The 225,549-nt window shown below is 71.1% G+C and carries 214 protein-coding genes, 10 pseudogenes and 1 riboswitch (2 of these 225 cut by a window edge); of the genes and pseudogenes, 114 read left to right on the top strand and 110 right to left on the bottom strand.

From position 1 onward, the window contains the following. A protein-coding gene (locus CLT74_RS10525) for a beta-L-arabinofuranosidase domain-containing protein (protein ID WP_099846380.1) crosses the window boundary here: on the top strand, positions 1–3,036 show its 3' portion. It extends 357 nt beyond the left edge of the window; 3,036 of the gene's 3,393 nt are visible here — the last part of the coding sequence; the start codon falls outside the window, past its left edge; its stop codon occupies positions 3,034–3,036. A 373-nt stretch (positions 3,037–3,409) separates the two neighbouring features. After that, positions 3,410–4,438: a LacI family DNA-binding transcriptional regulator gene (locus CLT74_RS10520; RefSeq protein ID WP_099846379.1), complete on the top strand. Its 1,029-nt coding sequence runs from the start codon at positions 3,410–3,412 to the stop codon at positions 4,436–4,438. A 117-nt stretch (positions 4,439–4,555) separates the two neighbouring features. Here the strand turns inward: CLT74_RS10520 and CLT74_RS10515 are convergent, their stop codons facing one another. Beyond that, positions 4,556–5,209, bottom strand: coding sequence for a ThuA domain-containing protein (locus tag CLT74_RS10515; RefSeq protein ID WP_099846378.1), 654 nt, complete (start codon positions 5,207–5,209; stop codon positions 4,556–4,558). A 218-nt stretch (positions 5,210–5,427) separates the two neighbouring features. Between CLT74_RS10515 and CLT74_RS10510 the strand changes: the two genes are divergently transcribed. The 4 genes from CLT74_RS10510 (at position 5,428) to CLT74_RS10495 (ending at position 9,043) form a co-directional block, all read left to right on the top strand. Further along, positions 5,428–6,984, top strand: a complete 1,557-nt coding sequence (locus CLT74_RS10510) for an MFS transporter (protein ID WP_099846377.1) — start codon at positions 5,428–5,430, stop codon at positions 6,982–6,984. Positions 6,985–7,126: 142 nt separating this feature from the next. Beyond that, positions 7,127–7,660 (top strand): TetR/AcrR family transcriptional regulator, encoded by a 534-nt coding sequence (locus CLT74_RS10505; protein WP_158240237.1) that lies wholly within the window; start codon positions 7,127–7,129, stop codon positions 7,658–7,660. Positions 7,661–7,733: 73 nt separating this feature from the next. Beyond that, positions 7,734–7,931, top strand: a complete 198-nt coding sequence (locus CLT74_RS10500; protein WP_099846375.1) for a hypothetical protein — start codon at positions 7,734–7,736, stop codon at positions 7,929–7,931. Positions 7,932–7,957: 26 nt separating this feature from the next. Further along, a complete protein-coding gene (locus CLT74_RS10495; RefSeq protein WP_099846374.1) occupies positions 7,958–9,043 on the top strand; it encodes an extracellular catalytic domain type 1 short-chain-length polyhydroxyalkanoate depolymerase in 1,086 nt (361 codons plus the stop codon). A gap of 229 nt (positions 9,044–9,272) precedes the next feature. Here CLT74_RS10495 and CLT74_RS10490 read toward each other — a convergent pair whose 3' ends face one another. After that, positions 9,273–9,980 (bottom strand): SDR family oxidoreductase, encoded by a 708-nt coding sequence (locus tag CLT74_RS10490; protein ID WP_099846373.1) that lies wholly within the window; start codon positions 9,978–9,980, stop codon positions 9,273–9,275. Between the two features lie 111 nt (positions 9,981–10,091). On the opposite strand from CLT74_RS10490, the gene CLT74_RS10485 reads away from it, so the two are divergent. The 9 genes and pseudogenes from CLT74_RS10485 to CLT74_RS10445 all read left to right on the top strand — a co-directional run bounded on the left by CLT74_RS10485 (position 10,092) and on the right by CLT74_RS10445 (position 15,193). Further along, positions 10,092–10,475, top strand: coding sequence for a MerR family transcriptional regulator (locus CLT74_RS10485; RefSeq protein ID WP_099846372.1), 384 nt, complete (start codon positions 10,092–10,094; stop codon positions 10,473–10,475). A 629-nt stretch (positions 10,476–11,104) separates the two neighbouring features. Then, the gene (locus CLT74_RS10480) at positions 11,105–11,413 is read left to right on the top strand and encodes a GNAT family N-acetyltransferase (RefSeq protein ID WP_099846371.1); all 309 of its coding nucleotides are present in this window, start codon (positions 11,105–11,107) and stop codon (positions 11,411–11,413) included. A 31-nt stretch (positions 11,414–11,444) separates the two neighbouring features. Beyond that, positions 11,445–11,867 carry a (4Fe-4S)-binding protein gene (locus CLT74_RS10475; RefSeq protein ID WP_099851707.1) on the top strand — a complete coding sequence of 141 codons (423 nt, stop codon included), beginning with the start codon at positions 11,445–11,447 and terminating at the stop codon, positions 11,865–11,867. A gap of 81 nt (positions 11,868–11,948) precedes the next feature. Beyond that, positions 11,949–12,503 (top strand): dinucleotide-binding protein, encoded by a 555-nt coding sequence (locus CLT74_RS10470; RefSeq protein ID WP_099846370.1) that lies wholly within the window; start codon positions 11,949–11,951, stop codon positions 12,501–12,503. A 263-nt stretch (positions 12,504–12,766) separates the two neighbouring features. Then, a complete protein-coding gene (locus tag CLT74_RS10465) occupies positions 12,767–13,078 on the top strand; it encodes a MoaF-related domain-containing protein (protein WP_199172159.1) in 312 nt (103 codons plus the stop codon). 2 nt (positions 13,079–13,080) lie between these two features. After that, positions 13,081–13,476, top strand: coding sequence for a nuclear transport factor 2 family protein (locus tag CLT74_RS10460; RefSeq protein ID WP_199172158.1), 396 nt, complete (start codon positions 13,081–13,083; stop codon positions 13,474–13,476). 46 nt (positions 13,477–13,522) lie between these two features. Continuing rightward, positions 13,523–13,987, top strand: a complete 465-nt coding sequence (locus tag CLT74_RS10455; RefSeq protein WP_158240236.1) for a MarR family transcriptional regulator — start codon at positions 13,523–13,525, stop codon at positions 13,985–13,987. A 171-nt stretch (positions 13,988–14,158) separates the two neighbouring features. Further along, positions 14,159–14,300: pseudogene (locus CLT74_RS31260) on the top strand (transposase); the annotation flags it as partial. Positions 14,301–14,662: 362 nt separating this feature from the next. After that, on the top strand, positions 14,663–15,193 hold the full coding sequence (locus CLT74_RS10445) for a pyridoxamine 5'-phosphate oxidase family protein (RefSeq protein ID WP_099851703.1): 531 nt from the start codon (positions 14,663–14,665) through the stop codon (positions 15,191–15,193). Between the two features lie 257 nt (positions 15,194–15,450). On the opposite strand, the gene CLT74_RS10440 is transcribed toward CLT74_RS10445, so the two are convergent. The 3 genes from CLT74_RS10440 to CLT74_RS31255 all read right to left on the bottom strand — a co-directional run bounded on the left by CLT74_RS10440 (position 15,451) and on the right by CLT74_RS31255 (position 18,001). Next, on the bottom strand, positions 15,451–16,548 hold the full coding sequence (locus tag CLT74_RS10440) for a hypothetical protein (RefSeq protein WP_099846366.1): 1,098 nt from the start codon (positions 16,546–16,548) through the stop codon (positions 15,451–15,453). 148 nt (positions 16,549–16,696) lie between these two features. Continuing rightward, positions 16,697–17,425: a class I SAM-dependent methyltransferase gene (locus CLT74_RS10435; protein WP_099846365.1), complete on the bottom strand. Its 729-nt coding sequence runs from the start codon at positions 17,423–17,425 to the stop codon at positions 16,697–16,699. A 207-nt stretch (positions 17,426–17,632) separates the two neighbouring features. Beyond that, a complete protein-coding gene (locus CLT74_RS31255) occupies positions 17,633–18,001 on the bottom strand; it encodes a hypothetical protein (protein ID WP_486582223.1) in 369 nt (122 codons plus the stop codon). A gap of 481 nt (positions 18,002–18,482) precedes the next feature. Between CLT74_RS31255 and CLT74_RS10425 the strand changes: the two genes are divergently transcribed. Further along, positions 18,483–19,385, top strand: coding sequence for a GNAT family N-acetyltransferase (locus CLT74_RS10425; RefSeq protein WP_099846364.1), 903 nt, complete (start codon positions 18,483–18,485; stop codon positions 19,383–19,385). A 307-nt stretch (positions 19,386–19,692) separates the two neighbouring features. Continuing rightward, entirely contained in the window at positions 19,693–20,160 is a 468-nt protein-coding gene (locus CLT74_RS10420; protein WP_143697129.1) for a hypothetical protein, read from the top strand. A 378-nt stretch (positions 20,161–20,538) separates the two neighbouring features. On the opposite strand, the gene CLT74_RS10410 is transcribed toward CLT74_RS10420, so the two are convergent. The 5 genes from CLT74_RS10410 to CLT74_RS10390 all read right to left on the bottom strand — a co-directional run bounded on the left by CLT74_RS10410 (position 20,539) and on the right by CLT74_RS10390 (position 27,876). Next, positions 20,539–21,618, bottom strand: a complete 1,080-nt coding sequence (locus CLT74_RS10410; protein WP_143697128.1) for a hypothetical protein — start codon at positions 21,616–21,618, stop codon at positions 20,539–20,541. 964 nt (positions 21,619–22,582) lie between these two features. Continuing rightward, positions 22,583–24,664, bottom strand: coding sequence for a glycogen debranching N-terminal domain-containing protein (locus tag CLT74_RS10405; RefSeq protein WP_099846360.1), 2,082 nt, complete (start codon positions 24,662–24,664; stop codon positions 22,583–22,585). Beyond that, positions 24,664–25,071, bottom strand: a complete 408-nt coding sequence (locus CLT74_RS10400; protein WP_099846359.1) for an SCP2 sterol-binding domain-containing protein — start codon at positions 25,069–25,071, stop codon at positions 24,664–24,666. Before CLT74_RS10400 ends, CLT74_RS10405 begins: the two co-directional genes overlap by 1 nt. A gap of 92 nt (positions 25,072–25,163) precedes the next feature. Beyond that, on the bottom strand, positions 25,164–26,780 hold the full coding sequence (locus CLT74_RS10395; protein WP_486582221.1) for an aldehyde dehydrogenase: 1,617 nt from the start codon (positions 26,778–26,780) through the stop codon (positions 25,164–25,166). Positions 26,781–27,006: 226 nt separating this feature from the next. After that, positions 27,007–27,876, bottom strand: coding sequence for an alpha/beta hydrolase (locus CLT74_RS10390; RefSeq protein ID WP_099846357.1), 870 nt, complete (start codon positions 27,874–27,876; stop codon positions 27,007–27,009). 90 nt (positions 27,877–27,966) lie between these two features. Between CLT74_RS10390 and CLT74_RS10385 the strand changes: the two genes are divergently transcribed. Next, complete coding sequence (locus CLT74_RS10385) at positions 27,967–28,476, top strand: CGNR zinc finger domain-containing protein (RefSeq protein WP_099851699.1); 510 nt, start codon at positions 27,967–27,969, stop codon at positions 28,474–28,476. 112 nt (positions 28,477–28,588) lie between these two features. Here CLT74_RS10385 and CLT74_RS10380 read toward each other — a convergent pair whose 3' ends face one another. Continuing rightward, on the bottom strand, positions 28,589–29,017 hold the full coding sequence (locus tag CLT74_RS10380) for an SRPBCC domain-containing protein (RefSeq protein ID WP_099851696.1): 429 nt from the start codon (positions 29,015–29,017) through the stop codon (positions 28,589–28,591). Positions 29,018–29,185: 168 nt separating this feature from the next. On the opposite strand from CLT74_RS10380, the gene CLT74_RS30195 reads away from it, so the two are divergent. Continuing rightward, on the top strand, positions 29,186–29,410 hold the full coding sequence (locus tag CLT74_RS30195) for a hypothetical protein (RefSeq protein WP_143697127.1): 225 nt from the start codon (positions 29,186–29,188) through the stop codon (positions 29,408–29,410). A 106-nt stretch (positions 29,411–29,516) separates the two neighbouring features. On the opposite strand, the gene CLT74_RS30440 is transcribed toward CLT74_RS30195, so the two are convergent. From CLT74_RS30440 to CLT74_RS10360, 4 genes are all read right to left on the bottom strand, one after another. After that, on the bottom strand, positions 29,517–30,062 hold the full coding sequence (locus tag CLT74_RS30440; RefSeq protein ID WP_158240235.1) for a hypothetical protein: 546 nt from the start codon (positions 30,060–30,062) through the stop codon (positions 29,517–29,519). Positions 30,063–30,281: 219 nt separating this feature from the next. After that, on the bottom strand, positions 30,282–30,635 hold the full coding sequence (locus CLT74_RS31250) for a hypothetical protein (protein WP_486582219.1): 354 nt from the start codon (positions 30,633–30,635) through the stop codon (positions 30,282–30,284). Continuing rightward, entirely contained in the window at positions 30,632–31,027 is a 396-nt protein-coding gene (locus CLT74_RS31245; RefSeq protein ID WP_486582218.1) for an LLM class flavin-dependent oxidoreductase, read from the bottom strand. Before CLT74_RS31245 ends, CLT74_RS31250 begins: the two co-directional genes overlap by 4 nt. Before the next feature lie 147 nt (positions 31,028–31,174). Continuing rightward, positions 31,175–32,194, bottom strand: coding sequence for an aldo/keto reductase (locus CLT74_RS10360; protein WP_099846355.1), 1,020 nt, complete (start codon positions 32,192–32,194; stop codon positions 31,175–31,177). Between the two features lie 147 nt (positions 32,195–32,341). Here CLT74_RS10360 and CLT74_RS10355 point away from each other — a divergent pair, with 147 nt between their 5' ends. Then, positions 32,342–32,929: a TetR/AcrR family transcriptional regulator gene (locus CLT74_RS10355; RefSeq protein ID WP_099846354.1), complete on the top strand. Its 588-nt coding sequence runs from the start codon at positions 32,342–32,344 to the stop codon at positions 32,927–32,929. Positions 32,930–32,953: 24 nt separating this feature from the next. Here the strand turns inward: CLT74_RS10355 and CLT74_RS31240 are convergent. The 5 genes and pseudogenes from CLT74_RS31240 to CLT74_RS10330 all read right to left on the bottom strand — a co-directional run. Next, positions 32,954–33,183: pseudogene (locus CLT74_RS31240) on the bottom strand (site-specific integrase); the annotation flags it as partial. Positions 33,184–33,253: 70 nt separating this feature from the next. Further along, positions 33,254–33,661, bottom strand: coding sequence for a RidA family protein (locus CLT74_RS10345; RefSeq protein ID WP_099851692.1), 408 nt, complete (start codon positions 33,659–33,661; stop codon positions 33,254–33,256). A 330-nt stretch (positions 33,662–33,991) separates the two neighbouring features. Next, positions 33,992–35,452 carry an SDR family NAD(P)-dependent oxidoreductase gene (locus tag CLT74_RS10340; RefSeq protein ID WP_099846353.1) on the bottom strand — a complete coding sequence of 487 codons (1,461 nt, stop codon included), beginning with the start codon at positions 35,450–35,452 and terminating at the stop codon, positions 33,992–33,994. A 249-nt stretch (positions 35,453–35,701) separates the two neighbouring features. Then, positions 35,702–36,070: a hypothetical protein gene (locus tag CLT74_RS10335; RefSeq protein WP_143697125.1), complete on the bottom strand. Its 369-nt coding sequence runs from the start codon at positions 36,068–36,070 to the stop codon at positions 35,702–35,704. 109 nt (positions 36,071–36,179) lie between these two features. Further along, positions 36,180–37,148 (bottom strand): helix-turn-helix transcriptional regulator, encoded by a 969-nt coding sequence (locus CLT74_RS10330; protein ID WP_486582217.1) that lies wholly within the window; start codon positions 37,146–37,148, stop codon positions 36,180–36,182. A gap of 9 nt (positions 37,149–37,157) precedes the next feature. Here CLT74_RS10330 and CLT74_RS10325 point away from each other — a divergent pair, with 9 nt between their 5' ends. Continuing rightward, positions 37,158–38,204 carry an alpha/beta fold hydrolase gene (locus tag CLT74_RS10325; protein ID WP_486582216.1) on the top strand — a complete coding sequence of 349 codons (1,047 nt, stop codon included), beginning with the start codon at positions 37,158–37,160 and terminating at the stop codon, positions 38,202–38,204. A gap of 437 nt (positions 38,205–38,641) precedes the next feature. Further along, positions 38,642–39,085 carry a hypothetical protein gene (locus CLT74_RS10320; protein ID WP_099846350.1) on the top strand — a complete coding sequence of 148 codons (444 nt, stop codon included), beginning with the start codon at positions 38,642–38,644 and terminating at the stop codon, positions 39,083–39,085. Positions 39,086–39,270: 185 nt separating this feature from the next. Here CLT74_RS10320 and CLT74_RS10315 read toward each other — a convergent pair whose 3' ends face one another. The 3 genes and pseudogenes from CLT74_RS10315 to CLT74_RS10305 all read right to left on the bottom strand — a co-directional run. Then, complete coding sequence (locus CLT74_RS10315) at positions 39,271–40,590, bottom strand: aspartate aminotransferase family protein (protein ID WP_099846349.1); 1,320 nt, start codon at positions 40,588–40,590, stop codon at positions 39,271–39,273. Between the two features lie 220 nt (positions 40,591–40,810). Beyond that, positions 40,811–41,929 (bottom strand): helix-turn-helix domain-containing protein, encoded by a 1,119-nt coding sequence (locus CLT74_RS10310; protein WP_099846348.1) that lies wholly within the window; start codon positions 41,927–41,929, stop codon positions 40,811–40,813. Between the two features lie 134 nt (positions 41,930–42,063). Continuing rightward, positions 42,064–42,588: pseudogene (locus tag CLT74_RS10305) on the bottom strand (transposase family protein); the annotation flags it as partial. Between the two features lie 216 nt (positions 42,589–42,804). On the opposite strand from CLT74_RS10305, the gene CLT74_RS10300 reads away from it, so the two are divergent. Next, positions 42,805–43,272, top strand: a complete 468-nt coding sequence (locus CLT74_RS10300) for an NUDIX domain-containing protein (RefSeq protein ID WP_099846347.1) — start codon at positions 42,805–42,807, stop codon at positions 43,270–43,272. Between the two features lie 53 nt (positions 43,273–43,325). Here the strand turns inward: CLT74_RS10300 and CLT74_RS10295 are convergent, their stop codons facing one another. From CLT74_RS10295 to CLT74_RS10255, 9 genes are all read right to left on the bottom strand, one after another. Continuing rightward, positions 43,326–45,476 carry an SAM-dependent methyltransferase gene (locus CLT74_RS10295; protein WP_143697124.1) on the bottom strand — a complete coding sequence of 717 codons (2,151 nt, stop codon included), beginning with the start codon at positions 45,474–45,476 and terminating at the stop codon, positions 43,326–43,328. Continuing rightward, complete coding sequence (locus tag CLT74_RS10290) at positions 45,473–46,573, bottom strand: monodechloroaminopyrrolnitrin synthase PrnB family protein (RefSeq protein WP_099846345.1); 1,101 nt, start codon at positions 46,571–46,573, stop codon at positions 45,473–45,475. Before CLT74_RS10290 ends, CLT74_RS10295 begins: the two co-directional genes overlap by 4 nt. A gap of 126 nt (positions 46,574–46,699) precedes the next feature. After that, positions 46,700–47,278, bottom strand: coding sequence for a dihydrofolate reductase family protein (locus tag CLT74_RS10285; RefSeq protein WP_099846344.1), 579 nt, complete (start codon positions 47,276–47,278; stop codon positions 46,700–46,702). Then, entirely contained in the window at positions 47,275–48,474 is a 1,200-nt protein-coding gene (locus CLT74_RS10280; RefSeq protein ID WP_099846343.1) for a sigma-70 family RNA polymerase sigma factor, read from the bottom strand. Before CLT74_RS10280 ends, CLT74_RS10285 begins: the two co-directional genes overlap by 4 nt. 17 nt (positions 48,475–48,491) lie before the next feature. Then, the gene (locus tag CLT74_RS10275; RefSeq protein WP_099846342.1) at positions 48,492–48,845 is read right to left on the bottom strand and encodes a YciI family protein; all 354 of its coding nucleotides are present in this window, start codon (positions 48,843–48,845) and stop codon (positions 48,492–48,494) included. 40 nt (positions 48,846–48,885) lie between these two features. Beyond that, positions 48,886–49,314 carry a DUF6069 family protein gene (locus CLT74_RS10270; RefSeq protein WP_099846341.1) on the bottom strand — a complete coding sequence of 143 codons (429 nt, stop codon included), beginning with the start codon at positions 49,312–49,314 and terminating at the stop codon, positions 48,886–48,888. Between the two features lie 174 nt (positions 49,315–49,488). Continuing rightward, positions 49,489–50,094 carry a YdeI/OmpD-associated family protein gene (locus CLT74_RS10265; protein ID WP_099846340.1) on the bottom strand — a complete coding sequence of 202 codons (606 nt, stop codon included), beginning with the start codon at positions 50,092–50,094 and terminating at the stop codon, positions 49,489–49,491. Between the two features lie 9 nt (positions 50,095–50,103). Further along, positions 50,104–50,553 carry an SDR family NAD(P)-dependent oxidoreductase gene (locus CLT74_RS10260; protein ID WP_486582715.1) on the bottom strand — a complete coding sequence of 150 codons (450 nt, stop codon included), beginning with the start codon at positions 50,551–50,553 and terminating at the stop codon, positions 50,104–50,106. Next, positions 50,550–50,945: a winged helix-turn-helix transcriptional regulator gene (locus CLT74_RS10255; RefSeq protein ID WP_099846339.1), complete on the bottom strand. Its 396-nt coding sequence runs from the start codon at positions 50,943–50,945 to the stop codon at positions 50,550–50,552. The genes CLT74_RS10260 and CLT74_RS10255 overlap by 4 nt, the downstream gene beginning before the upstream one ends. Positions 50,946–51,055: 110 nt before the next feature. Between CLT74_RS10255 and CLT74_RS10250 the strand changes: the two genes are divergently transcribed. Then, the gene (locus CLT74_RS10250; RefSeq protein WP_099846338.1) at positions 51,056–51,973 is read left to right on the top strand and encodes an NADP-dependent oxidoreductase; all 918 of its coding nucleotides are present in this window, start codon (positions 51,056–51,058) and stop codon (positions 51,971–51,973) included. An 81-nt stretch (positions 51,974–52,054) separates the two neighbouring features. Here the strand turns inward: CLT74_RS10250 and CLT74_RS10245 are convergent, their stop codons facing one another. Next, positions 52,055–52,744 carry an alpha/beta hydrolase gene (locus CLT74_RS10245; protein ID WP_099846337.1) on the bottom strand — a complete coding sequence of 230 codons (690 nt, stop codon included), beginning with the start codon at positions 52,742–52,744 and terminating at the stop codon, positions 52,055–52,057. A gap of 206 nt (positions 52,745–52,950) precedes the next feature. Here CLT74_RS10245 and CLT74_RS10240 point away from each other — a divergent pair, with 206 nt between their 5' ends. The 3 genes and pseudogenes from CLT74_RS10240 (at position 52,951) to hisC (ending at position 55,147) form a co-directional block, all read left to right on the top strand. After that, positions 52,951–53,367 (top strand): VOC family protein, encoded by a 417-nt coding sequence (locus CLT74_RS10240; protein WP_486582212.1) that lies wholly within the window; start codon positions 52,951–52,953, stop codon positions 53,365–53,367. A 78-nt stretch (positions 53,368–53,445) separates the two neighbouring features. After that, positions 53,446–54,072, top strand: a pseudogene (locus CLT74_RS10235) (class I SAM-dependent methyltransferase); the annotation flags it as partial. A 1-nt stretch (position 54,073) separates the two neighbouring features. Beyond that, entirely contained in the window at positions 54,074–55,147 is a 1,074-nt protein-coding gene (hisC, locus tag CLT74_RS10230; RefSeq protein ID WP_099846336.1) for a histidinol-phosphate transaminase, read from the top strand. A gap of 62 nt (positions 55,148–55,209) precedes the next feature. Here the strand turns inward: hisC and CLT74_RS10225 are convergent, their stop codons facing one another. The 4 genes from CLT74_RS10225 to CLT74_RS10210 all read right to left on the bottom strand — a co-directional run bounded on the left by CLT74_RS10225 (position 55,210) and on the right by CLT74_RS10210 (position 59,425). Next, positions 55,210–56,595, bottom strand: a complete 1,386-nt coding sequence (locus CLT74_RS10225; RefSeq protein ID WP_099846335.1) for an MBL fold metallo-hydrolase — start codon at positions 56,593–56,595, stop codon at positions 55,210–55,212. A 63-nt stretch (positions 56,596–56,658) separates the two neighbouring features. Further along, positions 56,659–57,075 (bottom strand): carbonic anhydrase, encoded by a 417-nt coding sequence (locus CLT74_RS10220; RefSeq protein WP_099846334.1) that lies wholly within the window; start codon positions 57,073–57,075, stop codon positions 56,659–56,661. Between the two features lie 2 nt (positions 57,076–57,077). Further along, positions 57,078–58,841 carry a sulfate permease gene (locus tag CLT74_RS10215; protein ID WP_099846333.1) on the bottom strand — a complete coding sequence of 588 codons (1,764 nt, stop codon included), beginning with the start codon at positions 58,839–58,841 and terminating at the stop codon, positions 57,078–57,080. Continuing rightward, entirely contained in the window at positions 58,838–59,425 is a 588-nt protein-coding gene (locus CLT74_RS10210) for a rhodanese-like domain-containing protein (protein ID WP_486582210.1), read from the bottom strand. Before CLT74_RS10210 ends, CLT74_RS10215 begins: the two co-directional genes overlap by 4 nt. A 165-nt stretch (positions 59,426–59,590) precedes the next feature. Between CLT74_RS10210 and CLT74_RS10205 the strand changes: the two genes are divergently transcribed. Then, positions 59,591–59,857, top strand: coding sequence for a metal-sensitive transcriptional regulator (locus CLT74_RS10205; RefSeq protein ID WP_099846331.1), 267 nt, complete (start codon positions 59,591–59,593; stop codon positions 59,855–59,857). Positions 59,858–59,891: 34 nt separating this feature from the next. Here CLT74_RS10205 and CLT74_RS10200 read toward each other — a convergent pair whose 3' ends face one another. The 5 genes from CLT74_RS10200 to CLT74_RS10180 form a co-directional block, all read right to left on the bottom strand. Further along, on the bottom strand, positions 59,892–60,818 hold the full coding sequence (locus tag CLT74_RS10200) for an alpha/beta hydrolase (RefSeq protein WP_099846330.1): 927 nt from the start codon (positions 60,816–60,818) through the stop codon (positions 59,892–59,894). Between the two features lie 75 nt (positions 60,819–60,893). Then, positions 60,894–61,517: a DUF6518 family protein gene (locus tag CLT74_RS10195; protein ID WP_099846329.1), complete on the bottom strand. Its 624-nt coding sequence runs from the start codon at positions 61,515–61,517 to the stop codon at positions 60,894–60,896. A gap of 44 nt (positions 61,518–61,561) precedes the next feature. Continuing rightward, positions 61,562–62,218: a response regulator transcription factor gene (locus CLT74_RS10190; RefSeq protein ID WP_099846328.1), complete on the bottom strand. Its 657-nt coding sequence runs from the start codon at positions 62,216–62,218 to the stop codon at positions 61,562–61,564. Next, on the bottom strand, positions 62,215–63,585 hold the full coding sequence (locus tag CLT74_RS10185; protein WP_099846327.1) for a histidine kinase: 1,371 nt from the start codon (positions 63,583–63,585) through the stop codon (positions 62,215–62,217). Before CLT74_RS10185 ends, CLT74_RS10190 begins: the two co-directional genes overlap by 4 nt. A gap of 42 nt (positions 63,586–63,627) precedes the next feature. Continuing rightward, on the bottom strand, positions 63,628–65,724 hold the full coding sequence (locus CLT74_RS10180) for a serine hydrolase (RefSeq protein WP_199172157.1): 2,097 nt from the start codon (positions 65,722–65,724) through the stop codon (positions 63,628–63,630). 258 nt (positions 65,725–65,982) lie between these two features. On the opposite strand from CLT74_RS10180, the gene CLT74_RS10175 reads away from it, so the two are divergent. Further along, positions 65,983–66,642, top strand: coding sequence for a hypothetical protein (locus tag CLT74_RS10175; RefSeq protein ID WP_099846326.1), 660 nt, complete (start codon positions 65,983–65,985; stop codon positions 66,640–66,642). 59 nt (positions 66,643–66,701) lie between these two features. Then, positions 66,702–67,145, top strand: coding sequence for a VOC family protein (locus tag CLT74_RS10170; protein ID WP_099846325.1), 444 nt, complete (start codon positions 66,702–66,704; stop codon positions 67,143–67,145). Here CLT74_RS10170 and CLT74_RS10165 read toward each other — a convergent pair. Further along, positions 67,123–67,515: a metalloregulator ArsR/SmtB family transcription factor gene (locus CLT74_RS10165; protein WP_199172156.1), complete on the bottom strand. Its 393-nt coding sequence runs from the start codon at positions 67,513–67,515 to the stop codon at positions 67,123–67,125. The genes CLT74_RS10170 and CLT74_RS10165 overlap by 23 nt on opposite strands. Before the next feature lie 16 nt (positions 67,516–67,531). Between CLT74_RS10165 and CLT74_RS10160 the strand changes: the two genes are divergently transcribed. Then, positions 67,532–68,038: an SRPBCC family protein gene (locus tag CLT74_RS10160; RefSeq protein WP_486582208.1), complete on the top strand. Its 507-nt coding sequence runs from the start codon at positions 67,532–67,534 to the stop codon at positions 68,036–68,038. 10 nt (positions 68,039–68,048) lie between these two features. Here the strand turns inward: CLT74_RS10160 and CLT74_RS10155 are convergent, their stop codons facing one another. Further along, a complete protein-coding gene (locus CLT74_RS10155) occupies positions 68,049–69,257 on the bottom strand; it encodes a MalY/PatB family protein (RefSeq protein ID WP_099851683.1) in 1,209 nt (402 codons plus the stop codon). A 181-nt stretch (positions 69,258–69,438) separates the two neighbouring features. Between CLT74_RS10155 and CLT74_RS10150 the strand changes: the two genes are divergently transcribed. Continuing rightward, positions 69,439–69,987, top strand: coding sequence for a hypothetical protein (locus CLT74_RS10150; RefSeq protein WP_099846322.1), 549 nt, complete (start codon positions 69,439–69,441; stop codon positions 69,985–69,987). A gap of 44 nt (positions 69,988–70,031) precedes the next feature. On the opposite strand, the gene CLT74_RS10145 is transcribed toward CLT74_RS10150, so the two are convergent. Further along, entirely contained in the window at positions 70,032–70,853 is an 822-nt protein-coding gene (locus tag CLT74_RS10145; RefSeq protein WP_099846321.1) for an HD domain-containing protein, read from the bottom strand. Between the two features lie 230 nt (positions 70,854–71,083). Between CLT74_RS10145 and CLT74_RS10140 the strand changes: the two genes are divergently transcribed. Then, a complete protein-coding gene (locus CLT74_RS10140; RefSeq protein ID WP_099846320.1) occupies positions 71,084–72,091 on the top strand; it encodes a DUF559 domain-containing protein in 1,008 nt (335 codons plus the stop codon). A 219-nt stretch (positions 72,092–72,310) separates the two neighbouring features. Here CLT74_RS10140 and CLT74_RS10130 read toward each other — a convergent pair whose 3' ends face one another. From CLT74_RS10130 to CLT74_RS10095, 8 genes are all read right to left on the bottom strand, one after another. Further along, positions 72,311–75,112 (bottom strand): AAA domain-containing protein, encoded by a 2,802-nt coding sequence (locus tag CLT74_RS10130; protein ID WP_099846319.1) that lies wholly within the window; start codon positions 75,110–75,112, stop codon positions 72,311–72,313. Between the two features lie 175 nt (positions 75,113–75,287). After that, positions 75,288–76,859 (bottom strand): pectate lyase family protein, encoded by a 1,572-nt coding sequence (locus CLT74_RS10125; RefSeq protein ID WP_099846318.1) that lies wholly within the window; start codon positions 76,857–76,859, stop codon positions 75,288–75,290. A gap of 94 nt (positions 76,860–76,953) precedes the next feature. Then, on the bottom strand, positions 76,954–78,345 hold the full coding sequence (locus CLT74_RS10120) for a pectate lyase family protein (RefSeq protein ID WP_099846317.1): 1,392 nt from the start codon (positions 78,343–78,345) through the stop codon (positions 76,954–76,956). Positions 78,346–78,562: 217 nt separating this feature from the next. After that, the gene (locus CLT74_RS10115; protein ID WP_099846316.1) at positions 78,563–79,732 is read right to left on the bottom strand and encodes a Gfo/Idh/MocA family protein; all 1,170 of its coding nucleotides are present in this window, start codon (positions 79,730–79,732) and stop codon (positions 78,563–78,565) included. Next, positions 79,729–81,219 carry a mannitol dehydrogenase family protein gene (locus tag CLT74_RS10110; RefSeq protein WP_099846315.1) on the bottom strand — a complete coding sequence of 497 codons (1,491 nt, stop codon included), beginning with the start codon at positions 81,217–81,219 and terminating at the stop codon, positions 79,729–79,731. The genes CLT74_RS10115 and CLT74_RS10110 overlap by 4 nt, the downstream gene beginning before the upstream one ends. Next, positions 81,210–82,511: an enolase C-terminal domain-like protein gene (locus CLT74_RS10105; RefSeq protein ID WP_099846314.1), complete on the bottom strand. Its 1,302-nt coding sequence runs from the start codon at positions 82,509–82,511 to the stop codon at positions 81,210–81,212. Before CLT74_RS10105 ends, CLT74_RS10110 begins: the two co-directional genes overlap by 10 nt. Beyond that, the gene (gene uxaC, locus CLT74_RS10100) at positions 82,508–83,935 is read right to left on the bottom strand and encodes a glucuronate isomerase (protein WP_099846313.1); all 1,428 of its coding nucleotides are present in this window, start codon (positions 83,933–83,935) and stop codon (positions 82,508–82,510) included. The genes CLT74_RS10105 and uxaC overlap by 4 nt, the downstream gene beginning before the upstream one ends. Positions 83,936–83,958: 23 nt before the next feature. Continuing rightward, positions 83,959–85,287: a Gfo/Idh/MocA family protein gene (locus CLT74_RS10095; RefSeq protein WP_099846312.1), complete on the bottom strand. Its 1,329-nt coding sequence runs from the start codon at positions 85,285–85,287 to the stop codon at positions 83,959–83,961. Positions 85,288–85,523: 236 nt separating this feature from the next. Here CLT74_RS10095 and CLT74_RS10090 point away from each other — a divergent pair, with 236 nt between their 5' ends. From CLT74_RS10090 to CLT74_RS10065, 6 genes are read left to right on the top strand one after another with little or no spacing between them, the layout of a single operon-like run. Continuing rightward, positions 85,524–86,654, top strand: coding sequence for a LacI family DNA-binding transcriptional regulator (locus CLT74_RS10090; RefSeq protein WP_099851681.1), 1,131 nt, complete (start codon positions 85,524–85,526; stop codon positions 86,652–86,654). 9 nt (positions 86,655–86,663) lie between these two features. Next, on the top strand, positions 86,664–88,013 hold the full coding sequence (locus CLT74_RS10085; RefSeq protein ID WP_486582205.1) for an ABC transporter substrate-binding protein: 1,350 nt from the start codon (positions 86,664–86,666) through the stop codon (positions 88,011–88,013). 30 nt (positions 88,014–88,043) lie between these two features. Next, on the top strand, positions 88,044–89,027 hold the full coding sequence (locus tag CLT74_RS10080; protein ID WP_099846311.1) for a carbohydrate ABC transporter permease: 984 nt from the start codon (positions 88,044–88,046) through the stop codon (positions 89,025–89,027). Further along, entirely contained in the window at positions 89,027–89,911 is an 885-nt protein-coding gene (locus CLT74_RS10075) for a carbohydrate ABC transporter permease (protein ID WP_099846310.1), read from the top strand. Before CLT74_RS10080 ends, CLT74_RS10075 begins: the two co-directional genes overlap by 1 nt. Then, positions 89,895–90,527 carry a hypothetical protein gene (locus CLT74_RS10070; RefSeq protein WP_099846309.1) on the top strand — a complete coding sequence of 211 codons (633 nt, stop codon included), beginning with the start codon at positions 89,895–89,897 and terminating at the stop codon, positions 90,525–90,527. The genes CLT74_RS10075 and CLT74_RS10070 overlap by 17 nt, the downstream gene beginning before the upstream one ends. Further along, positions 90,524–91,363 carry a DUF6807 domain-containing protein gene (locus CLT74_RS10065; RefSeq protein ID WP_099846308.1) on the top strand — a complete coding sequence of 280 codons (840 nt, stop codon included), beginning with the start codon at positions 90,524–90,526 and terminating at the stop codon, positions 91,361–91,363. Before CLT74_RS10070 ends, CLT74_RS10065 begins: the two co-directional genes overlap by 4 nt. Before the next feature lie 135 nt (positions 91,364–91,498). Here the strand turns inward: CLT74_RS10065 and CLT74_RS10060 are convergent, their stop codons facing one another. Further along, entirely contained in the window at positions 91,499–92,491 is a 993-nt protein-coding gene (locus CLT74_RS10060; protein WP_486582204.1) for a LacI family DNA-binding transcriptional regulator, read from the bottom strand. A 202-nt stretch (positions 92,492–92,693) separates the two neighbouring features. Between CLT74_RS10060 and CLT74_RS10055 the strand changes: the two genes are divergently transcribed. From CLT74_RS10055 to CLT74_RS10040, 4 genes are read left to right on the top strand one after another with little or no spacing between them, the layout of a single operon-like run. Then, complete coding sequence (locus CLT74_RS10055; RefSeq protein WP_486582202.1) at positions 92,694–93,962, top strand: ABC transporter substrate-binding protein; 1,269 nt, start codon at positions 92,694–92,696, stop codon at positions 93,960–93,962. After that, on the top strand, positions 93,959–94,957 hold the full coding sequence (locus tag CLT74_RS10050; RefSeq protein WP_099846305.1) for a carbohydrate ABC transporter permease: 999 nt from the start codon (positions 93,959–93,961) through the stop codon (positions 94,955–94,957). Before CLT74_RS10055 ends, CLT74_RS10050 begins: the two co-directional genes overlap by 4 nt. Then, on the top strand, positions 94,954–95,820 hold the full coding sequence (locus CLT74_RS10045) for a carbohydrate ABC transporter permease (protein WP_099846304.1): 867 nt from the start codon (positions 94,954–94,956) through the stop codon (positions 95,818–95,820). The genes CLT74_RS10050 and CLT74_RS10045 overlap by 4 nt, the downstream gene beginning before the upstream one ends. A gap of 35 nt (positions 95,821–95,855) precedes the next feature. Beyond that, a complete protein-coding gene (locus tag CLT74_RS10040; RefSeq protein WP_099846303.1) occupies positions 95,856–98,192 on the top strand; it encodes a beta-xylosidase/alpha-l-arabinosidase in 2,337 nt (778 codons plus the stop codon). Between the two features lie 106 nt (positions 98,193–98,298). Here the strand turns inward: CLT74_RS10040 and yidC are convergent, their stop codons facing one another. From yidC to CLT74_RS09980, 12 genes are all read right to left on the bottom strand, one after another. After that, complete coding sequence (gene yidC / locus CLT74_RS10035) at positions 98,299–99,234, bottom strand: membrane protein insertase YidC (protein ID WP_099846302.1); 936 nt, start codon at positions 99,232–99,234, stop codon at positions 98,299–98,301. Between the two features lie 97 nt (positions 99,235–99,331). After that, positions 99,332–99,616, bottom strand: coding sequence for a DUF6412 domain-containing protein (locus CLT74_RS10030; RefSeq protein ID WP_099846301.1), 285 nt, complete (start codon positions 99,614–99,616; stop codon positions 99,332–99,334). 88 nt (positions 99,617–99,704) lie between these two features. Beyond that, on the bottom strand, positions 99,705–100,475 hold the full coding sequence (locus CLT74_RS10025) for a hypothetical protein (protein ID WP_099846300.1): 771 nt from the start codon (positions 100,473–100,475) through the stop codon (positions 99,705–99,707). A gap of 15 nt (positions 100,476–100,490) precedes the next feature. Next, positions 100,491–100,946, bottom strand: a complete 456-nt coding sequence (locus tag CLT74_RS10020) for a hypothetical protein (RefSeq protein ID WP_099846299.1) — start codon at positions 100,944–100,946, stop codon at positions 100,491–100,493. Positions 100,947–101,111: 165 nt separating this feature from the next. Beyond that, positions 101,112–102,035, bottom strand: coding sequence for a hypothetical protein (locus CLT74_RS10015; protein WP_099846298.1), 924 nt, complete (start codon positions 102,033–102,035; stop codon positions 101,112–101,114). Next, the gene (locus CLT74_RS10010; RefSeq protein WP_099846297.1) at positions 102,032–102,637 is read right to left on the bottom strand and encodes a phage tail protein; all 606 of its coding nucleotides are present in this window, start codon (positions 102,635–102,637) and stop codon (positions 102,032–102,034) included. Before CLT74_RS10010 ends, CLT74_RS10015 begins: the two co-directional genes overlap by 4 nt. Then, positions 102,618–105,215, bottom strand: coding sequence for a putative baseplate assembly protein (locus CLT74_RS10005; RefSeq protein WP_099846296.1), 2,598 nt, complete (start codon positions 105,213–105,215; stop codon positions 102,618–102,620). Before CLT74_RS10005 ends, CLT74_RS10010 begins: the two co-directional genes overlap by 20 nt. Beyond that, complete coding sequence (locus CLT74_RS10000) at positions 105,212–105,679, bottom strand: GPW/gp25 family protein (RefSeq protein ID WP_099846295.1); 468 nt, start codon at positions 105,677–105,679, stop codon at positions 105,212–105,214. Before CLT74_RS10000 ends, CLT74_RS10005 begins: the two co-directional genes overlap by 4 nt. Continuing rightward, positions 105,676–106,014 (bottom strand): hypothetical protein, encoded by a 339-nt coding sequence (locus tag CLT74_RS09995; RefSeq protein WP_099846294.1) that lies wholly within the window; start codon positions 106,012–106,014, stop codon positions 105,676–105,678. The genes CLT74_RS10000 and CLT74_RS09995 overlap by 4 nt, the downstream gene beginning before the upstream one ends. Continuing rightward, positions 106,014–107,609, bottom strand: a complete 1,596-nt coding sequence (locus tag CLT74_RS09990; RefSeq protein ID WP_099846293.1) for a phage baseplate assembly protein V — start codon at positions 107,607–107,609, stop codon at positions 106,014–106,016. The genes CLT74_RS09995 and CLT74_RS09990 overlap by 1 nt, the downstream gene beginning before the upstream one ends. After that, the gene (locus tag CLT74_RS09985) at positions 107,606–108,367 is read right to left on the bottom strand and encodes a CIS tube protein (protein ID WP_099846292.1); all 762 of its coding nucleotides are present in this window, start codon (positions 108,365–108,367) and stop codon (positions 107,606–107,608) included. The genes CLT74_RS09990 and CLT74_RS09985 overlap by 4 nt, the downstream gene beginning before the upstream one ends. After that, complete coding sequence (locus CLT74_RS09980) at positions 108,367–108,684, bottom strand: hypothetical protein (protein ID WP_143697123.1); 318 nt, start codon at positions 108,682–108,684, stop codon at positions 108,367–108,369. The genes CLT74_RS09985 and CLT74_RS09980 overlap by 1 nt, the downstream gene beginning before the upstream one ends. 477 nt (positions 108,685–109,161) lie before the next feature. On the opposite strand from CLT74_RS09980, the gene CLT74_RS30185 reads away from it, so the two are divergent. Further along, a complete protein-coding gene (locus CLT74_RS30185) occupies positions 109,162–109,491 on the top strand; it encodes a hypothetical protein (RefSeq protein ID WP_158240234.1) in 330 nt (109 codons plus the stop codon). A 268-nt stretch (positions 109,492–109,759) separates the two neighbouring features. On the opposite strand, the gene CLT74_RS09970 is transcribed toward CLT74_RS30185, so the two are convergent. From CLT74_RS09970 to CLT74_RS09945, 6 genes are all read right to left on the bottom strand, one after another. Beyond that, positions 109,760–110,239, bottom strand: coding sequence for a phage tail protein (locus tag CLT74_RS09970; RefSeq protein ID WP_093402636.1), 480 nt, complete (start codon positions 110,237–110,239; stop codon positions 109,760–109,762). 1 nt (position 110,240) lies between these two features. Then, positions 110,241–111,485, bottom strand: a complete 1,245-nt coding sequence (locus tag CLT74_RS09965) for a phage tail sheath subtilisin-like domain-containing protein (RefSeq protein ID WP_099846289.1) — start codon at positions 111,483–111,485, stop codon at positions 110,241–110,243. A gap of 30 nt (positions 111,486–111,515) precedes the next feature. Further along, on the bottom strand, positions 111,516–112,205 hold the full coding sequence (locus CLT74_RS09960; RefSeq protein WP_099846288.1) for a carboxypeptidase regulatory-like domain-containing protein: 690 nt from the start codon (positions 112,203–112,205) through the stop codon (positions 111,516–111,518). After that, positions 112,202–112,810 carry a glycine zipper family protein gene (locus CLT74_RS09955; protein WP_099846287.1) on the bottom strand — a complete coding sequence of 203 codons (609 nt, stop codon included), beginning with the start codon at positions 112,808–112,810 and terminating at the stop codon, positions 112,202–112,204. The genes CLT74_RS09960 and CLT74_RS09955 overlap by 4 nt, the downstream gene beginning before the upstream one ends. A gap of 12 nt (positions 112,811–112,822) precedes the next feature. Next, the gene (locus CLT74_RS09950; RefSeq protein ID WP_099846286.1) at positions 112,823–113,158 is read right to left on the bottom strand and encodes a hypothetical protein; all 336 of its coding nucleotides are present in this window, start codon (positions 113,156–113,158) and stop codon (positions 112,823–112,825) included. An 85-nt stretch (positions 113,159–113,243) separates the two neighbouring features. Continuing rightward, positions 113,244–114,050, bottom strand: coding sequence for an LppM family (lipo)protein (locus CLT74_RS09945; protein ID WP_199172155.1), 807 nt, complete (start codon positions 114,048–114,050; stop codon positions 113,244–113,246). 182 nt (positions 114,051–114,232) lie between these two features. On the opposite strand from CLT74_RS09945, the gene CLT74_RS09940 reads away from it, so the two are divergent. Next, on the top strand, positions 114,233–114,667 hold the full coding sequence (locus CLT74_RS09940; RefSeq protein ID WP_099846285.1) for an NUDIX domain-containing protein: 435 nt from the start codon (positions 114,233–114,235) through the stop codon (positions 114,665–114,667). Positions 114,668–114,707: 40 nt separating this feature from the next. Here the strand turns inward: CLT74_RS09940 and CLT74_RS09935 are convergent, their stop codons facing one another. Further along, the gene (locus CLT74_RS09935; protein ID WP_099851679.1) at positions 114,708–115,865 is read right to left on the bottom strand and encodes an FAD-dependent oxidoreductase; all 1,158 of its coding nucleotides are present in this window, start codon (positions 115,863–115,865) and stop codon (positions 114,708–114,710) included. A gap of 69 nt (positions 115,866–115,934) precedes the next feature. Between CLT74_RS09935 and CLT74_RS09930 the strand changes: the two genes are divergently transcribed. Beyond that, the gene (locus tag CLT74_RS09930; protein WP_486582199.1) at positions 115,935–116,576 is read left to right on the top strand and encodes a TetR/AcrR family transcriptional regulator; all 642 of its coding nucleotides are present in this window, start codon (positions 115,935–115,937) and stop codon (positions 116,574–116,576) included. Between the two features lie 3 nt (positions 116,577–116,579). On the opposite strand, the gene CLT74_RS09925 is transcribed toward CLT74_RS09930, so the two are convergent. Continuing rightward, the gene (locus CLT74_RS09925; protein ID WP_099846284.1) at positions 116,580–117,563 is read right to left on the bottom strand and encodes a LacI family DNA-binding transcriptional regulator; all 984 of its coding nucleotides are present in this window, start codon (positions 117,561–117,563) and stop codon (positions 116,580–116,582) included. A 127-nt stretch (positions 117,564–117,690) separates the two neighbouring features. Here CLT74_RS09925 and CLT74_RS09920 point away from each other — a divergent pair, with 127 nt between their 5' ends. Beyond that, positions 117,691–118,974, top strand: a complete 1,284-nt coding sequence (locus CLT74_RS09920; RefSeq protein WP_099846283.1) for an MFS transporter — start codon at positions 117,691–117,693, stop codon at positions 118,972–118,974. On the opposite strand, the gene CLT74_RS09915 is transcribed toward CLT74_RS09920, so the two are convergent. Continuing rightward, positions 118,954–119,604, bottom strand: coding sequence for a hypothetical protein (locus CLT74_RS09915; RefSeq protein WP_099846282.1), 651 nt, complete (start codon positions 119,602–119,604; stop codon positions 118,954–118,956). The two genes, CLT74_RS09920 and CLT74_RS09915, sit on opposite strands and share 21 nt — an antisense overlap. Before the next feature lie 99 nt (positions 119,605–119,703). On the opposite strand from CLT74_RS09915, the pseudogene CLT74_RS09910 reads away from it, so the two are divergent. After that, positions 119,704–120,038 (top strand): annotated as a pseudogene (locus CLT74_RS09910) (hypothetical protein). An 18-nt stretch (positions 120,039–120,056) separates the two neighbouring features. On the opposite strand, the gene CLT74_RS09905 reads toward CLT74_RS09910, so the two are convergent. Both CLT74_RS09905 and CLT74_RS09900 read right to left on the bottom strand, forming a co-directional pair. Further along, positions 120,057–120,764, bottom strand: coding sequence for an MBL fold metallo-hydrolase (locus CLT74_RS09905; protein WP_486582198.1), 708 nt, complete (start codon positions 120,762–120,764; stop codon positions 120,057–120,059). Positions 120,765–120,881: 117 nt separating this feature from the next. Beyond that, positions 120,882–121,640, bottom strand: coding sequence for a class I SAM-dependent methyltransferase (locus tag CLT74_RS09900; RefSeq protein ID WP_099846280.1), 759 nt, complete (start codon positions 121,638–121,640; stop codon positions 120,882–120,884). Positions 121,641–121,833: 193 nt separating this feature from the next. Between CLT74_RS09900 and paaI the strand changes: the two are divergent. After that, positions 121,834–122,277, top strand: a pseudogene (gene paaI / locus CLT74_RS09895) (hydroxyphenylacetyl-CoA thioesterase PaaI); the annotation flags it as partial. A 217-nt stretch (positions 122,278–122,494) separates the two neighbouring features. Continuing rightward, entirely contained in the window at positions 122,495–123,061 is a 567-nt protein-coding gene (locus tag CLT74_RS30765; protein ID WP_199172352.1) for a dienelactone hydrolase family protein, read from the top strand. Between the two features lie 612 nt (positions 123,062–123,673). Here the strand turns inward: CLT74_RS30765 and CLT74_RS31235 are convergent. Continuing rightward, positions 123,674–124,858: pseudogene (locus tag CLT74_RS31235) on the bottom strand (adenylate/guanylate cyclase domain-containing protein); the annotation flags it as partial. 193 nt (positions 124,859–125,051) lie between these two features. On the opposite strand from CLT74_RS31235, the gene CLT74_RS09885 reads away from it, so the two are divergent. The 5 genes from CLT74_RS09885 to CLT74_RS09865 all read left to right on the top strand — a co-directional run bounded on the left by CLT74_RS09885 (position 125,052) and on the right by CLT74_RS09865 (position 133,643). Next, on the top strand, positions 125,052–127,925 hold the full coding sequence (locus tag CLT74_RS09885; RefSeq protein ID WP_099846277.1) for a LuxR family transcriptional regulator: 2,874 nt from the start codon (positions 125,052–125,054) through the stop codon (positions 127,923–127,925). Positions 127,926–128,191: 266 nt separating this feature from the next. Further along, positions 128,192–128,971, top strand: a complete 780-nt coding sequence (locus tag CLT74_RS09880) for a DUF5995 family protein (protein ID WP_099846276.1) — start codon at positions 128,192–128,194, stop codon at positions 128,969–128,971. Positions 128,972–129,268: 297 nt separating this feature from the next. Beyond that, on the top strand, positions 129,269–129,664 hold the full coding sequence (locus CLT74_RS09875) for a hypothetical protein (protein ID WP_099846275.1): 396 nt from the start codon (positions 129,269–129,271) through the stop codon (positions 129,662–129,664). Positions 129,665–129,790: 126 nt separating this feature from the next. Then, the gene (locus tag CLT74_RS09870; protein WP_099846274.1) at positions 129,791–131,881 is read left to right on the top strand and encodes an amino acid transporter; all 2,091 of its coding nucleotides are present in this window, start codon (positions 129,791–129,793) and stop codon (positions 131,879–131,881) included. 190 nt (positions 131,882–132,071) lie between these two features. Beyond that, positions 132,072–133,643: a hypothetical protein gene (locus CLT74_RS09865; protein WP_099846273.1), complete on the top strand. Its 1,572-nt coding sequence runs from the start codon at positions 132,072–132,074 to the stop codon at positions 133,641–133,643. 64 nt (positions 133,644–133,707) lie between these two features. On the opposite strand, the gene CLT74_RS09860 is transcribed toward CLT74_RS09865, so the two are convergent. The 6 genes from CLT74_RS09860 to CLT74_RS09835 form a co-directional block, all read right to left on the bottom strand. Further along, entirely contained in the window at positions 133,708–133,914 is a 207-nt protein-coding gene (locus CLT74_RS09860) for a hypothetical protein (protein ID WP_093402652.1), read from the bottom strand. An 87-nt stretch (positions 133,915–134,001) separates the two neighbouring features. Further along, positions 134,002–135,201 carry a low temperature requirement protein A gene (locus tag CLT74_RS09855; protein ID WP_099846272.1) on the bottom strand — a complete coding sequence of 400 codons (1,200 nt, stop codon included), beginning with the start codon at positions 135,199–135,201 and terminating at the stop codon, positions 134,002–134,004. 176 nt (positions 135,202–135,377) lie between these two features. Next, entirely contained in the window at positions 135,378–136,247 is an 870-nt protein-coding gene (locus CLT74_RS09850; protein ID WP_099846271.1) for a helix-hairpin-helix domain-containing protein, read from the bottom strand. Positions 136,248–136,497: 250 nt separating this feature from the next. Next, a complete protein-coding gene (locus CLT74_RS09845) occupies positions 136,498–137,847 on the bottom strand; it encodes an FAD-dependent monooxygenase (RefSeq protein ID WP_099846270.1) in 1,350 nt (449 codons plus the stop codon). A gap of 12 nt (positions 137,848–137,859) precedes the next feature. Continuing rightward, positions 137,860–138,207, bottom strand: coding sequence for a TcmI family type II polyketide cyclase (locus tag CLT74_RS09840; protein WP_099846269.1), 348 nt, complete (start codon positions 138,205–138,207; stop codon positions 137,860–137,862). Between the two features lie 90 nt (positions 138,208–138,297). Beyond that, positions 138,298–139,140: an AfsR/SARP family transcriptional regulator gene (locus tag CLT74_RS09835; protein WP_486582197.1), complete on the bottom strand. Its 843-nt coding sequence runs from the start codon at positions 139,138–139,140 to the stop codon at positions 138,298–138,300. A 399-nt stretch (positions 139,141–139,539) separates the two neighbouring features. On the opposite strand from CLT74_RS09835, the gene CLT74_RS09830 reads away from it, so the two are divergent. From CLT74_RS09830 to CLT74_RS09790, 9 genes and pseudogenes are all read left to right on the top strand, one after another. Further along, positions 139,540–139,866 (top strand): TcmI family type II polyketide cyclase, encoded by a 327-nt coding sequence (locus tag CLT74_RS09830; protein ID WP_099846268.1) that lies wholly within the window; start codon positions 139,540–139,542, stop codon positions 139,864–139,866. Continuing rightward, positions 139,863–141,562, top strand: a pseudogene (locus CLT74_RS09825) (acetyl-CoA carboxylase carboxyltransferase subunit alpha). The gene CLT74_RS09830 and the pseudogene CLT74_RS09825 overlap by 4 nt, the downstream one beginning before the upstream one ends. Positions 141,563–141,738: 176 nt before the next feature. After that, positions 141,739–142,266: an acetyl-CoA carboxylase biotin carboxyl carrier protein gene (gene accB / locus CLT74_RS09820; protein ID WP_099851672.1), complete on the top strand. Its 528-nt coding sequence runs from the start codon at positions 141,739–141,741 to the stop codon at positions 142,264–142,266. Positions 142,267–142,277: 11 nt separating this feature from the next. After that, positions 142,278–143,657, top strand: coding sequence for an acetyl-CoA carboxylase biotin carboxylase subunit (locus CLT74_RS09815; RefSeq protein ID WP_099851670.1), 1,380 nt, complete (start codon positions 142,278–142,280; stop codon positions 143,655–143,657). Next, positions 143,654–144,433, top strand: a complete 780-nt coding sequence (locus CLT74_RS09810; protein WP_486582195.1) for an SRPBCC family protein — start codon at positions 143,654–143,656, stop codon at positions 144,431–144,433. The genes CLT74_RS09815 and CLT74_RS09810 overlap by 4 nt, the downstream gene beginning before the upstream one ends. Continuing rightward, a complete protein-coding gene (locus CLT74_RS09805) occupies positions 144,426–144,824 on the top strand; it encodes a cupin domain-containing protein (RefSeq protein WP_099846267.1) in 399 nt (132 codons plus the stop codon). The genes CLT74_RS09810 and CLT74_RS09805 overlap by 8 nt, the downstream gene beginning before the upstream one ends. Continuing rightward, positions 144,821–146,094, top strand: a pseudogene (locus CLT74_RS09800) (beta-ketoacyl-[acyl-carrier-protein] synthase family protein). Before CLT74_RS09805 ends, CLT74_RS09800 begins: the two are co-directional and overlap by 4 nt. Before the next feature lie 31 nt (positions 146,095–146,125). Further along, positions 146,126–147,373, top strand: a complete 1,248-nt coding sequence (locus tag CLT74_RS09795) for a beta-ketoacyl synthase N-terminal-like domain-containing protein (protein WP_099846266.1) — start codon at positions 146,126–146,128, stop codon at positions 147,371–147,373. After that, on the top strand, positions 147,373–147,717 hold the full coding sequence (locus tag CLT74_RS09790) for an antibiotic biosynthesis monooxygenase family protein (RefSeq protein WP_099846265.1): 345 nt from the start codon (positions 147,373–147,375) through the stop codon (positions 147,715–147,717). The genes CLT74_RS09795 and CLT74_RS09790 overlap by 1 nt, the downstream gene beginning before the upstream one ends. A gap of 387 nt (positions 147,718–148,104) precedes the next feature. Here the strand turns inward: CLT74_RS09790 and CLT74_RS09785 are convergent, their stop codons facing one another. Then, positions 148,105–149,034, bottom strand: a complete 930-nt coding sequence (locus CLT74_RS09785) for a sialidase family protein (RefSeq protein ID WP_099846264.1) — start codon at positions 149,032–149,034, stop codon at positions 148,105–148,107. Between the two features lie 120 nt (positions 149,035–149,154). After that, positions 149,155–149,775 (bottom strand): ABATE domain-containing protein, encoded by a 621-nt coding sequence (locus CLT74_RS09780; protein WP_099846263.1) that lies wholly within the window; start codon positions 149,773–149,775, stop codon positions 149,155–149,157. Positions 149,776–149,863: 88 nt separating this feature from the next. On the opposite strand from CLT74_RS09780, the gene CLT74_RS09775 reads away from it, so the two are divergent. Next, complete coding sequence (locus CLT74_RS09775) at positions 149,864–151,093, top strand: MFS transporter (protein ID WP_099846262.1); 1,230 nt, start codon at positions 149,864–149,866, stop codon at positions 151,091–151,093. Positions 151,094–151,096: 3 nt separating this feature from the next. Here the strand turns inward: CLT74_RS09775 and CLT74_RS09770 are convergent, their stop codons facing one another. Continuing rightward, the gene (locus tag CLT74_RS09770; RefSeq protein WP_099846261.1) at positions 151,097–151,507 is read right to left on the bottom strand and encodes an MmcQ/YjbR family DNA-binding protein; all 411 of its coding nucleotides are present in this window, start codon (positions 151,505–151,507) and stop codon (positions 151,097–151,099) included. A 142-nt stretch (positions 151,508–151,649) separates the two neighbouring features. On the opposite strand from CLT74_RS09770, the gene CLT74_RS09765 reads away from it, so the two are divergent. Beyond that, the gene (locus tag CLT74_RS09765; protein ID WP_486582192.1) at positions 151,650–152,747 is read left to right on the top strand and encodes an alpha-hydroxy acid oxidase; all 1,098 of its coding nucleotides are present in this window, start codon (positions 151,650–151,652) and stop codon (positions 152,745–152,747) included. A gap of 85 nt (positions 152,748–152,832) precedes the next feature. Further along, entirely contained in the window at positions 152,833–153,093 is a 261-nt protein-coding gene (locus tag CLT74_RS09760) for a hypothetical protein (protein WP_093402670.1), read from the top strand. 48 nt (positions 153,094–153,141) lie between these two features. Here CLT74_RS09760 and CLT74_RS09755 read toward each other — a convergent pair whose 3' ends face one another. Next, positions 153,142–154,578 carry a glycine hydroxymethyltransferase gene (locus CLT74_RS09755; RefSeq protein ID WP_099846259.1) on the bottom strand — a complete coding sequence of 479 codons (1,437 nt, stop codon included), beginning with the start codon at positions 154,576–154,578 and terminating at the stop codon, positions 153,142–153,144. Between the two features lie 18 nt (positions 154,579–154,596). Next, positions 154,597–154,687, bottom strand: a riboswitch (ZMP/ZTP riboswitch). An 85-nt stretch (positions 154,688–154,772) separates the two neighbouring features. Here CLT74_RS09755 and CLT74_RS09750 point away from each other — a divergent pair. Then, positions 154,773–155,639 (top strand): metallophosphoesterase family protein, encoded by an 867-nt coding sequence (locus CLT74_RS09750; protein WP_099846258.1) that lies wholly within the window; start codon positions 154,773–154,775, stop codon positions 155,637–155,639. 30 nt (positions 155,640–155,669) lie between these two features. On the opposite strand, the gene CLT74_RS09745 is transcribed toward CLT74_RS09750, so the two are convergent. Further along, positions 155,670–156,032, bottom strand: coding sequence for a hemerythrin domain-containing protein (locus CLT74_RS09745; RefSeq protein ID WP_486582191.1), 363 nt, complete (start codon positions 156,030–156,032; stop codon positions 155,670–155,672). Between the two features lie 96 nt (positions 156,033–156,128). Between CLT74_RS09745 and CLT74_RS09740 the strand changes: the two genes are divergently transcribed. Beyond that, positions 156,129–157,100, top strand: coding sequence for a non-homologous end-joining DNA ligase LigD (locus tag CLT74_RS09740; RefSeq protein WP_099846257.1), 972 nt, complete (start codon positions 156,129–156,131; stop codon positions 157,098–157,100). Positions 157,101–157,104: 4 nt separating this feature from the next. Here CLT74_RS09740 and CLT74_RS09735 read toward each other — a convergent pair whose 3' ends face one another. After that, the gene (locus CLT74_RS09735; RefSeq protein WP_099846256.1) at positions 157,105–157,611 is read right to left on the bottom strand and encodes an Lrp/AsnC family transcriptional regulator; all 507 of its coding nucleotides are present in this window, start codon (positions 157,609–157,611) and stop codon (positions 157,105–157,107) included. 104 nt (positions 157,612–157,715) lie between these two features. Here CLT74_RS09735 and pdhA point away from each other — a divergent pair, with 104 nt between their 5' ends. The 5 genes from pdhA to CLT74_RS09710 all read left to right on the top strand — a co-directional run bounded on the left by pdhA (position 157,716) and on the right by CLT74_RS09710 (position 163,398). Further along, on the top strand, positions 157,716–158,882 hold the full coding sequence (gene pdhA, locus CLT74_RS09730) for a pyruvate dehydrogenase (acetyl-transferring) E1 component subunit alpha (RefSeq protein WP_099846255.1): 1,167 nt from the start codon (positions 157,716–157,718) through the stop codon (positions 158,880–158,882). Then, positions 158,882–159,898: an alpha-ketoacid dehydrogenase subunit beta gene (locus CLT74_RS09725; RefSeq protein WP_099846254.1), complete on the top strand. Its 1,017-nt coding sequence runs from the start codon at positions 158,882–158,884 to the stop codon at positions 159,896–159,898. The genes pdhA and CLT74_RS09725 overlap by 1 nt, the downstream gene beginning before the upstream one ends. Further along, entirely contained in the window at positions 159,895–161,304 is a 1,410-nt protein-coding gene (locus tag CLT74_RS09720; RefSeq protein WP_099846253.1) for a dihydrolipoamide acetyltransferase family protein, read from the top strand. Before CLT74_RS09725 ends, CLT74_RS09720 begins: the two co-directional genes overlap by 4 nt. 291 nt (positions 161,305–161,595) lie before the next feature. Then, a complete protein-coding gene (locus tag CLT74_RS09715; RefSeq protein WP_099846252.1) occupies positions 161,596–162,855 on the top strand; it encodes an Ig-like domain-containing protein in 1,260 nt (419 codons plus the stop codon). 192 nt (positions 162,856–163,047) lie between these two features. Beyond that, positions 163,048–163,398 (top strand): STAS domain-containing protein, encoded by a 351-nt coding sequence (locus CLT74_RS09710; RefSeq protein ID WP_099846251.1) that lies wholly within the window; start codon positions 163,048–163,050, stop codon positions 163,396–163,398. Positions 163,399–163,501: 103 nt separating this feature from the next. Here CLT74_RS09710 and CLT74_RS09705 read toward each other — a convergent pair whose 3' ends face one another. The 3 genes from CLT74_RS09705 to CLT74_RS09695 all read right to left on the bottom strand — a co-directional run bounded on the left by CLT74_RS09705 (position 163,502) and on the right by CLT74_RS09695 (position 165,509). Then, positions 163,502–163,882: an FKBP-type peptidyl-prolyl cis-trans isomerase gene (locus CLT74_RS09705; protein ID WP_099846250.1), complete on the bottom strand. Its 381-nt coding sequence runs from the start codon at positions 163,880–163,882 to the stop codon at positions 163,502–163,504. Positions 163,883–164,047: 165 nt separating this feature from the next. Continuing rightward, complete coding sequence (locus CLT74_RS09700; protein ID WP_199172154.1) at positions 164,048–164,617, bottom strand: DoxX family membrane protein; 570 nt, start codon at positions 164,615–164,617, stop codon at positions 164,048–164,050. Positions 164,618–164,783: 166 nt separating this feature from the next. Beyond that, positions 164,784–165,509, bottom strand: coding sequence for a helical backbone metal receptor (locus CLT74_RS09695; protein WP_099846249.1), 726 nt, complete (start codon positions 165,507–165,509; stop codon positions 164,784–164,786). A gap of 191 nt (positions 165,510–165,700) precedes the next feature. Between CLT74_RS09695 and CLT74_RS09690 the strand changes: the two genes are divergently transcribed. Further along, positions 165,701–166,573 (top strand): PDDEXK family nuclease, encoded by an 873-nt coding sequence (locus CLT74_RS09690; protein WP_486582190.1) that lies wholly within the window; start codon positions 165,701–165,703, stop codon positions 166,571–166,573. 299 nt (positions 166,574–166,872) lie between these two features. Continuing rightward, a complete protein-coding gene (locus tag CLT74_RS09685; protein WP_099846248.1) occupies positions 166,873–168,156 on the top strand; it encodes a hypothetical protein in 1,284 nt (427 codons plus the stop codon). 140 nt (positions 168,157–168,296) lie between these two features. On the opposite strand, the gene CLT74_RS09680 is transcribed toward CLT74_RS09685, so the two are convergent. After that, a complete protein-coding gene (locus tag CLT74_RS09680) occupies positions 168,297–168,644 on the bottom strand; it encodes a histone-like nucleoid-structuring protein Lsr2 (protein WP_099846247.1) in 348 nt (115 codons plus the stop codon). A gap of 274 nt (positions 168,645–168,918) precedes the next feature. Here CLT74_RS09680 and lon point away from each other — a divergent pair, with 274 nt between their 5' ends. Beyond that, entirely contained in the window at positions 168,919–171,255 is a 2,337-nt protein-coding gene (gene lon, locus CLT74_RS09675; RefSeq protein ID WP_099846246.1) for an endopeptidase La, read from the top strand. A 156-nt stretch (positions 171,256–171,411) separates the two neighbouring features. Here the strand turns inward: lon and CLT74_RS09670 are convergent, their stop codons facing one another. Continuing rightward, on the bottom strand, positions 171,412–173,163 hold the full coding sequence (locus CLT74_RS09670; RefSeq protein ID WP_099846245.1) for a DEAD/DEAH box helicase: 1,752 nt from the start codon (positions 173,161–173,163) through the stop codon (positions 171,412–171,414). A gap of 99 nt (positions 173,164–173,262) precedes the next feature. Continuing rightward, the gene (locus CLT74_RS09665; RefSeq protein ID WP_099846244.1) at positions 173,263–173,772 is read right to left on the bottom strand and encodes a hypothetical protein; all 510 of its coding nucleotides are present in this window, start codon (positions 173,770–173,772) and stop codon (positions 173,263–173,265) included. A gap of 134 nt (positions 173,773–173,906) precedes the next feature. Here CLT74_RS09665 and CLT74_RS09660 point away from each other — a divergent pair, with 134 nt between their 5' ends. Genes CLT74_RS09660 through CLT74_RS09650 form a run of 3 tightly spaced genes read left to right on the top strand, consistent with a single transcriptional unit; the run spans position 173,907 to position 176,297 of the window. Continuing rightward, entirely contained in the window at positions 173,907–175,064 is a 1,158-nt protein-coding gene (locus tag CLT74_RS09660) for a sensor histidine kinase (RefSeq protein ID WP_486582189.1), read from the top strand. Then, positions 175,061–175,666 (top strand): response regulator transcription factor, encoded by a 606-nt coding sequence (locus tag CLT74_RS09655; RefSeq protein WP_099846242.1) that lies wholly within the window; start codon positions 175,061–175,063, stop codon positions 175,664–175,666. Before CLT74_RS09660 ends, CLT74_RS09655 begins: the two co-directional genes overlap by 4 nt. Positions 175,667–175,721: 55 nt before the next feature. Then, positions 175,722–176,297 carry a TetR family transcriptional regulator gene (locus tag CLT74_RS09650; RefSeq protein WP_099846241.1) on the top strand — a complete coding sequence of 192 codons (576 nt, stop codon included), beginning with the start codon at positions 175,722–175,724 and terminating at the stop codon, positions 176,295–176,297. Positions 176,298–176,331: 34 nt separating this feature from the next. Here CLT74_RS09650 and CLT74_RS09645 read toward each other — a convergent pair whose 3' ends face one another. Continuing rightward, entirely contained in the window at positions 176,332–177,186 is an 855-nt protein-coding gene (locus tag CLT74_RS09645; protein WP_099846240.1) for an alpha/beta fold hydrolase, read from the bottom strand. A 227-nt stretch (positions 177,187–177,413) separates the two neighbouring features. Between CLT74_RS09645 and CLT74_RS09640 the strand changes: the two are divergent. The 3 genes and pseudogenes from CLT74_RS09640 to CLT74_RS09630 all read left to right on the top strand — a co-directional run bounded on the left by CLT74_RS09640 (position 177,414) and on the right by CLT74_RS09630 (position 180,857). Next, positions 177,414–178,369: pseudogene (locus CLT74_RS09640) on the top strand (DUF5715 family protein). Between the two features lie 3 nt (positions 178,370–178,372). Beyond that, the gene (locus CLT74_RS09635; RefSeq protein WP_099846239.1) at positions 178,373–179,983 is read left to right on the top strand and encodes an asparagine synthase-related protein; all 1,611 of its coding nucleotides are present in this window, start codon (positions 178,373–178,375) and stop codon (positions 179,981–179,983) included. A gap of 52 nt (positions 179,984–180,035) precedes the next feature. After that, positions 180,036–180,857, top strand: a complete 822-nt coding sequence (locus tag CLT74_RS09630) for a MerR family transcriptional regulator (protein WP_099846238.1) — start codon at positions 180,036–180,038, stop codon at positions 180,855–180,857. 42 nt (positions 180,858–180,899) lie between these two features. On the opposite strand, the gene CLT74_RS09625 is transcribed toward CLT74_RS09630, so the two are convergent. The 3 genes from CLT74_RS09625 to CLT74_RS09615 all read right to left on the bottom strand — a co-directional run bounded on the left by CLT74_RS09625 (position 180,900) and on the right by CLT74_RS09615 (position 184,107). After that, on the bottom strand, positions 180,900–182,123 hold the full coding sequence (locus tag CLT74_RS09625) for an SLC13 family permease (RefSeq protein ID WP_099846237.1): 1,224 nt from the start codon (positions 182,121–182,123) through the stop codon (positions 180,900–180,902). Positions 182,124–182,292: 169 nt separating this feature from the next. After that, positions 182,293–182,514, bottom strand: coding sequence for a DUF2188 domain-containing protein (locus tag CLT74_RS09620; protein ID WP_099846236.1), 222 nt, complete (start codon positions 182,512–182,514; stop codon positions 182,293–182,295). Positions 182,515–182,649: 135 nt separating this feature from the next. After that, positions 182,650–184,107, bottom strand: coding sequence for a hypothetical protein (locus CLT74_RS09615; protein ID WP_099846235.1), 1,458 nt, complete (start codon positions 184,105–184,107; stop codon positions 182,650–182,652). Positions 184,108–184,246: 139 nt separating this feature from the next. Between CLT74_RS09615 and CLT74_RS09610 the strand changes: the two genes are divergently transcribed. The 5 genes from CLT74_RS09610 (at position 184,247) to CLT74_RS09590 (ending at position 190,316) form a co-directional block, all read left to right on the top strand. After that, on the top strand, positions 184,247–184,951 hold the full coding sequence (locus CLT74_RS09610) for a DUF305 domain-containing protein (RefSeq protein ID WP_099846234.1): 705 nt from the start codon (positions 184,247–184,249) through the stop codon (positions 184,949–184,951). Between the two features lie 69 nt (positions 184,952–185,020). Continuing rightward, positions 185,021–186,244, top strand: a complete 1,224-nt coding sequence (locus CLT74_RS09605) for a histidine kinase (protein WP_099846233.1) — start codon at positions 185,021–185,023, stop codon at positions 186,242–186,244. Next, entirely contained in the window at positions 186,241–186,924 is a 684-nt protein-coding gene (locus CLT74_RS09600) for a response regulator transcription factor (RefSeq protein ID WP_099846232.1), read from the top strand. Before CLT74_RS09605 ends, CLT74_RS09600 begins: the two co-directional genes overlap by 4 nt. A 136-nt stretch (positions 186,925–187,060) precedes the next feature. Continuing rightward, on the top strand, positions 187,061–187,837 hold the full coding sequence (locus tag CLT74_RS09595; protein WP_486582714.1) for an ABC transporter ATP-binding protein: 777 nt from the start codon (positions 187,061–187,063) through the stop codon (positions 187,835–187,837). 1 nt (position 187,838) lies between these two features. Next, a complete protein-coding gene (locus tag CLT74_RS09590) occupies positions 187,839–190,316 on the top strand; it encodes an FtsX-like permease family protein (protein ID WP_099846230.1) in 2,478 nt (825 codons plus the stop codon). Here CLT74_RS09590 and CLT74_RS09585 read toward each other — a convergent pair whose 3' ends face one another. Together CLT74_RS09585 and CLT74_RS09580 are read right to left on the bottom strand one after the other, a co-directional pair. Beyond that, positions 190,317–191,579: a nucleotide sugar dehydrogenase gene (locus tag CLT74_RS09585; protein ID WP_099846229.1), complete on the bottom strand. Its 1,263-nt coding sequence runs from the start codon at positions 191,577–191,579 to the stop codon at positions 190,317–190,319. It lies immediately after the preceding gene. A 106-nt stretch (positions 191,580–191,685) separates the two neighbouring features. Continuing rightward, positions 191,686–193,047: a serine/threonine-protein kinase gene (locus CLT74_RS09580; RefSeq protein WP_099846228.1), complete on the bottom strand. Its 1,362-nt coding sequence runs from the start codon at positions 193,045–193,047 to the stop codon at positions 191,686–191,688. A 505-nt stretch (positions 193,048–193,552) separates the two neighbouring features. Between CLT74_RS09580 and CLT74_RS09575 the strand changes: the two genes are divergently transcribed. The 9 genes from CLT74_RS09575 to CLT74_RS09535 all read left to right on the top strand — a co-directional run bounded on the left by CLT74_RS09575 (position 193,553) and on the right by CLT74_RS09535 (position 201,198). Next, entirely contained in the window at positions 193,553–194,197 is a 645-nt protein-coding gene (locus tag CLT74_RS09575; RefSeq protein ID WP_486582187.1) for an RNA polymerase sigma factor, read from the top strand. Position 194,198: 1 nt separating this feature from the next. Next, on the top strand, positions 194,199–194,945 hold the full coding sequence (locus CLT74_RS09570) for a hypothetical protein (protein WP_099846227.1): 747 nt from the start codon (positions 194,199–194,201) through the stop codon (positions 194,943–194,945). 293 nt (positions 194,946–195,238) lie between these two features. Next, on the top strand, positions 195,239–196,474 hold the full coding sequence (locus CLT74_RS09565) for a glutamate-cysteine ligase family protein (RefSeq protein ID WP_099851664.1): 1,236 nt from the start codon (positions 195,239–195,241) through the stop codon (positions 196,472–196,474). Beyond that, on the top strand, positions 196,471–197,805 hold the full coding sequence (egtB, locus tag CLT74_RS09560) for an ergothioneine biosynthesis protein EgtB (protein WP_099846226.1): 1,335 nt from the start codon (positions 196,471–196,473) through the stop codon (positions 197,803–197,805). Before CLT74_RS09565 ends, egtB begins: the two co-directional genes overlap by 4 nt. Positions 197,806–197,827: 22 nt before the next feature. After that, on the top strand, positions 197,828–198,574 hold the full coding sequence (egtC, locus tag CLT74_RS09555; RefSeq protein WP_099846225.1) for an ergothioneine biosynthesis protein EgtC: 747 nt from the start codon (positions 197,828–197,830) through the stop codon (positions 198,572–198,574). Between the two features lie 76 nt (positions 198,575–198,650). Beyond that, the gene (gene egtD / locus CLT74_RS09550) at positions 198,651–199,616 is read left to right on the top strand and encodes an L-histidine N(alpha)-methyltransferase (RefSeq protein WP_099846224.1); all 966 of its coding nucleotides are present in this window, start codon (positions 198,651–198,653) and stop codon (positions 199,614–199,616) included. Between the two features lie 263 nt (positions 199,617–199,879). Next, positions 199,880–200,467 (top strand): TMEM165/GDT1 family protein, encoded by a 588-nt coding sequence (locus CLT74_RS09545; RefSeq protein ID WP_099846223.1) that lies wholly within the window; start codon positions 199,880–199,882, stop codon positions 200,465–200,467. Between the two features lie 93 nt (positions 200,468–200,560). Further along, positions 200,561–200,911: a DUF1622 domain-containing protein gene (locus CLT74_RS09540; protein WP_099846222.1), complete on the top strand. Its 351-nt coding sequence runs from the start codon at positions 200,561–200,563 to the stop codon at positions 200,909–200,911. Further along, the gene (locus tag CLT74_RS09535; protein ID WP_199172152.1) at positions 200,908–201,198 is read left to right on the top strand and encodes a DUF1622 domain-containing protein; all 291 of its coding nucleotides are present in this window, start codon (positions 200,908–200,910) and stop codon (positions 201,196–201,198) included. The genes CLT74_RS09540 and CLT74_RS09535 overlap by 4 nt, the downstream gene beginning before the upstream one ends. Before the next feature lie 13 nt (positions 201,199–201,211). On the opposite strand, the gene nhaA is transcribed toward CLT74_RS09535, so the two are convergent. Then, positions 201,212–202,546, bottom strand: a complete 1,335-nt coding sequence (gene nhaA, locus CLT74_RS09530) for a Na+/H+ antiporter NhaA (RefSeq protein ID WP_099846221.1) — start codon at positions 202,544–202,546, stop codon at positions 201,212–201,214. Between the two features lie 368 nt (positions 202,547–202,914). Here nhaA and CLT74_RS09525 point away from each other — a divergent pair, with 368 nt between their 5' ends. Then, positions 202,915–204,381, top strand: coding sequence for a polysaccharide biosynthesis tyrosine autokinase (locus CLT74_RS09525; protein WP_099846220.1), 1,467 nt, complete (start codon positions 202,915–202,917; stop codon positions 204,379–204,381). Here the strand turns inward: CLT74_RS09525 and CLT74_RS09520 are convergent. Next, positions 204,362–204,916: an arsenate reductase/protein-tyrosine-phosphatase family protein gene (locus CLT74_RS09520; protein ID WP_099846219.1), complete on the bottom strand. Its 555-nt coding sequence runs from the start codon at positions 204,914–204,916 to the stop codon at positions 204,362–204,364. The two genes, CLT74_RS09525 and CLT74_RS09520, sit on opposite strands and share 20 nt — an antisense overlap. 159 nt (positions 204,917–205,075) lie before the next feature. Between CLT74_RS09520 and CLT74_RS09515 the strand changes: the two genes are divergently transcribed. From CLT74_RS09515 to CLT74_RS09505, 3 genes are all read left to right on the top strand, one after another. Then, positions 205,076–206,329 (top strand): glycosyltransferase family 4 protein, encoded by a 1,254-nt coding sequence (locus CLT74_RS09515; RefSeq protein ID WP_099846218.1) that lies wholly within the window; start codon positions 205,076–205,078, stop codon positions 206,327–206,329. 81 nt (positions 206,330–206,410) lie between these two features. After that, a complete protein-coding gene (locus tag CLT74_RS09510) occupies positions 206,411–208,195 on the top strand; it encodes a DUF4012 domain-containing protein (protein ID WP_099846217.1) in 1,785 nt (594 codons plus the stop codon). A 13-nt stretch (positions 208,196–208,208) separates the two neighbouring features. Next, a complete protein-coding gene (locus CLT74_RS09505) occupies positions 208,209–208,841 on the top strand; it encodes a hypothetical protein (protein ID WP_099846216.1) in 633 nt (210 codons plus the stop codon). A gap of 85 nt (positions 208,842–208,926) precedes the next feature. On the opposite strand, the gene gdhA is transcribed toward CLT74_RS09505, so the two are convergent. Then, entirely contained in the window at positions 208,927–210,264 is a 1,338-nt protein-coding gene (gene gdhA / locus CLT74_RS09500) for an NADP-specific glutamate dehydrogenase (protein ID WP_099851662.1), read from the bottom strand. A 211-nt stretch (positions 210,265–210,475) separates the two neighbouring features. Here gdhA and CLT74_RS09495 point away from each other — a divergent pair, with 211 nt between their 5' ends. Further along, positions 210,476–211,408, top strand: a complete 933-nt coding sequence (locus CLT74_RS09495; RefSeq protein ID WP_486582185.1) for a hypothetical protein — start codon at positions 210,476–210,478, stop codon at positions 211,406–211,408. 89 nt (positions 211,409–211,497) lie between these two features. Continuing rightward, positions 211,498–212,451 carry a pirin family protein gene (locus CLT74_RS09490; RefSeq protein ID WP_486582713.1) on the top strand — a complete coding sequence of 318 codons (954 nt, stop codon included), beginning with the start codon at positions 211,498–211,500 and terminating at the stop codon, positions 212,449–212,451. Positions 212,452–212,749: 298 nt separating this feature from the next. On the opposite strand, the gene CLT74_RS09485 is transcribed toward CLT74_RS09490, so the two are convergent. Beyond that, positions 212,750–213,022, bottom strand: coding sequence for a DUF2795 domain-containing protein (locus tag CLT74_RS09485; RefSeq protein ID WP_099846214.1), 273 nt, complete (start codon positions 213,020–213,022; stop codon positions 212,750–212,752). A gap of 143 nt (positions 213,023–213,165) precedes the next feature. Here CLT74_RS09485 and CLT74_RS09480 point away from each other — a divergent pair, with 143 nt between their 5' ends. Beyond that, positions 213,166–213,576 (top strand): DUF2267 domain-containing protein, encoded by a 411-nt coding sequence (locus CLT74_RS09480; RefSeq protein WP_099846213.1) that lies wholly within the window; start codon positions 213,166–213,168, stop codon positions 213,574–213,576. A 27-nt stretch (positions 213,577–213,603) separates the two neighbouring features. On the opposite strand, the gene CLT74_RS09475 is transcribed toward CLT74_RS09480, so the two are convergent. Beyond that, positions 213,604–214,776: a CaiB/BaiF CoA transferase family protein gene (locus CLT74_RS09475; RefSeq protein ID WP_099851658.1), complete on the bottom strand. Its 1,173-nt coding sequence runs from the start codon at positions 214,774–214,776 to the stop codon at positions 213,604–213,606. Positions 214,777–215,019: 243 nt separating this feature from the next. Here CLT74_RS09475 and CLT74_RS09470 point away from each other — a divergent pair, with 243 nt between their 5' ends. The 5 genes from CLT74_RS09470 to CLT74_RS09450 all read left to right on the top strand — a co-directional run bounded on the left by CLT74_RS09470 (position 215,020) and on the right by CLT74_RS09450 (position 219,167). Then, the gene (locus tag CLT74_RS09470; RefSeq protein ID WP_099846212.1) at positions 215,020–216,033 is read left to right on the top strand and encodes a TerC/Alx family metal homeostasis membrane protein; all 1,014 of its coding nucleotides are present in this window, start codon (positions 215,020–215,022) and stop codon (positions 216,031–216,033) included. 79 nt (positions 216,034–216,112) lie between these two features. Further along, entirely contained in the window at positions 216,113–216,712 is a 600-nt protein-coding gene (locus tag CLT74_RS09465; protein ID WP_099846211.1) for a sulfite oxidase-like oxidoreductase, read from the top strand. Positions 216,713–216,720: 8 nt separating this feature from the next. Then, complete coding sequence (locus tag CLT74_RS09460) at positions 216,721–217,443, top strand: ferredoxin reductase (protein WP_099846210.1); 723 nt, start codon at positions 216,721–216,723, stop codon at positions 217,441–217,443. Positions 217,444–217,456: 13 nt separating this feature from the next. Further along, positions 217,457–217,732: a DUF6510 family protein gene (locus CLT74_RS09455; protein WP_099846209.1), complete on the top strand. Its 276-nt coding sequence runs from the start codon at positions 217,457–217,459 to the stop codon at positions 217,730–217,732. 133 nt (positions 217,733–217,865) lie between these two features. Then, on the top strand, positions 217,866–219,167 hold the full coding sequence (locus tag CLT74_RS09450; RefSeq protein ID WP_099846208.1) for an NAD(P)/FAD-dependent oxidoreductase: 1,302 nt from the start codon (positions 217,866–217,868) through the stop codon (positions 219,165–219,167). Positions 219,168–219,248: 81 nt separating this feature from the next. Here the strand turns inward: CLT74_RS09450 and CLT74_RS09445 are convergent, their stop codons facing one another. Further along, the gene (locus tag CLT74_RS09445; RefSeq protein WP_099846207.1) at positions 219,249–220,229 is read right to left on the bottom strand and encodes a DUF2267 domain-containing protein; all 981 of its coding nucleotides are present in this window, start codon (positions 220,227–220,229) and stop codon (positions 219,249–219,251) included. A gap of 214 nt (positions 220,230–220,443) precedes the next feature. Here CLT74_RS09445 and CLT74_RS09440 point away from each other — a divergent pair, with 214 nt between their 5' ends. Further along, the gene (locus CLT74_RS09440; RefSeq protein WP_099851655.1) at positions 220,444–220,746 is read left to right on the top strand and encodes a hypothetical protein; all 303 of its coding nucleotides are present in this window, start codon (positions 220,444–220,446) and stop codon (positions 220,744–220,746) included. A 66-nt stretch (positions 220,747–220,812) separates the two neighbouring features. Here CLT74_RS09440 and CLT74_RS09435 read toward each other — a convergent pair whose 3' ends face one another. Continuing rightward, positions 220,813–221,160 carry an STAS domain-containing protein gene (locus CLT74_RS09435; protein ID WP_099846206.1) on the bottom strand — a complete coding sequence of 116 codons (348 nt, stop codon included), beginning with the start codon at positions 221,158–221,160 and terminating at the stop codon, positions 220,813–220,815. A 104-nt stretch (positions 221,161–221,264) separates the two neighbouring features. Then, positions 221,265–221,621 carry an STAS domain-containing protein gene (locus tag CLT74_RS09430; RefSeq protein WP_099846205.1) on the bottom strand — a complete coding sequence of 119 codons (357 nt, stop codon included), beginning with the start codon at positions 221,619–221,621 and terminating at the stop codon, positions 221,265–221,267. Between the two features lie 253 nt (positions 221,622–221,874). Here CLT74_RS09430 and CLT74_RS09425 point away from each other — a divergent pair, with 253 nt between their 5' ends. From CLT74_RS09425 to CLT74_RS09410, 4 genes are all read left to right on the top strand, one after another. After that, positions 221,875–223,629, top strand: a complete 1,755-nt coding sequence (locus CLT74_RS09425; protein WP_099846204.1) for a GAF domain-containing SpoIIE family protein phosphatase — start codon at positions 221,875–221,877, stop codon at positions 223,627–223,629. Next, the gene (locus tag CLT74_RS09420; RefSeq protein ID WP_099846203.1) at positions 223,626–224,672 is read left to right on the top strand and encodes a cobalamin B12-binding domain-containing protein; all 1,047 of its coding nucleotides are present in this window, start codon (positions 223,626–223,628) and stop codon (positions 224,670–224,672) included. The genes CLT74_RS09425 and CLT74_RS09420 overlap by 4 nt, the downstream gene beginning before the upstream one ends. 86 nt (positions 224,673–224,758) lie before the next feature. Then, a complete protein-coding gene (locus CLT74_RS09415; RefSeq protein WP_099846202.1) occupies positions 224,759–225,118 on the top strand; it encodes an STAS domain-containing protein in 360 nt (119 codons plus the stop codon). Positions 225,119–225,175: 57 nt separating this feature from the next. Beyond that, positions 225,176–225,549, top strand: the 5' portion of a protein-coding gene (locus CLT74_RS09410; RefSeq protein ID WP_099846201.1) for a response regulator. The gene runs 73 nt beyond the window's last position; only the first 374 of its 447 coding nucleotides appear in the window; it begins with the start codon at positions 225,176–225,178; its stop codon lies beyond the right edge, outside the window.

The raw sequence follows: 225,549 nt of genomic DNA, 5'->3' as shown, positions 1-225,549 counted from the left end.
GGCGGTTGGGAGGACGGCGGGCTGCTCAGCGGCCACTGGGCCGGTCACTTCATGACCGCCCTGGCGCAGAGCTACGCCGACCACGCGGAGCCGATCTTCAAGAGCAAGCTCGACTGGATGGTCAACGAGTTGGCGGCCTGCCAGGCCGCGATCACCGCCCGGATGAGCGACGGTGACCCGGGTGGTGCGGAACCGGATGAGCCGCAGATCGGCCGGGTGTCCGCCCGCTTCGGCACCGGCCTGCGTCTCAACGGCGCCAGCCGGGCCCAGTACGTGACCCTTCCGCAGGAGGCGATCAGTCAGCTCACCGACTTCACCATCGCCACCTGGGTGAACCTCGCCTCCGCCCAGAGCTGGAGCCGAGTGTTCGATTTCGGCCAGAACAGCACGATCAACATGTTCCTGACCGCGCGGGCCGGCGTCACCGGCAACGTGCCGAGATTCGCCATCACCATCAGCGGCAGCGGCGGGGAGCAGCGCATCGACGGCAACACGGCGCTGCCGACCAACCAGTGGGTGCACCTGGCGGTGACGCTCACCCAGAACACCGGCACGCTGTACGTGAACGGTCAGCAGGCCGGCCGGAACCCGAACATGACGCTCAGCCCCGCCCACCTCGGCAACCCCGGCAACCGGTGGATCGGCCGATCTCAGTACGGCGACCCGTACCTGGACGCGACCGTCGACGAGTTCCACGTCTTCGATCGGGCCCTCAGCGAACCGGAGCTGCGGTCACTGCTGGATTCACCCGCCGGCAGCACCGGCGGCGGGTCGATCGCCTGGTACCGGTTCGAGGAGGAGGGCGGATCCACGATCCTGGACTCCTCGCCCAACGGCCGGGACGGCGGCATCGTGGCGAGCCAGGACGGCGGGACCACGCTGTGGATCCCGACCCACCCCGGATATCTGGGCGCGATTCCGGAGGACGCCGTGCTGCGACTCGGTCCGCCGCGCTGGGCGGTGTACGGCAGCAACGCGGCCACCAACACCTGGGCGCCGTGGTACACCCAGCACAAGATCATGCGTGGTCTGCTCGACGCGTACTACCACACGGACAACCAGCTGGCCCTCGACGTGGTGGTCAAGATGGCCGGTTGGGCGCACCTCGCGTTGACCGTCGGGGACAAGTACCATCCCGCGTACCCGGGTCCGATCACCCGGGACAACCTCAACTACATGTGGGACCTCTACATCGCCGGCGAGACCGGGGGCGCCAACGAGGTGTTTCCCGAGATCTACGCGCTCACCGGTGAAGTGAAGCATCTCGACACCGCCCGGCTCTTCGACAACCGCGAGTCGCTCTTCGACGCCTGTGTCGACAACCGCGACATTCTCGTCACGACGCCGCAGACCAACCCGGGCCGGCGCCGTCCCGACCGGCTGCACGCCAACTCGCACGTGCCGCAGTTCGTCGGCTACCTGCGCGTCTACGAGCACAGCGGGGACGCCGAGTACCTCCAGGCGGCCCGGAACTTCTTCGGCATGGTGGTGCCCCACCGGATGTACGCCAACGGCGGCACGAGCGGCAACTATCCGGGTTCCAACAACAACACCGAGCTGTTCCAGAACCGGGGCAACATCGCAAACTCGATCGCCCAGGGCGGCGCGGAGACCTGCACCACGTACAACCTGATCAAGCTGGCGCGCAACCTGTTCCTGCACGACCACGATCCGGCCTACCTGGACTACTACGAGCGCGGCCTGCTCAACCAGATCGCCGGTTCCCGGGCCGACACCACGAACGTCAGCAACCCTCAGGTCACCTACTTCCAGCCGCTGACCCCGGGCGCCAGCCGCAGCTACGGCAACACCGGCACCTGCTGCGGCGGGACCGGTATCGAGAACCACACCAAGTACCAGGAGACCATCTACTTCAGGTCGGCCGACGGCGGAACGCTGTGGGTCAACCTGTACGCCTCGTCGACGGTGACCTGGGCCGACAAGGGCTTCACCGTCACCCAGCAGACCGACTACCCGCGCGAGGATCGCACCAGGTTGACCGTGGACGGCAGCGGCCCGCTCGACATCAAGCTGCGGGTGCCCGGCTGGGTGCGGAAGGGCTTCTTCGTCACGCTCAACGGCGAACCCCAGCCGGTCGCCGCGAGCCCCGGCAGCTACCTGACCCTGAGCCGGACCTGGCGACCGGGCGACACGATCGAGATCCGGATGCCGTTCAGCATCCGGATCGAGCGGGCCCTGGACCGTCCCGACACCCAGTCCATCTTCTGGGGGCCGATCCTGATGCAGATCCTGGGCAACCCCGGCGGGGGCAGCTATCGCGAGTTGACGCTGTACCGCCACCTGAAGCGGGACGGTGACTACACCCGCTCGGCGATCACCCAGGCGAGCACCACGGCGTCGGGCGACCGACTCTTCGCCGCGCAGGGTTTCAACCTGCGGCCGTACTACATCGGCGACACGCAGGCCGCCTCGTCGTACTTCCGACGGGTGGAGCCGACGGTCGTGTTCGGGTCGATCGACACCGGCGTGCCGAACCGCAAGCGCGATGACGGCCTGCCCAACTACGACGTGCCCGTGGCGGGTATCGAGTCGCCCGGCATCGACGGTCCCACCTTCCTCGACCTGGTCTGGGACGAGGCGCCGTTCGCCAACCACGGCGAGTTCGTCTCGACGGTCACCCGGATCGCCGGCGAGTTCGTCGACGTGGGGATCTTCAGCGCGGCGCAGCGGGAGTCGGTCGTCTCGCACGCCGGCCGGGCGAACCGGGAATTGGATCCGGCTCCGGCCTGGAACGTCGAGGTTCAGGCCCGGACGCAGCTCACCGGTACCAACGCCTACGTCTCCGTCAGTGCCCGCAACGCCGACGAGGTGCCGCTCACCATCGAGCTGATCACGGCGTACGGCACCCGGACGGTGACCGGTCTCCCTTCGGGTAAGGCCGCCTATCAGGCGTTCAACACCCGTGGTGCGTCGGTGCCGGCGGGTACTGCCACCGTCAAGGTCACCGGAGTCGTCGAGGGGCAGCAGGTGACCGCGCGGATCGAAGCAGAGTACGACGGGATCGAGGCCGGCTGAGGTATGGGTCGCTGTCCGGCTGGGCTGCGTCGGGCGGCGGCGGTGTTTGGCTGGTCGAGCGGCGCGGTGGCGAGTGTCCCGTCGGGGCGCTCGCCACCGGCGCGCCGGGCGCAGCTGTGGGCCGAGACTTTCGACAAAGGTTTCGGGGACCGGTTTTCGGTGGGGTGTTCCTGCCATCGGTCGGCGGCCCGCCTCCGTGTAATGTTCAGCCCATGAAGCCGACTAGGAGATGGTTCCCCCATGCCGGCAACGGCGCTGAAACGTTCTCGAAAAGCTTTATGGTTTGACCTCCGCTAGGAGCGGTCACGGCACTCCGGAGGCGGCCTGTCGCGGCGCACCACTACCTGTGCCGGTCGCTGGAAGGGAGCAGCGTATGACCAGTGAGCCCGAGGTCCCCCTCAACCGCACGCCCACGCTCACCGATGTCGCCAAGCTCGCCGGGGTGTCGGTGGCCACCGCGTCCAAGGCAATCAACGGGCGCGGCGAGGTACGGGCGACCACCAGGGTGCGCGTGTTGGAGGCCGCGGAACTGTTGTCCTTCGCGCCGAACGCCCTCGCCCGCGGACTGCTCAGTGGCCGGACCGGGACCGTCGGCCTGCTGACCAGTGACCTGGAGGGTCGCTTCTCGATCCCCATCCTGATGGGCGTGGAGGACGCGTTCGGTGCGGGGCAGGTCTCGGTCTTCCTGTGCGACGCGCGTGGCGACGCGATCCGGGAGAAGCACCACGTACAGGCGCTGCTGTCCCGGCGGGTGGACGGCCTGATCGTCGTGGGCTCCCGCACCGATCCCCGCCCACCACTGGCGGGCAACATCCCGGTCCCGGTGGTGTACGTCTACGCCCCCTCCGCGGATCCGGCCGACGTCTCGATCACCGTCGACAACGTGGGTGGCGGGCGGCTCGCCATCGAGCATCTGCTGGCGTGCGGTCGGCGCAACATCGCCCACATCACCGGTGAGGCAGGGTTCCAGGCCGCACGCGACCGCGCCGAGGGCGCGGCGGCGGCACTCGCGATCGCTGGCCTAAGCCTGGTCGGTGACCGGCCGTACTTCGGATCGTGGGACGAGTCGTGGGGACGAGCGGCGGCGCGGATGGTCGTCGAGCAGCATCCCGAGGTCGACGCCATCTTCTGCGGCAGCGACCAGATCGCCCGCGGCGTCCTCGAGACGCTCCGCGACCTCGGGCGTGACGTGCCGCAGACGATGTCCGTGATCGGCTTCGACAACTGGGAGGCGATCGCCGCGCACTCCCGCCCTCGCCTGACCAGCATCGACATGAATCTCAAGCACCTCGGCGCGGTGGCCGGCCAGCGGCTCTTCACGGCCATCGACGGAGCCGTGCCCACCTCGGAGGAATTCCCCAGCCGCGTCGTGATGCGTGAGTCGACGCTGCCGGTCGGCTGAGTCCGGTGCTGCGGGCCGCCGGCCATGGTGGGGGTGCCGTCGCCAAGCCGACCAGACCTCGGCCTACCGGTGCCGGCCGCCCGGGGGGTGCCGAGTTCACGATCCGGCCGTGTGCCATCAGCTGGGGCACCGCCGCATCGCGATGATCGGCGACCATGGCTGGATCCTGTGTTGCCGACGGCTACCGCTCCACCACAGAGGCCCGCATCTTGTAGTCGCAGCTTCAGCCCAAAAGAATCGATGGGCAGGTTCACCTGTGCACGAGGTGCTGATCCTTGCCACCGCGTCCGGTGCCTTCACCCTGGCCGCGCTCTCCGCAATCGCCGGCTCGGGCTGGTCTGACGAGCGGTAGCGGAAGGAGTTCGTCCCGCCGAGCAGGCCCTCGTACCACTTCCAGTGGTACTCGGTGCCGAAGCCGTTGTGGATGCCGACGAAGCCGCCGCCGCCCCGGATGTACTGCATCAGGGCGGTCTGCGCGTTGTCGTCGAGGGTGTCCCGGGTGGTGCTGAGGAAGATGACGGTGTGGTACGGGCGCAGTCGACCGGCGGAGTTGAGCTGGCTGACGTCCCCGGTCCAGTCGGCTGCGATGCCGACGTCGCGCAGCCAGTTGACGAGGTTGGCCTGGGCGACGTTGTTGGCGCCGAGTTCCGGGTTGAGCCCGGCGGGAAGCGCGGTGCCGAGTGGGCGTGTCGGGGGCCGACGGTACGGGTGTAGATCAATACCCGGCCCGCCTGGTTCGGGTCCGTGCGGTTGCCCCAGTCGTTGTAGCACTGGCGCTGGTGCCCCGGCAGACGCCGTAGTCGTAGACAGCTTCCAGGGCGCTTTTGGCGGTGCTGGCGCCGTTGGCCGGGCCGGTGGATCGCGTCAGACAACCACCCCTAGCTAGCCGAATGATCAGGCTGCACAGAGGCACTACTGATTTGTCGAACCGACCATCTGGACTGTAGGCTGTGGGCGACACTGCACCCGACCTCTGATCAGGAACCTTCATGAATGACGCCGCCCCCAAGGCCACCGCCAGGAGCTGGATCGGTCTTGCCGTGCTGGTCCTGCCCTTGCTGCTGATCACAATCGATGGGACTGTCCTGATCCTGGGCCTGCCCGCGATCTCCGCTGAGTTGAGCCCCACAGGTGTCGAGCAGTTGTGGATGATCGACGTCTACTCACTCGTGCTCGCTGGCCTGCTCGTGGCCATGAGCACCGTGGGTGATCGCTTCGGCCGGCGACGCAACCTGCTCATCGGCGCGGTCGTTTTTGCGGCCGCATCCGTGGCCGGCGCGCTGGCCGCATCGCCGTGGATGCTGATCGGTGCTCGTGCTCTCCTGGGCGTGGGCGGTGCGATCATGATGCCCTCGACGCTGTCGCTGGTGCGCAACATGTTCCTCGACCGGCAGCAGCGCCGCTACGCGATGGCCGCGTGGGCAGCGATGGCTTCGGTCGGCGCAGCGGTCGGACCGATTGTCGGCGGCTGGGTCATTGAGACGTTCAGTTGGCAGGCCGCGTTCTTGATGAACATCCCCGTCATGCTGCTTCTGCTCATCCTTGGTCCGCTCCTGCTGCCAGAGAGTCGCAACCCCGAGCTGCACAAGATCGACATCTTCAGTGTCGTGCTCTCTTTCGTGGGCATGATCGGCGTGGTCTACGCCATCAAGACCCTCACCGGCGGCAAGGACATTGCTCTCGGAATCGCTGCTCTCGTCGTCGGCGTGACCGCGATCACCCTGTTCGTCCGCAGGCAACTCAAGCTCTCCACGCCGCTCCTGGATGTCAGGCTGTTCAAGGTGCGATACTTCCGCGGCGCCGTCATCGCGGATCTACTGTCGATCTTCGCGATGGTCGGCGCGCTGGTAGCACTCATCCAGTACCTACAGCTTGTCCTCAGCCTCAACCCGCTCCAGGCGTCCATCTGGCTCATACCCCAGGCGATCTTCGCCGCTACCGCCGCATTCGTCGCGGCAGTGGTGGTCAAGCGCCTCCTCCCCGCCTACGTCATCACCGTCGGACTCCTGATCGCGGCTGTCGGCTTCGGGCTGACCAACTTCCTGTCGCCGACATCGAGCCCTGCCCTGATCGCCGCGTCTCTCGCGTTGGTCTCGCTGGGCGCGGGCATGGGACTTGCTCTGAGCAACGACATCATCATGAGCTCCGTCAAGCCCGAACGTGCAGGACAGGCCGCCGCGACCTCGGAGACCGCGTACGAGATCGGCACGACATTGGGAACAGCCGTACTGGGCGGGATACTCGTCGCCTGGTACACCAGGGTGGTCACGGCCGGAACCACTGCGCTTGATCTGCCCAGTTCGCTTGCCGAGCGGGCGTCTTCGACGATGGCAGAGGCCCTGCTGGTAGCGAGCGAGGTCGGTGGCCATGACGGGGCCGCCATCCTCGAGGTCGCCGAGTCCGCCTTCACCGACGCGATCATCGTCACCGGCATAGCCGGCATCGGGATCATGGTCCTCGCGGCGATCTGGGCCCTTGTCACGCTCCGAGGCGCGGCTGCGAACACGGATCTCGCCGCAGAACACGAACGCGAACTCGTGTCCTGATCCGGGGGGTCCCCGCCACCAGTGGCCGTACGCTTGTGCCTTACTATAGAACGCTCGGTCAGTAATGGCGTCGATGTGCGGCGGGTGGTCTGGTGTGGCTGAGGGGCGACGGACGCGGAACACTGAGCGCACGCGGCGGGCCGTGCTCGATGCGGCCACTCAGGTGATTCTGGCGAAAGGTGCCGCTGTCACGCTGGATCAGGTTGCCTCGGTCGCCGGCGTGTCGAAGAGCGGCTTAATTCACCACTTCGGCAGTCGGGACCAACTTGTGGTCGCCGTGGTGCAAGACGTTCAGGACCGTTTCAGGCAGACGGTCCTCAGCCACCTCGACCTGTCGGAGAACTACCCCGGCAAGATGCTCCGTGCCTACGTTCGCGCACTCTGCGCGGGAAGTTCGGATGCCGGAGCTGCGCGAGACTTCACGTCAGCGGCGATCTGGAGTGGTCTGCACGCGATCCCTGGCGTCGCGGCGGTCACGGAAGAACACAGTGCGTGGTGGAGCGAGCAGTTCGCCGTCGATGGGTTGAGCCCTGAGCGTATCCAGATCGTGCGCCGGGCCGCCGAGGGTGTCGTCGTCGCCGCCCTGTTCCGGGACGAGGACGTGGCGAGCATCGCGACCGCTCGTCGTCTGCTGCTCGAGCTCGCCACCGACGGCACCTTCGCCACGCCGATCTGACGCGCTGGCGACCATTCTGAGACTGCGACAGCGCCGCCTGCTCAATCGGATCCGAACCGACGACTCCGGGGCGTTGAACGGATCACGGGTCACCCCGGCGGGCGAGAATCCGTTACCCGAACCGCTGCTGCAGTCGGCCTACGTCACCATCGCCGAGAAGACCCAGCGGGTGCAGCCGTTGGGACCCGAGGCGGTCGCCACCGCGGTGACTCGCACCGCAGCGGCGATCGTTGCCGCCAGCACCACCAGCGTGGCCACTACCACCAGGTGAGCGCCGACTGGTGAAAGGAGCACTCAATGACCGCACCGAACCGGGCGCTTGAGTCCGATCAGCCGCGGTCCGACCGGCCACGTCGGCGGCGATGGCTCTGGATCGCCTCCGGCGTCGGGCTGCTGCTCGTGGCCGCGATCGGTGTCGGTGCTGCGGTCTTCCAGTTTGGCCTGCCATGGTGGATGGGGGAGGGAGATCGCAATCACACGTACGAGAGCGACGTCGGCTCCCAGCGCTACCAGGTTCACCTGCCGCCACAGCACGACGGCGCGACCCGGTTGCCGGTGATCATGGCGATCCACGGGTGCGGGATGTCCGGGTACGGGTGGAACTCGATGAAGTTCACGACGCAGTTCAACGATCTGGCCGACCGCGAGGGCTTCATCGTTGTCTATCCGACGCAGCGCATGTTCCGCAGCGCGATCAACTGCTGGAACTCGGGTGACCCGCGGGAACAGCACCGCTACGACGGAGAACCCGCGCTGCTCGCAGGCGTGGCCCGGCAGGTGGTCGAGGAGTACAACGCGGACCCGGACCACGTGCACGTCGCCGGCGCGTCGTCCGGTGCAGGGACCGCCGTCATCCTCGCGGCGACCTACCCCGACGTCTTCGCGACCGCGACGTCGGTCGCTGGAGGCGAGTACGGGCTGAACCAGGTGGACGCTGACGACCCCGGCGCCACCCCGCCGGACTACACCGCACGTCAGGCGTGGTCCCAGATGGGCGACCGGGCGCGGCAGGTGCCGCTGCTCGTCATCCAGGGCGAGGAGGATGACGTCGTCCCACCGATCGTCGCCACTCGCCTCGTCGAGCACTGGACCGCGGTGAGCGACCTCGTCGACGATGGTCTGCTCAACGAGAGTTTGGACCTGGTCGCAGAGACGACGGCGGTGCCCGCCGAACCGGGCAGGCACGCGTATGCGCACACCACCGTCACCACGCCGGACGGCACGTCTGTCGTCGAGTCGTACCTCGTCCACGGCATGGGGCACGTCTGGCCGGGCCCTGCCGGCGACGGCCTCTTCACCGATCGCGCCGGCCCGGACGCCAGCGCCATCGTCTGGGACTTCGCCCGACGCCACCCGAAAGGTTCACCGGAAACTGGGCGGTGATGCCTGGCTGGCGCAGCCTGAGCATGCTCGGAGTCCGCGTGACCGAGCGTGAAGGCTGTACCCGTCGCAGGTTGATGACGCCAAGCTGTGGGTGGCCACTGAGATGCCGATTCCCGAGGGTAGCGGCTCGCGGGGGTGGTTCGGGGCGCCGCGCGTTCGGCGGGCCTGCGCGTCCCCACCGGCCGCGCAGACCTGGCCGCCGTGCCCGGGGCCCCGTCGACCTGCTTCGTCAGCTCGCCGAGGCGGCGGTGTAGAACGCGCTCGGGTCCCCGGCGAGGGATGCCTTGACGTAGGCGCTCCATTCGTCGGCAATGACCTCGAGCTTGTCGGCCTCGATGCCATCGAGTGCGGCACGGACCACGTCGGCGGGGGCCATCTTGTCGCCGTCGTAGCCGGCCGCCATGTCGGTGTCGGCAGCGCCCAGGTGCAGCCCGGTCACGAGGGTGCCCTGCTTGGCGAGTTCGATGCGGATGCCGTTGGTCAGGCTCCACGCGGCTGCCTTCGCCGCGCTGTAGGCGTTGGCCCCGTCGTAGGAGAACCATGACAGAGCGGACAGGGCGTTGAGAATCCCCCCGCCGCCGTTGCTGGCGAGCACCGGCGCGAACGCCCGAACCATGCCGAGGGTCCCGTAGAAGTGGGTGTCCATTTCCAACCGGATCTTGCTCAGGTTGCCGCTGACCAGGTTTGCCCCGGTGGCGAGCCCGGCGTTGTTGATCAGCAGGGTGACGTCGGGGGCGGCGGCCGCCGCGTCCGCGACCGACTGTGGGTCGGTGATGTCCAGGCGCAGCTTCTCAACGCCAGCGATGTCGATCAGTTCCGGGTTACGGGCAGTGGCATACACCCTGGTCGCGCCACGCTCCAGCAACTGTTGGGTGAAGTGCTTGCCGAGTCCACGGTTGGCGCCGGTGACGAGCGCGACCGAACCAGAAATACGCATGGGATGCCTCCACAGGCTCAAGGTGTTCCGTTGCGTGGGCTACGCTAAAACCTGACGCTGACGTTAGAGGCAAGTGTTGTGTCTGGCGTCACCAGTTGAGGGGGAGAAGTCGTGCGGATCGGTGAACTCGCCACCAGGACCGGGGTGTCGGTGCGAGCGCTGCGCTACTACGAGGAACAAGGACTACTGACCAGCACGCGCAGCAACGGCGGTCAGCGTCACTATGGCGACATGGCGGTCGACCGGGTGCACCTGATCCAGATGCTGTACGGCGCAGGCCTGTCCAGCAAGACGATCCTGGACCTCCTGCCCTGCGTCGACGCGAAGGTCACCACACCGCAGTCCCGAGCCGTGCTGGACGGCGAGCGCGACCGCATCGACGAGCAGATCACCCGACTCATCGAGGTCCGGGACCGGCTCGACGCGGTCATCGCGCTCAGCCTGAGCCCGGCCAGTGGGTGTACCACGGTGGACACCGTCACCGCGGCGGCGTAACGCACACCAGCTGCCGCGCGGTCACCTCAGGACGTGCCGCCGCCGACGATACCGGCCTGCACCTTTCATGCAGCGTCAAGGACCAGACGCGCCTTGGCTTCCTGCCGATCTGGATCGATAAGTGCTGGCTGGAGACGGAGACGCTCAACGGACGTCTAAGGTGACGTGGTGTCACTGGTCATGCCGGTGGCGATATCCGTGTTGGCAGTTCGTCCATCGAGTTACGTGTATCACCTAGCGCGGGTGGCGGCATCCTTGTGGCGCCTGTTCCGGCGGGGTGTCAAGCAGGTCGAGCGACATTCGCAGCGGATCCACCGTTCGACACGAGCGGCTCCATGTGCACCTCATTGTGTTCCGCGTCTCGAATTCTTGCACAGCCCCCGATTCGAGTTGAGACTTCAACTCAAGGGTCGAGTTTGCGATAGACGATCTGAAGACACGCCATGACCAGGAGGTTGGTAGGCGTAGCTACCGCTTGACCTCGGCGATCTGAAGGTGCGATTCACCTTTGATTCGCCGACCCAGGCTGCAGCTGGATGTTGCCCGACGGAAGCGTGTCTTGTCGGCTTTCTCTTGCGTTCGGTGGTGTCGATGGAGTGCGGTCCACGCGGAAGGTTCATGGAGGAATAGTGGCAGTGACTGTGAGCGATGCGCCCGCAGCCAAGCGGTACGAGGCGCGGGTCGAGGGCGAGTCGAAAATCGCGGGAATCGCCCAGTACATACGCACCGCGGAACTCGTCGCGTTCGTACACACGGAGGTCTGGCCGGAGTACGAGGGCAGGGGAGTCGGGGCGGCCCTGGCCCGCACCGGCCTCGACGAGGCGCGCGCCGCGAACCTGCTGGTCCTGGCCACCTGCCCGTTCATCGCGGGGTGGATCGCCCGGCACCCCGAGTACCAGGACTTGGTGTACCAGTCGCGCAGCAGGGTCAGCGACTGAACGGCCGGGCATGGCAGCGATGGAGGCTGATATGAGCAGCGGAGCCGAGAAGAAGACGTACGAGGGTCGGTCGGTCACCGTGACCTTCGAGGCCAGGCGCTGCTTGCACGCCGCCGAGTGCGTCCGCGGCTTGCCGGAGGTCTTCGACCCGGGCCGGCGCCCATGGATCCGGCCCGACGGTGCCGAGGCCGGGCGCCTGGCCGAAGTGGTGCGGCGCTGCCCGTCGGGGGCCCTGCAGTACGAACTGGTGGACAGCGAGGCGGAGACCCCGGACAGGCCCACGCAGATCACGCGCAGCTTCACCAGACAGTTGGTCGTGCACGGCGAGTTCAGCGTGGACACGCCGGAAGGCCCGCGCGCCGAGACCAGGGCCGTCCTGTGCGGTTGCGGGCAGAGCCGCCTTCAGCCGTACGGCGACCACGCGGGCCCCTGCGGCCAGCGACCGCAGGGCTGACCCAGCACCCCAACCGTAGGCGCCCCGGAAGAGCAAGAGCCGAAGACGTTCCAACGCCCATCAGCCTGGCAAGGAGAGCAAATGAACATCACCGTGATCGGACGGGGCAACATAGGTGGTGGGCTCGCCGGCCTCTGGGAACGTGCCGGGCATCAGGTGAGGCGGATCGGGCGTGAAGGAGGCAACGTCGGCGCCTCGGAAGCGGTGCTGCTCGCCGTCCCGGGAACCGCCGTACAGGCGGCACTGTCATCCGTCGTCGGACTCGAAGGCAAAACCGTGCTCGACGCCACGAACCTTTATGGCGGTGCCCGGTCTCCAGCCGGGTTCTCCTCGAATGCCGAGTATGTCAAGTCTGTGACGGGCGGGCCGACGGCGAAAGCGTTCAACACCAACTTCGCCTCTCTCTTCGAGCAGATCACCGATGCCCGTGCACGGCCGAGCAACCTGTGGTCCGGTGACGACGAGGCCCAACGCCTCGTCGAGCAGCTCAGTCTCGACGCCGGGTACGAAGCGGTCCGCATGGGCGATCTGAGCGTCGCCTCGACCCAGGAGCGGCTTGCCGGCGCTCTTATCGCGATCGCCCAGTCGGGGCTCGGCCAATTCGTCTACCGGATGGCATCACCCGAAAAGCTCTGATTCTGCCTCGGGTTCTTGTCGCTCGCTGGACATATGGAGCGCCTTTACCCTGGGTGTCTCCGCCACGAGCCCGCTGGAGTTGGCCCACGCGTACGCGGCCTGCCCCGCGCCCGGCGTCGCCACCGTCGGGCTGGATCCAGGGCGCTGGCCTGGGTCGAAGCGCCTGAGTGACCTACATCCCAGAAGTTTGCGAAAAGGAGCCCGTGAGTTGAGACTTCAACTCAGCGGTGAGGCGCACCGCCCGTCAACGGAAGGACATGTTCTTGACGAGGCAATTGATAGGCCGTAGCTACCGCTTCGACCTGGGCGATCTGAAGGTGCGGTTCACCTTTGATTCGCCGACCCAGGGCAGCTTCGTCGTAGTTCAGGGCGCGGGGCTCGCCCCCGACGGTCACGCGGAGACAGTGGTTCTGGACCTGCGAGAGATCCGTGAGGGCCTCTACTTGAACTCCTGGACCGAGGCGAGCGGGGCCACCGTCACGCACCTTGAGGACTTCGAGAACGGGACGGTCTATTCCAACGTGACCGTCGACGGCAAGCTCTACAACTTCGTCGGAACGATCAAGGAGGCCTGAACATGACCCAGCACCCCACCGCCCAGGACGATCAGGCAAAGCGGAACACCGACATCGTGCTCACCGCGATGCGGGAGTTGTTCGCGGAGAAGGATCTGACCGCGATCGACCGCTACTGGGCGGAACCCTACGTCCAGCACAGCCCGCAGATGCCCAACGGCCTCGACACCTTGCGCAACGTCGTCCCGGGGCTGGAAGGCTTTTCGTGGGAGCCGCAGCGGGTTGCCGCGCAGGGCGATCTGGTCTTTACCCACAGCATCGTGCATGGCTGGGCCCCGAACCCTGTGGCCATCGTCGACATCTTCCGGCTGGAGAACGGGCGCATCGTGGAACACTGGGACGTCGTCCAAGACATCGTCGCCCCCGAAGCCTCCGCCAACGGCAACCCCATGGTGTAAGCCCGGCAGGTCGACATGCCGGTGCGTCGACCGCAAAATGGGCACCGTGACGGTGCGACGTGACGACGACCTCGACCGGGCCGCAGTATGGCACGCCTTCGTGCTGGCGGCCCACCTCCTCGAGGCCGCGTTGGAACGACAATCCCAGCGCGACGGGAACATCTCCCACGGGCACTTCAAGTTGCTGGTCCTGCTCAGCGCCACGGAGAACCAAACGCTGGGCCTGAAAGCGCTCGCCGGCATGCTGCGCTTCTCGCCCAGCCGCGTCAGCCACACGCTGAACGTCCTGGAACGCCAGGGTCTGGTCACCCGCGGTCGGGTACCAACGGGACGACGTGCCTACGAGGCCACCCTGACCCCTCAAGGTCGGCTGCTCGTGGCGCGCGTGCTACGCGCGCAACGCGCAGAAATTCGAGACGTCCTCTTCGATAGCCTGGGCGCAGCTGATACCGCCGCCCTCGGCAAGATCAGCGCGCGTGTTATTGAAGTGCTCGACCAGGCAGGCACCTAGCACGGATGCCGCAGGACGGTCTGAGGGCTCAGTTCTATCCAATTGCTCTCCGCCGGGCGTGCCGGAGCCTCCTGGATTTTGGGTGTGGATCGACTATCAACGTCTGTGGTGAGTGGGCGGTTCGAGCTGAGCGAGGTCGAGTACGCGCGGATCGCGCCGTTGCTGCCGGCGATGACACCGCAGCGTGGCGGGCGGTGGCGGGATCACCGGCAGGTGATCAACGGGATCGCGTTCCGGGTGCGTACCGGCGGTGCCGTGGCGGGACGTGCCGGCACGGTACGGGCCGTGGAAGACGCCGTACGAGCGGTCACGGGCCGCTCGTACGGGTAGCGGTAGGGAAGCCGATTGGTGACAGAGAGCACTCCTTTACTCGGCTGGTTTATGCTTCATGCGACCTGGACAAACGTGCGTGAGTATGCCGCTGGGCCACTGGACTACTGGGGGTCAAGGGGTCGTCGGTTCGAATCCGGCCGTCCCGACGCAGTTCAAAGGGCTTGTCCGTCGCGTCGCGTCGTCGGCCTCTCACGCCGGCTGCCGTGCGGCCCGCTGGCGTCCGCAAGCCAGTTGAAGAAATATGACGCAAGGTGTCAGGTTTTGGGTGGAGCATGGATTCATCGGTCGGTGCCGGTGATAGGCGCCACCACGGCACGGATAGATACGGAGACAAGGACCTCCATGCGCGAAACCCCAGAAGATCTCGAAAGGCTCCAAGCTCTCCTTGACGCCTCCCTCGCCGGCTCCACCTCCCACCTCCGTTCGATCATCAACACTGCGCGCACACTGAACGCGGAGCAGCTCACCCAGGTCCTCACCGGCATGTGCACCCTCGCTCTGTCCAGCGTGACGGCGAAGGGTGAGCCGCGGATCAGCGGGGTGGACGGGCACTTCCTGCGAGGCAAGTGGTACTTCGGCACGGCGCCCGACGCCGCCAAGGCGCGCCACCTCGCGGCGCGGCCCGCCGTCAGCGCCGCACATATGCGCGGTGAGGACCTCGGCGTCTTCACGCACGGCAAGGTGGAGATCCTCAACCCCCGAAACGGCGACCAGGCGACGGACTGGCCGGACGTACTCGCGTACATGAAGGACTTCTACGGCGACGACGCCTTCGACTGGGACAACGACGTGGTCTACTACCGGCTGCATCCGCACTGGATGACCGTCTATGCCCCAGACATCGCAAAGCTCACCGTGGCGTCCCAGTCCTGATCCACAGCACGGGCCAACCGACGCGCGTCCAAGACCCGCTTCGTCAGAGGTCTCTGATCGACGCCGGTGGGAACACCACGCGGATCACCTGCTCGAGCTGCCTCGCGGAGATCGATATGGAGTGGTTCTACGATCTGATTGAGGACAGCGGCGAGAGTTTCGACAAGCTGGATACGACGGTGCCGTGCTGCGCTACCGTCGCTTCCCTGGTCGTAGCTGACGTGTGGGCGCGAGGGTCGGGTCTGGTTGGGGGGCAGTCACAGCAGACCGCGTTCGCGTAGCCGGGCGAGCCGGTCCGGTGGTAGGCAGTCGGCCAGGTTCCGCTCCAGGTCGACCAGCTCCAGGTCGACCGGATACACCACGAAGTCGTCGGCGACTGGCAGCGTGTCCGACCAGTCGCGGTGGTTGAGCTGAGCCGTTACCGCGCACAACAGTCGGCGGCCTGCCTCGGATCCGGCGGCGGCATCGAGGTCGTCGGCGTCGAGCAGGGCGAGTTCCTGTCGTACCAGCCTTACCGATCCTGCGTCGTCGAGGTCGACGTCGGTCCTGGCCTCGAAGTCGGCCGGCGACCATGCTGCCTGGGCGTCGATCGCCGCCAAGGCGGCGCGCTCGTCCTCAGTGGCCCCGTGGACCTCGAAGGACAGCGGGTCCGATCGGCCGTAGCTCAGCGCGACGCAGGCAGCGGGACCGTCGACCGCCAAACGCGTCACGGCGTCCGGGATCAACCTGAGGAGTGCGTCCTCGATGCTCCGGCACGCCGCTTCGAGGTCGAACCCGGCTGGCGGCCGCTCATAGCGCACCTCGGACCGGCGGCCCATGACCTCGACGACGCGGACCAGGCCGCGGTCGTCGTGCTCCGCCGTCAGCACCGAAGGCGCCCGACCGTCGTGCTCGACCTCGACGCGGCGGATCTGCCCATCGGTGTAGGCGTACGCCTCCCGTCCCGAGCCGCCCCGCGCGACCGTGTCGGCCGAGCGCATCAACCCGTCCACGAAACGGTACTCGTGCAGGTAGATAGGCCCGTCCGTATCGAAGCGGGTCGCCTCGACCACGTCGCCGTCGTGACAGACGAACGTCTCGTAGTACAGGCGGCCGTGAAGAGAGCCGCTGTACTCCTCGATCACCACCGTACGACCCCCGGCGTCGAACCCGATACGCAGGACATCCCGATCCGCCGGCGGTCTGACGTCCAACCGGCGACCAGCCTTGAGCAGGTCCCGTTCGAAGTGCAACGGACGAAGATCAAGACCCGGCCATGTGTACCAGTCCCAGCGCCCGACGAGCGCGGTCGCCGCTTTCTTCCGGGAGTCGTACTCGCTAGCGAGCTGGGCGAATCGCGCTGCGAGATCGGACATTTTCGGGATCCTACTGGTCGACCCGCCGCCGTTGCCCACATCCGGATCTGGCTCCGCAGACCGGGCGTCACGGAGCGCAGCCGCTGCTCATGGGCAGGCGCGAGGACACGCCTGAGAAGGGTGCGTCCATCGTTCAGTGTTGGTGTGGTCAGTGCGTTCGTTGCGCCACGAACACGTACTCCCGCCCAGGGCGGTCTGGGGCCTCGCGGACGTCGATGGTGGTGAAACCGCTGGTCACCAGGGTCTCCTCAACGTCTGTTCGACTGCGGAACCTGAGGGTGGAGTCCGATTCCACTGAGAAGCCGTCAGAGGCGAAGGTGTACGTGTACCGGAAGGAGACGTATGGCAGCGCCACCCTGGTGACTTCCATGCGCCGTTGGACCTCACCGATGCCAGGAAGGTTTCGGGTGACGGGGTCAGTGTCGACGACCCATTCCTCCCAGGCGCGGCGCTGCGGGCGTCTCGTCTCGAACACGAGGTGGCCGCCGTCGCGTAGCGCGCCATGGATGCCCTGGAGTGTCGCGCTCCAGTCATCGTCGTCAAGGAAGACTTGAGCCACGTTGCCGGTCATCAGCGCGATGTCAGCTGACAGCGCGGGGAGCGTCGTGGCATCCCCGTGGAGCCAGGTGACCGATGCGGCGCCGGGTTTGGATACCGCCACGTCGAGGGAGGCAACGGCGGGATCAACGCCGGTCACATGTCGTCCGCTTCTTGCCAGCAGGATGGCCAGGGATCCGGTACCGCATCCGATGTCGAGCACGTGTCGGGCGTCGAACTCGTCGACGATGCGAAGATATGCGTCGAGGTCCGCGCGGTCGCCATCGAACGCATCGTAGACAGGCGCGAGGCGCGGGTGGGCAAAGATCGCGTCGGGCATGGCACAGAACCGTAGCGATACGGAATGTCCGCGACCGCTTCGTCCGCCATCCTGTCCACCTCGATCGACGTCCTCCACAGCAACTACCGCATCATGCGCCAGACCGCTCAGCACCTCCGTCTTCGAGAAAGCGAAGCAGCAGAACAGAGCCGCCCGCCGGACGACCGGATCTAGCCGCGGACCGGGTGCGCTGGCGCCGGAGGACCTTCACCGCAGGGTCTCTTCGACACCGATCGTGGCGGCAATGAAGGAGAAGGTCGGAGCAACGACTCGCCAGGTGCAGCCTTGAGGGTCGGTCCAGACGTCACTTGCGACGACGCGGGGATCGAGAGCGCCTGTCCGGTAGTCGAGAGCAAGCGCCGTGTCATCGCCGGCATACTTGGCCACGGCGATCAGGAAGGCATGGTCGACGTCCAGCCAGGGCAACTCGACGGGGCCTGCTGCGATGGAGCTTCGCGCGAGTCGGAACAGGTCGGCTGATGGTTCGTCATCGACGAGGTGGTCAAGGGCCTGGGACTCCCACTCCATTGCCTGGATGCCGCCGAGGACGTCGAGCGGGTCGGTGAACCATGGCATCGTCTCCGCGAAAACCCCTCGCCGGGGTGACGCCACCTGCCACTTCTCAAGAGGTTGAGCAGCAGGTCGGGAACGACCAGACCACGGACTCGAACGGGCTCAGCAGCACCGCTGCCGTGCACGGCGTCGTCTCCTACCGCCACGATGGCTCTCCGGTCCGACAGATCGTGCGTAACGAACACTGGCGACTGGTGTCGCCACTGGGAAAGCTACCCGTATTGCAGCCCGATGATGGCTCCCCATGTCACACCCTGCATCCGTCTATGCGCGCGAAAGGTGACTACGACCGATGTACGGCGTTCTGTGCGGGCTGAAGGGCGGCGGCGATGAGGCGGGCTGGTTGGTCGTGCTAGCTTTCTTCGGCGCCCTTGCTGGCATGGGAGGAGGTGGGAACCGTGGTCACGACTGTCACGTGCTCCCACCCGACCACGAGGGCGTCGAGGGTCTGAAGGGGAGCGCCTCGCTACCCGGAAGGAACCCCATGACCGACCTGGTCATCCGCCCCCTCGCTGTGGGCGAGGAGGATCTCTTCGAGTCCCTGCCCGATCCTGGCCTGGTTGGGTTCGCCGCCTTCGGCGACACCTACGCCGACATGGCCGCAGCCGGCCAGTACCGTCCGGAGTGGACGTGGGTGGCCCTGCGCGACGGCGTGGTGGTCGCTCGTGCCGCCTGGTGGGCCGGCCCTAACGACGACGAACCGCTGGCCCTGGACTGGTTCGACTTCACCGACGTGGACGCCGCAGTGCGGTTACTGCGCACGGCACCGTTGCGCGCCGAGTACTCCCTGATGCTGCCCACCGGTTGGCGCGAGGATCCCGCGGTCCGGCGGCAAGCCCGGTCCCGCATCGACGCGGCCACCGCCGCCGGCCTGTCACTGCTGGTCGAACGCTACCGATACCGATGGACGCCCGACTGCGGCGTTCCCCGACGTCCGGCTCGCCTGGAGTTTCGGCCCGAGCCCGATGACGCGGCGATCCTTGACGTCTTCCGCCGGGTGCATCAGGGCAGTCTCGACGCCCACGCACGCCGCACCATAGCCAGGTCCGGGCTGGACGCGGCCTGCCAGGAAGCACTGGACTACCTGCACTGGAAGCCGAGCCCTCGCGACTGGTGGCGCCTGGCCTACGACCCTGCTGGGAACCTGGTTGGCCTGAGCGTCCCCAGCCGCAACTACGGCGATCCGGTCATCGGTTACATCGGTGTGGTGCCCGAGCACCGCGGCCACGGATACGCCTACGATCTACTCGTCGAAGCCACGCACATGCTCCTTGACGAGGGAGCGGAGCACATAGTGGCCGGCACGGACCAGACCAACTTCCCCATGGTCGCCACCTTCGCGAGGGCGGGCTATCCGATCGCCCAGGAACGCATCGACCTGATCTGAGCGGGAACGGGCCAGGCCATCACCGACGGATATCCGTGGTGGTGTGGGGCGGGCGGTGTCAGCGCCGTGCAGCAGTCGGCGGAGTTCCGGGATCGATGGTGAGATCCCAGCCGGGGAGGTCATCGTCGTCGTTCGGCGTGAGCGTGGGCCTGTACCAGGTCGCCGTTTCGAACCCGTACCCGTAACCGCCGGAGCGGTGCAGATCCACCACCGACCTCCGGCCGTCCGCTAGCGTTCGGTGTGGGCCAGCCCGTCGTCCACGTGGCAGGCCCACACCGAATCCTGCGACACCCTTCGGGAGGTCCGGATGGCGACCTTGCTGGGCAGCATCGACGCCACCCCCACCCCCGACCACTGCATGATGACCATCATCGGCGGCGAGTTCGACTCCTTCGGCCACCCCGACACCAACGCCGCCGTGCTCTGCTGGGCCGGCATCGAACAGATCCAGCTGTTCAGCGAAATCAGCACCGGCCACCGCCCACACGTCACCCTCGAGGCCTGGGACGGTCCCGCACCCACAGACACCGGCGAATGGGAAGCCCACGGACACGCTGAACTTCACTCCACCAGTGGCACGCTGGGTATCAGCATCTTCGACGAGAAGATGCTGACCCCGCTCCTGACCATCGGAGCGCCGGGAACCTACACCGTCGACGTGCACGCCACCGGCAGACGCGAAATCCGCGCGCTGTACGGGAAACCCGCGTGGTTCGCCGACGAGCTGCCCACCGGCGTCGAACGTTTCCGGGTCCGTGTCTGGCCCCAGGCCTAGCCGCCGCGCGCGGGCCGTGTGACCGGTGCGACCACGTCCCGTCGCAGGGCTCGCATCATCGCCGCATGCCGGACAGTGCCCGCAGGTGGCCTGAGCCGACGGGAGTGCAGGACGATCAACCCCACCCACAGGGTGACCACGAGCACCGTCGCGAACGTCACCACGAACGGGCTGCCAACGACGGATCCCGCGCACCGGCCCCGCATCACACCGATACTCCGCCACAGAGAACGACCGCGCCTCGCTCTGCGAGTAGCTTCTCCGTCACGCCGCGGGCCGGCTCCAATGGCGACCAGTGCTGGATCTGTTGCCATTGGAGAAGGCCCGCTCAGGTCAAGGGCGCACTACCGGGACGAGATATCTGTCGCCGGACATCGGTCAGCGAGGGGCGGTGAAGTTGTACAAGTCCGACGCGGTGTCGTCGAAATAGGGTGACCACCACAAGGTCGGTGCCGCGTACGAGTTGAGCGTGCTGTTGACCCCGTTGAGGTAGCCCCAGTTCCCGTCCCAGTTGATCAACCACGGGCCGCCGCTGGCGCCTGCGGTCAGGTCGCAGTTGATGCGGATCCGCGCCCCGGACTGGGTCGAGTTGCCGCTGCACCTCAACAGGTTGCCGCCGTCGAACGGCGCGCCGCTCGGGTAGCCGAAGTTGTTGATGCCGACCGTGAAGCCCTGGTGCGTACGGAAGCCGTGGCCCCCGAACTGGTTCACGATGCGGACGCCGTTCCGGGTGTTCATGATGGCCACGGCCATGTCGGCCTCCCAGTTGGAGTTGTCGATCCAACTGCTCCAGGTCCACAGCTCGCGGGCCGTCCAGGTGCCGTGCGGCCGGGGGTTGGCCAGGTCATCGTCGTACGCCGGGACGAACGACCAGTTGGTGGCGAGACTGCTGCCGGGGCCGCCGTGGATGCAGTGGCCAGCCGTCCACACGGTGTTGAAGCCGACCGAGTTGATGACCGCGCCGGAGCAGACCCACGATCCGCCGTCCATGTTGAAGAAAACCTTGCCGTTCGACCGCGCGGTCGGGTGGTTGGAGCCGAGGTTCGGGTTGATGGCCTGCGTGGACATGCCCGGGGTACCCATCAGGCCCGCCACCGGAGGCACATCCACCGGCCTGGACCGGCTGGTCGGCGCGGCAGACGAGGTCCCTCCACTCTGGGCGAAACGCCGTGCCGCGGCCTTGTACGAGGGAGACTCCTCGACGGGCCTGGCATTGCGCATCCGCTCGGGCGTCCAGTACGCCTCGATCGCCGCGTCGGCAGTCACCTGCGCGCCGTACCGCTGCCTGCCGGCCGCCCACGCCTCGGCGCTGACGGCCGTGCTCACCTGACGGATGCTGTCACCGTCGGCCTGCGGAGCCGCCTGCGCCGGTTGGCTGACGGTCAGCAGCGGCAGGGCCAAGGCCAGGGCCAGAATGGGGTACGTTAGGCGCCGACCACCGATTGTTCTTGGTCTCATCGAACATCCCTCTTCCCGGGTCGTGTGGAATACCGGGGATTGTCCCGGTCAATATCGAGTTTCGGTCCTCTACGGCTGGTCATGCGGCCATCCTGGACTAGGTTGGACACAGTTGGACTGCGGCTGTCGAAAAACAGACAGACGCTCGTCGATCAGTTGCCGATTCAAAGTCGCCGATCGGTCGCCGTTGTCGTGACCCGCCCGGCGGGCCCGATGCCGGCAAGCGCATCGATGAGGGAAGACATGACTGGGCTACCCCGCCTTATGCCTCCTCCACAGAGGCCAGTCACCCCGACAACCCCAGCTCAAGCGGCTTACCGTCGAACACGCAATGGCCTTGCGTGCCATCCCAGTCCATCGCCTGACGGCAAGGATCTCGTCTACGTTGAGGACCTTAGCCGCCTGAAATTGGCTTCGTCTCCTACCAATAAATGATCCAGGATCATGCAGGGTCTCCGGCGAGTCCGAGACCCTGCAGTGTCACGATGACGGGCCGTGTCAGTCCATGCGTCTACGTGCCGCCGCAACCCGTTTCGATCTTTTGCTGAGCTGGGGGAATGTGGTTCGGATTCTGCCAAGAATGATCCACGGGGATCGAGCCGTACCAATTATCATACTTACTGCCATGAGGCCAGTAGTTCGTAATGGCCAGCGGCCCGACGCTGCCTAAGGTCGGAACCACCTCGGGCCGCTCCGAGCGGGCGTCGGCGCGGGCGGGCGGGTCCCCCGCGTAGGTTTCCGTGTTTGACCTGGGCGTGGTCCTTGGGGAACGGCGAGTACAGCTGTGGCCTCGTGTTGCGTATCGACACCGGCGACCTGACCATCGCCACGCTCGCCGACGAGTGGATCCCTGCCCCTGGGAGACCGCCAGCCGCCCTCACCCGACACAGCACCGTCGGACCCTTCGTTCGCGACGGCCACCGGTAAGTCCAGCTGTCCTCAACCGCCACCGTCCGTGCCCGTACTAGTCGCCGTGGGTAAGTCGGGCGACCGGCCCTGCCCGCTGGTCGCCGTCGCGGCGGCGGCGGCGGCCGAACGCGTCGGCGCGCCCCCACCGCCCCGGTATGTCGAGCAGTTCGATCCGGCCCACCGACGGCGGCAGGTACGGATCGACGGCCAGGTGGTCCGGGTACGGGCTGAGCCCCAGCATCGTGCGAAGTAGGAGCAGGGGCGCCCCCGCCGACCAGCCCTGAGGGCTGCACGCAGCCGGGTACTCGACCGGGTAGCCGGTCAGGCTCCGCTCGTAGCCGGCGAATGCCTCGGGCAACCGGCCGTCGAAGTACCCGGACGCAGTGATCATGCCATCGGCGATCCGGGCGGCCTCCTCCCGGAAACCGTAGCGCCACAGACCCCAGGCGATGATCGAGTTGTCGAACGGCCAGACCGCACCGACGTGGTAGCCGACGGGGTTGTATCGGAGGTTGGTGGTGGACAGGGTACGCACGCCCCAACCGGAGAACAGGCTCGGCCCAAGGAGGTGGTCCGCCACACGGCGTGCCCGCTCCGGCTCGACAATGCCGCTCCAGAGCAGGTGCCCCATGTTGGAGGCGAGTGCGTCAACGGGCTTGCCCTCCGGGTCGAGCGCAAGCGCGTAGTACCCCTCCTCCTCGATCCAGAAATCGCGGTTGAACTGTTGCCGCAGTTGCGCTGCATCGCGCTCCAAGCGGTCGGCGTACTCGGGGTCGTTCCAGAACTCGCGGGCCATCCGCGCCCCGCGTAACTTGGCGTCGTAGGCGTACCCCTGTAGCTCGCAGGTTGCCCTGGGCAGGGCGGGGAGCCGGCCGTCCCGGTAGGAGATCGAGTCCCAGGAGTTCTTCCAGCACTGGTTCTTCAGGCCGTTGCGGGTGTTGCGCCGCCGGTAGTAGATGTAGCCGGTGCCGAGCAGGTCGCCGTACTCGTCGATCCAGTTGAGCGCGGCACGGGCTTGCGGTTCGAAACGCCGTACGGTCTCCACGTCGCCGCTCCACCGCTCGTACTCGTCGAGCAGGATGACGAACAGCGGGCTGGTGTCGGCGGATCCGTAGTAGGGGGTGTGCGGTTGTTCCTCGAATGCCGCCGACTCGCCGTACCGGAACTCGTGCAGGATCTTGCCCGGCTCCTCCTCGCGGAAGTCGTCGAAGGTGCTGCCCTGCAGCGTCCCCAACAGGCGCAGCACGGGCGGGGTCAGCGTGGGCGCGAACGGCAGCGTCTGCAGGCTGATGAAGATGCTGTCCCGGCCGAAGAGAGTCATGAACCACGGCAGTCCGGCGGTCGGGATCGGGCTGGTCGCGGTCAGCGACGAGTAACGCATCGCGGCCAGGTCGTACAGGCTGCGCTTGTACGCCGCGGCGAGGGGCTCGAAGTCGCAGGCGAGTCGCGGCGCGTGGTCGATCCATTGTTCCAACTCCTCGCGGACCTGTGGCCTGCTCCGCCTGCGGTACGCCTCCCAGACGGTGGCGGAACCACCGCCCCCCCGATTGATGATCGGTTCCACCTGGAGTTCGACGTCCCAGCGGCCGTGCGGTTCGAGGCGGATGTCGAAGGTCATGCCGCCGTCGTCAACCTTGGCCGGTCTGTCACTGGAGATGACGGTGTCCCGGTAGAACGTCGCCCGCTCGTAGCGCAGATGGAGGCGCCCATCCTCCTGACACACCGATCGCTTACCGCGCTTTGGCTGATTCTCCCTGATCTCGAAGATGTCGGCGAAGTCGGCGTCCGCGTCTATCCGGATGGAGACGTCCGTCGGTTCGATGTCGTGGTTGAGGACCACGAGCCGTTCGACGAGACTGATGCCAATGGTCTGCTTACGGATGACCGATATCTTGGCGTTGACGTAGTGCGTGGGCTCCCCGGGGACGAGGAAGAACCGGGTCTCGAAGAAGTGCAGATCGCTGCGGGACATTGGGCTGAGTCGCTCCCCGTTGACGCGCAGCACCCAGGTCGACAGGAAGCGGGTGTCGAACGAGAAGAGCCCAGCCGGTGAATTCGGGGACGGGGTGACATCGCCACGCACATCCGTGACGAGGAACGTGTTTCCGTCCAGGATGCTGAGCGTCTTCTCGACCATTAGGAGCCGGCTTCCTCATGGACGAAATCCCGTGGGTGATGGCCGGTGGGCGGTCCGGCGAACAGCACCCTGGAGAGCATGTGCACCAGTCCCAGGTGCCCCTCGACCACAAGCGCGTTGCGGAAGAACAGCGGCACGAACCGTTCCTCGCCCCTGACCAGCCGGTTGAACGTATCGTTGTCGGTGCGCAGAACGGCGTCCGGCTCCGGCCGAGGCGTTTCCGATTGTGGTCTGCGGACCCGGGCTGTCCCGCTCTCCAGGGTGACGAACCACTGTGTCACGACGGTGCCGGCCGACTCTGTCACGTCCAGGCGGACGGTGCCCGTGGGCTCCGGCGGAATACTTTCGAAGGTACGGCTCTCCCCACGCTCCAGCATCTGGAGTGCGTCAGCCAGTTGGTCGCCCACTTGGCGTCATCATCCTTCCCTGGCGTGCCACCTCGGCGTGACCGTGTCCAGTCCTCCGTCGGGCCCGCATCACCCGCTGCGCATGCCGAAACTCAGATTCCGGACAGGGACGGGACGTGAGGCCCGAACGGGTACTGCCGGTCCAACGGAGAGATGGTGATCCACCGTAGGTCGGTGAATTCGGCGAGTGCCGCCCGGGACCCGAACCGACCCCAGCCGCTGGCCTTGACGCCGCCGAATGGCATCTGCGGCTCGTCGTGGACGGAGGTCCCGTTGATGTGGCAGATCCCGGCTTCGATCCGGCGGGCCACCTGCAATGCGTTGGCCACGTCGCGGCTGAACACCGCGCTGGCCAGACCGAGCTCGGTGTCGTTGGCGACGTCGACGGCCTCGTCGACGCCATCCACCTCGATCACCGCAGCGACCGGCCCGAACGACTCTTCACTGTAGACCCGCATCTTCGGGGTCACGCCGCGCAGTACGGTCGGTGGGTAGAACAAGCCGTCGGTTCGGCCCCCGATGAGTACCTCGGCGCCATTGTTCTGGGCGTCGGCGACGAGCGACGCGACATGGTCGACGGCCCGCTGGTTCACCAGTGGGCCGAGCTCGGTCGACGGTTCATGCGGATCGCCCATGGCCAGCCTGCCGGCGTGGGTCACCAACTGGTCGAGAAACTCGTCGGCGACCTGGCGCTCCACCACAATCCGCTCGGTCGACATGCAGATCTGACCCTGGTTCATGAAGGAGCCGGCGACGGCGGCGCGTACCGCCGCCGGGATGTCCGCGTCGGCCAGCACCAGCATCGGCGCCTTGCCGCCGAGTTCGAGGACTGTGCGCTTCAGATGCCGGCCGGCCTTCTCGCCGATCACGCGCCCGACCGAGGTCGAGCCGGTGAAGTTGATGCAGCGGGTCTGCGGATGGCAGATCAACTCGTCGACAACGTCCGCCGCGTCGGCCGGCGCGTTCGTGATCACGTTGATCGCGCCGGGTGGCATGCCGGCGTCATGCAGGGCTGCGGCGATGGCCACATGGGTCGCCGGGGCCTCCTCGCTCGCCTTGAGCACCACCGTGTTGCCATATGCCAGCGGAAGTGCGACGGCTCGCATGCCGAGGATCAGCGGCGCGTTCCACGGGGCAAGGCCGACTACCACTCCCACCGGTTGGCGGATGCCGAGCGCGGTCATGCCGGGCACGTCGGACGGGACGACGTCGCCGACGATGCCGTACGTCTGCGCGGCCGCCTCGATGAGCATGTCGGTGGCGAGCTTCAGGTTGAACTGGCCCCAGCTGAGCACCGCGCCGGTCTCCTGGCACATCGCCCCGACGATGTCGTCGCCGCGTTCGGTCAGCAGACCCGCGGCACGCTGCAGCACCTCGCGCCGTTGCCCCGGCGACCACGTTCCCCAGGTAGCCCTCGCGGATGCCGCCGCATCAACGGCAGCCACCGCATCAGCACGGCCGGCGGCGGCAACCTCGGACAACGGCTTGTTATCGACATTACGAACTTTTGTGGTCCTTCGCCCCGATTGGGCGGGCGTCCACCTGCCGTCGATCAACAAATCGACGGTGCGGATGGCGTCGGGCATGGCGACGCGGCCTCCTTCCAGTCGTGCGACACGACCTGTCGCTGCCACGGCGCGGCTCGACCCACCAGGGCAGCCAATGGCGTCGAAGTCCGCTTGCTGACCGGAATAACCGAGTTGCACCACTTCCAGGAGAATACTTCTCGAGGCGACACTGGGAGTGACTTCCGAAAGGAACCCTCCTCGCCAGGAGCCGCCACCGCCCGACGCTGGTCGGGCTCGCTGGTTGCGCCAGCGGATGTAGTCGCCGATAGCGGCGCCCTGCTGGTGTGGCTGCGGTCGGCAACACGGTCCTGGACGTGCTGGAGGCCGCGACAAGCACGCCGCCGGCAGCCGTTAGCGAGGCCACCACTCAGCTGGCGCGTAGGACCCGGTTGAGAAAGTCGCGTGCGAGTTCGGTGAAGGCGTCGAGGTTGGTTTCCAGCAGGAAGTGTCCGGCGTCCCAGAGGTGAATCTCGGCGTTGGGTAGGTCGCTGCCGAAGGCCGTCGCTCCGTCCGGGTGGAAAATCTCGTCGTTGCGGCCCCACACCGCGAGCAGGGGAATCTGGTTGGTCCGGAGGTACTCCTGCAGCTGCGGGTAGAGCTCACGATTGGTGTGGTAGTCGCCGAACAGCCGCAACTGCACCTCATCGTTGCCTGGCCGCTGCAACCGCGCGTGGTCGATGGTCCACGTGTCCGGCGAGACCACACTGGGGTCTGGTACGCCGTGGGTGTACTGCCAGATGATCGCGTCGAGGCCGAGAGCAGGCCGCAGCGCGGCCTCCGTCTGCGGATTCGGGTCATCGCCGTACGCCCAGATCGGCTTCCAGAACTCAGGCACGAATCCGGCCTCGTAGCCGTTGCCGTTTTGAGTGATGATGGCGGTCACCGGAGCGCTCGGTTGGAGCGCGAGCCGCCACCCGATCGGTGCACCGTAGTCCTGGACGTAGATGGCGTAGCGGTCGACGCCGATCTGGTCGAGTAACCCGGCGGTGAGCCGCGCCAAGGCGTCGAAGCTGTAGTCGAACTCTTCGACCCTCGGGCTGTCCGACTGGCCGAAGCCGAGGTGATCCGGCGCGATCACGTGGTACCGGTCGGCCAGCCTCGGAATGAGCTCACGAAACATGAACGAGCTGGTCGGGTAGCCGTGCAGCAGCACCACAGCAGGGGCGTCAGCGTCGCCTGCCTCCCGGTAGAACAGCTGCCGCCCCTCGACTGTGGCGTACCGGTGGAACACCCGCATCCCTAACCCCCATTGCTAGTAAGGCCGGTTAGCTAAGCTACTGCTAGACTCCTAACCCGTCAAGGGTGGTGATGGCAGTTAGGGACCGTGATGGCGGCATCGACCGACGAAGAACTTCTCCTGCTCATCCTCAACAGCACGCCACTCGTCGACGGTAAGCCGCAGGATCTCTTCAGCGAGGCTACGGCGGCGCGTGCGACGCTGCGCCAACTTGGCGGCACCGGCACGTTCGAGGAGTTGAACGCGGTACGATCCGCCCGCTCTCTGCTGCAGGGCGTGACTCGCGGTGAGCTGACAGCCGACTGCCTCGCACCGCTCCTGGTCGGCGTACGCCAAGTTCCTCACTTGACGGCGACGCGCCTCGATTGGCGGCTCAGCGCCCCGGCGGATAACCAGTGTGTTGTACGGGCAGTGCTCACCTGGGCCAGCCTGCGCGAGAGCGCCCCCGGCCGCCTGCGGCCTTGCGCTAACGCCGAGTGCCGCCTCTTCCTACTCGACCGAAGCCGCGCCAACACTGCCCGCTGGTGCTCAATGGCAACCTGCGGTAACCGACTCAAAGCGCGGCGACATTACCGGAAGACACGAACGCAACCCTCATAGAGGTCCGGGTAAGGCGCAGCGCAGCCAGCCTGCATACCGGCTCGGCGGGCTCATCGCGGTCGGCGAGCCGCTGCCGGGAGTCACCCCGGACGCTGGGTCGCGCACACGGCCGTCATGCCTCTGCCCGCCCGGCGAGGGCCGTATTCATTGCCGCGAAGCCTGACTCGGTTGAGCGCAACACGCCGGGCATCATCATCACGAGCAGTCCGGAGAAGCGTTCTGACTGGGTGAACCGGGTCGACTCGGTGGTGAGCGGTTCGATGTCGAAGGAGTGCGCGCCGTCGAAGATGCCTGGGACGAGCAAACGGCCGAGCCACGCGAGCCGCCGCTCGGGCTCGACGGCGGTGACGGTGGGAGTGAAGCGACGCGGCTTAGCCCCAGGAAGAGCGATGGTCACCGCCAGCCGAGATCCAAGGGTCAGGCTGCCATCAAGGTTCGTGATGAATGGGTTCCATTCCGGGTACGCAGCGGCGTCGGTGAGGATCGCCCATATGCGATCTGCGGGCGCGGCGATGTCGATCGTGTGGCTGACGGTAGGCATGATCGTCCCTCTCGTGGTCTGGCCTGAGGGCAACTCAGTGGCCAAATCGGTTGTGCGACATGGTGTCGCATAGTTTCAGGTTATTTCGGGAATGACGTCTGGCGATCCGAATCGCCGTCAGTCATCGTCGGGTCACCAGACTCGCACCCGTGGCGACAGTTCGCGTCAGTGGACGCTACTGAGATCCCGACCGGTCGCACCGTGCCGGCAAGTTATCTGAGCACGGCCGACGCTACTGTAGCCCGCGACCTGCTCGAGCACGGATCGATCATGCCGACACTCGATGGGCTTGACGAACTCGCCCCGCGCTCGTTGGCCGCTCACGAACGTGCACTGGCGGTGGCAGGGGAGCGTGCCGAGCTGGATAGCCGCAAACCGCATGCAGTCGGCTGACGACATTGCTACCTTGCCGCCGGTGGCGAGGCGAAGGTACGTGGCGAGAGGCGCTGACGGCGGCTACCGGATCTGGGACAACCGGGCCTGCCGGTGGTGGGGCGACCTATGCAGGGGTGTCGTCTTGCCGCGCGGGCCCGAAGAGAGTCATGACGAGCGCCACGGTGCTGAAGAAGCCAGATCCCAAGGCCAGCAGAAGTGAGGGCACGAAGGCAGATGGCGGTGGCACCCAGCCACCAAGCACCCAGGGCAGCGTGACAAGGACGACGACCGCTGCCGTGGAGATGATTTCGTTGACAACGAACGCGGTCGAGATGGCTGAGCTGCCGCGAGCGACTATACGGTGGGTCGTGTCGGCAGTTGCGGCAACCAGCAGGACCGAGAGCGCGATGAAAGCAAGAGCACCCCATATCGGCTCCAGGCCGACGAGTGTGAGGGACACGATGAGCGGCACGGCCAAGACCAAGAAGACCCACCGCACTCCAGAGCGGAGGTAACGGTCGGCCGCAGCCGCGCCCTGGCGGGTCTTGTGCAGGTCGGAGTCGAGGTAGAAGAAGATTCCAATGAGGAATGTGCCGATAAGCGTGCCAGCAACTTCTGCCATAGTCACAAAGAACTCGGCGCTAGTTTCTCGCATCGCGACCGACTCCACTTCAGCCTGGAAAATGTTCCGACAGCAGTCTCCCGGTCACCATACGGCCGACCGAGTAGTGCGGGTGCGTATTCGCAGTCTCGGCATTTGGAGGTGCCAGGTCGATGCGTTCAGCCCGGGAGGGACCCTCGCAGGGATCACCCGCACGGTCCTGGAATCAGCGCTTGATGCGGAACTGGACGCTCACCTCGACGAAGCATGTCCATCGAGACTCGGAAATCAATTCAGACCGACCGGCCAGGGCCGCTGTGCGGTCGACGGGGTGATGAGCTCATCGGCGACCCAACGTGCAACGCCAGCGGGGTAGGGCGCCGGCAGTGTGAGCACGATGTGCCCGAAACCGGCGTCGATCACCCTGCCGATGGCGTCCCGGGTGAGCGCGGCTTGGTCGTAGGAGACGGGCAGGTTGATCGAGCGGGTGATCGCCGCTGGGTCGCGGCCGATTTCGGCGCAGTAGCGTTCCAGCAGGGTGCCGCGGCTGACGGCGTCGTCGATGTCGCCGCTGGCGATGTTCCAGATGTCCGCATGCTCGGCTACCAGCCGCAACGTGGCGGCGGAGCGGCCACCGATCACGATTGGCGGGTGCGGGCGTCGGCGGTGTCAGCGAAGGGCAGTCCGTGCGCGGCGTACTCCCGCCGGGCAAGGGGATGATCGGGCCGCGACCCGACGCCGATGCCGAAGTCGAGGCGCCCGCCGGAGACGATGTCGACGACCGTGGCGATTTTGGCGAGCATCGCGGGAGGCCGGAAGCGGTTGCTGGTCACCATGACGCCCAGGCGCAGCCGCTCGGTCTGCGCGGCGAGGGCGGAGAGCAAGGTCCAGCCTTCGTACGCCGGTCCGTCCGGATCGCCTCCGATGGGCATGAGGTGGTCGAACAGCCACGTGTGCTCTATTTCGGCGATGGCGTCCGCTTCCTGCCATACCCGCAGGATGTCGTGGTAGTCGACCTGCATCGGGGCGGTCATCAGCCCGAAGCTGGGCGAGGGCTGGCTTGGCATGGGGACTGTTCCTCCTTTCGGCGCAGCCTTGACGGTTTGGTTGTGGCGGGTCGGTGGCAGACGGACGCGCAGGCGCACGTCCGTCTGCCACCTGATCACTGACCTGCCGGGTGGTCAGCGGCGGCGCAGTGCCGGCTCCAGTACGGCGGGCGGGGTGTCGTTCTTTTCGTAGGCGGCGAGGTCGACGCCGGGAGCCACGATCGCGTCGATCGCGTCCAGCACGTCGGCTGGGAGCACCGTGTCCGCGGCGGCGAGCTGCGAGCTGAGGTGGTCCATCGTGCGGGGGCCGATGATCGCGCTCGTCACGCCCGGGTGCGCGGTGACGAAGCCGAGCGCGAGCTGGATCATGCTGAGGCCAGCCTCGTCGGCGACTGTGGCGAGTTGCTCGACGGCGTCGAGCTTGGCGCGGTTGGCGGGGATGCTGACGTCGAAGCGATGCTGCATGAAGCCGGAGCGGTTCGTGCTGATTTCCTGTCCGGCGCGGATCGCCCCGGACAGCCAGCCCGATGCCAGCGGGCTCCAGGCCAGCACGCCCATGCCGTACTCCTGGGCCACGGGCAGCACGTGGGTCTCGATGCCACGCTGCAGGATCGAGTAGTTCGGCTGCTCGGTCACGTAACGGCTGAGACGTCCCTCGCGGGCGGCCCACTGCGCCTGCACGATGCGGTAGGCGGGGAAGGTCGAGGAGCCGAAGTAGCGGATCTTGCCCGCGCGCTGCAGGTCCGTCAGCGCCGACAGCGTCTCGTCGTCGCTGGTCGTCGGATCCCACCGGTGCATCTGGTAGAGGTCGACGTGGTCGACGCCGAGGCGGCGCAGGCTGTTCTCCAGCGCGGTGACCAGCCAGCGGCGGGAGCTGCCCCGCTGGTTGGGGCCGTCGCCCATCGGCAGGGTCGCCTTGGTGGCCAGGACGACGTCGTCGCGGCGGCCGGCGATGGCCTTGCCGACCATCTCCTCGGACTGGCCGCCGCTGTAGGCGTCGGCGGTGTCGATGAGGTTGATCCCCGCTTCGAGTGCTGCGTCGATGATGGCGGTGGCGTCGTCCTGGGTGGTGTTGCCGATCTTGCCGAAGTTCATTGCGCCGAGTACGAGGGTGCTGACCTGCACACCGGTGCGACCCAAGGGGCGGTACTGCATGACTGTTTCTCCTCACAGACGTCCGGCGGAGCCGGTTTGGTGGCAGCCCGCCCGGTTCATTATGCTGAGCAAGCGGAGCGCTGTTCCGGTAATGACGATACGGAACAACGTTCCGGATGCCAAATGGGGTGACGGAGGTAACGCGACGTGGTCGATTTCGACAGCGGCTCGGAGCAACCGGTCTCGCGCAAGCGGGCCGATGCCCGGCGCAACGAGAGGGCCCTGCTCGACGCTGCTGCTGCGGCGTTCGTCACCTCCGGCGTCGATGTCCCCGTCCGGGACATCGCCGCACGGGCGGGCGTCGGCGTGGGCACGATCTACCGCCATTTCCCCAGCCGGGCCGACCTCATCGTCGCCGTCTACCGGCACCAGATCGAGGCGTGCGCCGAGGCGGGGCCGGCCCTACTGGCCGGCAGCGACACACCGCACGCCGCCCTGGCGCAGTGGATCGACCTGTTCGTCGACTTCCTGGCCACCAAGCACGGTCTCGCCGCCGCGCTACAGTCCGACGACGCCGCCTTCCAGACCCTGCACGCCTACTTCCTCGATCGGCTCGTCCCGGTCTGCGCCCAACTTCTCGACGCCGCCGTCGCCGCCGACGAGATCCGCCCCGACATGGACGCCTACGGGCTGCTACGCGGCGTCGGCAATCTCTGCATCGGCGCGGGCAACGACCCCCGATACGACGCACGCCGCCTGGTCGACCTCCTCGTCGGCGGGCTTCGCCTCCGCTAGCTTGATCGGGAGAGGGGTACCCTCAACGGGTACGCATGCGTCGGCGGCCCAGGTGAGGCAGGTGTGCCGTGGGTCGTGTCGGCGTAGGTGCTCGTATCCGAGCGTGGTGACCACCTCATCCCGATGCCTCGCGTCGGGCAGTCCGGCGGTACTGGTCCGGTCACCGCGCGGCCCGGTGAACAGCGGGGATTCTGGCTTGCGGCGTCCAGGCGGTGAGCAACGATCGGCTGTACCTCTTCAATGAGCGGCACTGTGGCGTCCTGCGGGCGATGCCGGCCCGGTGGAGGTCGGGATGGCGACGTTGCGAACCGACTGCCGCCGCGCTCAGTCCATGACGGCAGTGGCCTCCACCTCGACGAGGTAATCGGGGCCGGCGAGGGCGCTGACGCCCAGCCCGGTGAACGGCGGGACCGGAGTGACTCCGAGCTTCGTGGCGGCCCGGGTGATGCCGTCGATCAACGGGGTCATCTTGTCCGGTGTCCAGTCGACGACGTACACGGTCAGGCGTACCACGTCACCAAACGACCCACCGACCCCGGCCAGGGCCTTGGCGACGTTGAGGTAGCACCGCTCGACCTGCGCGGTGAGGTCTCCGGCGCCGACCGTGCCGCCGTCTGCGTCGACGGCCACCTGGCCGGCGATGAAGACCTGCTTCGAGCCGGTCGCGACCGCGACGTGACGGTACAGGTCGACCGCCGGTAGGCCTTCCGGATTGACGAACGAGACGCCCATGGTGAGCTCCTTCCGGGTGAAGCCGCCGATCGGCGACGCCTCAAGCACATAAAGCCCGGGTGTGGCTTTGAGGCTCATCGGCGGTGTGGCGGCTAACGACCACGTCGGGACGTGCACGATGAACGTGGCTGTGGTCGGCCGAGGTGTCGGGCGGCGGCTTCGGGGCGGTCCCGAGGCTGTCAGTCGTATACCCAACCGCCCTCCACCGATGCGCAGCACCGGGCTGGCTCGTCGCCCGTGCTGACGAACATGGCTTGACCACCGGTGTCGTCGGGTGTTCGCGGCCGGTGCTCCCCTGCGTGGACGGGGTTTTCGGCAGGGCGGCAGCGATCACCAGGCGCAGGGTGTGTAGTCCTTGAGGAAGCAGCCGTGCAGGTCCTCGCCCTGTTCACCGCGGATGATCGGGTCGTAGACCCGGGCCGCGCCGTCGACGAGGTCCAGCGGGGCGTGGAAGCCGGCGTCCGCCAGCCGCATCTTCGTCGGGTGTGGCCGCTCGTCGGTGATCCAGCCGGTGTCGACGCTGGTCATGAGGATGCCGTCGGCCAGCATCTCCTGGGCGCTGGTACGGGTCAGCATGTTCAGCGCGGCCTTGGCCATGTTGGTGTGCGGGTGCCCTGGCCCTTTGTAGCCGCGGGCGAACTGGCCCTCCATCGCCGACACATTCACCACGTACTTGCGGCGGGCGGTCGCTGCGGCCATCGCCGGTCGCAGTCGGCTGATCAGTATGAACGGCGCGGTCACGTTGCACAGCTGGACTTCGAGCAGTTCGACCGGGTTCACTTCGTGTACCCGCTGCACCCAGCTGTTGACCGGGTCGAGGTCCGGGACCAGACCGCCGGCGTCGATGGCGCTGGCTGTTGCGATCCGTTCCGGTGACGCGGAGCCGCTGGTCAGCGCCAGCGCGGTGAGCGCGTCCGGGGTGATGGTGGGTGAGTTCAGTGGGGCGACCAGGCTGCCCGCCGGGTCGCCCCGGCCGTCCGGTTTGGCGAATGTGATCATCTCCGGCAGTGGGCCGTCCGGCAGGGCCGCCGCCTCCGCGGCGATGAGTTGCGCGTACGCCGCAGGCGTGCGGCGGACGGTCTGCGCCGCGTTGTTGATCAGGATGTCGAGTGGTCCCTGGTCGCTGACCGAGTCAGCGAGGGCGATTACCTGGGCGGGGTCGCGCAGGTCGATCCCGACGATCCGCAGGCGGTGGAGCCACTCCCCGCTGTCGGGCATCGCGGCGAATCGGCGGACCGCGTCGTGGGGAAACCGTGTGGTCACCGTGGTGTGCGCGCCGTCGCGCAGCAACCGCAGCGCGATGTACATGCCGATCTTCGCCCGGCCGCCGGTGAGCAGCGCGCGTCGGCCGGTCAGGTCGGTGCGGGCGTTGCGGCGCTCCCGGTTCAGTGCGGCGCAGGGCGGGCAGAGCTGGTGGTAGAAGGCGTCCACGTCGCGGTAGCGCTGCTTGCAGATGTAGCAGCCGCGCGGATTGTGCAGGACGCCGGCCGTGGCACCTACGGTGGGGGAGGCGAGCGGGTTGCCCTGGGTCTCGTCGTCGATTCGGCCCGGGGCGCCGGTGGCGGTGGCCGCCGTCACTGCGCGGTCGGCCGCCGCGATGGCATCCCGCCGTTCCTCGCGTCGCCGCTGCTTGATCATTTTGTAGAGCTTCGCGGTGGCCCGCTGCACCCGCACCACGTCGGGGTGATCGGGAGGCAGGTCCTCCAACGCCTCGAAGACGCTGAGACAGGTCTCCAGCCGGGTCGGGTCAATGCGGTATTGACCGGTATCCGTAACTTTGTCCGCCGTCATGCTGTCGCTGTCTCATCCCGTTCCCTGCGCCGGATCTCTCCGGCCCACCCCACGTCCGACCCGGAACTGTACGCACCGAGCGGCCTCCGACGCATCCCGCGCCTGCTCACCAGCCCGAAGACCGTAGAGGTCACCCCTCGACCAGGTCTATATGTTCAGGTCCGGTCCCTCTGTGGCGGGGTAGTAGGTGACGGGCCAGCAATTCCCATAGGGGATGTAGGAGGCGAAGCTGGCCGTTCGGACGGGAGCCTAACGAGGGTCGTCGGTGAACCACGGGTAGCTGAACTGGGCGGGTGCCAGTCCCCACTCGGCTACGAGCCTGAGCAGGCGGGACTCGTCGGTAGCGGTGTCGGCACGGATCTGCCGGGCGTCGACGTCGTAGTCCCAGCCTTCGAGCTGCCGCTCATTGAAGTCCCAGTGTGCGAGCTGGAAGGATCGTTGCACGTCCGGACGTTGCCATCCTTCGCGTTCGGCGAGGTCGTCGCGCTTGTCCAGGGCCGGAGTGATGTCTACGAACGCACGGCGCCCCGGTGCTGCCGGCACCTCTGCCACGAGGCGACGCCCGAGCCGAAGTGCGCTGAGCTTGTCTTGTGGCCACGTCGGCGTCGCACCTTCCACGGTGCCGATTCTCCGGCTTACGCGAGCACCGGACCACCCAAAGTCAGAGCGCTACGCAACGACGCTTCGGACGTGTCGTCGGCTGCTCGTCTCGCCGAGTGCCGTGTGATCAGTCGAAGGTCTTCGGTGCTGTCGGGTCCGGTGATCTCGGTTGTTGTACCGCCCTGCGGCGGTGCTGCTGGTCTGAGCCGTATCGTTCGACGAGCGCGTTGCCGATCGAGGCCAGGTGGTCTCGCACGCCCGGAGGGCCGGTCACCTCGATCCATTCGACAAGTCCGGCAAGTTCGCCAGCGAGTGTGTATTCGTCGTTACCGCGGATGACGACCTCGATGCGGCCGTCGGTGGTGGCGCCTCCCACTTCGAGCCGGCCGCCGAATCCTATTCGGAGTGCGCCTATCCAGTGCGGCGTGCACACCGCCCGGGCTTCGAGGGGCATTCGTTTGCGGTCGACTTCGTCGGCGATCGTGCGCCAGCTCTCGGCAAGGTCGAAGTCCTCGGGCCGGTGCACGGGGTCGCAGGTCGGCTCGGCGGACGAGACGCGGTCGATTCGGAAGGTCCGCCGACCAGTGTCGGTGTTGGCGACGAGGTACCACGATGAGCCTTTGGCGACGATGCCAAGCGGGTGGATGGTTCGCTCGGTCTTGGTGCCGTCGCGGTCGACGTAGCCGAGCTGGACCTGGACACCGCGGATCACCGCGTCCTGGAGCGCGTCGAGGAAGCGGGGCGGTCGTGGCTCGACCCGGCTCGCTCCCCAACGCCGCGGGTCCGTGACGAGCGACGACGCTGCCGCCTCGGCCTGCACCCGGAAGGGTTCCGGCAGGGCGTGGACGAGCTTGCGCAGCGCCGCTCTCACGGCCGGCGTCGCAGCCGAGGCCGGGCCGGCGACCAGGAACAGGGCGCGGGCCTCACCCGCGGTCAACCCGGACAGGTCGGTGCGGGCACCGCCCACGAGGCGCCAGCCGCCGCCTCGGCCCTGCACGGAGTACACCGGAACCCCGGCCGTGCTCAGGGCGTCGAGATCACGGCGGGCGGTGCGCTCGGAGATCTCCAACTCCCGGGCGACCTCCGCTGCGGTCACCTGCTCGCGATGTTGCAGCAGAAGGAGGATGGCCATCAACCGGTCGGCTCGCACTCCGACAACCTTTCCACGGAAACCGGTCAGGAGGTGACCGGTTTCGGTCGTCAGGATGCCGGCATGACAACCGACTTTCCCGAGCCCACCCGCATGTCGGTCAACGGTGTGGAACTCGAGGTCTTCGAAGCTGGCCGGCAGAACATGGGGAACCCGATCGTGCTCTGTCACGGCTGGCCTGAGCACGCCTTCTCCTGGCGCCATCAGATGCCCGCCCTCGCGGCGGCCGGCTACCACGTCATCGTCCCGAACCAACGGGGGTACGGCAACTCGTCCCGCCCGACCGAGGTCACCGACTACGACATCGCACATCTGTCGGGTGACCTCGTCGCACTGCTCGATCACTACGGATACGACGATGCCACCTTCGTTGGGCATGACTGGGGCGCTGCTGTCGTCTGGGGCCTGACCCTGTTGCACCCGAACCGCGTCAGCAAGGTGATCAACCTGAGCCTGCCGTACCTTGAGCGCGGGGAGAGGCCCTGGATCGAGTTCATGGAGGATGTGCTCGGTAGCGACTTCTACTTCGTCCACTTCAACCGGCAGCCGGGTGTCGCGGACGCCGTGTTCGAGGAGCACACGTTCCAGTTCCTTCGGAACCTGTACCGCAAGGATGTGCCCGTCACGGAGCCGCAGCCGGGCAATGCGTTGATCAACCTCGCCAGATCTGAAACCCCACTCGGTGAACCCATCATGAGCGACAGCGAACTGGCCGTCTTCGTCTCCGCCTTCGAATCAACAGGGTTCACCGGCGGAATCAACTGGTACCGGAACCTGGACCGCAACTGGCGTCTGCTGGCCGACGTGGACCCGATCATCCGACAACCCGCCCTCATGATCTACGGCACCCGCGACACGGTCGCGAGGTCTGAAAGGCTGGCAGAATTCGTGCCCAATGTGGAAGTAGTAAGTCTGGACTGCGGTCATTGGATCCAGCAGGAAAGGCCGGAAGAAACAAACCAGGCGATCCTCAAATGGCTGGAACAGCGGGCTGCCGCCTAGCGACCATCAGGAAATCCGCGTCACGGTACGCAAGGGTCAGCGGCTTGTAGCCGCTGGTTATGCCACGTTGGACTGCGGGTTGGTGGCCGGACGCCACCAACCCGCAGGCTGTGCCGTCCATTGTCTGGGCGGTCCGTCTCGCGTCACCACGAACCATCCGATTGAAGTTTGCACATCACGGGCGGGAGGTGGCTTGCCTGGCCGATCCGCCGTGCGAGGAGCGTACCCGGGTGATCGAGGCGGACGGGACGTCGCAGGTGTTGCTGGCCGTCACCCGTACCGCCGATCGGGGCGACCCGACGGCAGTCGCTTGCGGGAGGAGCGTACCCGTGGCGAACGCGCCTTTGTCCCCGCCGGCTCAGCAGGGCTCAATTCACCTGACGTCGGCCAGATGGCAGGGTGGCGTACCCTCCTGGAGCCGTCGCACGGGAGGAATCATGAACAGGACGACTGGTCGTCACGTCGTCGGTGCCGTTGTCGCCTGGGTGGTGTTCGTCGCGCAGGCGCCCGTCGTCTATGCCGGACTGCTCGTGTACGCGTGGAACACCTCGGGGGATCCAGGTGGCCCACTCGCCCTTCCGGCGATTTGCCTCTCGCTGGCCTGCCTGGGGGTCGCTCTGGTGCCATTGTTGTTCGTTCCGGCGGGCTGGGTGGGCGAGATTTCCGGGCACCACCGAGGGCTGTACATGAAGTTGCTTGTCGCGTTCGCCGTCGCCGCAGTGTTGGCCTCGATCTACGTAGCTGGCATCGCCGTACTTACCGACGGGGCGACGGTGGTCGGCACATTGTTGTTGTGCGTGGGTGGCGCGGGCGCTGTGCTGGGCCCTACTGCGGCCTACGTCGGGGTAGCCCACCGCAGGCTGAGAACGAGCGCGAGGTAGCGGGGTTTCCGGCTGATGCGGTGCCCCTAGCCCATTCCCTGGCTGGGTCGCGTGCCTCGGTGCCGGACTCGGCGGGGCGGGTGGGTGCCCCGGTGCCCCAGCGGCCGGAGCCCGAGCTGCACGCGGCCCGGGCCAGCTCGGTTTTTTAAGGGTCGAGGCGCTGTTCCCGCAACCGGCGAAACCGGTCAGGCCGGTGGCGCTTCGCTGATCGCCTGGTCCAGGATTTCCAGACCGAGTGCCAGTTCGTCTCGCGTCGTGGTCAGGGGTGGTGCGATCCGGAAGGTGCTTCCCATGCCGGGCAGTTGCACGACATTCATATGGAGGCCGAGTTCGAGGCAGCGGCGGGTGACGTGGGCACCGAGGACGTCCGAGCCCTCGCGCGTCTCCCGGTCGAGGACGAGTTCGATTCCCTGCATCAGGCCGCGCCCCCGTACATCTCCCACCACGTCGTGTCGGTCGCGGATGTCGAGCAGGCCGGCGCGGAGGAACTCGCCGAGTTCTCGGGCCCGTACGTCCATCTGGTCCTGCTGGAGTACGTCGAGCACGGTGTTGCCGACGGCGGCCACCAGGGGGTCGGACACGTGTGTGGTGTAGAAGAGATAACCCAGGGCATGTGCCCGTTGTTCGATCTCCTCGGTCGTGATCATCGCGGCGAGCGGGAGGCCGGCGCCCAGTGTCTTGGACAGGGTGAGGATGTCGGGCATTATGCCGTCACGTTCGAAGGCGTACCACGTGCCGGTGCGGCACAGGCCGGTCTGCGCCTCGTCGACGATCAGCAGCATGCCGCGCTCACGGCATTTGCGTGCCAGGGCGACGAAGTAGCCCGGCGGTGGCTCGATGATGCCGCCGGAGCTGAGGATCGGCTCGACGATGCACGCCGCGAGGCTTCCCGATGACTGGGCGTCGACGAGCGCAAAGCCATAGTCGAGTTGGCGCTGCCAGTCCAACTCGCCGTCCGGAGTGGTGAAGTCGGGGCGGTACGGGTTCGGCGTGGGGATCGCGAAGTTTCCCGGCGTGGGACCGTAGCCCCGGTGACCGGCGCTGTAGGTCGCGGCCGCCGCGGCGTGCGTCATGCCGTGCCACGACTTGGCGAAGGCGACGATCTCGTGTTTGCCGGTGACGAGCTTGGCCATCCGGATGGCCGCCTCGTTCGACTCGGCGCCGGTCGTCAGCAGCAGCGCCTTCTCCAACGGCGCGGGGAGGGACTCGGCGAGCCGGCGCGCGAGGTCGACGACCGGACGGGACAGCATGCCGCTGAACAGATGGTCCAGTCTCGCGATCTCCCGCTGCACTGTTTCGACGATCGCGGGGTGGCAGTGCCCGAGAATGGCGCTCATCTGGCCTGAGGTGAAGTCCAGGATCCGCCGGCCGTCAGCGGTGTACACGAAGCTACCGGCCGCGCGATCGATGATCTCGGGCGTGAACGATCCGCCGTAACGCACCAGATGGCGGGCAGCGTCAGACCAGAACTGCTCGGGAGTACTGCGCTCGGTAGCCAGCGTCATGGGCCTCACGATAGGAGCGATCGTTATGCACGAAAAGCTCGTGTCCTTGGCTACGCTGTGCGGAATTCACGCACAGGGAGCTTCCGATGCGGCTCAACACGGCACGCCCGTATCATCCTTGACCAGGTCAAGGCCGCTGAGGCGGACCTGCGCAGCCGCTCCGGACAACCGACCGGGCCGGTCCGCCTCGCAGCCTTCTCCAGCGCCATCCGGACCGGCGTCATTCCGCTCGCCACGCGGCTGCGGGAGGCGCATCCCAGTCTGGCTGCGGCGTCGGCTGCTGGCGGTAGTCCTGCGGCGAGGTGCCGTAGGTCGCCCGGAACAGGCGCGTGAAACTTGCCTTGTCGAGGAAGCCCCACCGGGCGGCGATCGCGTAGATGGGCTTGCTGGCGTGTAGGGGACTGGTCAGGTCGCGGCGGCACCGGTCCAACCGTCGCAGACGAATGAGCTCGGTGACGCTGGCTTCCTCGTCCTCCCACAGCCGGTACAGGGTGCGCAAGGAGATGTGGTGGGCGGCAGCTACGGTACGGGCACTCAGATCTGCGTCGCCCAGGTGCTCGGTGATGAAAGCGTCGATGCGTGCCCGCAGTGCCTGCCGCTGGACCTCCGCCGGTAGTGCCTGCTCGCAGTCGAGGTGCTGGGCCAGGGTTGCCGAGATCAGGTCCAGGACCATATACCCCAGCTGTCCCGCATCGGCTGCTCTGAACTGCTCGGGGCGTGTGGTGACCTGAAGGAGGAACTGGGTCAGGAGGGCCGCCATGCCCTGAGGGGGGAACCGATCGGCGAGCAATCGGCTGACTTTGGCCCGCGGCAGAGGTATCGCCGACTCCGGGACCAGCACCGAGATGGTCTTGGCCGTCGGGGGTGGTGGGTGCGGGCGGCCCGCCCTCGACACGGGCGCGTCCTGCGGGCGGTGTCGACACTCGAAGGGACTGCTGGTGGAGAAGAGCGTGAACTCGCTCGGCCTGACCACGGAATGACGGCGGTTCTGGACGATGGCGGCCTCACCGGTGAGGGGGAGGGCCAGCCCGTACATCTCCGGATCACCTTGCCGGATCATCCCGGGCGACCGGCTCCAGGTGAGCGCCGGATAACGAAACGACGACACAGTGGGGACACCCAGGTCGACAGCGCTGGCGAAGCCGGTGAAGTTGGCGGAGTGCGGGCTGGAGAACGCCGCCTGCACCGTGCCCTCGGAGATGACCTCCTGCCACACGTCGAACCGGTCACGCTCGGGAAAATGCGCCAGATCGACTGTCTCGACGCGGAGAATGGAACTCACCTCGCTCCCGTCCAGTATGCGAAGCTGCTCGATGCGACGTGCCAGGGCCGTCAGCACGGGGATCGATCTCAGCCCGCGACAACGGCGCCTGCGGTCGTGAGCTTATCGAAGGATGTCTCGTAACTCGGCGGAGGCTTTGCCGGCCAACGGTGGTGGGATCAACCGGGGACGATGACGGTGCTGCGGAAGGCGTTGTCGCGGTCACCGGTCTGTGGATCGGCCAGGGCCACCACGAGGCGGGTGTGGGCGTCGATGACGACCTGCAGGTTCGTCGAGCAGTGGCGGTGTTCATCCGGTGTGGCGCGACGATGGTTGCCGGTGGGGACCAGGGTGCCGTCGACGATCGTGAAGGTGTCGACCCGACGCCGAGCTAGCGGGGCCAGGGCCAGGCACGGGCCGAGGGCGTCGATGATCCGGTGTGCGGCGGAGTGTGACACCCCGAACAGCGGACCGATCTGTCGGATGGTGAGGTTCGTGCGCCAGTACGCGGCGACCAGCAGCACCCGGTCGGCGAGGTGCAGCGACCACTGCCGGCCGGGTCGACCGTCAGCGACGGCGTCTCCGCCACGTTGCTCAACCAGCTGGACCAGCCGGCAGAACTGGGCGGGCTGCAACCCGGTGAATGGTAAGATCCACTCCCGGCGGGCCGGTGAGATCACCTGCGTCCCACCATCGTCGATGATCTCCCTAGCAGACAGTTGCCGGTTACGAGGCATCCCTCACGAGGGCCTATCGGCAGGAGCTCGGGGCTGGAGCCTGGTGGCAGGGCTGGTGGCGTCAACCGGTCCGCTGCCCGAGTGCGATCCATGATGGGCGGCCGGACGTTGCGGGCGGTTGCCATCCCACGTCAGGCTGTTGAGAATTCGTGCCAGGGTACGCGCACGAATGGGCGGCTCGGTGAGCCGATTCCCCGAGCGGTCAGGAGGTGCCGGGTGAGCTTCCGGCTGGCCGCGTACGCCCTCTGCGTCACGGATGACCGGGTGCTGCTCGCCCGCCACGAATCGCCGAGCGGCGGGACGACGTGGAGCCTTCCGGGCGGCAGGGTGGAGCACGCGGAGGATCCGTTCGACGCGGTGATCAGGGAGGTTGCCGAGGAGACCGGCTACGAGGCGGTGGTCGAGCGTCTGCTGGGTGTGGACTCCCGGGTGATTCCCGCCGCTGAGGCGTGGTCGGGCCGGGAGCACCAGAACATCGGCATCTTCTACCAGGTCCGCATTACCGGAGGTGTCCTCCGGCCGGAGCCGGACGGAGACGTCGTCGAGTCGGTCTGGACCCCGATAACGGCGGTGGCGCAGCTGCGCCGGTCCGCCCTCGTCGACGTCGGTCTGGCGCTGGCGCGGACGCGTCCGGCCACCGGCCACGTCCCTCCGGTGCCGGCCGGCGGCCTCATTCAGCACTGAGAAGGCTGGCCGTGGCTGCGCTGGCGGGCCGTTGCGGATTGGCCGGTGCACGCTCAACTCACGTGCGCCCGCGCCACCCAGTGATGGTCGTGGGGCGGGCAGAGTCGTTCGGGTGGCAAGGGCAGCCACGGGCACTCGCCGGCGTGCAACTGCCGCAACGTGTAAGCCTCCGCCGTCCAGCCCTGGTGACGCAGGAAGTCGCCCAGGTCGTCGAAGCCCAGTTGGAACGCGGAGCCCCGCGACTTCATGAACGTCAGGAAGGTCTCGTTGGCCGGATCCGTGTAGAAGTCGGTGTGCGGCGCGTCGACGAGCAGGACAGAACCACGTGCCGACATCTTCCTGACGGTCCCGATCAGCCGGGTGAAGTCCTCCATCTGCAAGTAGGGCAGCAGTCCTTCGATGATCCAGGCCGTGGGGCTGTCCGGTTCGTAGCCGGCCGCCAGCAACCGCTGAGGCCACGTCTCACGACGCAGGTCCTCGCCGAGCGAAACGCGGCGGCAGACCAGACGGTCCCGGACCGGCTCCAGCAGTCGCTCCTTGGCCTCCAACTGGCCCGGCAGGTCGATCTCGAAGAACTGGGTACGGGCGGGAAGATCCAGGCGCCAGGCGCGCGTGTCACTCCCCGCGCCCAGGCAGACCACCTGGGCGATGCCACCCGCGGCAGCCTCACGGAGTGCGATGTCACCGAAGCGGGCGCGAACGATCACCGATCCGATGGTGCCGCCGACGGCCAGCGCCGCGTCCGCCATCCTCCGGGACCTGGGCGTGCTCAACAAGCCCGCGTACCGGTCCACCAGGTAGGCGTCGGCACGATCGTGCTCCATGGCTCTGATGACGGCGGTGATGAAACTGGTCTCCTTCACGGCCTCGGTGTCCGTCGCCCCGCCCGCCCCGGAGCTGTCGTCACGTGCGTCGGGCTGACGTCGAGCGACGGTGAGTGACGGTCGTGAGTTGACCCAGTCCTGATCGAACTGCCCCGTCCGGGCGTAGCCGCGGGAGATCTCGGTGAGTTCCTCCTCGCTGAAGACCTCGCTGACGTCGTCGAACCCGTGGGGCGCCCGTTGGTGAGCCAGGGTGATCACCTTCTCAGGTCCCATGGAGCGGTTCGCGTGCTGCAGTTCCGTCATCTGCGGGCGGCGTTCGTCCTCGTAGGCCCGCAGGCCGCTGCCCACCTCGGTGTGGGTGGCCAGGTGCCAGGACAGCACGCGGGCATCGACGATGGCCTGGGTGGCCCCGTTGGACCCGGCCGGATACATCGCGTGGGCGGCGTCGCCGACGAGTGTCACGTTGTTGAAACTCCACTGTGGCACAGGGTCTCTGTCGATCATCGAATACTGTTGTACGTCCGCCGTGTCATCGAGCAGGCGCGGCAGGTCCACGCCGGGTGGCGCCCAGCTTCCGAACTGGCGCAGGACGGCCGCGCGCCGCTCGGCGACGCCCGTCGCATCGCGCTGGAGCGGATCGGCCTCGCTGTCCGGCCAGGCGGCGACCCAGTTGATCAAACACCTGCCCAGGGTGTCGTCCCTGTCGATCGGGTACAGGACGAGTCGCCGCCGGTCGTCGCCGAGCACCGCCATTGTGCTTCCGGTCAGGAAGTCCGGCCCCCAGGCGGTCCCTCGGAACATCGTCACACCGTTCGACGGCGGTGGCCCCTCCGCCGGGTAGAACGCCGCCCGGACGGCCGAGTGGATACCGTCCGCCCCGATGAGCAGCTCCGTCTCGACGACCCGGGTCGAGCCGTCCCGGTCCATGACGGTCGCGTACGTCCGGCCTGGCTCGGAGTGCAGTCCGACGAGCCGAGCGCCGGTGACGACGGCGCCGTCGCCCAGGCGTCGCCGGACCTCGTCAGCAAGGACCGTCACGAGTCGTGCGCGGGAGATGGAGAGTTGCGGCCATCGGTAGCCCGCCAGCGTGCCGCGGTCCTCGCGCCAGACGAGATCACCGCGCGGGTTGTACATCGCCAGTTCCCGGGTGCGGACAGCGTGCTGCTGCAACTCGTCGAGCAGCCCGAGTTCGGCGAGTTCCCGGACGGCGTTGGGCAGGATGTTCAGGCCGAGGCCGTGCGGGCGCAGCTGTGGCTCGGCCTCGAAGACCGTGACCCGGTTGAATCCGGCCGCGTGCAGACTCACCGCGGTGGCCAGTCCGGCGACCCCGGCCCCAACAATCATGATGTCCACTGTCGACAACTCACCCTCGTGCGTCACGGCAGCTGCACCCGCTGCCCAGCGGTGGCATTGAGCATGGCGCTGTTCTTTCTGGTGAGGGCGAGAATCTCCTCGAGGAGCCCCACGCTTCCTCCGCCGCTGCCCAGTTCGTAAAGCCGTAGTTCCTCCTGGTAGGCACGCCGTGCCATCACCAGATGCTTGCCGCGGAACGCGGTGAGCGTCTGAAGGGCGTGCCGCAGACTTCTCGCACTGGACTCCACGTGCTCGTCGGCCGAGGATGCGCCGGGACCTTCGAGGGCCGCCACGACCCGGGACGTGACGGACGGCATCCTCGCCCACTCCGCGTACCGCTGCTGCCACTGTGGGAGGGTCTGCGACGCCACCTCAGCGCAGAACTGGAGGTAGTCCGGGCTGCCACGATCGGAGGCCCACAGGAGCAGGTCGATGAGGAAAATCGGAATGTGCGCCGCGGCCGGGCCCATGTAAGCCCGACCCGCAACACGTACGTCCTCGTAGAATGGCCTGAGCACACGCGCGAAGAACTCCGGTGCCACTGTCACCCGGACACCGCTCATCACCGTGTCCGCGACCGCGATGTGCGAGGTGAGCGACGCCAGCCGGTCCGCATGGGCCGGCGCGGCCGGATCCTCGTCGATCAGCGAACGCCCGATGTCAACGGCGCGGGCGAGGTGCGGCACGCAGGTGCGTACCGCATTGATCAGGTTGCGTTCCATCGGGTGGCCCGTGTAGAGCCGCTCACGTTCACCTATCGGATTCCAGGACGTGTAGTGGTACACCGTGTCGCGCGGGATCATCCCCGTACGCCGCCCCAGCAGCTGAAAAGACCTGGCCGCACCGGGCACGGCCTCGAAGGCGGACACTCCGTGCCGCTGCAGACTGCCGAGATACATGCCCAGGTCCCGCACGGCGGCAAGACACTCAGTGGTGGTGAAAGCCGCGATGCTCGCCGCGGACGGCAGGGCACCACTGAGCGCCCGTACCAACGCGGCGACATCGGCGGCCATGTTCAACGCCGGCAACGCGCGAAGATCGTCGTCCAACCTCAGCGGATCGAGCCTTCTGATCTGCTCGTTGTTCTCCTCGGAGATGACATCCACATCTGCCCTGCGGTGCACGTGAACCCTTCCCCCGGCGGATCCAGCGATGCCCTAGATTCGAGCAGGAAGTTCTCGTGCCGTACCGATACCTGACAGAGCCTTGACAGATTGCCGCGCGGTCCGCTCCGGGCGCGTCGGGTGGAGTCAGACGTGCCGGGTGGGTCGGTAGGTGAGTTCCTGGGTGCGGCCGTCGAGGGTCCGGCTCTCGATCAGCTCCAGGTCGAAGTCGGCAGCCCCCTGGAAGATCGGTTCCGTGCCGGTCTGACCGGTGATCACCGGAAAGATCGTCACCTGGACGCGGTCGACCAGACCGGCGGCCATCAGCGCCCGGTTCATCGACAGGCTGCCGTGTGACCGCAGGGGCACGTCGGACTCCTCCTTCAGCCGGGCGACGACGTCGACAGCGTCGCCGCGGGCGACCGTCGCGTCCGGCCAGTCGAGGGGAGTGTCGAGAGTGTTCGACACCACGGTCGCCGGGAGGTTCCGCATCCGGGTGACCCAGGCGTCCCGTACCTCGGACTCCTCGGTGCTCTCGGCCAGCAGCCGCGCGAACACCCGGTACGTGTCGGCGCCGAAGACCATGCGCTGCTCTTCGCGGTACGCGGCGAGACGGTGCGCGAGCAGTTCGGGCCCCTGCTTGCCCCAGTACCCGCCCCAGTCGCCACTCGTGGTGCCGAAGCCGTCGAGGCTGGCGAAGACGTCGAAGGTGTAGGTGACGGTCATGATGGTCTCCTCGGATCGGTGAGTTCGGTGCGACGCCGCTGTAGGTGGGCGCGTTCGGTTTCGTTTGTGGCAAGCGCCGCGGCCTCGTCGTAGGCGGCTCGGGCCGCCGCGTCGCGGCCGAGCCGGGCCAGTAGTTCGGCGCGGGTGGCGGGCAGCCGGTGGTAGCCGGGGAGGTCGATGTCCTCAAGCGCGGCGAGGGCCACCGCCGGTCCGTGCACCTCGGCCACCGCGACCGCGCGGTTGAGCGCGACGACCGGGGTGGGCGCCAGCGCGAGCAGTTGGTCGTACAGTGCCAGGACCTGTCTCCAGTCGGTGGCGGCGCCGTCGGTGTGCACCGCGCTGATCGCGGCCTGGATCTGGTACGGCCCGGGCCGGTCGCGCCGCAGGCAACGACGGACCAGGTCGTGGCCCTCGGCGACGAGTGCCCGGTCCCACAGTGACCGGTCCTGGTCGACCAGCGGGACCAGTTCGCCGGTCGGGCCGAGCCGGGCGGGGCGCCGTGCCTCGGTCAGCAGCAGCAGGGCGAGCAGGCCGAGGACCTCGGGTTCGTCGGGCATCAACGCGGCGAGTTCGCGGGCGAGTCGGATCGCCTCGGCGCACAGGTCCGTCCTGATCAGCGGCCCGGTGGTGGCGGCGTAGCCCTCGTTGAACATCAGGTAGAGCACGGTGAGCACGGGCGGCAGTCGATCCGGCAGCTCATGCTCGGCGGGTACCCGGTACGGGATGCCGGCGTCGCGGATCTTCTTCTTGGCGCGCACGATCCGCTGGGCGACCGTCGCCTCCTGGGTCAGGTAGGCCCGGGCGATCTCCGGTACGTCGAGGCCACCGAGCAGGCGGAGGGTGAGGGCGGTGCGCGCGTCGGGGGCGAGCGCGGGATGGCAGCAGGTGAAGATGAGTCGTAGCTGGTCGTCCTTCACCGGTCCCACCTCCTGGGGTTCGTCCTGGTGGTGCAGCAGTATCGCCTCGGCGTGCCGCGCCTCGCGGGTCGTCTCCCGGCGAAGCCTGTCGATGGCGCGGTTGCGCGCGGTGGTCACGATCCAGGCGCCCGGGTTCGGCGGCGGGGTCTGCCACTTCTGCAACGCGGTGGTGAAGGCTTCCTGGACCGCCTCCTCGGCGAGGTTGATGTCACCGAGGAGGCGGGTCAGGGTGGCGACGCAGCGGCCGTACTCCGCGCGGTAGATGCTCGCCAGGTCCATGTAGATGACCGGCCGGTTCAGGCCTGGGACAGGTCGTCGAAGGGACGCACCTCGACCGGCCCGCAGGCGGCCGCGCACTTCTCGGCCCAGGCCAGCGCCTCGTCCAGGTCGGCGCACTTGATGACCCAGAAGCCGGCGATGTGTTCCTTCGTCTCGGCGAACGGCCCGTCGCTCATGGTGGTGCTGCCGTTCTCGATCCGGACGACGGTGGCGCTGTCCGGCGACAGGAGGCCGCCGCCGAAGACCCAGGCGCCGGCGGCCTGCATCTCGTTGTTGATCCGATCGGTCTCCCTGAACATGGTCTGGATCTCGTCGTCGGACGGCTCCGGTGCGCCCTCGACGACATGCACGGACAACAGGTACTGCTTCATGACGGTCCTCCGGTAGCTCGACTGTGGGATGAGGGACAGGTCAGGCGGCCAGGCGGCGCGCGACGGCAGGGATCACGATCGCGGCCGCGACCAGGTGGGTGAGCATCAGCAGCGCCTTGGTGGCCGGACCGGCGTCGACGATCACGTCCGGCACCAGCGAGAGCACGGTCAGCGCCGCCGTCGTACGGACGAACGTGCGCCGCGGCCGCTTGGCGAAGCGGGCCAGGAACGCGGCGATGATCACGCCGATCAGCGAGAAGACGGCGGTCAACACACCGAACCCGGCGACCGGGATCGGGGCACCGGCGATGTCGAGGCTGACGCCCGCCGCATTGCCGGCGGTGGCGACGGCCATCGTGGCGGCGCTCGCGCCGGCCGTGGCGAGCAGGCCGGCGCCGAGCAGCGCGCCGATTGCCGACGTGGCGGCGCGGTTCGTGGTGGTGTGGCTCGTGGTCGCCGTGGTGCTCATCGTGCCCTCCAGGAGGCGTACCGCCCGGCTCGGTGCCGGGCTCTCACCAGAGCTACGAAAAGACCCAACCCCGATCGACACGTACGCCAGGATTTTTTCGCAGAAGTTCTACTCCGGCGTACGGGCGCGCCGGTCATCGGACAGAGCGGGCGAATCTGGCGACCAAGGCGTCGATCACGGCGAGGGCTGGGGCCGGGCCTTCTGCGGATAGATCGTCTCGTGACGGGCCAGCATGGCGACGAACTCGCTGATCTTCCGCTCGCGGGTCTGCGCCCGCTTGACGCCGTTGACGCGGTGGATGAGCGCGAACCGGTTGGTCTTGGTGAGGACGTCGAACATGGCCTGGGCGGCGGGGTCGGCGGCGATGGCGGCGAGGAGGTCGGCGGGCACCTCGGCCTCCGAGGGCGGCGCGTAGGCAGCCGCCCACCGGCCGTCCGCCTTCGCGGCCTCCACCGCGGCGCGGCCGGCCGGCCGCATCCGCCCCTGCGCCTCCAGCCGGGCGACGTGGGCGACGTTCCGTTGTGACCAGGAGCTGCGGGGCCGGCGAGGGGTGAACCGGATCCAGGAGGTCTCATGATCCCGCTTGCGGGCCTGCCCGTCGATCCAGCCGAAACAGAGGGCCTCGTCGACCGCCTGCTGCCAGGTCAGCGTGGTGACCGAGCCGCCCTTCCTGGTCAGGGCCAGCCAGACACCTGGCGACGAGGCGTGGTTGGCCGACAACCAGGCGCGCAGCGCGTCGGCGTCCGCCACGATCAACTCATCCAGCTCGGCGCTCGCCATGACGGCAGACTAGTGCGGTGGACCCTCGGCCTGACTGCGCCGGTCCAGTTCGAGCCCGAACAGGCCGAACGCGATCTTGGACTGGCTGTACGCGCGGAAGCTGTCGTAGGACTTCTTCCAGTTCAGGTCGTCCCAGTTGATGGCGTGCTGGTTGGCGGCGATGCTGATCTGCGAGGTCACCCGGGCGCGTCCGGCCCGCAGCAGGGGCAGCAGGTGGGAGACCAGCGCGAAGTGGCCGAGGTGGTTGCAGCCGAACTGCAGCTCGAAGCCGTCAGCGGTGAGCTGTCGATTCGGCGGTGTCATCACCCCGGCATTGTTGATCAGGATGTGGATCGGGCGGTTCGCCCGCCGTAGCGTGGTACCGAGCGTGGCGACCGAGTTCGGCTTCCTGGCCGCTGTCGAGCGGGTGACCCGGGCAGGCTGCTCGGGTCGCGGTGACCCTGGCGGACGTGAGGTCAGGAACCGGCGTCGAACTGCGCGCGGGCCTGGAAGACCCGGTCCATGTGTGTCTCCGCCCAGGTCTTGATCGCGACCATCAGCGGGAGCAGGTCATGACCGATCGGGGTGAGCTCGTAGTCGACGCGGGCTGGCACCGAGGCGGTCACGGTGCGGGTGACCAGACCGTCGCGTTCCAGTGTGCGCAGGGTCTGGGTGAGCATCTTCTGGCTGACGCCGGCGATGCGGCGGGCGAGTTCGCTGTGCCGCTGCGGGCCGCCGGCCAGCGCCGCGATGACGAGCGCCGCCCACTTGTCGGTGAGCGTGCTCAGCAGTTCCCGGGTCGGGCAGGCGGCCAGGAACGCGTCGTAGTCGCGTTTGGCCTGTTCCCGTCGCTGTCCAGCGGTCGTCGCCATCTTCCACCACCTCGCCGGTGCCCTAGGCACTTACAGGTACCTACTTACTGATAGTTCCTAACGATACCTACCGTGGTGGCGTCAACGGCACTGAGTGGAAGGACGCGGCGATGCGCGCAGTCAGCTATGCACAGTTCGGGGGGCCGGAGGTGCTGCACGTGGTGACGGATCTGCCGGTGCCGCAGCCGGGACCGGGGCAGGTGCGGGTACGGGTCGCCGCGTCCGTACTGCATCCGGTCGATCTCATGGTTCGCGCCGGTCGGTTCCCGGCACCACTGCCGGTCGGGCTGCCGTACGTTCCCGGGTGGGACGTGGCGGGGACTGTCGACGCGGTCGGTCCCTCGGTCGACGGCTTCACAGTGGACGACCGGGTCATCGGCTTCTCACCCTGGTTGCGCACCGCTGTCGGCGCGCACGCGGAGTACGTGGTCCTCGATGCGGCGTGGCTGACCGCCGCACCCGACGGGGTTCCCGCCCACGAGGCCGCGACCCTGCCGACGAACGGCCTCACCGCCGCCCAGGCGCTCGACCTTCTCGCCCTCCCCGCAGGCTCGTCGGTGCTCGTCACCGGCGCCGCCGGGCAGGTCGGCGGGTTCACCCTGGCTTTGGCCCGGGTCGCCGGCCTGCGCGCCACCGGAATCGCGGGGGTCGACGACCGCGAGTTCGTCGAGTCGCAGGGCGCGACGTTCGTGTCCCGCTCGGACGGTCCGCCCGGGCTGCCGGCCGGCAGTTTCGACGGGGTTGTCGACCTGGCCGTGGTCGGCCCGTCGCTGCTGGACCTGGTCCGCGACGGCGGCGCTTTCGTGGCCGCCTCGCCGCCACTGCGCCCGGAACCGGTGCGGGGAATCCGGACGTACGCGCTGGACGTGCTGCCGGACGGCACCCGGCTGGGCGAGTTGGTGAAACGTGTGGAACGCGGGGAGATCCCGCTACGGGTCGCCGGGGTCTACCCGTTCGCTGACGCGGCAGCAGCCCATGAGCGGCTGGCCCGAGGCGGCGTGCGGGGCGGGGTCGTGATCGTGCCCTGACCCGCCCACCGCTACACGGCCGTGGTGTGGCGGGAGGTGCGGGGGCAGGAGGCCCTGCCGGTGGTGCCGGCGGGGCCTCGCTCATTCGGCGAGGAACGCGACGAGGGCTCTGAGGTACTCGGCCGGCATGGTCCCGTGAACCAGGTGCCCGGCGTTGATCGTCGTCATCCGGACGTCGGCCAGGCGGTGGGCGAGTTCGACGATGTGCCGCTGGGGCACCGGGCTCGTGGCTCCACCGGCGATGAGCAGCGTGGCTGCCGTGATCCGGCCGACGATGTCGGCCCAGCCTGGATCCGGATCGTCGAGCTGGGGCCTGATCTGCTCCACCATGTGCCAGTCGAACGGCAGCTCTCCCTCGGGACGGTCGGGAAGTCCCGGCGGTCGCGGGTGCGGGAACCCGATGTCCTCGAGCACGAGTTTGCGGACCTGTCGCTGCCGTGCTGCGGCCACCCGGCAGGCCACCAGGCCACCGAGGGAATGACCGACCAGATCCACCGGGCCGAGGTCCAACTGGTCCAGGATGCCGATGACGTCCTGTGAGAACAGATCCATGCGGTAGCTGCCGGGCCAGGCACTGTCACCATGGCCCCGCAGGTCGACGGCGTACACCGGGCGCTCACCGTGAAGGCCCGAGGCGATCACATCCCAGTCGGCTGCGGTCTTGCCGGTGGCGGGTAGCAGCACAACCGGGGGGTTGTGCTGGTCGGCGGCCCGCCAGACCCGCAGTGCGAAGCGCAGATCTCCGACCAGGACGTCCATCCGCTCAGGCACACCCCGAGCATCTCCGACCGTCGTCGGCGGACGCAAAGCGATCCGCTGTGGGCAGAAACCGTGCTGCCCACGGCAGGTCCGTCTCTCCGTGACCGACGGCGGGAAGACGCGGGTCACCGCGACGGTCCGTCCGTACCGGCAGCGGATGTGCCGGTTGACCTGAAGTGCGGTTCAGCATGGATCGTGGTCGGGGAACCGGAAGGAAGGTGCGATTTCAGTTGATCAACCCGACGGCGGCGATCCGCATCGCCCGACCCAGCAGGCACCTGGCGGACACCGAACGGTTCTACGTACACGGGCTGGGGTTGCACGTGCTCTACCGGGCGACCGCCGCGTCCTCCGACGAGCATGACCTGGTCATGCTCGGCTGGCCGGAAGCCCCGTGGCACCTCGAGCTCGTCGGCGGGTCGAACCTTGACGCCTTCCCGTCGCCGACGGCCGAGGACCTGCTCGTGCTGTACCTGGCCACACCGGTCGACGAGGCCATGATCATCAGGCTGGAGGCGGCCGGCGGCCGGCAGATCACCCAGAGCGCGTACTGGGACCGGTGGGGGGTGACGGTGCAGGATCCGGATGGCTACCGACTCGTGTTGTCGAGCCGTGCCTGGTCCAACGCCACCTGAGCCAATGGTCTGGTCGGCAGTTCGACCGTGCCGCCGGCCAGGTCGATGCCGTCGAGCAGGCGGGCTATCGTGCGGCGCATGAGTGTGCCCGGTTGGCTCGACGACACCAGGACCTCCTACGACACGGTGGCGGTCAGCTACGCCGATCTGCTGCGTGACGCGCTGGCCGGCGAGCCGTTCCAGCGGGGCATCCTGGCGCTCTTCGCCGAACTGGTCCGTGCCCAGGGCCCCGGACCGGTCGCCGACATCGGCTGCGGTCCCGGCCGGCTCACCGCCCACCTGCACAGCGTCGGCTTGAACGCGTTCGGCATCGACCTGTCGCCGGAGATGATCGACGTGGCCCGACGGGATCACCCCGGTCTGCGTTTCGAGGTAGGCACCATGACCGGCCTCGACCTGGCCGACGACCACCTGACCGGCCTGCTCGCCTGGTTCTCCCTGATCCACGTTCCCGACGACGAGATACCGACAGTCCTTGCCGAGTTCCGCCGGGTGCTGCGGCCCGGCGGGGTCCTGCTGCTCGGATTCCACGCCGGTGACGGCAGCGAGCTCAAGACCCAGGGCTACGGCGGGCACCCGATGAACGTGTACGTGCACCGCCGCCCGCCGGAGGCCCTGCCCCCGCACCGACGAGATCGGCCCCGGTGGGCGGTACCCTGCGCCTACCGGGGCGGACCCGGCCCGGCCGGAGAGGATCGCGCAGCTCGTGGACGACATTGTTTCGTTGGTCAGGCCCGAGATCTACGCGATGCGGCCGTACAGTTCGGCGCGGGTCGAGGCCGAGCAGGCCGCCCGGATCCATCTCGACGCGAACGAGAACCCCTATCCGCCGTACCCGGGCGGGGCCGAACAGGAGGGCCTCAACCGGTATCCGGAACCGCAACCGCCGTCGCTGCTGCGCCGGTTCTCCGAGATCTACGGGTTGCCGGTGGCGCAGCTCTTCCTGTCGCGCGGCGCGGACGAGGCCATCGACCTGCTGGTCCGGGCGTTCTGCGCGGCCGGCCGGGACGGCATCCTGAGCACACCGCCGACGTTCGTCATGTACGAGACGGCCGCGGCCATCCAGGGCGCCTCGGTGACCGAGGTGCCGCTGCTGGCCGGGTCCTACCAGCTCGACACCGAGGCGATGCTCGCCGCCTGCGACGCCGACCCGGGGATCAAGCTCGTCTTCGTCTGCTCACCGAACAACCCGACCGCCAACCTGATGGACCGGGCGGCCGTACTGCGCCTCGCCGGGCGGCTGCGCGGCCGGGCGATGGTGGTGGTGGACGAGCTCTACCTGGACTACTCGGGTCGGCCGTCCCTCGCCTGTGACATCGCCGATCATCCCAATCTCGTCGTGGTGCGTTCGCTGTCCAAGGAGTACAGCCTGGCCGGTGAGCGCTGCGGCATCACGCTGGCGCATCCGGAGGTGGTAGGCGTGCTCCGTCGCATCATGCCGCCGTACCCCCTCACCGTCACCGCGATCCGTGCGATCGGCGCGGCGGTCTCGCCCGCGGGCCTCGCCTACGGGCGGCGCAACATCGACCGCATCGTCGCCGAACGGGACCGGGTGCGGCACGCCTTGGCGCAGCTGCCCACCGTGATCGAGGTGCTCCCCTCGGATGCCAACTTCCTGCTGTTTCGTACCGGGGATCCGCAGCGGCTGTGCGCCGGGCTGGCCGGGCAGGGCATCAGGTTGCGGGACCGCAGCGGAGTGGTCGACGGCGGCGTCCGGCTGTCGATCGGCACCCCCGAGGAGAACGACGAGCTGCTCCGGGCCCTCACGCTCCACAGCTGAGGGTCGGGCAGGCCGGCCGGTGGGGTGACCGCCGCAGCGGCTGGCCACCCCACCGGCGAGGCTCAGGCCGCTGTGGGGTGCCGCAGCGCCTGCCAGGCGCCGTAGCCACCGAGCAGGTCGGCGACGTCGGTACGGCCGGCCGCCCGCAACAGGCTGGCCGCGACGGAGGAGCGGTAGCCGCCGGCGCAGTGCACGATGACGGGCTTGTCGTCGGGCACCTCGTCGAGTCGCCGGGGCAGTTCGGCAAGCGGAATGTGCAGCGAGCCGTCGATGGCGCCGTTGTCGCGTTCCCCGGCGTTGCGCACGTCGAGGACGCGCGGCGGCTCGGCCCGGTCCAGGGCGTCGCGCAGCTCGGTGGCGGTGACCCGACGGGCCGGGGTCAGCTCGGTGACCATCTCGAGGAACGCGTCCTCGGGCTCGGACAGGTACCCGGCGACGTGGTCGAAGCCGATCCGGGCGAGGCGGGTGACGACCTCCTCCTCGCGGCCCTGGTGAGCGACGACGAGGATGCTGCGCTCGGGCGCGACGACGCTGCCGGCGGTCTCGGCGAAACGGCCGTCGGCCGGGATGTTGATCGCACCGCGGAGGTGTCCGGCGGCGTACTCGTGCGGGTCGCGGGTGTCGACCACGACGGCGCCGTCGGCCCGGGCGGCGAGGAACTCGGCGGGCGTCAGCGGTCGGGCCGGGCGTGCGTGGTCGAACAGCGCGCGGGCCTTGCGGTTGAGCACCGCGTCGAAGGCGAAGTATCCCGGTGCCGCCGGCTGACCGCCGGTGACCAGGGCGACGAACTGTTCCTCGCTCATCGGCGCGCAGGCGTAGTTGGTGCGGCGCTGCTCGCCGATCGTGGACTGTCGCTCGGTCGACAGGTTCTTACCGCAGGCCGAGCCCGCGCCGTGGGCCGGGAAGACCCGTACCGCATCGGGCAGGGCCATCAGCTTGCGGTGCACGCTGTGGTAGAGCATGCTGCCGAGTTCGTCGGCGGTCACGCCGAACGAGGCGAGCAGGTCGGGCCGGCCCACGTCGCCGATGAACAGCGCGTCACCGGTCAACACCCCGTACGGGACGGTGTCGTCGGCGTGCTCGTACACCAGCACGCTCACCGACTCCGGGGTGTGGCCGGGGGTTTCCATGATCTGCAGGGTCACCTGGCCGAGGCTGATCCGGTCGCCGTCGCTCAGCTTGCGGATCGGGTACTCGGTCTCGGCGCGCCGGCCGTAGCCGATCCAGGCGCCGGTCGCCGCGGCCACCTCGAGGTGGCCGGCGAGGAAGTCGGCGTGGAAGTGGGTGTTGATGACGCCCTCGATGGTCAGCCCACGGGCCTGGGCGTCGGTGAGGTACTCGTCGATGTCGCGGCGCGGGTCGACCAGGATCGCCCGGCCGGTGGTGTCGTCGGCGATCAGGTACGCCGCCTGGGACAGGCAGTCCAGGTAGTACTGGGTGAACAGCACGGTCAGCCTCCTTGGCTGGGTTCGATTCCTATGTACCCCTGGGGGTATGTGTCGGGCAGAGTTTCACGATCCGGTGGCGGGCGGGGTCACCTCCGCGACGAGTTCGGGTTCCCAGCACCGGTGGCCGCAGTGACCCGCGTGCACGGCGAGGATGCGGGTGTCCGGCAGGCGGGCGGCCAACCGGGACAGGCCGGTACGCAGGTGGCGATGATGCTCGGCCACGCTCACCGGGTTTCCGGCGCAGTCGGAGTGCCCGGCGACGACAAGGGTCGCGCTGCCGTGGGCGCGCTGGGAGATCCGCACCTTGTCCAGCAGGGCGTCCAGTCCGGCCTCGCCGGTGGTGGCCAGCACCGCCTCCGGCCCGGGCTCGGTGATGGTGTCGAGGTAGTCGACGTCGAGATGCCGTCTCACCCACTCGTCGAGGGGGCGCTGGACGCGGCCGTCGATACAGCTCAGCAACGTGGCGAACCGGTCGGGCACGGCTAGAACACCTCCTGTGGTGACGACGGCCGCGCGGGCGTGCCGGCCACCGGCTGCGCCACCCCGGCGCCGGTGGCCGCCAGCGCGGCGGTGAGGTCGGCGTGCACCTGGCCGTCCCCGTGCATCGGCTGCCACACGCCGGCCCGGCCGAGCAGGTCGCGCACCGGCCCACGGACCGTCGCCAGGTGCAGCGTCACGCCGCGGGCCGCGAGACGCTGGCGCAGCTCGGCGACGGCGTGGGCGCCGTCGGCATCGGTGTCGCTCATGGCGCTCGCGTCGAGCACGAGTGCCGTCAGTTCCGGCCGCTGCTCGGCCAGGCTGAGCAGCCGGTCCTCCAGGAACTGGGCGTTGGCGAAGTACAGCGGTCCGTCCACCCGGACGATCGCGACCCGGGGGTCGGTGACGAGGCCGGTGTAGCGCGCCACGTTGCGGTACGTCTGCGTGCCCGGCACCCGGCCGAGTTCGGCCAGGTGCGGCCGGGCGGAGCGCCACAGGAACACCGCCAGGCCGAAGGCCACGCCGGCGGCGAGACCTGGCTCGACCCCGAACAGCAGGGTGACCACGAAGGTGAGGGCGAGGGTCAGGCCGTCCGAGCGGCGGGTCCGCCACGCGGTCACCGCCGACCGGCGGTCGACAAGCCCGAGCACCGCCACCACCACGATGGCGGCGAGCACCGCCTTGGGCAGATGGTGGAAGGCCGGCGTCAGGAACACCGCGGTCAGAGCCACCATCAGGGCGGTGACCACGCTGGCCACGGGCGTGCGTGCCCCGGCGGAGAAGTTCACCGCACTGCGGGAGAAGCCCCCGGCCACGGGGAACGCCTGGAACAGCCCGGCCGCGACGTTTGCCGTACCGACAGCCGCGAGTTCCTGGTTGGGGCTGATCTGCTGGCGGCTGCGCGCCGCGAGGGACTTGGCCACGGCGATGCCCTCCATGTAGGCGACAAGTGCGATCGCCACGGCCGCCGGCAGCAACGCCGCCACGTCCGAGCCGCCGAGCGCGGGGACGGCCGGCGCGGGCAGCCCGCCGGGGACCTCGGTGAGGATCCGTACGCCCTGGGTGCCGAGGGAGAACCCGGCGCTGACCACTGTGACGCCCGCCACCACGAGCAGGGCGCCTGGCAGTTTCGGCAGGTAGCGGCGCAGCAGCAGCAGGCCGGCGACGCTCGTCAGGGAGACCAGGACCGTCAGCGGGTGGACTGTGGTGACCGACCGCCAGATCGACGCGGCGATCTCCGGGAACGTCTCCGCGCGCCCGGCGTCGAGTCCGAGCAGGTCCTTCACCTGGCTGGCCGCGATGACGATCGCGGCGGCGGAGGTGAAACCGGACAGCACCGAGTGGGACATGAAGTTGACAAGCGCGCCGAGCCGGAGCACCCCCATCAGCACCTGGATCGCGCCGACCAGCAGCGCGAGCAGGCCGGCGAGGGCCGCGTACCGGGCGGGGTCACCGTGGGCCAGGGGAGCCAGCGCGGTGCCGGTCATCAACGCGGTGATGGCCACCGGCCCGACGGCCAGCGATCCGGAGCTGCCCAGCAACGCGTAGACAAGCAGCGGCACGACCGAGGCGTAGAGCCCGGTGACCGGGGGCATGCCGGCCAGCGCGGCGTAGGCCATGCTCTGCGGGACCAGCATGACCGCCACGGTCACCCCGGCGATCAGGTCGTGGCGCAGCGTACGGCGGTCGTAGTGGCGCAACCACCCGAGCAGGGGCACCACCCGGGCCGGGCCGGAGCGGTCCTGCCGGACGTACTCCGTAGCGTTCATGCCTGCTGCCGCTCGTTGCGCAGCCGGGCGAGGGACTGGTCCACGTCACAACCGGCGCCGCGGTTGTAGGGCAGCCGGGACAGCATCGCGCCCATCGCGCAGGTGTCGGTAAGCGCCGCGAAGGTCAGGCCGGCGCCGATGAAGCCGGCCACGAACCGGGCGGCGGGCACCCAGATGCTCGCCACGACGGCGAGCAGGACGAGACCGCCGGCGACGAGCCGGACCTGACGTTCCAGGCTCCACCGCTGCCGGCCGCGCTCGACCGGTCCGCCCGCGGCGACCCAGGCGTTCATGCCACCGGTGATGACCGTGGCGTCGGTCAGGCCGGCGCCGGCCAGTCGGGCGCAGGCCGCGGTGGCCCGGCCGCCGGACTGACACATCAGCAGGATCCGGCCGCCCGCGTCGTTGACGATCCGACCCAGGTGCGCGTCGACCTGGTCGAGCGGCAGGTTGATCGAGGCGGGCACGTGTGCGGTCTCGAACTCGCCAGGAGTACGCACGTCGACGATCAGCACGTCGGGGTTGTTGGCGATCAGGGCTCGTGCGGTAGGCACGTCGATGGTCGGCGAACTGCTGGCGGTCACGGAACACTCCATCCTGAGTTTCGGCGGCATACCCCGGGGGGTATCTGGTTCCGAGTATTGACCAGGGATCGGAGAATCGCAAACGGCCGCCTGTGGTGCTCTCGACCACCGGTCGGGAAATACCCCCGGGTGTACTGTTGTTCGACGAGGCGGAAGGGGTGGGGGATGCAGGTCGACGAGGACGCGGTAGGTGACGTGGTCAAGCGGCTGCGCCGGGCCGAGGGTCAGATTCGCGGTGTCATCGGCATGCTCGAGGACGGCCGGGACTGCGCCGAGGTGGTGACCCAACTGGCGGCGGTATCGCGCGCGTTGGACCGGGCCGGATTCAAGATCATCGCGAGCGGGCTGGAACAGTGCGTCAGCGGCTCCGCCGGGGAGGACCGCAAGGCCAACCTCGAACAGATGGAGAAGCTCTTCCTGTCCCTCGCCTGAGTGCCGCCGTCAATCAACCGCGTTCCCCGGCGGGTCAGACCCGCGCCAGGATCCAGCCGGCGAGGGTCTCCAGGTAGCCGTCGGCGAAGGTGCCGTCGGGGCGGAGCAGTCGATGATCGGCACCCGGGAAGACCTGCACGGTGAGCGTCGCCCTCGGGTCCCGGTCAGGATGACGGGCCGCGCCGCCGAACAGTCGGACGCTGTCCGCGACCGGCACGATCCGGTCGGCACCGCCGAACGCCGCCAGGAGTGGGCAGCGCAGCCGCACCAGGTCGGGAACCGGGTCGTGGTCCTGCTTGCGTTTCATGAACTCCCACAGCCGCTCGTCCACGTCATGCCAGTACGCGGGAAATCCGGCGGGCAGCTCGGCGCGTACGATCCGGGTCGCCTCGGCGAAGCTGGCGTCGCGTCGCCCGGCCGACACGAGCCGCTCGTGCAGCGCCATGACCCGGTCGATGTCCGCCTCCGCGACGCTGGTGGAGCGCAGCAGATTGGTGAGCGCGTAGCGGTCCTGCACCGCCGGGGACATCCCCGGACAACCGGTCGTGACCACGAACGCCGCATCGGGCACCAGCGCCGCGGCCGCTCGTAGCGCGACCCACCCACCCTCGCTGTGGCCGTAGATGCCCACGGCCCGCCCCTCGATGGCGGGCTGGGCCCGGAGGAAGCGGACGGCCGCGTCCGCGTCGGCCGCCAGGTCGTCGATCGTCGAGTCGATCCAGTCCCCGGACGAGGCCCCGACGCCGCGTTTGTCGTACGACAGGACCGCGATGCCGGCATCGTGCAGGTGCTGACGGATCGGTGGGAAAAGCACGTCGTTGTGCCGGTCGGCCGGCCCGGAGCCACCGATCATGACGATGCCGGGCCAGCGTCCGGTTTGGGCGGGCGCGCTCAGGGTGCCCGCCAGCCGCACGTCACGGTTGGGGAACGTCACCTCGTGGGTTCTGGTACGAACACCCATGGGACGCAGTGTGGTGGGAGCCGTCAATGCCGGCCGCCCTCGCCCGGGCGGCCGGCGCCGGTCCGCCTCGGTGGGTCAGCGGAAGCCGGCCAGCAGGAATGCCGCCAGCCCCGCGAGCGCCAGCGGTAACGCCGCGACCAGCGCCAGCGCGCGTTGCCGGTTCGTACGCCCGGCCAGGGCGAGGACCAGCAGGCCGAGCGCGATCCTGATCAGGGCGTCCCAGATCGGATCGTCGCCGTAGCTGGGCTCGCCGATCCGGCGGATCTCCAGGCCCGCCTCGGCGAACAGCACGGCTGCCGGCAGGGCGGGGCCGACCACCTGTCGCCAGCCTGGTTCGCGCGTCCACACCCCGGCGATGCCGAAGAGCACCCCGGCGAGAATACCGAAGCACATCCAGAGCAGGGACGTCGGTGCCCACAGCACCGCCCAGTCGTCGCCCTGCACCAGCGCCGCCGTGACGTAGTAGCTGGGTACCGCGATCACCAGCCCGACGGCGGCGCCGATCGCCGCGCGCAGCCGGCCCCTCCGGACCCAACAGCCGAAGCAGAAGGCGGCAACCGCCCACACCGCACTGGAGTTGCCCAGGTTGCCGACGGGATACGGCAGGTATTTGATCCAGAGGAAGTCGACAGAGCCGAGCAGCACGCCACCCAGGACGGCGGCGAGCGCCACGTGTCGGTTGCCGGGTTCCGATCGCATGGCAGGCGAGCATACTGGGTATGCAGACGGCGGTGCGCCGGGGGTCAACGCGGCGCGACGCCGTTGCGATAGGCCCAGACGACAGTCTGGAGCCGGTCCCGTACGCCGATCTTCGCCATGACGCGGCCGAGATGCGACTTGACCGTGCTGGTCTCGATGAACAGCTCGTCGGCGATCTCGACGTTCGACAACCCTCGGGCGAGCAGGCCGATGATCTCGACCTCCCGCGCGGTGAGCTGATGTGCCACTGCGGCATCGGTCGCCGGTGCCGGTGTGCGGCGGGCGAACTCGGCTATCACACGTCGGGTGACCGCCTGGTCGACCAGCCCCTGCCCCTCGGCGAGGCGCCGGACCGCCTCGATCAGCTCCTCCGGCTCACAGTCCTTGAGGATGAAACCGCTGGCACCGGACTCCAGTGCGCCGAAGACGTACTCGTCGAGGTCGAAGGTGGTGACCACCAGCACGGCCGGCGGCGACCCGACGGCCTCGGTGACGATCCGGCGGGTCGCGGTGAGCCCGTCGCCACCGGGCATGCGTACGTCCATGCAGATGACCTCCGGGCGGAGCCGGCGGGCCAGCTCGACGGCCGATGACCCGCTCGACGCCTCACCCACCACCTCGATGTCGCCGGCCTGTTCGAGAATGACGCGGAAGCCGGCCCGCACGACCGACTGGTCGTCGACGAGCATCACTGTGATCATCTCTGGTGGTCTCCGTTCACGGTCGCCGTCGTCCCGGTGGCGCGGGCATCGTCTCCGGTCGTCGGCACCGTCACCGCGACCGACCATCCGCCGGTCGCCGTCGGGCCGGCGACGAACTGCGCGCCGATCAGGTGTGCCCGCTCGCGCATACCCACCAGACCGACCCCGCCGGTGTCCGCGGATCTGGGCTCGGCCCGCCCGGTCGGCCGGTCGTTGCGCACCTCAAGGGAGACCTTGCGGGGCAGGAAGCGCAGCTCCACGCGGACCGGCGCGCCCGGGGCGTGCTGGCGGGCGTTGGAGAGGGACTCCTGGACGATCCGGAACAGCGCGACGTCGGCGATCGGCGGCACGTCCCGGTGCTGCCCCTCCCGGACGAACTCGACAGGGCTGCCGAGCTGTCGGGCGTCGCGTACGAGATCGTCGAGCATGGCCAACCCGGGCACCGGAGCGTGGCCGTCGCTGTCTCCCGGGCGACCGCGCAGCACCCCCACCACGAGCCGAAGATTGTCGAGGGTCTCCTTGCCCTGGGACCGGATCCAGCTCACCGCGGCCTTCGCCGCCGACGGGTCAGGATCGATCAACCGCTCGGCCGCCGCCGCCTGCACCACCATGCCGGACAGGTGATGGGCGGCGACGTCGTGCAACTCCCGCGCCATCCGGGCACGTTCCGCGCCGATCGCGGCGCGCACCGTGGCCTGCTGGGCCCGCACCGCCTCGTCCGCCCGGACCCGCACCAGGTGCAGGTAGCGCCGGTAGGTGGCCACGTAGCTGCCGAGGAGGACCAGAGCGACGTAGACCAACGCGCTGGTGGCCAGGTGTCCGACGGTCGTGGCGAGCGGTCCTGGGCCTGGCCCACCGACGACGAAGTCGGCCGCGTCGGCAGCCCGCATCGCCACCGCCACACCAAACGTCTCCACCGCCACGGCCGCCCCGGCAGCCAGCAGCGCGGTGCGCACCGGCAGCACCACGCCGACTGTGTACGCCGCGACGAACGGCGCGATGCCGCGGATCGTCGCCTCCGGCACCGAGAGGACGATGACCGGCACCTGGACACTGACCACGAGCGCGAGGCAGAGCAGTGGCCGGACCCGACGCAGGCACAGCAGCATCGCCTGCCCGGTGCACAGGGCGATGACCGACCAGACCCGCGCCGGGCCGAAGGTGAGCCCCTCCGCCGGTGCCACGAACCGGAACAACAACGTCATGACCAGGAACGTCAGGACGGTGAGCAACGCCGCCAGCAGGCAGTCCCGGGCGAATCGGCCGGTCACCCCGGCCCGGGTCAGTCGCTCGTCGAACCACCTGGTCAGCCGGGGTGGGCCCGGGACGCCGACGGCGTCCGGGACGGTGCCGCTGTGGTCGGACATGCGATGGCCATCCTCGCTCCGGGGCGTTCCGGTTCGTGTCGGTCAGTAGGAGATGCTAGGGGCCAGCAACATGAACTCGACGGCGAACCAACCCGTGCCGGCCAGCGCGAGCAGCACCGCGACGCTGCCGGCGATCCGGTGCCAGCCGGTCCGGCGGCGGAGGTCGTCGACCAGCCGGACGGCGGCCGGCAGCACACCGAGCAGGCCGATCAGCTGCATCACCTGCACCACGCGCAGGCTCGCCTCGGGCACATCCCGCAGGCCCATGATGCTGACCACGCTCACCGTCCAGCCGGCGAGGGCGAGCAGCGCACCGGCCACGGCGACCCGGGTGAGGACCCGGGCGGTCCGGCCGGCCCGATCCCGCGGTGCCCGGCCGAGGCGGCGGCGGACGACGGCCCGTACCGGCCAGGAGAGAACCACGAGCAGCAGCACGACCGTGGACGTGGCGAGCACCGTCAAGACAAGTGCCGAGTCGCGTTCGGCCGGCACCGGCAGCAGCGCGAACGCGGAGTCGAAGCTGATCGCCTCCACCCGACCGTCGGCCACCCGCATCGCCACGGTGCGCTGCCCGCCGACCTCACGCCACACCCACGGCGAGACCTCCTCGTACACCGCGGGGGTGTCGGACAGCGGCGCGGGCTCGAACAGCAACCGGTCGCCGTCGGTGACGCTGACAGTGGTACGTCCGACCAGACCGATCACGGTCAGAAAGTTGCTCTGTACCGTCCGCGAACTCTCGTACGTCCCGGCGGCCAGTTGGGCGTGCTCGGCCGAGGCGGCCGCGTCGACACCCGCCGCCGGTTGCGGGCGTCCGGCCGGTTGCGTGCCCTCGGCCGGCTGCGTGCCCTCGCCCGGCTGCGTGCCCTCGCCCGGCTGGGTGGGCGCGGCCGGGAAGTAGCGGTCGGCGAAGCCGTTCAGCACGGCCTGCCGGAGTTCGTGGCTGTCCAGCGCGCTCTCGCCGGTGCTGTTCAGTGAGAGGTAGATGCCGGTCCGGTCGTCGGGATAGAGCTGGAGGTGGGAGTGGAAGTACAGGGTGTCCCCGCCGTGCCCGAGGATGCGGTGCCCGTTGCGGTTCTCCTCGAAGTAGCCGAGCGTCATCCGAGGGCCGTCGGCGAGGGTGCCCAGCGACGTCGCGTCGAGCGCCGGCCGCTGCATCAGCTCCCGCGTGGCTGCGTCGAGCAGCGGGGCCTCACCCACTCGCTCGCCCAGTTGGGCGAGCATGAACCGGGCCATGTCCGTCGCCGGGGCGCTGAGCGCGCCGGCCGGGGGAGTACCGACGATCTCGAACGGCGCGGCGGGCACGCCGACACGTTCGTACCCGTTGGACATCCGGTCGCGCAGGTGGGCCGGCAGCGGCTGTTCGAAGCTGGACGAGGTCATGCCGGCGCGGGCCAGAATGTTGCCGGAGACGTACTCCTCGAAGCGGGTGCCGCTGGCCCGCTGCACGATGTAGCCGGCCAGCGCGTTGCCGTAGTTGGAATAGGCCGGCACCGTGCCCGGCTCGTAGATCTGCTCCGGCGGGTCGTTGGTCAGGGCGGCCCGCAGGTCGACGTCGGTGTCGGTGGTACCGATCAGGCCGGCGATCCGCTCCTCGAATCCGGCGGTGTGGGTCAGCAGGTGCCGCAGCGTGACAGCCTGCGGAAAGCGGCGCGGCACGGTGAAGTCGAGGTACTCGGCGACGTCGGTGTCCAGGTCGAGCGTGCGGTCCTGCACGAGTTGCAGCACCGCGGTGGCGGTGACCAGCTTGGACACCGATCCCACCCGGAACAGGTGCCGGTCGGGGTCGACAGGCACCGCGTCCGTACCGTCGTCGCCGGTGTCGGCGTGTCCGTAGCCCCGGGCGGTGAGGATCTCGCCGTCCCGGACCACGGCGACGCTCGCTCCCGCGACGCCGGTGCGGGCCAGCGCGGCCGGTAGCAGCCCGTCGAGCCAGGTGTCGACGTTCGCGCCGGTAAGCGCGGCCGGGTCGGCCGGCGCGGTCGGCGCGGGGGCGGGTGGTGCCGGGTCGGTCTGCGACGTGCCGCACCCCGCCACCGTCGCGGCCACGGCGACCGCCGTGGCCAGGGCCGCGCCGATTCGTACGCGACGCGACAGGTGTCGGGGTGAGCGGGGTCGGGTCACGGTCTCGTGGGTCACGGTCCGCTGCCACCTTCCGGGCCGCTCGGGTGTCCGGAGAGGTTCCGTACGACGTCACCCGGGGCCTGGTGCCAGCCTGCGCGAGGGCCGTCGGCACGACATCTGGCGCAGGACGGCATTCGACTTACGACCTGAGTAGCAACCCGGACGCCGCCGCATACCTGCGCCGCCTCCCGGGTACGTCGATCAAGGAGGACGGCCGTGGGGGCGCGGTATGCCGACCAGAGGGACCGGCGCGGCCGGGATGAGGAGCGAGAAATGTCGATGCGAAACTGGTTCGCCGGAGCGGGGCTGGTGGCCCTGGCCGTCGGGGCCGCAGGCTGCGGTGGAACGAGTGCGACAGACGAGGTCTCCGCATCACCGACGGCCACCGGGACGCCGATCACCGACGTGACCGCCACCGGGGCACCCACGCCCACGGCCTCGGCGCCGGCCAGCCCGTCGTCGACCGCTACCCCGCCGGTGTTGTCCGGCACCCGCCAGATCACCATCACCCGGGTCGACGGGTTCGAAGCGGGACTGTCGTTGACCGATGACGACCGCCTCGCCGAGGTGGACGACGACAGCGGCCGGCAGTTGTTCGTGCCGACCCCGCTGACCGGGCAGAACTTCTTGATCAAGTCGTACCGTGGGGCCGGTGGTGGTCCCGGAACCGGGGAGCCGGTCTGCTGGCAGGCGCTCAACCGGGGCGGCGGTCGGCCGCTCGTGGTGGAGGGTGCCGCCTGCCGGGAGGACGAGCCCCGGCAGCAGTTCACCATCGCCGCCGCCGACGCGGACGAGGGCTTCCTGATCAGCAACAACTCGGCCTACCTGCGGAACTCGCAGAACTCCGGGCTGATCCTGGAGGAGTTGGGCGACGCGCCACCGACGAGCAGCTTCCGGTTCAACGACAACGGGCCGGCACCCGACCGAAAGTGATCACCCCGCGCGGGGTCCCCGCGTCGCCATGATTCCCCAGTTGTCGGAGGTGACCCGGCGTGGTTGAGCGAGAGAACACACCAAGGCTGTGTCAGGTGGTGCTCGACTGCACCGACGCCAGGTCGCTCGCGGAGTTCTACAGGTCGTTGCTGGGCCTGGTCTACCGGCCCGGCGACGAACCACCCGAGCCCGGGCAGGCCGACGAACGCGGCACCGACTGGCTCGTGCTGAGAACGCCGGAAGGCAGCCCGCAACTCGCCTTCCAGCAGGTCGACCAGCTGCCGCGACCGACCTGGCCGGAGGGTCGGGTGCCCCAGCAGCTGCATCTCGACCTGAGTGTGACCTCCACCGAGCAACTGGTGGCGCAGCACGAGCGGGTACTCGCCCTCGGCGGTCGCCTGCTGGCCGACCGACTGACCGGCCCCGACGAGCCGTTCCGGGTGTACGCCGACCCGGAGGGGCACCCGTTCTGCCTCTTCGTCACCGGCGCGGTCGCGGGCTGACGTCGGCGGTGTCGCGACGAGCGCCTTCCAGGTCGCTCTTGAGCGATGCCAGCATCCCCACGGCGGCGCTGGCGTAGTCGCCGATCCACCGGTCGTGGATGTGCTTGATCGGTAGCGGGTCGAGGTGGTTCCACCGCTCGCGGCCCTTGCGCTGGGCGATGACCAGCCCGGCCGCCTCCAGCACCCGTAGGTGCTGCATTACCGTGCAGCGGTCCAGTTGCGGGAACCGTTCGCAGAGATCACCTGTGGTGCGTGGCTGGTCCTTGAGCGCGTCGAGGAGTTGCCGCCGGGTGGACGACGCCAGCGCCTTGAAGACGCGGTCCTCGTCGACCGGATCCCGGCCGGAACGTCCCCCACGACCACTCGACATGTTATAAAGATACAACATGTCGACGACGCGAGAGGGGTCTGCCGTGGACCTGCGGTTCAAGATCGCCGGGCGGATCAGCCGTCCGGTGCACGAGGTGTTCGAAGCGGTGGCCGACCCCGACCAGCTCTCCCGGTACTTCACCACCGGGGGTGCGAAGGGCCGACTGGTCACCGGTGCCACCGTCAGCTGGGATTTCGCCGACTTCCCCGGAGCGTTCCCGGTGGAGGTGGTCGAGGTGGTGCAGGACCGGCGGATCGTGCTGCGCTGGGAGGCGGCCGACGGTGCCCAGTCCACCACCGACGAGCCGGTCGCCGGGGCGTCCTACTCCACCACCGTCACCATGGAGTTCGAGGCCCTCGGTGCGGATCGGACCCTGGTCACCATCGCCGAGCACGGGTGGCGGCCCACCGCCGAGGGTCAGGAAGCCTCGTACGGCAACTGCCAGGGCTGGACCCAGATGCTCTGCTGCCTGAAGGCGTGGCTGGAACACGGCATCAACCTGCGCGCCGGGTTCTTCGCCTGACCCGTCCGCGCTAGCCGGCCGTCCCGTGGTGCTCGGTGACGGCGTGGCCCATCCGGGTCACCGCCTCGGTCAGGATCTCCGGGGAGGTGGCGAAGTTGAGCCGTACGAAGCCGGAACCGCCGGTGCCGAAGGCGTGCCCGGAGCTGAGGGCGACCCGCGCCCGGTCGAGGAACAGCGCCGCCGGCCCGGCGATGTCGGTCACCACGGCGGGCTCCTCGCCGACCGGTCCGCTGTCGATGCCGAGCGCGGTGCAGTCCAGCCAGGCGAGGTAGGTGCCCTCGGGCCGGCGGTACCGAATGGTCGGTGCGTGCCGCGCCAGCAGCGTCCCCAGCAGCTCGCGGTTCTCGTCGAGGCCGTCCAGCAGACCGTCCAGCCAGTCACCGCCGTCGCGGAAGGCGGCGGTGTGCGCGATGACGCCCAGATGGCTCGGCCCGTGGCCGACCTCCTCCGGCATCCGTCGCAGGTCCGCCACCGCGTGCCGGCCCGCCACCACGAGCGCCGACTTCAACCCGGCCAGGTTCCACGCCTTCGACGCGGACAGCACGGCGAACGCGTCCTCCGCGCCGGGCACCGTGAGGTACGGCGTGAACCGTGCCCCGGGCAGCACCAGCGGGGCGTGGATCTCGTCGGACACCACCCGTACCCCGTGGCGGCCGGCGAGGTCGGCGAGCGCGTCGAGTTCGTCCCGGCGGTGGACGACACCTGTCGGGTTGTGCGGGTTGCACAGCAGGAAGACCGCCCGCCGGCCGCCCGCACGCGCCCGCCGGAACGCCTCGTCCAACGCCGACAGGTCCATCCGCCGGTCCGCGCCGAGCGGCACCTCGACCACCCGCCGGTCGGCGTGACTGACGAAGGCGTAGAACGGTGGGTACACGGGTGAGCAGAACACGACAGCGTCGCCCGGCCCGGTGAGCAGCCGGAGCACCTCGACGATGCCGAGCATCACGTCCGGCACCACCGTGACGCGGTCGACCGGCAGGTCGGACCAGTTCCACCGGCGGGCCGCGAAGTCACCGAGCGCCTCGGCGTACGCCGTCCCGTAGGGGTACCCGGTGTCGCCGCGTCCGACCGCGTCGTGCAGCGCCTCGGCGACGGGCGGGGCCAACGGCACGTCCATCTCGGCGACCCACAGGGGCAGCACGTCATCGGCGTACTGGCGCCACTTGACGCTGGTCCGCTGCCGCAGCTCGGCCAGGGACAGCTGGGTCAGCGGGTTCATGGTCGTCACCGCCGATCAGAGCTTGCGGAGCATGGGCGCAAGCGTCGCGGTGAGATCGGGATCCGGGCTGGCCATGCCGGGCTCCTAACGGAGGAGGGCCTAGATCACCGCATCGTACCCATCGCGGATCCACTGTCGACGGGTGGACGATGGCTGCCGACGGCTGCCACGCTGTGCGGCCATGGACAGTCTCGCTGCGCAGCTACCGGCACTACTCGGTGTGCTGGTCGGCACCATCGGCACGATCGTCGCCACGTCGCTGGCCGACAGGTCACGGTGGCGACGCAACCAGACGGTGCGCTGGGACGAGCGCCGGCTCGACGCGTACGCCGAATTCGCTCGTGCCCTGAAGGAGGCGCACACCATCGCCAGCCGGCTGATCGGCGGCCACGTCGACCGGGACACGGCCCTCGCCGCGCTCGCCGAGGCCGACTTCCGGCACACCCTGGCCTGGGAGAACACCCTGCTGCTCGGCGACGCGCCGACGGTGGCGGCGGCTCGGGCGTGGCGGGACAGTGTCTGGGAGGTCGAGCGGCTGGCCCGGGACGGGCAGGCCGATGCCGACCGGGCCACGTTGCTGCACCGGGCCAACGAGGCACGCGACGGGTTCTACCGTGCCGCCCGTGGCGGACTCGGGGTCGGCGGCGGTTCGGTGGCCCAGGCCGAACTCCTGGTGAGCCGGCTCAACCTGCCAACCGCCTCACCCACCGGTGCCCCGGCCGAGCGGTGACCGCCGACCGGCGTCCGGCGGGTTGATCGGTGTGGGGCGGCTGCTCAAGCGGGGTGGGCGGGCTGGTCGAGTATGGCGCTGAAGCGTTGCTCGGCCAGGTCGAGCTGGTCCAGGATGTGTCGCTTGACCGGCTCCGACAGGGGAGTGTCGGCACGGGTGACGAGGTCGCGGTACACCGGCACCAACGGGCGGTACTTGCGGGCCGACGACTCGACCTTCGGGCCGACGGAATGGATCACCCCGACGCCGTTGTCGGTGAAGTCGGAGACCTTGATGACCCGCGCCCAGGGCTCCCGTTCGAGACTGGCCGCAACATGCTCCCGGTACTGCTCGTACCGGTCCCGTCCGGGATCCCAGGTCGGGTTGGTGACCGCCGCGACCAGCCGCGCCACCCGCGCCCCGAACCGCTCGGCGAGCACCCCCAACGCCGCGTCAGTCAGGTCCTCGCCCAGCTGCCCACCGCTGTTCAGCGGCCCACCAGTGCTCGGCTGCCCACCGCTGCTCGGCCCCGCACCGTTGCCCGGCCCCGCACCACTGCTCAGCTCCCCGTCGTCGACCAGCTCGGCGGGATGGTCCTCGACCGCGTCGTGCAGCAGTCCGGCGACGATCACGTCGACGTCGCGTACCTGGTAGTGGTGCATCATCCGGATCGCCACCCGGAGCAGGTGATTGACGTACGGCTCCCGGGACCGCCGGTCATCGCGATGCAGCCACCCGGCCAGTTCCAACGCCTCGTCGAGCCGTAGCCGCTCGGCGGCCCCGAACCCCTCGACCTCCAGCCGGAACCGTTCCCGCAGCCCGGCCTCGCCGTGCATCTCGGTGATCGCGTGCATCGGCATCGTGGCCAGATACGGCGGCAACTCCATCCGTCCCTTATATCGGACCACCCCCACCTTCCGCCGGAACGCCATCTCCCGATCGGTGGCAGTTTCGGTACTCGACACGCCGACCACCGAGCACCTTTACCGCCACACATCGAGACGGGCCCGTAGCAGGTTTGGGTGGGGTGTGGTGGGTTTCCACAGTGGGGTGGTTGTCCACAGGTGGTGTCGAGTGGGGTGGTGGAACGGGGGGTTGAGGCGGCACGGTCGACGGCGTGAACGGGGTGCTTCGGGAACTGGTGGCGCGGGGCGGCGGTCTGGTGACCCGGACGGCCGTCGAGCAGGTGGTGCCCCGATGGATTCTCCAGAAGGCGTGTGGGGCCGGCGATCTGGTGCGGGTGCTGCCGGGGGTGTTCGTGTCGACGCAGTTGCTGGCCCACGGCCCGCGGGACGCTCCCGCGCTCGAACGGCTCGACCCGACCATGGCACGCCGTGCGGTGTTCGCCTGGGCGCGGGGCCGGGCGGCGTTCAGCCATCTCACCGCGCTCGACATGTGGGGCCTACGCCGGCAGGCGGACGGTGAGCCGCTGCACCTGAGCGTGCCGATCAACAGTGGCCTGCGCGGCCAACCCGGTGCGCGAGTGCACCGACGGCGGGACTTCGCCCTCGAACCGCCGCACGTGGTGGTACGCCAGGGACGTCCGGTGACCCGCGTCGAGCAGACCCTCGTCGACTGCTGGCCGGTGCTGCCACTCGCCGACCGGCGGGCACCTGTCATCAAGGCCGTCAACGATCGCCTCACCACACCGGAGCGGCTGGCGTCGGCCCTGCGGGGCGCGTCGAAGCTGCCCGACCTGTCGACGTTGCGCACCTTGCTGACCCGACTGGCCGAGGGCTGCCGCAGCCCGCTGGAAATCTGGGGGCACGAGCACGTCTTCATCGGCCCGGGCATGCCGGCGTTCCACCGCCAGACGCGAGTCGTGATCGGGCGGCGCACCATGTATCTCGACCTCTTCGCCGAGCAGGAACGGGTGAACATCGAACTCGACGGGTCGACGACCCACGGTGACCCCCGTCAGCGCGAGATCGACCTTCGGCGGGACGCGCTGCTGGCGACCGCCGGCATTCTGGTGGTCCGCTTCGCCCACCGCCGCCTGATTCACGAGCCCGCCGACGTACGCCGGGAAACCCTGGCCATCCTCGCGACCCGCCGGCCCCGCCGCCTCCCCGAACCAGCCGCTGCGTTGTCGGGCACCCTGCGGGGGCCAGGCAGCTGGACGTGAAGTTTCCGCTTGGCGGTGGCGCTGCCGCGCCTGTCGGTCCGGAGCAGGTCGCCGGGACCGGGGCATATGTGGCCTATGCAAGGCTCGAAGCCCTGCGGGTGATTCGGCGGCAGCAGGGGTGTCTTCGTCACCGATCCGAAGTCCTGGATGCGGGAGCCCTGACATCACAGTTTCCCGAAACCCGACCCTTGGGGTAGCGGGTACCTCAAGCGCGGCTGCTCAGGAGCCGGTCGGCGTTGGCTGTCGTTGGGTGCCGTCGGCGTGGATGCGGGTGGCGAGGTCGAGGGCGGCGCGGATCGGGTCGTCGGACCAGCGGCTGGCGAACGCGTCGTACAGTCGCCAGCCGGCCCGGGTGAGGGTGCGTTGCCGTTCGATGTGCGCGGCCACGCCGTCCGGGTGCACGCCGCACACCAGGCCGATCGGGGCTTTGTCGCTGACGCACAGGTCGACCCGCCAACGGCCGACGGGATAGCCGGGCCGCACGGGCAGCCCGATCCGCGTCAGCTCGACAGCGAGGGCGCTCGCCCACGGGTCTACCGCAGCGGGTGACGTTCCGGTGGCGTCCAGCGGTTGTCCGGCGTACCGGAGATAGTCGCCGACGATGCCTTCCGGGGCCTGGAGCGACGTGACCACGGTGAGCTGTTTCCTGGCCCGGGTGACCAGGACGTTGAACAGGTTCGGCTCGGCGACGAACCGGTGCCGGGCCGGTGGGTCGTCGTCGACCAGCCCGAGCGTGACGATCACCACGTCCGCCTCGCTGCCCTGGAAGGCGTGCACTGTGCCGCTGCGCAGGCCGATCCGTTCGATCTCGTCGACGTCGTACGCCGACAGCAGCGCCGTCTCCACCGCGTCGGCCTGGGCGCGGAACGGGCTGATCACGGCGACGCCGCCCGGCGGTGGTTGGGCCGCGAGGGTGGCGACCAGGTCCAGCACTGTCGCCACTTCGGCCTGGTTGACGCCGTCGACGACGGCCGCACCGGCGACTCGCACCACGTCGATGGCGTCGGTCCGTTCGTTGCCCGGGTGCCGGGTGACGAGTTCCAGCCGGTCGTCGTAGAACCGGCGGGCGGAGAATCCGATCAGGTGCGGCGCGCAGCGGTGGTGCTCACCGAGCCAGGTGACGGGTGCGGCGCCGGCCGCCACGTCGAAGGCGCTCGCCCGGCGTACGTCGAGCCGGTCGGTGAAGCGTTCCAGGCCGTGCCGGTGCAGCGTCGCGGTCACGTCCGCGTCGGAGACGAAGGAGACGAACCGCAGTTGCCGTGGATCGCCGGCGACAAGTGCCCGGCGGGCCCGGGCCAGCACCGGGGCGGCCCGCAACTGGTCGATGTGCGCCGCCTCGTCGAGCACCACCAGATCGAACATGCCGGCGGCCGGTGGCAGCAGATCCTCGACGTCGGCCACGGTGCCCACCCACAGGGGCAGCGCCCGCACGAGCGCCTCGGCGTCCAGGGTGGCGAGCAGTTCGCGGCGGCGGTTGCGTCCGGCCCGCAGGGCGGTGCCCAGGCCGCTGGCGGCGCGTCGGGCGGCTCCGGTCCACCGTCGTGCGCTGGCGGTCTGGTTCCGCAACGCCGTGCCGACCGTCTCGGCGAGCGCCACGTCCGCCTCGGTCAGCGCCCGCCAGGCGGCGGCCAGGTCCGTGCCGCCGTGCGACGAGAGCCGGGCGGCTGCGCGTACGGCCTGCGCCGCGTCCACAGCCGCCCGCACCTGGGGTACGGGTACGCCGGTGGCGGCTCCGGTGAGCCGGTGCAGGCGGTGCGTGGCTCGGGACCGACGCCACCGGGACCACCAGCCGTCGCCGTTGCGGCTCGCCTCGTGCAGGGCGGCGCGGATCGCGCCGAGGTCGGCGTCCGGCTCGAACACCGCCGGGGCGTCGTGACTCAGGGCGGGCAGCAGCGGCTGCCAGTCGGGAAGTGTGGCGGCGAGCCGTTCCTGCTCCAGCGCGGCGGCGATGCCGGCTCGGGCACCGGCGACCCGGTCCCGGGCGGCGGACACGGTGGTGCTGTCGTGGCGCAGTTGTGCGTCGTCGACACCGACGGCGACGCCACCGGCGAGTTCGGTGGCGATGGCCCCGCGTCGTTCGGCGTCGCCGAAGAGCACAGGTGGTGGTCCCGGATGCCGGCGCAGCAGTTCCCCCAGCACCTCGGCGGCGTGGGTCGACTGGGTCGCCACCAGTACCGATCCGCCGCGCGCCACGGTGTCCAGCGCGGCGGCGACCAGGGCGTGACTCTTGCCGTTGCCCGGTGCGCCGGAGACCACCACCACGGGTGCCGTCCTGGTCCGTCGGATCACGTCGCGCTGCGCGGCGTTCAGCGGCAGCGGTGACAGCACGTCGTCGGCGTCGGTGGCATCGTCGGCGATCGGATCCTGCGTCGGGCCGTCGGTGCCGAGGTAGAGCCGGTTCAGCGCGGTGTCCGCCAGTCCGGGTCGGCCCGCCCAGCTCAACAGGGTGTCGCGGAGGCGACCGGCGAACACGTCGCGGGTCACGAAGATCGCTGCTGCGGCGACCCCGGTGACATCGTCGTCGATGCCGCGCGGTGGCCGCGACTGGACCGTCGTCACCTTCAGGCCGGCGGCCTCGGCCGCCGCGCTGATCCAGGCGGTGGTGCCGGGCGCGGTAAGCCAGCCGGGGCCGGCCAGCCCAGGTGCCTCCTCCAGCCGGGCGGCGAGTTCCCGGTCCTCGATGAGGCGGGTCAGTTCGAGGTCACCGGCCGGCACGACCCGGTAACCGCGCCGGCCGCGTTGCAGGCGTACCGGCTGCGCCAGCAGCGGCAGTCGGATCCGTCGCCGCGTGCCGTCCAGGTCGGCCGTGCCGACGAGGAAGGCCAACCCGAGGCGGAGGACCCGTTCGTCGCGGTGCAGGGCGTCCAGCGCGGCGAGCCGGTCCAGTCGTGCGCCGCGCGGCCCCCGGTGCGGTTCCGGCAGCCAGACCAGGGGCCGGCCGGTTCCGGCCACGTCGAGGATCCGCTCGGCACCGGCCGGGGCCAGGTCGGCGAGCGCGGTGAGGATGGTCGCCGCGTGCATCGCCCGCAGATTCTGCCGTACGCGATCACGCCCGTGCTCCGGTCGGTGGCCACGGCCGGGCACCGACGCCCGGGGCCATCCCGCGGCGGCCTCCGGCCAGGTCGTGCATCGGGGCGGAGGGAACAGTGGTGGGAGCCGTCGGGTGTCGACGGCTCCCACCGTGTCGGTGCAGGTGCTAGCTGGCGTACGTTTCGAATTCGGCGACCCTCGGCGTGCCGGTCGAGCTGGTGATGTCGAAGGTGACCTTGCGCATCGACGTCCTGGTGAAGCTGATGACGCCCGCGCCGGTGCCGGAGGCCAGTACCGCGCCGGTGTCGTGGTTGAGTACCCGCCAGTTGCGGATGTTGCCGACGGAGCCGGACGCCTCACGGATGTTGATCCGCGACACCGCGGTGGCGGAATCCCACTTGATCGAGATCTGGCCGGTGGCTCCGCTCGGTGACCAGGCGGTGTTCATGTTGCCGTCGCGCACGTCGCCGTAGCTGGTGCCGCTGGCCTTGCTGGAGCCGTCGGAGCCGGCGCCGATGCTCAGGTTGGTGCCGCTGGGCTGGCTCGGCGTCGGCGTCGGGTTGCTGGTCGGTGGCGGGGTGGTGGTGGTCGGGCCCGGGGTCGGGCTGGTCGGCCCGGCGGTCGGGCTCTGCGGCGTGCAGTTGCCGTTCGAGGTACGGATGCCCTTGTTCGCACCGGCGGTCTGGCTGACGATGCTCGGCACGCAACTGGCCGCGTCGAGGCGGAACGAGTACGGGATGCTGACGCTCGTGTTGGAGGTCGGGTTGGGGCCGGCCGGGTTGGTGTCGCCGCTGCGGCTGGACCAGGTCACGTTGTCGAAGATGTTGCCGCTGACCTGCCAGTAGCCGGCCTGGTCGGTGTAGAAGGTGCCGAGTACGTCCTTGGCGTTCTGGAAGTAGTTGTTGTCCACCTTGGCACGTGCGCCGGCCCGGGAGTTGATGCCGGACTCGTTGAGTCGTACGTAGTGGTTGTTGTAGATGTGGGCGATGCCGCCACGCAGCAGCGGCGCCCGGGAGTCGATGTTCTCGTACAGGTTGTGGTGGAACGTGACGTAGCCGTTGGACAGGTCGCTCTCGCTGGACCCGATCAGGCCACCCCGGCCGGAGTTGCGCAGGATGCTGTAGGACAGCGTCACGTACTGGGTGTTGTTCTTCATGTCGAACAGCCCGTCGAAGCCCTCCGACTCGCCGCCGGACGCCTCCAGGGTGACGTGGTCGACCCAGACGTTGCGGACGTTGGCCTCCATGCCGATGGCGTCGCCGCCGTTGGAGGTGGGCGAGCCCGACTTCTTGACGTTCCGCACCGTCACGTTCTGGATGATGATGTTGCTGGCCTCGCGGATGTGGATGCCGATCTGGTCGAAGACGGCCCCGTTGCCGACGCCGAGGATCGTGACGTTGCTGATCTGCTTGAGTTCGATCACGTCGGCGGCGGTGTTGCAGCTCGAACCGGAGACCTTTGTGGTGTTGCCGTGGTTGATGGTCCCCTCGACCTGGATGATGATCGGGGTGCTGCTGCTGGCCCGGTTGCACAGGGCCGCGTGGATCTGGGTTCCGCTGGTGGCGCGTACGGTCTGCCCGCCCGAGCCGCCGGTGGTGCCACCGTTGCCTGTCGCGAAGCCGGTGGCGCTGCCGACCGCGGCCGACGCCTGTGGCGTCGTCAGGGCCACGCAGACCGCGGCGCCCGTGGCGGTGACGGCCAGTCCCGCGAGGAGTCGGAGTGCGACGTGTCGTCTCATCCTCGTCTCACCTTCCTTGTTGATGGTGGTGGTGGAGTGCGGAGGGCCCCTTCCGGAGGTGCGGTGGGGGAGGGGCTCGCTCAACAGGTGTGGGTCACAGCGGTAGGCGGTCGGCGCCGGCGAGTGGGCCGACCACCAGCGGCACCAGCGGAGCCGGCAGCACCGGGCCGTGCCGCAGCGTCGGCGTCCAGCCGGCGTCGGGGTCCAGGTCGGGTTCGTGTACGGCGTTGTACGCGGCCACCAGGTCCACCGGCCGGGACGGGCCGGTGGCGGGGTCGACCCAGTTGCCCCGGGTGGTGATCGCGGTGCCGCCCCAGTCGTAGAGCAGGTCGGCGGCACTGACGCCGGTGCCGAGACTGAAGTGGTTGTTCTCGGCGTGGACCGCGGACTGGACGCCGACGCCGATGGCGTACTCGAAGCCGTCGCCGCCGAGCCGGTAGGCGTTGTTGTAGACGTCGACCTGACCGAAGCGGACCCGGGGCAGCCGCTGGAGCACGCTGTCGAAGAGGTTGTGGTGCAGCGTGACGTTCAGCCGGCCGACGTCCGGGCCGACGGTGTTGGACGAGCCGATGAGCATCAGCTTGTCCCGTCCCACGAACCGGTTCCAGGAAGCGGTGACCAGGCTGGCGGTGTGGGTGATGTCCAGCGCACCGTCGTGCACCTGGTACGGCCGCCCGAAGTGGATCGGTTGGGCGCTGTCCGGGTTGTCGCCGTCGGTGAACGTGTTGTGGTCGATCCACACGTTCTCGCTGCGGCGCACCGAGACCTGGTCGTACTGGGAGTTCCAGTTGCCGGCCTCGCCGTCAGTGGGGGACCAGGCGGGGAAGCAGTCTCGGGCGTCGTCGAAGGTGATGTTGCGGACGATCACGTTCGACGCCCTGTCGATCATCAGGGTGAGACCTGTCAGTCGGGCCCCCCGTAGCCCGATGATCGTGGTGTTCGGGCCGACGTTGATCTGGGTCTGCCGGGTCTGGTTGGTCACCGACCGCGCCCGCGCCTGCTCCAGCGGTCCGCTCGGCGTCACCCGACCCCACACCGCCGGGTCGTACGCGGCCAGGTACGCCTCCAGCGAGTACTCGGGGTCGGCCAGGTCGGTGCAGTCGAGCAGCCGGCCGTCGGCGGCCTCGAAACCGTCGACGCTGCCGCTGACGTACACGATCTTGGGGGTGGCGTTCGTCGCGTTCGTGGCGTTGTCGCCGCCGAGCGCGGCGACAAGTTCCGCCCGGCTGCGCACCACGTGGATCTGATCGGCCGAGGCGGTGGCGCCTCCGGTGGTACCGGACCCGGCGGCGGCCCAACCGTCGCCGACCGGGAGGGCCTGCCGGCCGAGCTGGCGGGCCAGTGGTGAGAGTGGTGCCCTGGCGTCCCGCTCACGGTGACTGCCCGAGGACGGGCCCGGGTCGCTCGACGGTCGTGCCACGGCGGCGGTGGGGGCGGCGGTCAGGGCGACAATGATCGATGCCGCGGCGGCGGCAAGTCTGCGCATCGGCTCGTTTCCGTTTCCTTCGTCGTTGTTTCGTATTAATGACGAAGGTTACGGTTGCGTTTTTATTGAGGTCAATATTATTGATGTGCAGATTTGTTGCAGTTAATGGCGTCGAGTGGCATCATCCCGACCTGCTCTGGTCGGGTAACCGCTGCTCATCGCGTTGTCTCCGATCCAGTGTGGACCGGGAATTTGCAGTTTGTTGCGGCGACGCCTCCTATTCTTGCCCGATTGGATCGGTTCGCCAAGGGGCTGACGCCCAGGGCACGCCGAGTTCCGACGGTAGCCGGCCCTCGGTGGCCACCCGACGTAGCACCTCGTTGACGCCCCGCACCCGCAGCACCCGCTGTGGACCGGCACCGATGGACTCCACCAGTTCGCCGTCGAGCAGCGTCGGCTCCGGTGCCGCCTGTAGAGCGGTCAGTACGGCGGTGAACGGTGCGGTCCGGGCCAGCGGCGCGATAAGCGGCACCCGGGGATCGGCCCGATGGGCCAGCAGGTTCTCCAACAGCCCGCACCGGCCGGGCACCTCACCGGCGGTGGCCGCACCGGGCAGCCGCAGCCGGTCGGTCGGGTACTCCAGCACCGCCCGGCCGGCATCGCCGGTGACGATCACCTCGCCGGCGATGAAGTCCTCACCGGCGAGGGTCACCGCGGCCACGATCGGTGGCCCGTGCCGGGGCCGTACCCGCAGCGCTGCGGTGTCGTCCACCTCGATGGGCCGTACCCGGTAGCGCTCCACCTCGATGCTCACCGGCTCCACCGGGCCGCCGCCGACCGCCTCGGCGACCGCCAGGCACTGCATCACCGCGTGGGCGAGCGGATTGGCCAGCGCACCGTCGAGCACCGGCCGCCCGTCGAGGGTACGACGCCCGGCCCAGGGCGAGCGGGCGTAGTAGGCGTCCGGGCGTTGCCAGGCGGCCACCGTGGCGATGCCGCTCACCGCACCGACCCGGCCGGCCGACACCGCGTCCGTCAGCGCGGTCAGCGCCGCCGAACCGAGCGCCTGGAACCCGACCTGCACGACCCGGCCGGTGGTGGCCAGCGCCCCGGCCAGTTCCTCGTGCTCGGCGGTGGACAGTACAGGTGGCTTCTCCAGCAGCACGTCCGCGCCGACGGCCACCGCGTCCCGGGCGATCCGCAGATGGGTGTGTGGCGGGGTGCAGATGACCACCACGTCCGGCGCGACGTCGGCGAGCATCTCCCGGTGATCGGCGAACACCGGCACGCCGGCCGGGACCGGTGCCGCCGGCTCGGGCTCGATCGGCCGGGTGTCGACCAGGGCGACCAGCCGTACCCGGCCGGCGTCGTGCAGCGGCCCGATCACCCGGCGGTGCCAGCGCCCGTGCCCGTTCGCGCCCACCAGCGCCACCCGGGGACTCGTCACACCGCACCGGCCAGGGTGGCGCGTACCCCGTGCTGGTGCAGGTCGGTGAGCCAGGCCAGCACGTCGGCGCGGACCTGCTCGTCGGCGGCCACCTCCGGTGGGACGACAGCGTCGAGGCCGAGCACGGCGTCCACCGCCCCGGCCGGGGTCTGCGGCGCGGCGGCCAGCGCCGCACGGATCCGTTCCGCCAGCGGGTCGTCAAGCGGCAGGGTCCGGCCGTCGTCGGCGCTGCCCTGGGCGAACCGGATCCAGGCGGCGACGACGAGTGTCGCCCAGCGGGCCGATCGTCCGGCCGCCCGCAGGTCGGCGATCGTGTGCAGGATGCGCTGCGGCAGCTTCTGCGACCCGTCCATCGCCACCTGCAGGGTGCGGTGCCGGATCGCCGGGTTGCCGAAACGGTCGAGCACCTGCTCGCCGTAGCCGACCACGTCCACCCCGTCGGGTGGGGCGAAGCTGGCGGCCACGTCCTCGGCGATCAGCCGGCGCAGCACGGTGTCCAGGTGCGGCAGCGCGAGAGCGTCCGCGATCGTCTCGCAACCGGCCAGCGCGCCGAGGTACGCGGTCGCCGAGTGCACCCCGTTGAGGGCGCGCAGCTTCAGCCGTTCCCACGGTCCCGCGTCCGCGCAGAGCACCGCCCCGGCGCGGTCCCACGCGGGTCGACCGCCAGGGAAGTCGTCCTCGATCACCCACTGGGTGTACGGCTCGGCCGCCACCGCCGCGAGATCCTCCACCCCGAGCGCCCGCTGGGCCGCGGCGAGGGTCTCCGGGGTGCTGGCCGGGACGATGCGGTCCACCATGGTGCCCGGGAAGCCCACCTGTGCGGCGACCCAGTCGACAGCCTGTCGCGGGGCGCCCGCGTACGCCAGGGACTGGGTCACCAGGCCGCGCAGCCGGCGGCCGTTGGCGGGCAGGTTGTCGCAACTGACCAGGGCGATCGGCCCGGCGTCGGCGGCGGCGCGGGCCAGCAGACCGCGCACCAGCAGCCCCGGCACGGTGGCCGGTGGCCGGTCGGTGGTCAGGTCGGCGACCAGGTCGGCGTCGGGGCGCAGCGTGCCCGCGGCCGGGTCGAGCTGGTACGCCTTCTCGGTCACGGTGAGCGTGACCACCCGGATCGCCGGGTCGGCCAGCAGGGCCACCACCGCCTGCGGGTCGGCGGCGGCCAGCCGCACCCCGGCCAGCGCGCCGACCACCCGGGTGCGCCGGTCGGCGGCGGAGAGCGTGCTGACGCTGAAGAGATTGTCCTGGGCGGCGAGGGTCGCCACGAGCGCCGCGTTGCGGGGTGCCACGCCGACGATGCCCCAGTCGCCGCCGGCCAGGCCGATCGCCTGTTCGGTGTAGACCGCCTGGTGGGCCCGGTGGAAGGCGCCGAGGCCGAGGTGGACCACGCCGGCCGGCACGGTGCCCGGCCGGACCAGCGGACGGGCCTCGGCGGGCAGCCGGCGCACCACCCCCAACCCGAGGCGGGACGCGCCCACGGTCACCGCCACGCCGGACCGTCCGGGAAGCGGAAGGTGGCGATCGACTCGGGGTGCATGGTGGCGCTGTAGCCCGGTGCGGTCGGCAACAGGTAGCGCCCGTCGCGGGTGCGTACCGGGTCGACGAAGTGTTCGTGCAGGTGGTCGACGTACTCCACCATCCGCCCCTCCAGGCTCGTGCCCACCCGCAGATAGTCGAAGACCGCCAGGTGCTGCACGTACTCGCAGAGACCGACCCCACCGGCGTGCGGGCAGATCGGCACCCCGAACTTCGCCGCCATCAGGATCTCGGCGAGCACCTCGTTGACCCCGCCCACCCGGCACGCGTCGATCTGCATCACGCCGATCGCCTCGGCCTGTAGCAACTGCTTGAAGATGACCTTGTTGGCGGCCACCTCGCCGGTGGCGACCCGGCACCGGCCGCCGGTCAGCTCACCCATCGCGCGGGCGATCCGGGCGTGGCCGAGGATGTCGTCGGCGTGCGTCGGCTCCTCGATCCAGTACGGGTCCACCTCGGCCAGCGCCGTCATGTTGGTGATCGCCTCGTCGACGTCCCAGACCTGGTTCGCGTCCATCATCAGCAGGGCGTCCGGGCCGATCTCCGCGCGGATGATCCGGGCCCGCCGCAGGTCGTCGTCGGGCGGGCCGCCGACCTTCATCTTCATCGCCCGCCACCCCTGCGCGTACGCGGCCCGGGTCAGCGCCCGGACCTTGTCGTCCGGGTAGCCGAGCCAGCCCACCGAGGTGGTGTACGACGGGAAACCGTCCCGTTCCAGCCGGCCGAGCCGGTCGGCGAGCCCGTCGCGTCCCTTGTCCAGGATCGCGGCGGCCTCGTCGGCGGTGAGCGCGTCGGTGATGTGCTTGAAGTCGACGTTGGCCACCAGCTCGTCGGTGGGCAGCTCGGCCAGGTAGCGCCACATGGGCTTGCCGGCCAGCTTCGCCCGCAGGTCCCACACCGCGTTGACGAGCGCGCCGGTGGCCATGTGGATGACGCCCTTCTCCGGGCCGAGCCAGCGCAGCTGCACGTCGGCGACGAGCGAGCGCCAGAAGGCCACCGGCTCGGCGGCGATCTCCTCGACCGTACGGCCCACCACGTGGTGTCGCAGGGCGCGTACCGCCGCGCAGGTGATCTCGTTGCCGCGGCCGTTGGTGAAGGTGAAGCCGGCGCCGGTCGGTCCGTCGTCGGTGCTCAGTTCCACGTAGGTGGCCGAGTAGTCGCCCCGGTTTATCGCGTCGGAGCCGTCGCCGCTGGCGGCGGTGGGAAACCGTACGTCGTGCACGGTGACCTCGGTGATGCTGGTCATGATTCCTCTCCGAACTTGAAGACCCGCTTCGGCAGCCGGTACGCCAGGTCGACGATGGTCTCGGCGGCCTCGTCCATGGGCAGCCGGTGCTCGGCGACCAGCCGGGCCAGGAAGCCGGCGTCGATGCGCCGCGCCACGTCGTGGCGGACCGGGATGGAGCAGAACGCCCGGGTGTCGTCGACGAACCCGGCGGTGTTGTAGAAGCCGGCGGTCTCGGTCACCGACTCGCGGAAGCGACGCAGCACCTCGGGGGAGTCCAGGAACCACCAGGGCGCACCGAGCAGCAGGGCGGCGTATCCACCGGCCAGCGGCGCCAGCTCCCGGGTGAAGGTGTCCTCGTCGAGGGTGTACAGCACCACCCGCAGCCGAGGGTCGTTGCCGTAGGCGTCCAGCAGCGGGGCGAGGGCGTGCACGTACTCGGTGACCTGCGGGATGTCGCCACCGACGTCGCGGCCGTGCCGGGCGTGCAGCCACCGGTTGTGGTTGCGTACCGCGCCCGGGTGCAACTGCATGACCAGACCGTCGTCGAGCGACATCCGGGCGAACTCCAGCAGCATGTGTGCCCGGAACGCCTCCGCGTCGTCCGGCTCCGCCGCACCCCGTCGCGCCCGGTCGAACAGCGTCGCCGCGTCGGCACCGAGGTCGAGGGTGCGGGCGGTGGGGTGGCCGTGGTCGGAGGAGGTGGCACCGGCGGCGATGAAGGCGGCCCGGCGGGCGCGCAGGGCGGCCAGATAACCGGCGTACGTCCCGGTGTCCTCGCCGGTGATCTCACCGAGCTGGTCGACGTTCGTCGACCAGCCCTCGAAGTCCAGGTCGACCACGTTGTCCGGGCGGAAGGTGGTGACCACCCGGCCGCCCGGGCCGCCCCAGCCGTCGGCGGCGAGCTTGGCGTGCCGGCCCAGGTCGTCCAGAGGTGACTCGGTGGTGGCGAGCACCTCGATGTTGAACCGTTCGAACAGCGCCCGGGGCCGGAAGCCGGGCTCGGCGAGCCGGGCCGCGAGGGCGTCGTACACCTCGTCGGCGGTGCCCGGGGTGAGCCGGATGTCGACGCCGAACACCTCGGTGAAGGTCTGCTCCAGCCACAGTCGGGACGGGGTGCCGCGGAACAGGTGCCAGTGATCGGCGAATCGACGCCAGATCCGACGCCCGTCGGTCTCCACCGGGCTGCCGTCGTGGCTGGGCACGCCCAGCTCGCCGGGGGAGACACCCTGGCTGAGCAGCATCCGGGTCACGTAGTGGTCGGGCACGATGAGCAGCTGCGACGGGTCGGGGAACGGCTGGTCCTCGGCCAGCAGCGCCGGGTCCACGTGCCCGTGCGGGGAGATGATGGGCAACTGCGCCACCAGCGCGTACAGCTCCCGGGCCAGCACGCGTTGGCCCGGCTCGGCGGGGAGGAGCAGGTCGGGTCTGGTCGAGGTGGGCACGGGAAGCGGCTCCTGTGGTCGAGTCAGTCGAGGGTGAGCAGGTCGGCCACCCGCACCGGGGCGCCGGTGTCGAAGGACCGGTTGGCGGCCAGGCCGGTGAGCAGGGCCAGCGCCCCGTCGCGGGCGCTGGCCGCGCGGTGCAGCGGATCGGGTACGCCACCGAACAGCACCTGGGTCATCCGGGTGTCCGCCCCGCCGTGCCCGTGCCGGGTGTACCCGTCGACCTCGATGCGTCGCGGCGGTGACCAGAAGGGACGCAGGGTCAGCGTGGCCGCGCCCCCCTCGTCGGCGGCCTGGTCGCCGTGCAGCGCGGCGCCCTTGAGCGCGCCGGCGGCGGCCGGGCTGACGAACTCGCTCTCGGTGACCTCCAGTTCGAGGCGGCCCCGGCTGCCGTTGACCATCACCCGGTAACCCTCCCAGGGCGCGTACGCGGTGAGGTGGTAGGTCATGGTGGCCCCGGTGGAGTAGGTGGCCAGCACCGCCATGTCGTCCTCGATGCTGACCCCGGGGGCGAAGACGTTGCGGTCGCGGTGGTAGCCGTCCTCGGCCTCGGCGTCGAGGTACAGCTCGCGCAGCCGGGGGTGCTCGGCCAGGCGCAACGCGAACGGGTCGTCGTCGGCGGCCGGCGAGGCGTGCGCCCGGTCGTAGTCCCGGGCGTAGCCGTGGCGGCGGCCGGCGTCGCCGTAGAAGAACAGTCGGCCGGCGGCGTACACCTGCACGGGTGTGGCGTCCAGCCACCAGTTGACCAGGTCGAAGTGGTGGCTGGCCTTGTGCACCATCAGGCCGCCGGAGCTGGCCTTGTCGCGGTGCCAGCGGCGGAAGTAGTCGGCGCCGTGGCGCACGTCGAGCAGCCACTCGAAGTGCACCGAGCCGATCTCACCGACCGCGCCGTCGGCCAGCAGGCGGCGGACCTGCTCGTGCAGCGGGTTGTAGCGGTAGTTGAAAGCCACCGTCACCCGCCGTCCGGTCCGCCGTACCGCGTCGAGGATGCGCTGGCAGCGCGGGGCGTCGGTGGTCATCGGCTTCTCGGTGACCACGTCGCAGCCGGCCTCCAGCGCGGCCACCACGTACTCGTCGTGGGTGACGTCCACGGAGGTCACCAGCACCACGTCGACGTGTTCCTTGGCCAGCATCGCGACGAAGTCGTCCGCGTGGTACGTCGGCACCGGCCGGTGGCCCAGCTCGCCGAGCCACCGGTTGTGGGCGTCCATCCGAGCCTGGTTGACGTCGGCGAACGCGACAAGCTCGGCGGTGTCGGCGTGGTCGCGCACCAGCGCCCGGACGAACATCTCGGCGCGTGCGCCGGTGCCGACCACGGCGTGCCGTGCCCGTCTGCCAGGTTGCGGTGACACCTACCGATCCTCCTCGATCTCTCTGCAAACCTTTGCATTGAAGTAACCACGGTCGATCCGCCCGAGTCAACGAGCGCCAGAAAATCGGCGGCCTTTGCCCCGTTTGATGGGCTTAAATGCGCATGGCGTGCGGCCTGCCGAAACACAGCTGTAACCATCCACCGTTGACACTGGAGCAACCGTTTGCATTAATTGGCGACACCGTGACCGCCGACACATCGACGAAGGGGGCCTGGATGCCAGTCACCATCAGGGACGTCGCACGGGCCTCCGGCGTGCACATCTCCACCGTCTCCCGCACCTTCTCGGCACCCCACCTGGTCAATCCGGAGACCCGGGTACGGGTGCTCGCGTGCGCCGAGGATCTGGGCTACCGGCCCAACCGCGCCGCCCGTGCCCTCATCACCGGCCGTACCCACAACATCGGGCTGATCATCGCCGACATCGCCAACCCCTTTTTCCCGCCACTGATCAAAGCGGCGGAGAGCCAGGCCCGACACCGCGACTACCACGTCTTCGTGGCCGACACCAATGAGGACGCCGCCGCCGAGGAGGAACTGGTCCACGCGTTGGCCAAGCAGGTCGACGGGGTGCTGCTGTGCAGCCCCCGGATGAGCAACAGCCTGATCGAGCAGCTCAGCCGGGAGGTGCCACTTGTGGTGGTGAACCGACAGCTGGCCGGGCTGCCGTGTGTGCTGATGGACGTCGGGCAGGGCGCCCGCTCGGCCATCGAGCACCTCGCCGGGCTGGGCCACCGGGAGATGGCGCTGCTCGCCGGGCCGCGCGGTTCGTGGACCAGCCGGGAACTCCGGCGGGCGGCCAGCGCCGCCGCCCGCGCCGCCGGTGCGGACCTGACGGTCATCGGTCCCAACCCGCCCACCGAGGCCGGCGGTCTCGCCCAGGCGGAGCAGGTCCGCCGGGCCGGCGTGACAGCCGTGCTCGCCTACAACGACCTGATGGCGATCGGCCTCCTGGAGGGGCTCGACGCACTCGGGGTCCGGGTACCGCAGGAGATAAGTGTCGTCGGCGTCGACGACATCTCCCTGAGCCGGCTCACCCGTCCCAAGCTGACGACGGTGGCCACGCCAACCGCGGCCGCCGGCCGGACGGCCGTCGACATGCTGCTGCAACAGGACACCGACCTCCCGCGTACCGCGCGGGGCGGCGGTGCCACGGTGGCAGTCGGCGTCCGTCGCACCACCGCACAGGTAATGCTCCAGACCGAGTTGGTCATCCGCGACTCCACCGGGCCGGGCCCCTACGCCGGTCGGGAACGTCCCGGAGCCGCTGCCGCTGGCCCGGGCCCGCATCGCCGTGCGGACCCGGGCAACCCGATCGTGGCCGCCGGTGACGTCGTCGCCTCCTAACGCCAAGGAGTGAGCGCACATGCACCCCGCAACGCACCCCACCGCCAGCGCGCCCGACGGGCGCACCTACCGTACCCCCAGCTACGCCGCCGGTTGCTGCGCGGCCTGCTCGCCGCCGTGGTGGCCCTGCCGCTCGTCGGCATGGCCGCGGCCTGCGGCGATGACGCCGGCTCCGACGGCAAGACCAAGATCTCCATCTTCTGGTGGGGCGGCGACGCCCGCGCCCAGCTCACCGAGCAGGCACTCGACCTCTACACGCAGAAGAACCCCGACGTCACCTTCGAGAAGACCTGGCAGGCCAACCAGGGTTACTTCGACAAGCTGGCCACGCTCACCGCCGGTGGCAACCCGCCGGACATCTTCCAGATCGACGACAACTTCCTCGCCGAGTACGCGGCCCGCAACACCACCCTCGACCTCAAGCCGTACCAGGACTCGGGCAAGCTCGACACCACGAAGTTCCCGCCCAGCCTGCTCCAGTACGGCGTGGTCGACGGCAAGCTCGCCGGCGTGGCCTCCGGGGAGAACACCCAGGGCCTGGTCTACAACAAGACGTTGCTGGAGAAGAACGACCTGCCCGAGCCGACCACCGGGATGAGCTGGGAGGAGCACATCGCCTGGGCCGAGCAGGTCAGCAAGAAGACCGGCGTGCCCGGCACCCAGGACCCCAGCGCCGACTACAAGGCGTTCTGGGTCTGGCTGCGTCAGCAGGGCAAGGACCTCTACTCCGGCACCGACCTCGGCTTCACCGCCGAGGACGTGACCACGTGGTTCGAGCTGTGGAAGGGCGCCCGGGACCGGGGCGCCACCCCGACCCCGGACGTCATCCACGAGGGCAACGCCACAGACATCACCAAGCAGCTCGTGGTGACCGGTAAGTCGGCCACCTCCTGGGTCTGGGTCAACCAGATGCCGGAGCTGAAGAAGAACACCGCCGACGAGCTGGGCGTCATCGCCTACCCGGGTGACCCCAGTGGCCAGTGGGCCCGCGCCTCGATGTACTGGTCGGTCTTCCGGGGCAGCAAGAACGCCGACATCGCGGTGGACGTGATCAACTTCCTGGCGAACGACCCCGACGCGGTCAAGCTGCTCGGCACCGACCGGGGACTGCCGTCCAACCTGGACCTGCGCCGGGTGGTCAGCGACGACACCACCGACGAGGCGATGAAGCAGTCCATCGCGGTGGAGACCGAGCTGGCCGAGTCGTTCGGCGAGTCGCCCCAGGTGCCGATCAAGGGGCACAGCAAGGTTCGCGCCGAGCTGACCAAGGCCGCCGAGAACGCCCAGTACGGCCGGGCCACCCCAGCCGAGGCCGCCGCCCAGTTCGTCGAGGCCTGCAAGGCGGCAATCGCCTCCTGACCCGCCGCACCACCCGGAGAGGAGCAGTTCGTGGCGTTGACCACGGCGCCCGACCCGACCCGACGCGGCACCGGATCCGTCCGGCCCGACGCCAAGCGGCGCGGGACCGGACGGATCCGGCACGGGGAAGGTCTGGCCGGATACGTTTTCCTGTCGCCCTGGCTCATCGGTCTGATGGGCATCACGGCGATACCCATGCTGTTGTCGCTCTACCTCAGCTTCACCAACTACGACATCCTCACCCCGTTGTCCGAGGTGGAGTGGGTCGGGTTGGCCAACTACGAGCGGATGTTCACAAGCGACCCCTCGTGGTGGCACTCGGTACGGGTCACCCTCAGCTTCGCCCTGATCGCCGTACCGCTGAAGCTGGCCGCGGCGCTCGGGGTCGCCCTGCTGCTCAACCGGGCCTGGCGCGGAGTCGGGCTGTTCCGCGGCCTGTTCTACCTGCCGTCGCTGCTCGGCGGCAGCGTGGCGCTGGCCATCGTCTGGGTCAACATGTTCAACCGGGACGGTGCGTTCAACTCCTTCCTCGCCCTCTTCGGTATCGAGGGCAAACCCTGGGTCAACGATCCGGACTGGGCGTTGGAGACGTTGATGGTGCTCGCCATCTGGCAGTTCGGCGCACCGATGGTGATCTTCCTGGCCGGGCTCAAGCAGGTGCCGACCGAGCTGTACGAGGCCGCCTCGGTGGACGGGGCCGGCCGGTTCCGACAGTTCGTCAACGTGACCCTGCCGATGCTCTCTCCGGTGATCTTCTTCAACCTGGTGCTGGAGACCATCAACGGCTTCCAGGGCTTCACCGCCGCGTTCGTGCTCAGTAACGGCACCGGCGGGCCTGTCGACTCGACCCTGATGTACACGCTCAACCTCTACATCACCGGCTTCACCGACCTGGAGATGGGCTACGCCTCCGCGATGGCCTGGGTGTTCCTGCTCGCCATCGCCCTCATCACGGTGGTCTTCTTCAGCACCGGCCGGTTCTGGGTGCACTACTCCGACGGGGAGGACAGCTGATGGTGGCCGGTACCGTCGCCCCGCCCGTGGCGCCCCGCCCGCGACGCCCCCGCAGCCGTTCCTGGCTCCGGCTGGTCGTGCTGCTGGCCATCGTCGCGGTCGTGCTCTACCCGCTGTTCTGGATGATCGGCACCTCCGTGAAGTCGCAGGAGGAGATCGTCAACAACATCGGTCTGCTGCCCCGGAACTTCACCCCGGGCAACTACCTCGACGGGTGGACGAACTTCGACGTCAGCTTCGCCCGCTTCTTCCTCAACAGCGCCATGGTCAGCCTGCTGACCGTGGTCGGCAACGCGGTGAGCTGCCTGCTGGCCGCCTACGCCTTCGCCCGGCTGAAGTTCCGGCTGCGCGGGGTGTGGTTCGCCGTCATGATCGGCACCCTGCTGCTGCCGGGCCACGTGCTGATCGTGCCGCAGTACATCCTCTTCCGTACCCTCGGCCTGGTCGGTGGGGAATGGCCTTACCTGCCGCTGCTGATCCCGCAGTTCCTGGCCACGGAGGCGTTCTTCGTCTTCCTGATGGTGCAGTTCATGCGCGGCATCCCCCGCGAACTGGACGAGGCGGCCCGGATCGACGGCGCGAACGCGTTCGGCATCTTCCGGCACGTGATCCTGCCGCTGAGCCGGCCCGCGCTGGTCACCACCGCGATCTTCTCGTTCATCTGGACCTGGAACGACTTCTTCCGGCAACTGGTCTTCCTGTCCAACCTGAGCGACTACACGGTCCCGGTGGCGCTGACCCTGTTCATCGACTCGACAAGCCAGAGCGCCGTCGGACCGATGTTCGCCATGGCGGTGCTGTCCCTGCTGCCGGTCTTCCTGTTCTTCGTGGCCTTCCAGCGGATGCTCGTCGAGGGGATCAACACAAGTGGACTCAAGGGCTGACGCTCGCGCCGAGCGGCGCGGGTCGGGGCGGGACTGGCGGGACACCGTCAGCGACGCCGCCGACCTCGCGTTGCTGGGCATCCTGGCCGCGCTCGCCGCGGTACCGGTGCTGACCGCCGGTGCCGCGGTCGGCACCGCCAGCGCGGCCGTGGACGACTGGCTCACCACCGGCAGTTGGCCGCCGGTGCGCCGGACGCTGTCGCGCTTCGGAAGGGCGCTGCTGCCGGGGGTGCCGGCGGTCCTGATCGGGTTGGCCGCCGCCGGACTGCTCGTCGCGGACCTGGCCGCGTTGGCCACCGGGCGCGTCCCGGGCGGTACGGTGGCGCTGGTGCTCACCATCGTCGTCGCGGCGGCCCTGCTCGGCTACGCCGCCGCGATCGTGGTCGAGGTGGGGCGTGCCGGCGGCACCGGGTGGCGGTCGGCGGTCACCCGGGCCGCCCGCGCCTGCCTCGACCACCCTGCGAACTGGGCCGCCCTCGCCGGCACCACAGTGCTCGTGGTCCTGCTGGCTGTGCTGGTCACCCCGGTGGCGGTGCCGATCCTCGCCGGGTACGCGCTGGCCGCCGTGCACGCCGTCGCCCGCCGCCGGTCGGTCGCCCGCGTGGAGTTGTCGTGACCGACCCGCAACTGGTCGTCGACGGCACCCCGGTCGCCAGCTACGTGCTCGCGCCCGACCTCGACGTCCGGCACGGGCCCCGGCCGTACCTGCATCCGGTGCGTACCCTGGCCGGCACCCAGGTCACCGACGTGCTGCCCGCTGATCATGTGTGGCACCTCGGGGCGTCGCTGGCGGTGCAGGACGTGGCCGGCACCAACCTGTGGGGCGGGCGGACGTACGTACGCGGCACCGGCTACACGTGGCGCGCCGACCACGGCCGGATCGTGCACGTCGGATGGGAACACCTGGCGACCGACCGGCTCGACCACCGGCTGCACTGGTGCGACCCGACAGGTCGGGTGCTGCTCACCGAACGGCGGGTGCTCGCCGCCTCGGCGCTACCCGGTCACCAGAGCGCCTGGCGGCTCGACCTGACCAGCACCCTCACCGCGCCCGCCGACCGCGACATCACGCTGGGCAGCCCGGCCACGAACGGTCGCCCCGGGGGAGCGGGCTACGGCGGGTTCTTCTGGCGTGCCGTGGCGGCCGAACCGCCCGAGGTCTTCACCGCCGAGCTGACCGGCGAGGAGCAGGTCAACGGGTGCGCGGATCCGTGGGTGGCGATGCGGGCGCGGACGCCTGCGGGTGGCGCGTACACCCTGGTCTTCAGCGGTCTCGGTGACGGCGACAGGTGGTTCGTCCGGACCGCCATGTACCCGGGGGTCTGTGTGGCCTTCGCCTTCGAGCAGACCCTGACCATCCCGGCTGGCACCAGCCGGCGCGGTCACTACCGGGTGGCCGTCGCCGACGGCACGCTCGACCGGGACACCGCCGCCACCCTCGCCGGCCCCTGACGCCGGGCTCGGCCCTTGCGCGCCGGCTCGCGAGATGCGGCATGTCGGGTTTCCGGCGTCAGGGATACCGCGAGATGCCGCAACTGGCGAGACCCAAGCCCCCGGCCGAGCGCCGGGCGCAGGGGCGGCGGGCGGCTAGCTGCCGGTGGGGTCGTGGGGGCGGCAGGAGGAGCGGACGACAAGCTCGGTGGGCAGCCGGATGTGGGTGTCCCGCTCGACGCCGGCGATCAGGTCGACGAGCAGGCGCAACGCCTCCGCGCCCATCCGCTGCAACGGCTGCATTATCGTCGTCAGCGGTGGGTTGACCAGCGCCGATTCCGGGATGTTGTCGAAGCCGATCACGGACAGGTCGTCGGGAACGGACAGGCCCATGCTCCGGGCGACATCGATCGTGGAGATCGCGGAGAGGTCGTTTCCGGCGAAGACGGCGGTCGGGCGGTCGGGCAACGAGAGCAGCTCAGCGGCGGTTTCGGCGGCGCTCTCGATCCGGAACCCGCCGACCCGGACCAGTCGTTCGTCCACGGTCACGCCCGCGTCGGCCATGGCCTGCCGGAAGCCCGCCTCGCGCAGGCGGGACGATTCGAGGTCGGGGCGGCCGCTGATGTGCCCGATGCGGCGGTGGCCGAGGGAGAGCAGGTAGTTGGTCGCCAGGACGGCACCGGCGAAGTTGTCGGAATCGACTGTGGGCAGCCCCGACGGGCCGGTGTGCGGGTCGACGGCCACGACGTGGAAGCCCTGCTTGGTCTCCACCACGGTCGGCGTGACGATCACGGCGCCGTCGATGAGCGTGCCCGACAACCGGGCCAGCGAGCGGCGTTCCCAACCGATGGCCGTCCCGGCACCGTCGCCGCCGGAGTAGGCCAGCAGTTGGTAGCCGGTGCCGGCGACCTCCACGCTGGCGCCCTTGAGCAGCTCGGTCGAGAACGGCTCGAACTCGGCGACCAGGATGCCCAGGACGTTCGTGCGATGACTGCGCAGGCTCTGCGCCCCCAGGCTCGCCTCATAGCCGAGTTGACGGATGACCTGCTGAACCCGCTCCACGGTCGCCTGTGCCACTCCGTAACGGCCATTCACCACCTTTGATACGGTCGCCACGGAGACGCCGGCGGTGCGGGCTACGTCCGACATCTTGACACGCTGGGGAAACGCCACGTCGATGATGATAGAGGGCCGTCGGGCCGGTTACGGAGACGAGTCGAAAACGTTATCGACACCGATTGACACTGGGTTACCCGACTGAAAAACTCGCTCAGGCCGAGCACCCGACTGACTGGTCGAGGAGACATCGATGGCTATAAAGCGCCGTGCAACCACCTTTCTAGCGCTGTCCATGACAACCGCACTACTCGTCGCCGGCTGTGGCGGCGGCGGTGAGGACGAAGCACCCGCCGAGAGCGAGCTGTACAAGAACCCGGTGACGCTGACCTGGTGGCACAACGCCTCCCAGGACGGTCCCGGCAAGACCTACTGGGAAAAGGTCGCCAAGGACTTCAACGCGCTGCACCCCACGGTCACTATCGAGATCGAGGGCATCGAGACCAACCAGCTCCAGCGCACCCGGCTGCCCGCCGCGCTGCTGAGCAACGACCCGCCGGACATCTTCCAGGCGTGGGGCGGCGGCGAGATCCGCGAGCAGGTGGAGGCCGACTACCTCAAGGACATCACCGAGCAGGTCAAGGACGAGGTTGCCAACATCGGCAGCGCCGTCGAGATCTGGCAGGTGGACGGCAAGCAGTACGGCCTGCCGTACCGGATGGGCATCGAGGGCATCTGGTACAACAAGGACCTGTTCCAGCAGGCCGGCATCGCCGCTCCGCCGACCACCTTCGACGAGCTGAACGACGCGGTCACCAAGCTCAAGGCGATCAACGTCATCCCGATCGCCGTCGGCGCCGGTGACAAGTGGCCGGCCGCGCACTGGTGGTACAACTTCGCCCTGCGCGCCTGCTCGGTCGACACCCTGCGCAAGGCGTCCCTGGAGAACGTCTTCGACGACCAGTGCTTCGTCAAGGCCGGTCAGGACCTGAAGGCCTTCATCGACACCAAGCCGTTCCAGCCCAACTTCATCGCCACGCCGGGTCAGAACGACCCGACCAGCGCCAACGGTCTGCTGGCCAACGGCAAGGCCGCGATGGAGCTGATGGGTGACTGGAACAAGGGCACCCTGGACACGGTCACCGAGGACCAGGAGGCGCTGAACAAGTTCATCGGCTGGTTCCCGGTTCCGGCCATCGCCGGTTCCGCCGGTGACCCGAAGGCGGCCCTCGGCGGCGGCGACGGGTTCGCCTGCGCCAAGAACGCCCCGGCCGAGTGCGTCGAGTTCCTCAAGTACCTCGTGAGCCCCGAGGTGCAGAAGGGCTACGCCGAGACCGGCACCGGCCTGCCGGTCGCCAAGGGCGCCGAGGACGGCGTCAAGGACCCCGCCCTCAAGTCCATCCTGGAGGCCACCACCAGCGCCACCTACGTGCAGCTCTGGCTGGACACGGCCTTCGGCAGCACCGTCGGTAACGCGATGAACGACGCCATCGTCGCCATCTTCGCCGGCAACGGCAGCCCGGAGCAGGTTGTCGAGGCCATGAAGGCGGCCGCGCGCAAGTGACGTCGACCAACCCGACCCTGGACCTCGCCGGCGGCGCAACCGCGCCGCCGGCGGGCCCTCGGCCCGCCCGGCGCTCGTCAGCTCGGGCCGCCGAGACCCGACGCAAGTGGTACGAGATCATCGGGCTCACGACGCCAGCCGTGATCGTCTACGTGATGTTCGTGCTGGTCCCGATGGGCTTCGCCTTCTACTACAGCCTGTTCCGCTGGCGTGGCGTCGGACCGCCCACCGACTATGTCGGCTTCGACAACTACGTCCTGGCGTTCCAGGATCCGATCTTCCTCGACGCGCTGCGCAACAACGCGATTATCGTGTTCGGGTCGCTGCTGATCCAGGGACCCATCGCTCTGGGCGTGGCCCTGCTGCTCAACCGCAACTTCCGCGGTCGGACGGTGTTCCGGCTGCTGGCCTTCGTGCCGTACGTGCTCGCCGAGGTCACCGTCGGCATCATGTGGAAGCTGCTGCTGTCCGACGCCGGCACGATCAACGCGATGCTGGAGTCGCTGGGGCTTGGCGGCCTGGTGCAGGCGTGGCTGGCCGACCTCGACGTGGTCATCTGGACGCTGCTGGCCGTGCTCACCTGGAAGTACGTGGGTTTCGCCATCATCCTCCTGCTCGCCGGGCTGTCGAACGTGCCGCAGGAGCTGAACGAGGCCGCCGCCATCGACGGCGCGAGCTGGTGGCAGATCCAGCGGCACGTGACGCTGCCGCTGCTGGGGCCCACGATCCGGATCTGGATGTTCCTGTCCATGATCGGCTCGTTGCAGGTCTTCGACGTGATCTGGGTGACCTCCGTACCCGCGGTGCGGTCGCTGGGTGCGTCGGCGACCATGGCGACGTACATGGTGGACAACGGGTTCTTCGCCCGCCTGTGGGGCTACGGCAACGCGGTGGCGGTCATCCTGTTCGCCATCTCGTTCGTCGCGGCGGTGCTGTTCCAGCGCTTCCTCCTGCGTCGTGACATCGAGGGCGCCATCACCAGAAGGGCAAACTGATCGTGGCCGCGAACGCCGTCCTTTCGCCAACCGCCAAGCGCCGCCCGGTGTCGTGGGGAAACCCGCTCACCTACGCGCTGGCGCTCGCGGTCGCAGCCGTGTCGATCACTCCGGTGGTCTACGTGATCCTCGGCGGCTTCCGTACCACGCCGCAGATCGTCGCGGACCCGGCCGGACTGCCCGACCCGTGGGTCTGGGACAACTACGCCCGGGTGCTGACCCAGAGCGACTTCTGGCGGCAGGTGTTCAACAGCGCCGTGGTGTCCCTGGGCACCACGATCGGCGTCGTGGTGCTGGGGGTCTGCGCCGCGTTCGTGCTGGCCCGCTACACCTTCCGGGGCCGCGAGGTGCTCTACACCTTCTTCACCCTCGGTCTGCTGTTCCCGGCCGGCGCGGCGATCCTGCCGCTCTACCTGATGCTGCGTGACCTCAACCTGATCAACTCGTACTACGCGGTGATCCTGCCGCAGGTCGCCTTCGCGTTGCCGTTGACGATCGTGATCCTGCGACCGTTCCTCACCGCCATCCCCCGCGAGTTGGAGGACGCGGCCGCCATCGACGGCACCGGTCGGCTCGGCTTCCTCTGGCGCATTCTGTTGCCCCTGTCGCGACCCGCGCTGGTCACCGTCGGTATTCTCGCCTTCGTCACCAGTTGGAACGCGTTCCTGCTGCCGCTGCTGGTGCTCGGCGACGCGAGCCTGCACACCCTGCCGCTGGGCGTGCAGAACTTCTCCAGCCAGTACACCTCCGACACGGCGGGAATCCTCGCCTTCACCTCGCTGGCGATGCTGCCAGCACTTATTTTCTTCACGTTCGCCGAGAAGCAGATCGTCGGTGGCCTCCAGGGCGCGGTCAAGGGCTGAGCGGCAGCGGCACGAACACAAAGGGGTAACACAGCATGACTGAGGTCCGCGAGGTCGTGGGCGGGCCGGCATCCGTGCCGGCCCAGACAGGCTCGGGCCACGACCGGCCCAGCCGGTACGGGTCCGATGGCGAGACGCGCGTTCGTGAACTGCTCGGTCGGATGACGATCGAGGAGAAGGTCGCGCAACTCGTCGGCTTCTGGGAGAAGGCCGAGGGCGAGGCCGTCGCGCCGTTGCAGGGCGAGTTCGGCGACATCGGCAGACTCGAGGACTTCTCCCGGCACGGGCTCGGCCACCTCACCCGCGCCTACGGCACCCGCCCCGTCGAAGCCGCATCGCGGGCGTCATGGCTGTGGAAGTTCCAGTCCGACCTGGTGACCGGCACCCGGCTCGGCATCCCGGCGATCGTGCACGAGGAGTGCCTGACCGGGCTCTCCGCCTGGAAGGCGGCGACCTTCCCCACGCCGCTGGCATGGGGAGCTGCCTTCGACCCCGACCTGGTCACCGAGATGGCGGCGGCGATCGGGGCGTCGATGCGGGCGCTCGGCATCCACCAGGGGCTCTCCCCGGTGCTCGACGTGATCCGTGACCCCCGGTGGGGACGGGTCGACGAGTGCATCGCCGAAGACCCGTACCTGGTCGGCACCCTCGGCACCTCGTACGTGCGCGGCCTGCAGTCGCAGGGCGTGCTCGCCACGCTCAAGCACTTCGTCGGATACTCCGCCTCCCGCGCCGGGCGCAACTTCGCCCCCGTGCACGCGGGTCCGCGCGAACTGGCCGACGTGCTGCTCGTGCCGTTCGAGATGGCGCTGCTCGACGGCGACGCCCGCTCCGTTATGCACTCCTACGCCGAGATCGACGGCGTGCCCGTGGCCGCCGATCCAACGATGCTGACCGGGCTGTTGCGGGACCGGTGGGGCTTCGACGGCACGGTGGTGGCCGACTACTTCGGTGTCGCGTTCCTGAACCTGCTGCACCAGGTCGCCGCCGACCACGCGGACGCGGCCGTGCAGGCGCTGACCGCCGGAGTCGACATCGAGCTGCCGACCGGCGACGCGTACCTGACCCTTGCGGACTCGGTGCGTGCCGGCCGGCTCGACGAGTCGGTGATCGACCAGGCGGTGCTGCGGGTGCTGCGGCAGAAGCTGGAACTGGGGCTGCTCGACGCCACCTTCACCGACGAGCCGGCCGCGTCGGTCGACCTCGACTCGCCCGAGCACCGGGCGATCGCCCGCCGCCTCGCCGAGAAGTCGATAGTCCTGGTCACCAACCAGGACGCGTTGCCGCTGCCGGCGGGCAGACGGATCGCGGTCATCGGGCCGAACGCCGACCGGCAGGGTGCGCTCTTCGGGTGCTACTCCTTCCTCAACCACGTCCTCGTGCAGCATCCCGACGCGGAGACCGGCATCGAGGTGCCGACCGTGCTCGACGCGCTGCGCGCCGAGTTCGGCACCGAACTGATCAGCACGGCCGCCGGTTGCGCGGTGGACGACGACGACCGGTCCGGGTTCGACGAGGCGATGGCGACGGCCGCCGCCGCGGATGTCGCGGTACTCGTCGTCGGTGACCACGCCGGCCTGTTCGGGCGCGGCACGGTCGGCGAGGGCTGCGACCGGGACGACCTGGAACTGCCCGGTGTGCAGCGGGACCTGGTCGAGGCGGTGCTGGCGACCGGCCGGCCCGTCGTGCTGGTGCTGCTCACCGGCCGGCCGTACGCGATCGACTGGGCGCTGAGCCGCTGCGCGGCTGTCGTGCAGACGTTCTTCCCCGGCGAGGAGGGCGCCGGTGCGATCGCCGGTGTGCTCTCCGGGCGGGTCAACCCGTCGGGCCGGCTGCCGGTCAGCCTGCCCCGCTCGGCGGGGGCGCAGCCGTACTCGTACCTGCACCCCACGCTCGGCGACGGCAACGAGGTGACGAACCTGCTGGCGACGCCCGCGGCGCCGTTCGGCCACGGCCTGTCCTACACGACGTTCGCGTACTCGGACCTGACCGTACCGGCCACGGTGCCGACCGACGGGGCGCTGACGGTGCGCGTGCGCGTCACCAACACCGGCGAGGTGGCCGGCGACGACGTGGTGCAGCTCTACGGCCGCGACCTGGTGGCGTCGGTGACCCGACCGGTGGCGCAGCTGCTCGGCTACCAGCGGGTCCACCTGGCACCGGGTCAGTCGGTCACCGTCACGCTGACCGTGCCCACCACCCGGCTGGCCTTCTCCGACCGGACGCTCACCCGCGTGGTGGAGCCGGGCGACGTGGACCTCTGGGTCGGCACCAGCGCCCGCCGTGACGTCGAGGCGTCGACCACGCTCGTCGGCGACGTCGCGCCGGTCACCAACGCCTCGGCCCGCTGGACGACCGCCGAGATCAGCTGATTCCGCAACGGCCGGCCACCGCCGCGATGGTGGCCGCCCGGGCGACCCAGGGCAGTTCCCGATCACCGGGAACTGCCCTGGTGCGTCCGTCCGGTGAACGCGCGATTCAGCCGGCCCGCCGCCGACGACGGCGGTTCGTCGGCCTCGCCCCGACCTTCGGTGCCGGTGCGGCCGGCTGCCCCGGCTCGTCGCCGGTACGGTCCGCGAGCGTCTTCGGCGTGCTGGCGGGTGCCCCCGCGCCGGTCGTGCCGCTCGTCGGCGGCGGATACCTGCGCAGCATCCAGGTCTGCTGGCCGAGCGAGAAGAGGTTCGTGGTCACCCAGTAGATGATCACGCCGATCGGGAAGATCAGTCCGGAGACGAGCAGCGAGGCGGGGATGCCGTAGAGCATCAGCCGCTGCACCATGCGCTGCTGCGGTGCCTCGGCCCAGCCACTCCGCAGGATCAGCTGACGGCTGGACAGGTAGGTCGTGACGACCATCGTCGCGATCAGCACGGCGGCCACGATCCGGACCGTGACGGCGTCGGCTCCGAGCTGGGCCAGCTCCGGCCCGGTGGAACCGAAGGTACCCGCGATCGGAGCGCCGAACAGCGTGGCCGACGAAGCGCTGTCGAACTGGGCGACCGACCAGCCGTACAGCGTCCTCAGGTGCTCCGGCATCGTCGGCTTGAGATGCCGCAACACGTGGAGCAGACCCAGGAAGACCGGGATCTGCACAAGCATCGGCAGGCAACCCATGAGCGGGTTGGCCTTCTCCATCCGGTACAGCTCGACCATTTCCTTCTGCAGCGTCTCCCGGTCGTCGCGGTGCTTGGCCTGGAGTTCGGCGACTCTCGGCTGCAACGCCTGCATCGCCCGCTGCGACGGGATCTGCCTGACGAAGACCGGGAACAGGATGATCCGCACGGTGAGCACGAGGAAGACGATGCCCAGCACCCAGGACCAGGTGGTGCCCAGCGCGGACCCGTCGCCGAGCAACCGCTGCCAGGCGCTGTGCCAGAACAGCAGGATCGCGGAAATGGCGTGGTAGATCATGGACATGGAACACCCCTCGAGATACGGCCTACGGCTGAAGTGAGCAGGAACGGTCACCAGCGGTCGCCGACGAGCGGCAGAAATGAGTGAGGTGAGGTGAGGCTCAGGCGACCGCGAGGGTCGCGGCGGTGGGCGCTCTGGGGCGGGCCCGACCGGCAGCGTCCGGATCGCGGTGGCGGGGCACGCCGGTCCGGCCGGAGCGCTCACGCAGCATCCGGCGGGTGACCCGCAGGTCGGGATCGGCAGTGGTCGCCGGGAGCAGGATCGCGGCGGCGAGCACGGCGGTGAGCAGTACGCCGGTCACCGCCGCCGTGCCGGAGAGCATGCCGGCGGCACCGGCGTCGGCCAGCACGCCGACGAGGTACCAGAGCACGCCCAGCCCGATCACAGGGCAACCATATCCGGCGTACGCCACAGCGGCTGTCCGGGAAGTGGGCGGTGCCGCGACGCGGCCGGGTACGGCCACCGGACCCCGGTCAACCGTGCGGGTCCGGTTCGGCGCGCAGCGCGGCGGTGGCCCGCACCGCCTTGACGATCGCCGGTACCGCGCCGATCAGCAGGACCAGGGCCCAGATGATCGCGATGATCGCGAAGACGAGCGCGCCCACGGAGTCGAGGATGCTCACCAGGATCACCGGCACCAGGTGGTGCAGGAACTCCAGCACCACAGTGCAGAGCAGGCTGGTCAGGATCAGCAGGACCAGGCCCTTGTTCTGCAGGAACTTCGGTTGGGCCAGGATCAGCAGCCCGGCCCAGGCGAGCTTGAGCAGCAGTACCAGGCCGAGCAGCACCGTGGCCTCCCCGACCGGGAAGAACCCCCACAGCGCCAGGTACGCCAGCAGGCCGAACGGCGGGGCCAGGAACAACGACACCATGATCGTCAGTTCGATGAACGCGAGCACCAGCGCGACCAGAGCCACGATGATCAGGATGATGGAGAAGATCAAAGTGGCGACGCCCTGGATCCGGCCGTGCAGCCGTTCCGGCAGCACCAGACCCAGACAGAACAGCCCGGTCGTCCAGAGCGCCGCCGCGTCGACAAGCGCCAGGTAGCCCGTACCACGGCCGGACGGTTCGCTGACCTCCCGTACGTCGCCGACCTCGACACCGAGGTCGGCGGCGCTGCCGGCCAGTTCCGCTCCGGCGTCGCCACCACCCAGCAGCAGCCCGGCACCCACCTCCACGCCCACCGCCAGCACCAGCGCCAGCATCGCCAGCACCAGGAACGGCTTGCGCAGCGCACCCATCCCAGCCCCCTCGCCTCAGTCCCGCGCGATCGTGACGAGGCACCCGGTCGGACAACTCACAAGCACCGTGGTGGCCCGGTCGACGGCGACGCGGGCCACCGCACCGCTGCCGTCATCGGCGGGATCCACCTCGTCGGTGACGGTGAAGTCGGCGTCACCCGGAGCCGTGGCCCGCACGCTGAACGGCTGCGGACTACGCAGGATCAGCGTGCGCAGCCCGCCCGGGTCGGCGATCCGCAGCTCACACCGGCCGTTGATGGCCAACTGCCCGACGGCCTCGGCACAGTCCGCGTCCACGCCCGCCGGATCGACGGCGCTCCGCCCGCCGCCGGCCCGGCCCAGCAGCTCGACAAGCGGATGCCGGGCCGCCGGGTCGCCCCGGTCGTCGCGACCCGCACCCACCGCCACCGCGAAGAGCACCACCAGCAGTACGCCCAGCGTCGCCAGCAGCGCCTTCTGCTGCCCGCTCATGTCGGCACTTCGCTTCGCTGCGTGCCGTCATGAGGCACCACCGCGCTGAGTTGATGATTCGCTCGCTGCCGCTCGCTCATGACGGCACTCCGCTTCGCTGCGTGCCGTCATGAGGCACCACCGCGCTGAGTTGATGATTCGCTCGCTGCCGCTCGCTCATGTCGGTCACCGCTGATCGTCCGAGGCGACCTCGGTGAACCGGAGCATGTCGACGCCGGCGAAGTAGCGGTTCGTGCTCTGTGTCTTGCCGATCGCGACCAGGGTGATCTCATGTGTCCCGGGGCCGAGCCGCACCCGACCCACGTCGACCCAGTCGGTGATCTGCACCTTCGGGGTGAACCCGATGAACGCGTCGCCGACCTGTCGGCCGTCGATCAGGAAGACGGTGTTGGCGTAGTCGAACGAGGTGGTCAGCACGGCGGAGAACTGCCAGGTCGCCTCGGCGGGCAGCTCCACCGTCACGGTCACCCGGTCGTTGACCGCGCGGCCGAGGAAGAACAGCTGGGCGTCCTGCGACCAGGTCACCTCGCAGCAGTTCTGCTGCACCATCACGGTGGCCCCGGAACCCGACGGCGACTCGACCCGGGCCCCGGTCACGAGCGTCTCCGCCTCGACTGTCACCACCCGCGCCTGTGGTGGCGGCTCGTCGTCGCGGGCCACCAGGAACACCACCACCGCCGACACGACGAGCACCAGCGCCGCCGCAGCGGCGATCCAGGGCCACGGCGTACGCTTCGGCGGCGCCACCGCGCGCACCTCGTAGGTGACCCGGCCGCTGGAGCGGGAACTCTCCTCCGGCGCGGTGTTCGCCGAGTACGCGAACCCGGTCATGTCGTAGCGCCGAGGCGGCGTGCCCGCCGGGACGGCCAGCCGGACCAGGAACGACACCGAACCCTGACCCGGCACCACCCGCTGCGGCTCGGTGACGGTGAACCACGACCGTTGGGTGCCCTCGCCGGGCGCCACGTCGAACACCACGGTGTCCGGTGCGACGCCCGGGTTGGAGACGGTGAAGGTCAGCTCACCGGCGTTTCGGACGTCCAGGGTGAACTGCTCGGCGGCGGCGACGACTGTCCATTCGGTGGTCATGACGGCTCCTCGGGAGCGGGAACGGGGGAAGCGGGAGCTGGCGGGGCGACGGTGGGGGACGGCACGCTGGCCCGGCCGACCGCCCGCCCGGACGGCAGGTCCTCGACCGTGATCTCGGCGGTGACGGCGGCCGGCTTCTCCGCCGCCACGATCCGGTCGATCAGGGCCACCTGGCCGGCGGCCTCCGTGGGCACCCGGACGACCAGGTGGAAGGGCCGTTCGGTCGGTTCGTCGAGGACGAACCCGGTGACCCCGGTGGCCAGCTCCAGGGCGGTCCGCAGGCCGTCAGGCGTGCCCCGCCAGGCGGCCAGCGCGGCACCGTGCGCCACCAGATCGCGCAGCCGGTTCAGCGGCAGCGGCAGGGGGACGTCCCGCCGGGGCGCGCTGACCAGGTGATCCATAGCCACCCACCGGGCCAGGTACGCCACCATCGGGGCCGGTGCCTGGTACGGCGCGAAGAGCGCGTCGACCTCGGCCAGCACCGCCTCGTCCGGGGCGTGCAACGCCTCCATCACGTCCAGCAGCGCCCACAGCACGCTGCCCGGCACGGCCGCCCGCTGGTATGCCGCGGGCAGCAGCCGCTCAATTGCCGCTCGTCGCATCCTGCCGCACCACCTCGATGTCGTGCTCGCCGGAGCAGAGCAGCCAGGTGTCCGGGACGGTCACCACGTCGGCGGTGGACTGGTTGGCACTCGCCGACCACTCCACCGCCTGGTCGCTGCGGTGCACGCCGCGTTCCCCGCCGGCCAGCACCAGGCGTTCCGTCGTGCCGGTGGCGGCGACCGCGTCCACCGGCATGAACCGGGTCCGGTCGCGCAGCGGCAGCCCGCAGTTGACCGACACCGACGTCCACTGCGGTTGCGCGGCGAGGGTGTCCAGCCGGAGCACCCCGCCGCTCTGCGTCGCGGCCAGCGCGAGCGAACCGCTGAAGGCGAGGTCCCGGCAGGTGCCGCCGAGCCAGCCCGCCGACACGGCCTGCCACTTCACGTCGGATTCGAACAGCCGGGCCCGGAAGCAGCCCTGGCCGGGTTTGTTCGGGTCCGGTTCACCGGCGCCGCTCCACAGCAGGGTGGCCGGCCCGTCGTACTGCACGGCGAGGACCCGGTTGTCGACGTTTGCCAGACCGATGTGGCTGAAGCTGCCGGGTCGGCCGGCGTTGTTGGACAGGTACACCCCGAAACCGGCCTGGGCGGCCACCGCCACCCCGGCCGCGCCGCGCTCGGAGACGAACGCCCGCACCGCGTAGAAGCCCCGGTCCGCGTCGGCCGGATCGACAAGGATCTGCAACGGCACCGCGCCCGGCAGCAGGGACACCTCGTACAGGCCGGTGTCGGTGGCGACCAGCAGCGCTCCGGCGCCGTCCCGGTCGATCCAGGCCAGGTCGCCGATCCGCGAGTCCAGGTCCGCCACCAGTGACCATGTCTCACCGAGGTCGGTGCTCAGGTGCACCCGGGAACCGCCGCCGCTGCGAACCGTCGCCACCGCCAGCGAACCGGCCCGGGGCACGATGCCCGGTCGCACCGGCGCGGGCGCCGGCACCACCCGCTGCACGGTCTCCCCGTCGAAGCGTCCCGCCGGCTCCCAACCGGCCCCCGCGTTCGTGGAGCGGAACAGCACCGACCCGCTGCCGGCGTACCAGGTGCGGGGCTGGTACTGGTCGGCGGCGAGAGTACGCACCTGCTTGTCCGGTGCCTCGTCGACCTCGAACCGTACCGACTCGACGTAGCGCACCCCCGGCTCGGCGTGCTCCAGCAGACGGTACACATTGGACGCCCGCAGCGGTTCGCCGAACGCCCAGCCGGTCGGGTTGAGCGTGGTCGGCAGCGGGCTGAGCGTCTGGTGCAGACGGTCGTGGATACGTCGGCGTACCGCGTCGACGTCCTCCTCCCGGCGGACCACCACCCGGGCCCGGATCGACACCGCCTTGTACCGCGCCCAGGTGGCCCGGCAGGTGGTGCCCAGCGAACGGCGACGCTCCAGATCCGCCTCGACCCGCAACCGCACCTCCTCCACCTCGTGGTCGCGGAGCACCGTCACCGGCAGCCGACCGCCCGGCCGCGCCTCGTCCGGCACGTACGGCACCAGCACCACCTCCACCTCGCCGGGGCGGGCGAAGCTGTACACGGCGGCCCGGGTGAAGGCGCGGGCCCGGGTCACCCCGCCGGAGGCGGTGGCCAGCACCTCGAAGTCCCGGGCGGTGACCGCGCGCTGCTGGGCGAAGAAGGCGTAAGGCCCGCGCAGCAGCACCGACTCCATGGCCTCGATCTCCCGCCCACCGGCCGCCGGCAGGGGGTTCACCACCTTCACCCCCGGCAGCGGGTCACGCAGGCTGGTCAGGGTGCCGGCGGCCACGTTGCCGGCCGGTCCACCGCCCGCGCGGTACCACAGCCGAACCTGCCGCCCGGCCGGTGGCACCGCCGCGACCGCGCCGTCGCCGAAGATGAGCGTCCCGCCGTCGGCGGCCCGCAGGTCCAGCGCCGGTGCGAAGGTCACCGTGCCGGAGCACCTGTCCACCAGGTACGCCTTGTCCTGCGGACCGAGACCGGCGAAGCTGTCCACCGCCCGCCAGATCTCGAAGGTGCGCCCGTCGTGTTCCCGGGCCGCGGCACCCAATTCCACCGAGCCGGCCGGCACCTCGACACCGAGCAGCAGGTCCAGCGGTTCGGCGGTCCGCGCCAACGGGGCACGGCCGGCGCGCAGCACCTGCCCCGGCTGCCCGGTACCCACACCCAGCAGCTCCGCCTCCACCGGCTCGCAGTGGTGCATCCGGACGGTCACCTCGCGCTGCCCGGCGGCGAGTAGCACCGGCTCGCAGGTGACGAAGACCACCGGCCGTGGGTCGGCCCCCCGGGCGGCGGCCACCCGGGTGCCGACGGGGATCCGCAGCGGGGCCTCGTCGGTGCCGGTGCGGGTGAACCGGACGTCCGCCCAGGCCGCCGCCGGTGGGTGCCGGGTCACCCCGAGCAGGTTGAGAAAGGAGACGTACGCCTTCTCCGGCAACTGGTTCAGCCGGTAGATCATCACCTCGGTGAGGTGCGCGAACGCCTCGAGCAGCGCGACACCGGGGTCGTGCGCGGACAGGTCGGTCCACCCCGGGCAGGACTGCCGGATCCGGTCCCGGGCCTCGGTGACCAGGTCGAGGAAGCTCCGATCGTCCAGATGCGGCACGGGCAGCGTCATCGTGCCTCCTCGGTGTCGGCGTCGGAACCGGTCGTCGGCCGGGCGGGCGGGTCGTCGTCGGCGGGCAGCAGGTCGACCGAGAAGACCAGCTGACCGGGGGTGAGGCTGGCCCGGATCCGGTAGTCCAGCCGGATCACCAGACGCCACGGGTCGTCCGGATCCGGTCCGGCGTCGACGTCGAGCACGTCCACCCGAGGTTCCCAGCGCGCGATGGCCGCGCGGACATAGTGGATGGCCAGTCCGGCGGTGGTGTCGTCGTTCGGCGCGAAGACCAGCCGGTGCAGGCGTGAGCCGTACCCGGGTCGCATCAGCCGCTCGCCCGGCGTGGTGGACAGCAGCAGGAACAACGCCTGGCGTACCGTCTCGTCGCCGTCGGTCATCGCCAGGCCGCCGGCCGCGGTCAACCCGAGCCCGCCGCCCTGACCCAGGTCGAAGCCGGCGCCGACGAACCGGATCGCCCTCACCGGTCGGCCCCCACGAAACGCTGCCGGGGATCGCGTACCCGGTAGGTGAACTGGCCCGGTGGGCTGCCGTTGGTGAAGCCGGACAGGTGCGACAGCACGATCCGTCGGCCACCCACGCGTACCCAGTCGCTGTAGCCGGCCCGCACCGCCTCCGTGCCGGTGCACGGCTTGACCGTGGTGCCGTAGTTCGGGCAGGCGACGATGTCCCGGCCCTTCGGGTCGTCGGCCACCAGCACCGGTACGCCCGCCACCGTGACCCACTGCTGGGACGCCCGGTTGCGGACCCGGCCGTCGTGGCTGCACCTGATCACCGAGTCGCGGTGGATCCAGCGCATCAGCTGCCTCCTTCGTGGTGGGCGCGGGCGAGCACGCGGGCCCGCTCGGCCGCGGTCTCCGGGTCCTCGACGGTCTCGGCGTGCAGGAAGTCGACGCTGCGGGCGCGGACGACCATGGCCCGACCCGGCGCGGAGAGCACCAGATCGGTCGCGGCGTGCAGGGTGGCCAGGTGCGGGGTCAGTTCCAACCAGCTACCGGCCTCGGTGCTCAGCCGCAGGCTGCGCGCCACGTCGTCGACCACCACCTGCTGACCACCGGCGGTGCGCAGCGACCAGCGCCGGGCCCGCCCGTCGTCGATGCCGGTGTCGTACGGCTCGACGGTGCCGAACAGCGAACCGAGCACCACACCCGAGGCCGGCTCACCACCGGGCAGCGCCACCAGCACGCTGTCCTGCGGATCGGGGAGCGCCACCAGCCCTTTGCCCCGGCCGGCTCCCGGGCACAGCACCGCCAGCCAGCCGGCGTCCGCCCCGCCGTACGCGGGCAGTTCCACCCGCACCCGGCCCAGACCGTCCGGGTCGGTCACGTCGGTGACGGTGCCGAGGGTGACCACCGCGGGTGCCGGTGAACCGGTGCGCGGCGCCGGCGGCGGCACGGTGGAGAAGCGGCTCAGGTGACCGTTCGCGTCGACGGTGTGCACCACCTCCGTCAGCACGTACGTGCCGGCCACCGGCTCGGCCACCCCGGTCAGCCGGATTCGCCGGCCGGGCCGCAGCGCGGGACTGCCCTCGGCCGTACCGTCGGCGGTGACCAGGGCGGCGGCCCGGGTGTCGAGCCGGGCCTGGGCCAGCGCGGCGATCTCGTCGTCGCTGCGCCCCGGCTGGTCCAGTGCGGTACGGGTGCCGTCCGCGCCGACGTCGGCGGGATCGGGATCGGCCGGGGTGCGGCGCCCGCAGCGGGGGGTGCCGACGCTCTGGGCGATCGGCTCGGCCCGCTGTGGATGCCAGCCGAGTGCCGTGCTCTCCCCGGCGGCGCTGTCGGCGTTCACCGACAACCGCAGGCCGTGCACGTCGCGGCCCAACTCCAGGGGGATCGCCGCGCCGTGGCCGTCAAGCGTGACCAGGCGCAGCACGTCGCCGTCGAGGCTCAGGTGCAGCCCGGCCCGTCCGGACACCTCGACCAGCAGGTCCAGGTCGCTGGGCCGGTGGTGCGGCAGCCGGTCCAGTTGCGGCCCGTCGGCCTCCGCCTCGACGCGCAGGCCGAGGTCGGCGCAGAGTTCCGTGGCCAGCTCGGCGGCGGTGACCGACTCGAAGACCCGGATCCGTTGCCGCTTGCGCAGCCGGTGCAGCAGGTCGTATCCGCGCACCCGCAGCGTGGCCGTGCCGTCGGCGGCGTACTCGACCTCGAAGGCGGTGACCTCCCCGGTGAACAGCCCCTCCGGGTGGCCGTCGAGGCGGACGTCCAGTCTCGCGCCGACCTGCACCGGCCCGGTCAGCGCGGCGGTGCCGGGGCTGGTGCGCAGCGTCACCTCGCACTGGGTGGGCCGGTTCAGGCGGGCGGCCACCCGTACCGAGGTGACCCGGCCGCTCACCGTGTCGGGCAGTGATCTGCCGTCGAGCAGCACGGTCAGCGCCCGGGGCGCGGCGGCGGTCACGACCCGGTCCCGGGTGCGGCGGCGGACGCTGTGGCCGCCGGCCCGGTGCCGGGTAGCGGCGGTACGGCGAGAGCGGTGCCGGCGGGCACGGCCAACGGGTCGGTGATCCGGTTGTGCTCGGCGAGCAACCGCCAGCGCAGGGGAGAGCCCAGGGCGTCGTGGGCGAGCAGATCGAAGCGTACGCCCGAGGTGTCGGCGGCGGCGGTGCCGTCGCCCGCGGCCACCACGGCCGTGCCCGGGGCGACGGTGGGGGTCTGCGCGGCGGACAGTTCCTCGGCGAAGCCCTCCTCGGCGTGGCGGGCGTCCTCCGCCACCCGGACCAGCTTGAGCCGCAGCCAGGAGCGGCGCGGGGAGCCGGTGGCCGTGAACGCGTCGAAACGTTCCGCCACGGCGACGATCACCCCGGGCACGTTCCAGGTCTTGCCCCACACCATCCGCACCAACGGGGGGCGTAGCCAACCGTGTTCCACAGCCGAGTTCTCCGCCAGCATCCACAGTGGCCGGGTGAGCGCCCGGACGTCTGTGGGACGGACCTGGCCCTCGGCGAAGTCGATGTCGAAGAGCAGGTCCAGCACGAGTTCGGTGCGTCCACCCCCGGTGAACAGCAGCGGGTCGTCGGCCAGCCCGGCGCCGGTGAGCTGGCCGTCCGAGCCACCCCGCTGACGCACTCCGGCGAGACGGGTCACCTGCACGGTCTCCGGGTTGAGCAGACAGTCGATCCGTTCGCCTGTGTCGATGAGGAAGGCCACCCGTTGCATCAGTCACCTGCCTGTTCACCGTCGAGCCGCCGCGTCCGGTGCTCGTCACCGCCGGCCGGCTCGGGCACCGACCACAGGGCCCGGTCGTCAGGGAGGGCCGGCCAGCGGTCGGCTCCGGTGTGCCGCCCCTGCGGCGACTCCAGCTCCGGCCAGCGGAGGTCCGCGCCCACCCGCCACCGTCCGTCGCCGGTCGGGAGCCCGCTGCCGGGCCAGCGCCCATCGCGGGTGGCCGGACCGGCGGGCAACCAGCCTCCGGTGCCGGGTTGGATCCGACCTTCTGCCCCGCCGTGCCCACTCGACGGACGGGTGTCGGCCATCCGCTGGTCCTCCGCCACCAGCCGGAGTACCGGGCGGTGCTCCGCTACGGCTCCGGGGGAGAGGGCTCCCGGATGTCCCGGCCGCGTCCCGGCTCCCCACCGGTCCCGTCCGGGCGTAGGCGGGCCGGCCACGTCGGTGGGCTGGCCCGCCGGGGCGGTGTGCCGCAGGGCCGGGCTGTGCGGGAGCGGCGGTCCGGCAGTTGCCGGAGCTGCTCCGGGCGGTACGGGGAGGACGCGCATCCAGGCCGTGCCCCGTCCCGTCCCCGCCGGTCCCCGTTGCGGTGTGGCCGGGCGCAGACCCGGCCCCGACCCGGTCCCGTCGTGGGCATCGGTGACGGTTGGCGCCGCCGCCTCCGGTGCCCGCAGCGTCCTACGCCGCCACCGGTGAAGGACACCGCCCGGATTGGCCGTCCCCGGACCGGCCGGTCGCTCTGCTTCAATCGGCGCACCTGTCGATGTCCGGATACCGGACGTCGGGTGATGCGTGGGTTGAAGCAGAGCAAAGGACGTGGGGGAGCGGGTGGCGGGCGGCGGCCCGGGCGTCGGGGCGTACCGGGTCGACTGCGGGTCCGGCCCGGCGGCCGGTGCGCCACCACCCGTCGCGCCGGGTCGGTGAGCCTGGCGGCGGGCCGACGTCGTCGGCCGACGCCCCGGCCGGTCCGCCTCGCCCCGGTCCGATGGGCCGGCGGGATACGCCTCCGGGCGGCCGTCGCCGTCCGGTTCGCGGCGGTCCGGCTCATGGTGGTACGCCCCGGCCGGCGCGGAAACGTCGTCAACCGGCGGGTCGAGGGCCAGGTCTCGCAGTAGGCCGGGGGCGTGCGTGGTGACGACCCGCAACCAGTGGTCGGGCGGCTGCCCCGGTCGCCGACGTCGATCGTCCGGCTCCTCGGCGACTGTTACGACGGCACCCTCGACCGCAGGCGGCCTCCCGCCCGGCGTCCGGTCCGGCGTCGCGCCCGTGGCCCGGTCCGGCGTCGCGGGCGATCCGGCAGGTGGTCGGGGAGCGGGGGAGTCGACCGCACCGGCGAGCCGGTCCACGGCAGCCGCTGCGGACCGGAGGCGGTCGGCAAGCCAGCTACGCGGGCGTCGGCGCGGCACCACCGGCCTCCAGTTCCAGGCTCTCGTAGCGCAGCGTCAGCGCCGCGATGGCGATCTCCTGACCGAGCGTGTTCAGGTGGGCGCCGCGCCAGTTGGTCGGCCACGCGTTGATCAGGTTCCAGCGCAGCACCTCCGCCGTGCCGGCGGCGTCGAGCAGCACCACCGAGACGTTGCGCCGGCTGACCGTGCCCCGCGCGACCGCGTGCACCCAGTCCCACAACTCCCGGGACGCGGTGAGGCCGAAGTGCAGGGTGACCGGCCCGTACTCGACCTGACCGGGGACCATCCGGATGCGGTCGTTGCCCTGCTCCCGGTACGGGACCGCCGGAATGTTCACCTCCAGGCCGCTGACCTCGGTGAAGTGGCCGTTGGTCACCCCGTTGACAAGCAGCTTGAAGTTGTAGGCCCGGTAGGGGTCGACCGGGGTGCCCGGCTGCGGCGTCGCCGTGGTCGGCATGTCAGCCTCCAATCGTCTCGGTTTCGGTGCCGCCGGCCCACTGGCTCAGCTTGAACACCACGAACTCCGCCGGCTTGACCACGGCGATGCCGATGTGGGCGACCACCATGCCGGCGTCGCGGACGTCGGCCGGGTTGGTCTCCTCGTCGCACTTGACGAAGAACGCCTCCTCGGGAGTGCGTCCCAGCAGCGCCCCGTCACGCCACACCCGAGTGAGGAAGGCACCGATGTCCCGCCGGATGGACCGCCACAGCGTGTAGTCGTTCGGCTCGAACACCATCCAGCGGGTGCCGTTGGCGATGGCCTGCTCGATGGCGATGGAGAGCCGCCGGACGTTGAGGTAACGCCACTCGCTGGCCTCGGCGGCGAGGGTACGCGCGCCCCAGACCCGGATGCCCTCGCCGGGGAAGTAGCGGATGACGTTGACGCCCTTGGGGTTGAGTACGTCGTGCTCGGCGCGGGTGACCAGGTGGCCCAGGTCGACAGCACCGCGTACCGGCTCGTTGGCGGGTGCCTTGTGCACTCCGCGCAGGGCGTCGGTACGGGCCCAGATGCCCGCGACGTGCCCGCTCGGCGGGGTGAGCACCAGCTCGCCACTGAGCGGGTCGCGGACCCGCAGCCACGGGTAGTAGAGGGCGCCGAAGTCCGACTGCCGGGGGCGGTGCGCCACCGGACCGCTCCCGCTCGCTCCGCCCTCGCCGCCGGATGCGGTGTCCGACCCGGCGGTGTCGCTCGGCTTCGCCGGTCGGCCGGAACCGGGGGTGGCGACCCGGGTCAGGGTGGACACGTCGTCGATGTCGGGTGCCGGGTCGCAGATGGCCACCATGGTGCGGGTGCGCTCGGCCATGCTCAGCAGCGCCTCGTGCGAGACCGGGTCGTGGAATCCGGGAGCGGCCAGGATGGAGACCTCGTCGACCGCCTCCAGCAGGTCCAGGCCGGCACGCTTGCGGCCGGTGCCGGAGACAGCGCCGCCCTCACCGACGTTCACCACCCAGCAGCGGGTGCCGCCGTTGTCCAGGAAGCCGAAGACGGCCCGGGCCAGCGGCGTGCTCTCCAACTGGTCGCCGTCGGCGTACAGGCGGAGGAAGTCGGTCCAGTTGTTCACCGCGAGGGCCTCGCCCAGATGGGCGGTGCGGTCCGGCGCGACGCCGACGAAGGCCGCCGTGCTGGTGCCGACCGGTCCGATCGGCCGGGCACCACTGGGCACCTCCTCGACGTAGATGCCGGGCGAGAAGTAGGTGGGCATCGGTCCTCCCGTACTGGTCGGGTCAGCGGGTCAGTGGGTCGGCGGCGCGCAGACGATGACGATGTCGGTTTCGGTGGGGTCGACCTCGGCGTTGAGCACCTGGCCCCGGCCGGTGAGCCGGAGCCGGACCGGTGCCGGACGCTCCGGGTCGTGGGGTACGCCGACGACCCGGAAGCGGCCCGCCGGGTCGGTGTGCGTCGCGTACGGCTGACCGACGACCTCGACCCGCATCGCGGCGAGGGGTTGCTCGGCCGGGCCGACGACGCGCCCGTCGAAGGTCAGCATCTCCAGCTGCCGCAGCCGCAACGGTCGGAGCACCGGCGCGGCCGGCTGGGTCGGGTGAGTCACCTGCACCGGCACGTCGATGAGCAACGCCGGCCGGGGCGGTGCCCCGAAGGCCGCCCACAGGGCGGGATCCCCGGCTTCCAGCACCAGCGTGTGTCCGGCCGTGCCGGTGGCCGCGACGAGCACCCGGTCCAGCGCAGCCAGGGACTCCGGGCCGCCGGCGGCCAGCAGGTAGCGCACCGTGAGCCGGTACGGTTCGGGGCCGCCGCTGCCCCGGGTCTGCCGGGCCGGCCGGATCTCCAGCGGCCACAGGGCCAACCGGCCAGGGTCGGCGTCGGGCCGGGGCGGGCCGACCGGGACGGCGTCACCCACCGCCCCGGCCAGCCACGTCGCCAACTCGTCGGTGGCGGCGGAGATCGGGCCGTCGTCGCTCATCGCGGCGGCGTCCCCTGGATCCGGTACGCGATGGCCTCGTTCCACACGTGCGGGTAGACGCCGATCTCGAAGTACCGGGTGAAGCGGTTGATCGGCGCGCCGGCGTGGTCGTGGTACAGCAGCCAGACCGGCGCGATGGTGAACAGCACGTAGTTCGCCACGACAAGCGGGATGTAGAGCGGGCCGAGCAGCCGGGCCTGGAAGATGTGCACGTCCTCGTGCCGCTGGATGCCGGGGCCGGAGCCGGCGCAGACCGTGCCGAGCGTCGTGGCGTAGCGCGGGGAGACCCCTTCGACCACGTTCACCCGACAGCTGTGCCGGGAGGTGGCGCGGTCCAGCGAGTGGCCGAACACCAGGTGCACAGCCAGGTAGATCGCGCCGACGAGAGTGTTCAGCAGGCTCCAGGTGTGGTCGACGACGAAGAGGAACACGCCGCGCGGGCTGACCGCGTACACCTCGGCCGCGGCGACCGCCCAGCCGAAGGCCGCGCCGACGAGCAGACCGACGCCCGCGCCGATGAGCAGACCGACGCCGCCGCCGACCAGCTGGCCGAACACGGCGCCCGCGGCGACGTGCGCGACGGCGCTGAGGATTCCGAAGATCATGTCCGGCTCCTCTCAGGCCCAGGAGCGGATGAAGCGGGGCTCGTTGCCCTGCGCCAGTTGGACCGGCGTCGCCTGCCGGTTGCCGGGGGGCAGCTGGTTGACGCCGAGCGCGGCGGAGAAGATGACCAGGCCGTTGAAGAACGCGATGATCCACTTCTCGGCGCCCGCCTCGGTGGCGAAGGCCGCGGTGAGGTACGACAGCGCGAGCGCGATGCCCAGCGCGATCCACTTGCGGGCCTTGTCGGCGCTCGGGCCGATGAGTCCGCCGATGACGTTCGTGGCGAGCAGCGTCGCGGCGCTGGCTCCGGTGAGACTGCCGAGGGCCGCCCAGGTGAAGAGATCGTTCATCGCCGATCCCCCTTCGGTGCTACGTACTGCGGGGTGGGGTGTGGGTGAGCGGACCGTCCGCGGTGGGCGGGCGGTCGGCCGGCGGTCAGCCGGCGTCCGGCGAGCCGGGATTCGTGGCGGCCGGCGGCACCGGTGTGGGTCCGCCGGCCGTGGGTGTGGCGTTCTCGGGCGGTGTCCCGCCGGTGCGGGAGCGGCGGAGCAGGACCGCCACCAGCACCGCGACGAGCAGCAGTGCCATCGTGCCGGCGACGATCAGCAGCCAGGGGAACCCGCCGTCGGAGTCCGTGTCGGCCGCGTTTGACGGTCGGGGCGGAGCCTCGGCGACGGCGCGCAGTTCGCCGGGTTTCTGCTCGTTGGGCTTGACCCGCCAGGTGACCGTCCGGTCGTTGACCTGACCGCCGGTACTGGCGTCCAGGACGCGGCCGGGGAACGTCACGGCGATCTCGAACGACATCAACAACATGAACAGTTCTTGATTCTGCGGATGCTGTTCGGCCACTTTTCCGCCGTACTTCTTCGGGTCAAGCGGAAGGGTGAACACGTACCGGTCATCGGTGCGGACGATGCTCAGACTTTCGCTGGCGAATTGGTTCAGCGGCACGTTTCGATAGTTGATCAGGGAACCGAAGTGGGTGGCGTCCTCGTACCGGGTCTCGGGTCCGGCCGGCAGCGCCGGGAGGTTCTGCCGGAGCTCCGCGAAGCCCGCATCGACCGGCCTGTTGTTGGCGGTCAGGACCTTCCGCTCGGCGGTGACGAGAAGTTGGCCGCTGACCGTGTCGTCGGCGTTGACGGTCAGCCCGGCATTGAGTTGCATGCAGCCGGAAAGGGCCGCCAGCAGCACGAGACACACCGCGCCGCGGAGTGTCCTGATGCGCCGGAGCCGCGAATTCATGGGCTCAGTGTGTGCTCTCGCCGGCCGAGTCATCAGTCAGCGATCAGTCACATGCCAGTCGCCGATCTTACCGGGACCCCGTCACATTCGGCCGAGGTAGCGAACCGGGAAAATAGATATTCTGAAAGGTTGGCCGCAATTGTGGTCGGCCGGGCGGGGTGGCCGTGGATAGGCTGCCCGTCATGGTGTCCGTCTCCTGCGTGCTGTTGGTGGACCGGCACGGGCGGCTGCTGATGCAGCTGCGCGATTCCCACGCCCGGTATCACCCGGACGTCTGGGGACTGCCGGGCGGGCACGCGGAGCCGGGGGAGACCCCCGAGCAGACCGCGCTGCGTGAGCTGCGTGAGGAGACCGGGCTGCGGCCGACGGACGGCACGCTGCTGGCTTTCGCCCGTCAGGAAGTCCCCGAGCACGGACGCGTCAAGCACTACTTCTGTGCGGCAACCCGGGCGGGACAGCGGGACGTGGTGCTCGGCGAGGGAGCCGCCCTGGTCTTCCTGTCCGCCGCCGAGATCCTCGACGAACGCCCGTACACCCCGGGTACCCGGGAGGTGCTGGCCCGCTTCCTGGGCTCGCCGGAACACGCCCGACTCACCGCACTGGCCGCGACCGACTGAACGGCCCGCGGCACCGGTTCGGGTGGCGTCAGGTTCGGCGTCAGGTGGGCCGGGGCGGATGCCAGTCGGCGTGGCGGGCCATGCCCCGTAGCGCCGTCCGGCTCGGCGTCAGGCGCAGCATCGTGTTGCGTACCGCGATGGCCGCCGGGTGTCGCAGCTCCTGCCCGAACCGGGCGGTGCGGGAGGCCGCGCGGGCGATGGCCTGGGTGCGGGGCCGGCGCAGCCGGTCGTACGCGTCAAGTGCCGCCGGCACGTCGACCGTCGGACCGGCCACCGCGCCCAGGGTGACCGCGTCCTCGATCGCCTGACAGGCGCCCTGCCCCAGGTGGGGGGTCATGGCGTGCGCCGCGTCACCGAGCAGCGCCACCCGGCCGCGCACGTAGCGGGGCAGCGGCGTGGCCAGGTGGTACAGGTCGTTGCGCAGCACCTCGTCGGGTCGGGTGGCGGCGAGCAGTGCCGGTACCGGATCGTGCCAGTGGCGGAAGCGTTCGCGTACGTCGGCCAGATCGTCGGCGGCGTGCCCGCCGGGCGGGGCGGTGATCGCGGCGTACCAGTAGACCTGCCCGTCGCCGAGTGGGACAGTGCCGAACTCGCTGCCGGGCCCCCAGCTGACCGCCGCGGGGACCGGCTCGTCGAAGGTGATCGCGGCGCGCCAGGCGGTGGAGCCGGCGTACGCCGGTGGCGGGGTGTCCGGCCAGAGCCGGGTACGCAGCGCGCTGCGCAAGCCGTCGGCGCCGACCACCAGATCGGCGGGTACCTCGGCCGGCTGGCCGTCGCGGTGGTAGTGCACGGTGCCGCTTGTCGGATCGGCGTCGCGTACCTCGCAGCCGGTCCGGAGCGCCCCGGCCGGCAGTGCCTCGCGCAGCATCCGGTGCAGGGCGCCCCGGTGTACGCCGAGTGCCGTGGTGCCGAGCACGCGCTCCAACTCGGCGGCGTCCACCCGGGACAGCCAGCGCCCGTTCCAGGCGCGTAGCCCGCCGGTGGCACCGTCGCGCCCCAGCCGGCGCACCTCGCCGCCGAGGCCGAGGGCATCCAGCCCGCGTACCGCGTTCGCCATCAGAGTGATGCCCGCGCCCACCTCGCGTGGCTCCGGGGCGCGCTCCAGCACGGTGACCCGCCAACCCCGGCGATGCAGTGCGAGGGCGGCGGCCAGCCCGCCGATGCCCGCCCCGGCCACGACCGCTCGCCTCTCCGCCACGGCAACCACCCCTTCTACGCCTGTAGAAGTGCATACTACATCCGTAGAACACGAGAGTGGGGGAGCCGGTTGAGTGGGCGGGCGAAACGGATTGCCGTACTGGCCGACGCCGCCATCGCGCTGATCGCGGAGAGCGGCATGCGGGGTCTCACCCACCGGGCGGTGGACGCCCGGGCCGGCATGCCGCCGGGAACCACGTCGGCGTACCTGCGCACCCGGCAGGCACTGATCGAGGCGGTGGTGCAGCGCCTCGCGGACCTGGACCGCGCCGACCTCACCGGACACGAGCTACCGAGCGGGACGCCGTCGGTCCCACCGGGGCCGTCGTTGTCACCGGAGGACCTCGACCGGCTCGCCGCCGGTATCGCCGGTGTGCTCGACCACTGGCTCTCCACCGCCCGGGCGCGCACCCTGGCCCGGTACGCCTGCCTGCTGGAGGCGGTGCACCGACCACAGCTGCGCGGGATCCTGGAACACGGCGCGGTGCTCCGGGCGCAGGCCGAGGATCTGCTCACCCGCGCCGGTGCCCCGGATCCCCGCCGCCGGGGGCACCGGTTCGTCGCCTTCGTCGACGGTCTGCTGTTCGACAGGCTCGTCGGGGCCGGTGCGCTCAGCGCACCGCCACCCGGCACCCCGGCCAGCCGCGCCGACCTCACCGACGCGGTACGTGACCTGCTGCGTGCCCTCGTCGGCCGAGCGACGACCGGGTAGGGCTCAGGCGCTGTCGCGCAGCACCAGCGTCGACGGGAAGACGGTCGTCGTCGGCGCCGCGCGTTCCTCCAGCACCATCGTCGCGGCCGTGCTGATGATCTGCCGTACCGGGTGGCTGGCCGTGGTCAGCGCCACCGTCGCGGCCAGCGGGATGTCGTCGAATCCGGTCACGGCGACATCCTCGGGCACCCGGATGCCGTCGGCCCGCAGCCGGCCGATCACCCCCAACGCGGTCGCGTCGCTGATGCCGACGATCGCGTCGGTGTCCGGCCATCGTCGCAGCACCTCCCGGGCGGCGGCGTGGCCACGGGCCGCGCTGAAGTCGCCGACCACCTCCCGAGCCGGCAGGCCGGCGTCGTGCAGCAGCCTCCGGTACGCCCGCACCGAGCGGTTCGCGCAGGCCAGCCAGCGGGGACCGGTCACCATGGCGATCCGTCGACGCCCAGCTTCGTACAGATGACGGACGATCGCCGAGGTGCCGCCACCGTTGTCGATGTCCACCGACGGCACCGTGGCCGAACCGATCCCGATCGACACGGTCCGGCCATTCAGCCGCCGGGGCACCAGATCCAGCAGGGCGGTGGTCGTGTTGAGCAGCACCAGGCCCGCCACGCCCCGGTCGTCGGTCAACCGGGTCAGGCGTTCCGGTGCGTCCAACGGCACCCACTGCACCGCGACACCCAGACCGTGCGGCGCGCAGGCCCGCGCCACCGCGGCGACCGCCTGGTCGACGTAGGGGTCGTCGAGGACGGCCGGGCCGGTGCCCGCCACCGCCACCAGCAGCCGTACCCCGGAACCGTGCACCAGGGCACGAGCCGCCGCGTTCGGCACGTAGCCGAGCAGGTTGACAGCGGTGCGTACCCGCTCGCGGGCGGTCGGTGAGGCGAAGCCGGTGCCCGCCAGTACCCGCGACGCCGTCGAGCGGGACACCCCGGCGGCCCGGGCCACGTCGTCCAGGGTGGCCGGGCGGCGCGCTGCCGTCGTCATGAACGTTCTCCCCGTTGTTCCTCGTCGCCCGCGTGGGGCTCACCAGCATCATGCCCGGTGTGGTGGCTGCTGGTAAGGACCGGAGGTGGATTGTGGTGGTAGCGCTCCCAGGTGTGTGATCGTCGTAATGCCCGAGGAGAGGACCGGTACGTACGTGGACCCCGCCGTCACCACCCCTGTCACCCCGCCGACCAGCCCCGGCCCGTCCCGGGCCGTGCTGGCCGCCCGTAACGGTGTGGCTGTCGTGTTCGCGCTCAACGGACTGGCCGTCGCCACCTGGTTCGCCCGGGTGCCGGCGATCCGCGACGGACTCGGCCTGACCCCGGGCCGCCTCGGCCTGCTCCTGCTCGCCATGTCGGCCGGGGCGATCCTGGCCATGCCCACCGCCGGCCTGGTCACCCAGCGCCTCGGCGCGGCCCGCGCGGTGGCGGCGTCCACCCTGCTCGTCGCGCTCGGGCTGACCATCGCCGGCATCTCGGCCGGCGTGGCCGGGTCGCTGCCCGGGGTGGCGGTGGGCCTGTTCGCGCTCGGCTACGGCTCCGGCAGTTGCGACGTCGCGATGAACATCGAGGGCGCGGCGGTCGAGCGGCGACTCGGCTGGACCGTGATGCCGCGTTTCCACGCCGCCTGGAGCCTCGGCTCGGTGGCCGGCGCCGGTCTCGGCGCGGGGGCCGCTCGACTGGGCGTCCCGGTTGCCGCGCATCTCGGTGTGCTGGCCGCCGTGGTGCTCGGTGGCACCCTGCTCGGGGCGCGCGCGTTCCTGCCCGCCGAGCCGGCGGCGGCGGGTACGCCGGCCGGGCGTCGCAGTCGGCTGCTGGCGGCCTGGCGGGAGCCGCGCACCCTGCTCATCGGCCTGCTGGTGCTGGCGGCGGCGTTCGCCGAGGGCAGCGCCAACGACTGGCTCGCGGTGGCCTTCATCGACGGCTACGGCTTCAGCGAGGCTGCCGGCGCGGCGGTCTTCGGCGTCTTCGTGGTGGGCATGACGCTGGGCCGTACCGCCGGCACCGTGGCCCTGGACCGCTGGGGGCGGGGGCCGGTGCTGACCACGACCATCCTGCTCGCCGTCGTCGGCGCCGGTCTGGCGGTGCTCGCCGGCTCCGGTCCGGTCGCGGTGGTCGGGGTCGCGCTGTGGGGCATCGGTGCCTCGTTGGGCTTCCCGGTGGGGATGAGCGCCGCCGCCGACGAGGAGGAGCACGCGCACGTCCGGGTCAGCGTGGTCGCGGTGATCGGTTACACCGCGTTCCTGGCCGGGCCGCCGCTGCTGGGCCTGCTCGGTGACCAGGTGGGCACGCTGAAGGCGCTGCTTGTCGTACCGCTGCTGCTGCTGCCGACCCTGCTACTGGTCCCCGCGGCCCGTCCGCCCGCGACCGGCGACCCGGGGCGGTCCGGCTCAGCGCAGCCAGACGCGTAACGGGCCGATGGTCCGGAAGCCGTGCCGCCGGGCCGGCGCTAGGTCGGCATCCTGTTCGTAGCCGACGAGGTGCCGACCCGCGCCGGCCGCGCACACTCCGGCCCACACCTGCTCCGGCGGGGCGTCGCGGGCGAAGACGTTGCTGACACCGACCACGTCACTGTCGTCGTGCAGCACCGCTCCGCCGGACCAACCGCCGTGCCCGTCGGGCAGGCCGAGGATCCGTACCCGGGGGTCGGTCAGCAGGCCGGGACGGAAGATCGAACCGCCACCGTGGGCGTGCGCCCACGCGGTCAGGTCGCCCACCGTGGTGACCGGCACCAGGGTCTCGTGACCGGCCGGACCGCCGGGTGGGCGGTGCACCCATCGCGCCTCGAACAGCACGTCGAAGCCATGCCCGGCGAGGTCCAGGTCGGCGTAGCTGTCCTTGACCGACGCACCCGGCCCGGCGTCGATCCGCCGCAGCAGGTCCGGGCCGAGGCCGGGCCGCAGGGTCACCGCGTCCGGGTGGAACGGCGGTGAGCGGCGCGGCATCGACCAGGCGTCGGCGTCCCGTACGCCGGGCTGCCCGTGCGTGGCGCAGACCAGGTCACACCAGGCGGCGTTCTCCCGGACCGCCAAGTGGATCATCGCGGCAGCATACCGTGCCGGGGACTTCCCACCCGGTTCACAGGGATCTGCCAGGTGACGGTGCTGCACTGGGAGCCACGCCGAGGAGAGGAGCCGGGCATGGGCTGGTTCAGCCGGCGGTCACGAGCCGCGCAGGGCACCCCGACGAAACTCGACCGCGAGGCCACCCCGAGGACCTCGCCGCGCTGGAGCGGTTCGCCACCAGCCGGCAGGGGGTGGAGTTCTACCTGGAGCCGGAGACGACCGCCACCGACACCACGGTGATGGCCATCGCCCACGACGGCGAGTGGATCCGGCGCCGCACCGGCACGCCGCGCGCCGCCGGGGCGCTGGCTCGCAAACACGCCATCCCGCTGTACGAGGCCGCAAAGGTCGGGTACCCGGATCGGATGCGGGCCTGGAACCGGGCCCACCCGGAGCGCCGCGTCCGCTGAGTCAGCCCGGAGCCCCGCTCAGCCGGCGATGGCTCCCCGGGCCTCGTCGAGGGTCAGCGGCGGGCTGTGGCTGGAGACGTACCAGCCGATGTCGTCGTCGAGCAGCCGCCCGACGAGCGCGAGGTCGGGTTCGTCGGTCGGCGTACGCAGGTGCGCCGGCGGTGGATACCAGCTGTCCCCGAGCAGCATGACCCCCGAATCGGGTACCACGACGATCGTGGAGTCCGGGGCGTGCCGGCCCCCCACGTGGCGCACCAGTACGCCGGTGGGCAGCTCCACCTCGTCGGTGAAGACGCGGGTGGGCGGCAGCACCCGCAGCTCGTCCCAGGAGTCGACGGCGAGCGCGCGGGCCCGGAAGCTCGGCCCGAGCCGACGGTTGCGCCGTACCTCCTCGCGCAGGTAGCGGACGCTCCACGGCCGGGTCGCCTCGGCACGCAGCAGGTCCGCACCGCTGACGTGTCCGACGATCTCCACGTCCGGCCACGCACAGGCGCCCCAGACGTGGTCCCAGTGGTGGTGGGTGTAGACCAGCCAGCGGGGTGGCGGCAGACCGGCGGGGAGCAACGCGGCCCGGATCTCGCGGGCGTGTGACGGGCTCTGCCCCGCGTCGACAAGCACGCTGCCCCGCTCGTCGGCGATCAGCGCGACCCCGGCCTGCACCGACTCCGGATCAGGGTCCCCAGCACACAGCCACACCCGCCCCGCCAGATGCACCCACTCAACCACCACCGCACCCTAGCCCCCGCCGCCCCGGCTCCACCGATCATGCAGTTCTGGCACTGGACAGGACTGGCATTCGTGGAGGAATCGCCTACCACAACTGCATGATCGCGGAGAACGGGGTCAGTGGACGGCGACGACTGCGGCGTCGGCGCCGCCGCGCCAGAGGGTGCCGACCTCGGTGAATCCGGCCTCCTTGAGGGCGGCGAGGTGCCACGAGGCCGGGGGCGTCCATTCCGGGCTGTGCCCGGACGGGTAGATGGCGTGACGTTGCCGCACCAGCGGAGCCAGCGTCGGGTCCTGCTCGGCCTGCTGCCACCACTGTGACCAGGACAGGACGGCGCCTGCGGCGTGCCGGGCCGCCCGGTGTTCCTCGGCGCGGGCGAGCAGCCGCTTGGTCAGCTCGGGCAGTTCGTCGTCGGGCATGTGGTCGGCGTTGATGAACAGCCCGCCCGGTCGGAGCACCTCGCGGATCTCCGCGTAGAGGGTGCCCAACCGGTCCGCGGGCAACCAGTGCAGCGCGGTGGCGGTGAGCACGGCGTCGTAACGCCGGTGCGGCAGGGCGGTGGTCCAGTCCGGCCGGCTCAGGTCGGCGGTGACGACTGTGGCCCGGTCGCCGAGGGATGCGGTGGCGAGGGCGAGCAGCGCCGGGTCGAGGTCGACCAGGGTGACCTCGGCGTCGGGGAACCGGTGCAGGGCACGCAGCGAGATGGTGCCGGTGCCGCCGGCCAGGTCGAGCAGCCGGGGCGGGGTTGCCTCGCGGACGGCGTCGACCGCGTCGAGCATGGCGGCGAACCGGTGCTCGCGGTCCGGCAGGTACGCCTCCTGCTGGCGGTCCCAACTTTCCTGCCAGGCTGCGGCGGTGCTGATGTAAGGACTCATGTGGAGCACGCTAGTTACTCTTCGGCTCGCGTGTCCAGCCTTGTTGCCAATCTTTTGCAACTACGCGAGAATTGCGGAGCGATGATCGGATCGGGTCGGGCCGGACAGCTGGTCCGACCCGGTCGCGCGCACCGGTACGCGCCCGTTCGCCGATGGCGACCTGCGCCACCGCCCGCCGCCCGGCGGTGCCATGATGTCCGTGGCGAGGGCGAGGCGCGCCCGGCCGGAACGGACGGGAAGCAGGGTGGACCCGCAGCGCACCGCAGCGCACGAGATGTTCGACGCCGACGTGGCCTCCAACCGGCTCGGCATCGAGCTGGTGAGCGCCGCCAACGGCAGTGCGGTGGCCCGGATGCGGATCACCGAGGGCATGGTCAACGGTCACCGCATCGCGCACGGCGGCTTCGTGTTCCTGCTTGCCGACACCGCCTTCGCCCTGGCCTGCAACAGCCACGGTCCGGCCACCGTCGCCGCCGGCGCCGACATCACCTTCGTCCGCCCGGCCCGGCAGGGAGACGTGCTGACCGCGCGGGCCAGCGAACGCACCCGGTACGGCCGCAGCGGCATCTACGACGTCACGGTGAGTCGGGAGGGCGGGGAGGTGGTCGCGGAGTTCCGTGGCCAGAGCCGGACACTGCGTCCGGTGTCCGCCCCGGACCGCGAACCGGGACCGGGGGAGCGGGACCGCGCGCCAGCGGGCGGCCCGGGGCGCTGACCCGGAACCGGGCACCGCTGATCCAGTCGTCCCACCTCGACGGCCGGTGCCCCCGGCGGCCTCGACCGATCCGGTCGCCCGGGACGGATCCCGTGCGCGTCGATCCGTGGTCGGCGCGGGCATCGGGCACCATGTCCCGATGGGACACGTCGTGCTCTTCCACTCGGTGTACGGACTGCGGCCGGCGGTGCTGGCGGCCGCCGACCGGCTGCGCGGCGCCGGCCACCGGGTGCACGCGCCCGACCTGTACGGCGTGCCCGCCGTCGACTCCGTGACCGACGGCTTCGCCCTGCTGCACCAGATCGGCCAGCAGACCGTTCTCGACCGGGCCCGCGCGGCGCTCGACGGGCTGCCGCCGGACACCGTGCTCGCCGGGTTCTCGATGGGCGCCGGGGTGGCCGGCGCGATGCTGGCCGAGCGGCCCGACACCGCAGGTCTGCTGCTGTTGCACGGCACCGGAGGGTCGCCCGCCGCGGTGCGTCGCGGCCTCCGGGTACAACTGCACCTGGCCGATCCGGATGCCTACGACCCGCCCGACGAGGTCGACAGGTGGCAGCGGGAGATGACAGCGGCCGGAGCGGACCTCGTGGTGCACAGTTATCCCGGGGCGGGGCACCTCTTCACCGACCCGACAGTCGCCGACCACGACCCGGTTGCCGCCGGGCTGACCTGGGACCGGGTGCTGGACTTCCTGAGCCACAGGTGAGCCGACCGGCGGTCGGGGGGCTGCGACGCAGACCCGCCGTGCCGGGGCCGCCCGGCGCGGGTGCGTCCCGGTGGTCGAGGGGACGCGGTCGATGCGCCGGCTGAAGACGGCGCGTACCGCCCGGGGCAGCCGGGCGTCGGCGACCTGCCGGACCACCGGATCGGCGATGTCGTAACCACCGCCGGGTAGAACCACGAGCAGGCCGTCACGGGTCAGGGTGGCCAGCTCGGCCGCGGCTCGGTGCTGCGGCCAGTCGAGGATGTCGGCCAGCTCCGACAGGGTGCGGCCGGGCGCGAGCGCCGCAGCCATCAGGACCGCGCGCGCACCGCCGTCGAGCCGGTCCAGCCGGGCCTCGACGATCCGCCGGACACACTCCGGTACCGACAGCTGGCCGCGGTCGCTGCCGGTGAGCGCCCGTACGTAGGCCACCGCCCGTCCGGGGTTGCCACCGGTCAGGGGGATCAGCCGGGCCGCCAACCCGGTGGGCTGACCAGCCCGCCGCAGCAGCCGGCGCAGCAGCCGACCGGTGGTGATGGTGTCGAGCGGCGACAGGCGGAGCCGGGCCACCTGTCGACCGGGAGTGTCCAGCTCCTGGGCGCCGGTCCCGACCAGCACCAGCGGCAGGCCACGCTCGTCGGCCAGGTCGACGAGCGTAGCCAGGTGACGGCGCAGGGCAGGCGCGGCACGGTCGAGGTCGTCGACGGCGACCACCACCGGTTGCCGCCGGGCGAGGCTGAGCAGCACCTCGCGCCAGTAGGCCACCGCTCGGAACGGTAGCGGGTCGGCGGCCACCCCGAGCAGCGCGTCCACAGTGTTCAGCGCGGGCGTCAGCAGCTCGACGGGCACCAGACCGGTAAGTGCGGCGGCGAGCCGGCGGCGTACCGTCTCGGGGTCGTCGTCGGCGCGGGCTTGGGCCAGGGCGCGCACCAGGTCACCGGCAGGCTCCAGCGGGCCCTCCGGATAGGGCGGGCAGGCCGCGCGGCACCAGCGCACCGGTACCCCGTCCAGCGTCCGGGTGGTCCGGACCAGTTCCTCGAGCAGTCGGCTGCGCCCGCTGCCGGGCGACCCGAGGAGCAGCACCCGCCGCCCGCCGCGCCCGCGTACCGCCTCGGCGAGGTGTTCCCGGGCAACCGCCAGTTCCCGTCGGCGACCGAGCAGCGGACCGTCGTGCCGCCGTGGCCGGGGCCGCTCGGTGCCGGTGGCGTGCCAGACGTCGACCGGCAGCGCCTTGCCGATGACCGCCACCGCCGGGACCGCGCGCTGCGCGATGAGCCCCACGACGGCCCGGTGCGTGGCCGGACAGAGCGCCACCCCGCCGGGCGGGGCGTGCTCCTGAAGCCGGGCGGCCAGGGTGATGACCGCACCGCTGGCGATGCCGTGCCCACCGTCGTGGCTGGCCGCGAGGTCGACCACGGCCTCGCCGGTGGCCACGCCGACCCGGACCCGCAGCCCCGGCGCCGGGACCAGGGGACAGCGCTCCAGCGCCCGCTGGATCTCCAGCCCGGCCCGCACCGCCCGGTACGCGTCCCACCCGTCCGCCCGGCGTGCGCCGAACAGAGCCATCACGGCGTCGCCGACGTACTTCTCCACCGCGCCGTTCCACCGTCGCAGTACCCGGGCGACGGCGCCGAAGTAGGCCCGTTGCAGGGCGCGCACGTCCTCCGGGTCGAGTCGGTCGACCAACCGGGTCGACCCGACGATGTCGACGAAGAGGACCGTGACTGTCCGTCGTTCCTCCGGCACCGGCCAGCGCAACCGCCTGACAGCTACCGGACCAGCGACAACAGAACTGGGCATGGAGATCGCACCTGCCTCTCCCCCCGTGCGTGCCGACGATGTCCGGAGCCTGTCACCGCTGGTCCGACGGCGGATCTGCAGAACGACGTATGTCGGCCGGACGCAACCTTTGGTCGCAATGTCGACGCGATGAGGGGGACAGACGCGAGGCGCATGTAGAACGGGGACGGAACCTGTGACTAGGCTGCGAGCCATGGCCAGCGACGTGGACACCACACCGCTCGTGGGTCGGGACCCCCTGGTGGCGACGGTACGCTCCGCGCTGCTCGACGATGTGACGCCGGGACAGACGGCGGCGGTGTTCCTGACCGGCGAGAGTGGCGTGGGCAAGACCCGGCTGCTGCGCGAGGTCGGCGACCGGCTGGGTCACGCGGGTGCTCTGGTGCTGACCGGGTCCTGTCTGGACATCGGCGACGCCTCACCGCTGCACCCGCTGCGACAGGCGCTGCGCCGCCTCGACGCCGATCTCGCCCCGTCCGCCACGGCCTCCGTCCGCGCGCTGCTCGGCGTCTTCGCCGAGGAGCGGGCCGGCTCGGACGGCGCGGGCGCGTTGCTGGAACGGGTCTCCCGAGGGCTGAACGTGATCGCCGGCGGCCGACCGCTGGTGCTGGTGCTGGACGACCTGCAGTGGGTCGACCGGACGACCCGCCAACTCCTGCTCTACCTGCTCGCCGGCCTCGGTGACCTGCAACTGTCGGTGCTGGCGGCGGTGCGGTCGGAGTCGCTGCAGGGGGCGCATCCGTTGCGTCGGGTGCTCACCGAGCTGCGCCGGCTGCGCTCGGTGCGGGTGCTTGATCTGGCCCCGCTGGATCGGGCCGGCACCGAGGAGTTGGCCGCCGCGGTGATGCGTCGGCCGCTGACCGCCGAGGCAGCGGAGCAGCTGTGGCAGCGCAGCGGCGGCAACCCGTTCGTGGTCGAGGAACTCTCCCGGGAGCTGCGCGACGGTCGCGACGGGCTTTCCGACACCCTCCGCGAGGTCTTCCTGGCCCGGGTGGACGCGCTGCCCCGACCGGCCCACCGGGCCGTGCACGCGGTCGCCGCCGGAGTCGAACCGGTGGAACACTGGCTGCTCGCCCAGGTGGTCGGGCTGCCGGAGCCGGATCTGCTCGACGCGGTCCGGGCGGCGGTGGCCCACCGGTTGCTTGTCGGCTCCGACGACGGGTACCGGCTGCGCCACCGGCTCGTCGCCGAGGTGCTGGAGGATGAGCTGCTGCCCGCCGAGCGGGCGGTGCTGCACCGTCGCTACGCGGAGGCGCTGACCACGGCGCCGGCCGAGCTGCACCAGGCCCGGTTGGCGCATCACTGGCGGCTGGCCGGTGAGCCGGAGCGGGCGCTGCCAGCCGCGGTGGCCGCCGCCGAGGAGGCGGAGCGACTGTACGGCTACGCCGAGGCGCACCGGCACTGGTCGGTGGCGGTGCAGTCGGCCGAAGGGCTGCCGGGGGTCGACCGAGCCGCCCTGCTGGGGCGGGCGGCCGAGGCGGCCCACCACTGTGGTGAGTACGCCCGCGCGTTAACCCTGCTGGAGGAGCTGGCCGGCGCCGACACCGACATTCCGGCCTGCGAGCTGCACATCCGGCGGGCCCGCTACCTGGCCGCCGCCGGTCGTACCGCGCTGGCCGAGGCGGAGTACGAGCAGGCCCTCGCCGTCGCCGACTGCACGCCCGGGCAGCGGGCCACCGCCGCCGCCCGGCGGGCGGAGCTGCTGCTGCAACTCGGCCGGTACGCCGAGGCGGGCCAGCGGGCGCGGGAGGCGCTGGCACTGGCCGAACAGGTGGACGGGGCCACCACCGAGGTGGTGCTGGCCAGCGCCGCGCTCGGCTTCTCCGAGGCGTACCGTCAGGATCCGGAGGCGGGCCTGGCGGTGCTGCGGCGGGCGCTGGCCACCGCGGAGCGGGCCGGTCGTCCGGAGGACGTGGCCCTGGCCTACCTGCACCTGGCCGAGCTGCTGACCGGGCCGCTGAACATCCTCGAGGAGGGGGTGGTGGTCGCCCGCCGGGGCGCCGAGCGGGTAGCCGAGCTGGGGTTGGGTCGGTCCTACGAGACCCGGTTGCTGGCCATCGCCACGAATGGACTGTTCCGGGTGGGGCAGTGGGCCGAGGCGGAGAAGGTGATCGCCTCGGCACTGCGGCACCGTCCCTCCGGCGCGGACGCCGTCGAGCTGCTGCTGGCCCGCTGTCGCCTCTCGGTCGGCTACGGCGACGTCGAGGCGGCCGACCGGGATCTGGACGCGGTGGCGACCATCCTGGCCGGCGGCGGCGCCCGGCACGTCATCCCCTTGCTCACCCTGCGGGCCGGGCTGGCCATGTGGCAGGGGCGGCACGACGTGGCCCGGCACGCCGTGCAGCGAGGGCTGACCGAGACCCGTTCGGACGACCTGGTCATCCTCGCGGTGCTGGTCTGGCACGGGCTGCGCGCCGAGGCGGAGGCGCACGCCAGCCGTACCGTCGCCGTCGACGACAACGCGGTGCGCCGGCTGCGGGGCATCGCCGACCGGGTGGCGGCCCGCAGCGAGCGGGCGGCCCGACCGGTGCGCTACGTGATCGACGGGTACCTGGCGTTGTGCGCCGCCGAGGTGAGCCGGCTCGACGGGGCGGATCCGGAGCTGTGGGCGCGGGCGGCGGCGGAGTGGGATCACCGTAACCACCCGTACCCGGCGGCGTACTCGCGGCTGCGTCAGGCCGAGGCGCTGCTGGCCAGCCGGCGCAAGGCGGCCACCGCCGGGAAGCTGCTGCGGCAGGCGTACCAGATGGCGCAGTCGCTGGGCGCGGTGCCGTTGACCGACGAGATCCGTACGCTCGCCGGGCGGGCCCGGGTCGCGTTGGAGGAACGCGGCGCGGTCGGCACGGCCACGCCGGACGAGTCGGGCGGTGCGGAACTCGCCGCCCTCACCGCCCGGGAGCGTGAGGTGCTGGCCGCGGTGGCCGAGGGGCTGACCAACAAGGAGATCGGCCAACGGCTGTTCATCAGCGAACGGACCATCGGCGTCCATGTCTCGCACATCTTCGACAAGCTCCAGGTACGTACCCGGGTCCAGGCGAGCGCCATCTTCCTGCGTAGTCGGGCGTAGGTTTCGGATACGTCGTTCTACTGATGTCCGCGCAGCGGACGCCTGAAAGGCTGGGCCCCGACGTCGCAACGGGCACGACGACGTCGGTGAGCAGCCTGGAGGGGACATGAGCGAGCGCAGCGAGCGGATCATCAGGTTCAGCGCTGTGGTGCGCCATGGCGGCACGCGGCGCAGTGGGGTGCCGGCATGAGTGAGCGTCAGCGAGCGAATCGTCAACTCAGTGTGGCGGTGCCTCATGGCGGCACGCAGCGAAGCGGAGTGCCGGCATGAGTGGGTGTGGTGAGCCGGTGTGGGGGCCGGTGCACCGGGACATCGTCGACCTGCTGGCTGATCACCCGACCGACGTGCCAGCTGTCGTCGACCATCTGACGAAGCTCCAGGACATGCTGGTCCGGCTGCCTCCGCTGCTGGACAGCTGCCCGCTCGCCGACTTCAACAAGTTGTACCTGACGATCACGACAAGCGTCCTGGACGGGCTGTACGCCGACCGGTTCGTCGACCCGGTCTTCCTGTCCCGGTTGGACGTCGAGTTCGCGGCCCGGTACTTCGACGCGTTGCGGATGTGGAGCGACGCCAGCCCGAGCACTCCCCGAGCCTGGGCGTGCCTGTTCGAGCGGATGCGCGGGCCGGACGCTCGGCCGCTGCCCTCGGCGGCGGCCGGCGTCAACGCGCACATCAATTTCGACCTGCCGTTCGCGTTGGTCACCACGTTCGACCACCTGGAATCCGAGCCGGTCGACGGCAGCGACCAGCACCGCGACTACCTGGAGATCAACAAGATCTTCGCCGACAAGATCCCCGGCCTGCGTCGGGGCTACCTCGAACAGTGGCAACTGCTCATCGACATGCTCAACGGCGAGATCGACGACTGGTACCAGGGCGAGCTGATCCACTACACGCGCGATGTCGCCTGGCGCAACGCGCAGCGGGTCTGGCGGTGCCGACACGACCCGCACCAGCATGAGCGCGAGCGCAGGCGGCTCGACGACACGGCCGCCGCGCTCGGTCGGCTGCTGCTGTCGCCCCTCGGGGCGTTCCTGCAGTAGCCGGACGGGGGGTCCCCGCGCCCCGCCCGCGGGCGGGGCGCGGGGGCATCCGATCCGACCGGACGGCACCCGTCCGGCGTCGACCACGGGGGACACGGGGGACCATGGGGGAGCGCGGGGGGACCACGGGGAAGCAGGGGCCGGCCGGCCCGGGGGGTGTCGGCCGGCCCCTGTGGGGTACGCCGCGACCATGACCGCTGTGTCCCGGCGTCGTCCGGCCACCCGGCCGCGACCGCGCCCCGCCGCCCCACCCCGCCCCGCGCGCCCGGGAGACCGCGCCGGTCGGGGAGCCCGGGGATGACAGTCCAGGTTTTCGAGTTCCGCTTCGAGGCGCGGTTCCGCCGGCCACTGGCGTTGATCGGCGTCCGGCCCGCCAGCGCCTGGGTACGGGTCGACTCTGCCCAACTGCTGGTCCGGTTCGGGCCGTGGCGGCTACATACCGGGCGGGACAACATCGCGGGTGTGGAGATCGCCGGTCCGTACCGCTGGTGGCGGGCGATCGGACCGCACCTGTCCGGCGCGGACACCGGCGTCACCTTCGGCACCAACACGGCCGCCGGGCTCTGCGTCCGGTTCGTCCGACCGGTGCCCGCCCTGCTTCCCGGCGGTTGGCCGCGTCATCCCGGGATGACGGTCACCGTGGCCGATCCCGCCGGCCTGGCCCGGGTGCTGGTCGGGTCGGACGGCGGCTGACCGGAGCGACCGGCTGACCGTGGCCCGGGGGCGGGCGACGATCACGGTCGGGCGCTGACCGTCGTGCTGCGGTGAGGCCGACCGAACCACCACCTACGGTCCGTTCGACATCGGTGAGGCGGGGGCATGGGGGACGGGACGAGAGCGCGCCGAGGCCGGGAACGCCGCCGCCCGGCAAGCGGAGCACCGGAGCCGGCGCTGCGGGCCGCCCGGGATCCCACGGGCAAGGGGGAACGGGCGGGACGTGTGGTTTCGGTGCCCGAGCGCGTCGCCGTACCGACCGGTCCGGTGGCGCCGGAGAGCCGGCTGCGCCGGTGGTTGTTCGTGCACCGGGTGCAGCCGGTCGGACCGGAGACCGCCGAGGGACAGACCCGGTCGCACGCCTGGTGGCGGGTGATGTGCCTGACCGGCGTCGACTACTTCTCCACCCTGTCCTACCTGCCCGGCATCGCTGCCCTGGCCGCCGGTGCGTTGTCCCCGGTGGCGACCTTGTTGATCGTGGCACTGACGCTGTTCGGGATGCTGCCGATGTACCGCCGGGTGGCCCGGGACAGCCCACACGGCCAGGGCTCGGTGGCGATGCTGGAGCGCCTGCTGCCGTTCTGGCGCGGCAAGGTGTTCGTGCTGGTGCTGCTCGGTTTCGTCGCCACGTCGTGGATCGTCACGATCACCCTCTCCTCGGCCGACGCCACCGTGCACGTGCTGGAGAATCCGTACCTGCCGGAGTCCTTCGGCGGCACCGGCGTCGCGGTCGGGGTCACAGTCGTCCTGCTGCTGATCCTCGGCGCGGTCTTCCTGCTTGGCTTCCGGGAGGCCGTGGCGGTGGCCGTCCCGTTGGTGGCCGCGTTTCTCGGGCTGAACGCGGTGATCGTGGCGGTGTCGCTCGTCGAACTGGCGGGTGATCCCCGTCCGTTGACGGACTGGACGGCGGCGCTCACCGCTGGCGGCGGGCCTGGCCAGATCGCGCTGACCGCGGCGCTGGCGTTTCCGCTGCTGGTGCTGGGACTGTCCGGTTTCGAGACGGGTGTCAGCATGATGCCGCTGGTCGCGGGGGAGGGGCCCGACGCGCCCGCCCGGTTGGCCGCTCGGATCCGCAACACCCGGCGACTGCTCACCACGGCTGCGCTGATCATGTCGGTCTACCTGCTCTCGACCACCTTCGTCACCGCGGTGCTCATCCCGCCCGAGGCGTTCGCCCCGGGCGGTGCCGCCAACGGGCGAGCCCTGGCGTATCTCGCGCACGAGCAGGTCGGTGAGGCGTTCGGTACCGCCTACGACGTGAGCAGCGTGTTGATTCTCTGGTTCGCCGGTGCGTCGGCGATGGCCGGTCTGATCAACATTGTGCCGCGCTACCTGCCCTCGTACGGGATGGCGCCGGAGTGGGCGCGCGCGGTGCGCCCGGTGGTGATCGTCTACACGCTTGTCTGCATCGGGCTGACAGTCGTGTTCCGCGCCGACGTCGACGCGCAGGCCGGTGCGTACGCCACCGGGATCCTGGCGATGATGGTCTCGGCGGCGGTCGCGGTGGCCATCGCCGCCGCCGGCCGCCGGCAGCGCGGGGTCGCCGCCGGCTTCACGGTGCTCACCCTGGTGCTGCTGTACGCGCTTGTCGAGAACGTGATCGCGAAACCCGACGGGATCGCCATCTCCGGGCTGTTCATCCTCGGCATCATCGCCGTGTCGCTGGTCTCCCGGGTGACCCGGACCACCGAACTGCGGGCGGAGCGGGTGGAGTTCGACCAGACCGCGCGTCGGTTCATCGCCGACTCGGTGGCGCACGACGGTCGACTGCACGTGATCGCCAACAAGCGGCACAGCGGAGCGGTCAAGGAGTACACCATCAAGGAGCGCGCGCAGCGCGGCCTGAACCCGGTTCCCGGGGCGACCGACGTGCTCTTCCTGGAGATCGACGTGGTGGACCCCTCCGGGTTCCGCCACGTGCTGCGGGTGTGCGGCGTCGAGGTGGGCGGCTACCGGGTGCTGCGGGCCAGCAGCCCGGCGGCGCCCAACGCGATAGCGGCGATCCTGCTGGCCCTGCGGGACGCCACAGGCGTGCGCCCGCACGCGCACTTCGAGTGGTCGGAGGGGAACCCGATCGCCCACCTGCTGCGCTATCTCATCCTCGGTCGGGGGGACACGCCGCCGGTGGTGCGGGAGATCTTGCGCAAGTCAGAACCTGATCCCGCGCGCCGCCCCGGCATCCACGTCGGGGGTTGAGCACGGCGACTGTCGTCCGGTCACGCCGCCTCCGGGCGGATGTGAAGCCGAATGGCTTACTCATTCACTTATGCCTGATTTGTGTCATGTGTCGCCGTACGGTGGCCTCTGGTGGCTGAGGCGAGGTCAGCCACCCCGCGCCCGATTCGGTGCGGCCGTGTTTCCGCATGCACGAGAGGCAGGAACGCTGATGTCCACGTACCAAGGGAGCCCTGGGTCGACCCGACCCGGTCGGCGGTCCCGGTGGTTGCTGGCCGGTGGCCTGGTGGCGGGCAGCCTGGTGGCCGGGGCGGCGGGCCTGTCCGCCGTCACCGCCTCGGCCGCCGACCGTGACCCGGCGGCGCCGAACCCGGGCCAGCCCGCCGCGATGTTCCAGCATGACGTACCCGGAGTCGACGAGACCCCGAAACGCCCGGGGACGGACCGGCAGCGGCCCGAGTGGCGGCACGACCCGGGCGCGTCCCCGAAACGGCCAGCGGGCGGGGCCGACCGGTCGACAGGTCACCACGGGCGCGCACCGGACGGCAAGGCGGTGCCGGTGCCCTGCGACTCCGCCCGGCTCATCGCGGCGCTGGTGTGGGCGAACGCCGAGGGCGGTGCCACGTTGCGACTGGCGGAGAAGTGCTCCTACACCCTGACCCACGCCTTCCAGCAGCCCGACGAGTACGACGGCGGCATCCGCGACGCGCGGGAGGCCGCCGACGCCGCCGAGAACCCCGGCGACGCCGAAGCGCCGCCACGCAACCCCGCTGACGACAAGGCCGGCCTGCCGGTGATCTACCACGGGATCACCATCGAGGGCGCCGGCGCGACAATCGTCCGGGGGGTCAACACGCCTGACTTCCGCTTCTTCACCGTCCGCGACGGCGGCGAACTGACCCTCCGGGACGTCACCCTGCGCAACGGCCGCTCGGCGGCGGAGGGCGGCAGCATCCACGTCGTGCACGGCGCCACGGCGGTCGTCGAAGGGGTCACCGTCGTCGGCAGCACCTCGCTGTCCGCGGAGGGCGGTGGCGGTGGCATCTTCAACGACGGAAACCTCCAGATCAGCGACAGCAAACTGATCGGCAACCGGGCCGCCGGTGCCCAGGGCAAGGGCGGGGGCCTGCTCAACGGCGGCGTGATGACCATGCACCGCACCGAGTTCCGGCACAACAGCGCGGTCAGCTACGGCGGTGGCCTGGCCAACTTCCGGGCCGCGGGTGACGTGTACTCCTCCGCCTTCGTGCAGAACAACGCCGGTCAGGGCGGTGGTATGGCCAGCTTCTCCGCCCGCACCAAGGTCTTCGACACGCTCGTGGCGCAGAACAGTGCCGAGATCGGCGGTGGCCTGGCCAACTCGGACGCGGTGCTGGTGGCGCGACAGCTGACGGTCCGCGACAACCTGGCCACCGTCAAGGGCGGCGGCATCTCCACCTTCCAGGGCCTGGTGCCGGTGGACGACAGCGTGGTCAGCGGCAACACCACGCGTGGCAACGGCGGCGGCATCCACTCCGAGAAGTCGAACCTGCTCGTGCGGGGCACCGACGTCAAGGGCAACGCCGCGGTGGGCAAGCGGTCGCAGGGGGCGGGGCTGTTCGTGACAGCCGGCTCGACCTCGCTCTACCGCAGCCGGGTGGTCGGCAACGAGTCCACCCTCAAGGCCGGCGGGATCCAGGCCGAGCGGGCCCAGGTCAAGATCGATGACGACAGCGTCGTCATCGAGAACGACCCGACGAACTGCGCGGGAAGCAAGGTGCCGGTGGCGCACTGCTTCCGCTGAACGACCCGGTACGACAGGGGCCCGTGTCCGAAACGGCACGGGCCCTGTCGTACGTCACCGGGGTTCACTGAGAGGGCTGGGGCAGTTCGCAGTCGACCTTCGGGTTGGCGCCGACGTAGTTCAACGGGCCGGCGGCGATGGTGACCAGGATCGTGCCGACCTCGGCGCAGTTGGCTTCCTCGTCGCTGTAGTAGCCGCGCTGGCCGGCGGCGATGGCGCCGATGACGAGCCAGATCACCACGAGGACTCCGAATATCGACGTGCCACGCATGGCTTCCTCCACGGATTCGGGGGTGAGTTTCAAGGTGTGGGCCCTTGTACCCAGACGCGTCGAGCGGCTAACGGAGGCCGGCGCGCCCTACGGCGGCGTGGGCGTCTCGGGCGGACCGCCACGGCTGCGGAGCAGGTCGACCGCCGCCACTCCGATGAGCACCAGCATGGCCGCGAGCGACGCGCTCAGCGGGGGTAGGAACAGCACCGCCGGCGCCGCGGTCACCAGGGCCAGCACACCGCCCGGTCGTGACCACGAGACGCGGTTGAACACCTCACGCTCGAAGAAGGCCCGGCCGACCAGGAACAGCGCCGGACCGCCCAGGATGATCGCCGCCCAGGCGGGCGGGGTACGCGCGGGCAGGGCGTGCAGCACCAGCTCGAAGCCGGCCGCGGTGATGACCACCCCGGCGACCATCAGCAGATGGCTGTACGGCGCGGTCCTGACGAAACGGTTGGGAACCTTCGAGATCTTCATGGCCAGCGGCAGCAGTTCCCCGGACCTGTGCACGTAGACCCGCCACAGCAGCAGGATGGTGCCGAAGGCCAGCACGAACCCGACGCCGTTCTCCGCCTGCGCGTGTTCCCTGCTGTAGGCCATGCCGGTGACCAGGATCGTGTCACCCAGGGCGATGGTGTAGAACTGCTGGTACCGCTCGGCGAGGTGCTCGGCGGTCACCCGCAGTTGGGCGGCGGGCACGGTGCCGATTCCGGGCACCGGGTAGGCCAGCCGGAGCCCGAGATAGTCGATGCCGAGGGCGAGCAGCCACAGCGCCATCCGGGCGTCCTCGGCGACGAACGCGCCGACGATCCACGGCACCGCGGAGACGGCGAACCAGCAGAGGACCCGCGCCGCCCGGCGCTGGATCATCGGGTCGCTGCGCACCGTCGGCATGAGGATCAGGCCGCGTCCGAGATGGATGACGACGTACGCGCCGGCGAAGACCAGCCCTCGGTCACCGAACGCCTTGGGGATCGCGGTGGCCATCAACAGCACGCCGAACATCACCGTGACGATCAGTACCTTGATCTCGGTGCGTGCGGGGTCGTACAGGTCGGTGACGAGAGAGGTGACAACCCAGGTCCACCACACGGCGGCCAACATGATCAGCGCCTGGGTCGCCTGGTACCAGGTGATCTCGTGGGCCAGGTCGCGGGAGATGAGCGCCAGCGCGACCACGTAGACCAGATCGAAGAACAGCTCCAGCAGGGTGACCCGGCGGGGCGTGCCCGGACCGCGGGTGGGAGGTCGCCGTGGGTGCTGGGGCTGTTGCTGGGCGAACGGCAAGAACGACTCCCGGCAGCCGGCGGCAGTTCGGCGCGCCGGTCCGACCGGCGTACCGACCGTAACCGCGTCCCGCGCCGGGCCCGGCCGGAGTCGGTGCCGGTCACCGGAACGGCGTACACCGGGGCCGCCGGCGTGGGGCCCGTGCGGGCGTTCCCACGACCGGCGGCCCGGGTTCGTCAGGCTTCGCTGTCGGCCTGAGCGGCCAGCACCTTCGCCTGCTGGGGCCAGGTGACCAGGCTGGCCGTGGCGCGCAGCCCGGCGCTCTTGATGGTCTCCCGCAGCGCGGCCTCGTCCAGCTCGGCCAGCTGCCGGTAGGTCCGGATGCCCGCGCCGTGCAGCGCCGCCGCCATCTTCGGCCCGACTCCCTGGATACGCCGGAAGTCGTCGGCGTCCGCCGCGACCGGCTCGGCTGCCGCGATCGGCTCGGCGGTGGTGACCGGGTCGGCTGCCGCGCTGGTGGCGGGTTCGGTTGCGGTGGGCACCGCTGCGGGCTCGGTGGTGGTCTTCGGGCGGACCGGCGGGGTGGCGACCGCCGGTCGTGGTTCGGCGGTCGCGTCGGCCGTCGGTCCGTCGAGGACGGATGCCGCTTCGACATCGCCCGCGATCGGCTCGGTGGGCCGCGTCGCTTCGGCGGGGTCACCGGTCGCCGGCTTCCCGGTGGTGACGGCTGTCGAGTCGGCGGCGACAACCGGGGTCGCGTCGGTCTCGGCGACGACCGGGGTGTCGACGGTGTTGGGCACGGCGTCGGTGGCGGCGGTGGGCGGCGCGGCGTCGGCCTCGACGGGCTCGGCCGCCGGAGCGGTGGTGCCGCTACCCGTCGGTGCGGTGGAAGCGGGCTCGGTCGTCGGTTCGGTCGTGGCGGTTGCCTGCTCGGTCCCGGCGGCGGCCGGGGCCGATCCGGTTGCCTCGGTGGTCGTGTCGCTCGCCGTACCGGCCGTCGGCGTGGGCGGTTCCGTCCGCCGGCCACGCAGCAGCACCCAGCCCACCGCCAGCCCCGCCAGCAGCGCCACGAGCAGTATCAGCCAGCTCCCGAAGGACTCGCCCACGGTAACCCTCCCTGAGGTTCACGTCCGGATCGTCGCGAGAAAAACTCGCCGCAGCTTCGCACACGCGCGCCCGAGGCGACAGGCAGGTCAGGTAACAGTCCGTACGGGACACGCGGAGGCTACGGCAGGTGTCCGCTACGGGACGGACGGTGCGGTGGCCACGGTGCGGTGGCCACGGTGCGGGAACACCGTGCGGATGTGGACATGCCGCGGCCCCGGCACCGGGTCCGGTGCCGGGGCCGCGACGGGTTCAGTCCTGCTCGCCCCGGTAGGTGTAGAAGTCGTCGACGAACTTGCGTCGCAACCTCGGTACCCGGCTGGTGACCCGGAAGTATCCCCGCGCGCCGACGAGCGCGAGCCGTCCGAACACCGGCTGGTACATGCGGTCGTCGCCGTTGGTGCCGCTGCGGCCGAGCGAGTCGGCGACCCGGGCGAAGCCGTACGGCACCATCGCCGCCTCGTAGTCGGCCACCGCCTGCACCAGCGTCTTCTCGCCGGTGGTGGCGAGAATCAGTTGCCGCCGCAGCAGGTTCGCGTCGCGCAGCGCGGTGTTGGCTCCCACCCCCCGGCCCGGCGTCATGGTGTGGATCGCGTCGCCGAGGAGGGTGACCGTACTGCTCTTCCACGGCGGCACCGGCTCCGAGGTGGACACCCGGATCGGCAGGGCGCTGTCCGGGTCCGCCAGGCTGAGCAGTTCGCGCAGCTGCGGGTGCCAGTTGGCGGTCAGCTCCAGGGCCACCTGGATCAGCTCCGTACCCCGGCGCCGCATCACGTCCGCCGGAAACCGGCGGGCGGTGCTCCACACCACCAGGTTGATGTTGTCGCGGGTGGGGTCGTGGCCCAGCCCGGGCCAGTCGGCGAGCAGTTTCGCGTCAGCCGAGCTGGTCTCCGGCTTGAGGCGACCCTCGCGGTCCCACTTGAACTCCATCACGTGCAGGACGCCCATCACCCCGCCGGTGCCGAAGATCAGCGAGATGCCCCGCTGCACGCTCTCCGGCAACAGGGACCGGGTGTGCGGGGTCAGCGGCACCCGGGTGGCGATGTTGACCGTGCCGGCGTCCCGGATGACGGCATGCGGCAGGTACTGGCGACGGACCGCCGAGTGGGTGCCGTCCGCCGCCACGAGCAGGTCGCCGGTGGCGGTTCCACCGTCGGCGAAGTGGGCGGTGACCGTGCCGTCGTCGTGCTGGTCGTACCGGGTGAAGGTGCGGTCGAAGTGCACCGCGTCCTCCAGTCCGGTCAGCAGCACCTGGCGCAGCGTCATCCGGGCCACGGACCGTTCCGTGTCGACCGGATGGGTGTCCGGTCGCAGCGGGAAGGACGCCGTGTGCCGCATCTTCTCGGTGAGCACGTTGAAGTAGCGGGGCGAACGGGCGCAGGTGGCCAGGTAGATCTCGAACAGCTCCGGTGGCAGGCAGTCACGTAGGGCCCGACTGCCGGTGGGGCCGATGCCCACCCGGTAGCCGAGCAGTCCCTCACCCCTGGCCCGGTGTCGTTCGTAGACGTCGACGCCGATGCCGGCCCGACGCAGCCCGTGCGCCAGGCAGAGGCCGCCGGTGCCCGCACCGATGACCAGGACGTGCGGTGCTCGGGTCGTCATGGTCTCGCCCGGTCAGCCGGCCACGCGCGGTGCCGGAACGTCCGCGCCGTCCCAGCGGTAGAAGCAGTTGGCGATCGCGTCGCGGGGCGAGCGCCAGGTCGGCAGGTACGGCGAGGTGTGTGCGGACAGCCGTTCGTTCACCTGCTGGAACAACGGATGGTTGCGCGCCGCGGCGAGGGCGTCCGCGCCGACGTCGTCGGTCTCCATCAGGTGTACGCACAGGTCGTGCAGGCAGTACAGGGACCGGTGGCGAACGCCGGTCATGGCTGGCAGTTCGGTCTCGTCGGACTCGGCGAAGATCTGCGCCACCCGACCCTCCGCGCCCGGGATGATTCTGCTGACGATCACTAGACGGCTCATCGGATCCCTCTCACCGGTGGTTCGGCCCGGACGGACACCGGTCGCGGGCCGCTGTGGCCCCACCCTGGCGTCCGCGCAGTCACCTGTCCGTCAACGTCCGGGCTCGGTGCGGTGACGCACCGTCATCGGACCGGGAAAGGCGGCGCGGGTGACCGGGTGCCGGCGTGGGCCGCCGCTCGGTCGGCTGGCCCGACGGATCGGGTCGAGGGTCTCCGCGAGCAGCGCGCTCATCGCCGGTGACGGCTCCAGCCGTAGTTCCCGCAGCAGCAGGTCCCGGTAGACGTAGAAGGCGTGCACCGCCTCGAAGGCGTTCCCCTCGGCGAGGTGGATGCGGACCACCAGCCGGTGCGGTGTCTCGCGCAGTGGCTCGGCCGCCATCGCCTCCAGTGCCGCCTCCAACGCCTCGCCGTGCCGACCGGCGGCCAGGTGCTGGCCGGCGACCTGTTCCAGCATGTGCAGCCGGAGCTGGCGCAGCCGTTCCCGGTCGGCCAGGACCCAGTCGTCGTACCAACCGGGCAGCAGGTCGTGCCGCCCGGCGGCGAGAGCCTCCGTGGCGTCGTCGGGGGCGTGGCCGTCGCGAACCCGACCGGCCGTGTCGACGAGCAGGTCGACGTCGACCCGGACCAGCGGGTCGAGGCGGACGGTGTCGGCGGCGGTGGTCAGCGGGCAGTAGGGATCCTGACGCAGTCGCCACAGCGCGGTCCGCAGTGAGGACAGCGCGCGTTCCTCGGTGGCCTCCGGCCAGAGCAGGCCGGCGAGGTGGGTACGGGTGGCGCCGGGGCGCAGCCCGATCAGCGCGATGATCCGTTGCAGGCCGCGGGGCACCATCACCGGAGTGTCGCCGTGCGTCAGACGGAATCCGCCGAGCAGATGCAGCCGGATGTCGGTGTCGTGGTGCGGGCCGGTGGTGGGGGTGGGCGGATCGGCGGCCACGGCGGCACCCCCTGCGGAACGTTCGGTCACGGGTCTCGGCCGGGCCCCGGCGTGGCCGCCGTGACGCCACTGTCGACTCGCTACGCCGTCGCACGCGGGGTGCGGTGCCGGGTCTGACCGCCACGAAGATTATCAATAGCAGTTACTCTGAGTCAACGATGCTGTCGGCAATGTAACCCGTCGGGTTCTATGAGATCGCCTCTGAACTGCTAAATCGTGCTGATCATGGCCGTCGTGGCCGCTCAGCCGAATCACAGCTTGCGTCAACTCAGCGTCACCGTCCCCTGTTCTTGCCGAGGGCGTCGGTGACGCCCGGGTGACGCGGCGCTCCGCATCGTGGCGGCAGCCGTCCGGGCGCCTCCGGTGGCGTCGCCACCGGCCCCATGGGGGGAGACCAGCATGGACCGAACGCTGATCGTCGCGAAGGTGGTCCCGACCGCCGAGTCGGCGGTCGCCGAGATCTTCGCCGAGTCCGACACGACCGAGCTGCCTCACCTGGTGGGGGTCCGACATCGCTCGCTGTACCGCCTGCACGACCTGTACGTGCACCTCATCGAGACCGAGTCGGCAGGTGACGGTGCCGTGGAGGCAGTTCGGGAGCACCCCGAGTTCGTCAGGGTCAGCAGCCGGCTCAGCCCGTACATCTCGCCGTACCGGCCCGACTGGCGCTCACCCCGGGACGCCATGGCGCGGTGCTTCTACCGTTTCGACGGGCGTCGGCCGTGACCGCCACCGCGCCTTCGGGCGAGGCCCTGTGGTCCCGATGCGGCGGCTGCGCCGCCCTGCTCTACCGCAAGCGGCTACGCCGCAACCTCGACGTCTGCCCGGAGTGCGGCCTGCACACCCGACTCGCCGCACCGGAGCGGATCAGTCAACTTGTCGACCCCGGGTCGTTCCGGCCGCTGCCGGACCGCGCGGTCGAGGTGGACCCGATCGGATTCGTCGACGTCCTGCCGTACCCGCACCGGCTCACCGCCGCCCGCGCCGACACCGGCCTCGCGGAGGCCGTGCTCTGCGGCACCGCGACGGTGGGCGGGTCGCATTGTGCGCTCGCGGTGATGGACTTCCGGTTTCTCGGCGGCAGTCTGGGCTGCGCCGTCGGCGAGCTGATCACCCGTACCGCTGAGCAGGCCCTGGAATCGGGCGTGCCGCTGGTCCTGGTCACCGCCTCCGGCGGCGCCCGGATGCAGGAGGGTGCCCTGTCGCTGATGCAGATGGCCACGGTCAGTCAGGCGATGGCCGCGCTGCGCGAGGCCGGGCTGCTCACCGTGAGCGTGCTGACCGACCCCACCTACGGCGGGGTGGCGGCCTCCTTCGCCACCAGCGCCGATCTGGTCCTCGCCGAGAGCGGTGCCCGGATGGGCTTCGCCGGCCCCCGGGTGATCCGCCAGGTGACCGGTCGCACCCTGCCGGAGGGATTTCAGACCGCTGAGTTCCTGCTGCGGTACGGCCAAGTCGACATGGTGGTGCCCCGACACGCGCTGCGCGCCCGGCTGGCGACCCTGCTCGCCGTGGCGGGGACCGGCCGCCGAGCCACGAAGCGGTCCGGCGCACCCGCGCCACCGCCGGCGTCCGCCCCGGCGGTCGACCCAGCCCGGGCACCCGCCCGCGACGCCTGGGAGACGGTACGGCTGGCCCGGCACCCCGGTCGCCCCACCACGCTGGACTACCTGGAGACCACCTTCGACGGCTTCACCGAACTGCACGGCGATCGGCTCGGCGGCGACTGTCCGGCGGTCGTCGGCGGGCTGGCGCGGCTCGACGGCCGGCACCTGATGGTGATCGGCCACCAGAAGGGACACACCACCGCCGAGTTGGCGGCCCGCAACTTCGGCATGGCCACCCCGGCGGGACATCGCAAGGCGTTGCGGTTGATGCGACTGGCGGCCCGAATCGGGTTGCCCGTGGTGACCCTTGTCGACACCCCGGGCGCCGATCCGGGTGTGGACGCGGAGGAACACGGCCAGGCGGCGGCCATCGCGGAGAACATCCTGACGCTGAGCATGCTGCCCACACCGGTGGTGACGGTGGTGACCGGGGAGGGGGCAGCGGCGGCGCGCTCGCCCTGGCGGTGGCCGACCGGGTGCTGATGCTCCAGCACGCGGTCTACTCGGTGATCAGCCCGGAGGGCTGCGCCGCGATCCTCTGGCCGGGTCGCACCGCCGCCCCGCAGGCGGCCCGGGCCCTGCGGTTGACCGCGCCGGATCTGTGCCGTCTCGGGGTCGTCGACGAGGTCGTCCCCGAGCCGGACGGTTCGGCCGCCGACGATCCCGAGGCCACGGCGCGGGCCGTCCGTCAGGCACTGCTGGCGAACCTGCTGCCGCTGCTGGACGTGCCGGCGGTGACCCTGGTCCAACGACGGCGCCGCCGCTTCCGCCGCTTCGGTGCCGCAGGTGCCGGTGCCCGGGCGGGTGCCCGGTGAGCGCCACGGCCGGTGCCGCGCCCACCGTCGCCGGTGCCCCGTCGTCGCCTGTGGACGACGCACCGACCGCGACCGCCGCGCCCTCGTCGGCAGCGGACGCGGCCCGCCCCGGGCGGTCCGACGCCGACGGCGCGTACCTCGCGCGCACCGCTGCGCCGACCCCGGCCGGTGACGGGATCGGCCACCTGGCCGACGGCGTCGCCGACCCAGGTCCCGGCCGGCACCCGGCGGCCGACGCCGCCCTGACCGAACTACGCCGACACGCCCGGCACTTCGTCGCCGAACTCGCCGAGCCGGTACGCCGGCTGCGGCTGCGCCTCGGTGACGCCGAACTGGAGGTGGAGTGGGACCATCCGGTCGGCCCGGACCAGGGCGCACCGTCCGGCCGCACGGATTCCGCCGCCCCCGTCCCACGGTCGCCGGCCGATCCGTCCGTAGCCCCGTCGGCGACGGCCCCAGCGACCCGGATCATCGTCCGCTCGCCGATGGTCGGCACCTTCTACCGGGCGTCGCAGCCGGGCGCGGCACCCTTCGTGGCCGTCGGTGACCTGGTCCGGCCGGGGCAGGTCGTCGGCATCGTCGAGGCGATGAAGCTGATGAACGAGATCGCCGCGGACCGGCCCGGCCGGGTCGTCGAGGTCCTGGTGGCCGACGGACAACCTGTGGAGTACGACCAGCCACTTGTGGCCCTGGATCCGGCCTGAGGGTGGTGCTGATGTTCGCCAAGGTGCTGATCGCCAACCGGGGTGAGATCGCGCTGCGCATCCTCCGTGCCTGCCGGGAGTTGGGCATCCGTACCGCTGTTGTCTACTCCACGGCGGACGCCGACTCGGCGGCGGTGCGGCTGGCCGACGAGGCCGTCCGGATCGGCCCCTCGGCCAGCCGGCGCAGCTACCTCAACGCGGCGGCGGTGGTGGAGGCGGCCCGCAAGGTCGGCGCCGAGGCGGTGCACCCGGGCTACGGCTTCCTCTCCGAGGACGCCGATTTCGCGGAGATCTGCGCGGACAATGGTCTGGTTTTCGTCGGCCCGCCTCCGCAGGTGATGTCCGTGCTGGCCGACAAGTCCTCCGCCCGCGCGTTGATGAGCCGAGCCGGGCTGCCGCTCGCGCCGGGCGCCGTGCAGCCGGTACCGACGGCCGTCGAGGCCGCGGCCGTCGCCGCCGAGGTGGGCTACCCGGTCATCATCAAGGCCGCGGCCGGGGGCGGCGGCCGGGGGATGGCAGTGGTCCGCACCCCGGCGGACCTGCCCCGGGCGTACGCGCGCACCCGGGCCGCCGCCCAGGCCGCCTTCGGCGACGACCGGGTGTACGTCGAGCGTTACCTGACCGACGCCCGGCACGTCGAGGTCCAGGTGCTCTGCGACCCGCACGGCAACGGCGTGCACCTGGGCACCCGGGACTGCTCGGTGCAGCGCCGACACCAGAAGCTGGTCGAGGAGGCACCCGCCCCGGCGCTGTCCCAGGCGACGCTCGACGCCATCGCCAGCACCGCCCTGCGTGGCGCACTCGACGTCGGGTTCACCGGTGCCGGCACCGTGGAGTTCCTGGTCGACGCCGAGGAGCGGTTCCATTTCCTGGAGATCAACTGCCGAATCCAGGTGGAACACCCGGTCACCGAAATGATCACCGGGATCGACCTGGTGCACGAGCAGTTCCACATCGCCGCCGGCACCCCACTGCGGTGGCGTCAGGAGGACATCCGCTTCACCGGGGTGGCCGTCGAGTGTCGCGTCAACGTGGAGGATCCGGACCGGGGCTTCACGCCGACACCCGGCCGGCTCGACCGGTTCGTGCCACCCGGCGGCCCGTTCACCCGGGTCGACACCCACGGCCACGCCGGCTACCTGGTGGGTCCGCACTACGACTCGCTGCTGGCGAAGGTGGCGGTCTGGGCCCCGGACCGCGACCTGGCGTTGAGCCGGCTGGACCGCGCGCTCCGCGAATTCGAGATCTCCGGACCCGGGATGCGGACCACCATCCCGTTCGTCCGCCGGGTGCTCGATGACCCCGAGTTCCGCAAGGGGCGTCACTCGACCGGCCTGGTGGACCGTCTGATCGCCGCACCGAAACCCACACACCCGAGGAGGAAACGATGACCGTCACCGACGGCCGTCCGCTGACCGCGGAGATAACCGACATCCTGGTCACCAACTGCGGGCTCGACCGGGACGCCGCCGCCCGCGCGCCGGCCGCCTCCCTGGAGGAGCTGGGCATGGACTCGCTGGCCCTGCTCGAACTCTCGGCCGTGGTCGCCGACCGCTGGCAGGTGAGCATCCCGGAGCAGGCCGCCCAGCTGAGCATCCCCGCCGTGGCCGACCTGGTCGCCCGGCGGGCCGACCCGCCCGGACACACCGAGAACAGCATCGTCATCGCCGCGCCGATGGAGCTGGTCTGGTCGGTGACGAACGACGTGGCGAACTGGCCGGACCTGTTCACCGAGTACGCGCGGGCGGAGATCCTCGACCGGGACGGCGACACCGTCCGGTTCCGGCTCACCATGCATCCCGACGAGAACGGCGTCGCCTGGAGCTGGGTGAGCGAACGGACCGCGGACCCGGCCACCCGGCAGGTGCGGGCCCGTCGGGTGGAAACCGGACCGTTCGAGTACATGCGCATCCGCTGGACCTACACCGAGGAACCCGACGGTGTCCGGATGACCTGGGTGCAGGACTTCGCGATGAAGCCGACCGCGCCGGTGGACAACGCCGGCATGACCGAACGGATCAACACCAACAGCGCGGTGCAGCTGGCCGTGATCAAAGAGCGCGTCGAACGGCTCGCCGGCCACCCGGCGAGCACGCCGCCGCCGAACCTCACCCCGACGAGCACGGTGCCGACAGGCGTGCACGCGACAGGAGCAGACGATGAGTGACCTCGCCCTGGTAGCCGCCCGGGACGTGCCCGCCGACCGCCGTCGAGGTGGCGAGCTTCGCGTCCTGCTCGGTCCCCGTACCGTCGGCAGCACCTCGGGTTTCATGGGCGTGGCCACCATGGCGCCGGGGGAACGGATAGCCGAGCACTACCACCCGTACAGCGAGGAGTTCCTCTACGTCGCCCGGGGCGCCATCACCGTCGACCTGGACGACGAACCGGTGCCGCTGGCGGCCGGTGAGGCGCTCTTCGTGTCCCGCAATGTCCGGCACCGGCTGCGCAACACCGGCCACGTACCCGCCGAGGTGGTCTTCCACCTCGGGCCGTTGGCCCCCCGCCCGGAACTCGGCCACGTCGACACGGAGCTTGTCGAACAGCGGGACCGTTCATGACCACCCGGCGCGCCGTGGTCACCGGCGTCGGGGTGGTGGCCCCCGGCGGGGTGACCCGGGACCGGTTCTGGAAGGGCATCACCGAGGGGCGTACGGCCACCCGGCGGATCAGCTTCTTCGACCCGTCACCGTTCCGGTCGCAGATCGCCGCCGAGTGCGACTTCGACCCGGACGCCGCCGGGCTCACCCCGACCAGCGGCAGCGCGCCGACCGGTACGTGCAGTTCGCGCTGGCCTGCGCCGCCGAGGCGGTCGCCGACAGCGGGCTGGACCTCACCGACGCCGAACGCGACAGTGCCGGCGTGGTGCTGGGCACCGCCGTCGGCGGCACCATGGCGCTGGAACAGGAGTACGTGACGGTGAGCGACAGCGGCCGCCGCTGGTTGGTCGACGCGGCACTCGGCGGCCCGTACCTCTATCCGGCGCTGATGCCGAGCAGCCTGGCCGCCGACGTGGCCTGCCGGCACGGCCTGCACGGCCCGGCGCAGGTGATCTCCACCGGCTGCACCTCCGGCATCGACGCAATCGGGTACGCCCACCAACTCGTCGTGGACGGCGAGGCGGACATCGTGCTCGCCGGTGCCGCCGACTCGCCCATCTCGCCGGTGACCGTGGCCTCCTTCGACGCGATCAAGGCGACCAGCCCGGACAACGACGACCCGGCGCACGCCTCCCGCCCGTTCGACGCCGACCGGCACGGCTTCGTGCTGGCCGAGGGAGCGGCGGTGCTGGTGCTGGAGGAGGCCGGCCACGCCGCCCGGCGTGGCGCGCACGTCTACTGCGAGGTGGCCGGCTACGCCAGCCGCAGCAACGGCTACCACATGACCGGGCTGCGACCCGACGGCGTGGAGATGGGGCTGGCCATCACCGACGCGCTGCGGCAGGCCCGGCTGGCCCCCGAGGACGTCTCCTACATCAGCGCCCACGGCTCGGGTACCCGGCAGAACGACAGGCACGAGACGGCCGCGTTCAAACGGTCACTCGGGTCGGCGGCCTACCGGGTGCCGATCAGCTCGATCAAGTCGATGGTCGGGCACTCGCTCGGCGCCATCGGTGCCATCGAGATGGCCGCGTGCGCGCTGGCCATCGAGTTCGGGGTGGTGCCGCCGACCGCCAACTGGGCCACCCGGGATCCGGAGTGCGACCTGGACTACGTGCCGAACGAGGCCCGGGAGGTTCCGGTGGATGTGGCGCTGTCGGTGGGCAGCGGGTTCGGCGGCTTCCAGTCGGCCATGCTGTTCCGCCGGTTGGCCCGGGACGTGGCCCGGTGAGCGGGGTACGGGCTGCCGGCGAGGTGACGGCATGACGGGCGGGCGGGCCGTGGTGACCGGCGTCGGGGTGGTGGCGCCCAGCGGGGTCGGCGCGGACGCGCACTGGCGTTCGGTCCTGGCCGGCCGTCGCCGTACCGGGCCGATCACCCTCTTCGACGCCTCCGGGTATCCGACCCGGCTCGGCGGTGAGGTGGCGGACTTCGACCCGGCCCGGTACGCCGACAACCGTGCCCTGGTGCAGACCGACAGGTGGACACACCTCGGTTTCGCCGCCACCGCGCTGGCGCTGACCGACGCCGGCCTGCCGGAGCGGGCCACCGACCCGTACGGCTGGGCGGTGACCCTGGCCAGCGCCTCCGGCGGCAACCTGTTCGGCCAGCGGGAACTGCAACGGCTCTGGTCGTCGCCGACACGCACCGTGGGGGCGTACCAGTCGATCGCCTGGTTCTACGCGGCGAGCGTCGGTCAGCTCTCCATCCGGCATCAGGCGAAGGGCCCGTGCGGGGTGTTGGTGGCCGAGTCGGCGGGCGGGCTGGACAGCCTGGCGCACGCGGTGCGGACCGTACGGCGTGGTGCCTCGGTGGTGCTCGCCGGGGCCACCGAGTGCCCGCTGAGCCCGTACGCCCTTGCCTGTCAGCTGCGGTCCGGCCTGCTCAGCGAGGTGGCTGATCCGGAACGTGCCTACCGGCCGTTCGACGCCGCCGCCAGTGGCTACCTGCCCGCCGAGGGCGGCGCGGTCTTCGTGGTGGAGGAGTTGACCCACGCCCGCGCCCGGGGCGCGCGCGTCTACGGCGAGGTGACCGGTTGGGGTGCCACGCACGACGCGGCGCACACCACTGCGGACAGCGCCGGAGATCCGCACCAGTACGCCCGCGCGATGCGGTTGGCCCTCGGTCGGGCCGGCGTCGAACCGGACGAGGTGGACGTGGTGGTCCCGGACGCCCTCGGGGTGCCCCGCTACGACCGGGCCGAGGCGAGCGCGCTGCGTGCCGTCTTCGGCGCCCGCACACCGCCGGTGAGCACCCACAAGGAGCTGACCGGGCGGGCGCACCAGGGCGGGTCTGCCCTGGACGTGGCGACCGCGCTGCTCGCCTTCGCGCATGACACGCTGCCCGCCTCGGCCGGCCCGGACGTCGTGGCCGAGGGGTGTGAGCTGAACTTCCTGCGGGCCGCCCGCCGCCCGCGTACCCGGGTCGCGTTGGTCTGCGCCCGGGGCTTCGACGGATTCAACAGTGCGCTGGTGCTGCGCGGTGCGCCGCCGGCCGGAGAGGAGTCGTGATGACGGCAGGGGAGCGCGACGAGCGAGCTGACGAGCACCGCGCCCGGGTGGTCTTTCTGGTCCGGGTGCCCGACGAGCGCACCGGGGACTTCCTCCGGGCCTACGAGGCGGTCCGGCACCTCGTCGCCGACGGTGTGCCGGGCCACCTGGTCGACCAGGTGTGCCGGTCGTCGACGGACCCGGAGCAGTGGCTGATCACGAGCGAGTGGCGCAGCCTCGCCGACTTCGAGGCGTGGGAGCGCAGCCCGGAGCATCGCGAGCTGGTCCGGCCGATGCGGGAGTGCTTCACCGACGCCCGGTCCCTGCGGTTCCACATCCACGCGCAGACCCCCGTACCGGCGTGAGCACTCCCCGCGACAATATGCACGCTCAGTGTTTTTTCGCTCACTGAAGGTCAACACACGGAATCGATCATGCCTGTCGGGTGGCCGCTCGACAATCCCGCCAGTCGCCCTTCTCGGGGATCCATTTGCATGAAGCAATGTCCATCCGGCCTGCCGTAGGGTTCCGGCAGTGCTCCGATGGGACGGCCCCGTGGTTCGTTCGTGCCGCGGTGACGTCGATGGTGGAGGTGGGGATGTCATGACCGGACCGCTGTACTCGCCGAGCGAGGTCGACCGGCGGCCCCCCGCCGCCCGGTCGCCCGCCGCTGCCGGGCGCCCCGTCCTCGACCCCCTGAACGAGAGGCGCGGACCTGCCGGTGACCCGTCCACGGCACCCGGGCGGCGGCCTCAGCGCGACGCGAGGTCGACCTCGGCCAGGTAGACGCAGCTACGTCCCTCGTGCGAGGAGTAGTAGCTGACGTGCAACCGCTCGCCGTGCCAGACCAGGCCGGGGTAGCTGGAGTCACCGCCGGAGGGCAGCGTCACCAACTCCCGCAGCCGGCCCCGGGTCACGTCGACGGCGCAGATCGCGGTCCGCACCGCACCGTCGTGCAGGCGTACGCCGGCCACGAGGGTGCCGTCCGGCAGCCGGCACAGCGCCGGCCCGCCCACCCGTACCCCGAGGTCCGTCCAGGTCCACTCCCGGTACGGCGGGCGGGCCCGGCCGAGTTGGGCGGTGGCCGCGCCGCCGTCGCGCCGCAACAGGCAGGTGGCGGTGCCGTCGGGGTCGAAGACCAGTCCGGACTCGTTCGGATAGCCGCCGGAGAACAGCGTCCGCAGCACCGGGCGCAGGTCGAAGCCGTCCTCGCTGCGGTAGAGCCGGACGAACCGCGGCTCGCGGGTGGCGTAGCCGATGCCGTACATCGCATCGCCGTGCCAGGCGGCCTGCCAGACCCAGACGTCCGGTTCGCCCACCGGCCGGGGCGCTGTCCACCGGTGACCGTCCTCGCTGAGCGCGGCGACCGTCCGGAAGCGCTTCGGGGTGCCGGTCGCGGCGGCGGCGAGCAACTGGAGTCGTCCGTCGGGGCGCGGCACGAAGCGCGGGTCGCGCAGGTCGACACCGGCCTGCGCGAGGACTGCCGCGCTCTGCCAGGACCGCCCGTCGGTGGAGGTCAGCACCCGCAGGACGCCGTCGTCGGAGAGGTGTGACAGGCCCTCCCGGAACGCGCAGAACCAGTGTCCCGCGTACCGGACCAGGTCGGTGAAGGCGCTGTGCGGGGCGGTGTCACCGATACGGCGTAACGCGCGCACCTCGGTGGTCGCCGGACGGATGATCACGGGCGTCGACGGTACGCGGAGCGGGCGACGCCGGTGTGGCGGTGGGACGAACAGCTGACCAACGCGCTGCCCGGGGCGACCGGGCCGACGCGGCACCACGTCGCCGCCGGACGTGCGTGCTCACCTGGTCGTCCGGGTGCGTCGGGCCGCGACGTAACGTCGGGCCTTCTCGGTGGTCCCGCAGTCGTCCATGCTGCACCAGCGTCGGCTGCGGTTCTTGCTCTCGTCGGTGAAGACGAAGCGGCAGCCGCCGCATCCCTTGATCCGGTCCAGCGTCCTGGCGGTGAGCAACTCGACAGCAGCGTGCACCACCGGCCGTAGGGGCCGGCCGGCCGTATGGTCGTCCCGCCAGGTCCAGCCGAAGCGGTCGGAGCGGTCCAGCCGGGCGTGCGCGAGCGCCTCGGCCTCGTCGTCGCGGAGATGGTCCAGGGCGGACCTGCTCGGTTCCCGGCCGGTGGCCAGCGCCCGGAAGATCTCGTCGAGGCGGTCGCGGATGCGCAGTGACCGCCCGAAGGCGGCCTGCGCGGCGTCCGGATCGTCCCGGCGCAGTCGGTGCCACCTGGTCACCTCCGCGTCCGTGAGGACGCCCGCATAACCGGCCCAGGCGACCAGCTCGGGATAGCCGGTGAGCACGTCGTCGTCGGCGGCGCCGACGGGTGGGCCGGTGCGGGTGTTGACGAAGTCCAGCGCGAGGTTGCCGCCCACCAGGCGCAGCCTCCGGACACCCTCGACTGTTTCCATCAAAAGTCACTTTACCAGTTGACCCGGCTCCGGGTGCTACCTAGTGTTACCGCCATAAAGCTTTTAGCCGGTAACCCTGGAGGGGTGCATGGGACGCGGACGGGCAACAGTGGTCCTGATCGGACTGTCGGGCGGGACGTTCCTCTACACCACCGCCGAGGCGCTGCCCATCGGGCTGCTGCTACCGATGGCCGCGGACCTCGCCGTGTCCCCCGCCGACGTGGGCATGCTCGTCACCGCGTACGGCGCCGTGGTGATGGTCGCCTCGGTCCCGTTGACCGCGCTGGTCCGTCGGGTCCCGCGTCGCCGACTGCTGTCGGCGCTGCTGGCCGGCTTCGTGGTCAGCAACGCGGTGACCGTGTTCGTGAGCAGTTTCGCGGTGCTGATGGCGGCCCGGATGGCGACCGCGGCGACCCACGCCCTGTTCTGGGCGGTGGTCGTGCCGGCCGCCGCGGAACTGTTCCGGCCCGGGCTGCGCGGCCGGGTGGTCGCGATCGTGTTCGCCGGCGGCAACGTCGCCCTGGCCCTGGGCGTACCCGCGGGCATCTGGCTGGGCGAGCGGGCCGGCTGGCGAGCCTCGTTCCTGGCCGTGGCCGGGCTCGGCACCATCGTGTTCGCGGTGGTCGCCGCGCTGCTGCCCTCGACGCGACCCGACCAGGGGCACGCCACCCGGGGCGCGACCCCGGACGCGCGCCGCTTCTGGCTGCTGGTCACCGTGGCCGTCCTGGCCACCGCGGGCGCGATCGTCGCCTACACCTACGTCGCCGTCTTCGTCACCGAGTACACCGCGCTGCCCGCCGCCTCGGTCGGCGCCATCCTGCTCGCCCGGGGCGTCGCCAGCGTGCTCGGCATCCTCGCCATCGGCGTGCTGGTGGACCGCAGCCCCTGGCTCGCCCTGATCGCGACTGTCGCACTACAGTCGCTGGCACTCGTCGGGCTGTCCGCGCTGGGTCACCTGCCCGCCGCGGCCGTCGGCCTGATCGCCCTGGCCGGTCTGGCCTTCGCCGCGTTCACCGCGTCCCTCGGCGGCCTCGTCCTCCAGGTGGCGCCGGGGCGCTCGGACATCGCCGCCGCCACCGTCTCCGCCGCCGTGAACGTCGGCATCACCGGTGGTGCCTTCGTCGGCGGGCTCGTGCTGCCGAGCCACGGAGTGCGCAGCACCGTGCTGATCGGTGCCCTGCTCAGCGCGGTGGCCCTGATGCTGGCGCTCACCGAGCGACTGATCCGGCGCGGCCTCGTACGGGAGCAGGACGGTTCCGGCGAACTGGCCGCAGCGGCAGCCGTCGAACCGGACGTGTCTCTCGGTCGTGCCCGCTGACCGTCACCCGCTCGCCTCGGGTGGCGCCGCCTGCGCCTGGTACGCCGTGGCGAGGCGCTTCGGGGCGCGGGCGTACCAGGCTTCGACGATCAGCTCGGTGAGTTCGGGAAGGTCGATCCGGTCCAGCCGGACCAGCACCGAGGGGTAGCCGTCGAAGTGTGGCGTGGTGAAGAAGAGGCCGGGGTCGTCGGCGAGCAACGCCTCCTTGACGCCGAGGTCCGCCACCCGTACCCCGAGGATGGGGCCGTCCGGTGCGGCCGAACCGAGCTCCTGGAGCTCCTTGCCGCGCAGCGGGCGTTCCCAGACGAACGGCTTGTCCTTCACCCGCCAGGCGGCAACTCCGTCATAGGAGGGCCGTTCGCTGGTTTCCGGCAGGCCCAGCGCGATCCGGCGTACGTCGTCCCAACTGGCCACCTCCCGACGGTACGCCAGGTGACGCGCGTGATGGGGCCCCACCGGGCCGCCCGATCACGTCCGGGCCGGCCCTCGCCACATCGCCTGTGCCGTTGAGGGCGCGTACTGGCGTGCTGGTCGCCGGTCGGCGATGGTGGACCGCATGCAGCTCAGCTCCGGTCCGCCCCCGGTCTGTCTGGCCGACTTCGCCGGCCTGGCCCGGACGGTGCTGCCGCCGCAGGTCTGGGACTATGTGGACGGTGGCAGCGGCGCCGAGGTGACCCTCGGTGGGAACCGCCGCGCGCTGGACCGGGTCGCCGTGTTGCCGAGGGTGCTGACCGGGGTGAGCACCCCGACACTGCGTACCCGGTTGCTCGGCCGGGAGCACGCGATGCCGGTGGCGGTGGCGCCGATGGCGTACCAACGGCTGGTGCACCCCGACGGCGAGCTGGCGCTGGCCGCCGCGGCCCGCGCCGCCGACGTGCCGTACCTGGCCAGCATCCTCGGCAGCACACCGATCGAGCAGGTCACCGCCACCGGTGCCGAGGTCTGGTTCCAGCTGTACTGGCTGCGCCACCGCTCGTTGGTGACCGACCTGCTGGCGCGGGTGCGCGCCGCCGGTTGCCGGGGGCTCGTGGTGACTGTGGACGTGCCGGTGCTCGGCCGGCGGCTGCGGGACCTGCGCAACGCCTTCCGACTGCCGCCGGGGCTGGTCCCGGCGAACCTGCCGGGTGGCCGCGACGACCTGGCCCACGGCGGTACGCCGGGCGTCACCCCGGTGTCCGCGTCGCGCGATGCGGCCTTCGCGCCGGCCCTGAGCTGGGCCGACCTGCGGTGGCTCCGGGAGCGGTGCGACCTGCCGCTTGTCGTCAAGGGCATCCTGGACCCGGCCGACGCCGTGCGGGCCGTCGACGCCGGCGTGCAGGCGGTGGTCGTGTCCAACCACGGTGGCCGCCAACTCGACGGGGTCCCGGCCAGCGCCACCATGCTGCCCGAGGTGGTGGCGGCCGTCGGTGACCGCTGCGAGGTGCTGCTGGACAGTGGGATCCGCAGTGGTGTCGATGTGCTGCGCGCGTTGGCGATGGGCGCCGACGGCGTCCTGGTCGGTCGGCCGATGCTCTGGGCCCTGGCGGTCGGTGGGCGACCGGCGGCCGGCACCGCGCTGTCCCTGCTCGCCGACGAGCTGCGCGACGCGTTGGCGTTGGCCGGCTGCGCCGATCCGGCGACCGCCCGCGAGCTGCGCACGGTCGCGGTGGACTGACCGGTACCGGTACGGCGACTCATCGCGTTCACCGGTTCGCAACCTGTTACCGCTGCCCTGCGCTCGTCCTGGGTGGACGGTCATAATGGGCGACATGGTTGCCTGGGAGTACGCCCTGTTGGTCCGCCGCTACCAGGGGCAGGGTCGCAATTTTCATGTCTCGTTCGTCTGGTACGGCCCGGACGGGTCCCGCAAGGACATCACGGCGTACGGCGACACCGCCATCGCGCACCTCAACCGGGCCGGACGGGACGGTTGGGAACTCGTCTCCGCCGCCGAGGACGTGAACAACGTGCAGGGCAGCACCGAGGTCCACCGCTACCACCTCAAACGTCCGATCGCCTGAGGCCGGGATCGCGCCGGGCCGGGATGTCCCGGCCCGGCGCGTCTTTGGTCAGCCCAGCTCGACGTCCGGGTAGAGCGGGAAGCCGGTGAGCAGCTCGCTGGCCTGGCGGCTGACCTTGTCCGCGAGGGCCGGGTCCAGAACGTACTTCGCCTTGCCGGCGGTGCCGTCCGGGTTGGTGCCGGCGCTGGTCTGGCTGAGCACGGTGTGGATCAGCTCGGCGGTGGTGTCCATCTCCGCCGTGCCGAGCCCCCGGGTGGTCAACGCCGGGGTGCCGATCCGGATGCCGGAGGTGTACCAGGCGCCGTTCGGGTCCTGCGGCACCGCGTTGCGGTTGGTGACGATGCCCGAGTCCAGCAGTGCCTGCTCGGCCTGCCGGCCGGTCAGCCCGTAGCCGGTCACGTCGATCAGGACCAGGTGGTTGTCGGTGCCGCCGGTGACCAGCCTGGCCCCCCGGCGCAGCAGGCCCTCGGCCAGCGCCTGCGCGTTGTCGACGACCTGCCGGGCGTAGTCGGCGAAGTCGGGCCGGCGGGCCTCGGCCAGGGCCACGGCCTTGGCGGCCATCACGTGCGGCAGCGGGCCGCCGAGCACCATCGGGCAGCCCCGGTCGACCTGGTCGGCCAGCTCCGGGCCGCACAGCACCAGGCCGCCGCGCGGACCACGCAGCGACTTGTGGGTGGTGGTGGTGACGATGTGCGCGTGCGGCACGGGGTCGAAGTCGCCGGTGAAGACCCGGCCGGCCACCAGACCCGCGAAGTGCGCCATGTCCACCATGAAGGTGGCACCGACCGAGTCGGCGATCTCCCGCATGATCCGGAAATTGACCTTGCGGGGGTACGCCGAGTAGCCGGCGACAAGCACCAGCGGGCGGAACTCGCGAGCGGTCTCGGCGACCTTGTCGTAGTCGACCAGCCCGGTGGCCGGGTCGGTGCCGTAGCTGCGCTGGTCGAACATCTTGCCGGAGATGTTCGGCCGGAAACCGTGGGTGAGGTGCCCGCCGGCGTCCAGCGACATGCCGAGCATCCGCTGGTCGCCCAGCTCGCGCCGCAACGCGAACCAGTCCGCCTCGGTCAGGTCGTTGACGTGGCGCGCCTGCGCCCGCTTCAGCGCCGGGGCCTCCACCCGGTCGGCCAGGATCGCCCAGAACGCCACCAGGTTGGCGTCGATGCCCGAGTGCGGCTGCACGTACGCGTGGGTCGCGCCGAACAACTCCCGGGCGTGCTCGGCGGCGAGCGCCTCGACGGTGTCCACGTTCTGGCAGCCGGCGTAGAAGCGCCGTCCGATGGTGCCCTCGGCGTACTTGTCGCTGAACCAGTTGCCCATGGCCAGCAACGTCGCCGGGGAGGCGTAGTTCTCGCTGGCGATCAGCTTGAGCGACTCACGCTGGTCGGCCAGCTCCGCGCCGATCGCGTCGGCGACCCGTGGTTCGACACCACGGATCACCTCAAGAGCGCTGCGGAAGGCTGTGGATTCGGCGTTGCGCGGCATGCGACCTCCAGGTGACGTGCGGAAGGCCCAGGCGCTCGGCATGCGTCCTCGTGACGGGGCCGCTCCCCGATGGTTATCCATCTCCAATGCGCCAGTCACGGCCCGAGGGGATCCTACCGGGTACGCGGTCGGGGGCGGGCCGCCGCCGTCGGACCGGCCGGGCGAACCCTGGCCCACCTCACTACGATCGACGCATGGCGGGGACGGACGGTGCTGGCAGTCTCCTGGCCATCAGCGACCTGCACGTGGGGCATCCGGCGAACCGGACGATCGTCGAAGGGCTGCGCCCTCGGACGCCTGAGGACTGGTTGCTCGTCGCCGGTGACGTGGGCGACACCGTCGCCGACGTGGCGTGGGCGCTGCGGCTGTTGGCCGGCCGGTTCGCCCGGGTCGTCTGGTCGCCGGGCAACCACGAGCTGTGGACCCCGCCCGGCGACCCGGTGACGGTGCGTGGCGTGGCGCGCTACGCACACCTTGTCGAGATGTGTCGTGATCTCGGCGTGGTCACCCCCGAGGACCCGTACCCGGTGTGGGCCGGGCCCGGCGGCCCGGTGACGGTGGCGCCGCTGTTCCTGCTCTACGACCACAGCTGGCGACCGGAGGGCTTCGACACCCCCGAGGCGGCGCTGGCCGAGGCGTACCGGACCGGGATCGTCTGCACCGACGAGTTCCTGCTGCACCCCGACCCGTACCCGAGCCGGTCGGCGTGGTGCGCGGCACGGGTGGCCGAGACCGCCCGCCGGCTCGCCGAGCGTGACCCGGCGCTGCCGACCGTGCTGATGAACCACTGGCCGCTGGTCCGGGACGTGACGCGCGTCCTGCGGTACCCGATCTTCGCCCAGTGGTGCGGCACCGAGGCCACCGCCGACTGGCACGTACGCTTCGACGCCGCCGCGGTGGTCTACGGCCATCTGCACATTCCGCGCACCACCTGGCACGACGGGGTTCGCTTCGAGGAGGTGTCGGTGGGCTACCCGCGGGAGTGGCGGCCTCGTGGCGGGTCCCCGAGGGTGCGGCAGATCCTGCCCGCGCCGGCGGAGGTGCCGCAGACGGCCTGGTGACGGCCAGGCCACCACTCCCGGGACGAGCCGTCAGGCGCGCATCGCCTTCAGCGACTTCTGCAGCGCCTTGGGCGCGGTCGGGGTCCGCGGTGCCTGGGGGCGCGCGTCGATCATCCGCTGCCCCATCTCCTGCAACTCCTTACGCCCCATCGACTCGCGCACCTTCGGGAACCACTCCTGCTCCTCCTCCTCGACGTGGTGCAGGACGTTCTCGATCAGCACCGTGGTCTTGGCGTTGAAGTGCTCGTCGTCGGGCTTCATCGAGGCCAGCTCGAAGCAGAGCACGTCGGCGACGTGGTGCTCCTCGTACGACTCCAGGATGTGGTCCTCCAGCTCCGGCAGGCGCTTGCGGACCTCCGGGTACATGATCTCGTTCTCCAGGTACGTGTGCACGGTGAGCGCCTCGAGGCCTGCTCTCCTACCCTGGCGCGAACCCCGGAAACGGGCGGTGGTACGCCGTGCCGGGTGCCGCGTCGTACCCTCGCAGGTGTGGCGACGGCGGCGGAGGAGATCCAGGTGGGGCGGCGGACGGTCCGCGTCTCCAGCCCGGACAAGCCGTACTTCCCCGAGCGGGGGCTGACCAAGCTGGACGTGGTGCGCTACTTCCTCGCCGTCGGCGACGGCATCCTGCGCGCGTTGCGGGACCGGCCGACGATGCTGGAACGGTGGCCCCGCGGCGTGTTCGAGGGCGCGACGATCGCCACCCGGGCGGACAACCGGGGTGACGCGTTCTACCAGAAGCGGGTGCCGGCCGGTGCGCCCGACTGGGTGAGCACCGCCCACATCACCTTCCCCAGCGGACGCACCGCCGACGAGGTCGCCCCGGCGGAGCTGGCCGTGGTGATCTGGGCGGTCAACCTGGGCACCCTGCGCTTCCATCCGTGGCCGGTGAGCAAGGCGGACGTGGAGCGGCCGGACCAGCTGCGGATCGACCTGGATCCGCTGCCCGGCGTCGGGTTCGACCAGGTGGTGCCGGTGGCCCACGAGGTGCGCGCCTTCCTCGACGAGTTGGGCCTGGTCGGCTACCCCAAGACCACCGGCGGGCGGGGCCTGCACGTCTACGTGTCGATCGAGCCCCGGTGGAGCTTCGGCGACTGTCGCCGCGCGGTGCTGGCCCTCGGGCGCGAGATGCAGCGACGACGGCCGGACCTGGTCACCACCACCTGGTGGCGGGAACAGCGGGACCGGCCGGTCTTCGTCGACTACAACCAGATGGCCCGCGACCACACCATGACCTCGGCGTACTCGATCCGGCCGACGCCGGCCGCGCTGGTGTCCGCCCCGCTGGACTGGGCGGAGCTGGACGACGCCCGGCCGGAGGACTTCGACGTCACCACCATGCCGGTCCGGTTCGCCGACCGGGGCGACCCGCACGCCGGCCTGGACGAACGCCGCTTCTCCCTGGCGCCCCTGCTGGAGTTGGCCGACCGGGAGGGCCTGGACGCGCCGGACGAGCGCTGAGCGGTCACGCCCACGGGCTGCGCACCCCGTCGTACTCCTCGAAGACCAGCCAGCTGCGGGTGGCGAGCACCCCGGCGATGCGCTGCACCCGGTCCAGCACCACGTCCCGCAGGGTGGCGTTGTCCGGTGCCCGGACCAACGCGAGCACGTCGTGCTCGCCGCTGAGCAGCGCCACATGTTCGACGTAGCGCACCCGCGCCAGCTCCGCCGACACCTCCCGCCAGGTGTCCTGCCTGATCGTCAGGGCGATGTACGCCGAGGTGCCCAGGCCGGCCGCCTCCGGGGCGACCCGCGCGGCGAACCCGGTGATCACCCCGTCGCGCAGCAGCCGCTCCACCCGGGCGTACGCGTTGGTCCGCGAGACGTGCACCCGTTCGGCGAGGGTCCGGATGGAGAGCCGACCGTCCCGGGTCAGCTCGTCGAGGATGCGCCGGTCCACCTCGTCGAGCGGGACTGCCGATCGTCCCGTTCCGCCCCGCCGGTCCGCCTCCCCGGCGGCCTCCTGGCTCATCGTGGCCTCCTCTGGGTGCCATTCATCCCGCGTTCACCGGGAATCTTGAGTCAATCATCCAACAGCAGGAGCATAGGGCCACCACACGTCCAGGAGGTTCCGCCGTGACCACCACCCCCCAGGCGGCCCGCAGGGCATCCCCGCGTACGCGGCGGTCGGCCACCCCGACCCCGCCCGATCCCGCCGCCGGCCTGCTGCCCCAGAGCGAGCCGGTCCGGCTGCTCAACCCGGACGGCACCCTGCTGCCGGCCCGCGCGGACTACCCCGAGCCGCCCGTCGAGGCGCTGCGCGAGATGTACCGGCGGATGATCGTCGGCCGGCGCTTCGACACGCAGGCCACCGCGCTGACCAAGCAGGGCCGGCTGGCCGTCTACCCGTCCTCCCGGGGCCAGGAAGCCTGCCAGGTCGGCGGCGTCCTGGCCCTGCGCGACGACGACTGGGTCTTCCCGACCTACCGGGAGTCGATGGCGCTCACCGCCCGGGGCATCGACCCGGTCGAGGTGCTGACCCTGCTGCGGGGCGACTGGCACTGCGGGTACGACCCGGCGCAGCGCCGCACCGCGCCGCAGTGCACCCCCCTCGCGACCCAGTGCGTGCACGCCGCCGGGCTGGCCTACGGGGAGTCGTACCAGGGACGCGACACGGTGGCCCTGGTCTACATCGGTGACGGTGCCACAAGCGAGGGCGACTTCCACGAGGGGGTCAACTTCGCCGCCGTGTTCAAGGCCCCCGTCGTCTACTTCGTGCAGAACAACAGGTACGCCATCAGCGTCCCGCTGTCCCGCCAGACCGCCGCGCCGACCCTGGCCTACAAGGGTGTCGGCTACGGCATCCCCAGCGAACAGGTCGACGGCAACGACCCGGTCGCCGTGCTCGCCGTGCTCACCCGGGCCGTCGCGCACGCCCGCGCCGGAAAGGGACCGTTCCTGGTCGAGGCGCACACCTACCGGATGGAACCGCACACGAACGCCGACGACGCCTCGCGCTACCGGGACGCCGACGAGGTCGAGGCATGGCGCGACCGTGACCCGCTCGCCCGGCTGGAGACCTACCTGCGCGGCCGGGACGTGCTCGACGACGCGGCGGTCGCCGAGATCGCCGAGCAGGCCGAGACGTACGCGGCCCAGCTGCGCGACCGGATGAACACCCAGCCCACCGTCGACCCGCTCAGTCTCTTCGACCACGTCTACGCCGAACCCACCGCGCAACTGGTGGAGCAGCGGGAGCAGGTGCGCGCCGAACTGGCCGCGGCAGCGGAGGGGGACGCCTGATGGCCACCATGACCATGGCGAAGGCGCTCAACGCCGCGCTCGCCGACGCGATGCTCGACGACGAGCGGGTGCTCGTCTTCGGCGAGGACGTCGGCCAGCTCGGCGGCGTCTTCCGGATCACCGACGGACTCCAGGCCCGCTTCGGCGACAAACGCTGCTTCGACACCCCCCTCGCGGAGGCCGGCATCGTCGGGTTCGCCGTCGGGCTGGCCATGTCCGGGCTGCGCCCGGTGGTCGAGATGCAGTTCGACGCGTTCGCGTACCCGGCGTTCGAGCAGATCGCCTCGCACGTGGCGAAGCTGCGCAACCGCACCCGGGGCGCGCTGAGCGTGCCGATGGTGATCCGGGTGCCGTACGCCGGTGGCATCGGCGGCGTGGAGCACCACTGCGACAGCTCCGAGGCGTACTACGCGCACACCCCGGGGCTGAAGGTGGTCACCCCGGCGACCGTCGACGACGCGTACTCGCTGCTGCGGGAGGCGATCGACGACCCCGACCCGGTGGTGTTCATGGAGCCGAAGAAGCTCTACTTCACAAGCGCCGAGGCGGACCTGCCGACGCGCACCGCGCCGTTCGGCCGGGCGGTCGTCCGCCGGGCCGGACGCGACGCGACACTCGTCGCGTACGGGCCGGCGGTCCCGGTCGCGCTGGAGGCCGCCGAGGCCGCCCGCGAGGAGGGCTGGGACCTGGAGGTGGTCGACGTCCGCACCATCGTGCCGTTCGACGACGCCACAATCGCCGCCTCGGTGCGGCGTACCGGACGCTGCGTGGTGGTGCAGGAGGCACAGGGCTTCGCCGGGGTCGGCGCGGAGATCGCCGCCCGGGTGCAGGAGCGGTGCTTCCACGCGCTGCACGCCCCGGTGCTGCGGGTCTCCGGGCTGGACATCCCGTACCCGGCGCCGATGCTCGAACACACCCATCTGCCGTCGGTCGACCGGGTACTCGACGCGGTGGCCCGGTTGCAGTGGGACGACCAGCCCGACCGGCGTTGGCTGACCGAGAGCGGTGTGGCGTGACCGAGAAGGTTTTTCTCCTGCCCGACCTCGGTGAGGGGCTCGCCGAGGCGGAGATCGTGCAGTGGCGGGTCGCGGTCGGCGACACGGTCACCGTGGACCAGACAGTGGTGGAGGTCGAGACCGCGAAGGCGGTCGTCGACGTGCCCTGCCCGTACGCCGGCCGGGTCGTCGCCCTGCACGGCGCCGAGGGCGAGGTACGCCCGGTCGGCCAGCCCCTGATCACCGTCGCGGAGCCGGTCACCGGTCGCGTCGACGGCGGTGAACCGTCCGGGCACGCGGTCTACCGCGAGGAGGAGCGGGCCGGCTCCGGCAACGTCCTGATCGGGTACGGCACCGGGCACGGCGGTGCCCGCCGCCGTCGGCGGCCCCGGCTCGCGGTGGCCACCTCCGCACCCGATCTGAGCGGCGCACCGACGGTGCCGGCAGCGGCGGGGAGGGCCGACCGGGGGTCCGGCCCGCCCGAAGCGGCCCAATCCCTGGTCATCTCGCCGATCGTGCGGCGGTTGGCCCGGGAGCGTGGGGTGGACCTGGCGTCGGTACGCGGCAGCGGCCCGGGCGGTGTGATCCGCCGGGCCGACGTGGAGGCGGCGGCCGGCGACGTCACCGGGGTGACCGCCGACGGGAACGGAACCGCCCGGCTCACCGCGGTGCCCGACCTGCCGGCGGTGCCGGCGGGGCACCCAGCCTCGGCCGACGCGGCTGCCGCCGGTGCCCAGGATCTGGTCATCCCACTGACCGGCATCCGCCGGGCGATCGCGGACAAGCTGTCGCGCAGCCGGCGGGAGATTCCCGAGGTGACCATCTGGGTCGACGCTGACGCCACCGCCCTGCTGGAGACCCGGGCCGCGATCAACGCCGCCCGCCCGGACGGTCGGGTGAGCGTGCTGGCCCTGCTCGCGCGGATCTGTCTGTCCGGGCTGCGCCGGTACCCGCAGCTCAACGCGCGGGTCGACACCGAGGGGCAGCGGATCATCCAGTCCGCCGGGGTGCATCTGGGTATCGCCGCCCAGACCGACAGGGGTCTGGTGGTGCCGGTGCTGCGTGACGCCCAGCGGCTCACCACCACCGAGCTGGCGGCCGAACTCGCCGCCACCACCGCCGCGGCCCGGGCTGGCGAACTGCCACCGGCCCGGCTCACCGGGGGCACCTTCACGCTCAACAACTACGGGGTGTTCGGCGTCGACGGCTCGACCCCGATCATCAATCACCCGGAGGCGGCGCTGCTCGGCATCGGCCGCATCGTGGACAAGCCCTGGGTCGTGGCCGGTCAGCTCGCGGTCCGGAAGGTGGTCCAGCTCAGCCTCACCTTCGACCACCGGGTCTGCGACGGCGGCGTGGCCGGCGGTTTCCTCCGGCACGTGGCGGACTGCGTCGAGCAGCCCGCACTGCTGATCGCCACGGTCTGACTGTCGCGTCGATCGAGGGGGCTGGTCGCCGGCCGTGGTTATCCCTCGATCGGCGCGACCCGGGTGCGGTGGCACGTCCGTGAACCTGGCCCAGTGGCATTCGCCGGACATAGCGCCACGCCCGGTCGAGACCGCCCGTAGCGTCGTCGTGGGCATTTTCCGTTCGCCCGGGTGCGATTACGGAAAAGGTTCTCCATGCAATGTCCCAGCTCTTGGTCGAAACCGCGAAAACGTCGGCGTCGAGCTAGGGAGAATGTGGCGGAGGAAGCGGCGATAAACGGGGGACGCATCATGATGTTGAGGCGGCGACTGACGCTGTTGGCGGTGAGCGTCGCAGCGGCACCGCTGGCGCTGGGCGCGTGCACCAGCGACCGCAGGCCCGGGCAATCCGCCGAGGCGAAAGCCAACCCGGAACTGGCCGTGACACCGGCCGAGGGCACCCGCGACGTGCCGGTGACCGGGGAGATCGGCACCGTGGTCAAGCACGGGCGGGTCACCGCCGTGCGGATCACCGACGACAAGGGCGCGACGGTCGGCGCGGAGCCGCGTGAGGACGGTACCGGCTGGGTGCCCAGCCGGACCCTGGAGCCGAAGCGGACGTACACCGCGGAGGTCACCGCCACCGGCGACTCCGGAAAGACGGTCACCCGCAGGACGAGCTTCACGACCCAACCCAAATCTTCCAAACCTGCCATCGTCAGCACGTTGTATTTCGCCGGTGATCGGACGTACGGCACGGCGATGCCGGTAACCGTTGCTTTCGACCCGCCAATTCCCAAAGAGGCGCGGGCGGATGTGCAGCGCCGATTGTTCGTGAAGACGGATCCGCCGCAGCCGGGCACCTGGTCCTGGGTGTCCGACGGCAGTCAGGTCTATTACCGGGCGCCCGATTTCTGGCGGCCGGGTACGACGATCAAGGTCCGCTCCGCGCTGGAGGGATTGCCGATCGGCAAGGAGAACGTCGGTGACGCCGATCGGCGGGCCACCTCGAAGATCGGTCGGCAGGTCGAGTTGGAGATCGACAACGCGAGCAAGCAGATGTCGGTGATCCGGGACGGCAAGCTGCTGCGCAAGCTGCCGGTCAGCCTCGGCAAGCCGAGCACGCCCACCTCCAGCGGCAAGATGGTGATCATGGAGAAGCACGAGTTCACCACCTTCGACACGCGGGGCTCGGCCGATCCGTACGTGGTCGACGTCGAGGATGCCCAGCGGCTCACCTGGGGCGGCGAGTTCATCCACGGCGCCCCCTGGTCGGAGGGGGATCAGGGGTACACGAACGTCTCGCACGGCTGCACCAACCTGTCGGCGGCCAACGCGGACTGGCTGATGGGCGTCACCCAGGTCGGCGATCTGGTGACGGTCAAGGGCACCGAGGTCGAGCTGAACGAGGGCAACGGCTGGACGGCGTGGAACGTCAGCTGGGAGCAGTTCGCCAAGGGCAGCGCGTTGCCGGTGCCGCCCGGTCTGCGGCCCACGCCGACCCAGCCGCCGGACCCCGGAGCGGTGGCCGGCGGGTCACCCGAACCGCAGCCGTCGGCGAGCGGCGGCTGACCAGGCGTACCCGCCGGGCCACCCGTCACGGGTGGCCCGGCGCCTCGTCGCGGTGGTCAGCAGGTCGGTCGACCCGGGCGGGGGATCGTCCCTAAGGTGGACCCGATCGGCCTGCGGGTCATGCCCTGGGCTTACCCGGAACCCGCCTTCCAGCAGGGCGAAAGTGTCGGTGGCGGGGGATAGGTTCGTCGTATGCGAGAGCGCGAGGAGCGGTTCCACGTCGAGACCAACGTGTCCGGCGACGCGGTGTGCGTTCGCGTGGTCGGTGTGATCGACATCGCCACGGTCGCGGCGTTCCGCGCCGCTCTCTGGGCGGCCCCCGCCCGCACCGAGCTGCGGGTGGATCTCTCCGAGGTCCGGCTGCTCTCCGCCGCCGGGGTGCGCACGCTCGTCGCGGCCCGGCTCTGGGTGCGGTCGCAGGGCGGCGACCTGGTGCTTGTCGACCCGCCGCCGGTGGTGGAGCGGGTGCTGCGGGCCACCGGTCTGCGGCGGGTCATCCCGGTCGTCGGCATCACGCCGCAGCGGGTGCTCGCCGGGGTGTGACCGGTCGCCGCCGGCGCCTGTGTGTCGCCGGCCGGCGGTGCGACCGGGTGGTGCCGACGACGCGTCCGGCGCCGGGCACGGGGCCGGCGCCGGACGCGCGAGGTCAGCTCACGCCGAGCAGATCGACCACGAAGACCAGGGTCTCGTTGGGCTTGATGACCCCACCCGCGCCCCGGCTGCCGTACCCGAGGTGCGGCGGGATGGTCAGCCGGCGCCGTCCGCCGACCCGCATCCCCACCACGCCCTGGTCCCACCCGGCGATGACCCGACCGCCACCGAGCGGGAAGTCGAACGGCTCGCCCCGGTTCCAGGAGGCGTCGAACTCGGCGCCGGTGGAGTGCGACACCCCGACGTAGTGCACCCGGGCCACCTGCCCGGCCTGGGCCTCCGGGCCCTCGCCCACGGTGATGTCCTCGATCACGAGGTCGGCCGGCGGGGCGCCCTCGATCGGACCGATCTCGGGCTTGCTCGCTGCCTGGTTCATGCGGATTCTCCTGGTGCGTCGGTTCCGGTCAGCACAATCCTGCCGGATGCTACGGCCCGGCGCGCCCCGTGGACCGATGTGGGCCACCGGTGGCCGAGCGCGCCGGACCCGGTGCGGCGGGCGTCACCGGTAGGTGACGCCCGCCGTGGGGGGAGGTGATCAGGGTCAGCGGAGCCAGCCGAACCGCTTGACGATCGGCAGTTGTGCCCAGGTCCGGCCCAGGCCCCAGGTGTCACCGGCGTTTGTCACCGCGAGCAGGGCCAGCACACCGGCGTAGACGAGGTGGTCGTCCATGAAGGGGTTGTTCTCCGGAGGCAGGACGGCCGTCCACATCAGCACCAGCAGCAGACCGCCGGCCGCGGCGGCGATGCGCACTCCGATGCCGAGCAGCAGCGCCGTACCGATGGCGGCCAGACCGATCATGAACAGCCAGTCGGCCCAGGCGGCTCCGGCGATGCCGTTGTAGAAGCCCTGGAACGGGCCGGCGGCACCGAAGCTGAGGAAGCCCTTGGTCGGGCTGCCCCCGTTGATCCAGGCGTTCTTCGCCTCGGTGGCGAACCCCAGGCCGAACACCTTGTCCAGGAAGGCCCAGAGGAAGACCCAACCGAGCGCCAGGCGGAGCCCGGCGAGCAGGTAGCGGGTGGCCCGCGTCCGGAGGTTCTGCTCCTGGTTGGTCTCGGTCACCGGGGTCTTGGCGGCGGTGTTCCGCTCGGTCGTCGCGGTCATCATGTCCACGTCCCTTCGCTGCTTCGCACCGCGTGTCCCGGTGGCACTTCTATTTGACGCCCGTGGACCATGCGGCGGTCAGGGCCGGCGGGCCGGTGCCGGCCGGGACCTTCGACCCCTGTTGACCGGGACCCGCGACCGGTGCCGGGCTCGCCAGCCGGCCCGCAGGCGGCGGTCAGCGGGCGACGTGCAGGTCCGCGAGCTGGGCGGTCAGCAGGGCGGGAGCCTCGGCCAACGACGGTCCGTACCAGGTCAGATGTCGACCCGACACGAGGGCGCAGGGAACGCCGGGGAACGCCTCGGGACCGTCGTCGCGGGTGAAGCGGTACGGCTCGTCCGGCAACACCACGAGCTCCGGTGCCTGGTCCCGCAGCTGCGACAGGCTCGGTCGCGGATACCGCTCCGGCTGCTCGGCGTAAGGGTTGGCGATGCCGAGCCGGCGCAACAGGTCCCCGGCGAAGGTGTCGGCGCCGAGCACCACCCAGGGACGCCGCCAGACCGGCACCACCGCGCGTCGGAGAACCGGCGTCTCCGGTAGCGCGCCCCAGGCGCGACGGGCCTCCGTGAGCCACTGTGGTTCCGCCGCCGATCCCAGGTCGCGAAGCAGCTCGGCCAGCTCGGTGAGCGCACCGTCCACGGTGCGCGGATAGGTCACCCGGATCGGTACGCCTGCGGCGGTCAACGCGGTGGCGTCGTCGCGCCGGTTCTCCTCGACGTTCAGCAGGACCAGGTCGGGCCGGAGCGCGCGGATCCGGTCCAGGTCCGGGTACTTCGTCCCGCCGACCCGCGGCACGTGCAGGTCACCCGGGTGGGTGCACCAGTCGGTGGCGCCGACAAGCAGCCCGGGCAGGGTCGTCGCCACCGCTTCGGTGAGCGACGGCACCAGGGACACCACTCGCATCCGCCCACCTCCTCGGTCCGGCGGCGGTGGGTGGCCCGTCGTCGACCGCCGCCCGGTCACCGCCAGCCCGCCGGGGGAGCAGCCGGCATGATCGTCATCCTAGACTCGGTCGGCCGGCCGGACGGAAAGCCGTGTCGACCTGCTCGCGCAGCGTTGTCCGGCCCGACCGGCGGAGAGGTTGAAAAGGATTCATGGGTACCGCGATGACTGGTGACCACGACCGCGGACTGTCGTCGGTGCCGGAGGACGCCGGGCGAGGGCCGGTGCTGGTCCGGGCGGAGCAGCGGGTGCACGCCGGGCTGCGCCTGGGTGAGATCGTCAGGCGTCGGCCGCCGGGTCTCACGGCGAGCCAGTGGAACACGGCCAGCAGGACCCTGTTCGACCAGGTGGTCTGCGCGGTGTCGACCGGACGACCCGAGTTCGCCGTCGAGTTCCGGCCACCGTCGACAGACGCCACCGCCAGGCGGGCCGAGCGGACCACGGAGGCGGTCGCCGCGGCGACCGGGCTGCCGCTGCTGCGGATCGTCTCCGCCACCCTGCGCACCGCCGGACACGGGCCGCGGATCGTCGCGTACGTCGTCGACGCGCGGCGGTACGCCGCCGGCGCGGCCGGTTCGGACGTGCCGGCGGTCGGATTCCGGGACATCGTCGGCCGGCTGCCCGACGGACGCGAGGGCGCGGTGAACGATCTCGGCGCGCTCGCCCGGGCCGAGGCGGTGCAGGCGTACGTGGCGCGACGGTTGACCGACCCGATCCTGCGTGGACTGCACGTGTGCTGGACGCGGGGGCCGGCCGAGGGCTGGAGCTGGGCCGAGGTCCGACCGGGCCAGCTGCTGGTGGAGCGGGTGACGGTGCAGGCGTACGGCATCTCCTGCGGTGTCGAACCCGCCCGGCTCGCCGAGGACCTGGCCGTTCTCGCGCTCGGCGAGCGGCTGCGGACGGTTGAGACAGGCGCATCGTCGCTGGTGCCACGGGAGGAACTGCTCGCCGACATTCGGCGGCTACGGGATCGTCGCGGCGAACTCGTCGGCGACTTCGGCTACGACCATCTCTGCCAGGAGTGATCGCGTCCTGAGTGCCAGCCGGCCGAGGGCGGACGGTGACCGTACGGGCGCGGAAAGAAACATCGGAAAAAAGTTGGCGGCCTTTGAACCACCGCTGGATCGGGCCCGTACCTCACCGGGAATGGACAGGATCTCCCCAACCCGCACCGGCAGGCGCGGGAGACGGTGCGGAAAGGGCATCGTCGTTCGTCGACGTGCCACCGGCGCGTTCAGGCGGTCCCCGTCGAGCGTGCCACCAAGATTCCGTTCGGTCCGTCGAGTCACGAATCAGGAACCGGATCGAGAAGGAGAGCAATTCGATGCGCAGGTCAACCCGGTCGCGCCGACCATCCGGTAACGCGCGGACCAAGCGACTTCTGGCCGTTGGCGCCACGCTCGCTGTCTTCGGCGGCGTCGTCGCCGTGACTCAGATCTCGTCGGCCGGTGACCGACGGTCAAACCAGCAGCAGCGACCGGTGGCCGCTGAATGTGTCGCACCGAGCCCGGGCGCGACCGCGCCGACCGCTCGCGGCGCCACCACGACTCGCACCTGGCAGAACGGACGCTGGGTGGTCAACCACTGGGGCGACGGGCAGCAGACCGTCGAGGAGTGCCAGGAGACCCGCAACGGCACCGATGGCGCGACCGCCGGGGCCTTCGCGGTGGCCTGCCCGGACGTGGTCAGCCGGCTCCCGCAGGTGCCCGACCGGGCCCGCGCCGAGGTGGACCGCAACCTGAACGCACTGCAGACCCAGATCACCGAGGCGGACACGCGGCTCGCCGCTGAGGGCAACCGCGGCCAGGGGTTCATCCGCAACGCCATCCTCAACCCGCTGGCCAGCAAGCGTCGGGCGACCCTCGACCGGATCACGATCGCCATCGACCGGTTCGGCCCCCGGCCGCGCGGTCTCGCCAACCTCGCCACCTGCCAGGTGCAGCCGGTCGAGAACAACAACGGCGGCGGCAACGACGGCGACGGTGACAACGGCGGCGACGACGGCAACAACAACGGCGGCGGCAACGACAACGGCGGTAACAACGGCGGCAACAACAACAACGGCCTCGACGTGCTGGCGAACAACTGCGACAACAGCCAGCTCCAGCGGCACGACGGTTTCCAGAACGGCAACCGTTGCATCAGCACCGCCTTCGGTGAGGTCGGCGCCGCAGCCAACAACCCGTCGCTGTTGATCACCGACTTCCCGCAGCAGATCAACCGCAACGAGGGCTTCTCGATCCGGGTCAGCACCCGCAACCTCGTCCGGGACCGGTTCCTGCCGGCCGGCCAGGGTGGCTACTACCTGGAAAGCTCGCTGCTCAACGGGGAGGGCCTGACCCGTGGCCACTTCCACACCGCCTGCCGGATGCTGAACAACACGAACGAGGCGCCCGCGCCTGAGCCGGTGCCGGCCTTCTTCGTCGCCACCGAGGACGGCGGCGGCGGTTCCCAGCCGGACGAGGTGACCATCCAGGTTCCGGGTCTGCCGGACTCCGGTACCGCACAGTGCGCGGTCTGGGCCGGCGACGGTTCGCACCGCATCCCGATGTCGGAGCGGGCCAACCAGACCCCCGCCTTCGACGCGGTGCGTATTGAGGTCAACTGACGCCGAGGGCTGAGGCCGTAGGCTGATGCCGAACACGCGGGGCCGCCCGGAATTCCGGGCGGCCCCGTAGCATGTCGGAAAGTCGATGTAACCGTGCCGTGACGGCGGCCCTAACCGCGCCGGAGTGACATTCCCGCTGCTCAGCGGTTCTTGTACGCCTCGACCACCTCAACCGGGATCCGACCCCGCTCGGAAATCTTGTAGCCGTTCCGGACGGCCCATTCGCGGACCGCGCGGTTCTGCTCACGGTTCATTCCGGGAGTGCCCGAACCGGTGCTGCGACGCGGGTTACGGCCAGTGTCGACGGCGCCACGCCCGAGGCGTCGGCCGGCATTGATAAACGGATCCAACGCCTTGCGGAGGACACCCGCGTTCTCGTCGGAAACGTCGATGGTGTACGCGACGCCATCCAGGCTGAACTCGACCGTGCGGTCGGCCTTTCCGCCGTCGAGGTCGTCAGTCAGCACCGTGATTACTTGTTTGGCCATCGTCGATTACTCCCTGTGTCTGACGGGGTGTGCTCAAAGTTTGACTGATCGTCCGCCAATTGCGCAACAAAAGCGCGCCATGCGGCGGTTCGCGTTTTGCGTGGCATCGAAATCCCGATTTTGGATCTGCTGGGCATGGGTGTGGTCGAGCGGCGCGGGGGTGGAACGTCGCCCCGGTGTCGGTGCGCGGTGTGCTGGGTCACACCGAGGAACATCTGGAGTCCACCGCGACTTGAGCCAGACACGCTCAACTCAATGCGATAGCAGGTGTTCGATGTCAACTCTTCCGGTACTTCCACTGACCGACGCCGTACTGCTGCCCGGCATGGTCATCCCGGTGACCCTCGACCCGACCACCCAGGCCGCGGTCGACGCGGCCCGCGCCACAGGTGACCGTACGCTGCTCGCCGTGCCCCGCCTCGACGGCGAGTACGGCTCCGTCGGCGTGATCGCCACCATCGAGAAGGTGGGGCGGCTACCCAGCGGCGAGCCCGCCGCCGTGATCCGTGGTCTCGCCCGGGCCCGCATCGGCTCCGGGGTGCCCGGGCCTGGCGCGGCGCTCTGGGTCGAGGCGACCGAGATCGACGAGCCCGCCCCGGCCGGCAAGGCACGGGAACTGGCCCGCGAGTACCGCGCCCTGGTGACCTCGGTGCTTCAGCAACGCGGCGCGTGGCAGGTCATCGACGCGGTGGAGCGGATGACCGACCTCTCCGAACTGGCCGACTCGGCCGGCTACGCGCCCTGGCTGACCCTGGCGCAGAAGACCGAACTGCTCGCCGCGCCGGACGTCACCGCCCGGCTGGAACTGCTCGTCGGCTGGGTCAAGGACCACCTCGCCGAGCAGGAGGTCACCGAACAGATCAACTCCGACGTCCGCGAGGGGCTGGAGAAGTCGCAGCGGGAGTTCCTGCTGCGTCAGCAACTGGCCGCGATCCGAAAGGAACTCGGCGAGGACGCCCCGGACGGATCGGCCGACTACCGGGCCCGCGTCGAGGCCGCAGACCTGCCCGAGAAGGTGCGCGAGGCGGCGCTGCGCGAGGTCGGCAAGCTGGAGCGGGCCAGCGACGCCTCGCCGGAGGCGGGTTGGATCCGTACCTGGCTCGACACGGTGCTGGAGATGCCGTGGAGCACGCGTACCGAGGACAACACGGACCTGGCCGCGGCGCGGGCCGTGCTCGACGCCGACCACGCCGGCCTGGCCGACGTCAAGGACCGCATCCTGGAGTACCTGGCGGTGCGCAACAGGCGGGCCGAACGTGACCTCGGCGTGATCGGCGGTCGCGGCTCCGGTGCCGTGCTGGCCCTCGCGGGTCCGCCCGGCGTCGGCAAGACCAGCCTCGGCGAGTCGGTCGCGCACGCGCTCGGCCGCAGGTTCGTCCGGGTGTCGCTCGGCGGAATTCGTGACGAGGCCGAGATCCGGGGACACCGGCGCACCTACGTGGGCGCGCTGCCCGGCCGCATCGTCCGGGCGCTGCGTGAGGCGGGCTCGATGAACCCGGTGGTGCTGCTCGACGAGGTCGACAAGGTCTCCGTGGGGTACGCCGGTGACCCGGCCGCAGCCCTGCTGGAGGTGCTCGACCCGGCCCAGAACCACACCTTCCGGGACCACTATCTGGAGGTCGACCTCGACCTGTCCGATGTGCTGTTCCTGGCCACCGCAAACGTGGTGGAGGCCATCCCCGGCCCGCTGCTGGACCGGATGGAACTGGTCACCCTGGACGGGTACACCGAGGACGAGAAGGTGGCTATCGCCCGCGACCACCTGCTGCCGCGCCAGCGGGAGCGGGCCGGGCTGACCGCCGACGAGGTCGACGTGGACGCCGAGGCGCTGGCCCGCGTCGCCGGGGAGTACACCCGGGAGGCCGGCGTACGGCAGCTGGAACGTGCCCTGGCGAAGGTCATGCGGAAGGTGGCAGTGGCCCTGGCCGACGACCCGACGCCGGTCCGCGTCGGCGCCGACGACCTGGTCCGCTACCTGGGCCGGCCGAAGCACACGCCGGAATCGGCGGAACGCACCGCGACACCGGGCGTGGCCACCGGACTGGCGGTCACCGGCGCCGGGGGCGACGTGTTGTTCATCGAGGCGACGAGCATGGAAGGTGAGCCGGGGCTGACCCTCACCGGTCAGCTCGGCGACGTGATGAAGGAGTCGGCGCACATCGCCCTCTCCTACCTGCGGGCCAACGGCCGCCGCCTCGGCCTGGACCCGAACGCCCTGGCCGGGCGGCGGATCCACCTGCACGTCCCGGCGGGGGCGGTACCCAAGGACGGGCCCAGCGCCGGCATCACGATGGTCACCGCGCTGGCGTCGCTGGCCAGCGGCCGGCCGGTACGCCCCGAGTTCGGGATGACCGGCGAGGTGACCCTCTCCGGGCGGGTGCTGCCCATCGGCGGGGTGAAGCAGAAGCTGCTCGCCGCGCACCGGGCCGGCCTGACCGAGGTGATCATCCCGGCCCGCAACGAACCGGACCTGGACGACCTGCCGACCGAGGTCCGCGAGCAACTGACGGTGCACACCCTGGCCGACGTCGCCGACGTGCTCGCCCTGGCGCTGCGCCCGGCCGAGATCGACCCGGCGGCGCTGGGCGGTCAGCGGGTCACCGCCGCCTGAGCGGGTGTCCGCGCAGGCTGGGCGGGCGAGTCGAGCCCTACCCGGCCGACCGGGTAGGGCATCGCCCGCCCCGGACACCGCGAGCAGACTCGTGCCCCCGACCCACCTGGTCGGGGGCACGAGTCGTGGCAGACGGCGGTGGCCGGCGAGAAGACCTCAACGCCTGTCGCGACGCTCCCGTCGGTCGCCGCCGTCGAAGCGGCCCTCGCCGGGACGCTCCTCACGATCGCGGCGGACGGTGGCCTTGCGGCCCTTGATGGTGCTGCCGCGCAGACCGGCGATGACCTCGTCGGCAACGGCGACGGGCACCTCGACCAGGGAGAAGCGATCGGCGATCTCGATCGAGCCGATGTCCCGGCCCCGGATTCCGGTCTCCCCGGTGATCGCGCCGACCAGGTCCTGCGGACGCACCCCGGCCCGCCGGCCGACGCCGATGAACACCTGGGTGGTGCCAGCGCTGCGGGGACGCGCGGGTCGGCGTTCACCCCGGCCCTCGTACCCGGCCGGCCGACCGTCCCGGGGCGACCGGACGGCGACCTGCGGGATCTCCTCCTCGGCCTCGTCGGAACCGGGCAACGTCGCCTCGTGGGCCAGCTTCACCGCGGCGAGTGCCACCTCCATCAGGTCGAACTCGTCGCTGAGCGACTCGACGATCACCCGGAACGGGTCGAGGTCGTCCTCCAGCAGGCTCTCCCGCAGCGCCGCCTGGGTCAGCTCCAGCCGACGGGTGCGTAGGTCGGCGACCGTGGGAATCTTGTCGATGGTGATCCGCTGCCCGGTGACCCGCTCGATGGTTTTCAGCATCCGGTGTTCCCGGGGCTCGGCCAGGGTGATCGCCACCCCCTCCCGGCCGGCCCGGCCCACCCGACCGATGCGGTGCACGTACGACTCCGGTGCCGACGGCACGTCGAAGTTGACCACGTGGCTGAGCTGCTCGACGTCGAGCCCACGGGCCGCCACGTCGGTGGCGACGAGCAGGTCGGCGGTGCCGGCACGCAGCCGCCCCATCACCCGGTCCCGCTGTTCCTGGCTCATGCCGCCGTGCAGCGCCTCGGCCCGGTAGCCGCGGCCGTTCATCGTCTCGGTGAGCCGGTCGACCTCCTCCCGGCTGCGGCAGAACACGATCGCCGCAGTGGGCGACTCGACGTCGAGCACCCGCCCCAGCGCCGCCGGCTTGTGTGCCCGCGCCACCAGGTACGCGCTCTGCCGGACCCGGGGTGCCTCGCCGGCCACCGGCTGCTCGCGGGCGATCAGGATGCGCACCGGATCGGTCAGGTGCGCTCGGGCCATCCCGTCGATACGCGCCGGCATGGTGGCGGAGAACAGCAGCGTCTGCCGCTGCTCGGGAGCGTGTTCCAGGATCGCCTCGATGTCCTCGGCGAAGCCCATGTCGAGCATCTCGTCGGCCTCGTCCAGCACCACGCTGGCGAGGTTGCCCAGCCGCAGCGTGCCCCGGGCGATGTGGTCCAGGGCGCGACCCGGGGTGGCCACCACGACGTCGACCCCGGCGTCCAGCGCCCGCAACTGCCGACCGATCGGCTGCCCGCCGTAGATCGGCAGCACCCGCGCACCGAGGTCCTTGCCGTAGCGGTGGAACGCCTCGGACACCTGCACCGCGAGTTCCCGGGTCGGCACCAGCACCAGCGCGAGCGGGTCGTCGCCCGCCCGGTCGTCCGGCATCCGCTGTAGCAGCGGTAGGGCGAACGCCGCCGTCTTGCCCGTGCCCGTCGCCGCCTGCCCGAGCAGGTCCCGGCCGGTCAGCAGGGGCGGGATCGCCTCCCGCTGGATCGGCGTGGGCTCCTCGTACCCGAGCGCGGCGAGCGCGGCGAGCAGTTCGGGCCGTAGGCCGAGATCCGTGAAGGCGGGTGGCTCGGTGGACGGGTCGGGCAACACGGGCGTGGAACTCATGGGTCAAGCTTTTCATCACGCCCACCGGTCCGCTGCGGCGACCACCCGAACAGGCGTGCGGCGCCGCCGACGGCAGCCCCGCACGCCTGACCGGCCCCCTCAACCGGCGAGCAGCGCCAGCATGATGGTGATGCCCAGCACGGCGTCGATGACGACGCAGCATTCGGCGTAGGCCCGCGGCACCACCTGACGGTTGCGCAGATGCAGCAGGTCCCACCCGGCGTGGGCCAGCCAGCCGAACGCCACCAGCCAAGCCCCCGTGGTGCCGCCGGCGAGCACGGCGACCAGGGCCAGGGCGGACCAGCCCGCCAGGCCGGCGAGTTGCAGCCGAAGGTTGCCGGGTACGCCCCACTGCCGGCGGAGCGTCCCGATCACCAGGTAGCCCACCGGCAGCACCAGCAGCGTGTACGCGCCCAGCAGGGTCGGCGAGGCCCAGTTGTCGGCGGTCACCAGCAACGCCAGCCCCGCCGGCCAGCGGTGGGCCAGCGCCCGGGTCAGCGACCGCCACCGCGCGGCGCGCCCCGCCCCGGTCGGTGGTTCGGATGCAGCGGTGTCGGTGGTCGGGAAGGCTGGGATCGTCGATGCCGTCGCGGTTCTGAGCTCTGCCATGTCACTGAGCCTGGTCGCGGTCGTACCGTGCCGACCATCCCCGCGTTGTCACCGCTGCACCGGGCGCGATGCCCGGCCGGCCCGGGCAGATCGGCGGGTCCACCGCTGCGGCGGCGCGCTCTACCCTGGCGAGCGTGGTGACCGAGGCGTTGGTGGCGGGTGGGGGGCGGACGCTGGCCCGCGCCCGGGCCGCGACCCTGGTGTCCCTCACCTCGGGCATGGCCGCCACCCTGCTCCTCCCGGCGGTCGGGTTGACCCGGGAACCGGACGCCTGGTGGGTGGCCGCCGGCACGGTGGGGCTGGCCGCGTTCGCGGTGGTGCTGGCGGTGACGCTGTACGCGGCGGTCAGCCCGGAGTGGCCCGCCAGGCTGCACCGGCGGCTGCTGGCCGGGTACGCCGGGGTGGCCGGGCTCAGCGTGCCGCTCGTGGCGCCGGTCGCCGTTCCCGCGTGGCCCACCTGGGCCTGGCTCGGCGCGGCGATCATCGGTGGCCTCGCGTTGCTCGCACCGTTGCGACTGATGCTGCCGGCGGCGCTGGCCACAGTTGCGATGTCCGGGACGGTGGCCCTGCTCACCGGCACGTCCGTCGGCCGCTCGGTGCTGCTCACCGGCTCGGTCGGCGTCGGCGTCGCGCTGGTGAACGGCTTCCAGGTGTGGTTCTGGCGGCTGCTGGTCCAGGCCGAACAGGGCCGGGCGGCGCAGGCCCGGCTGGTCGCCGCCCAGGAGCGGCTGCGGTTCGCCGCTGACGTGCACGACCTGCTCGGACACCACCTGACCGTCATCGCCCTCAAGTCCGAGCTGGCCGCCCGACTCGCGCCGGACGACCCGGTGCGCGCGGGTCGGGCGGCGGGCGAGGCGCAACGGCTGGCCGCCACCGCCCTTACCGAGTTGCGTCGCACCGTGCACGGTTACCGTCGGATCGACCTGACCGAACAGCTCACCGCCGTGCGGGAGGTGCTGCGTTCGTCCGGGGTCCGGTGCACCGTCGTACCGCCCGTCGGTGAGCTGCCGGCAGAGGTGGCGACCCAGTTGGCGGCGGTGCTTCGGGAGGCCGGCACCAATGTGCTCAGGCACAGTCGGGCGGGCTGGTGCCGGATCGAGTTCACGCAGGAGGAGCAGGTGACGCGGATGATCGTGACCAATGACGGGGTGCCGGCGACGGCCGCGCCCGACCGGCACAGCCACGGACTTCGCGGTCTGGCCGACCGCCTGGCCGGGGCCGGTGGGCAGCTGCGTACCCGGTGCGCCGACGGGGTGTTCACCATCGAGGCGACAGTACCGACCGCCGTATGATCCGCGTCCTGCTGGCCGACGACGAGGAGTTGATCCGGACCGCTCTGGCCGCGCTGCTCGATCTCGAGGAGGATCTGTCGGTCGTCGCCCAGGCGGCCGACGGAGAGGCGGCGGTGACCGCCGCTCTCGCGCATCGGCCCGACGTGGCGGTGATCGACCTGACCATGCCCCGACGGGACGGGTTCCAGGTCGCCACCGAGCTGGCCCGGGCACTACCGGCGTGTGCGGTGGTCATCCTCACCGGCCAGGGACGGCCGGCGCACCTGACCCGCGCCCTCGGCGCGGGCGCCCGGGGCTACCTGCCCAAGGGCGCTCCGGGCGGCGCGCTGGCCGACGTGATCCGCCGGGTCCACGCGGGTGGCCGGTACGTGGATCCGGCCCTGGCGGCGGACGCGCTCACCATCCCGCCCTGCCCGCTGACCCCCCGGGAGTTGGAGACGCTACGGCTCTCCGGCGACGACGCCCCGGTCGCCGCGATCGCCCGCCGGGCCCACCTCTCGCCGGGGACGGTGCGTAACTACCTCGCCCTGGCGGTGCAGAAGCTCGACGCGGCGAGTCGGGCGGAGGCGCTGCGGATCGCGCGGGACAACGGCTGGTTGTGATCCGTCGGCGGTGCTGGTCCAGAACCGTGGGCCAGCGCTGACCTAGCATCGGGTCGTGACAGTTCCCGTGCCGGCAAGCGGTCCGCAGGAGGCGCTGCTGCGGCGGGTGATCGCGTACTTCGCGGCCAACGGCGTCGGCGACACCAGCCTGCGTACGCTCGCCGCGCAGATCGGCACCAGCCACCGGATGCTGATCTACCATTTCGGTTCCCGTGAGGGGCTGCTCACCGCGATGGTCGAGGCCGTGTGGCGGGCCCAGCAGGAGTTGCTCGAAGAGCTGCTGCGCGACGCGGTGGGGGACCCGTACGACGGCGCCTGGCATTTCTGGGTCCGGCTCGCCGACGACCGGGCGTTCGCGCCGCTGTTCTTCGAGATGTCGGCGGCGGCGATGCAGGGGCACGCGTGGGCCAGCGCGCTGCGTACCTGGATCACCGTCTGGACCGACCGGCTCGGGCGGTTCTTCGAGGAGGTGGGCCATCCGCCCGCGCAGGCCCGGACCCAGGCCCGGATGGCGATGGCGATGACCCGGGGCGTGCTGTTCGAGTTGGCGCTCACCGGCGACCGGGCGGCAGCCGACGCCACAATGGCGGCCTTCCTGAACTCCACCCGGCCGACGAGCCGAGCCGGATGAGGCGCGCGGCGTCGGGTGACGTCCGGCGGCGGGCTCAGGGTCGCGGGCCGCTGACCTCGGTCGTGACGAAGCGGGCGAGTTCCACCGCGAGCCGGTCGGGTTGGTCCTCGGGTACCAGGGTGTAACTGTCGTCAATCTCGACCAGCCGGCCCCGGGGGAACAGCGCGGCCAGCCGGGGACCGTGCGACCGGGGCATGAGCCTGTCCTCGCGGGCCCAGACCACCAGGACCGGGCGGTCGAATGACGCCAGCCGGCCTGGCAGCGCCCGCAGTTCCGCCGTCGACGGGGTGGACAGGGCGAAGGTGCGCAGATCCCGGCGGATCGCCCGGTTCTGCTGTGCCGGCCGGAACCAGGCGTCCATCACCTCGGTCGGGATCGGGTGCTTGCTCAGCCATCCCCAGGCACCCGGTGCGCGCCGGAACCAGCCGAACCGCTGAAGCTGCATCGACAGCCACAGCACCCCCGGCAGCCGCGCGCTCATCGCCACCGCCTTGCCCGGCCTGCCGGGTGGGAAGTTGTCGAACGCCTCGCAGGCGACAAGCGCCAGACCCGCGATCCGCTCGGTAGGACCGTCGGCCACCAGGAACTGGATCCCACCCCAGTCGTTGGCGACCACTGTCACCGCACGCAGATCCAGCGCGTCGAGGAACTCTCCGACGAGCGCGGCGACGCCCCGGTGGGTGACCAGCTCCGGCCGGTCCATCGGCCGCCGGTGACTGCCCAGCGGCAGGGTGGGGCAGACGCAGCGGACGGCCGGGCCGAGTTCGGCGACCACTCGACGCCACACGCTCGCGTCCATGTTCACCCCGTGCAGCAGCACCAGGACCGGTCCGGTGCCGCCGGTGTCGGTGTAGTCGATCGTCCCGGCGGTCAGGGTGATGGTTGGCATCGGCCGTCTCCTGCCGATCGGCCCGTACCTCCGCGGCACGGTTGGTGTACCAGATGGTACACGATGCGGTGTGTCGCTCGTCCGGATCTGTCCGCCGTTGGGTTGGGCCCACCTGGTCGCGTGCCCTGCCACGCCTTAGGGGATACAGGAGTAATGCTCGCGCTCATCCGGATCCGTGCCGTTACGTTCTGTTACAGGCGATCACGCGGCGGTAGAGAGGACCGATCATGCGAGTGCCCAGCCGAAGTCCGGGACACCGACCCGGTCCTCCCGTCACTCCAGCCCGCCGCCGCCCCGGGGCGTCGCGCGTCCGCCCGCCGCCGCCCCGCCCGACCTGACGGCCTACCGCGACGCCGTGGCTGAACTGTTGATCGAGGTGAGCGCGCTCGCCGGGGTGAGCAGCGCGAAGGCGCGTCAGGTGCTGATCGACCAGCGGCTACGGGAACCGGCGATCATGCAGGTGCTCGACGCCACCTCCCAGGGGTTGGTCGGCGCCCGCGAGACGCTCCTGCTGGAGATGGCCCGGTACCAGCCGAACGAGCGCAGTTCCGCAGCCGACCTGGCCGCGCTGGTGCGCATCTACCTGCTCTCGCGCATCGACGTGATGTGGTGGCGCGACGCCACCACCTTCCTCACCGACAGCGAGGTCAACCACAGCGCCGAACTTGTCGACCTGGAGTGGTTGCGGCGCAGGGACCTGCTGCGGTTCCAGTACACCGAGCAGCCCCGCACCGTCGTCGGCCGGGGCGTACGCGCGTTGCGCCGCCGGATGCTGCCCGACGCCACGCCGCGCACCGCCGGATTGCTGTTCCGTCGGGCCCGCCGCGAGGTGATCGCCCTGCTCAACGACATCGGTCGCGAGTTCGCCGCCGCCACCCCGGCCGGCACTCCGCCACTCTGGGTGACCAGCCTGGTCCGCAGCGCCGAACACCAGTACCGGCTCCGGCGCCTCGGGTACGCCGCGATGGTGCCCAGCGGCCACTGTCTGGGCTGGGCGGTGGACGTGGAGATGGCCTGGTACCGCCGCTTCGGGGCGCGGGACACCCTGGCCGGGCTGCTGCTGAACCGGCAGCAGGCCGGTGAGATCAATGTGGTGGACGAGGGGCAGGCATGGCACATCTGCCTCGCACCGTCGGCGACCCTCCGGCTGCGCCGGGCGTACGAAGCCGAGATGGGGACCTGACCGATGTGCGGGATCATGCTCAGCATCGGCCCGGAGGCGGACCCGGCGATCTTCCGGCGGATGCTCGGGACGCTCGCGCCACGGGGCGAGGTGACCGAGACCCGGCACGAGAGAGGTCTGCTCGCCGGGACCCGCCGGCTACGGGTGGTGGACCGGGAGCGCGCGGTGCAGCCCTGGGTCTCCACCGACGAGCGCTGGCTGCTCTGCTACAACGGCGAGGTCTTCAACCACCACGAGCTGCGGGCCGAGCTGAGCGCCCTCGGCCACCGGTTCCGCAGCGCCAGCGACACCGAGGTCGTGCTCGCCGCGTTCGAGCACTGGGGCGAGCAGGTGGTGACCCGGCTGCGCGGCGAGTACGCCTTCGCCGTGGTGGAACGGGCCACCGGGCGCGTGTACCTGGTCCGGGACCCGCTCGGGGTGAAGCCGCTGTACTGGGCGCGGACCCCGGGCTGCCTGCACCTCGCCAGCGAGGTCAAGGCGCTGGTCCGGCTGGGCGCACCGGTGGCCGAGGTGCCGCCGGGGCACCACGGCTGGGCCGACACCGGCGGGCACCCGCAGCTGCGACCGTACGTGGACCTGCTCGCCCTCGGCGCGGGCCGGCCGGTGGTGGCGGACCCGGACGAGGCCGCCCTGCTCGTCCGTACCGCCCTCACCGACAGCCTCCGGGTGCGGCTGGACACCGACCTCACCGTGGGCGTGGTGCTCTCCGGTGGGCTGGACAGCTCGCTGGCGCTGCTGCACGCGGCGCAGCTGCATCCGGACTGCGTCGCCGTCACCGTCGGGGTGCCGGAGAGCCCGGACCTGGCGTACGCCCGGCGGTTGGCGAAGGACCTCGGCGTGGCACACGAGGTGGTGGAACTGCGCCCGCGCGACATCCGGCTCGCCGACGTGCGGGAGGCGATCCGGATCTCCGAGTTGACCGAGTACGGCGACATCATCAACGCGATCGTCTCGGTGCCGATCTTCCGCCGGCTGCGGGAGCTGGGCGTCAAGGTGGTGCTCACCGGCGACGGCTCGGACGAGCTGTTCGGCGGCTACCCCATGTACCACGAGGTCGGTCCGGAGGCGTCCCGGAGACTCTTCCTGCACAAGATCCGCAACCTGTGCCGGACCGAGTTGCAGCGGGTCGACCGGACCAGCATGGCCTTCGGCGTCGAGGCCCGGGTGCCCTTCCTCGACCTGGCGCTCGTCGAGCTGGCGATGCGACTGCCGATCGAGTTGAAGCTCCGCGACGGCCAGGAGAAGTGGATCGTTCGGCGGGCCTTCGCCGACATGCTGCCCGACTACATCCGGCGTCGCCCGAAGAACCCCATGTCCTACTCCTCCGGACTGCACGAGCGGGCCCGACTGTACAAGCCGCTCTTCGCCCGCCTGCACCGCTCGTTCGGCTACCACCTGCTGGAGCCGGTCCGCCGCGACTTCGACAGCGTGCTGACGCGCTGCGGCAACGACCTGGACGCCGCCCTGGCCGCCGGCCGGGCGAGACCCGACTACACGGTCCTCGAACATGCCCGTGACCTGGTCGGCGCGGCCAAGTGGAACGCCACCCCGCTGGTACGCCGGCTGGTGTCCCCGCGCCGTAACCGTGGCGACGAGGCCCCACTGCCCGGCTGAGCCGTCACGGTGTTGACTCTGACACGGTGTCAGCGCCCACCGTGGAGGAACCATGTTAACCATCGGAGACTTCGCCAGCCTGGGCCGGGTGTCAGTTCGGATGCTGCGGCACTACGACAGCATCGGGCTGCTGCCACCGGCCGCCGTCGACCCACACAGCGGTTACCGCTACTACACCGCCGCCCAGTTGGGACGGCTCAACCGGGTGATCGCCCTGAAGGACCTGGGTCTGACCCTGGTCCAGGTGCGGGCGATCCTGGACGACGCTGTCGACCTGGTCGAGCTGCGGGGCATGCTGCGGCTGCGCCGGGCCCAGTTGGCGGCGCAGTTGGCGGCGGACACCGCCCGACTGTCAAGCGTCGAGGCGAGGCTCCGCATGATCGAAACGGAGGGTCGGATGACCAGCCAGGATGTCGTGCTCAAGCAGGTTCCACCGATCCGGGTCGCGGCGCTGAGCGCGGTCGCCGGAAGCTACGAGCCCGCGGACATCGGTCCGGTGCTGACGCCGCTCTACCCGGAGCTGTTCCGCCGCCTGGAGGCCGCCGGGGTCACCCCGGGCGGGCCGGCGCTGGCCTGGTACGACCAGGCTGCCGATGGCGACGGTGTCGTCGTACACGCCGGGGTGGGTGTCGAGGGCAGCCCGGAGACGGTCGGTGACGTCGCAGTGGTGCAGTTGCCGGCGATCACGGCGGTGACCACGATCCACCACGGCTCGATGGACACGGCCGACCGGAGCATGCAGGTGCTGGCTCGCTGGATCGAGGAGCACGACTGGCGGACGGACGGCTACGCGCGCGAGCTCTACGTGGAGTACTGGCCCGAGGAGGCCGACAAGGGGGTCACCGAGTTGCAGCTGCCCGTGCGCCGGGCCTGACCGGCGGCTGGCCTCGGCCACGCCAGCGTGGCGCGGCCGAGGTCAGCCGGTGAGCAGCAGGGCACCTATCGCGGCGAGGGTGCCGAGCACCGCCACCGCGGCGCTGGTCACGAGAAACCGGGCCACCGGCACCCGGACCCGGGCGGCCCGGCAGCGTTCCAGCCACAGCAGCGTCGCCAGGGACGCCCAGGGCAGCGCCAGTGGTGCCACGTTGGTGCCGATCAGCAGCGCCAGCAACCGCTGCCGGTCGCCGGCGGGCAGCACCGCCTCGCCGGCCAGGTAGGCGGGCAGATTGTTCACCAGGTTGGCCAGCAGGGCTCCGGTTCCGCCCGCGCGCAGCGCGCCCAGCACCCCGCCGTCCTGTCCGGCCAGCCCTGCCACCAGGTCGTTCAGCCCGTGTCGACCGATGGTCTGGACCACCAGGAACAGCCCGGTGACGAAGAGCAGCAGCCGCCAGGGGACCAGCGCGGGGCGCAGCGTGGCGGGCGAGCGGATCGCGAAGCCGAGCACCAGCAGGCCGGCGGCGATCGCCGAGCCGAGGCCGACAGGCGCGCCGACCAGGATCACGCCGACGAACAGCAGGCAGCCGGCGAGCGCGGTGCGGTACAGCACCGGGTCGGCGGGGCGGTGCGGCGCCGGTGCCGGGTACCGGTTGCCGGGCGGCCGTTCCGGACGCCACCAGCAGTACCAGAGCAGCACCGTGGTGACCGCGAGGACGGCCAGTTGCGGCAACCACAGCAGGCCGGCGTACCCGAGCGGGTCGAGCCCGATCCGGTCCGCGGCGAGCAGGTTCGTCAGGTTGGACACCGGCAGCAGCAGGCTTGCCGTGTTCGCCAGCCAGACCGTGGTGACCGCCAGCGGTGCCACAGCGGTGCGCAGGGTGACCGCCAGGGTGAGCATCACCGGGGTCAGCAGTACGGCTGTGGTGTCCAGGTTGAGCACGATCGTGGTCACCGCGGCGAAGCCGAGGCAGAGCGCGAAGAGTGCCGGCCAGCTACCTCGGGCGGCGACGGCCAGCCGGGTGGCGAGCACGTCGAAGACACCGGCCGCTGCGGTCAGTTCGGCGAGGATCACCACGGTGCCGAGGAACAGCAACAGTGGCAGGACCCGGTCGAGGGTGGCGGCGGCGTCGGGGCGGGGCAGCAGCCCGGTGGCGACACAGCCGGCACCGACGGCGGCGAGCGCGACGGCGATCGCGTCGAGCGGGTGGGGCCGGCGTCGGGCCGACCGGATCGGGGCGGACGGGACCGGCCCGGCAGAGGTCACGGCCGGTCATCCTGGCACGCCCGGCGTATGCCCTCGGTTTCGGCGTCGTTGCAGGTGACGGCGGGCACGGCGGGTGGCGACAGCGGACCGGCGGCAGCGGACCGGCGACGGCGGCCTGCCGACAGCACCCGGGGGATGGTGTCGGCAGGCCGCCGCTTGGGTCGCCGGTTCAGCCGGCGGGCGGGTACGGGTCGTCCCGGTAGGTGTACTCGGTCTCGATCTTCCCGTCGGCCGTGTGCACCACGAGCTGGCTGGGCTCGTGACCGTGTGCCGCCTCGCGTCCGGCCTCGACCGCCCGCTGCTTCGTGTCGTACGTGCCGACGACGGTGCTGCCCTGCTCGACCTTCCAACCACCACCGTCGGGCACCACGTGGTACTCGTTGCGCGTCATCTCACACCCCTTTCCTGCGTGCCGGAGGAGGTACCCGGGACAGGCGGGGAAAAACGCGACAGGTGGTACGCGTGCGCAGATCGGGCCCGGTCACCCCCGTACGGGAGCGACCGGGCCCGATCGGTACGTCGGGTCCTACCAGCTCAGGTAGCTGGGCTGGGTCTGCACGTTCAACTCCCGGAAGTGGGCCAGCTTGGCCGTCCACGTCCGCCAGTCGTTGAGTTCGAGCACGTCGAGCCCCTTCTGGATGTCAGAGGAGTAGATGTGCCCGTTGTAGTAGTAGGCCGACCAGGAACCGCCGATGATGAGCTGGCTGTCCGACAGCGGGCCGCGCTCCCAGTAGCCGATCTCCTTCGGCTTGCGCGAGTTGGTGAAGTCCCACACCGACACGCCGCCCTGGTACCAGGCCTGGACCATGATGTCCTTGCCGAGGACCGGGATGAGCGAGCCGTTGTGCGCCACGCAGTTCTCGGTGTCGCCGTTGGTCCGGGGGATCTTGTAGTAGCTGCGGAACTCCAGCTTGCGCTTGTCGCCCCGACCGGTGATGTCGTAGATGGCGTTGGCGCCGCGCTCCGGGCCCACGGCCTCGTTGCAGGTCGCGCCGCCGCCACCGCCCAGCTCGTCGGTGAAGACGACCTTGGTGCCGCGGTTGTTGAAGGTGGCCGAGTGCCAGAACGCGAAGTTCGTCGTGTCCCGCACGGTGTGCAGCACCCGCGGTGCCTCCCGCTTGCTGATGTCCAGCAGCACCCCGTCACCCATGCAGGCGCCGGCGGCCAGGTCCTTGGTCGGGTAGGCGGTGATGTCGTGGCAGCCCGTGGTCGCCGAGCCGCCGGTACGACCCTCGTAGCCCCCGTCCGGGAAGAGGTTCGGCGTGGCGACGACCGCCGCGTCGGTCGGCTTCTTCAGCGGCACCTTGACGATGCTTATCGAGTCGTGCGGCGGCTGGCAGTCCGGCAAGGCGGCGTTCGGGCTGTACGAGGAGACGTACAGGTAGACGGACTTCTTGTCCTTCGCCGGTACCAGCGTGTGGGTGTGCGAGCCGCAGGCCGTCTCGACCGCCTTGACGTACCGGGGGCTGGTCTTGTTCTTGATGTCGAAGACCTTGATGCCCTCCCACGACTCCTTGATCGTGGCGGACTGGGAGACGCTGCTGCACGAGTCGTCGCTGCGCGACGCGTCCGTCGACAGGAAGAGCAGGTCACCGTAGACGGAGATGTCGTTCTGCGCGCCCGGGCAGAGCACCTGCGAGACGATCGTCGGCTTGCTCGGCTTGGAGACGTCGTAGATCACGAAGCCGTCGTAGTTGCCGACAAAGGCGTACCTGCCCTGGAAGGCGATGTCGGTGCCGAGCGCCGCCGTGGTGTTGAACGGCGCCTGCTTCGGCAGGTTGGCGATCAGCTTGAGGTTGGGGCTGCTGGCGATCTCGTCGACACCGAGCGGTGCCTCGACTGCTGCGGCTGACTCGACGGCCGCTTGGGCGACCGTCTGCGCGTTGCCGGGTGGGGCAACGGCGATGCTGGCGAGGAGGAGCCCGGTGGCGGCCACACTGACGATACGCAGTTGCCGCCCCCGTGGCAGGGTCGATCCGACCATCGGCGACGCCCTTCGAAAGGGGAGTGAGGTTGGCCGTACCTTACTCGCAGATGAGATCCGTCGATGTGATCCAGATCACATTTGACGTCCAATGTGAATGGATACGATCGCAGCGACCTCGACCCGGAGGGGGTGACGCATGACCGGTCGACGCGGACGGCTACTCGCCGCCGTCACAACGGTCGCGGTGGCGCTGACCGTCGGCGCCGTCGCGTTGCGCGGTGGCGTCTCCGCGCCGGAGGCACCGGGCCCGGCCGCCGCCACCGCACCGCCCACCCGCCCGACACCGTCCGGTGTGGACGCCTCCGCGCCACCGGTCATCGTGCCGGGTCGCCCGGGCGAGGAAGCCGTCGAGCGCCCCGCCGACGAGGTCCGCGACGACTCGCCGCCCCGCTACAACAGCCTGGACACCTGGTTCGTCCGGATGATGATTCCGCACCACGAGCAGGCCCTGGAGATGGCCGGGCTGGCCACCGACCGGGCCGCCGAGCCGCGGGTACGCGCCCTCGCCGACCGGATCCGGGCCAGCCAGGGGCCGGAGATCGGCGTGCTGCGGGCCTGGCTGACCGCGCGGGGCCTCTCCGCTGGCGTCGACGGGCACGACCACGCCACGATGCGGGGCATGCAGTCGGCCGAGGCGATGCGCCGGCTCGCCGCCGCCCGGGGTACCGAGTTCGACAACCTCTTCCTGCGGATGATGACCGAGCACCACGAGGGCGCCGTGCTGATGGCGACAGACGTGCTCAAGGTCGGGCTCGACCTGACCGTGGAGCAGTTCGCCACCTCCGTCGCCAGCGAACAGTCCGTCGAGATCGCCCGGATGCGCGACATCCTGCCGTCCTGACCGGTTCCGTCCCAGCGGCGGCAGCACTCACCCGTCCGTCGCCGGAACGCCTCGTACGCTGGGTGCACGATGAGTGCGATGATCTTCGGCCGACGGCTGCCCGCGGTCGCCTTCGACGTGGCCCTCGCCGGCCTGGTGGCCCTGGCCAGCGTGGCCGGCGGGCCCGTGCAGCCCGGCGGGTGGTGGTCCACCGCGATCGGGATCGGGATGGCGCTGGCCCTGCTGTTCCGCCGGGTCCGACCGGTGGCGGTCACCGTCGTGGTGGCGGTGCTGGCCTTCACCCAGGTCGCCCTCGGCTGGGTGCCGATGCTCTACGACGTGGCGGTCCTGATCGCGCTCTACGGCGTGGTCAAGTACGCCGAGCGGCTGCGCGACGGCGCCATCGCCGGTGCGGTGGCCGTGCTCGGCGCGGTCCTCGCCGCCGTGCGCGATCCGCTGCCGGCGGCCTGGTACTACGCCGCCATCTACTACACCCTGCTCACCGGCGCGGTCTGGCTGGTGGCGCTGAACGTACGCACCCGCCGGCAGTACGTGCTCAGCCTGGAGGAGCGGGCGGCGACCCTCGAACGGGAGCGGGAGGCCGAGGCGCGGGCGGCGGTGGCTGAGGAACGCACCCGGATCGCCCGGGAACTGCACGACGTCGTGGCGCACAGCATGGCCGTCATGATCGTCCAGGCGGACGGGGCCCGTTACATGATCGACCAGAATCCCGAGACCTCCCGGGACGCGCTCAAGATCGTGGCGGACACCGGTCGGCAGGCGCTTGAGGACATGCGCCGGCTGGTGGGTGTGCTACGAGAGCGCGACGTGGCGGAACCGGAACCGGTGCCACCCGTACGACCCGTGCCCGAGCTGGCCGAACCCGCCCACCGCCGACCCTCGGTGGCCGAGCTGCCCGCCCTGCTGGACCGGTTCCGCGAGGCCGGGCTGCGGGTGCGCTACACGGTCACCGGCGGGCCCGTGACGCTGCCGCCGGCGCTGGAGCTGACCGTGCACCGGCTGGCGCAGGAGGCGTTGACGAACGTGCTCAAGCACGCCGGGGTGGGCGCGAGCGTGGAGATCACGCTGGACCATGCCGCCGACGGCGTCGCGCTGGTGGTGGTCGACGACGGTCGCGGCCACGGACCGCTCACCCCGACACCGCCGGGCGGTCACGGACTGGTCGGCATGCGCGAGCGGGTCTCGGTGTACGACGGCAGCCTCACCGCAGGTGCCCGGCCGGCCGGTGGTTGGCAGGTGCGGGCCTGGCTGCCGGTGCCGTCCGCGCCCGGAACGGAGGTGATCGCGGCATGACGATCCGGGTGGTGATCGTGGACGACCAGGCGCTTGTCCGCGCCGGGTTCCGGATGGTGCTGGACTCCCAGCCCGATCTCGAGGTGGTGGGCGAGGCGATCGACGGCGCGGACGCGTTGCGGGTGCTTGACCGCGTCGCGGCGGACGTGGTGGTGATGGACATCCGGATGCCGACCATGGACGGCGTGGAGGCCACCCGTCGGCTCTGCGCCGACCGGCCGGCCGGAGGACCGAGGGTGCTGGTGCTGACCACCTTCGACACCGAGGCGGACGCGTTCGCCGCGCTGCGCGCGGGAGCCAGCGGCTTCCTGCTCAAGAACGTCCCGCCGGAGGACCTGCTGGCCGCGATCCGGGTCGTGGCGGGCGGCGAATCGGTGGTCGCCCCGTCGATCACCCGGCGGCTGCTCGACCGGTTCGCCGGTCAGCTCGGCACCGGGCCATCCGAGAATCCCCGGCTGGCCCAGCTCACCGACCGGGAACGGGAGATCCTGCTGCTGGTCGCGCAGGGACTGGCCAACGCGGAGATCGCCGCCCGGATCCATGTCGCCGAGGCGACGGTGAAGACCCACGTGGGCCGGATCCTGGCCAAGCTCCAGCTCCGCGACCGGGTGCAGGCGGTGGTGCTGGCGTACGAGAGCGGCCTGGTCACCCCGGGCGCGGACGGCTCGCGTACGACCTGAGGCGTACGGGTGTGCCCGGTGCGGGACGACCTGAGGCGTACCGAGGTCGAGCGTCCGGGTTGATCTCGACGGGCCGGTGCTCTCCATAGCGTGAGGGACGTCCGAGACCCACCGTCCCACGGAGCAGCACGTGTCGATCGCACCACCCGTCCACGTCACCGCAGGTGTCGCCGTCACCGCCCGGGGCCTGCGCAAGCAGTACGGCACCGGCCAGGCCGCCGTCGTCGCCCTCGACGACCTCGACGTCGACTTCGCCGCCGGCCGGTTCACCGCCATCATGGGCCCCTCCGGCTCCGGCAAGTCGACACTCATGCACTGCCTGGCCGGCCTGGACCGGCCCACCGCCGGGACGGTTCGCGTCGGCGACACCGAACTGGGCCGCCTCGACGATCGCCGGCTAACCCTGCTGCGTCGTGACCGGATCGGCTTCGTGTTCCAGAAGTTCAACCTGCTGCCGGCGCTGCGTGCGGAGGAGAACATCACCCTGCCGCTGGACATCGCCGGACGGCGACCCGATCCGGCCTGGCTGCGGCAGGTGGTCGCGGCGGTCGGACTGACCGACCGGCTGCGACACCGTCCAGCCGAACTCTCCGGTGGCCAGCAGCAGCGGGTCGCGGTGGCCCGGGCGCTGATCACCAAACCGTGGGTGATCTTCGCCGACGAGCCGACCGGCAACCTGGACTCCCGCGCCGGGGCGGAGGTACTGCGGCTGTTGCGCGAGGCGGTCGACACCCTCGGGCAGACGGTGGTGATGGTGACCCACGACCCGGTCGCCGCCGCCCACGCCGACCGGGTGGTCTTCCTCGCCGACGGTCGACTCGTCCGCGCTCTGGCCGAGCCGACCGCCGAACGAATCCTCGACGTGCTCGCCCACCTGGACACCGACGGCGCGGCCCCGGCGGGAGGGCGCTGACATGATCCGGCTGACCCTGCGCTCGCTGCGTGCCGAGGCGGCGCGCATGCTGATGTCCACCCTCGCCGTCGTCCTGGGCGTGGCGTTCATCGCCGGCACGTTGATCTTCGTGGACGGGATGCGGTCCGGCGCCTACGAGCGGGCGGGCACCTTCGACCGGCACACCGACGTCGGCGTCTACCGGGACGAGGCGATCGACGCGTCCCTGGTCGAGCAGGTGCGCGCCGTCGACGGGGTACGCGCCGCCGAGGGCGAGCTGACCGGCACCGCCGGGGTGGTCGGCTCCGACGGCCGTCCGGTGCTCGGCTACGGGGTCCTCGCCGCGATCCCCACCGACCCCGCCCTCCAGTCGTACGACGTGACGGCCGGCCGACTGCCCGCCCGCACCGGCGAACTGGTGCTCGACCAGGAAACGGTCGCGGAGCAGGGCTTCGAGCTGGGCGCACCGGTACGGGTCGGCGGCGCCAGCGGCGCGGCCCGCCCGTACACCCTGGTGGGCACGGTCGACGTGGCCGGCACCCCGCGTGACATCGGTGGTCCGTTCATCGGTCTGGTGGGCGCCGACGCCCTCGCTGTCACCGAACGCCGCGGCTTCGACCGGATCATGGTGGCGGCCGGGGCGGATACCGCCGACCATGTCCTCGTCGAGCGGATCGCCGTGGCGGCCGGCGCGGACACGACCGTACGCACCCGGCAGGAGATCCTCGACGCCGCCGTGGCCGAGGAGGTCCGCGACCTGAGCCAGTTCAATCTGGTGCTGCTCACGTTCGCCGGGGTGGCCGTGGTGGTGGCCGCCTTCGTCATCGCCAACACGTTCACCATCGTGCTCGCCCAGCGCACCCGACGGACCGCGCTGCTGCGCCTGGTCGGTGCCACCCGGGGCCAGGTGTTCCGGGCTACGCTGCTGGAGTCGGTAGCGGTCGGGATCGTCGCCTCGGCCCTCGGTGTGGCGCTCGGTACCGGACTGGCGGCTGGCCTCAACCTCGTGATGGCGCGGCTGGCCACCCCGTTGCACGGCGAACTCACCCTCACCGTCGGCACCGTGCTGGGCTGCCTCGCCGCCGGCACGGCCCTCACCGTCGGCGCGGCCCTCGTACCGGCCTGGCAGGGCACCCGGGTCGCCCCGGTGGCCGCGTTGACCGACGCCGCCGTCCAGGTCGCCCGCCCCGCCGGCCGGGTACGCCTGGCGCTCGGCGCGATCGTGCTCGCCGCCGGGGTGGCGGCCCTGATCGGCGCCGCCTCGGCGGGGCAGGTCGTGCTCGTCGCCCTGGGTGGGGTGCTCAGCTTCCTCGGTCTGGTCCTGTTCGGTCCGGTGCTGGTGCCGGCGCTGGTGCGGGTGTTCGGCGTACCGGCCCGCCTGATCTTCGGGATGACCTGTGCCCTCGCCGTGGCCAACGCGGTCCGCAACCCTCGGCGGGTCGCCGCGACCGCCACCGCGCTGGTGATCGGGATCGGTCTGGTCTCCTCCTTCGTGGTGGGTGCGCAGAGCACCAAGGCGGCCATCGAGCGCAGCGTCGACGCCCAGGTGGGGGTGGACTTCCTGGTGACCGGGATCGGCGTGGACCTGCCCGCAGGAGTGGTCGAGGCGCTGGCCGCCCGCCCCGAGTTGGCGACGGTGCACGAGCCGCGTACGCACCTGGTCGAGGACATCGAGTTCCGCGCCGCCCACCCGGCGTTTGTCGGTCACCGGATCCAACGGGTACTGGCCGGGCAGCTCGACCGGTTCGGGCCGGGACGGGTGCTGGTTCACCGGGAACTCGCCGACCGGCACGGTTGGTCGGCGGGGGAGACGGTGACCCTGGACGGACTGTCGTTCGAGGTGGCGGCGGTGGTGGTTGGCACCGGGTCGGAGGCCGTCGACGGCTCGGTACCGGCGGGCCACGTGGTCGAACTGGACGACGCCGACTTCACCCGGCTCTTCCCGGGCGAGCGAGGCTACCTCGCGGAGATCGATCCGGCGGCCGGGGTGTCGACCGCTTCGGCCCGGGCCGCGATCGAGGCGGTCCTGGTCGACTACCCGACGGTCAACCTGATGGACCAGGCGGCGTACAAGCGGATGCTCACCGGCACCGTGGACATGCTGCTGGCGTTCGTGGTGGCGTTGCTCGGCCTGGCGGTGGTGATCGCGCTGGTGGGGGTGGCGAACACGCTGAGCCTGTCGGTGGTGGAACGGACCCGGGAGAACGCGGTGCTGCGGGCGGTCGGTCTGACCCGTGGACGGATGCGGGGGATGCTGGCCGTCGAGGCGGTGCTCACCGCGCTTGTCGGCACGCTGCTCGGTGTCACCCTCGGCACCGGGGTCGCCGCCGCCGGGATGGCCATGCTGTCCCGGCTCGCCGGCGAGTTCACCCTCGTTGTGCCGTGGGGGCAGCTCGGCGGCATCCTCGGGATCGCGGTACTGGCGGCGCTTGTCGCGTCGGTGCTGCCGGCCCGCCGGGCCTTGGCACTGCCGGTCGTGGAGGCGCTCGCGGACCGCTGATCAGAGGCGCTCCACGGTGGGACCGGTGCAGCGGTTGCGGGTGTCGAAGACGTACCGGGCGTGCCGGACCACCAGGTCGTAGTCGAACACGTCGTGATCGGTGACCACCACGACACCGTCGGCCTCGCGCAGCTCACGCTCGGTCAGGTCGACAGTGAGCACCCCGTCGGGCAGGTGGTGCGCCTCGGCGTACGGCTCGACCGCCCGGATCTCGGCACCGAGTTCGCGTAGCCGCCGGGCGACGTCGACGGCCGGCGAGTCGCGCATGTCCCCGGTGTTGCGTTTGTACGCCAGACCGAGCAGCAGCAGGCGGGCGTCCTTGACCGCCCGCCCGGAACGGTTCAACCCGGCCATCACCCGCTGCGCCACGTGTTCGGGCATCTCGTGGTTGACGTCGTTGGCCAGTTCGATGAACCGGAACTGCCGGCCGAGGCGGCGCTTGACCTGCCAGGAGAGGTAACAGGGGTCGATCGGCAGGCAGTGCCCGCCGACACCGGGACCGGGCCGGAACGGCATGAACCCGAACGGCTTGGTCTCGGCCGCTTCGATGGCCTGCCACACGTCGATGTCCAACTGGTGCGACAGCATCGTCAGCTCGTTGACCAGGGCGATGTTGACCTGTCGGAAGGTGTTCTCGATCAGCTTGGTCAACTCGGCCACCCGGGTCGAGTCCACCGGCACCGTCCGCTCCACCAGACGTCGGTAGAACGAGTCGACCCGGGCCAGCGCGGCCGCGTCCACCCCGGAAACCACCTTCGGCGTGTTCGCCAACCGCCAGGTCGGGTTGCCCGGGTCGATGCGTTCGGGGCTGTACCCGAGGTGGAAGTCCCCGGGACTGCGCAGCCCGCTGGCCGACTCCAGCAACGGGCGGAGCAACTCCTCGGTGGTGCCGGGATAGGTGGTGGACTCCAGCACCACCGTGCAGCCGGGCCGCAGGTACGGTCCGATCCCCGTGCCGGCCTGCTCCACGAAGCTCAGGTCGGGGGTGCCGTCGCGCAGCGGAGTGGGCACCGTGATGACGCAGATGTCGAAGTCCTTGGCCTCGGCGTACTCCGTGCTCGGCCGGTACCGGCCGCTGGCCAGGGCGCGGCCGAGTCGGTCGGCGGGGATGTCCGACACGAACGACTCACCTGAGGCGAGCCGCTTGATCCGGTCGGCGTCCACGTCGAGGCCGACCACGTCCAGACCGGCTTCGACGGCCTGCATGGCCAGCGGCAGACCGACGTAACCCTGGCCGACGACGACCAACTTCTCCACGCTCACCCGAGCTCCCGACCGGTAGGAGATAACTGCTGGTGAGGAGCCTAGAGCGCGGTGTGGTGCCGTACGTCCGTTTCGGGGAATTCGGGAAGGTTGGGAACGGTGGGACTCAGCTCTCGCCCTCGCCGGTGCCTGGCGGCGGCTCCCCCTCCGGTGGGGTGGTGGGTGTCGACGGCGTGGGGGATGCCGGCGGGGCGGGGCTGCTTGGCGATCCCGACGGCTCCGGGTCAGGACTGGCTGTGGTCGGTTCCGGCGACGTCGGTTCGCTCGGCTCGCTGGGCTGCGGCGAGGACGGCTCGGGCGACGGGGACTCGGTGGCCCGGCTGGTCGAGCCGGCCGGCCGCAGCGGCACCTGCGCCGGTGCGCTCTCCTGCGGGCTCGCCGGTGCCTCTTCCTCCTCGGTGGACTCGACGGTCGGTGCGGTGGAGGGCAGCTTGACCGCCGGGGTGTTCGCATTCTCCGTGGCACCGAGCGCCGCACCGAGCGCGGTCAACCCGACCAGAACCGCTGTGAACGCGCCCACCAGCTTGCCGCGGCGGCGTCGGGGTGGCGGTGCGTCGATCACCGGTTGCCCGGTGCGGGTGTCCGGCCCCGCGTCGCGCAGCGCCGTGGCCATCGGGACCACGGTCGTGGGCAGGGAGCCCTCCGACACGGCCGCCCGCGCCGCCTCCGCCATCGCCGCGCCGCTGCCGAACCGGTCGGCCGGGTCCTTGGCCAGCGCCCGGTCGACAAGCAACCGGACCGCTTCCGGGATGTCGTGCGGCAGCTCCGGCGGCGGATCGTCGAGATGCCGGACGGCGACCTGGAGCGGGTTGTCGCCGGTGAACGGTGGGCTGCCGGTCAGGCAGCAGTAGGCCACCGCGCCGAGCGCGTACAGGTCGGTCGCCCCGGAGACCGGTCGCCCGGCGGCCTGCTCGGGCGCCATGTAGAGCGCGGTGCCTGGGACGGCGTTCGTGCTGGTGATGCTCGTGACGTTCGTCGAGCGGGCGACCCCGAAGTCCACCAGGACGACAGTGCCGTCCTCCTGAATCAGCAGGTTGCTCGGCTTGACGTCGCGGTGCACGATTCCGCCGAGGTGCGCGGCGTGCAACGCCTGGGCCGCCTGCGCCACCACGGACATGGCCACGCCCACATCCAGGCGCCCCTCGGCCTCGATCCGCTTCGACAGCGGCTGACCGGTGACGAACTCCATGACCAGATAGTCGGCGCGGCCACCGCCGGGCAGGTCGTCCTCGCCGCAGTCGTAGACCTGCACGATCCCCGGGTGTCGCAGCGCCGCCATGATCCGTGCCTCGGCGCGGAACCGGGCGATGAAGTCGGGGTCGGAGACGAGGGCGGGCAGCAGCACCTTTACCGCCACCTGCCGCCCGAGGATCAGGTCGGTCGCCCGCCAGACATCGCCCATGCCGCCCGTGGCGACACGCTCGTCCAAGCGGTACCGACCGCTGAGTACGACCTCCGAAGACAACACGGCACCACCGTACCCACCGCGAGCCCGAACGGCGCGCCGGCGGGTCGGGCGTACCGCTCGCCGCCGGGGTGCCGGGTCCGGTCGGACCTGCCGAACACCTGCCGGCGTCGTCCCGGGGTGACCCTATCGGCACCGGGCGTCACCTTACGCCCGCGTCGAACCCGGGTCCGCCTACCGGTGGGCGTCCGCAGCGTCGCGGGCCCCTGGCGCGTTACGGCGAATCGCTGGGCAGGTGGTAGACAATTCTCACTGCGCGTGCGGCGATCCGCTCCTGCCCGACCGCGCCGAACCTCCCCACGGGTCGGGATGACCGTACACCCGGGTCAGGTTGTGGTCCTCGACGTTGTCGGCGAGAATCCGCTTCCGGGTCGTACGGGCCCGGTTCGGTTCAGGTCGACGGGGGTGGGGTGCGGATCGAGGTCGGCCGCGCGGAACGGGCCGAGACGACGCGTGTCCGCCCCGGGGACGTGTGTGCCGAGGTCCGGTGGCCGGCGGCGGTGCGAGCGTGACAGGTGAACTGGAACAGCTTGTCGAGGCCGCCCGCGCCGGTGACGAGGACGCCTTCCGTCAGCTCTACCGCAACCTGCAGCCCGGCCTGCTGCGCTACCTGACCGCCCTGGTCGGTGCCGACGCCGAGGACGTCGCGTCGGAGACCTGGTTGCAGGTCGCCCGCGACCTGCCCACCTTCACCGGTGGCGAGTTCCGCGCCTGGGCGGTCACCATCGCCCGCAACCGGGCCATGGACCACCTGCGCCGGCAACGGCGTCGCCCCGCGCTGTCAGTGCCGGTGCAGGAACTCAGCGAGCTGGCCGGGGACGCCGACACCGCCGAGCGGGCGGGGGAGAGTCTCGGCACCGAGGCGGCGCTCGCGATGATCGCCAGCCTGCCACCCCGGGAGGCCGAGGCGGTGCTGCTGCGTGCCGTGATCGGACTCGACGCCGAGACCGCGGGACGGGTGCTCGGACGGCGGGCCGGTGCGGTGCGTACCGCCGCGCATCGTGGCCTGCGCCGGCTCGCGGTGCTGCTGGACCAGCAGGGCGCGGCAGGCGCCCGGGGCGGCGCGGACGACGTCCCGATCGGGCCAGCGGCCGATGCCCGGCCGCGCCAGCGTACCGGGCTGCCGCCCCAGACCGAACCCGTGGACGGCTGACATGCGCGGACTTCGGGTGATGCTGCGCCGGTCGTCGCGTGTCGACCACGAACGGCTGCTGGACGCCGCCCGCGCGGGCCGCTCGCCGACGCCGGGGTCCGGTGCCCCGCTCGCCGAGCTGCTGCGGGCCGCCGCCGCTCCGGCCCGGGACCGGGAACTCGCCGGCGAGGAGGCCGCCGCCGCGGCCTTCCGCACCGCCCAGCGGCAGAAGGTCGCGGACCCGGTGACCCGGCGACGACGGCACCGGCTCACCGTCGGTGCGCTGGCCTGGATCGCCGGGGTGGTGGCCACCGCCACCGCGGGTGCCGCCCTGGCCGCAGTCGGTCTGGACCGCTCCGGCCCGACACCGCCGCCGGCAGTGACCAGCCCGGCCGCGCCCGAACCCACCACCGCGCCGGGCACCCCCACGGGTGGGCCTTCCGACACACCGCCCTCACCGACCGCACCGACCGATGGCCCTACCGCTGGCGCGACCTCGGTTCCACCGACGCCCCGGCCCAGTGCCTCGCCGGCACCGAGTCCCGAGGCCACCAGCTACGTGGGCCCCGGCAACTCCGACAACACCACGGACCGTCCGGGGCTCTGTCGGGCCTACCTGGCCAAGTCGGAACGGCAACGGGAGAAGGCACTGAGCCGACCCGCCTACCACGAACTGGTGGTCGCGGCCGGCGGCGCGGAGCACGTCGAGGAGTACTGCCAGAACCTGCGGGCCGAGTCCGAGTCGGATTCGACCACGAGCCCCGACTGAGTCCACCGACACCGTGATCCCGGCGGCCCGCGCGGGCGTGACCGCCGGGCACCCCGGCGAATGTTGACTGAATCGTGAAATCCGTTCGACGCGCGGTCGGCCCCTGCTACACAGGTGGTGGCGGAGCCGCCCGTGCCGACACCGGCTGAAGCCCCTCGTCAACCCGCCGTCGCCGGTGACGTGTCGTGCGGCCGGAGCCGACGCGTCGGCACCGTCCGGTTCAGGTTCACGAGGATCCGATGTCACAGGGGTGGGCTACCGTGGCCGCGGATCCGATCCGGAAGGAGCCAGGCATGGTGGTGTCACCGGAGGTGGACCAGGTCCCGGTGCTGCGGGACCGCGCCGCAGCCGCCCGGCACCTCGCCCGGATCTGCTTTAAGACCGGTCCACCCGTCTTCACCGGGGTCGAGATGGAATGGACGGTCCACGACGCCGTCGATCCGGTCCGCCCCGTCGACGCCGCACGGCTTCGCGCGGCACTGGGGCCGTACGGCCCCACCACGCTGGACCCGACCAGCCCCGCCCTGCGCCTGCTGCGGGGCAGCACGATGACCGTCGAGCCCGGCGGGCAACTGGAGATCTCCACCCCACCGCGAGCCGGCGTCGCCGCGCTGATCGAAGCCACCCAGTCCGACGTGGAGCAGGCCAGCAGACTGTTGGGCGCCGCCGGGCTGACGCTCGGCCGGGCCGGCATCGATCCGTACCGACCTCCCCAGCCCGTGATCGACACCCCCCGCTACCGGGCGATGCGGCAGGTCTTCGACCGTCGCGGTGCCGCCGGGCGGACGATGATGTACAGCACGGCCGGCCTGCAGATCTGCCTCGACGCGGGGCAGCCGGAGCACCTCCTGTCCCGTTGGCGACTGGTCCACGCGGCCGGGCCGCCGCTGCTCGCCGCCTTCGCCACCGCCGGCCGCCACGCCGGCCGGGACACCGGCTGGGCATCGGCCCGGATGGGCGCCTGGTGGAGTATCGATCCGGCGCGCACCGCCCCGGTCTGGACGCCCGACCTGGCCGACCGGGATCCGGTGGCCGCCTGGACGGCGTACGTGCTGGCCGCCCCGCTGCTCTGCGTCCGCGCGGACGGCCCGGACTGGACCGCGCCGCCGGACGTGACGTTCGCCGACTGGATCGACGGGGCGTTGCACCGACCACCCCGCGTGGACGACCTGGAATACCACGTCAGCACGCTCTTCCCCCCGGTACGCCCCCGCGGCTACCTGGAGATCCGCTACCTCGACGCACAACCCGGTCGGGGCTGGATCCTGCCGCTGGCGGTGCTCAGCGCACTGCTCAGCGGCACCGACACGACCGCCGCGGCGATCGAGGTGACCGCACCCGTCGCCGACGGCTGGCACCGTGCCGCCCGGCACGGCCTGCGGGACGTGACCCTGGCCCGGGCCGCCGCGGGCCTGTTCGACCTGGCCCGGGGCGCACTGCCGCGGCTGGCACTGCCGCCGGCCCTGCACCGGGAGATCGACCAGGGACTACGACGGCGGCGTGAGGCCGCGGAGAGGAGCCGGCGTTGACCGACATCAGCATCGGACGCGACGCCGAGGGCCTGCGCGGCCGGATCGCGGCGGAACTGGCGCGTACCCGCGCCCGCACCGTCCTGTTGACCGAGGCGGTGGACGACGCCGACCTGATCCGCCAGCACTCGCCGTTGATGTCCCCGCTGGTGTGGGACCTGGCACACGTGGGCAACCAGGAGGAACTCTGGCTGGTCCGCGACGTCGGCGGGCGGGAGCCGGTCCGGTGCGACATCGACGACCTGTACGACGCGTTCAAGCAGCCGCGTCGGGACCGCCCGTCGCTGCCGCTGCTGCCGCCGCCCGAGGCCCGGGCCTACCTGGCCACCGTCCGGGAGAAGGTGTACGACCTGTTGGACCGGGTCGCCTTCGACAGCGACCGGCTGGTCGCCGACGGGTTCGCCTTCGGCATGATCGTGCAGCACGAGCAGCAGCACGACGAGACGATGCTCGCCACCCACCAGCTGCGTTCCGGTCCCGCCGCGCTGCACGCGCCGCCGCCACCGGAGCCGACCGGGCGGGTGCCCGCCGAGGTGCTGGTGCCGGCCGGCCCGTTCCAGATGGGCACCGACGCCGACCCGTGGGCACTGGACAACGAGCGCCCGGCTCACCGCGTGGACCTGCCCGCGTACGTCATCGACGCCGCGCCTGTCACCAACGGCGCGTACCGCGCCTTCATCGCCGACGGGGGATACGACGACCCCCGGTGGTGGAGCGAGGCGGGCTGGCAGCACCGCCGGCAGGCCGGGCTCAGCGCGCCCATGCACTGGCGGCGGGACGGAGACAGCTGGTCCTACCTGCGGTTCGGCACCTGGTCCCGGGTACGCGACGACGAGCCGGTGGTGCATGTCTGCTTCCACGAGGCACAGGCGTACGCCACCTGGGCGGGTAAGCGGCTGCCCACCGAGGCGGAATGGGAGAAGGCCGCCCGGTGGGACCCGGCGACCGGTCGGTCCCGCCGGTATCCGTGGGGCGACGGTGACCCCACGCCGGCCCACGCCAACCTGGGCCAACGGCACCTGTCACCGGCGCCGGTGGGCGCCTACCCGGCGGGCGCCTCGCCGCTGGGTGTGCATCAGCTCATCGGCGACGTGTGGGAGTGGACCGCCACCCCCTTCCGGGGCTATCCGGGCTTCGCCGCCTTCCCCTACCGGGAATACTCGGAGGTCTTCTTCGGCGACGACTACCAGGTGCTGCGGGGCGGATCGTTCGGCACCGACCAGGTGGCCTGCCGGGGCACGTTCCGCAACTGGGACTACCCCATCCGTCGACAGATCTTCAGCGGCTTCCGCTGCGCCCGCGACGCCCGGCCCGACGAGGCGCACCAGTGACAGTCCGGAAACCGATCGCCTGATGTGTCGACACCTGGCCTACCTGGGGCCCCCGCTGACCCTGCGTGAGCTGCTGTTCGATCCGCCGCACTCGCTGCTACGCCAGTCCTGGGCACCACGCGACATGCGCGGCGGCGGCACCATCAACGCCGACGGCTTCGGCGTCGGGTGGTACCCGGACGGCGAAGCGCCGGTGCGGTACCGGCGGGCGCAGCCGATCTGGAGCGACCCGACAATCGCCGAGCTGGCCGCGGTCACCTCGGCCGGCGCGGTGCTGGCCGCCGTCCGCTCGGCCACTGTCGGCATGGCGATCGTCGACACCGCCGCCGCGCCGTTCGCCGACGGTCGATGGCTGTTCAGCCACAACGGCGTGGTGCGGGGCTGGCCCGACTCCATGGTCCCGCTCGCCGCCGAGCTACCCGTACGGGACCTGCTCACCCTCGACGCGACCACCGACTCGGCGCTGCTGTGGGCGCTGGTGCGCGACCGGTTGCGCGCTGGCGTCGGGCCGGCGCGGGCGGTGGCCGAGACGGTCACCTCGGTCGCCGCGGCGGCACCCGGGTCCCGGCTCAACCTGCTGCTCACCAACGGGCACACGGTGGTCGCCAGCGCGGCCGGGCACGCCCTGTCGCTGCGTGCCACCGCCGCCTCGGTGCTGCTGGTCTCCGAGCCGCACGACGACGAACCGGGGTGGCGTGAGGTGCCCGAGGGGCAGCTCGTACAGGCCACGGCGACCGAGGTGCGCCAGCGGGAACTGGCCGTGTGGTGAGGCGGGCCGACGAAGCACCACCGGGCGTGCGCCGGGGCCGCCCGCACCTGTCAGACACGACGGAAGGGGACCGCAGATGGGCGCCGAGCCACTTGAGATCCACCTCGACGACCAGGACATCAGCCGCAGCCTGCGCCGGGACGTACGCCTCGGGCTGACCGCCACCGAGAAGTGGCTTCCGCCGAAGTGGTTCTACGACTCCCGGGGCAGCGAGCTGTTCGACGAGATCACCCGCCTGCCGGAGTACTACCCGACCCGGGCCGAGCGGGCCGTCCTGGCGGAGCGGGCGGCGGAGATCGCGGAGTTGACCGGCGCGAAGACGCTCATCGAGCTGGGTTCCGGTTCCTCGGAGAAGACCCGCCTGCTGCTGGACGCCTTCACCCAGCGCGGCGGCCTCGGGACGTTCGTGCCGCTGGACGTGTCGGTGAGCGCGCTCGCCGGGTCGACCGCCGTCCTCACCGCCGACTACCCGGGGCTGCGGGTACGCGGCATCGTCGGTGACTTCACCCGCCACCTGGATCACCTGCCGACCGGTGGACGGCGGCTGGTCATCTTCCTGGGTGGCACGATCGGCAACCTGCTGCCCGTCGAACGGGCGGAGTTCGTCGCCGCGATGCGGGCCGCCCTGGAGCCGGGTGACTGGCTGCTGGTCGGTACCGACCTGGTCAAGGATCCGGCGGTGATCGTGCCCGCGTACGACGACGCGGCCGGAGTGACGGCGGAGTTCAACCGCAACGTGCTGCGGGTGCTCAACCGGGAACTCGACGCCGACTTCGACCCGGCGGCGTTCGCCCATGTCGCACTCTGGAACCCGGAACAGGAGTGGATCGAGATGCGGCTGCGGGCGGAGCGAGCCATGCGGGTGCGGGTGCTCGACCTGGACGTGGACTTCGCCGCCGGTGAGGATCTGCGGACCGAGGTGTCGGCGAAGTTCCGCCCGGCGGGGGTCGCGGGTGAGCTGGCCGCCGTGGGATTCCGTACCGAGCGGTTCTGGACCGACCCGGACGGCCTGTTCGGGGTGACCCTGGCCCGCGCCGAGTGAGCGACCCGCACCGTCCGCGTTGACCATGTCGCCGCAGGCCGACCGCCACCACGCCGGCCCCGGTGCTCCCACCGAGGGTGATCGGCTAGGCTGGGCGCAGCGAAGGGGAGTAGCCCATAACGGCGTGGTCGACATACTGGTGCGTTCCGCATCCGGCCACCCGGCCTCGTTCCGGCGAGGCGGGCGAGACCTTCGACCAGGCTGTTGCAGCCGGGTCGAGGGCGTCCCCACACCTCCTCCCGGCCTGATCCGGGAAGGACATCATGGACGGGTTCCTCGCCGCGCTGGTGGTCAGCTTCGGCGTCATTTTCGTCGCCGAGTTGGGAGACAAGTCCCAGCTCATGGCCCTGGCCTTCGCCACCAGGTACCGCACGATGCCGGTGCTGATCGGCATCACCGTGGCCACCGCCGTGGTGCACCTCGCGTCGGTGGCGATCGGCCACGGCCTCGGCGCGGCCCTGCCCACCGGCTGGATCTCGCTCCTGGCGGGCGTGGCCTTTCTCGGCTTCGGCGCGTGGACGCTGCGGGGCGACCGGCTCACCGAGGACGACGAGCGCCGGGCCGCCCGGGGCGGCAGGTCGGCCGTGATCACCGTGGGTGTCGCCTTCTTCCTGGCCGAACTGGGTGACAAGACGATGCTCGCCACCATCACGTTGGCCACCCAGTACGGCTGGTTCGGCACCTGGGTCGGTTCGACGGTCGGCATGGTCGCGGCGGACGCGTTGGCCATCCTGGCCGGCCGACTGCTCGGCCGGAAGCTGCCGGAGCGAACCATCAGGTACGGCGCCGCCACGCTCTTCGCCATCAGCGGTGTCTGGCTGATCGTCGACGCGGTGACCCAGTTGCGCTGACCCCGTCGTCGCCGGACCGGCGACCGCGTCGACCGGCTCGACGTCGTACGCCCGGTGTCGACTACCCGGATGCAGGCCGGGTAAGGCGCCGGGGTGGACGTCGAGGTGATCCTCCAGCGGGGCCACCAACTGCTGGTGACCGCGGTGGAGCTGGTCGGCGCGTTCGTCATCGTCGTCGGCGCGGCCCAGGCCGCGCTGCGCTTCGTGGTCGACGGGCTGCGTCACCGCGACGCCGCGGTGTTCACCCGGATCCGGCTCTCCCTGGGACGCTTCCTCACGCTGGGCCTGGAGTTCCAGCTGGCGGCGGACATCCTGCGGACCGCGCTGTCGCCGACCTTCGCGCAGATCGGCCAGCTGGCCGCCATCGCCGCGATCCGGACGGTGCTGAACTACGTGCTGGGTCGCGAGATCGAGCACGAGCAGCGGCAGGTCGACGGCCGATGAGGATGCTGGTGGCGGCCGTCATCACGGCGTTGGGCGTGCTCGCCGCGTTCGTGGCGCTGCTCGCCACAGGTTCCCGTACGACGGCCCTGGGGGTGCTGCTCGACATGCTGCTCGCCGCCGGCCTGCTGCGGTTGACCGGGGAGCAGACCTGGACGGAGATCGCCGTCCTGACGGCGATCGTGGCGCTGCGCCTGCTGGTACGTGCCACGCTGATCACGGATTTCCGGCGGCGATCGAGGGGCACCGGACGCCCGGCCGAGCGGGTCGGCCGGGCGTCCGGGACGTGAGGGGCGGCGGTGGTCAGCCGCCGGGCTTCTGATAGACGTCCGGCACGCCATCCTGGTCGAGGTCGACCTGCTCCTTGAGGGCGATCGCCCGATAGAAACTGTTGCGCCGCCGTAGTACCACGGTGGCCAGCAGTGCCGAGATCAACGAGCCGGCGAGCACCGCCGCCTTGACGTTGTCGCCTTCGATGGCGTCGGAGCCGAAGGCCAGTTCGCCGATGAGCAGCGACACGGTGAAGCCGATACCGGCCAGGAACGACACACCGAGCAGGTCGGACCAGGTGATGTCCTCGTCCAGGCTGGCGCGGGTGAACCGGGCCAGCAGCCAGGTCGAGCCGACGATGCCGACACACTTGCCGACGACCAGACCGAGCACGACACCGAGGACGATCGGGTCGGTCACCACCGCGCCCAGGTCGGCGCCACGCAGCGAGACACCGGCGGCGAAGAACGCGAAGACCGGCACCGCGAAGCCGGCCGAGATCGGTCGCCACACATGCTCCAGGTGCTCGGCGAGGCCCGGCATCGGGCGACGGCCGTCGCCGCCCCCCTTGCCGGCGAGCACCGGCACGGTGAAGCCCAGCAGCACGCCGGCCACGGTGGCGTGCACCCCGGAGGAGTGCACCAGGGTCCAGGCGACCACGGCGAGCGGGATCAGCGCCCACCACCAGGTGCGGCGGCGCTGCACCAGCAGACCGAACAGGGCGATCGGCACCAGCGCGCCGAGCAGCGGGAGCACGCTGAAGTCGTCGGTGTAGAAGATCGCGATGATGGTGATGGCCAGCAGGTCGTCGACCACGGCCAGGGTGAGCAGGAAGGCCCGCAGGCCCTGCGGCAGATAGGCCCCGATGACGGCCAGCACCGCGAGCGCGAACGCGATGTCGGTGGCGGTCGGGATCGCCCAGCCGCGCAGGCCGTCGCCACCACCTGCGACGTTGACACCCACAAAGATCAGCGCCGGCACGACCATTCCACCGACCGCCGCCACCACGGGCAGCGCCGCCCGACGTGGATCGCGCAATTCACCTGCGACGAACTCGCGCTTCAGTTCCAGCCCGACCACGAAGAAGAAGATGGCCAACAGTCCGTCGGCGGCCCAGTGGGCGAGGTCGAGGTCGAGGTGCCACGCCGCGCCGCCCGACCAGGGCACCCACCGCCCCAACTCGGCGTAGGAGTCGCCCCAGGGCGAGTTCGCCCAGACCAGCGCGATCACGGCGCCGAAGAGCAGCAGGGCACCGCCGACGGTCTCCGTACGCAGCACATCGGCCAGGAAACGCGCCTCCGGCCAGGAGGTACGCGCGAAGAGGCGGCGCACGCCGCGACGCTCGGGGGGCGGGGTCTGGTCGGTCATCCGGGGGGTCCACCTCGTCGGTCAGAGGGCAGCACGGCACTGTCGCCGACCAGGCTTCCCGGCACACCCGTGCAAGACCCTATCCAGTGCCGACGGCCGTCGCGAGCGGGCGGATGCGACTCTTCCCACAGGACGGCGACGAGGCAGCCGTGGCGCCCGGCGAAGACATCGCATTTTTTCCGTGCCGGAGCGATTCCGACGGACCGTCGGTCCGGTTGGTCACTGCGGATGCGATCCGCCATTGGGAAAATACCTAACTCCGGACATAAGCCGCAAGAGCCGCTTTAATGGTTTCACGAGATTGAGTCGACCTTGGGGGTTTTCGTGAAGTTTTCTGGCGTTACCGGCCCGGTACGGAGGCCCGCCTGATGGACCTGTACCGCCAACTACGCCTGGTGCGCCGGCACTGGTGGATCGTCCTGGTCACCCTGATGGTGGCGCTGGGCGTGACCGCGCTGGTCACCGTGCGGGCCCAGCCTCGATACGTCGCTTCGGTCACCTTCTTCGTCACCACGCCGAGCCAGGGCGTCACCGACGCCTACCAGGGCGGGCTCTTCCTCCAGCAACGGGTGAAGTCGTACGCGGAACTGCTCACCAGCGACCGGCTGGCGCAGGCCGCGGTGGCCGACAGCCAGCTCGGGCTGACCGCCGAGGAGATCCAGCGCCGGGTCAGCACCTCCACCGAGACCGGCACGGTGCTGCTGCGGGCGTCGGTCACCGACACCGACCAGACCCGGGCACTGCGGGTGACCGAGGCGCTCTCGGCGAAGTTCGTCGAGCTGGTGCAGAAGGTCGAGGCGCGACCGGACGGCAGCCCGGGGCCTATCAAGATCGAGGTGGTGAGCGGACCCCGGGTGACCCCGAGCCCGGTGTCGCCGCAGCCGGTCCGTAACACCGCGATCGGCGCCCTGCTCGGCCTGCTGGCCGGTGTCGGTCTGGCGATCCTGCGCGGCATGGCCGACGTGCGGTTGCGCGACGCGGCCGGGTTGCAGCGGGTCACCGGCAGTCCGTTGCTCGGCGAGATCCCGATCGACGCCACCGCGCGTACCGCGCCGCTGATCGTCGGCGACGCCGCCACCTCGGCGCGGGCCGAGGCAGTCCGCAAGCTCCGGACGAACCTGCGCTTCGTCGACGTGCACGAGCCGGCCCGGGTCATCGCGGTCACCAGCGCCCTGCAAGGGGAGGGCAAGACCACGCTGTCCTGCAACCTGGCGATCGCCCTGGCCGAGGCGGGTTGGCGGGTGCTGCTCGTCGACGCCGACCTGCGCCGGCCGAAGGTCGGCGACTACCTGGGCCTGGACCCGGGGATCGGGCTGACCGACGTGCTCGTCGGCGACGTGCAGGTGGGCGACGTGGTGCAGCGCTGGGGGGACAAGTCGCTGCTCGTGCTTCCCAGCGGATCGGCCCCGCCCAACCCGAGCGAACTGCTCGGTTCTAAGGCCATGTCGGACCTGCTGCTGGCCCTTCGCGAGTCCGCCGACATCGTCATCATCGACACCGCGCCACTGCTCGCGGTCACCGACGGCGTGGTGGTCGCCGTGCAGGCCGACGGCGCGCTACTGGTCACCCAGCAGGGACGCACGTCGCGGGCACAGGTGGCGGCGGCCGCACGGGCGCTGCACTCGGTGTCGGTGCGGTTGCTCGGTTGCGTGCTGAACATGGCCCGGGTGCCCAAGGCCGAGGCGTACCAGTACGAGGCCTACCGGGTGGTCGCGGCCGCGACAGGTGCCCAGTCGGTGCCGACGGACCGCAGCCGGACCGGCCGCCACGCCGAGCGGGCCCGCGCCGGCGAGGCGAGCGACCACACCCAGGAACTCACCCGGCTGTCCCGATGAGCGTCGCCAGGGGGCGCAGCGCCCGGTCGATCTCCTCGGCGCAGCGTCGGAAGTCTTCCGGCGTGCCCCCCACCGGGTCACGCAGGTCGTCGGAGTCCCCGGGGGCGGGCTGCAACCGCCCCCGGGCCAGCGCGGCGGCGGCCACCGCAGCCCGTACCGGATCGTCCTGCTCGTCCGACGGCGGCTCGGCCGCCGCGGCGAGCCGCCCGAACTGGCGCAGGGTGAACGTCCGGTGCAGCGCCGCCGGTGCCAGTGCGGTGCAGATCGAGCGCTGGCGCCGGGTGGCGGTCAGCACCAGCACCGCGTCGGTGAGGTGTTCCGGCAACAGCCGCCGGCTGCGGAACGACGTGGGGTCGTCGCCGGTCTCGGCGGCGATCGCCGCGGCGTACGGATGCATGGCCAGGCCCTCGACGGCGTCGGTGCCGGCGCTGGTAACCGTCACCTGTCGACCGGCGAGCAGGCGACGCGCGGTGTACTCGGCCATCGGTGACCGGCACAGGTTGGCGTGGCAGACGAACAGCACCCCGCTGAGCATGTGGAACCCCCTGGACGACGCGGTCGCGGGCGACGGCGCCGCGACGAGGGGCGGGCGCCGGCGGCGACCGTCCCGTGAGGGGATGTGGAGATCGTACGCAGTCGTCGGGCCTGCGGGCCCGGGCGGCGCGCCGAACCGGGTGGGGACGGGGGTGTCCCGGTGCGAATCGGGATCCTGACGTACCACTTCCCGCCGGAACCGGCGTTCATCCCCGGCAGTCTCGCCGAGGAACTGGCCGCGCGGGGGCACGAGGTGCGGGTGCTCACCGGGTTTCCGGACTACCCGGGCGGACACATCTACCCGGGTTGGCGGCAGCGCTGGCACCACGAGACCCGTAGCCGGGGGTTGACCGTGCGCCGGGTGCCCCGGTACAGCACCGGGGACGCCTCCGTCCGTGGTCGGATGGCCTCCTGGCTCTCCTTCGCCGGCAGCGCGGCGTTTGTCGGCCGCCGGTTCCTGGCCGGCGTTGACGTGCTGTACGTGCACCAGCCGCCGGCCGCCGCGTTCGCCTCGGCGGCCCTGCTGCGCCTGCTCGGGCCGGTGCCGCTGGTGCTTCATGTGCCGGACGTCTGGGCCGAACAGGTCCCCGACTCGGTCGACGACGGCCGGTGGGCGGCGCGGGTCCGGGCCGCGGCGTTGCGGACCTACCGGGCGGCCAGCAGGGTCGTGGTCACCACGCCCTCCCTGCGGGACGCGGTCGTGGCGGACGGGATCGACCAGGCGCGGGTCCGGGTGGTGCTCAACTGGACCGACGAGCGGATCTTCCGCCCGGCGTCGGCCAGCCCGGCCGCCCGACGGCTGGTCCGCCGCGACGACAGGTGTGTCGTGATGCACGCCGGCACGATCGGGACGCGGCAGGGGCTGGACACGGCGGTACGGGCGGCGGCGGCCCTGGGCGAGACCGTGGACCTGGTCCTGGTCGGCTCGGGCTCCGACGAGCGGCGGGTGCGGGGGCTCGCCGCCGAGCTGCGGGCCGACAACGTCCGGTTCGTGGACCGGCGATCCCCGCTGGACATGCCCGAGCTGTACGCCGCCGCCGACTACCAGCTCGTGATGGTGCGCGACCTGCCGGAGCTGCGCCGCAGCGTGCCGGACAAGCTCGCGGCGGCCCTGTCGTGCGGCGCGCCCGTGGTCGCCTCGGCCGGCGGCGACACCGCGACCCTTGTCGAACGGGCCCGGGCGGGGTTGTCCTGCCCGCCGGAGGACTGGGCCAGCCTGGCGGACCGGTTCTGGCTGGCCGCGCAGATTCCGCCACCGACGCGGGCCGAGATGGGGCGGCGAGGCCGGGAAGCGTACCTACGGGACATGTCGCTGCCCTCGGGCGTGGACCGGATCGAGGAGTTGCTGCGCGACGCGGTGTCCGCCGGAAACAGGCGTAACGCGAATGGTGAGCGAACCTCTCATAACGCGTGATCCCGTCATTACCACGCCATTCCGACGGTTAGGTGTTAAGAACATTATGGTCTTCTGTCCGTTTTCGGAAAGAGGTGTGATGTGACGGAGAGCGAGAGCCCTCGTCGGCGGCGCGGACGATCCCGCCGCCGACGGCGCGCCCGACCGCGTCGCATCCTGCTGACCACGCTCGTGGTCGGTTCGTTGGTGCTGGGCCTCACCGGGTGGGTCGGCTTCCGGGGCTGGCAGGCCCGCGCCCATCTGGTCAACGCCGCGGGCCTGGCCGGCGAGTTGAGCGCCCATCTGGTCGGTGGCGACACGGCACGTGCCCAGCGCGCCCTCGCCGCGTTGCAGGAGCAGTCCGGCGCGGCGCGACGGGCCACCGGGGACCCCGGATGGTGGCTCGGCCGGCAGACCCCGGTCGCCGGGGCGAACCTCACAGCGGTCCGACAGATCGCCATCGCCATCGACGACCTGGCCCGCCAGGCGTTCCCGGCGCTGCTCCGGGTCGACCTCGGTGGGCTGGTGCCGCAGGAGGGCCGGCTGGACCTGACCGGTCTGCGTGCCATCACCGACGATCTGGTCGAGGTGCACGCCACCGTGCAGCGGACGCGGACGCAGTTGGCCGGGGTTCCGGGCGATCGGTTGGTGGGCCAGGTCCGCCGTGCCCTGGAAGACCTGCGGGGTGAGATCGACAGGCTGGCCGCGATGACCTCGGCGGCGGACCGGGCCAGCCGCCTGCTGCCGCCGCTGCTCGGCGTCGACGGGGCGCGAAAGTACCTGCTGGTGTCCCAGAACTCCGCGGAGCTGCGGGCTACCGGCGGGATGTTCGGCGCGTACGCCGTCATCGAGGCGAACAAGGGCCGGGTCAAGATGGGCGCCCAGGGCAGCAGTTCGAGCCTTGGCCGGTTCGTCGAGCCCGTGAAGATCCCCGCCGAGGTGCGGGCCCTGTGGGGGGAACTACCGGGCATCTATCCGGCGGACGTCAACCTCAGCCCGCATTTTCCGACAGCCGCGTCGCTGTACCGGGAGATGTACCGGCGGCACAGCGGGGTGACTGTCGACGGCGTCCTCGCCGTCGATCCGGTGGTGCTGTCCTACCTGCTGAAGGCCACCGGGCCGGTGCGGGTGCCGGGTGGGGTGTCGTTGAGCGCCGAGAACGCGGTCCGGACCCTGCTCAGCGACACCTACCAGCGGATGAGTCCGAGGGAACAGGACGGCTTCTTCGCGGCGGCGGCGGCCACGGTGTTCGACACCCTTTTCGCGAGAAACGTCCACCCGAATGGGTTGTTGTCCGCATTCGACCGCTCTATACAAGAACGTCGGATACTGTTCTGGAGTGCCCGACCTGAGGAACAGCGGACGTTCGGCGACAGCCGGATGGCCGGGACGCTTCCGGAAACGGACACCGTGCCGATGGTCGGCGTGTTCCTCAACGACGGCAGCGGCGCGAAGCTCGGCTACTACCTCCGGCAGACCGCCGACCTGACGGTCGGTGACTGCCACGCCGACGGTCGCCGGGAGCTGAACCTGCGGGTGACGGTCCGGTCCACCGCACCGGCTTCGGGGCTCAGCGAGTCGGTTCTCGGCCTCGGCCAGGCCGGTGACCCCTACACCGTCCGGACACTCGTGTCGGTGTACGGCCCGGCCGGCGGGGCGGTGCTCGACACCCGCGTCGACGGTGCCGAGACCTCGGTGGGCAACGGCACCGAACGGCGGCGGCAGGTCGCCACCGTGAACGTCGAGATCGGACCGGGCGGGACCCGCACGTTGGAGGTCTCGCTGCTGACCGGGAAGACGGACAGCGGGGCGGCTGAGCTGTGGCTGACCCCGACCGCCACCCCATGGACCACCCATGTTGTTACCGCACCAAGTTGTTCTCAGTAGGAGGGAACGAACCATGCGGCTATCCCGCATCATCATGGCGCTCACGGTCGGTCTGGCCGTGGTGGCCGTGCCGACCGCGGCGGCGGCGGCGCAACCGCAGCCGCAGCCGTCGCCAACAGTCACCGATCCGCCCCAGCCGCCGCCGTATCCGCCGGTGCTGGCGTCGCTGACGGTGAACCGACCCACCATCTTCCTCGGTGAGACGGTCATCCTGACCGGCCGCAACTTCGGGCCGAACGAGACGGTCGACATCGTCGTCTCGGTGGCGCCGCTGGCCGCACCGGCCGCCGGTACGGCACGTCGCAGCGACGGCAGCACCGTCGCCATGGCACCGGTGGCCTTCCAGGCCAGCGCGCCGTTGAGCTTCACCGCCCGGACCAACTCCGAAGGGGTCTTCACCCGGCGCTACACGCCGTCGGTGACGGGCCTGCTCACCTTCACCGCGACCGGCCGGGAGTCCGGGCGGACCGCCTCGACCCAGCTGCGGGTGCTGCACAAGAAGAAGCCGCACCTGCCGGTCACCGGCAGCAGCCTGGACACACCGATGAAGGTCGGCGGCGGGCTCGTCGCCGCCGGTGCCGTCCTGCTGCTCGGCACGCTGGCCTGGCGGCGACGCAACCGCTTCGGCACGGGTGGCGCGAACTGATCCACCATTCCGGGCAGTGCCCGGAGAGCCAAGGTGCCGGTGCCCGCCGTTCCCTCCGACGGGCACCGGCACCTGTCTGTCCGGCCTACACCAGGCCGTGCGCCAGCATCGCCTCGGCGACCCGACGGAACCCGTTGATGTTCGCCCCGGCCACGTAGTCGCCCGGCAGGCCGTACTCCTCCGCCGTTGCCCAGCAGCGGGCGTGGATGTCCCGGATCGTCTCCCGTAGCCGCTGCTCCGACTCCGCGAACGTCCACGACTCCCGGCTGGCGTTCTGCTGCATCTCCAGGGCGCTCACCGCCACACCACCGGCGTTCGCCGCCTTGCCGGGAGCGAATCGCACACCGGCCCGGCCGAGGATGCGTACCGCCTCGGGGGTGGTCGGCATGTTCGCTCCCTCCACCACGGTGGCGCAGCCGCCGGCCACGAGCTGGGCGGCCTCCGCGCCGCCGATCTCGTTCTGGGTCGCGCAGGGCAGGGCCAGGTCGCAGGGCACCTCCCAGGGCGTACGACCGGGGACGCTCACCGCGTGCGGCACGTCGAGCACGTAGTCGGCCAACCGGCCCCGCCGCCGCTCCTTCAGCTCCCGCAACACGGCCAGGTCGATGCCCTTCTCGTCGAGCAGGTAGCCGGTGGAGTCGGAGCAGGCGACCACCGTGCCGCCGAGCTGGTGCACCTTCTCGATCGCGTGGACGGCCACGTTGCCGGAGCCGGACACCACCACCCGCTTGCCGTCCAGGCCGTCGCCGGTCTGCCTCAACATCTCCTCGGCGAAGAACACCGCGCCGTACCCGGTGGCCTCCGTGCGCGCCTGCGCGCCGCCGTACGCCAGGCCCTTGCCGGTCAGGACGCCCGACTCGTACCGGTTGGTGATTCGCTTGTACTGGCCGAACAGGTAGCCGATCTCCCGGCCGCCCACCCCGATGTCGCCGGCCGGCACGTCCGTCTGCGCCCCGATGTGCCGGTGCAACTCCGTCATGAAGCTCTGGCAGAAGCGCATCACCTCGCGGTCCGAGCGTCCCTTCGGATCGAAGTCCGCGCCACCCTTGCCGGCACCGATCGGCAGCCCGGTCAGCGCGTTCTTGAAGATCTGCTCGAAGCCGAGGAACTTGACGATGCCCAGGTACACCGACGGATGGAAGCGCAGGCCACCCTTGAACGGGCCGAGGGCACTGTTGAACTCGACCCGAAAGCCCCGGTTGACCCGGATCCGACAGCTGTCGTCCTCCCAGGGCACCCGGAAGATGATCTGCCGTTCCGGTTCGCAGATCCGTTCGACGATCCGGGCCTCGGCGTACTCGGGGTGCCGGGCCAGCGCCGGCCCGATGCTCTCCAACACCTCCCGTACGGCCTGGTGGAACTCGGGCTCACCCGGATTGCGGGCGACCACACTGGCGAACACCGACTCGACCGTCTCCGGCATCACCGACACGTCCCTTCCGGTTCGGGCCCGGCGCCGTTGCCGGACCTCGGCGGTGCCGCGCACCGACCGTCCCCGGATACGGTTCGTCACCGCCGTCCGGTTCACCGGCGGTTGGTGACCAGTTCAGGCACCTGGTTCGCCGCCGGGTCGACTGATCCGGGCCGCCTCCTGGCGCGTACCCCTCGGTAGGGGACCGTGGAAGGGGAGGCCGATGGCCGGATCGGTGCAGGACGGACAGGAACGAACACATCCCGGGTCAGCTCCGGTGCCGCAGGTCGAGGTGTCCCCGGCGGGCCCCGCCGGTACCGGGGAACCACCACCGGATCGGCCCACCTGGTCGCCGGCGGCCCGGGTGCTGGTCGCCGCGGCGGTGCTGGTGCTGGGCCTGGGGGCGGTCGCGGTCGTGGTGATCCTCTCCGACCCGCACCGGCTCGGCCGGGTCTTCTCCGGCGCGCCGGAACCGGTGGCCAGCGCGCCCGCCGGGCCGGACGGCACCAGCGGACTGGGTGGTGCCGCCCGGGCCGCGCAGGAGAGCCCCGAGGAGGTGACGACCGCGCCGTTGGACGGTCGGCGACGTGCCACCTTCGAGCTGGTCGACGGGCTGGACCGGGTCGACCTGCGGGTCACCGAGCTGGGGGAGGAGTTGTACCGCGTGATCAGCCCGGCCAACTCCGGCTCGCGGGCACGTCCCGACCTAGCCGGCGACCGGCTGTCGCTGCGGATGGAGCGGACCAGCGAGCAACCGGGCAGCGTGGAGGTGCTGCTGAACGCCCGGGTGTCCTGGGATCTGCGGCTCACCGGCGGAGCCGCCGAGCGACGGCTGGACCTGAGCACCGCCCGGCTGTCCGGGCTGGAGCTGACGGGCGGAGCGACCCGGACAGACCTCCGGCTGCCCAGGGTCGACCGGCCGCTTGTGGTGCGGGTGACCGGGGGCGTCAACCAGTTCGACGTGACGGTCGCCGGCGGTGCGCCGGTGCGCGTACGGGCCGGCTCGGGTGCCGGTGCCGTCGATCTGTACGGCCAGCGCCGGGACGGCCTTCCGCCGGGTACGGTGCTCGGCACACCGGGCTGGGACCGGGCCGCCGGGCGGATCTTCCTGGACCTGGTCGCCGGTGCGAACGTGGTGACCGTACGCGCCGGGTGAGCCACCCGTGCGCCCGCCCGCCCGCCCGCCGATGGCCGGGCGGGCGTCCGGGGCGGGCGTAGAGTCGAGTCGTGGAGCGTGCCGAAGCGATGCCTGCCGAGACCCGCCCGCCCGGTGTGGCGACTGTCGACCCCGGCAGCGTTCTGCTGCCCGGCCACGATGTGCCGCTGGGTCGCTACACCACTGTGCGCCGGCTCCTGCCACAGCGCACCCGCCGGCTGGTCGGGGCGTGGTGCTTCGTCGATCATTTCGGACCCGACGACGTGGCCGAGCGGCCCGGCATGGAGGTGCCACCGCACCCGCACACCGGCCTGCAGACCGTGACCTGGCTGCTCGACGGCGAGATCCTGCACCGCGACAGCCTCGGTAACGAGCAGCCGATCCGTCCCGGCCAACTCAACGTGATGACCTCGGGTCACGGCATCGCGCACTCCGAGCGCTCACCGGCGGCGCATCCGCCCCTGATGCACGGCGTGCAGCTGTGGGTGGCGCTGCCGGACCGGGCCCGAGCCGGCGCGCCCGACTTCGCCCACCACGCCGAGCTGCCCCGGTGGCGTGACGGGGACCTGGACGTCACCCTGCTGGTCGGCGAACTCGCCGGGGAACGCTCGCCGGCCCGGGTGCACACGCCGCTGCTCGGCGCGCAACTGGAACTGGCCGGCACGGCGACGGCCGGCCTGCCGCTGCGGCGTGACTTCGAGTACGCCCTGCTGGCCCTCGACGGTGCCGGCGAGGTCGACGGCCAGCCGCTGACGCCCGGGGCGCTGCTCTGGCTCGGGTCCGGGCGGGACACGCTGCGGCTACGCGGTGAGCCGGGTAGCCGGTTGATGCTGCTCGGTGGCACTCCCTTCGAGGAGCCGCTGGTGATGTGGTGGAACTTCGTCGGCCGTGACCACGAGGAGATCGTCGCCGCCCGGGAGGACTGGATGGCGGGGCGGCGTTTCGGGGTCGTCGCCGACGATCCGGACCCGCCGCTGCCCGCACCGGCCCTGCCCACCGTCCGGCTCAAGGCCCGCGACCGGTCCGGCGGCTTCCACGATTAGACAGGGCCGATGGCGGGTGCCGCACGGCTCAAGCGGGCGGGATAGAGCCCTTTGTCGGTACCCGCTGTCCGTTCGGCTGATGGCGTGAGTTATGCTTGCCGCAGTAACAGCCAGCCGCCCGGTTCGGGTAGCTGTCGGCCGCCTGGTGGCCGCGCCCGGTTCGGGCGCATCGTCGCCAGGGCAGGCGGTTACGCAGGGGCGCCCCCGGCCGCGGTTCGTGGCCGGGGCGCCCCCCTGTCTCTCGCACACGTGTGTGTCGGCGGGCCCGGTTGTCGGCGGGCCCGGCCCGGATCGCCGCTCAGATGCTGCGCAGGTGCTGGGAGACCCGTTGGTGACGTTTGTCGCGTCCCTGGGCGGCGCGCTGCGCCTCGGTGATCTCGGGGGCGGCGTCGATGCCGGCCGACCGGGCCACCTGGTTGCCGTTGGCATAATCCACCGGAGGCAGGGCGCGCAGGGCCTGCAGCACGTCCGCCGGCGCCCCTTCGCGCTCGGCCTCGCGTACCACCTCGTCCTTCCCGGCGGGAAAGTCCAGGCTGGACAGGTATTGCAGGACGTCGGCGTAACTCGCCATGGTGTCGGCTCCTCCCGGCTTCGATCCGGCCACGATCGGGCGCGGATACCCGGCCCGGGGCAGCTCACGCGCCGCGACCGGCGGAAAGCGGTAGCCGTTTCCGTGCCGGCCGGGTGGGTAAGCGCGGCCGGAGGGGGTACGCGATGAACTACGACACCTTCGTCGACCAGGTCGCGCAGCGCACCGCGACGTCGTCGTCACGGGCGGCGGAGCTGATCCGGGCGACGCTGGAGACGCTGGCCGAGCGGCTGACCGGCGGTGAGGTGCTGGACCTGGCCGTGCAACTGCCCGACCCACTGCGGCTGCCACTGCGCCCGACGCCGGACATCGAGGCTGCGGAGCGCTTCGGAGCTGCCGAGTTCGTCGCCCGGGTGGCCCTACGCGCCGGGGTCGAGGAGCCCGCCGCCCGGGACGCGGTCCGTGCCGTCTTCACCACTGTCCGGGAGGCGGTGATTGGCGGAGAGTTCGACGAGCTGGTGGTCCAACTGCCCCGCGACTACCGGGACATGGTCGAGCCCGCCCTGGCCCCCGGCGCGACCCTGCGCCGCCGCTGAGCCACAGGCAGCCCGACGGGTCACAGGTCAGCCGACCGCGCCGGTAGCGCGCAGGCCGGCGATGCGGTCCGGGTCGAAGCCGACCTCGGCGAGAATCTCGTCGGTGTGCTCACCGGGCCACGGCGGTGGTCGGCGGATCGCGGTCGGCGTGGCGGAGAACCGAGGTGCCGGAGCCGGCTGGACGACCCCGTCCCGGAGGACGAAGGTCTCCCGGGCGGCCAGGTGTGGGTGTTCCGGAGCCTCCCGCCAGTCCAGCACCGGTGCGGCGCAGGCGTCCGAGGCGGTGAGCAGATCCGCCCACTCGTCCCGGGTACGGGTGCGGAACAGGCGCGCCCAGGCGGTCCGCAGCGCCGGCCAGTTCGCCGGGTCGGTCCGGTCGACCGGCTCGTCCGGGGGAAGCGGGAAGCCGGTGAGGCGGACCAGCTCGTCGTAGAAGCGTGGCTCCAGCGCACCGACGGCGAGGTGTCGACCGTCCGCGCACTCGTAGGTGTCGTAGAACGGCGCGCCCCCGTCGAGCAGGTTGACCCCACGCGGGTCCTGCCACATGCCGAGCTGGCGCAGCGCGTGGATCTGGGTGCTGAGCACCGCGACACCGTCGACGATTGCCGCGTCGACCACCTGGCCGGTCGCGCCACCGCGGACCGCGTAGAGCGCGGAGACGACACCCAGGGCGAGCATCATGCCGCCACCACCGAAGTCGCCGAGCAGGTTCATCGGGGGCACCGGGGGCGCATCGGGCCGTCCGATGCCGTGCAACGCGCCGGTCAGCGCCAGGTAGCCGATGTCGTGCCCGGCGTACGGGGCGTTCGGGCCGTCCTGGCCCCACCCGGTCATCCGGCCGTAGACCAGGCGCGGGTTGACCGCGTGGCAGTCCGCCGGACCGATACCTAGCCGCTCGGTGACCCCGGGCCGGAACCCCTCGACGAGGGCGTCCGCGCCGCCGATCAGGGCCAGCGCCACCTCGCACCCCTCGGCGGACTTCAGGTCGACGCCGATCGAGCGCCGCCCCCGGTTGAGCAGGTCGGGATGCGGGGTGCCGGTGCCGATGGCGGTGGCGTCCACCTCGCTGGCCCGGTCGACCCGGATCACGTCGGCGCCCAGGTCGGCCAGCATCATGGCGGCGAACGGCCCGGGACCGATCCCGGCCAGTTCCACCACGCGTACGCCGGCCAGCGGGCCGGTCGCCAGGTCTGTGGTCACCCGGGCCACGATAGGCGCTCACGTCGGGGTCGGCCGGTCGCCCGGCGTGAGCGATGCCACCGGGCCGGGCAGCGCCCCGCGTGGCGGGTGGAATTCGGCTGTCCTAACCTTGTCAGCACGAGGGGAGTACTTCCCACGAACCATGCCGGTCAGTACGGCGCGCCCGGAGCGCGCCTCGGGTGGTTGCCCACGAAACGTGGGTGAAGGAGACCTCGAACATGACACGGTGTTCGAGGAGGCCCCATGTCCGAATTGTCTGTCGCGGCGGACCTGCAGACCATCGGTACGCCCTCGCTGTGGGCGATCACCATTCTTGGCGTGCTCGCCCTGCTGGTGCTGGACTTCGTGGTGACGCGTCGTCCACACGAGGTGTCACTCAAGGAAGCGCTGGGCTGGTCCGCCTTCTACATAGCCCTGCCACTTGCCTTCGGCGCCTGGGTCTGGTCCCGGTACGGGCGGCAGGAGGGCATCGACTATCTCGCCGGCTACCTCGTCGAGAAGTCGTTGTCGGTGGACAACCTCTTCGTGTTCATGCTTCTGCTGGCGGCCTTCGCGGTGCCCACCGAGCTCGCCCAGCGGGTGCTGCTGTTCGGCATCACCGGAGCGTTGGTGCTGCGCGGCATCTTCATCGCCCTCGGCGCGGCCGCCCTGCAGACCCTGGACTTCGCCTTCCTGATCTTCGCGCTGATCCTGCTGTTCACCGCCGCGAAGCTGCTCCGCGACGCGTTCACCGGGCACGAGCAGTCGGTGGACATCGGCACCATGCGCTCGGTGCGTCTGCTGCGCCGGTTCATGCCGGTGGTGCACGAGTACCACGGCACCAAGATGACCGTGCGGGTCGACGGGCGCCGGGCGCTCACCCCGCTCGCGCTGGTGGTGGTGGCGGTGCTCGCCACCGACGTGGTCTTCGCCGTCGACTCGGTGCCGGCGGTGTACGGCATCACCGAGGACCCGTACCTCGTCTTCGCCACAAACGCCTTCGCCCTGCTGGGTCTGCGGGCGCTGTACTTCGTGCTGCACGCGGCGCTGAGCCGCCTGGTCCACCTCACCTACGGTCTGGCGATCATCCTGGCCTTCATCGGCGTCAAGCTCGGCCTGCACTGGGCGCACGGCATCTGGGAGGGCGTGCCGCTGATCCCCACCGAGGTATCCCTCGGGGTCATCATCGTCGTGCTTGCCGTGGTCACCTTCACCAGCCTGCGGGCGACCCGCAACGTGGTGCCGGGCTCCAAGGAGGTCGTCACCGAGCGGAAGTGACAGGCGTCGGTCCGGGTGACTACCAACCCTGACTGGTCGAACGCGTCCGTCGTGGCGCGGGGCGTGGTACGACTGAGCGGTGGGCATCGTCACACCGGGTTTCCAGGGTCGGCCCCGCGCCGAGGCGCCGGATCTGCCGCCGGGCCAGTACCTCACGCCGGATTTTCCGGTGCTCTCCGCCGGTCCGACCCCCCGGGTGCCGCGTGACACCTGGGAGTTCGTGATCAGCACCGAGACCGGTACCGAATACCGGTGGAGCTGGGACGAGATGATGGCGCTCCCGCAGGAGACGCCGACCGTCGACATCCACTGCGTGACCAGGTGGTCCAAGTTCGGCACCAGCTGGCGGGGCGTCTCGCTGGACACCCTGCTCGACGGTGTGGACTCCGCCGCCGACTACGCCCTGGCCCACTCCTACGGTGGCTACACCACGAACCTTCCGCTGGAGGACCTGCGCGACGGGCAGGCCTGGCTGGTACACACCTACGACGGCGACGACCTGGCGGCCGAGCACGGCGGCCCGGCCCGGCTGCTCGTTCCCCACCTGTACTTCTGGAAGTCCGCCAAATGGGTGCGCGGCATCCACCTCACCGTCGAGGACACCCCCGGCTTCTGGGAGACCGCCGGCTACCACGACTACGGCGACCCGTGGCGTGAGCAGCGGTACCAGGGCGATTGAGCGCCCGGATGAGCTGGCGGCAGGCCCGGTTGGTGGCGCACCGGGCCGAGACGCCGACGGCGCGGACCCTGGTGCTGGAGGTGCCGGGCTGGCCCGCCCACCTGCCTGGCCAGCACGTCGACATCCGGCTCACCGCGCCGGACGGATACCAGGCGGCCCGGTCGTACTCGCTCGCCGCCCCCGCTGACGGCGAGCGGATCGAGGTGAGCGTCCAGCGGGTCACCGACGGCGAGGTGTCGCCGTTCCTGGTCGACGGCTACCGCGAGGGCGACCCGGTCGAGGTGCGCGGTCCGATCGGCGGTTGGTTCGTCTGGCGACCACAGCAGACCGAGCCGGTGCTGCTGGTCGCCGGCGGGTCGGGGGTGGTGCCGCTGATGGCCATGATCAGGGCCCGACGGGCGGCCGGAAGCCGGGTCCCGTTCCGGCTGATCTACTCCGTGCGCACCCCCGACGACGCCTTCTACACCGAGGAACTGCGCCGCCGGGTACGCGACGACGCCGGCCTCGACGTGGCGCACGTCTACACCCGCCAGGCGCCCGAGGGGTGGCGCGGCGAACCACACCGGCTCGGCCTCGCCGACGTCAACACCCACGGCTGGCCACCGGAGCTGGAGCCGCTGGTGTACGTCTGCGGGCCCACAGGTTTCGTGGAGGCCGTCTCCGATCTGCTCGTCGGGCTGGGCCACCCGGCGTGGCGGGTACGCACCGAACGTTTCGGCCCGACCGGCTGAGAGGAGGCCGCGGATGACCGCGCTGCCGTACGTGGACGGCAACATGCTCGACGGTCCGTTGGGGGAGGTGTTCGCCGTCGACCTGAGTACGGCCACCGCCCGGTGCGCCCACTGCGGCACCGCCGGTCCGGTGGCCGGGCTGCGGGTCTACTCGCACGCTCCCGGTCTGGTGGGCCGCTGCCCCACCTGCGTCGAGGTGATGGTGCGCCTGGTCCGCGCCCCCGACCGCGCCTGGCTAGACCTACGCGGCACCACATTCCTCCAAATCCCGCTACCCCCCACCCCCTAACCCCCACCGCTCCGCGATCTTGCACTTTTGGTCGTTGTGATGTCACTTTTGCGCAGGTCTGTCGCGACAAAAAGTGCAAGATCGCGGAGGTGGTGGGACGTTTGACGGCGGGTACTGCGGGAACCGGGCCGGAATGACGAAGCCTCGTGTGGTGATCGTGGGGGCCGGGTTCGCCGGGTACCACGCGGCGAAGACGTTGAGCCGGTTGGCCCGCGGCCGAGCCGAGATCGTCCTGCTCAACTCGACCGACTACTTCCTGTACCTGCCCCTGCTGCCGGAGGTCGCGGCGGGCGTGGTGGAGCCGGGTCGGATCGCGGTGCCGCTGGCCGGCACGCTGGACGGCGTACGGGTGGTGATCGGCGAGGCGGACAGCGTCGACCTGCAGAACCGGTGGGTCGGCTTCACCCAGCCGGAGGGTGACCGCAACCGGTTGGCGTACGACAGGTTGATCCTGTCCGTCGGCAGCGTGAACAAGCTGCTGCCGATTCCCGGCGTGACCGAGTACGCCCACGGCTTCCGGGGCCTGCCCGAAGCGCTCTACCTGCACGACCACGTGGTCCGGCAGATCGAGCTGGCCGAGCAGGCCGAGGACCCGGCCGAGCAGCAGGCCCGGGCCACGTTCGTGGTGGTGGGCGCCGGATACACCGGCACGGAGGTGGCCGCGCACGGCATCCTGTTCACCGACGAACTGGCCGCCCAGCATCCCCGCCTGAAGATCCGGCCCAGGTGGATGCTGCTGGACGTCGCCCCACGCGTACTGCCCGAACTGGACCGGCGGATGTCGGTCACCGCCGACCGGGTGCTGCGCCGCCGTGGGGTGGACGTCCGGATGGGCACGTCGGTGGCGGTCGCCACCTCCGACGGGGTCAAGCTCACCGACGGCGAGTACGTGCCCACCTGTTCGCTGGTCTGGTGCGTCGGCGTACGTCCCGACCCGTTCGTGGCGGAACTGGGCCTGCGGACCGAGAAGGGGCGGTTGGTCGTCGACGAGTACCTCAACGTCCCCGGGTTCCCCGAGGTCTACGCCTGTGGCGATGCCGCCGCGGTGCCCGATCTGACCCGACCCGGCGAGATCTGCACGATGACCGCGCAGCACGCGCAGCGGCAGGGCAAGCTGGCCGCGCACAACATCGCCGCCTCGTACGGACAGGGGCGCCGTCGCCCGTACAAGCACCACGACCTCGGCTGGGTGGTCGACCTGGGCGGCAAGCAGGCCGCGGCGAATCCGTTGAAGGTGCCGCTGTCCGGCCTGCCCGCCAAGGCGGTCACCCGTGGCTACCACCTGCTCGCGATGCCCGGCAACCGGGCCAGGGTGAGCGCGGACTGGGTCCTCGACGCCGCGCTGCCGCGGTCGGCGGCCCAGCTCGGATTGATCTCGGCCACCGCCGTACCGTTGGAGAGCTCGTCGCCCGAGATGCCGGCGCGGGTCCGCTGACCTCACGCTCCCCGCGCGCCGGACCGGACGGCCGTGCGGCCGTGGGCGGGTCCCACGACCGCACCGGCGGTGTCCGGTGGCTCAGCCGTCGGCCATTCCCGCGCCCGCCTCGTCGACGGCGTCATCGACCGCGTGGGCCAGGTCGACGTCCATCGCGGTCACCGCCCCGGCGTTGCCGGAGGTCACGATCAGCACGGCGGCGGTCGGGCCGACCCGGCCGATCCGTGGCCCGCGACCGGTCCGCTGGCGGAGCAGGTCGAGCCGGTCCAGCACCCGGTCGAGGTTGCCCGGCGGCAACTCCAGGGTCCGGGACAGCGCGGAGCCGTCACCGGACCAGTAGGGCAGGTCGGCCAGCGCCGCACCCAGTTCGGCCGCCGACAACTGCGGCGTCGCGCTGGCCACGCCGACCACCCCGCCGCCGGCTGCCGGCGGGTTCAGCAGTTCCCGCAGCTCATCCGGTACGTGCAGCGACTCGATCAGGTCACCGTCGTGCTCGGCGAGCGCGGCGAGGGTCGCTTCGGCCTGGTAACGGGCCTGCTCCGGGCTTCGGCCGCTGATCCGACCCACCTCGGCCAGAAAGCCGCCCAGATCCTGGCGGCGCTCGATGCCGTCCACCGGGACCACATCGTGCAGTGAGGCGGGAACCGCCTCCAGCAGCCGACGGCGTTCGCCGGCCTCCAGGGCCCAGGCCAGTACGAGCACCGTCGACTCGACCCCGACCTTGGCGGTGCGGAAGTCGACGCCGACGCGGCGCACGACGTCCTCCACCAGGTCGCGGTAGCCCACAGTGGTGACTCCCGGCGCCGTCACGCCCGGTTCCGGGCGAGGCCGAGGGGCCTCCGGGGTGCCGGCCGGTGGGGGAGCGGGACCACCCCGGGTGGTGTCCGGCTTGTGGCGGCCGCCGGCCGGCGCGGGTCCGGCCCGCTTGCTCTGGTCGAGGTGGGCGAGTTGCTTGGATGCGCTCAGGCTGGCCCCGGTGTCGGCGGCCCGCATGCCGCGTTCCCGGGCCTGGCGGGCCAGTGCCCGGCGGCGTTGGTTGTCGCCCTCCATCTGCTTACGCATGGTGAACACCTCGCTTCCGCTGCTGCTGCCTGCCTTCGTCGGTGGCCTTCCCGGCCGCCGCCGGGGCGAAACGATCGGGCCGGCGCGGGCGGTGGGCCGGTTGCCGCCGTCGGCGAGGCTTCATCCGGGCGGGGTGAGGGCCGGTCACCCGGACGGGGCCGACGATCGCGGTGGACCGGAGATCTTCCGAGGCCCGGCGGAAGGGAAGGTCGTGATGAAGCGGATTGTCGAGATCGTCCCCGCTCGACCCGGTTGGTACGCCCGGTGGCGGCTGGAGCCTGAGCGCACCTGCTGTTACCCGGTGAGCCTGTGGGCGCTGTTGGAAGAGGCCGACGGCGGTGGTCGCGAGGTGATCGGCGTCGACTGCGCCGGTCAGTGGCCCGGGGAGCAGGACGACGGGACGGGTGCGGAGTTCATCCGCTATCTGTTCAAGACTCCCGATTCGGGGCCGCCCGAGGACGCCGAGCCGACCACACCGCCCCACCGCACGGGCCGATATCCGGTGCCGGCCCCCTGAGCCATCCTCCGGCCCCCGACCCCTGGTCCCAGGGTCGGGGGCCACCCCTGTGGTGGCCCCGGCAGGTCAGCCGACCGCCTGCACGTCGTTCTTCCCGGCGGCCGGGGGCAGCTCCAGCACCTCGGCGAGGCCGGTGCGGTCCAGCAGGTGGCGCAGCGTGGTGTTGACGCCGGTCAACCGCAGCGGCGCGGCGCCACCTCGATGGGCGATCACGAACGCGCTCAGCCCGGAGGAGTCACACATGGTTACCCCGGTCAGGTCGATGACCAACTGCTGGTAGCCGTCGCGCCGCAGCGAGCTGATGACCTCGACGAGTTCAGGCGCGCTGTCGAAGTCCAGTTCGCCGGTCAGCCGCAACTCGGCACGCCCGGAGTCGTGCCGGTCGACCTCGATGAGCAACAGCTGTGCCGACATGAATCCATGCTCCCAGGACGCCGGCCAGCCGCAAGTCGCGGGGGCGGAAAGTTCGCGGGGTGACGGGCGAAACCCGCCACCTGCCCGCCCGGCGCCGCTGGCCGCTACACGGTGACCGGGGACTGATCGTCGGGCTCGGTGCCGGTGGGCCCGGCATCGACCGGCTCGCGGGCCAGCAGGCCGGTCACTCCGGTCATGTCGAGGATCGTCGCGAGGAACCGGGGGACCGTCCGTAACCGCAGTCGGATGCCCCGCTGCTGCCCCTCCCGCCAGGCATGCACGATGACGCTGAGCCCGGTGCTGTCGATGAACTGCAGGCCACCGAAGTCGAGCACCAGGGTGGCGGGGTCGCTGCTCATCGCCCGGTCGATCTCGCTCCGCAGCGGTGCGGCGGTGGTGTATGCCAGGTCACCGGCGACCTTGATCACGGGTGTGTCGGGAGCGGACCTGTCGACGGACATGCTCAGCGGCGGCGTTTCGGGTCTGCGACCGTGGGACAGCAACGATCACGCCTTCCGCGGGTGGCGGGCGGGTAAGGGCGCTCGGATCGTAACAACAGTCGAGCTGGCCCGCCGGTCGGGCGGCCGTCGGCGTCCGGCGGACCGTCGCCCGGGTGGCGGCATCGGCGGACGCGCGTAGGCTGGGGTGTCAGGACGCGACCAGGCAGGCCGCTCGGAGCGGCTGCGCAACCGAGAAGGAGCGAGGCTCAAGCTGGTGACAGGTGCCGACGTCAGGGACCTCGACCCAGGCGACGGCCGGTTTTCCAGGCCGAGTGTCGCCCGGGTGCCTGCGTGGCGTCCAACCACCTCTCGGCAGGTCGCTGCGGCGTCCGCCCTGGAGCTGCCCCAGAGTCAGCCCGCCGCCGACTGGCCCGAGGTGGCCGAACATCTCCGCGAGGGCGTGGTGGTGTGTGGCCCGGACGGTACCGTACGGCACGTCAGTCCGGTCGCCCAGCGGCTGCTGCCCGACGTGGTCGTCGGCGGGACGCTCGCGACTGTCGATCAACTGATCTCGCTCGATCCACACGTGCGCCACCACGGCCGGCGGCTGCGGGTGCGTCGAGTCGCCCTGTCCGCCGGGCGCAGCTGCCTGTACGTCGAGGACGTCAGCGACGGCGAGCAGCGCGCCGACGAACTGGCCGCCGAACGGGCCAAGTCGGCCTTCCTGGCCGTGGTCGGCGACAAGCTGGGCAACCCGTTGCACCCGGACCGGGCCGCCGCCGCTGTGGTCCGTCTGGCCGTGCCCACCCTGGCCGAGGTGGCGGTGCTGGTGTTGGCCCCCCGCTCCGGTCGGGCCCAGTGGTGGCGTGCCTGCCGGTCAGCGGACGAGACGCCCACTGTCGATCGCGGGGTGCTCGCCGCGACGGAGCTGCCCCCGGCGATCACCGACAGCCTGCGGGGCGTCCAGCCGCACACCGTCGACTGGCTGGTCGAGCAGGCCATCGACGCGGGCTGGTTGCCCGGTGTCGCCGCTCACGAGGTGGCTGCCCGCCTGGTGCCGTTGCCGGGTCGGGACGCGCCCGCAGGGGTGCTGCTCGTCGCCCGGGGGACCGGCGGGCGGTACGGCGAGGACGAGTTCGACCTGGTCCGGACCTTCGCCGCCCGGGCCGGCGCGGCGTTGACCACCGCGCTGCTCTACCGCGAACAGGCCGAGGTGGCCGACACGTTGCAGGCCAGCTTGCTGCCCGTCGAGCCGGCGCCGGCTACGGGTGTGCAGTGGGGTACGGCGTACCGTCCCGCTCAGGCAGGCCTGCGTATCGGCGGCGACTTCTACGGTTCGCACCGGCTGCCCGACGGCGGCTCGGTGTTCTTCCTGGGCGATGTCTCCGGCAAGGGGGTCGAGGCGGCGGTCTTCACCGGGCAGCTGCGGCAGTGCCTGCACGCGCTGCACCGGGTCGAGCAGCACCCCGCCAAGCTGCTGCGGCTGCTCAACGACGCGCTGCTGGAGACCACCCTGGCGCACGGCCAGGGTCGGTTCGCCACGATGGTGCTGGGCGTGGTCCGTCCGCACCGCGACGGTGGACTGGGGCTGACGCTGGCCGGCGGCGGGCACCTGCCGCCGTTGGTACTGCGGTCCTCCGGCGAGGTGGAGCAGTTGCCGTTGACCGGAATGCTCGTCGGCGTGGTGCCGGATCCGCGCATCGGTCAGGTCTCCACGCGGTTGGCCCCCGGTGAAACCTGTCTGCTCTACAGCGACGGGGTCACCGAGGCCCGGGGTGGCCGCCGGGGCGAGGAGCTGCTCGGCACCGATCGCCTGATCCAGGCGCTCAGCGGCTGCCACCGGATGCCGGCGCCCGCGTTGGCCGAGCGGATCGAGCAGGTCACCTGCGACTGGTTGGCGCAACGCGACCACGACGACATCGCGGTGCTCGCGTTGCGCGCCAGCGGAGTCGGTGGCCGTCCGCAGCGGCACCTGCACGCGGTGCCGACCCTGACCGGGCCGGACCCGCAGGAGACGACCGCCCGGTGACCGCCGCGACCAGGGACAGCCTGCCCGAGGCCGGCTACCGGGACTATCTGCACTGTCTCGCCGAGGCCGACGAGCACGCCGCCGTCGAGGTGGCGTGCGGGCTGCTCGACGCCGGCGTGCCGGCCGACCGCGTACTGCTGGAGCTTGTCGCTCCCGCGCAGGCCGAGGTGGGGGAGCGGTGGGCGCGCAACGAGTGGAGCGTGGCCCAGGAGCACGCGGCGACGCACATCAGCGAGCGGGTGGTGGCGGCTGTCGCCGCGTACGCCGACGTGCGCCCGACCGGCGCTCGGATCGTGGTGGCCTGCATGGACGGTGAGTGGCACGCGCTGCCGGCGCGGCTGGTCGCCGAGGTGCTGCGGCTGCGCGGCTGGCAGGTCACCTTCCTGGGCGCCAGCGTTCCGGCCGCGCACCTGGTGTCGTACCTGCACCGGTACGACGCGTACGCGGTGGCGCTCGCCTCGGCGTTGCCGATGCGGCTGCCGCACGCACACCGGATGATCGAGGCGTGCCGGCGTTCGGACGTGCCGGTGCTCGTCGGTGGGCGGGGCTTCGGGGTGGACGGCCGGTGGGCTCGGCGGCTCGGTGTGCCCTGGGCCGCCAACGCGGTCGCCGCTGCCGAGCTGCTCGGCGACGAACGTGCGCTGCGGGCGTCGGGGCCGGCGAACCTGGCGCACCTCGCCGACGACGAGTACGCCGGCCTGGTCAACCGCCGTGGTGAGCTGATCGACGGGGCCCTGACCGAGCTGACGCAGCGGTTCCCGGCCACCCGCGACCACACTCCGGCCCAACTGGACTCGACGGTCAGCGACCTCGGGTACATCCTGGACTTTCTGGCCGCCGCCCTCTACGTCGACGACGGCTTGCTGTTCACCGAGTTCATCGAGTGGCTGACCACCATTCTGGACAGTCGAGGGGTTCCGGCCGCGGCGATCGACGCTTCCTTGTCGTACTACACGCGGGTGTTGCACGACTTCCCCCGGGCGGTGGACCATCTCCAGCGGGGGCGTGCGGTACTGCCGGCGGCGGCCCGGCGGTCTGCCTGACTCGCGCGTGATGTCCGGCCCGTGAGCGCCCGCGTATACTTGCCGCGCAGCAAGCATCTGGCCCTGCGTGGCGGGAGGAGATCGTCGTGACGTTCACCGTCACGCACGTCGGCGACGACGGTGGTGGGCCGACCCGCCTCCGCCTGGCCGGTGAGCTTGACATGATCAGCGCCCCTCGGCTGAACGCGGTCATCGACCGTCTGACCTCGGCCGGCCAGCAGCGGTTGTTGATCGATCTGACCGAGTTGACCTTTTGTGACTCGACGGGCATCGCCGTCTTCGTCCGCGGCGACAACCGAGCGGCGGCCGAGGGCGGCTGGCTCCGGATCACCGGCGCGGCGGGCCGGGTGGCGCGGGTGCTCGCGGTGACCGGTCTGGCGGGGGTGCTGGGGTACGGCTGCGACACCCCGGACCCGGCGGTCACCAACCGTCCGGGGATGGGCTAGATTTCCGCCAGCGCGGGGCCGGCAGGCCTCGTCGTGACCGACCTGAGGCAGGTAGAGATGGGCGCAGGCACCCTCGCTCCGGTTCGTATTCTCGTGGTGGACGACGACCCGGGCGACGTGCTCATGATCGAGGAGGCCCTGGCCACCTCGGACGTCGAGAAGGTGATCGACGTGGTCGGTGACGGTCAGGAGGCGATGGAGTTTCTCCGCCGCGAGGGCCGGCACAGCGACGCGCAGCGTCCGGACGTGATCCTGCTCGACCTCAACATGCCCCGGATGGACGGGCGTCAGGTGCTCGGCGAGGTGAAGCGCGACGAGGATCTACGGACCATTCCGATCGTCGTGTTGACCACCTCGAACGCGGACACCGACATCATCAGCAGCTACACGCTCCAGGCCAACGCGTATGTCACCAAGCCGATCGACCTGGA

Source organism: Verrucosispora sp. CNZ293 (assembly GCF_002754655.1).
Note: the sequence above shows the minus strand (reverse complement) of the source record. Positions and strands in the feature narration are given on the sequence as shown.

Coding starts and splice junctions, on each gene's coding strand:
- CLT74_RS09900 (WP_099846280.1), bottom strand. CDS start 121,640: ATGAGTCCTTACATCAGCACCGCCGCAGCCTGGCAGGAAAGTTGGGAC.
- CLT74_RS09670 (WP_099846245.1), bottom strand. CDS start 173,163: ATGAGTTCCACGCCCGTGTTGCCCGACCCGTCCACCGAGCCACCCGCC.
- CLT74_RS09915 (WP_099846282.1), bottom strand. CDS start 119,604: ATGATCCACTTGGCGGTCCGGGAGAACGCCGCCTGGTGTGACCTGGTC.
- egtD (WP_099846224.1), top strand. CDS start 198,651: ATGGGCGCCGAGCCACTTGAGATCCACCTCGACGACCAGGACATCAGC.
- CLT74_RS09760 (WP_093402670.1), top strand. CDS start 152,833: ATGGGCGACATGGTTGCCTGGGAGTACGCCCTGTTGGTCCGCCGCTAC.
- CLT74_RS10390 (WP_099846357.1), bottom strand. CDS start 27,876: ATGCGGGTGTTCCACCGGTACGCCACAGTCGAGGGGCGGCAGCTGTTC.
- CLT74_RS09485 (WP_099846214.1), bottom strand. CDS start 213,022: ATGGCGAGTTACGCCGACGTCCTGCAATACCTGTCCAGCCTGGACTTT.
- CLT74_RS09830 (WP_099846268.1), top strand. CDS start 139,540: ATGGACCGAACGCTGATCGTCGCGAAGGTGGTCCCGACCGCCGAGTCG.
- CLT74_RS09815 (WP_099851670.1), top strand. CDS start 142,278: ATGTTCGCCAAGGTGCTGATCGCCAACCGGGGTGAGATCGCGCTGCGC.
- CLT74_RS09470 (WP_099846212.1), top strand. CDS start 215,020: ATGTCCGAATTGTCTGTCGCGGCGGACCTGCAGACCATCGGTACGCCC.
- CLT74_RS09940 (WP_099846285.1), top strand. CDS start 114,233: ATGGTGTCCGTCTCCTGCGTGCTGTTGGTGGACCGGCACGGGCGGCTG.
- CLT74_RS10150 (WP_099846322.1), top strand. CDS start 69,439: ATGGACAGTCTCGCTGCGCAGCTACCGGCACTACTCGGTGTGCTGGTC.
- CLT74_RS10315 (WP_099846349.1), bottom strand. CDS start 40,590: ATGACGCTGGCTACCGAGCGCAGTACTCCCGAGCAGTTCTGGTCTGAC.
- CLT74_RS09665 (WP_099846244.1), bottom strand. CDS start 173,772: ATGGCAGAGCTCAGAACCGCGACGGCATCGACGATCCCAGCCTTCCCG.
- CLT74_RS10410 (WP_143697128.1), bottom strand. CDS start 21,618: ATGAGACCAAGAACAATCGGTGGTCGGCGCCTAACGTACCCCATTCTG.
- CLT74_RS09780 (WP_099846263.1), bottom strand. CDS start 149,775: ATGGAAACAGTCGAGGGTGTCCGGAGGCTGCGCCTGGTGGGCGGCAAC.
- CLT74_RS09765 (WP_486582192.1), top strand. CDS start 151,650: ATGCAGCTCAGCTCCGGTCCGCCCCCGGTCTGTCTGGCCGACTTCGCC.
- CLT74_RS10205 (WP_099846331.1), top strand. CDS start 59,591: ATGCAGGTCGACGAGGACGCGGTAGGTGACGTGGTCAAGCGGCTGCGC.
- CLT74_RS09610 (WP_099846234.1), top strand. CDS start 184,247: ATGACCGGTCGACGCGGACGGCTACTCGCCGCCGTCACAACGGTCGCG.
- CLT74_RS10510 (WP_099846377.1), top strand. CDS start 5,428: ATGAATGACGCCGCCCCCAAGGCCACCGCCAGGAGCTGGATCGGTCTT.
- lon (WP_099846246.1), top strand. CDS start 168,919: ATGTCAACTCTTCCGGTACTTCCACTGACCGACGCCGTACTGCTGCCC.
- CLT74_RS09645 (WP_099846240.1), bottom strand. CDS start 177,186: ATGCCAACCATCACCCTGACCGCCGGGACGATCGACTACACCGACACC.
- gdhA (WP_099851662.1), bottom strand. CDS start 210,264: ATGCCGGAGACGGTCGAGTCGGTGTTCGCCAGTGTGGTCGCCCGCAAT.
- CLT74_RS10275 (WP_099846342.1), bottom strand. CDS start 48,845: ATGAAGCAGTACCTGTTGTCCGTGCATGTCGTCGAGGGCGCACCGGAG.
- yidC (WP_099846302.1), bottom strand. CDS start 99,234: ATGTCCATGATCTACCACGCCATTTCCGCGATCCTGCTGTTCTGGCAC.
- CLT74_RS09525 (WP_099846220.1), top strand. CDS start 202,915: ATGGACCTGTACCGCCAACTACGCCTGGTGCGCCGGCACTGGTGGATC.
- CLT74_RS10445 (WP_099851703.1), top strand. CDS start 14,663: ATGCGCGAAACCCCAGAAGATCTCGAAAGGCTCCAAGCTCTCCTTGAC.
- CLT74_RS09750 (WP_099846258.1), top strand. CDS start 154,773: ATGGCGGGGACGGACGGTGCTGGCAGTCTCCTGGCCATCAGCGACCTG.
- CLT74_RS09870 (WP_099846274.1), top strand. CDS start 129,791: ATGGGGGACGGGACGAGAGCGCGCCGAGGCCGGGAACGCCGCCGCCCG.
- CLT74_RS10040 (WP_099846303.1), top strand. CDS start 95,856: ATGACTGAGGTCCGCGAGGTCGTGGGCGGGCCGGCATCCGTGCCGGCC.
- CLT74_RS09545 (WP_099846223.1), top strand. CDS start 199,880: ATGGACGGGTTCCTCGCCGCGCTGGTGGTCAGCTTCGGCGTCATTTTC.
- CLT74_RS10475 (WP_099851707.1), top strand. CDS start 11,445: ATGAGCAGCGGAGCCGAGAAGAAGACGTACGAGGGTCGGTCGGTCACC.
- CLT74_RS09495 (WP_486582185.1), top strand. CDS start 210,476: ATGGCCGGATCGGTGCAGGACGGACAGGAACGAACACATCCCGGGTCA.
- CLT74_RS09445 (WP_099846207.1), bottom strand. CDS start 220,229: ATGCGTAAGCAGATGGAGGGCGACAACCAACGCCGCCGGGCACTGGCC.
- CLT74_RS09725 (WP_099846254.1), top strand. CDS start 158,882: ATGGCCACCATGACCATGGCGAAGGCGCTCAACGCCGCGCTCGCCGAC.
- CLT74_RS10360 (WP_099846355.1), bottom strand. CDS start 32,194: ATGCAGTACCGCCCCTTGGGTCGCACCGGTGTGCAGGTCAGCACCCTC.
- CLT74_RS10345 (WP_099851692.1), bottom strand. CDS start 33,661: ATGGGCGTCTCGTTCGTCAATCCGGAAGGCCTACCGGCGGTCGACCTG.
- CLT74_RS09715 (WP_099846252.1), top strand. CDS start 161,596: ATGATGTTGAGGCGGCGACTGACGCTGTTGGCGGTGAGCGTCGCAGCG.
- CLT74_RS09695 (WP_099846249.1), bottom strand. CDS start 165,509: ATGCGAGTGGTGTCCCTGGTGCCGTCGCTCACCGAAGCGGTGGCGACG.
- CLT74_RS10425 (WP_099846364.1), top strand. CDS start 18,483: ATGACCGACCTGGTCATCCGCCCCCTCGCTGTGGGCGAGGAGGATCTC.
- CLT74_RS09455 (WP_099846209.1), top strand. CDS start 217,457: ATGACCGCGCTGCCGTACGTGGACGGCAACATGCTCGACGGTCCGTTG.
- CLT74_RS09710 (WP_099846251.1), top strand. CDS start 163,048: ATGCGAGAGCGCGAGGAGCGGTTCCACGTCGAGACCAACGTGTCCGGC.
- CLT74_RS10440 (WP_099846366.1), bottom strand. CDS start 16,548: ATGTCCGATCTCGCAGCGCGATTCGCCCAGCTCGCTAGCGAGTACGAC.
- CLT74_RS09615 (WP_099846235.1), bottom strand. CDS start 184,107: ATGGTCGGATCGACCCTGCCACGGGGGCGGCAACTGCGTATCGTCAGT.
- CLT74_RS10420 (WP_143697129.1), top strand. CDS start 19,693: ATGGCGACCTTGCTGGGCAGCATCGACGCCACCCCCACCCCCGACCAC.
- CLT74_RS09795 (WP_099846266.1), top strand. CDS start 146,126: ATGACGGGCGGGCGGGCCGTGGTGACCGGCGTCGGGGTGGTGGCGCCC.
- CLT74_RS10075 (WP_099846310.1), top strand. CDS start 89,027: ATGGTGGCCGGTACCGTCGCCCCGCCCGTGGCGCCCCGCCCGCGACGC.
- CLT74_RS09635 (WP_099846239.1), top strand. CDS start 178,373: ATGTGCGGGATCATGCTCAGCATCGGCCCGGAGGCGGACCCGGCGATC.
- CLT74_RS30765 (WP_199172352.1), top strand. CDS start 122,495: ATGGGACACGTCGTGCTCTTCCACTCGGTGTACGGACTGCGGCCGGCG.
- CLT74_RS10145 (WP_099846321.1), bottom strand. CDS start 70,853: ATGGAGTTGCCGCCGTATCTGGCCACGATGCCGATGCACGCGATCACC.
- CLT74_RS10320 (WP_099846350.1), top strand. CDS start 38,642: ATGAACAGGACGACTGGTCGTCACGTCGTCGGTGCCGTTGTCGCCTGG.
- CLT74_RS10250 (WP_099846338.1), top strand. CDS start 51,056: ATGCGCGCAGTCAGCTATGCACAGTTCGGGGGGCCGGAGGTGCTGCAC.
- CLT74_RS10125 (WP_099846318.1), bottom strand. CDS start 76,859: ATGAGACGACACGTCGCACTCCGACTCCTCGCGGGACTGGCCGTCACC.
- CLT74_RS10285 (WP_099846344.1), bottom strand. CDS start 47,278: ATGACCGTCACCTACACCTTCGACGTCTTCGCCAGCCTCGACGGCTTC.
- CLT74_RS09925 (WP_099846284.1), bottom strand. CDS start 117,563: ATGACGACGGCAGCGCGCCGCCCGGCCACCCTGGACGACGTGGCCCGG.
- CLT74_RS10405 (WP_099846360.1), bottom strand. CDS start 24,664: ATGGTCGAGAAGACGCTCAGCATCCTGGACGGAAACACGTTCCTCGTC.
- CLT74_RS09920 (WP_099846283.1), top strand. CDS start 117,691: ATGCCCGAGGAGAGGACCGGTACGTACGTGGACCCCGCCGTCACCACC.
- CLT74_RS10105 (WP_099846314.1), bottom strand. CDS start 82,511: ATGACCAGCATCACCGAGGTCACCGTGCACGACGTACGGTTTCCCACC.
- CLT74_RS09775 (WP_099846262.1), top strand. CDS start 149,864: ATGGGACGCGGACGGGCAACAGTGGTCCTGATCGGACTGTCGGGCGGG.
- CLT74_RS10380 (WP_099851696.1), bottom strand. CDS start 29,017: ATGCCTACCGTCAGCCACACGATCGACATCGCCGCGCCCGCAGATCGC.
- CLT74_RS10020 (WP_099846299.1), bottom strand. CDS start 100,946: ATGAGCGGGCAGCAGAAGGCGCTGCTGGCGACGCTGGGCGTACTGCTG.
- CLT74_RS09535 (WP_199172152.1), top strand. CDS start 200,908: ATGAGGATGCTGGTGGCGGCCGTCATCACGGCGTTGGGCGTGCTCGCC.
- CLT74_RS10490 (WP_099846373.1), bottom strand. CDS start 9,980: ATGCGTATTTCTGGTTCGGTCGCGCTCGTCACCGGCGCCAACCGTGGA.
- CLT74_RS09685 (WP_099846248.1), top strand. CDS start 166,873: ATGCGCAGGTCAACCCGGTCGCGCCGACCATCCGGTAACGCGCGGACC.
- CLT74_RS09565 (WP_099851664.1), top strand. CDS start 195,239: ATGGTGGTGTCACCGGAGGTGGACCAGGTCCCGGTGCTGCGGGACCGC.
- CLT74_RS09865 (WP_099846273.1), top strand. CDS start 132,072: ATGTCCACGTACCAAGGGAGCCCTGGGTCGACCCGACCCGGTCGGCGG.
- CLT74_RS10325 (WP_486582216.1), top strand. CDS start 37,158: ATGTTGCAGCAGAAGGAGGATGGCCATCAACCGGTCGGCTCGCACTCC.
- CLT74_RS09860 (WP_093402652.1), bottom strand. CDS start 133,914: ATGCGTGGCACGTCGATATTCGGAGTCCTCGTGGTGATCTGGCTCGTC.
- CLT74_RS10160 (WP_486582208.1), top strand. CDS start 67,532: ATGTCGACGACGCGAGAGGGGTCTGCCGTGGACCTGCGGTTCAAGATC.
- CLT74_RS10175 (WP_099846326.1), top strand. CDS start 65,983: ATGTCGATGCGAAACTGGTTCGCCGGAGCGGGGCTGGTGGCCCTGGCC.
- CLT74_RS09690 (WP_486582190.1), top strand. CDS start 165,701: ATGGGTACCGCGATGACTGGTGACCACGACCGCGGACTGTCGTCGGTG.
- CLT74_RS09570 (WP_099846227.1), top strand. CDS start 194,199: ATGCGCGGACTTCGGGTGATGCTGCGCCGGTCGTCGCGTGTCGACCAC.
- CLT74_RS09950 (WP_099846286.1), bottom strand. CDS start 113,158: ATGAACGATCTCTTCACCTGGGCGGCCCTCGGCAGTCTCACCGGAGCC.
- CLT74_RS09440 (WP_099851655.1), top strand. CDS start 220,444: ATGAAGCGGATTGTCGAGATCGTCCCCGCTCGACCCGGTTGGTACGCC.
- CLT74_RS31255 (WP_486582223.1), bottom strand. CDS start 18,001: ATGCCATGGTTCACCGACCCGCTCGACGTCCTCGGCGGCATCCAGGCA.
- CLT74_RS09845 (WP_099846270.1), bottom strand. CDS start 137,847: ATGACGACCCGAGCACCGCACGTCCTGGTCATCGGTGCGGGCACCGGC.
- CLT74_RS10120 (WP_099846317.1), bottom strand. CDS start 78,345: ATGCGCAGACTTGCCGCCGCCGCGGCATCGATCATTGTCGCCCTGACC.
- CLT74_RS09520 (WP_099846219.1), bottom strand. CDS start 204,916: ATGCTCAGCGGGGTGCTGTTCGTCTGCCACGCCAACCTGTGCCGGTCA.
- CLT74_RS10185 (WP_099846327.1), bottom strand. CDS start 63,585: ATGTCCGACCACAGCGGCACCGTCCCGGACGCCGTCGGCGTCCCGGGC.
- CLT74_RS09630 (WP_099846238.1), top strand. CDS start 180,036: ATGTTAACCATCGGAGACTTCGCCAGCCTGGGCCGGGTGTCAGTTCGG.
- CLT74_RS10460 (WP_199172158.1), top strand. CDS start 13,081: ATGACCCAGCACCCCACCGCCCAGGACGATCAGGCAAAGCGGAACACC.
- CLT74_RS31245 (WP_486582218.1), bottom strand. CDS start 31,027: ATGACCGCCCCGATGCAGGTCGACTACCACGACATCCTGCGGGTATGG.
- nhaA (WP_099846221.1), bottom strand. CDS start 202,546: ATGACCGACCAGACCCCGCCCCCCGAGCGTCGCGGCGTGCGCCGCCTC.
- CLT74_RS10520 (WP_099846379.1), top strand. CDS start 3,410: ATGACCAGTGAGCCCGAGGTCCCCCTCAACCGCACGCCCACGCTCACC.
- CLT74_RS09805 (WP_099846267.1), top strand. CDS start 144,426: ATGAGTGACCTCGCCCTGGTAGCCGCCCGGGACGTGCCCGCCGACCGC.
- CLT74_RS09970 (WP_093402636.1), bottom strand. CDS start 110,239: ATGCCGACCACGGCGACGCCGCAGCCGGGCACCCCGGTCGACCCCTAC.
- CLT74_RS09430 (WP_099846205.1), bottom strand. CDS start 221,621: ATGTCCGTCGACAGGTCCGCTCCCGACACACCCGTGATCAAGGTCGCC.
- CLT74_RS09605 (WP_099846233.1), top strand. CDS start 185,021: ATGAGTGCGATGATCTTCGGCCGACGGCTGCCCGCGGTCGCCTTCGAC.
- CLT74_RS10060 (WP_486582204.1), bottom strand. CDS start 92,491: ATGTCGGACGTAGCCCGCACCGCCGGCGTCTCCGTGGCGACCGTATCA.
- CLT74_RS10155 (WP_099851683.1), bottom strand. CDS start 69,257: ATGAACCCGCTGACCCAGCTGTCCCTGGCCGAGCTGCGGCAGCGGACC.
- CLT74_RS09705 (WP_099846250.1), bottom strand. CDS start 163,882: ATGAACCAGGCAGCGAGCAAGCCCGAGATCGGTCCGATCGAGGGCGCC.
- CLT74_RS09435 (WP_099846206.1), bottom strand. CDS start 221,160: ATGTCGGCACAGCTGTTGCTCATCGAGGTCGACCGGCACGACTCCGGG.
- CLT74_RS10165 (WP_199172156.1), bottom strand. CDS start 67,515: ATGTCGAGTGGTCGTGGGGGACGTTCCGGCCGGGATCCGGTCGACGAG.
- CLT74_RS10005 (WP_099846296.1), bottom strand. CDS start 105,215: ATGACGCTGCCCGTGCCGCATCTGGACGATCGGAGCTTCCTCGACCTG.
- CLT74_RS10055 (WP_486582202.1), top strand. CDS start 92,694: ATGACAACCGCACTACTCGTCGCCGGCTGTGGCGGCGGCGGTGAGGAC.
- CLT74_RS09460 (WP_099846210.1), top strand. CDS start 216,721: ATGAGCTGGCGGCAGGCCCGGTTGGTGGCGCACCGGGCCGAGACGCCG.
- CLT74_RS09790 (WP_099846265.1), top strand. CDS start 147,373: ATGACGGCAGGGGAGCGCGACGAGCGAGCTGACGAGCACCGCGCCCGG.
- CLT74_RS09735 (WP_099846256.1), bottom strand. CDS start 157,611: ATGAGCCAGGAGGCCGCCGGGGAGGCGGACCGGCGGGGCGGAACGGGA.
- CLT74_RS09755 (WP_099846259.1), bottom strand. CDS start 154,578: ATGCCGCGCAACGCCGAATCCACAGCCTTCCGCAGCGCTCTTGAGGTG.
- CLT74_RS09590 (WP_099846230.1), top strand. CDS start 187,839: ATGATCCGGCTGACCCTGCGCTCGCTGCGTGCCGAGGCGGCGCGCATG.
- CLT74_RS09450 (WP_099846208.1), top strand. CDS start 217,866: ATGACGAAGCCTCGTGTGGTGATCGTGGGGGCCGGGTTCGCCGGGTAC.
- CLT74_RS10280 (WP_099846343.1), bottom strand. CDS start 48,474: ATGGACCTGGCGAGCATCTACCGCGCGGAGTACGGCCGCTGCGTCGCC.
- CLT74_RS09980 (WP_143697123.1), bottom strand. CDS start 108,684: ATGGCCGACACCCGTCCGTCGAGTGGGCACGGCGGGGCAGAAGGTCGG.
- CLT74_RS09505 (WP_099846216.1), top strand. CDS start 208,209: ATGCGGCTATCCCGCATCATCATGGCGCTCACGGTCGGTCTGGCCGTG.
- CLT74_RS09600 (WP_099846232.1), top strand. CDS start 186,241: ATGACGATCCGGGTGGTGATCGTGGACGACCAGGCGCTTGTCCGCGCC.
- CLT74_RS09985 (WP_099846292.1), bottom strand. CDS start 108,367: ATGCAACGGGTGGCCTTCCTCATCGACACAGGCGAACGGATCGACTGT.
- CLT74_RS09960 (WP_099846288.1), bottom strand. CDS start 112,205: ATGAGCGACGACGGCCCGATCTCCGCCGCCACCGACGAGTTGGCGACG.
- CLT74_RS10435 (WP_099846365.1), bottom strand. CDS start 17,425: ATGCCCGACGCGATCTTTGCCCACCCGCGCCTCGCGCCTGTCTACGAT.
- CLT74_RS10190 (WP_099846328.1), bottom strand. CDS start 62,218: ATGATCACAGTGATGCTCGTCGACGACCAGTCGGTCGTGCGGGCCGGC.
- CLT74_RS10270 (WP_099846341.1), bottom strand. CDS start 49,314: ATGAGCACCACGGCGACCACGAGCCACACCACCACGAACCGCGCCGCC.
- CLT74_RS10495 (WP_099846374.1), top strand. CDS start 7,958: ATGACCGCACCGAACCGGGCGCTTGAGTCCGATCAGCCGCGGTCCGAC.
- CLT74_RS10015 (WP_099846298.1), bottom strand. CDS start 102,035: ATGACCACCGAATGGACAGTCGTCGCCGCCGCCGAGCAGTTCACCCTG.
- CLT74_RS10255 (WP_099846339.1), bottom strand. CDS start 50,945: ATGGCGACGACCGCTGGACAGCGACGGGAACAGGCCAAACGCGACTAC.
- CLT74_RS09810 (WP_486582195.1), top strand. CDS start 143,654: ATGACCGTCACCGACGGCCGTCCGCTGACCGCGGAGATAACCGACATC.
- CLT74_RS09955 (WP_099846287.1), bottom strand. CDS start 112,810: ATGATCTTCGGAATCCTCAGCGCCGTCGCGCACGTCGCCGCGGGCGCC.
- CLT74_RS09880 (WP_099846276.1), top strand. CDS start 128,192: ATGAGTGGGTGTGGTGAGCCGGTGTGGGGGCCGGTGCACCGGGACATC.
- CLT74_RS10215 (WP_099846333.1), bottom strand. CDS start 58,841: ATGAACGCTACGGAGTACGTCCGGCAGGACCGCTCCGGCCCGGCCCGG.
- CLT74_RS09840 (WP_099846269.1), bottom strand. CDS start 138,207: ATGAGCCGTCTAGTGATCGTCAGCAGAATCATCCCGGGCGCGGAGGGT.
- CLT74_RS09680 (WP_099846247.1), bottom strand. CDS start 168,644: ATGGCCAAACAAGTAATCACGGTGCTGACTGACGACCTCGACGGCGGA.
- CLT74_RS09885 (WP_099846277.1), top strand. CDS start 125,052: ATGGCCAGCGACGTGGACACCACACCGCTCGTGGGTCGGGACCCCCTG.
- egtC (WP_099846225.1), top strand. CDS start 197,828: ATGTGTCGACACCTGGCCTACCTGGGGCCCCCGCTGACCCTGCGTGAG.
- CLT74_RS09875 (WP_099846275.1), top strand. CDS start 129,269: ATGACAGTCCAGGTTTTCGAGTTCCGCTTCGAGGCGCGGTTCCGCCGG.
- CLT74_RS10025 (WP_099846300.1), bottom strand. CDS start 100,475: ATGGGTGCGCTGCGCAAGCCGTTCCTGGTGCTGGCGATGCTGGCGCTG.
- CLT74_RS10010 (WP_099846297.1), bottom strand. CDS start 102,637: ATGCGACGAGCGGCAATTGAGCGGCTGCTGCCCGCGGCATACCAGCGG.
- CLT74_RS10195 (WP_099846329.1), bottom strand. CDS start 61,517: ATGCGATCGGAACCCGGCAACCGACACGTGGCGCTCGCCGCCGTCCTG.
- CLT74_RS10470 (WP_099846370.1), top strand. CDS start 11,949: ATGAACATCACCGTGATCGGACGGGGCAACATAGGTGGTGGGCTCGCC.
- CLT74_RS10130 (WP_099846319.1), bottom strand. CDS start 75,112: ATGCACGCGGCGACCATCCTCACCGCGCTCGCCGACCTGGCCCCGGCC.
- CLT74_RS09655 (WP_099846242.1), top strand. CDS start 175,061: ATGATCCGCGTCCTGCTGGCCGACGACGAGGAGTTGATCCGGACCGCT.
- CLT74_RS09490 (WP_486582713.1), top strand. CDS start 211,498: ATGCCTGCCGAGACCCGCCCGCCCGGTGTGGCGACTGTCGACCCCGGC.
- CLT74_RS10340 (WP_099846353.1), bottom strand. CDS start 35,452: ATGACGGCGGACAAAGTTACGGATACCGGTCAATACCGCATTGACCCG.
- CLT74_RS09995 (WP_099846294.1), bottom strand. CDS start 106,014: ATGCGCTGGATCCACCGCGACTCGGTGATCAGGTGCAGCCACGACGGC.
- CLT74_RS10200 (WP_099846330.1), bottom strand. CDS start 60,818: ATGGGTGTTCGTACCAGAACCCACGAGGTGACGTTCCCCAACCGTGAC.
- CLT74_RS10090 (WP_099851681.1), top strand. CDS start 85,524: ATGCCAGTCACCATCAGGGACGTCGCACGGGCCTCCGGCGTGCACATC.
- CLT74_RS10385 (WP_099851699.1), top strand. CDS start 27,967: ATGGCGGCATCGACCGACGAAGAACTTCTCCTGCTCATCCTCAACAGC.
- CLT74_RS10265 (WP_099846340.1), bottom strand. CDS start 50,094: ATGGCGAGCGCCGAGCTGGATGAGTTGATCGTGGCGGACGCCGACGCG.
- CLT74_RS09945 (WP_199172155.1), bottom strand. CDS start 114,050: ATGAATTCGCGGCTCCGGCGCATCAGGACACTCCGCGGCGCGGTGTGT.
- CLT74_RS09620 (WP_099846236.1), bottom strand. CDS start 182,514: ATGACGCGCAACGAGTACCACGTGGTGCCCGACGGTGGTGGTTGGAAG.
- CLT74_RS09965 (WP_099846289.1), bottom strand. CDS start 111,485: ATGCCCACCTACTTCTCGCCCGGCATCTACGTCGAGGAGGTGCCCAGT.
- CLT74_RS09480 (WP_099846213.1), top strand. CDS start 213,166: ATGAACTACGACACCTTCGTCGACCAGGTCGCGCAGCGCACCGCGACG.